225 protein-coding genes and 13 pseudogenes (1 of these 238 only partly in view) are annotated in these 219,662 nt (G+C 70.3%); 113 read left to right on the forward strand and 125 right to left on the reverse strand.

Annotation, left to right across the window (positions count from 1 at the left end; genetic code table 11):
* Positions 1–1,060: the 5' portion of an ACR3 family arsenite efflux transporter gene (arsB, locus tag AB0B50_RS19465; protein WP_362332943.1), read on the reverse strand. The gene continues 14 nt to the left of window position 1, outside the view; 1,060 of the gene's 1,074 nt are visible here — the first part of the coding sequence; the start codon lies at positions 1,058–1,060; its stop codon lies beyond the left edge, outside the window.
* Positions 1,060–1,371 (reverse strand): metalloregulator ArsR/SmtB family transcription factor, encoded by a 312-nt coding sequence (locus AB0B50_RS19470; RefSeq protein ID WP_362332946.1) that lies wholly within the window; start codon positions 1,369–1,371, stop codon positions 1,060–1,062. The genes arsB and AB0B50_RS19470 overlap by 1 nt, the downstream gene beginning before the upstream one ends.
* An 86-nt stretch (positions 1,372–1,457) precedes the next feature.
* On the opposite strand from AB0B50_RS19470, the gene AB0B50_RS19475 reads away from it, so the two are divergent.
* Positions 1,458–1,871: an arsenate reductase ArsC gene (locus tag AB0B50_RS19475; protein ID WP_362332949.1), complete on the forward strand. Its 414-nt coding sequence runs from the start codon at positions 1,458–1,460 to the stop codon at positions 1,869–1,871.
* A gap of 37 nt (positions 1,872–1,908) precedes the next feature.
* Here AB0B50_RS19475 and AB0B50_RS19480 read toward each other — a convergent pair whose 3' ends face one another.
* Positions 1,909–2,700, reverse strand: a complete 792-nt coding sequence (locus AB0B50_RS19480; protein WP_362332952.1) for an alpha/beta fold hydrolase — start codon at positions 2,698–2,700, stop codon at positions 1,909–1,911.
* A gap of 203 nt (positions 2,701–2,903) precedes the next feature.
* On the opposite strand from AB0B50_RS19480, the gene htpG reads away from it, so the two are divergent.
* On the forward strand, positions 2,904–4,814 hold the full coding sequence (gene htpG / locus AB0B50_RS19485) for a molecular chaperone HtpG (RefSeq protein ID WP_362332955.1): 1,911 nt from the start codon (positions 2,904–2,906) through the stop codon (positions 4,812–4,814).
* A gap of 340 nt (positions 4,815–5,154) precedes the next feature.
* Here the strand turns inward: htpG and AB0B50_RS19490 are convergent.
* Positions 5,155–5,436, reverse strand: a pseudogene (locus AB0B50_RS19490) (hypothetical protein); the annotation flags it as partial.
* 14 nt (positions 5,437–5,450) lie between these two features.
* On the opposite strand from AB0B50_RS19490, the gene AB0B50_RS19495 reads away from it, so the two are divergent.
* Positions 5,451–5,636 carry a hypothetical protein gene (locus tag AB0B50_RS19495; protein ID WP_362332958.1) on the forward strand — a complete coding sequence of 62 codons (186 nt, stop codon included), beginning with the start codon at positions 5,451–5,453 and terminating at the stop codon, positions 5,634–5,636.
* 135 nt (positions 5,637–5,771) lie between these two features.
* A complete protein-coding gene (locus AB0B50_RS19500; RefSeq protein WP_362332961.1) occupies positions 5,772–6,395 on the forward strand; it encodes a hypothetical protein in 624 nt (207 codons plus the stop codon).
* 13 nt (positions 6,396–6,408) lie between these two features.
* Here AB0B50_RS19500 and AB0B50_RS19505 read toward each other — a convergent pair whose 3' ends face one another.
* Positions 6,409–7,002, reverse strand: a complete 594-nt coding sequence (locus tag AB0B50_RS19505; protein WP_362332964.1) for a helix-turn-helix domain-containing protein — start codon at positions 7,000–7,002, stop codon at positions 6,409–6,411.
* Between the two features lie 104 nt (positions 7,003–7,106).
* Between AB0B50_RS19505 and AB0B50_RS19510 the strand changes: the two genes are divergently transcribed.
* Entirely contained in the window at positions 7,107–7,805 is a 699-nt protein-coding gene (locus AB0B50_RS19510) for a nitroreductase (RefSeq protein WP_362332967.1), read from the forward strand.
* 6 nt (positions 7,806–7,811) lie between these two features.
* On the opposite strand, the gene AB0B50_RS19515 is transcribed toward AB0B50_RS19510, so the two are convergent.
* Complete coding sequence (locus AB0B50_RS19515) at positions 7,812–9,023, reverse strand: low temperature requirement protein A (protein ID WP_362332969.1); 1,212 nt, start codon at positions 9,021–9,023, stop codon at positions 7,812–7,814.
* A 147-nt stretch (positions 9,024–9,170) separates the two neighbouring features.
* On the opposite strand from AB0B50_RS19515, the gene AB0B50_RS19520 reads away from it, so the two are divergent.
* On the forward strand, positions 9,171–9,461 hold the full coding sequence (locus AB0B50_RS19520; protein WP_362332971.1) for a hypothetical protein: 291 nt from the start codon (positions 9,171–9,173) through the stop codon (positions 9,459–9,461).
* A 27-nt stretch (positions 9,462–9,488) separates the two neighbouring features.
* Here AB0B50_RS19520 and AB0B50_RS19525 read toward each other — a convergent pair.
* Positions 9,489–9,805, reverse strand: a pseudogene (locus AB0B50_RS19525) (DUF6332 family protein).
* A gap of 97 nt (positions 9,806–9,902) precedes the next feature.
* Between AB0B50_RS19525 and AB0B50_RS19530 the strand changes: the two are divergent.
* Positions 9,903–10,496, forward strand: a complete 594-nt coding sequence (locus AB0B50_RS19530; protein WP_362333917.1) for a hypothetical protein — start codon at positions 9,903–9,905, stop codon at positions 10,494–10,496.
* Positions 10,497–10,533: 37 nt separating this feature from the next.
* Here the strand turns inward: AB0B50_RS19530 and AB0B50_RS19535 are convergent, their stop codons facing one another.
* Complete coding sequence (locus tag AB0B50_RS19535; protein ID WP_362332974.1) at positions 10,534–11,103, reverse strand: HPP family protein; 570 nt, start codon at positions 11,101–11,103, stop codon at positions 10,534–10,536.
* A gap of 313 nt (positions 11,104–11,416) precedes the next feature.
* On the opposite strand from AB0B50_RS19535, the gene AB0B50_RS19540 reads away from it, so the two are divergent.
* Positions 11,417–12,334 carry a glutaminase gene (locus AB0B50_RS19540; RefSeq protein ID WP_362332975.1) on the forward strand — a complete coding sequence of 306 codons (918 nt, stop codon included), beginning with the start codon at positions 11,417–11,419 and terminating at the stop codon, positions 12,332–12,334.
* A 280-nt stretch (positions 12,335–12,614) separates the two neighbouring features.
* On the opposite strand, the gene AB0B50_RS19545 is transcribed toward AB0B50_RS19540, so the two are convergent.
* The 3 genes from AB0B50_RS19545 to AB0B50_RS19555 all read right to left on the reverse strand — a co-directional run bounded on the left by AB0B50_RS19545 (position 12,615) and on the right by AB0B50_RS19555 (position 15,151).
* A complete protein-coding gene (locus AB0B50_RS19545; protein WP_362332978.1) occupies positions 12,615–13,349 on the reverse strand; it encodes a triacylglycerol lipase in 735 nt (244 codons plus the stop codon).
* 104 nt (positions 13,350–13,453) lie between these two features.
* Entirely contained in the window at positions 13,454–14,185 is a 732-nt protein-coding gene (locus AB0B50_RS19550) for a TioE family transcriptional regulator (protein ID WP_362332980.1), read from the reverse strand.
* A gap of 150 nt (positions 14,186–14,335) precedes the next feature.
* The gene (locus AB0B50_RS19555) at positions 14,336–15,151 is read right to left on the reverse strand and encodes an AraC family transcriptional regulator (RefSeq protein ID WP_362332983.1); all 816 of its coding nucleotides are present in this window, start codon (positions 15,149–15,151) and stop codon (positions 14,336–14,338) included.
* 136 nt (positions 15,152–15,287) lie between these two features.
* Here AB0B50_RS19555 and AB0B50_RS19560 point away from each other — a divergent pair, with 136 nt between their 5' ends.
* The gene (locus tag AB0B50_RS19560) at positions 15,288–16,298 is read left to right on the forward strand and encodes an MBL fold metallo-hydrolase (protein ID WP_362332985.1); all 1,011 of its coding nucleotides are present in this window, start codon (positions 15,288–15,290) and stop codon (positions 16,296–16,298) included.
* Between the two features lie 148 nt (positions 16,299–16,446).
* Here the strand turns inward: AB0B50_RS19560 and AB0B50_RS19565 are convergent, their stop codons facing one another.
* Positions 16,447–16,869, reverse strand: coding sequence for an LPXTG cell wall anchor domain-containing protein (locus AB0B50_RS19565; RefSeq protein ID WP_362332988.1), 423 nt, complete (start codon positions 16,867–16,869; stop codon positions 16,447–16,449).
* A gap of 296 nt (positions 16,870–17,165) precedes the next feature.
* Here AB0B50_RS19565 and AB0B50_RS19570 point away from each other — a divergent pair, with 296 nt between their 5' ends.
* Positions 17,166–19,004, forward strand: a complete 1,839-nt coding sequence (locus tag AB0B50_RS19570) for a trypsin-like serine protease (protein ID WP_362332991.1) — start codon at positions 17,166–17,168, stop codon at positions 19,002–19,004.
* A gap of 75 nt (positions 19,005–19,079) precedes the next feature.
* Here the strand turns inward: AB0B50_RS19570 and AB0B50_RS19575 are convergent, their stop codons facing one another.
* Positions 19,080–19,592 carry a DinB family protein gene (locus AB0B50_RS19575; protein ID WP_362332994.1) on the reverse strand — a complete coding sequence of 171 codons (513 nt, stop codon included), beginning with the start codon at positions 19,590–19,592 and terminating at the stop codon, positions 19,080–19,082.
* 125 nt (positions 19,593–19,717) lie between these two features.
* Between AB0B50_RS19575 and AB0B50_RS19580 the strand changes: the two genes are divergently transcribed.
* Entirely contained in the window at positions 19,718–20,602 is an 885-nt protein-coding gene (locus AB0B50_RS19580) for an AraC family transcriptional regulator (RefSeq protein ID WP_362332997.1), read from the forward strand.
* A 73-nt stretch (positions 20,603–20,675) separates the two neighbouring features.
* Here the strand turns inward: AB0B50_RS19580 and AB0B50_RS19585 are convergent, their stop codons facing one another.
* A complete protein-coding gene (locus tag AB0B50_RS19585) occupies positions 20,676–21,080 on the reverse strand; it encodes a Rid family hydrolase (RefSeq protein WP_362333000.1) in 405 nt (134 codons plus the stop codon).
* Between AB0B50_RS19585 and AB0B50_RS19590 the strand changes: the two genes are divergently transcribed.
* Positions 21,066–21,344 carry a hypothetical protein gene (locus AB0B50_RS19590; protein WP_362333002.1) on the forward strand — a complete coding sequence of 93 codons (279 nt, stop codon included), beginning with the start codon at positions 21,066–21,068 and terminating at the stop codon, positions 21,342–21,344. The genes AB0B50_RS19585 and AB0B50_RS19590 overlap by 15 nt on opposite strands.
* A gap of 54 nt (positions 21,345–21,398) precedes the next feature.
* On the opposite strand, the gene AB0B50_RS19595 is transcribed toward AB0B50_RS19590, so the two are convergent.
* Positions 21,399–22,565: an alanine--tRNA ligase-related protein gene (locus AB0B50_RS19595; RefSeq protein ID WP_362333005.1), complete on the reverse strand. Its 1,167-nt coding sequence runs from the start codon at positions 22,563–22,565 to the stop codon at positions 21,399–21,401.
* 1,044 nt (positions 22,566–23,609) lie between these two features.
* Positions 23,610–24,734 carry an FAD-dependent monooxygenase gene (locus AB0B50_RS19600; protein WP_362333008.1) on the reverse strand — a complete coding sequence of 375 codons (1,125 nt, stop codon included), beginning with the start codon at positions 24,732–24,734 and terminating at the stop codon, positions 23,610–23,612.
* A gap of 194 nt (positions 24,735–24,928) precedes the next feature.
* Between AB0B50_RS19600 and AB0B50_RS19605 the strand changes: the two genes are divergently transcribed.
* Positions 24,929–25,654, forward strand: a complete 726-nt coding sequence (locus AB0B50_RS19605; RefSeq protein WP_362333011.1) for a TetR/AcrR family transcriptional regulator — start codon at positions 24,929–24,931, stop codon at positions 25,652–25,654.
* 41 nt (positions 25,655–25,695) lie between these two features.
* Here AB0B50_RS19605 and AB0B50_RS19610 read toward each other — a convergent pair whose 3' ends face one another.
* On the reverse strand, positions 25,696–26,430 hold the full coding sequence (locus AB0B50_RS19610; RefSeq protein WP_362333014.1) for an MgtC/SapB family protein: 735 nt from the start codon (positions 26,428–26,430) through the stop codon (positions 25,696–25,698).
* 57 nt (positions 26,431–26,487) lie between these two features.
* The gene (locus AB0B50_RS19615) at positions 26,488–26,940 is read right to left on the reverse strand and encodes a helix-turn-helix domain-containing protein (RefSeq protein WP_362333017.1); all 453 of its coding nucleotides are present in this window, start codon (positions 26,938–26,940) and stop codon (positions 26,488–26,490) included.
* Between the two features lie 108 nt (positions 26,941–27,048).
* Between AB0B50_RS19615 and AB0B50_RS19620 the strand changes: the two genes are divergently transcribed.
* Positions 27,049–27,714 carry an NAD(P)-binding domain-containing protein gene (locus AB0B50_RS19620; protein WP_362333020.1) on the forward strand — a complete coding sequence of 222 codons (666 nt, stop codon included), beginning with the start codon at positions 27,049–27,051 and terminating at the stop codon, positions 27,712–27,714.
* Here AB0B50_RS19620 and AB0B50_RS19625 read toward each other — a convergent pair.
* On the reverse strand, positions 27,711–28,091 hold the full coding sequence (locus AB0B50_RS19625) for a hypothetical protein (protein ID WP_362333022.1): 381 nt from the start codon (positions 28,089–28,091) through the stop codon (positions 27,711–27,713). The genes AB0B50_RS19620 and AB0B50_RS19625 overlap by 4 nt on opposite strands.
* Positions 28,092–28,175: 84 nt before the next feature.
* Here AB0B50_RS19625 and AB0B50_RS19630 point away from each other — a divergent pair, with 84 nt between their 5' ends.
* Positions 28,176–29,069, forward strand: coding sequence for a universal stress protein (locus tag AB0B50_RS19630; protein ID WP_362333025.1), 894 nt, complete (start codon positions 28,176–28,178; stop codon positions 29,067–29,069).
* A 101-nt stretch (positions 29,070–29,170) separates the two neighbouring features.
* Here the strand turns inward: AB0B50_RS19630 and AB0B50_RS19635 are convergent.
* Positions 29,171–29,356: pseudogene (locus AB0B50_RS19635) on the reverse strand (MBL fold metallo-hydrolase); the annotation flags it as partial.
* A 616-nt stretch (positions 29,357–29,972) separates the two neighbouring features.
* Here AB0B50_RS19635 and AB0B50_RS19640 point away from each other — a divergent pair.
* Entirely contained in the window at positions 29,973–30,653 is a 681-nt protein-coding gene (locus AB0B50_RS19640) for a pentapeptide repeat-containing protein (protein WP_362333028.1), read from the forward strand.
* Positions 30,654–30,753: 100 nt separating this feature from the next.
* On the opposite strand, the gene AB0B50_RS19645 is transcribed toward AB0B50_RS19640, so the two are convergent.
* The 4 genes from AB0B50_RS19645 to AB0B50_RS19660 form a co-directional block, all read right to left on the reverse strand.
* Positions 30,754–31,410, reverse strand: a complete 657-nt coding sequence (locus tag AB0B50_RS19645; RefSeq protein ID WP_362333031.1) for a fasciclin domain-containing protein — start codon at positions 31,408–31,410, stop codon at positions 30,754–30,756.
* Positions 31,411–31,513: 103 nt separating this feature from the next.
* Positions 31,514–33,211, reverse strand: coding sequence for a molybdopterin-dependent oxidoreductase (locus tag AB0B50_RS19650; protein ID WP_362333919.1), 1,698 nt, complete (start codon positions 33,209–33,211; stop codon positions 31,514–31,516).
* Between the two features lie 142 nt (positions 33,212–33,353).
* The gene (locus tag AB0B50_RS19655; RefSeq protein WP_362333034.1) at positions 33,354–34,100 is read right to left on the reverse strand and encodes an anti-sigma factor; all 747 of its coding nucleotides are present in this window, start codon (positions 34,098–34,100) and stop codon (positions 33,354–33,356) included.
* A complete protein-coding gene (locus tag AB0B50_RS19660; protein ID WP_362333922.1) occupies positions 34,097–34,627 on the reverse strand; it encodes a sigma-70 family RNA polymerase sigma factor in 531 nt (176 codons plus the stop codon). Before AB0B50_RS19660 ends, AB0B50_RS19655 begins: the two co-directional genes overlap by 4 nt.
* 315 nt (positions 34,628–34,942) lie before the next feature.
* Here AB0B50_RS19660 and AB0B50_RS19665 point away from each other — a divergent pair.
* Positions 34,943–35,706, forward strand: a pseudogene (locus AB0B50_RS19665) (GNAT family N-acetyltransferase).
* A 56-nt stretch (positions 35,707–35,762) separates the two neighbouring features.
* Here AB0B50_RS19665 and AB0B50_RS19670 read toward each other — a convergent pair.
* Entirely contained in the window at positions 35,763–36,908 is a 1,146-nt protein-coding gene (locus AB0B50_RS19670) for an alanine racemase (protein ID WP_362333037.1), read from the reverse strand.
* A gap of 245 nt (positions 36,909–37,153) precedes the next feature.
* Between AB0B50_RS19670 and AB0B50_RS19675 the strand changes: the two genes are divergently transcribed.
* Positions 37,154–38,905, forward strand: a complete 1,752-nt coding sequence (locus tag AB0B50_RS19675; RefSeq protein ID WP_362333040.1) for a helix-turn-helix domain-containing protein — start codon at positions 37,154–37,156, stop codon at positions 38,903–38,905.
* A gap of 12 nt (positions 38,906–38,917) precedes the next feature.
* Here the strand turns inward: AB0B50_RS19675 and AB0B50_RS19680 are convergent, their stop codons facing one another.
* Positions 38,918–39,313, reverse strand: coding sequence for a VOC family protein (locus AB0B50_RS19680; protein WP_362333043.1), 396 nt, complete (start codon positions 39,311–39,313; stop codon positions 38,918–38,920).
* Positions 39,314–39,547: 234 nt separating this feature from the next.
* Here AB0B50_RS19680 and AB0B50_RS19685 point away from each other — a divergent pair, with 234 nt between their 5' ends.
* Together AB0B50_RS19685 and AB0B50_RS19690 are read left to right on the forward strand one after the other, a co-directional pair.
* The gene (locus tag AB0B50_RS19685) at positions 39,548–40,303 is read left to right on the forward strand and encodes a dienelactone hydrolase family protein (RefSeq protein ID WP_362333925.1); all 756 of its coding nucleotides are present in this window, start codon (positions 39,548–39,550) and stop codon (positions 40,301–40,303) included.
* A 142-nt stretch (positions 40,304–40,445) separates the two neighbouring features.
* A complete protein-coding gene (locus AB0B50_RS19690; RefSeq protein ID WP_362333928.1) occupies positions 40,446–41,099 on the forward strand; it encodes a DNA alkylation repair protein in 654 nt (217 codons plus the stop codon).
* Between the two features lie 61 nt (positions 41,100–41,160).
* On the opposite strand, the gene AB0B50_RS19695 is transcribed toward AB0B50_RS19690, so the two are convergent.
* A complete protein-coding gene (locus AB0B50_RS19695) occupies positions 41,161–41,724 on the reverse strand; it encodes a GNAT family protein (RefSeq protein ID WP_362333046.1) in 564 nt (187 codons plus the stop codon).
* A 79-nt stretch (positions 41,725–41,803) separates the two neighbouring features.
* Positions 41,804–42,379 (reverse strand): XRE family transcriptional regulator, encoded by a 576-nt coding sequence (locus tag AB0B50_RS19700; protein WP_362333048.1) that lies wholly within the window; start codon positions 42,377–42,379, stop codon positions 41,804–41,806.
* Between the two features lie 166 nt (positions 42,380–42,545).
* Here AB0B50_RS19700 and AB0B50_RS19705 point away from each other — a divergent pair, with 166 nt between their 5' ends.
* The gene (locus AB0B50_RS19705) at positions 42,546–43,811 is read left to right on the forward strand and encodes a benzoate/H(+) symporter BenE family transporter (protein WP_362333050.1); all 1,266 of its coding nucleotides are present in this window, start codon (positions 42,546–42,548) and stop codon (positions 43,809–43,811) included.
* Here the strand turns inward: AB0B50_RS19705 and AB0B50_RS19710 are convergent.
* The 6 genes from AB0B50_RS19710 to AB0B50_RS19735 all read right to left on the reverse strand — a co-directional run bounded on the left by AB0B50_RS19710 (position 43,777) and on the right by AB0B50_RS19735 (position 49,339).
* Positions 43,777–44,283, reverse strand: a complete 507-nt coding sequence (locus AB0B50_RS19710) for a DinB family protein (RefSeq protein WP_362333053.1) — start codon at positions 44,281–44,283, stop codon at positions 43,777–43,779. The two genes, AB0B50_RS19705 and AB0B50_RS19710, sit on opposite strands and share 35 nt — an antisense overlap.
* Before the next feature lie 80 nt (positions 44,284–44,363).
* Positions 44,364–44,732 carry a hypothetical protein gene (locus AB0B50_RS19715; RefSeq protein WP_362333056.1) on the reverse strand — a complete coding sequence of 123 codons (369 nt, stop codon included), beginning with the start codon at positions 44,730–44,732 and terminating at the stop codon, positions 44,364–44,366.
* Between the two features lie 24 nt (positions 44,733–44,756).
* Positions 44,757–45,779: a tetratricopeptide repeat protein gene (locus AB0B50_RS19720; RefSeq protein ID WP_362333059.1), complete on the reverse strand. Its 1,023-nt coding sequence runs from the start codon at positions 45,777–45,779 to the stop codon at positions 44,757–44,759.
* 114 nt (positions 45,780–45,893) lie between these two features.
* The gene (locus tag AB0B50_RS19725; protein ID WP_362333062.1) at positions 45,894–47,531 is read right to left on the reverse strand and encodes a histidine kinase; all 1,638 of its coding nucleotides are present in this window, start codon (positions 47,529–47,531) and stop codon (positions 45,894–45,896) included.
* A 39-nt stretch (positions 47,532–47,570) separates the two neighbouring features.
* Complete coding sequence (locus AB0B50_RS19730) at positions 47,571–48,368, reverse strand: ABC transporter permease (protein WP_362333065.1); 798 nt, start codon at positions 48,366–48,368, stop codon at positions 47,571–47,573.
* Entirely contained in the window at positions 48,365–49,339 is a 975-nt protein-coding gene (locus AB0B50_RS19735) for an ABC transporter ATP-binding protein (RefSeq protein ID WP_362333068.1), read from the reverse strand. Before AB0B50_RS19735 ends, AB0B50_RS19730 begins: the two co-directional genes overlap by 4 nt.
* 326 nt (positions 49,340–49,665) lie before the next feature.
* Here AB0B50_RS19735 and AB0B50_RS19740 point away from each other — a divergent pair, with 326 nt between their 5' ends.
* A complete protein-coding gene (locus AB0B50_RS19740) occupies positions 49,666–50,280 on the forward strand; it encodes a response regulator transcription factor (protein ID WP_362333931.1) in 615 nt (204 codons plus the stop codon).
* Positions 50,281–50,444: 164 nt separating this feature from the next.
* Here AB0B50_RS19740 and AB0B50_RS19745 read toward each other — a convergent pair whose 3' ends face one another.
* From AB0B50_RS19745 to AB0B50_RS19755, 3 genes are all read right to left on the reverse strand, one after another.
* The gene (locus AB0B50_RS19745; protein WP_362333071.1) at positions 50,445–51,845 is read right to left on the reverse strand and encodes an amino acid permease; all 1,401 of its coding nucleotides are present in this window, start codon (positions 51,843–51,845) and stop codon (positions 50,445–50,447) included.
* A 321-nt stretch (positions 51,846–52,166) separates the two neighbouring features.
* Positions 52,167–53,696 (reverse strand): SDR family oxidoreductase, encoded by a 1,530-nt coding sequence (locus tag AB0B50_RS19750; protein WP_362333074.1) that lies wholly within the window; start codon positions 53,694–53,696, stop codon positions 52,167–52,169.
* A 121-nt stretch (positions 53,697–53,817) separates the two neighbouring features.
* The gene (locus AB0B50_RS19755; protein ID WP_362333077.1) at positions 53,818–54,558 is read right to left on the reverse strand and encodes an NAD(P)H-binding protein; all 741 of its coding nucleotides are present in this window, start codon (positions 54,556–54,558) and stop codon (positions 53,818–53,820) included.
* Positions 54,559–54,710: 152 nt separating this feature from the next.
* On the opposite strand from AB0B50_RS19755, the gene AB0B50_RS19760 reads away from it, so the two are divergent.
* Both AB0B50_RS19760 and AB0B50_RS19765 read left to right on the forward strand, forming a co-directional pair.
* Positions 54,711–55,202, forward strand: coding sequence for an Rrf2 family transcriptional regulator (locus AB0B50_RS19760; protein ID WP_362333080.1), 492 nt, complete (start codon positions 54,711–54,713; stop codon positions 55,200–55,202).
* A gap of 26 nt (positions 55,203–55,228) precedes the next feature.
* Positions 55,229–55,744 (forward strand): cupin domain-containing protein, encoded by a 516-nt coding sequence (locus tag AB0B50_RS19765; protein ID WP_362333083.1) that lies wholly within the window; start codon positions 55,229–55,231, stop codon positions 55,742–55,744.
* A 26-nt stretch (positions 55,745–55,770) separates the two neighbouring features.
* Here AB0B50_RS19765 and AB0B50_RS19770 read toward each other — a convergent pair whose 3' ends face one another.
* Positions 55,771–56,763, reverse strand: coding sequence for a phospholipase (locus AB0B50_RS19770; RefSeq protein ID WP_362333086.1), 993 nt, complete (start codon positions 56,761–56,763; stop codon positions 55,771–55,773).
* 187 nt (positions 56,764–56,950) lie between these two features.
* The gene (locus AB0B50_RS19775; RefSeq protein ID WP_362333089.1) at positions 56,951–57,898 is read right to left on the reverse strand and encodes a LysR family transcriptional regulator; all 948 of its coding nucleotides are present in this window, start codon (positions 57,896–57,898) and stop codon (positions 56,951–56,953) included.
* 113 nt (positions 57,899–58,011) lie between these two features.
* Here AB0B50_RS19775 and AB0B50_RS19780 point away from each other — a divergent pair, with 113 nt between their 5' ends.
* The 12 genes from AB0B50_RS19780 (at position 58,012) to AB0B50_RS19835 (ending at position 69,943) form a co-directional block, all read left to right on the forward strand.
* Positions 58,012–58,941 carry an NAD(P)H-binding protein gene (locus tag AB0B50_RS19780; protein WP_362333092.1) on the forward strand — a complete coding sequence of 310 codons (930 nt, stop codon included), beginning with the start codon at positions 58,012–58,014 and terminating at the stop codon, positions 58,939–58,941.
* Positions 58,931–59,296 carry a darcynin family protein gene (locus AB0B50_RS19785; RefSeq protein WP_362333095.1) on the forward strand — a complete coding sequence of 122 codons (366 nt, stop codon included), beginning with the start codon at positions 58,931–58,933 and terminating at the stop codon, positions 59,294–59,296. Before AB0B50_RS19780 ends, AB0B50_RS19785 begins: the two co-directional genes overlap by 11 nt.
* 290 nt (positions 59,297–59,586) lie before the next feature.
* On the forward strand, positions 59,587–60,636 hold the full coding sequence (locus AB0B50_RS19790) for a fatty acid desaturase family protein (protein ID WP_362333098.1): 1,050 nt from the start codon (positions 59,587–59,589) through the stop codon (positions 60,634–60,636).
* 107 nt (positions 60,637–60,743) lie between these two features.
* Positions 60,744–61,745, forward strand: a complete 1,002-nt coding sequence (locus AB0B50_RS19795; RefSeq protein ID WP_362333100.1) for a proline dehydrogenase family protein — start codon at positions 60,744–60,746, stop codon at positions 61,743–61,745.
* A gap of 15 nt (positions 61,746–61,760) precedes the next feature.
* Entirely contained in the window at positions 61,761–63,032 is a 1,272-nt protein-coding gene (locus AB0B50_RS19800) for an ATP-grasp domain-containing protein (protein WP_362333103.1), read from the forward strand.
* Positions 63,032–64,282, forward strand: coding sequence for an MFS transporter (locus AB0B50_RS19805; RefSeq protein WP_362333106.1), 1,251 nt, complete (start codon positions 63,032–63,034; stop codon positions 64,280–64,282). The genes AB0B50_RS19800 and AB0B50_RS19805 overlap by 1 nt, the downstream gene beginning before the upstream one ends.
* A gap of 57 nt (positions 64,283–64,339) precedes the next feature.
* Positions 64,340–65,464: an aminotransferase class V-fold PLP-dependent enzyme gene (locus AB0B50_RS19810; RefSeq protein ID WP_362333109.1), complete on the forward strand. Its 1,125-nt coding sequence runs from the start codon at positions 64,340–64,342 to the stop codon at positions 65,462–65,464.
* A 130-nt stretch (positions 65,465–65,594) separates the two neighbouring features.
* On the forward strand, positions 65,595–65,951 hold the full coding sequence (locus AB0B50_RS19815) for a DUF6191 domain-containing protein (protein WP_362333112.1): 357 nt from the start codon (positions 65,595–65,597) through the stop codon (positions 65,949–65,951).
* A 35-nt stretch (positions 65,952–65,986) separates the two neighbouring features.
* The gene (locus AB0B50_RS19820; protein ID WP_362333114.1) at positions 65,987–66,490 is read left to right on the forward strand and encodes a DUF3995 domain-containing protein; all 504 of its coding nucleotides are present in this window, start codon (positions 65,987–65,989) and stop codon (positions 66,488–66,490) included.
* On the forward strand, positions 66,477–67,304 hold the full coding sequence (locus AB0B50_RS19825; protein ID WP_362333116.1) for a class I SAM-dependent methyltransferase: 828 nt from the start codon (positions 66,477–66,479) through the stop codon (positions 67,302–67,304). The genes AB0B50_RS19820 and AB0B50_RS19825 overlap by 14 nt, the downstream gene beginning before the upstream one ends.
* 318 nt (positions 67,305–67,622) lie before the next feature.
* Complete coding sequence (locus AB0B50_RS19830) at positions 67,623–68,417, forward strand: SDR family oxidoreductase (protein WP_362333119.1); 795 nt, start codon at positions 67,623–67,625, stop codon at positions 68,415–68,417.
* On the forward strand, positions 68,414–69,943 hold the full coding sequence (locus AB0B50_RS19835; RefSeq protein ID WP_362333122.1) for an FGGY-family carbohydrate kinase: 1,530 nt from the start codon (positions 68,414–68,416) through the stop codon (positions 69,941–69,943). The genes AB0B50_RS19830 and AB0B50_RS19835 overlap by 4 nt, the downstream gene beginning before the upstream one ends.
* 10 nt (positions 69,944–69,953) lie before the next feature.
* Here AB0B50_RS19835 and AB0B50_RS19840 read toward each other — a convergent pair whose 3' ends face one another.
* The 3 genes from AB0B50_RS19840 to AB0B50_RS19850 all read right to left on the reverse strand — a co-directional run bounded on the left by AB0B50_RS19840 (position 69,954) and on the right by AB0B50_RS19850 (position 72,297).
* Positions 69,954–70,814 (reverse strand): glycoside hydrolase family 16 protein, encoded by an 861-nt coding sequence (locus tag AB0B50_RS19840; RefSeq protein ID WP_362333124.1) that lies wholly within the window; start codon positions 70,812–70,814, stop codon positions 69,954–69,956.
* A 192-nt stretch (positions 70,815–71,006) separates the two neighbouring features.
* Positions 71,007–71,438 (reverse strand): GNAT family N-acetyltransferase, encoded by a 432-nt coding sequence (locus AB0B50_RS19845; protein ID WP_362333127.1) that lies wholly within the window; start codon positions 71,436–71,438, stop codon positions 71,007–71,009.
* 196 nt (positions 71,439–71,634) lie between these two features.
* Positions 71,635–72,297, reverse strand: a complete 663-nt coding sequence (locus tag AB0B50_RS19850) for a TetR/AcrR family transcriptional regulator (RefSeq protein WP_362333130.1) — start codon at positions 72,295–72,297, stop codon at positions 71,635–71,637.
* Between the two features lie 472 nt (positions 72,298–72,769).
* On the opposite strand from AB0B50_RS19850, the gene AB0B50_RS19855 reads away from it, so the two are divergent.
* Positions 72,770–73,441 carry an SRPBCC family protein gene (locus AB0B50_RS19855; protein ID WP_362333133.1) on the forward strand — a complete coding sequence of 224 codons (672 nt, stop codon included), beginning with the start codon at positions 72,770–72,772 and terminating at the stop codon, positions 73,439–73,441.
* A 380-nt stretch (positions 73,442–73,821) separates the two neighbouring features.
* Here the strand turns inward: AB0B50_RS19855 and AB0B50_RS19860 are convergent.
* The 8 genes and pseudogenes from AB0B50_RS19860 to AB0B50_RS19895 form a co-directional block, all read right to left on the reverse strand.
* Positions 73,822–74,424 (reverse strand): annotated as a pseudogene (locus AB0B50_RS19860) (sugar nucleotide-binding protein); the annotation flags it as partial.
* A 111-nt stretch (positions 74,425–74,535) separates the two neighbouring features.
* Positions 74,536–75,375, reverse strand: a complete 840-nt coding sequence (locus tag AB0B50_RS19865; RefSeq protein WP_362333136.1) for an IS5 family transposase — start codon at positions 75,373–75,375, stop codon at positions 74,536–74,538.
* An 85-nt stretch (positions 75,376–75,460) separates the two neighbouring features.
* Positions 75,461–75,880 (reverse strand): RacP protein, encoded by a 420-nt coding sequence (locus AB0B50_RS19870; protein WP_362333139.1) that lies wholly within the window; start codon positions 75,878–75,880, stop codon positions 75,461–75,463.
* A 2-nt stretch (positions 75,881–75,882) separates the two neighbouring features.
* Positions 75,883–76,467, reverse strand: a complete 585-nt coding sequence (locus AB0B50_RS19875; RefSeq protein WP_362333141.1) for a DUF6192 family protein — start codon at positions 76,465–76,467, stop codon at positions 75,883–75,885.
* Positions 76,468–76,917: 450 nt separating this feature from the next.
* Positions 76,918–77,178 (reverse strand): hypothetical protein, encoded by a 261-nt coding sequence (locus AB0B50_RS19880; protein WP_362333143.1) that lies wholly within the window; start codon positions 77,176–77,178, stop codon positions 76,918–76,920.
* A 243-nt stretch (positions 77,179–77,421) separates the two neighbouring features.
* Complete coding sequence (locus AB0B50_RS19885; protein ID WP_362333146.1) at positions 77,422–78,285, reverse strand: NAD(P)H-binding protein; 864 nt, start codon at positions 78,283–78,285, stop codon at positions 77,422–77,424.
* A 13-nt stretch (positions 78,286–78,298) separates the two neighbouring features.
* Positions 78,299–78,622: an NAD-dependent epimerase/dehydratase family protein gene (locus AB0B50_RS19890; protein WP_362333149.1), complete on the reverse strand. Its 324-nt coding sequence runs from the start codon at positions 78,620–78,622 to the stop codon at positions 78,299–78,301.
* On the reverse strand, positions 78,619–78,960 hold the full coding sequence (locus AB0B50_RS19895; RefSeq protein ID WP_362333151.1) for a hypothetical protein: 342 nt from the start codon (positions 78,958–78,960) through the stop codon (positions 78,619–78,621). The genes AB0B50_RS19890 and AB0B50_RS19895 overlap by 4 nt, the downstream gene beginning before the upstream one ends.
* A 311-nt stretch (positions 78,961–79,271) precedes the next feature.
* Here AB0B50_RS19895 and AB0B50_RS19900 point away from each other — a divergent pair, with 311 nt between their 5' ends.
* Positions 79,272–82,400, forward strand: a complete 3,129-nt coding sequence (locus tag AB0B50_RS19900) for a BTAD domain-containing putative transcriptional regulator (protein ID WP_362333154.1) — start codon at positions 79,272–79,274, stop codon at positions 82,398–82,400.
* Here AB0B50_RS19900 and AB0B50_RS19905 read toward each other — a convergent pair.
* Positions 82,381–83,199: an ABC transporter permease gene (locus tag AB0B50_RS19905; protein WP_362333157.1), complete on the reverse strand. Its 819-nt coding sequence runs from the start codon at positions 83,197–83,199 to the stop codon at positions 82,381–82,383. The two genes, AB0B50_RS19900 and AB0B50_RS19905, sit on opposite strands and share 20 nt — an antisense overlap.
* Complete coding sequence (locus AB0B50_RS19910) at positions 83,196–84,200, reverse strand: ATP-binding cassette domain-containing protein (protein ID WP_362333160.1); 1,005 nt, start codon at positions 84,198–84,200, stop codon at positions 83,196–83,198. Before AB0B50_RS19910 ends, AB0B50_RS19905 begins: the two co-directional genes overlap by 4 nt.
* A gap of 269 nt (positions 84,201–84,469) precedes the next feature.
* Here AB0B50_RS19910 and AB0B50_RS19915 point away from each other — a divergent pair, with 269 nt between their 5' ends.
* The 3 genes and pseudogenes from AB0B50_RS19915 (at position 84,470) to AB0B50_RS19925 (ending at position 85,744) form a co-directional block, all read left to right on the forward strand.
* Entirely contained in the window at positions 84,470–84,799 is a 330-nt protein-coding gene (locus tag AB0B50_RS19915) for a hypothetical protein (protein WP_362333163.1), read from the forward strand.
* Positions 84,800–85,120: 321 nt separating this feature from the next.
* Positions 85,121–85,219, forward strand: a pseudogene (locus AB0B50_RS19920) (ion transporter); the annotation flags it as partial.
* Positions 85,220–85,480: 261 nt separating this feature from the next.
* A complete protein-coding gene (locus AB0B50_RS19925) occupies positions 85,481–85,744 on the forward strand; it encodes a GlsB/YeaQ/YmgE family stress response membrane protein (RefSeq protein WP_362333166.1) in 264 nt (87 codons plus the stop codon).
* 223 nt (positions 85,745–85,967) lie between these two features.
* On the opposite strand, the gene AB0B50_RS19930 is transcribed toward AB0B50_RS19925, so the two are convergent.
* From AB0B50_RS19930 to AB0B50_RS19940, 3 genes are all read right to left on the reverse strand, one after another.
* Positions 85,968–87,722 carry a VWA domain-containing protein gene (locus AB0B50_RS19930; RefSeq protein ID WP_362333169.1) on the reverse strand — a complete coding sequence of 585 codons (1,755 nt, stop codon included), beginning with the start codon at positions 87,720–87,722 and terminating at the stop codon, positions 85,968–85,970.
* A gap of 23 nt (positions 87,723–87,745) precedes the next feature.
* On the reverse strand, positions 87,746–88,945 hold the full coding sequence (locus tag AB0B50_RS19935; RefSeq protein ID WP_362333171.1) for an AAA family ATPase: 1,200 nt from the start codon (positions 88,943–88,945) through the stop codon (positions 87,746–87,748).
* Positions 88,946–89,215: 270 nt separating this feature from the next.
* On the reverse strand, positions 89,216–90,424 hold the full coding sequence (locus AB0B50_RS19940) for an NAD(P)/FAD-dependent oxidoreductase (RefSeq protein ID WP_362333174.1): 1,209 nt from the start codon (positions 90,422–90,424) through the stop codon (positions 89,216–89,218).
* 85 nt (positions 90,425–90,509) lie between these two features.
* On the opposite strand from AB0B50_RS19940, the gene AB0B50_RS19945 reads away from it, so the two are divergent.
* A complete protein-coding gene (locus tag AB0B50_RS19945) occupies positions 90,510–91,235 on the forward strand; it encodes a GNAT family N-acetyltransferase (protein WP_362333176.1) in 726 nt (241 codons plus the stop codon).
* Positions 91,236–91,823: 588 nt separating this feature from the next.
* The gene (locus AB0B50_RS19950; protein ID WP_362333179.1) at positions 91,824–92,513 is read left to right on the forward strand and encodes a hypothetical protein; all 690 of its coding nucleotides are present in this window, start codon (positions 91,824–91,826) and stop codon (positions 92,511–92,513) included.
* A gap of 13 nt (positions 92,514–92,526) precedes the next feature.
* On the opposite strand, the gene AB0B50_RS19955 is transcribed toward AB0B50_RS19950, so the two are convergent.
* A complete protein-coding gene (locus tag AB0B50_RS19955) occupies positions 92,527–93,813 on the reverse strand; it encodes an MFS transporter (protein WP_362333182.1) in 1,287 nt (428 codons plus the stop codon).
* Positions 93,810–95,225, reverse strand: a complete 1,416-nt coding sequence (locus AB0B50_RS19960; RefSeq protein WP_362333185.1) for an ATP-grasp domain-containing protein — start codon at positions 95,223–95,225, stop codon at positions 93,810–93,812. Before AB0B50_RS19960 ends, AB0B50_RS19955 begins: the two co-directional genes overlap by 4 nt.
* A gap of 99 nt (positions 95,226–95,324) precedes the next feature.
* Between AB0B50_RS19960 and AB0B50_RS19965 the strand changes: the two genes are divergently transcribed.
* Positions 95,325–96,440 carry a DUF5937 family protein gene (locus tag AB0B50_RS19965; RefSeq protein WP_362333188.1) on the forward strand — a complete coding sequence of 372 codons (1,116 nt, stop codon included), beginning with the start codon at positions 95,325–95,327 and terminating at the stop codon, positions 96,438–96,440.
* A 114-nt stretch (positions 96,441–96,554) separates the two neighbouring features.
* On the forward strand, positions 96,555–98,780 hold the full coding sequence (locus AB0B50_RS19970; RefSeq protein ID WP_362333191.1) for a heavy metal translocating P-type ATPase: 2,226 nt from the start codon (positions 96,555–96,557) through the stop codon (positions 98,778–98,780).
* Here the strand turns inward: AB0B50_RS19970 and AB0B50_RS19975 are convergent.
* From AB0B50_RS19975 to AB0B50_RS20000, 6 genes are all read right to left on the reverse strand, one after another.
* On the reverse strand, positions 98,729–99,646 hold the full coding sequence (locus AB0B50_RS19975) for a helix-turn-helix transcriptional regulator (RefSeq protein WP_362333194.1): 918 nt from the start codon (positions 99,644–99,646) through the stop codon (positions 98,729–98,731). The genes AB0B50_RS19970 and AB0B50_RS19975 overlap by 52 nt on opposite strands.
* Before the next feature lie 76 nt (positions 99,647–99,722).
* Positions 99,723–100,385, reverse strand: coding sequence for a methionine ABC transporter permease (locus AB0B50_RS19980; RefSeq protein ID WP_362333197.1), 663 nt, complete (start codon positions 100,383–100,385; stop codon positions 99,723–99,725).
* Positions 100,385–101,299: an ATP-binding cassette domain-containing protein gene (locus AB0B50_RS19985; protein WP_362333200.1), complete on the reverse strand. Its 915-nt coding sequence runs from the start codon at positions 101,297–101,299 to the stop codon at positions 100,385–100,387. Before AB0B50_RS19985 ends, AB0B50_RS19980 begins: the two co-directional genes overlap by 1 nt.
* A gap of 5 nt (positions 101,300–101,304) precedes the next feature.
* Positions 101,305–102,183, reverse strand: a complete 879-nt coding sequence (locus AB0B50_RS19990; RefSeq protein WP_362333203.1) for a MetQ/NlpA family ABC transporter substrate-binding protein — start codon at positions 102,181–102,183, stop codon at positions 101,305–101,307.
* 491 nt (positions 102,184–102,674) lie between these two features.
* Positions 102,675–103,865, reverse strand: a complete 1,191-nt coding sequence (locus tag AB0B50_RS19995) for a serine hydrolase domain-containing protein (protein WP_362333206.1) — start codon at positions 103,863–103,865, stop codon at positions 102,675–102,677.
* A gap of 124 nt (positions 103,866–103,989) precedes the next feature.
* A complete protein-coding gene (locus AB0B50_RS20000) occupies positions 103,990–104,727 on the reverse strand; it encodes a 2-phosphosulfolactate phosphatase (protein WP_362333209.1) in 738 nt (245 codons plus the stop codon).
* A 213-nt stretch (positions 104,728–104,940) separates the two neighbouring features.
* Here AB0B50_RS20000 and AB0B50_RS20005 point away from each other — a divergent pair, with 213 nt between their 5' ends.
* The 3 genes from AB0B50_RS20005 to AB0B50_RS20015 all read left to right on the forward strand — a co-directional run bounded on the left by AB0B50_RS20005 (position 104,941) and on the right by AB0B50_RS20015 (position 107,912).
* On the forward strand, positions 104,941–105,906 hold the full coding sequence (locus tag AB0B50_RS20005; protein ID WP_362333211.1) for an alpha/beta fold hydrolase: 966 nt from the start codon (positions 104,941–104,943) through the stop codon (positions 105,904–105,906).
* A 289-nt stretch (positions 105,907–106,195) separates the two neighbouring features.
* A complete protein-coding gene (locus AB0B50_RS20010; RefSeq protein ID WP_362333213.1) occupies positions 106,196–107,005 on the forward strand; it encodes a hypothetical protein in 810 nt (269 codons plus the stop codon).
* Between the two features lie 91 nt (positions 107,006–107,096).
* On the forward strand, positions 107,097–107,912 hold the full coding sequence (locus tag AB0B50_RS20015) for an SDR family NAD(P)-dependent oxidoreductase (RefSeq protein WP_362333216.1): 816 nt from the start codon (positions 107,097–107,099) through the stop codon (positions 107,910–107,912).
* Between the two features lie 48 nt (positions 107,913–107,960).
* On the opposite strand, the gene AB0B50_RS20020 is transcribed toward AB0B50_RS20015, so the two are convergent.
* Positions 107,961–108,494, reverse strand: a complete 534-nt coding sequence (locus tag AB0B50_RS20020) for a CbrC family protein (protein ID WP_362333219.1) — start codon at positions 108,492–108,494, stop codon at positions 107,961–107,963.
* Between the two features lie 133 nt (positions 108,495–108,627).
* On the opposite strand from AB0B50_RS20020, the gene AB0B50_RS20025 reads away from it, so the two are divergent.
* Positions 108,628–109,095 carry an NUDIX domain-containing protein gene (locus AB0B50_RS20025; RefSeq protein WP_362333221.1) on the forward strand — a complete coding sequence of 156 codons (468 nt, stop codon included), beginning with the start codon at positions 108,628–108,630 and terminating at the stop codon, positions 109,093–109,095.
* Between the two features lie 14 nt (positions 109,096–109,109).
* Here AB0B50_RS20025 and AB0B50_RS20030 read toward each other — a convergent pair whose 3' ends face one another.
* Positions 109,110–109,745: a hypothetical protein gene (locus AB0B50_RS20030; protein WP_362333224.1), complete on the reverse strand. Its 636-nt coding sequence runs from the start codon at positions 109,743–109,745 to the stop codon at positions 109,110–109,112.
* Positions 109,746–110,006: 261 nt separating this feature from the next.
* Here AB0B50_RS20030 and AB0B50_RS20035 point away from each other — a divergent pair, with 261 nt between their 5' ends.
* Entirely contained in the window at positions 110,007–111,158 is a 1,152-nt protein-coding gene (locus AB0B50_RS20035) for a sensor histidine kinase (RefSeq protein ID WP_362333227.1), read from the forward strand.
* Entirely contained in the window at positions 111,155–111,814 is a 660-nt protein-coding gene (locus tag AB0B50_RS20040) for a response regulator transcription factor (RefSeq protein ID WP_362333230.1), read from the forward strand. Before AB0B50_RS20035 ends, AB0B50_RS20040 begins: the two co-directional genes overlap by 4 nt.
* Before the next feature lie 75 nt (positions 111,815–111,889).
* Here the strand turns inward: AB0B50_RS20040 and AB0B50_RS20045 are convergent, their stop codons facing one another.
* Positions 111,890–112,369 (reverse strand): MarR family transcriptional regulator, encoded by a 480-nt coding sequence (locus tag AB0B50_RS20045; protein ID WP_362333233.1) that lies wholly within the window; start codon positions 112,367–112,369, stop codon positions 111,890–111,892.
* 69 nt (positions 112,370–112,438) lie between these two features.
* Between AB0B50_RS20045 and AB0B50_RS20050 the strand changes: the two genes are divergently transcribed.
* Together AB0B50_RS20050 and AB0B50_RS20055 are read left to right on the forward strand one after the other, a co-directional pair.
* Entirely contained in the window at positions 112,439–113,293 is an 855-nt protein-coding gene (locus tag AB0B50_RS20050) for an alpha/beta fold hydrolase (RefSeq protein WP_362333236.1), read from the forward strand.
* 115 nt (positions 113,294–113,408) lie between these two features.
* Positions 113,409–114,227, forward strand: coding sequence for an arylamine N-acetyltransferase (locus AB0B50_RS20055; protein ID WP_362333238.1), 819 nt, complete (start codon positions 113,409–113,411; stop codon positions 114,225–114,227).
* Positions 114,228–114,435: 208 nt separating this feature from the next.
* On the opposite strand, the gene AB0B50_RS20060 is transcribed toward AB0B50_RS20055, so the two are convergent.
* The gene (locus AB0B50_RS20060; protein WP_362333240.1) at positions 114,436–114,780 is read right to left on the reverse strand and encodes a hypothetical protein; all 345 of its coding nucleotides are present in this window, start codon (positions 114,778–114,780) and stop codon (positions 114,436–114,438) included.
* A gap of 135 nt (positions 114,781–114,915) precedes the next feature.
* Between AB0B50_RS20060 and AB0B50_RS20065 the strand changes: the two genes are divergently transcribed.
* Complete coding sequence (locus AB0B50_RS20065) at positions 114,916–115,359, forward strand: hypothetical protein (RefSeq protein ID WP_362333243.1); 444 nt, start codon at positions 114,916–114,918, stop codon at positions 115,357–115,359.
* 92 nt (positions 115,360–115,451) lie between these two features.
* Complete coding sequence (locus AB0B50_RS20070) at positions 115,452–115,934, forward strand: hypothetical protein (protein WP_362333245.1); 483 nt, start codon at positions 115,452–115,454, stop codon at positions 115,932–115,934.
* A 133-nt stretch (positions 115,935–116,067) separates the two neighbouring features.
* Here the strand turns inward: AB0B50_RS20070 and AB0B50_RS20075 are convergent, their stop codons facing one another.
* Complete coding sequence (locus AB0B50_RS20075) at positions 116,068–116,367, reverse strand: hypothetical protein (protein WP_362333248.1); 300 nt, start codon at positions 116,365–116,367, stop codon at positions 116,068–116,070.
* 137 nt (positions 116,368–116,504) lie between these two features.
* The gene (locus AB0B50_RS20080) at positions 116,505–117,152 is read right to left on the reverse strand and encodes a TetR/AcrR family transcriptional regulator (RefSeq protein ID WP_362333251.1); all 648 of its coding nucleotides are present in this window, start codon (positions 117,150–117,152) and stop codon (positions 116,505–116,507) included.
* Positions 117,153–117,345: 193 nt separating this feature from the next.
* Between AB0B50_RS20080 and AB0B50_RS20085 the strand changes: the two genes are divergently transcribed.
* On the forward strand, positions 117,346–118,743 hold the full coding sequence (locus AB0B50_RS20085; protein WP_362333254.1) for an MFS transporter: 1,398 nt from the start codon (positions 117,346–117,348) through the stop codon (positions 118,741–118,743).
* A complete protein-coding gene (locus tag AB0B50_RS20090; protein ID WP_362333257.1) occupies positions 118,740–119,960 on the forward strand; it encodes an FAD-dependent monooxygenase in 1,221 nt (406 codons plus the stop codon). The genes AB0B50_RS20085 and AB0B50_RS20090 overlap by 4 nt, the downstream gene beginning before the upstream one ends.
* 42 nt (positions 119,961–120,002) lie before the next feature.
* Here AB0B50_RS20090 and AB0B50_RS20095 read toward each other — a convergent pair whose 3' ends face one another.
* A complete protein-coding gene (locus tag AB0B50_RS20095) occupies positions 120,003–121,064 on the reverse strand; it encodes a GNAT family N-acetyltransferase (protein ID WP_362333260.1) in 1,062 nt (353 codons plus the stop codon).
* Positions 121,065–121,376: 312 nt separating this feature from the next.
* Here AB0B50_RS20095 and AB0B50_RS20100 point away from each other — a divergent pair, with 312 nt between their 5' ends.
* From AB0B50_RS20100 to AB0B50_RS20110, 3 genes and pseudogenes are all read left to right on the forward strand, one after another.
* Complete coding sequence (locus AB0B50_RS20100; protein ID WP_362333263.1) at positions 121,377–121,754, forward strand: hypothetical protein; 378 nt, start codon at positions 121,377–121,379, stop codon at positions 121,752–121,754.
* A 177-nt stretch (positions 121,755–121,931) separates the two neighbouring features.
* Positions 121,932–122,090 (forward strand): annotated as a pseudogene (locus AB0B50_RS20105) (prolyl oligopeptidase family serine peptidase); the annotation flags it as partial.
* Between the two features lie 130 nt (positions 122,091–122,220).
* Entirely contained in the window at positions 122,221–122,358 is a 138-nt protein-coding gene (locus AB0B50_RS20110) for a hypothetical protein (protein ID WP_362333934.1), read from the forward strand.
* Positions 122,359–122,589: 231 nt separating this feature from the next.
* Here the strand turns inward: AB0B50_RS20110 and AB0B50_RS20115 are convergent, their stop codons facing one another.
* The 4 genes from AB0B50_RS20115 to AB0B50_RS20130 form a co-directional block, all read right to left on the reverse strand.
* Complete coding sequence (locus tag AB0B50_RS20115) at positions 122,590–123,129, reverse strand: CAP domain-containing protein (RefSeq protein ID WP_362333265.1); 540 nt, start codon at positions 123,127–123,129, stop codon at positions 122,590–122,592.
* 111 nt (positions 123,130–123,240) lie between these two features.
* Positions 123,241–124,383 carry an NAD(P)/FAD-dependent oxidoreductase gene (locus AB0B50_RS20120; protein WP_362333268.1) on the reverse strand — a complete coding sequence of 381 codons (1,143 nt, stop codon included), beginning with the start codon at positions 124,381–124,383 and terminating at the stop codon, positions 123,241–123,243.
* 188 nt (positions 124,384–124,571) lie between these two features.
* On the reverse strand, positions 124,572–125,516 hold the full coding sequence (locus tag AB0B50_RS20125) for an NADP-dependent oxidoreductase (protein ID WP_362333270.1): 945 nt from the start codon (positions 125,514–125,516) through the stop codon (positions 124,572–124,574).
* Positions 125,517–125,751: 235 nt separating this feature from the next.
* Positions 125,752–126,495, reverse strand: coding sequence for an NIPSNAP family protein (locus AB0B50_RS20130; protein ID WP_362333273.1), 744 nt, complete (start codon positions 126,493–126,495; stop codon positions 125,752–125,754).
* A gap of 119 nt (positions 126,496–126,614) precedes the next feature.
* Between AB0B50_RS20130 and AB0B50_RS20135 the strand changes: the two genes are divergently transcribed.
* On the forward strand, positions 126,615–127,631 hold the full coding sequence (locus tag AB0B50_RS20135) for a WYL domain-containing protein (protein WP_362333276.1): 1,017 nt from the start codon (positions 126,615–126,617) through the stop codon (positions 127,629–127,631).
* Positions 127,632–127,633: 2 nt separating this feature from the next.
* Here AB0B50_RS20135 and AB0B50_RS20140 read toward each other — a convergent pair whose 3' ends face one another.
* Positions 127,634–128,317, reverse strand: coding sequence for a hypothetical protein (locus AB0B50_RS20140; RefSeq protein ID WP_362333279.1), 684 nt, complete (start codon positions 128,315–128,317; stop codon positions 127,634–127,636).
* Between the two features lie 265 nt (positions 128,318–128,582).
* On the opposite strand from AB0B50_RS20140, the gene AB0B50_RS20145 reads away from it, so the two are divergent.
* Positions 128,583–128,933 carry a hypothetical protein gene (locus AB0B50_RS20145; RefSeq protein ID WP_362333282.1) on the forward strand — a complete coding sequence of 117 codons (351 nt, stop codon included), beginning with the start codon at positions 128,583–128,585 and terminating at the stop codon, positions 128,931–128,933.
* Positions 128,934–129,101: 168 nt separating this feature from the next.
* Here the strand turns inward: AB0B50_RS20145 and AB0B50_RS20150 are convergent, their stop codons facing one another.
* Positions 129,102–129,482 (reverse strand): helix-turn-helix domain-containing protein, encoded by a 381-nt coding sequence (locus AB0B50_RS20150; RefSeq protein ID WP_362333285.1) that lies wholly within the window; start codon positions 129,480–129,482, stop codon positions 129,102–129,104.
* 79 nt (positions 129,483–129,561) lie between these two features.
* Here AB0B50_RS20150 and AB0B50_RS20155 point away from each other — a divergent pair, with 79 nt between their 5' ends.
* A complete protein-coding gene (locus AB0B50_RS20155; RefSeq protein ID WP_362333288.1) occupies positions 129,562–130,491 on the forward strand; it encodes an NADP-dependent oxidoreductase in 930 nt (309 codons plus the stop codon).
* 261 nt (positions 130,492–130,752) lie between these two features.
* Here the strand turns inward: AB0B50_RS20155 and AB0B50_RS20160 are convergent, their stop codons facing one another.
* The 4 genes from AB0B50_RS20160 to AB0B50_RS20175 form a co-directional block, all read right to left on the reverse strand.
* Entirely contained in the window at positions 130,753–130,911 is a 159-nt protein-coding gene (locus AB0B50_RS20160; protein ID WP_362333291.1) for a hypothetical protein, read from the reverse strand.
* 15 nt (positions 130,912–130,926) lie between these two features.
* Complete coding sequence (locus tag AB0B50_RS20165) at positions 130,927–131,316, reverse strand: zinc-binding dehydrogenase (protein WP_362333293.1); 390 nt, start codon at positions 131,314–131,316, stop codon at positions 130,927–130,929.
* Between the two features lie 47 nt (positions 131,317–131,363).
* Positions 131,364–132,488, reverse strand: a complete 1,125-nt coding sequence (locus AB0B50_RS20170; RefSeq protein ID WP_362333295.1) for an NAD(P)/FAD-dependent oxidoreductase — start codon at positions 132,486–132,488, stop codon at positions 131,364–131,366.
* 156 nt (positions 132,489–132,644) lie between these two features.
* Positions 132,645–133,538 carry an NADP-dependent oxidoreductase gene (locus tag AB0B50_RS20175; protein WP_362333298.1) on the reverse strand — a complete coding sequence of 298 codons (894 nt, stop codon included), beginning with the start codon at positions 133,536–133,538 and terminating at the stop codon, positions 132,645–132,647.
* An 87-nt stretch (positions 133,539–133,625) separates the two neighbouring features.
* Here AB0B50_RS20175 and AB0B50_RS20180 point away from each other — a divergent pair, with 87 nt between their 5' ends.
* The 4 genes from AB0B50_RS20180 (at position 133,626) to AB0B50_RS20195 (ending at position 137,976) form a co-directional block, all read left to right on the forward strand.
* Positions 133,626–134,198: a helix-turn-helix domain-containing protein gene (locus tag AB0B50_RS20180; protein WP_362333300.1), complete on the forward strand. Its 573-nt coding sequence runs from the start codon at positions 133,626–133,628 to the stop codon at positions 134,196–134,198.
* A gap of 178 nt (positions 134,199–134,376) precedes the next feature.
* The gene (locus AB0B50_RS20185; protein ID WP_362333303.1) at positions 134,377–135,504 is read left to right on the forward strand and encodes an FAD-dependent monooxygenase; all 1,128 of its coding nucleotides are present in this window, start codon (positions 134,377–134,379) and stop codon (positions 135,502–135,504) included.
* A 482-nt stretch (positions 135,505–135,986) separates the two neighbouring features.
* Positions 135,987–136,928: a VOC family protein gene (locus AB0B50_RS20190; protein ID WP_362333306.1), complete on the forward strand. Its 942-nt coding sequence runs from the start codon at positions 135,987–135,989 to the stop codon at positions 136,926–136,928.
* 49 nt (positions 136,929–136,977) lie between these two features.
* Positions 136,978–137,976 carry an AraC family transcriptional regulator gene (locus AB0B50_RS20195; RefSeq protein ID WP_362333309.1) on the forward strand — a complete coding sequence of 333 codons (999 nt, stop codon included), beginning with the start codon at positions 136,978–136,980 and terminating at the stop codon, positions 137,974–137,976.
* Positions 137,977–138,007: 31 nt separating this feature from the next.
* Here AB0B50_RS20195 and AB0B50_RS20200 read toward each other — a convergent pair whose 3' ends face one another.
* Positions 138,008–139,957, reverse strand: coding sequence for an SMI1/KNR4 family protein (locus tag AB0B50_RS20200; protein WP_362333312.1), 1,950 nt, complete (start codon positions 139,955–139,957; stop codon positions 138,008–138,010).
* Between the two features lie 143 nt (positions 139,958–140,100).
* Here AB0B50_RS20200 and AB0B50_RS20205 point away from each other — a divergent pair, with 143 nt between their 5' ends.
* From AB0B50_RS20205 to AB0B50_RS20215, 3 genes are all read left to right on the forward strand, one after another.
* Positions 140,101–140,601, forward strand: a complete 501-nt coding sequence (locus tag AB0B50_RS20205; RefSeq protein ID WP_362333315.1) for an MmcQ/YjbR family DNA-binding protein — start codon at positions 140,101–140,103, stop codon at positions 140,599–140,601.
* 114 nt (positions 140,602–140,715) lie between these two features.
* A complete protein-coding gene (locus tag AB0B50_RS20210) occupies positions 140,716–141,006 on the forward strand; it encodes a DUF6355 family natural product biosynthesis protein (RefSeq protein WP_362333318.1) in 291 nt (96 codons plus the stop codon).
* Positions 141,007–141,235: 229 nt separating this feature from the next.
* The gene (locus AB0B50_RS20215; protein WP_362333320.1) at positions 141,236–141,817 is read left to right on the forward strand and encodes a hypothetical protein; all 582 of its coding nucleotides are present in this window, start codon (positions 141,236–141,238) and stop codon (positions 141,815–141,817) included.
* Between the two features lie 31 nt (positions 141,818–141,848).
* On the opposite strand, the gene AB0B50_RS20220 is transcribed toward AB0B50_RS20215, so the two are convergent.
* From AB0B50_RS20220 to AB0B50_RS20250, 7 genes are all read right to left on the reverse strand, one after another.
* On the reverse strand, positions 141,849–142,826 hold the full coding sequence (locus tag AB0B50_RS20220) for an ADP-ribosylation family protein (protein WP_362333323.1): 978 nt from the start codon (positions 142,824–142,826) through the stop codon (positions 141,849–141,851).
* Positions 142,827–142,927: 101 nt separating this feature from the next.
* Complete coding sequence (locus tag AB0B50_RS20225) at positions 142,928–144,445, reverse strand: hypothetical protein (protein ID WP_362333326.1); 1,518 nt, start codon at positions 144,443–144,445, stop codon at positions 142,928–142,930.
* A gap of 19 nt (positions 144,446–144,464) precedes the next feature.
* Positions 144,465–144,641 (reverse strand): hypothetical protein, encoded by a 177-nt coding sequence (locus AB0B50_RS20230; RefSeq protein ID WP_362333329.1) that lies wholly within the window; start codon positions 144,639–144,641, stop codon positions 144,465–144,467.
* Positions 144,638–146,071: an SMI1/KNR4 family protein gene (locus AB0B50_RS20235; protein WP_362333332.1), complete on the reverse strand. Its 1,434-nt coding sequence runs from the start codon at positions 146,069–146,071 to the stop codon at positions 144,638–144,640. The genes AB0B50_RS20230 and AB0B50_RS20235 overlap by 4 nt, the downstream gene beginning before the upstream one ends.
* Positions 146,072–146,082: 11 nt before the next feature.
* Positions 146,083–146,523: a hypothetical protein gene (locus tag AB0B50_RS20240; RefSeq protein ID WP_362333335.1), complete on the reverse strand. Its 441-nt coding sequence runs from the start codon at positions 146,521–146,523 to the stop codon at positions 146,083–146,085.
* A gap of 144 nt (positions 146,524–146,667) precedes the next feature.
* Positions 146,668–147,216 (reverse strand): GNAT family N-acetyltransferase, encoded by a 549-nt coding sequence (locus AB0B50_RS20245; RefSeq protein ID WP_362333338.1) that lies wholly within the window; start codon positions 147,214–147,216, stop codon positions 146,668–146,670.
* Between the two features lie 154 nt (positions 147,217–147,370).
* The gene (locus AB0B50_RS20250; RefSeq protein ID WP_362333937.1) at positions 147,371–147,700 is read right to left on the reverse strand and encodes a peptidase inhibitor family I36 protein; all 330 of its coding nucleotides are present in this window, start codon (positions 147,698–147,700) and stop codon (positions 147,371–147,373) included.
* A 359-nt stretch (positions 147,701–148,059) separates the two neighbouring features.
* Here AB0B50_RS20250 and AB0B50_RS20255 point away from each other — a divergent pair, with 359 nt between their 5' ends.
* The 3 genes from AB0B50_RS20255 (at position 148,060) to AB0B50_RS20265 (ending at position 149,827) form a co-directional block, all read left to right on the forward strand.
* Positions 148,060–148,419: a hypothetical protein gene (locus AB0B50_RS20255; protein ID WP_362333340.1), complete on the forward strand. Its 360-nt coding sequence runs from the start codon at positions 148,060–148,062 to the stop codon at positions 148,417–148,419.
* Positions 148,420–148,572: 153 nt separating this feature from the next.
* Positions 148,573–148,908 carry a hypothetical protein gene (locus AB0B50_RS20260; RefSeq protein ID WP_362333343.1) on the forward strand — a complete coding sequence of 112 codons (336 nt, stop codon included), beginning with the start codon at positions 148,573–148,575 and terminating at the stop codon, positions 148,906–148,908.
* A gap of 328 nt (positions 148,909–149,236) precedes the next feature.
* Entirely contained in the window at positions 149,237–149,827 is a 591-nt protein-coding gene (locus AB0B50_RS20265) for a class I SAM-dependent methyltransferase (RefSeq protein WP_362333346.1), read from the forward strand.
* A gap of 6 nt (positions 149,828–149,833) precedes the next feature.
* On the opposite strand, the gene AB0B50_RS20270 is transcribed toward AB0B50_RS20265, so the two are convergent.
* On the reverse strand, positions 149,834–150,286 hold the full coding sequence (locus tag AB0B50_RS20270; RefSeq protein WP_362333349.1) for a pentapeptide repeat-containing protein: 453 nt from the start codon (positions 150,284–150,286) through the stop codon (positions 149,834–149,836).
* A 165-nt stretch (positions 150,287–150,451) separates the two neighbouring features.
* Between AB0B50_RS20270 and AB0B50_RS20275 the strand changes: the two genes are divergently transcribed.
* The 3 genes and pseudogenes from AB0B50_RS20275 to AB0B50_RS20285 all read left to right on the forward strand — a co-directional run bounded on the left by AB0B50_RS20275 (position 150,452) and on the right by AB0B50_RS20285 (position 153,002).
* Positions 150,452–150,931 carry a nitroreductase family deazaflavin-dependent oxidoreductase gene (locus AB0B50_RS20275; protein WP_362333352.1) on the forward strand — a complete coding sequence of 160 codons (480 nt, stop codon included), beginning with the start codon at positions 150,452–150,454 and terminating at the stop codon, positions 150,929–150,931.
* 1,139 nt (positions 150,932–152,070) lie between these two features.
* A pseudogene (locus AB0B50_RS20280) lies at positions 152,071–152,720 on the forward strand (ABC transporter ATP-binding protein/permease); the annotation flags it as partial.
* A 33-nt stretch (positions 152,721–152,753) separates the two neighbouring features.
* Positions 152,754–153,002 (forward strand): hypothetical protein, encoded by a 249-nt coding sequence (locus AB0B50_RS20285; protein WP_362333976.1) that lies wholly within the window; start codon positions 152,754–152,756, stop codon positions 153,000–153,002.
* A 204-nt stretch (positions 153,003–153,206) separates the two neighbouring features.
* Here AB0B50_RS20285 and AB0B50_RS20290 read toward each other — a convergent pair whose 3' ends face one another.
* Positions 153,207–154,946 carry a hypothetical protein gene (locus tag AB0B50_RS20290; RefSeq protein WP_362333355.1) on the reverse strand — a complete coding sequence of 580 codons (1,740 nt, stop codon included), beginning with the start codon at positions 154,944–154,946 and terminating at the stop codon, positions 153,207–153,209.
* A gap of 1,067 nt (positions 154,947–156,013) precedes the next feature.
* On the opposite strand from AB0B50_RS20290, the pseudogene AB0B50_RS20295 reads away from it, so the two are divergent.
* Positions 156,014–156,253, forward strand: a pseudogene (locus tag AB0B50_RS20295) (UDP-glucose 6-dehydrogenase); the annotation flags it as partial.
* Positions 156,254–156,454: 201 nt separating this feature from the next.
* Here the strand turns inward: AB0B50_RS20295 and AB0B50_RS20300 are convergent.
* From AB0B50_RS20300 to AB0B50_RS20310, 3 genes and pseudogenes are all read right to left on the reverse strand, one after another.
* Complete coding sequence (locus AB0B50_RS20300) at positions 156,455–156,931, reverse strand: hypothetical protein (protein WP_362333358.1); 477 nt, start codon at positions 156,929–156,931, stop codon at positions 156,455–156,457.
* Positions 156,932–157,127: 196 nt separating this feature from the next.
* Positions 157,128–157,536: pseudogene (locus AB0B50_RS20305) on the reverse strand (lasso peptide biosynthesis B2 protein).
* Positions 157,537–157,847: 311 nt separating this feature from the next.
* Entirely contained in the window at positions 157,848–158,993 is a 1,146-nt protein-coding gene (locus AB0B50_RS20310) for a serine hydrolase domain-containing protein (RefSeq protein WP_362333940.1), read from the reverse strand.
* A gap of 112 nt (positions 158,994–159,105) precedes the next feature.
* Here AB0B50_RS20310 and AB0B50_RS20315 point away from each other — a divergent pair, with 112 nt between their 5' ends.
* On the forward strand, positions 159,106–159,375 hold the full coding sequence (locus AB0B50_RS20315) for a hypothetical protein (RefSeq protein WP_362333361.1): 270 nt from the start codon (positions 159,106–159,108) through the stop codon (positions 159,373–159,375).
* Between the two features lie 362 nt (positions 159,376–159,737).
* Here the strand turns inward: AB0B50_RS20315 and AB0B50_RS20320 are convergent, their stop codons facing one another.
* From AB0B50_RS20320 to AB0B50_RS20335, 4 genes are all read right to left on the reverse strand, one after another.
* Positions 159,738–160,748, reverse strand: coding sequence for an FAD-dependent monooxygenase (locus AB0B50_RS20320; protein ID WP_362333364.1), 1,011 nt, complete (start codon positions 160,746–160,748; stop codon positions 159,738–159,740).
* Positions 160,742–160,933, reverse strand: coding sequence for an FAD-dependent oxidoreductase (locus AB0B50_RS20325; RefSeq protein WP_362333367.1), 192 nt, complete (start codon positions 160,931–160,933; stop codon positions 160,742–160,744). The genes AB0B50_RS20320 and AB0B50_RS20325 overlap by 7 nt, the downstream gene beginning before the upstream one ends.
* A gap of 48 nt (positions 160,934–160,981) precedes the next feature.
* A complete protein-coding gene (locus AB0B50_RS20330) occupies positions 160,982–161,773 on the reverse strand; it encodes an AraC family transcriptional regulator (protein ID WP_362333370.1) in 792 nt (263 codons plus the stop codon).
* An 82-nt stretch (positions 161,774–161,855) separates the two neighbouring features.
* Positions 161,856–162,317, reverse strand: coding sequence for a MarR family transcriptional regulator (locus AB0B50_RS20335; protein WP_362333373.1), 462 nt, complete (start codon positions 162,315–162,317; stop codon positions 161,856–161,858).
* A gap of 75 nt (positions 162,318–162,392) precedes the next feature.
* On the opposite strand from AB0B50_RS20335, the gene AB0B50_RS20340 reads away from it, so the two are divergent.
* Positions 162,393–162,764, forward strand: a complete 372-nt coding sequence (locus AB0B50_RS20340) for a VOC family protein (RefSeq protein WP_362333376.1) — start codon at positions 162,393–162,395, stop codon at positions 162,762–162,764.
* 292 nt (positions 162,765–163,056) lie between these two features.
* Here the strand turns inward: AB0B50_RS20340 and AB0B50_RS20345 are convergent, their stop codons facing one another.
* Complete coding sequence (locus tag AB0B50_RS20345) at positions 163,057–163,614, reverse strand: GNAT family protein (protein WP_362333379.1); 558 nt, start codon at positions 163,612–163,614, stop codon at positions 163,057–163,059.
* A gap of 344 nt (positions 163,615–163,958) precedes the next feature.
* Between AB0B50_RS20345 and AB0B50_RS20350 the strand changes: the two genes are divergently transcribed.
* The 3 genes from AB0B50_RS20350 (at position 163,959) to AB0B50_RS20360 (ending at position 167,194) form a co-directional block, all read left to right on the forward strand.
* Complete coding sequence (locus AB0B50_RS20350) at positions 163,959–165,827, forward strand: coagulation factor 5/8 type domain-containing protein (RefSeq protein ID WP_362333382.1); 1,869 nt, start codon at positions 163,959–163,961, stop codon at positions 165,825–165,827.
* A 251-nt stretch (positions 165,828–166,078) separates the two neighbouring features.
* On the forward strand, positions 166,079–166,594 hold the full coding sequence (locus AB0B50_RS20355; RefSeq protein ID WP_362333385.1) for a lytic polysaccharide monooxygenase auxiliary activity family 9 protein: 516 nt from the start codon (positions 166,079–166,081) through the stop codon (positions 166,592–166,594).
* Positions 166,595–166,714: 120 nt separating this feature from the next.
* Positions 166,715–167,194, forward strand: a complete 480-nt coding sequence (locus AB0B50_RS20360; protein WP_362333388.1) for an SRPBCC family protein — start codon at positions 166,715–166,717, stop codon at positions 167,192–167,194.
* A gap of 371 nt (positions 167,195–167,565) precedes the next feature.
* On the opposite strand, the gene AB0B50_RS20365 is transcribed toward AB0B50_RS20360, so the two are convergent.
* Together AB0B50_RS20365 and AB0B50_RS20370 are read right to left on the reverse strand one after the other, a co-directional pair.
* On the reverse strand, positions 167,566–168,036 hold the full coding sequence (locus tag AB0B50_RS20365) for a hypothetical protein (protein ID WP_362333391.1): 471 nt from the start codon (positions 168,034–168,036) through the stop codon (positions 167,566–167,568).
* An 81-nt stretch (positions 168,037–168,117) separates the two neighbouring features.
* Positions 168,118–169,359, reverse strand: coding sequence for an aldo/keto reductase (locus tag AB0B50_RS20370; RefSeq protein WP_362333393.1), 1,242 nt, complete (start codon positions 169,357–169,359; stop codon positions 168,118–168,120).
* A gap of 60 nt (positions 169,360–169,419) precedes the next feature.
* On the opposite strand from AB0B50_RS20370, the gene AB0B50_RS20375 reads away from it, so the two are divergent.
* The 3 genes from AB0B50_RS20375 (at position 169,420) to AB0B50_RS20385 (ending at position 172,500) form a co-directional block, all read left to right on the forward strand.
* Positions 169,420–169,563, forward strand: a complete 144-nt coding sequence (locus AB0B50_RS20375) for a hypothetical protein (protein ID WP_362333979.1) — start codon at positions 169,420–169,422, stop codon at positions 169,561–169,563.
* 192 nt (positions 169,564–169,755) lie between these two features.
* Positions 169,756–171,936: a helix-turn-helix domain-containing protein gene (locus AB0B50_RS20380; protein WP_362333395.1), complete on the forward strand. Its 2,181-nt coding sequence runs from the start codon at positions 169,756–169,758 to the stop codon at positions 171,934–171,936.
* A gap of 6 nt (positions 171,937–171,942) precedes the next feature.
* Entirely contained in the window at positions 171,943–172,500 is a 558-nt protein-coding gene (locus tag AB0B50_RS20385; protein ID WP_362333397.1) for an XRE family transcriptional regulator, read from the forward strand.
* A gap of 208 nt (positions 172,501–172,708) precedes the next feature.
* On the opposite strand, the gene AB0B50_RS20390 is transcribed toward AB0B50_RS20385, so the two are convergent.
* Positions 172,709–173,080 carry a helix-turn-helix domain-containing protein gene (locus AB0B50_RS20390; RefSeq protein ID WP_362333400.1) on the reverse strand — a complete coding sequence of 124 codons (372 nt, stop codon included), beginning with the start codon at positions 173,078–173,080 and terminating at the stop codon, positions 172,709–172,711.
* A gap of 93 nt (positions 173,081–173,173) precedes the next feature.
* On the opposite strand from AB0B50_RS20390, the gene AB0B50_RS20395 reads away from it, so the two are divergent.
* The gene (locus AB0B50_RS20395; protein WP_362333403.1) at positions 173,174–174,022 is read left to right on the forward strand and encodes an NAD(P)H-binding protein; all 849 of its coding nucleotides are present in this window, start codon (positions 173,174–173,176) and stop codon (positions 174,020–174,022) included.
* Between the two features lie 203 nt (positions 174,023–174,225).
* Here the strand turns inward: AB0B50_RS20395 and AB0B50_RS20400 are convergent.
* Positions 174,226–174,756 (reverse strand): annotated as a pseudogene (locus AB0B50_RS20400) (dienelactone hydrolase family protein); the annotation flags it as partial.
* 134 nt (positions 174,757–174,890) lie between these two features.
* Between AB0B50_RS20400 and AB0B50_RS20405 the strand changes: the two are divergent.
* Both AB0B50_RS20405 and AB0B50_RS20410 read left to right on the forward strand, forming a co-directional pair.
* Positions 174,891–175,067: a hypothetical protein gene (locus AB0B50_RS20405; protein WP_362333406.1), complete on the forward strand. Its 177-nt coding sequence runs from the start codon at positions 174,891–174,893 to the stop codon at positions 175,065–175,067.
* Between the two features lie 132 nt (positions 175,068–175,199).
* Positions 175,200–175,649, forward strand: coding sequence for an SRPBCC family protein (locus tag AB0B50_RS20410; RefSeq protein WP_362333409.1), 450 nt, complete (start codon positions 175,200–175,202; stop codon positions 175,647–175,649).
* Here AB0B50_RS20410 and AB0B50_RS20415 read toward each other — a convergent pair.
* Positions 175,643–176,266 (reverse strand): annotated as a pseudogene (locus tag AB0B50_RS20415) (HAD-IA family hydrolase). The gene AB0B50_RS20410 and the pseudogene AB0B50_RS20415 sit on opposite strands and share 7 nt — an antisense overlap.
* Positions 176,267–176,503: 237 nt before the next feature.
* Between AB0B50_RS20415 and AB0B50_RS20420 the strand changes: the two are divergent.
* The gene (locus AB0B50_RS20420; protein WP_362333412.1) at positions 176,504–177,265 is read left to right on the forward strand and encodes a VOC family protein; all 762 of its coding nucleotides are present in this window, start codon (positions 176,504–176,506) and stop codon (positions 177,263–177,265) included.
* Between the two features lie 152 nt (positions 177,266–177,417).
* Here the strand turns inward: AB0B50_RS20420 and AB0B50_RS20425 are convergent, their stop codons facing one another.
* The 5 genes from AB0B50_RS20425 to AB0B50_RS20445 form a co-directional block, all read right to left on the reverse strand.
* Positions 177,418–178,332 (reverse strand): N-acetyltransferase, encoded by a 915-nt coding sequence (locus tag AB0B50_RS20425; protein WP_362333415.1) that lies wholly within the window; start codon positions 178,330–178,332, stop codon positions 177,418–177,420.
* A 168-nt stretch (positions 178,333–178,500) separates the two neighbouring features.
* Complete coding sequence (locus tag AB0B50_RS20430; RefSeq protein WP_362333418.1) at positions 178,501–179,436, reverse strand: zinc-binding dehydrogenase; 936 nt, start codon at positions 179,434–179,436, stop codon at positions 178,501–178,503.
* Between the two features lie 342 nt (positions 179,437–179,778).
* The gene (locus tag AB0B50_RS20435; protein WP_362333420.1) at positions 179,779–180,510 is read right to left on the reverse strand and encodes a hypothetical protein; all 732 of its coding nucleotides are present in this window, start codon (positions 180,508–180,510) and stop codon (positions 179,779–179,781) included.
* Between the two features lie 436 nt (positions 180,511–180,946).
* Entirely contained in the window at positions 180,947–182,047 is a 1,101-nt protein-coding gene (locus AB0B50_RS20440; RefSeq protein ID WP_362333423.1) for a HAMP domain-containing sensor histidine kinase, read from the reverse strand.
* Positions 182,040–182,735, reverse strand: coding sequence for a response regulator transcription factor (locus AB0B50_RS20445; RefSeq protein WP_362333426.1), 696 nt, complete (start codon positions 182,733–182,735; stop codon positions 182,040–182,042). The genes AB0B50_RS20440 and AB0B50_RS20445 overlap by 8 nt, the downstream gene beginning before the upstream one ends.
* A gap of 87 nt (positions 182,736–182,822) precedes the next feature.
* On the opposite strand from AB0B50_RS20445, the gene AB0B50_RS20450 reads away from it, so the two are divergent.
* Entirely contained in the window at positions 182,823–183,500 is a 678-nt protein-coding gene (locus AB0B50_RS20450; RefSeq protein ID WP_362333943.1) for a M15 family metallopeptidase, read from the forward strand.
* 26 nt (positions 183,501–183,526) lie between these two features.
* The gene (locus AB0B50_RS20455) at positions 183,527–184,657 is read left to right on the forward strand and encodes an endonuclease/exonuclease/phosphatase family protein (protein ID WP_362333429.1); all 1,131 of its coding nucleotides are present in this window, start codon (positions 183,527–183,529) and stop codon (positions 184,655–184,657) included.
* A 49-nt stretch (positions 184,658–184,706) separates the two neighbouring features.
* Here the strand turns inward: AB0B50_RS20455 and AB0B50_RS20460 are convergent, their stop codons facing one another.
* From AB0B50_RS20460 to AB0B50_RS20470, 3 genes are all read right to left on the reverse strand, one after another.
* Positions 184,707–185,297: a hypothetical protein gene (locus AB0B50_RS20460; RefSeq protein ID WP_362333432.1), complete on the reverse strand. Its 591-nt coding sequence runs from the start codon at positions 185,295–185,297 to the stop codon at positions 184,707–184,709.
* A 155-nt stretch (positions 185,298–185,452) separates the two neighbouring features.
* Entirely contained in the window at positions 185,453–186,007 is a 555-nt protein-coding gene (locus tag AB0B50_RS20465; protein WP_362333435.1) for a DoxX family protein, read from the reverse strand.
* A gap of 99 nt (positions 186,008–186,106) precedes the next feature.
* Positions 186,107–186,502, reverse strand: a complete 396-nt coding sequence (locus AB0B50_RS20470) for a hypothetical protein (RefSeq protein WP_362333438.1) — start codon at positions 186,500–186,502, stop codon at positions 186,107–186,109.
* Between the two features lie 294 nt (positions 186,503–186,796).
* Between AB0B50_RS20470 and AB0B50_RS20475 the strand changes: the two genes are divergently transcribed.
* The 3 genes from AB0B50_RS20475 to AB0B50_RS20485 all read left to right on the forward strand — a co-directional run bounded on the left by AB0B50_RS20475 (position 186,797) and on the right by AB0B50_RS20485 (position 188,915).
* Entirely contained in the window at positions 186,797–187,267 is a 471-nt protein-coding gene (locus AB0B50_RS20475; RefSeq protein WP_362333440.1) for a DIP1984 family protein, read from the forward strand.
* 307 nt (positions 187,268–187,574) lie between these two features.
* Positions 187,575–188,135, forward strand: coding sequence for a GNAT family N-acetyltransferase (locus AB0B50_RS20480; protein WP_362333443.1), 561 nt, complete (start codon positions 187,575–187,577; stop codon positions 188,133–188,135).
* 126 nt (positions 188,136–188,261) lie between these two features.
* Positions 188,262–188,915 carry a DUF4232 domain-containing protein gene (locus tag AB0B50_RS20485; RefSeq protein WP_362333450.1) on the forward strand — a complete coding sequence of 218 codons (654 nt, stop codon included), beginning with the start codon at positions 188,262–188,264 and terminating at the stop codon, positions 188,913–188,915.
* Between the two features lie 83 nt (positions 188,916–188,998).
* On the opposite strand, the gene AB0B50_RS20490 is transcribed toward AB0B50_RS20485, so the two are convergent.
* Positions 188,999–190,057 (reverse strand): vWA domain-containing protein, encoded by a 1,059-nt coding sequence (locus AB0B50_RS20490; RefSeq protein WP_362333453.1) that lies wholly within the window; start codon positions 190,055–190,057, stop codon positions 188,999–189,001.
* A gap of 143 nt (positions 190,058–190,200) precedes the next feature.
* The gene (locus AB0B50_RS20495) at positions 190,201–191,097 is read right to left on the reverse strand and encodes a MerR family transcriptional regulator (protein ID WP_362333456.1); all 897 of its coding nucleotides are present in this window, start codon (positions 191,095–191,097) and stop codon (positions 190,201–190,203) included.
* Between the two features lie 165 nt (positions 191,098–191,262).
* On the opposite strand from AB0B50_RS20495, the gene AB0B50_RS20500 reads away from it, so the two are divergent.
* A complete protein-coding gene (locus AB0B50_RS20500) occupies positions 191,263–191,931 on the forward strand; it encodes a molybdopterin-dependent oxidoreductase (protein WP_362333945.1) in 669 nt (222 codons plus the stop codon).
* A 22-nt stretch (positions 191,932–191,953) separates the two neighbouring features.
* Here AB0B50_RS20500 and AB0B50_RS20505 read toward each other — a convergent pair whose 3' ends face one another.
* Positions 191,954–192,232: a hypothetical protein gene (locus tag AB0B50_RS20505; RefSeq protein ID WP_362333458.1), complete on the reverse strand. Its 279-nt coding sequence runs from the start codon at positions 192,230–192,232 to the stop codon at positions 191,954–191,956.
* Between the two features lie 81 nt (positions 192,233–192,313).
* On the opposite strand from AB0B50_RS20505, the gene AB0B50_RS20510 reads away from it, so the two are divergent.
* From AB0B50_RS20510 to AB0B50_RS20520, 3 genes are all read left to right on the forward strand, one after another.
* Positions 192,314–192,874 (forward strand): hypothetical protein, encoded by a 561-nt coding sequence (locus AB0B50_RS20510; protein WP_362333460.1) that lies wholly within the window; start codon positions 192,314–192,316, stop codon positions 192,872–192,874.
* Between the two features lie 157 nt (positions 192,875–193,031).
* Entirely contained in the window at positions 193,032–193,484 is a 453-nt protein-coding gene (locus AB0B50_RS20515; RefSeq protein ID WP_362333463.1) for a peptidoglycan-binding domain-containing protein, read from the forward strand.
* A gap of 73 nt (positions 193,485–193,557) precedes the next feature.
* On the forward strand, positions 193,558–193,998 hold the full coding sequence (locus AB0B50_RS20520; protein ID WP_362333466.1) for an OsmC family protein: 441 nt from the start codon (positions 193,558–193,560) through the stop codon (positions 193,996–193,998).
* An 85-nt stretch (positions 193,999–194,083) separates the two neighbouring features.
* Here AB0B50_RS20520 and AB0B50_RS20525 read toward each other — a convergent pair whose 3' ends face one another.
* From AB0B50_RS20525 to AB0B50_RS20540, 4 genes are all read right to left on the reverse strand, one after another.
* Positions 194,084–197,035, reverse strand: coding sequence for a family 16 glycoside hydrolase (locus AB0B50_RS20525; RefSeq protein WP_362333948.1), 2,952 nt, complete (start codon positions 197,033–197,035; stop codon positions 194,084–194,086).
* Between the two features lie 254 nt (positions 197,036–197,289).
* The gene (locus AB0B50_RS20530; RefSeq protein WP_362333469.1) at positions 197,290–198,075 is read right to left on the reverse strand and encodes an SAM-dependent methyltransferase; all 786 of its coding nucleotides are present in this window, start codon (positions 198,073–198,075) and stop codon (positions 197,290–197,292) included.
* Positions 198,076–198,181: 106 nt separating this feature from the next.
* On the reverse strand, positions 198,182–199,216 hold the full coding sequence (locus AB0B50_RS20535; protein WP_362333472.1) for a sulfotransferase: 1,035 nt from the start codon (positions 199,214–199,216) through the stop codon (positions 198,182–198,184).
* A gap of 108 nt (positions 199,217–199,324) precedes the next feature.
* On the reverse strand, positions 199,325–199,879 hold the full coding sequence (locus AB0B50_RS20540) for a rhodanese-like domain-containing protein (RefSeq protein WP_362333475.1): 555 nt from the start codon (positions 199,877–199,879) through the stop codon (positions 199,325–199,327).
* A gap of 76 nt (positions 199,880–199,955) precedes the next feature.
* Here AB0B50_RS20540 and AB0B50_RS20545 point away from each other — a divergent pair, with 76 nt between their 5' ends.
* Positions 199,956–200,237, forward strand: a complete 282-nt coding sequence (locus tag AB0B50_RS20545) for a metal-sensitive transcriptional regulator (RefSeq protein WP_018845516.1) — start codon at positions 199,956–199,958, stop codon at positions 200,235–200,237.
* A 125-nt stretch (positions 200,238–200,362) separates the two neighbouring features.
* Here the strand turns inward: AB0B50_RS20545 and AB0B50_RS20550 are convergent, their stop codons facing one another.
* The 4 genes from AB0B50_RS20550 to AB0B50_RS20565 form a co-directional block, all read right to left on the reverse strand.
* A complete protein-coding gene (locus AB0B50_RS20550; RefSeq protein WP_362333477.1) occupies positions 200,363–201,115 on the reverse strand; it encodes a sulfite exporter TauE/SafE family protein in 753 nt (250 codons plus the stop codon).
* Positions 201,112–201,474 (reverse strand): rhodanese-like domain-containing protein, encoded by a 363-nt coding sequence (locus AB0B50_RS20555; RefSeq protein WP_362333479.1) that lies wholly within the window; start codon positions 201,472–201,474, stop codon positions 201,112–201,114. The genes AB0B50_RS20550 and AB0B50_RS20555 overlap by 4 nt, the downstream gene beginning before the upstream one ends.
* A 38-nt stretch (positions 201,475–201,512) precedes the next feature.
* Positions 201,513–202,889 (reverse strand): MBL fold metallo-hydrolase, encoded by a 1,377-nt coding sequence (locus AB0B50_RS20560; protein ID WP_362333482.1) that lies wholly within the window; start codon positions 202,887–202,889, stop codon positions 201,513–201,515.
* Between the two features lie 601 nt (positions 202,890–203,490).
* Positions 203,491–204,258: a methyltransferase domain-containing protein gene (locus AB0B50_RS20565; protein WP_362333485.1), complete on the reverse strand. Its 768-nt coding sequence runs from the start codon at positions 204,256–204,258 to the stop codon at positions 203,491–203,493.
* 142 nt (positions 204,259–204,400) lie between these two features.
* On the opposite strand from AB0B50_RS20565, the gene AB0B50_RS20570 reads away from it, so the two are divergent.
* The 6 genes and pseudogenes from AB0B50_RS20570 (at position 204,401) to AB0B50_RS20595 (ending at position 209,731) form a co-directional block, all read left to right on the forward strand.
* Positions 204,401–204,949: a helix-turn-helix domain-containing protein gene (locus AB0B50_RS20570; RefSeq protein ID WP_362333488.1), complete on the forward strand. Its 549-nt coding sequence runs from the start codon at positions 204,401–204,403 to the stop codon at positions 204,947–204,949.
* Positions 204,950–205,013: 64 nt separating this feature from the next.
* The gene (locus tag AB0B50_RS20575; RefSeq protein ID WP_362333490.1) at positions 205,014–205,697 is read left to right on the forward strand and encodes an aminoglycoside phosphotransferase family protein; all 684 of its coding nucleotides are present in this window, start codon (positions 205,014–205,016) and stop codon (positions 205,695–205,697) included.
* 147 nt (positions 205,698–205,844) lie between these two features.
* The gene (locus AB0B50_RS20580) at positions 205,845–206,462 is read left to right on the forward strand and encodes a restriction endonuclease (protein WP_362333951.1); all 618 of its coding nucleotides are present in this window, start codon (positions 205,845–205,847) and stop codon (positions 206,460–206,462) included.
* Between the two features lie 97 nt (positions 206,463–206,559).
* On the forward strand, positions 206,560–207,468 hold the full coding sequence (locus AB0B50_RS20585; RefSeq protein ID WP_362333493.1) for a zinc-binding dehydrogenase: 909 nt from the start codon (positions 206,560–206,562) through the stop codon (positions 207,466–207,468).
* Between the two features lie 432 nt (positions 207,469–207,900).
* Positions 207,901–208,575: pseudogene (locus tag AB0B50_RS20590) on the forward strand (BTAD domain-containing putative transcriptional regulator); the annotation flags it as partial.
* 382 nt (positions 208,576–208,957) lie between these two features.
* Positions 208,958–209,731 (forward strand): NB-ARC domain-containing protein, encoded by a 774-nt coding sequence (locus tag AB0B50_RS20595; protein WP_362333496.1) that lies wholly within the window; start codon positions 208,958–208,960, stop codon positions 209,729–209,731.
* Between the two features lie 32 nt (positions 209,732–209,763).
* Here AB0B50_RS20595 and AB0B50_RS20600 read toward each other — a convergent pair whose 3' ends face one another.
* A complete protein-coding gene (locus AB0B50_RS20600; protein WP_362333954.1) occupies positions 209,764–210,744 on the reverse strand; it encodes an oxidoreductase in 981 nt (326 codons plus the stop codon).
* Positions 210,745–211,043: 299 nt separating this feature from the next.
* On the opposite strand from AB0B50_RS20600, the gene AB0B50_RS20605 reads away from it, so the two are divergent.
* Positions 211,044–211,589, forward strand: a complete 546-nt coding sequence (locus AB0B50_RS20605; RefSeq protein ID WP_362333499.1) for a TetR/AcrR family transcriptional regulator — start codon at positions 211,044–211,046, stop codon at positions 211,587–211,589.
* 144 nt (positions 211,590–211,733) lie between these two features.
* On the opposite strand, the gene AB0B50_RS20610 is transcribed toward AB0B50_RS20605, so the two are convergent.
* Positions 211,734–212,243, reverse strand: a complete 510-nt coding sequence (locus AB0B50_RS20610) for an NUDIX domain-containing protein (protein ID WP_362333957.1) — start codon at positions 212,241–212,243, stop codon at positions 211,734–211,736.
* Between the two features lie 330 nt (positions 212,244–212,573).
* On the opposite strand from AB0B50_RS20610, the gene AB0B50_RS20615 reads away from it, so the two are divergent.
* From AB0B50_RS20615 to AB0B50_RS20645, 7 genes are all read left to right on the forward strand, one after another.
* Positions 212,574–212,984: a phosphopantetheine-binding protein gene (locus tag AB0B50_RS20615; protein ID WP_362333502.1), complete on the forward strand. Its 411-nt coding sequence runs from the start codon at positions 212,574–212,576 to the stop codon at positions 212,982–212,984.
* A gap of 8 nt (positions 212,985–212,992) precedes the next feature.
* On the forward strand, positions 212,993–213,430 hold the full coding sequence (gene acpS / locus AB0B50_RS20620) for a holo-ACP synthase (protein ID WP_362333504.1): 438 nt from the start codon (positions 212,993–212,995) through the stop codon (positions 213,428–213,430).
* Between the two features lie 101 nt (positions 213,431–213,531).
* Entirely contained in the window at positions 213,532–214,863 is a 1,332-nt protein-coding gene (locus AB0B50_RS20625; RefSeq protein WP_362333507.1) for a beta-ketoacyl-[acyl-carrier-protein] synthase family protein, read from the forward strand.
* The gene (locus AB0B50_RS20630) at positions 214,860–216,158 is read left to right on the forward strand and encodes a beta-ketoacyl-[acyl-carrier-protein] synthase family protein (RefSeq protein ID WP_362333510.1); all 1,299 of its coding nucleotides are present in this window, start codon (positions 214,860–214,862) and stop codon (positions 216,156–216,158) included. The genes AB0B50_RS20625 and AB0B50_RS20630 overlap by 4 nt, the downstream gene beginning before the upstream one ends.
* A gap of 94 nt (positions 216,159–216,252) precedes the next feature.
* The gene (locus tag AB0B50_RS20635; RefSeq protein WP_362333513.1) at positions 216,253–217,353 is read left to right on the forward strand and encodes a 3-oxoacyl-[acyl-carrier-protein] synthase III C-terminal domain-containing protein; all 1,101 of its coding nucleotides are present in this window, start codon (positions 216,253–216,255) and stop codon (positions 217,351–217,353) included.
* A 322-nt stretch (positions 217,354–217,675) separates the two neighbouring features.
* Positions 217,676–217,975, forward strand: a complete 300-nt coding sequence (locus AB0B50_RS20640) for a peptidoglycan-binding domain-containing protein (RefSeq protein WP_362333516.1) — start codon at positions 217,676–217,678, stop codon at positions 217,973–217,975.
* 301 nt (positions 217,976–218,276) lie between these two features.
* On the forward strand, positions 218,277–218,651 hold the full coding sequence (locus tag AB0B50_RS20645) for a hypothetical protein (protein ID WP_362333518.1): 375 nt from the start codon (positions 218,277–218,279) through the stop codon (positions 218,649–218,651).
* Between the two features lie 63 nt (positions 218,652–218,714).
* On the opposite strand, the gene AB0B50_RS20650 is transcribed toward AB0B50_RS20645, so the two are convergent.
* Complete coding sequence (locus tag AB0B50_RS20650) at positions 218,715–219,563, reverse strand: SAM-dependent methyltransferase (protein WP_362333521.1); 849 nt, start codon at positions 219,561–219,563, stop codon at positions 218,715–218,717.
* Positions 219,564–219,662 lie beyond the last annotated feature (99 nt).

The raw sequence follows: 219,662 nt of genomic DNA on the forward strand, positions 1-219,662 counted from the left end.
CCGATGAGGCAGGCGCGGACGGGGCGAACTTCTTGCGCCAGGCCAGGGAGACGTACACGAGGCCGATCAGGACCGGGACTTCGATGAGCGGTCCGACGACACCGGACAGGGCCTGGCCGCTGGTGACCCCGAACGTGGCGATGGCGACCGCGATGGCCAGCTCGAAGTTGTTGCCCGCCGCGGTGAAGGCGAGCGTCGCCGTGCGGTCGTAGGCGAGGCCCAGGCCCTTGCCCAGGAGGAAGGTGCCGAAGAACATGACGGCGAAGTAGACCAGCAGCGGCAGCGCGATACGGACGACGTCCAGCGGCTGCGACGTGATGGTCCTCCCCTGCAGGGCGAAGAGCACGACGATCGTGAAGAGCAGGCCGTGGAGGGCCCAAGGGCCGATGCGGGGAAGGAAGTTGGATTCGTATCTCTCGCGGCCGAGCCTCTGTTCCCCGATGCGGCGGGTGAGGAACCCGGCGAGGAGCGGGACGCCGAGGAAGACGACGACGTTCAGCGCGATCTTCCCCATGGAGATGTCGAGGCGATCGCCGTCGCCGAGGCCGAGCCAGTGGGGGAGCAGGTCGAGGTAGAACCAGCCGAGCAGGCCGAACGCGACGACCTGGAAGACCGAGTTGAGCGCGACCAGCACCGCCGCCGCCTCGCGGTCGCCGCAGGCGAGGTCGTTCCAGATGATGACCATCGCGATGCAGCGGGCGAGGCCGACGACGATGAGGCCGGTGCGGTACTCGGGCAGGTCGGGCAGGAAGATCCAGGCCAGCGCGAACATCACGGCCGGTCCGACGATCCAGTTGACGACGAGCGAGGACGCCATCAGCCTGCGGTCGCCGGTGACGGTGTCGAGCCTGTCGTAGCGGACCTTGGCCAGCACCGGGTACATCATCACCAGCAGGCCCAGCGCGATCGGCAGGGAGACGCCGCCGATCTCGACCTTCGCCAGGACGTCGTCGAGACCGGGGATCAGCCGTCCGAGACCCAGGCCGACGCCCATGGCGACGAGGATCCACACGGCGAGGTAGCGGTCGAGGGTGGAGAGCCGGGAGGCGACCGAGGCCATCAGCAGACCCGCTTCCGGCCGGTCTCGACCGTTGTGCGCGCGGTCTCGGCGAGCTCGCCGAAGGACTCCGCCAGCGCTTCGACGACCTCGGGCCTCAGCCTGTAATAGGTGAAACGGCCGCAGGGCTCCGTGTCCACGATCCCGGCCTCGCGCAGCACGCGCAGGTGGTTGGAGAGGTTCGTCTGCCGTGCGCCGGTCTCCGCCACGAGATGGGTGGTGCACAGGGTCTCGTGGGCGAGCAGGGTCACGATCTGCAGCCGGAGAGGGTCGGCGATGATCCGGATCAGTTCAGCGTTGGCTGATGTCAGCATGAGCTGATACTTTCACATCAGTTGCTGCTGATGCGAATGAGTGTCGGTGGCGTCGATCGTTTTGGTGCGAGACAAGAGAGTCCCCGATGCCCGAGAAGCCCTCAGTCCTGTTCGTCTGCGTCCACAACGCCGGCCGCTCCCAGATGGCCGCCGCCTGGCTGGCGCACCTGGCGGGCGACCGCGTGGAGGTGCGCTCGGCGGGCTCGAATCCGGGCGCGGAAGTTAACCCCGCCGCGGTCGAGGCGATGCGGGAGGTCGGTATCGACATCTCCGCCGAGACCCCGAAGATCCTGACGGTTGACGCGGTCAGGGAGTCGGACGTCTGCATCACGATGGGGTGCGGGGACACCTGCCCCGTCTTCCCCGGCAAGCGCTACCTCGACTGGCGGCTGGAGGACCCGGCGGGCCAGGGCGTCGAGGCGGTCCGCCCGATCCGCGACGAGATCAAGGAACTGGTCGAAGGTCTGATCGCCGAGATCGCTCCGGAGCGGACGGCGTAGCGGCACAGGGGAGTGGGGGGCGTGCGGGGCCGGCTGGTCAGCTGCCCCACAACTCCCGCAGGGCGGTGTTGACCGCCTCCGGCTGTTGCGTGTGCGGGTAGTAGCCGGGGACGCGGACCAGACGGGCGCCCACCGTGTCGGCCACGGCCTCGGCGCAGGCGATCAGCGGTTCGCCCGCGTACGTGCGGTACATCTCGGGCGCGTCCTCCCAGGTTCCGCAGATCACCAGGGTCGGCCAGGGCGCGTCCCGCAGCGGTTCGATGGGCACCACCGCCTCCCAGACCGGGCGTTCGCGCATCGACGTGGCCACGGCGCGCAGCCGCCGCGGAGTGGGGGAGGGCATCGCCATCCCGATGCCCTCCGTGGACGCGCGCAGAAACTGCTCAGGGGTCACCGAATCCGGCAGGCCCTCGCTCTCTCCCACCCGTTGCAGCAGGGCCTTGACGGCTGGGTGACCGGCGGCCGCGGAGAACGCCGAGGGCTGAATCAGCGTCAGGGAGCGTACGAGATCGGGGCGTTGCCCCGCGGCGAGCATGGCCGCCAGGCCTCCGTTGCCGTGCCCGACCAGGTGCGCGCCTCCGTCCTGTCGGGCAAGGACCTCCACCAAGTCCTCGGCGTCGACGTCGAAGTCGCTGCGCTCGGCGTTGTCGGGGCTGTCGCCGTAGCCCCGGCGGTCCATCAGCAACAGGCGGTGACGGTCGGCCAGGGGCCGCTGCGCCGCGAACCCGTACGTGGCATCGCTGCCCCACGTGAAGATGCTGTGCGCGAAGACAGCGGGAACTCCCTCGCCGTCGGTCCGATCCCACACCGTCACGTGTGTCGAGGTCATCAGCGATCATCCTCTCCTCGCGTAGGGCGTCACGACTCTTGATCGGGCGCCCACTTCCCGAACATGTGCTCAACATTGTGTGTCACCCCGGCCGAGCACGGACAATGGTGGAGGTGGGGCAACTCCCACGGGGTATCACGCCCGCGCGGCAACGCACCAAGAGCGCTTGCGCGGGCGGACGTTGGAATCAGAGAAGGGATGCAATGAGCACCGAGACGCTGGAGTTTCAGGCCGAGGCGAGGCAACTCCTGCAGTTGATGGTCCACTCGATCTACTCGAACAAGGACATCTTCCTGCGCGAACTCATCTCCAACGCCTCCGACGCCCTGGACAAACGGCGCCTCGTCGGTCTCGCGGACGACAGCCTTCGGGCCGACGACCTGCACATCGACATCGAGGCGGACAACGACGCCCGCACGCTCACCGTGCGGGACAACGGCATCGGCATGTCGCGCGACGACGTCGTCGGGCTCATCGGCACCATCGCGAGGTCCGGCACGGCCGAGACCCTGCGCCGGATCCGGGAGAGCAAGGAGAACAAGGAAGGCGGTGAATCGGCCGAGCTGATCGGCCAGTTCGGCGTCGGCTTTTACTCCGTCTTCATGGTCGCCGACAAGGTCCGTCTGCTGACGCGCAAGGCCGGCGAGGAGTCGGGCGTGCGCTGGGAGTCCGACGGCGACGGCACCTACACGATCGAGACCGTCGAGGACGCGCCCGAGGGCACGGAGGTCACCGTCCACCTGCGTCCCTCGGACGAAGAGGACGCCCTCTACGACTACGCCGACGACCGCAAGATCCGGGAGATCGTCAAGCGGTACTCGGACTTCATCTCGTTCCCCATCCGCATGGGCGACGAGACGCTCAATTCCATGAAGGCGCTCTGGGCCAGGCCGCGTTCCGAGGTCAAGGACGAGGAGTACCGCGAGTTCTACCGGCACATCAGCCACGACTGGTCTGACCCGCTGGACATCATCCACATGAGGGCGGAAGGCACCTTCGAGTACGAGGCGCTGCTCTTCCTCCCGACACGCGCCCCGCACGACCTCTTCCAGCGCGACGCCCGCCACGGCATCCAGCTGTACGTCAAGCGCGTGTTCATCATGGACGACAGCCGTGAGCTCATGCCGAACCACCTCCGTTTCGTCAAGGGAGTGGTGGACGCCGCCGACCTGTCCCTGAACATCTCCCGCGAGATCCTCCAGCAGGACCGGCACATCCAGCTGATCCGCCGCCGTCTCGCGAAGAAGGTCCACTCGACCATCAAGGACCTGATGAAGGGCGACGCGGAGAAGTACCGCACGTTCTGGCGGGAGTTCGGCGCCGCTGTCAAGGAGGGTCTGCTCGACGGGGCCGAGGACCACAAGGCGATCCTCGACATCGCGTCGTTCGCCTCCACCTCGGGCGACGAGCCCACCACCCTGGCCGACTACGTCACCGGCATGAAGGACGGCCAGGACAAGATCTACTTCATGACCGGCGAAAGCCGCTCGCAGATCGAGAACTCCCCGCACATGGAGGCGTTCAAGGCCAAGGGGTACGAGGTCCTGCTGCTCACCGACCCGGTGGACGACATCTGGGTCGAGCAGGTGCGGGAGTACGACGGCAAGGAGTTCCAGTCCATCGCGCGCGGCGAGGTCGACCTGCCGTCCGACGAGGAGCTCTCGGAGGACGAGTCCGGTGCGTACGCGCCGTTGCTGAGCTGGCTCAAGGAGACCCTGGACGACGTGAAGGACGTACGCCTGACGTCCCGTCTGACCAGCTCCCCGGCCTGCCTGGTCAGTGACTCCGACGGACTGACTCCGGCCCTGGAGAGGATGTACAAGGCGATGGGCCAGGAGCTTCCCCCGGTCAAGCGCATCCTCGAACTGAACCCTGAGCACCCGCTGGTCAGCGGGCTGAGGGCAGCGCACGAACAGCGCGGCGGCTCGGAGGCGAAGACGGATGCGGAGTCGGAGTCGGCTGCGGAGTCGACCGCGGAGTCGAAGGTCGACTCGGACCTGACCGAGACGGCCGAGCTGCTGTACGGCACCGCCCTGCTCGCCGAGGGCGGCGACCTGGGCGACCCGGCACGCTTCGCCAAGCTGCTCGCCGACCGGCTCGCCAGGACCGTGTGAGCGACGCTCCGTCAGGACGTCTCCGCGGCGGGCGGGAGCGTATGTCCGTCGTCGAGACGTCCTGGCGGAGGGGCACGAGGCGCAGCTCGCTCAGCTGCTGTACGGCCAGGTCGGTCCGCCCGTCGGTCGCCGCGAGGGCCGTGAACCCCTTCTCGACCACTGTGGCACGGGAGTTGACCTCGTCGGCGATGCCCAGCCTGTCGAGGAGGGCCGCGAAGGGGACACCGCTCGCACCCGTGCGGGAGTACGCCACGGAGCGCGCAGCCCGCAGCGTGGACGCGTCGAGGACACCGGAGGCGGCCGTGAGGGCGGCGGAGGACTGACCGAGGGGGCCGTCACCTCACGGGTGTTCGCGCAGCCTGTCCCGTCCCTTCCGTGCGGCGGCGCCGTATCCGGGATCGGCTTGAGGGCGGTGGGCCGATGTGCCCGATGCCGTCCTGTGGTGGTACGTCGCGCGATCGATGACCTCGAAGCGGACCACGCCCCACCCGGACAGCTCCGCGGAGGCGAGGTGTTCCTGCCAGAGTCCCAGCGCGTCCGCGGTCGCGTCGCGCAGGTCGCGGGCCTCTCCCCAGTAGCGGACCTCGGCGTGGTCGGTGGCGTAGCGGGCGGCGAGCCCGAAGCCAGGAGAAACACGTGAGTTCGGATCCGGGACCTTTCCTGCCGGTGCACACCGCCGTCGTCCTCTTGATGGCCGCGGTCATCGCCCTGATCGCCGGAGGACTCACCTTCCTCGCCGGCTCCACGGCGGCGGGCGCGGTCCTCGCGGTCCTCACTGGCGGCTGCGTCAGCGTTCCGGCGTTGCGGGGTCTCGTCGGGTAGCCGAACGGTGATCGAAATTTGGTGGATCAGAAGCCTCCGCCCTGCGAGCATCGACTGTTCGACTTCAGACTTCACCTGGCATGGGGGCAGCCCCGCCAAACGAGGGGGCTGTCCGTGCGCAAGGTCGTTCCACTGATGTTCGCTGCCGTGTCGCTCGTCGCCGCGGTGTCCTGCGGCTTCGCGGAGTCCGCCGACGAACCCCTCAAGGCGGCGGCCCTGCGCGACGCGCTGCCCGACTCCGAGGGCCTCCCCGGTTTCACCGCCAAGCCCCAGAGCGAGCCGCTGCTGGAGAAGCAGGACGTCGTCACCGTGGACGAGCCCGCGTGCCGGCCCATAGTCGACGTGATGAGTGTCCGTCCCCGGCACGCGCGCGAGGCGATGGTGTGGGCCACGCTCGACGGCAAGGGTTCGTCGGTCGAGGGGAGTCTGACGCTGTCGAGCCACACTCCTGACGATGCCGAGGCGTGGATGCGCGAGCTGAAGGAGGCCCGCGCCAAGTGCACCGAGTTCAGGGCCACTTCGAAGCGCGGCTGGTCCTACGGATTCACCGTGGACCCACTCCCTCCCGTCTCTGCGGGCGACGACTCCATCGCGTACGTGCTGACCAATGCGGAGGCACCCGACGGCAAGGGCAACAGCGTCACGGTGGTGCGGACCGGAGGCACGTTCGCGACGTACCTCCTCGCGGGAGAGCCGGGCCCGGTGGCGGCCGAAGCCGCCGAGAAGCAGCACGAGGCCTTGCGGCGCGCCGCCGAGTGACCGGAGCCCTTCGTCAGCTCGTGCTGGGTAGAGCGCGTTCGAGGAGGATCTCCGCTGCCGCCCGTGCGTGGCGGCCGTAGTCCGCATCGTCCAGCACCATGGCGCGACTGGCCGCGCCGTCCGCGAGGGTGGCCAGCTGTTCGGCGAGTGCGTCGGGTTCCCGGCAGCCCAGCTCCCTCGCCAACGCGGTGACCAGCTGCACCATCCGCAGCTTCTGCTCGCGCGCGTAGGAGTGGGCCGCGCTCTGCGGGTCGGGGAACTCCGCGGCGGCATCGATGAACGGGCATCCGCGCACCGGAGCCGCATCCGCCGCGGGCTGGTCGAACATGGCGAGGATCCGCTCCCGTGGAGGGATGTCCTCGCGGGTCAGCACGCTCTCCAAGGTGGCGTCGGACGACGCGAGTTCCCGCAGGTGGGCGATGACCAGCTCGTCCTTGGTCCGAAAGTGCGCGTAGAGCGTCCGCTTGGACACCGGCGCCTGCTCCGCGACCTGTTCCATGCCGGTCGCGTTGATCCCCTGTGCCGCGAACAACCGGGTGGCGGCAGCCAGGATGCGCTCCCGGCCTCCGCGTCCCGGCCGTCGAGGTGTCGTAGTCGTCGTGCCCATGACGCAAGTATACGTACGCGTTTACTTCGGCGGGAGTGGCTGTCTAGAGTGGCCTCGCCAAGTAAACGATTGCGTTTACGTATGTCGTCGCTGAGGAGCGCTCCATGAAAAGGCCGGCCCCCATCAACTCCACCGAACTGAGCGGCTCCGCGGAGAAGCTGATACGCGGCCGTCACGCGACCCGCGCCTTCCGCCCCGACCCCGTGCCCGAGGAGACGATGCGCGCGATCTTCTCGCTGGCAGGCGCCGCCCCGTCCAACTCCAACGCGCAGCCGTGGCAGGTGGAGGTGGTGAGCGGCGCACCCCGCGAGCGCCTGGCGAATGCCCTGCAGGCGGCCCACGCCGAGAAGCGCACCTCCGTGGACCTTCCGTACTCCGAGGACATGTACGCGCGAGTGCACCGGATGCGCCGGGCCGCATTCGGAGCCGAGCTGTACGGAGCGCTGGGCATCGGCCCCGACGACGACGCGGCACGTGCGGCCTACGACGCGGAGAGCCTGCGTTTCTACGGCGCGCCCCACGCCGCGTTCCTGTTCGTCACCGGTGACGGCGGCACACGGCTGGCCGCCGACGTCGGCGGCTACCTGCAGACCCTGCTCCTGGCGATGACCGCGTACGGCGTGGACAGCTGCCCGCAGGGACTGCTCAGCTTCTACGCCGACACCGTCCGGGGCGAGCTCGGCATCACCGCGGGCAAGCTGCTCGTCGGCATCTCCTTCGGCTATGCCGACGAGACCGCGCCGGTGAACCGGGTGACGACCGGTCGCGCCGCACTCGACGCGACCACGGCCTTCCACCACTAGCCACCCCTAGGCGGTTCGAGCGTCGGCCGGAGCCTCCCTGGCGGCGAGGAACACCCCGACGGCCACGGTGCACGCCGCCGCCAGACCCGCCAGCGGCACCGCCCAGTGGCCCGCGAAGGTGGCCGCCAGAACCAGTACGGCACCGGCCGGGAGCACGAGGTGCTGGGCGGCGCCGCGCTTGAAGTGGCGGGTGTGCACCAGCCACACCGTGATCATGAACAGCGCGGTGGGGGCGGTCACCGCGAAGGACGCCGCGAGCGTCGAGATGTGGGCGTGGTGCGTGACCTGTTCGACGGCGACCTCGATGCCCGCGCCGATCGCGGCCGCGGAGCCGAAGATCACGTAATGCCCGTAGGCCCACAGGAATGCCTGCCGGTCCGATTCCAGGTACTCGTGGATCGGGGTGGCGAAGTAGATCCAGAACGCGGCGAAGACGATGAGCAGTCCGCCGGCCGCGATCGGCAGCAGTTCGTCGAGGACCGCCGACTCGTCGAGGGCCGACTGGACGGCCACGGTGGCCGCGGCGATGGTCTCGCCGAGCATGATGATCGTGAACAGCCCGTACCGCTCGGCGATGTGATGCGGGTGCCAGGGCGTCTCGTGCGCCCGCTCCGCGAAGGCCGGCACCGCCAGTTCGGCGAGGACCAGCGGCGCGAACCCCCACGTCCATGCGGCGTCCGGCAGCAGAAGCAGCACCACCCAGCCGACCTGTACGAGGACGAGCCCGCCCGCGTAGCGCAAGGTCGCCTGCCGCGCGGCACCGGACTCCCCGCGGGCGGCGCGCAGCCACTGGAAGGTGAGCGCGACGCGCATGATCAGATAGCCGATGACCGCGACCGTGTAGTCGGCGTTCTCGAAGGCGCGCGGGATTCCGGCGGCCAGCACCAGGACGCCGGCGATCTGCACCAGCGTGGCGAGTCGGTAGGGCACGTCGTCGCAGTCGTAGGCGGAGGCGAACCAGGTGAAGTTCACCCAGGCCCACCAGATCGCGAAGAACACGAGGAGGTAGCCGGTGACGCCGTGCCCCGGGTCGCCCTCGGCCACGGCGTGCACCAGGCGAGCTCCCGCCTGCGCCACCGCGACCACGAAGCACAGGTCGAAGAAGAGCTCCAGCGGCGTCGCCGCCCGGTGGGGCTCGTCGCGCCGCCGGGCCCGCATCCGCGACAGGACGGTCACCCGCTGGCCATGGCCCGCCCCTGCGTCGGCCTCCTGGTCCATCACTGTGCCAGCCCTTCTTCCGATCGGCCGTGGACCATCTCAGGTTCACCCACAACCGAGCGCCCCGCAGCCCGCGCATGTGACCAGAACACCTGTCGCGGTTGTCATGACTCGTGCGGACGTCCTCCGGGCGCCCGTCACTGCGACGTGTGGAACTGGGGCAGCGGGCCGGACAAGGAGTGGAAGTACGCCAGCTGCAAGCAGTCGAGCCTGAAGGCCTCGGGCGGGCACAGCAAGAACAAGAAGGACACCGACGCGCTGACCTTCAACTCCGGCTCCTACTGGGTCCACTTCCAGGACCGTGGTGGCAAGAAGTTCGAGCTGAAGAAGGGGGTCTGGACGAAGATCAGGGATACGGAAGTCGCCTCGTGCTCCTGGAGCCAGTCCCTCAAGGCCCCGCTGTGCACGATCTTCTTCGACCCGAGCCCGTTCGACTGAGCGGCCGCACGGCCGAGCGCCGGCGCATCATGCGGACGGGGTCCCACGCGGGCCCCGTCCCTCGCCTCGCTCCGTCGTCCTCCATCGCCGCGTCGCACGCGGTCGGCGCCGCCCGGCGAACCGCCACAGGACGTGGACGACACGGATCACGGCGAGTACGCAGGCCAGCGCGGCCCCCGCGACGAACAAGAAGGTGTCGACCCGGGGAGGCAGGGACCACACCGCGGTCGGCCCCGCGATCGCCCGAACACCACGGCGGCCAGGAAGGCCGCACTGAGCAGCGCATAACAGATCTCGACCGTGATCTCGTCCCGTACGGCCCGGCTGCGCTGTGTTGTCCCCATGGACACAGCATCGTAGGCGACGAAAGATCGTATGACCTGGACTGCGTTCGCACGCCCGTGCCCACCGCCGCAAGGCAGTTCAGCAGCTCAGGAGAGAATCCAGCCCATGGAAGACGCGTTCACCCTCCTCCGCCAGGTCGCCGACCGGCTCCCCGAGGACGCCGCCACGGCGAACGGCGTGACGGTCCGGGACGTGCGCGAGGAGATCGGGCGCCAGGCATGGGAGTCGGCGTTCGGCCTTCTCGTCGAGATCGGGGACGTCCACCCCGTGCCCGCGGAGTCCTGGAAGGTTCTCGCCGAGGCCGCGCGGCAGATGATGCTCGACCGCGGCCGCCGTTGGTGCGAGTGGCGGGCAGGCGAAGTCCGGCACGGCACTGTCCGGGCGCGGTTGAGCCTGCTGGGCACGGAAGAAGGAGGGCGCAGGACCGCCTTCGCCGGGGACGGCAGGCTCAGGCCCCTGTGGGACATCGGGAACCGCACCGCGCAAGGGGAACCCGCGCTGAACGTCGCGGTTCTGTGGGTGGAGTACGCCGACGAACTCGGCCCCGGAGAGACCGCCGACGTGCGGTTGGCGCCCCTGAGCCCCGAGCAGTGGAGGCACCTCAAGGCCGGTGACACGATCACCATGCACGAGGCCCGACCCGTCGTGGGAACGGCGACGGTCATCGAGGTCGAACCGGGGACGGTCTGAGGACCGGGAGGGCCCTGCTGTGCGACGTCCGCGGCGCTCACCACCAGTACACGGGATAGCGGGGCGCGCCGCGGCGGGCGTACGAGGACGCCATGCCCCCGAGGACGAGCAGCGTGGCGGAGCCCGCGAGGAGCGGGACGAACGTCGCGGGATGCGGCGAGTGCAGGACGATGACGACGGACGTCGCGGCTGCGGGCGAGTGAGCGGTGCGGGCGGCGGTCATCACGGCAAGCCCGATGCCGGCGGCCAGGGCGGCGGCCCACGACGAGCTGCCGAGGACGGCCAGGACCGCGAACCCGACGGCGGCGCACAGCATATGACCCGCGATCACACTGCGCGGCTGGGCCAGTGGCAGCTGGGGCACGCCGTAGACGATCGCGGCGGTCGCGGCGAGCGGCGGTATCAGGATCGGCTCATGGATGAGGGAGCCCGCGGCGGCCAGCGTCAGCATCACGGCGGTGGCGACACCGGCGTTGTGCAGGATCGTCCCCCGCGGCGGCGGCGCGGGCGCGCGGCCCGCGAGGCGGCTCAGGATGCGGGGGCCGCGGCGCGGGCGGGCGGGGACAGGCGTCAGCGGTGCCGCCTCGACGGCTTCGTCGGTACTCAAGACAGAGGTGTTCCGGGACTCGGCCGACGGGAGACCCGGACGGCGGGGGCGGGAGGGCAGGAGTCGGCGCGGCCCCTTCGCTGTTGGCGAGGTGCCCGGCTGCCGGCGGCCGTCCTGGGTCGGGATGTCCGCATACTCTCCCCGGATCTTACGAAGCGCTGTCTCGTCATCGCAGCTCAGGGTCCCGATGGCCGCTGACACGGGGCTGACAGCGGTGCCCCTCCCGCCGCCGCGCGGCCATGCGGACGTCCACTGTCCCGTGGGGCGTAGGGTGTGGCAGAAGCATCACCGTACGAAGTCAAAGCGAGTCAGCGTGTCCACCACCTTTCAGCCGGTCCTGGACCGCATTGCCACCGAGATCGACGCCACCCCGGGGCGTGGCCGGCCCGCCGATTACATCCCCGCACTCGCCTCGGCCGACCCGAATCGCTTCGCGATGGCCGTCGCGGACCTCGACGGAACGGTGTGCGGCGTCGGCGAGTGGCAGCACCCCTTCTCCACGCAGTCCATCACCAAGGCCTTCACGCTCGCCCTCGCGCTCTCCCTGGAGGGCGACGAACTGTGGGAGCACGTCGGCCGGGAGCCGTCCGGCAACCCCTTCAACTCGCTGGTGCAGCTGGAGTACGAGAACGGCATCCCGCGCAATCCCTTCATCAACGCCGGCGCGCTCGTCGTCACCGACCGCCTGCAGAAGCTGACCGGCGACGCCTCCGGGGCGCTGCGTACGTTCCTGCGTGCCGAGTCCGGCAACCCGGAGCTCACCTTCGACCTGGAGATCGCCGCGTCCGAGGCGGCTCACGGCGACCGGAACGCCGCCCTCGCGCATTTCATGGCGTCGTACGGCAACATCACCAACCCGGTGCCTGAGCTCCTCGACCAGTACATCCGCCAGTGCTCCATCGCGGCGTCCTGCGGCGACCTCGCGCTGGCCGCCGGGTTCCTGGCCCGGCACGGGATAAGGGCCGACGGCTCGACCCTGCTGACGCGCAGCCGTGCCAAGCAGGTCAACGCGGTGATGCTGACCTGCGGCACCTATGACGCGGCCGGTGACTTCGCCCACCGCGTGGGCCTGCCCGGCAAGAGCGGGGTGGGCGGCGGCATCATCGCGGTCGTGCCGGGACACTGCACCATCTGCGTCTGGAGCCCGGGTCTGGACCAGCGCGGCAACTCGGTGGCGGGCGTCGCGGCGCTGGACCGCTTCACGACGCTCACGGGCCTGTCCATCTTCTGACTTCTGAGCGGCCCACTTCCGCGCCACTCCCTCGGGCCGGGCCCGCTGCGTATCGTCGGCGCATGTCCGCGCTCTCCCCACGCCTCGCCGCAGCCGTCGACGCGCTGCCGCCCGCACCGCGCATGAGGGTCCTGGAGATCGGATGCGGGCCCGGCGCCGCCGCGCGGGCCCGTTCGACCTCGTCTTCGCCTTGCGGGTCGGCGCGCTGGACGGGCGTGTGTTCAGCGATGGGGGAGACCCGCTCCGCGAGGTGCCTGTCACGTAGTGCGCGAGGTGCCCGTCACGTCACCAGGAAGTCCCGTACCCCTTGTGACACGGTGTCGTCCGTCAACAGGTCGTTGTGCGCGAGGCATCCTGTCGCGTGGTTCGTCGCGCCGGTGAGCGGGACGCTGCTGTCCGGGTTGATGACCTCGTCGCAGTTCGACCACCACGTTGCGTACGCCACCGACCCCGGCGTCTCGTCGCCCGCGGCCAGTCGGTCGGTGACGTAGGAACCCGGAGTCATGTCACGGCAGCCCTGCGACCACAGGGCGCAGGCCCAGGCGGTGCTCGTGCCGTGGTTGGGCCCGGCCAGCGAGGCCCAGTGGGAGACGAAGGGGGCGCCGCCGCCGTACTTCACGTACCAGCGCGTGACCAGGCTGCCGAAGGAGTGCGCGACCAGGTCGACACGGGCCGCGCCCGTGCGGACACGTACGTCGGCCATGTACGAGGCCAGTTGACCGGAGAGCGTCTCGTTCACGGACTCGTCGGTGTCGTAGCCGAAGGAGAAGAGCTCGGCGTCGGTGTATCCCGCGGACTTGAGGTCGTCCCTGAGCGATCCCCACACGCCGGGGTCGGCGTTGTATCCGTGGACGAAGACGACCGGGGTGTGCGCGGCGGCGCGCGGGGCGGCGGATGCCGTGGCGGGAGCGAAGAGCACGGCCGTCACGGCCATGAGCAGACACACGATTGTGTTCGCGCCGATTCGGGCGCGGGCAGTCCTGACCATCGACACGGCGACCACCTCGTCCGGCATGACTCTGGGATTGCGGCATGACCCTGGGGCGACCCTGGGGTTACGCGCGGGTACGGAGGTGATTGTGAGGGCGGGGCCGTAAGAAGAACAGAGGTGGGAAGAGGTCAACTCCCGTGTTCTGCAGTGCGGTTGCGCATGTGCAGATAGCGGCTGAGAGGGGTGGCCGCGTCGAGCATGGCGATGCCCCGTGCGGTCACCTTGCGGTGCCAGTCGTCCAGCGCACCGGACAGTGCGTCGGTGCCGCCGGCGGTCCGGATCTGCTGGACGACGGCGGAGATGTGCTCCAGCGGATAGCCCCCGCGTCTGAGCAGGTGGGCGAGTTCGGCGTCGCGGATGTCGTTCGCGCGGTAGACGCGGTATCCGGTGGCGGGGTCGCGGGCGGGGGCGAGGATGCCGGTGGCTTCCCATTTGCGCAACGTCGCCGGTGTGACGCGGAGCTGGTGGGCGAGCTCGCCGACGCTGCGGGTGTCGGACCCGCCCGAGCGGTCCTGAACGGCGCCGGACGCCGCCGTCAGGTGGTCCACGGCTTCCCGCACCGAGGCGAGGGTCTCCCGGTCGCGGAGCAGTTGGCTGTGCCCCTGGTCGATGACCGCCAGGGCGGCGTCGAGCGCGTCGTCGTGGATCGAGGTCATGATCCGGCCGCCGGCGGCGTGCCCGTACGCCGCCACGAGGGCGAGGAAGGCACGCAGCGCCGCCGCGTGCAACTCGGTGTAGATGCGGTACCCGCTGTGGGTGCGCTCGGCGGGCGGGATGAACCCGTCGCGCTCGTAGTTGCGGACGGCCTGGGTGGAGATGCCGTGCTCACGCGCGAGGTCGGTCGGCCTCATAGTGATCATCGATTTGAGACTTTACAGCACCGCTGCGGGGCGAAAGCGGTGAAGATCTCAACGAGAAATTCGGGGTGTGATCGAGGCTCATGGCCCCCGGTGCAGGTTCTTGATGGCGACACGCTGGACGGCGCACCGCCCCGAATCACTGCTGCCCGGTCAGGAGGGCGGGCCCAGCAGTGTGCGCAGATGACCCGGAGGGTGGCCGGTTGCGTGGCGGAGGGTGTGGGTGAGGTGGGACTGGTCGCTGAAGCCCAAGTCATGGGCGAGGAGGGCGAGGTCGCGTTCGCCTTCGGCGAGGCGTTCCAGGGCGTGGGCGAGGCGGAGCCGGTTGCGGTAGCGGGTGAGGGTGGTGCCGGTCTCCGTACTGAAGACGCGGCTGAGATGGTGGGGTGAGCAGCCGACGGCACGGGCCAGGGAGGTGAGGCTCTGGGGGACGCCGGTGCCGAGGGCCGCGCGGGTGTCGTCGACCAGGCGGCGGCGCGTCCTGGCCGAACGGGGGTGGCCGCTCGCGACGCGGGCCGGGGCCAGCTGGGAGAGGATGCGGGCGGCGACCGCGGTGGTGCGTTCGGTCAGCTCGAAGGCGTCCGCCTCCGTACGCGCGCGGGTGAGCAGGAGGCGGTGCGCCAGGGCGAGCCGAGGTGTGGTGAAGACCAGGCCCTCGGGGACGGTCGGGTCACCGCCCAGCAGATCGGCGACCTGCGGCTCGGACAGGACGATCTCCGTGTAGACGTCGTCGCCGCAGGGGTGCGCGAACTGCTGCTCGCTGCCGAGGCGTTCCACGTACACGCTGGCCGGGTCGAGGAGCTGTTCGACGCCTTGGATCCGTCCGCGCACCAGACCGCGACGGACCATGACCAGACCGAAGACGGTCGCTGGGCGCGGCGGCGTCCAGCCCTTCGGCGCGCCACCGCACCGTACGTCCGCCAGGAGGATGTCGTCGGTGCGGAGAAAGGTCTGGCGTTCGACCGGCATGACCGCGTCCTTCCTCCCTCTCGGCTGCCTTGCGCTCGGCGATGCGCAGTGAGCAAGAACTTACAAGCGTCGGCGCGCAGTTGACCGGCAGTCTCTCGTGGGAGGAACCCATGGCGGAAGGCCGAGGAGGACACCGATGAGCGGGTGGGATCGACGGGACGTGCTCCGGGGAGCGGCGAGAGCCGCTGCCCTCGCGGGGTGGGGGAACGTTCTGGCGGACGGCGGCACGGCGAGGGCGGCGGCCGGCCGGCGGTCGCGGGTGATCGCCCGGCGGGCAGGGGCGTTCGAGGTGCTCGCGCTGCTGGACGCGCACGGGCCGTTTCCCGGCAAGCGGCAGGATCACTTCACCGGAGCCACGGCGGCCGACTGGGAGCGGGCCCAGCGGATCGACCCGGCGGCGTTCGGTCCTGACGACACATGGGAGTTGGACTTCCGTTGCTACGCGATCCGCAGGCCGGGCGGCCGCGTGACGCTGGTCGACACGGGGATCGGCCCCGCGGGCAGCCCGGCTTCGGGGTGGGCACCCGTGCCGGGCCACCTGCCGGAGGTGCTCAGGGAGGCGGGCGTCGGTGTCGGCGACGTGGACACCGTCGTCCTGACCCACTTGCACGAGGACCACTACGGCTGGGCTGTGGGGCCGGACGGGACACCGATGTTCCCGGGAGCCCGGCACATCGTCCAGCGCCGTGAGGTGGCCTCATTGGGGGAGGGCGACAGCGCGATGTCGTACGTGGTCGCTCCGCTGCGCGCGGCGGGGCTGCTGGAGGAAGTCGACGGCCGGACAAGGCTGTTGGGAGGCGGAGGTAGAGGTGGAGGCGGGAGCGGGGACGGGGGCGGGAAGGGGCCGAGCGGTCTGGTGACCCTTGTCCCGACTCCCGGCCACACGGCCGGGCACCAGTCGGTCCTCGTGGAGGGCGGCTCACGGCGAATCATGGTCACGGGGGACGCGCTGGTGCACGCGGTCCAGCTGGCGAACCCGGCGGTGGCCTACGCCTTCGAACGGGACAAGGAAACGGCTCGGCGCAGCAGGGAGCGGCTGCTCACGGAGGCGCGACAGCAGCGTGCCCTGCTGGCCACGGCGCATCTCAATCGTCCCTTTGTGCGGGCCGACGAGGGAAGGGCCTCGGAGGACGTCTGGGAACGATGACTCTGCCGCACGGCGCCGCCGGTGCCGAAGTCGGAGCACGGTACGTCGGAGCACAGCACGTAAGTCGGAGCACAGCACGCAAGAGGCGTGAATTCCGCCCGGCGCGGTCAACCCTCCCCAAGGGCGCGGTCGATTGGCTCGCGCGGTGTCAGGTGCGGCGGCGCCTGCGTCGTACGGAGAAGAAGGCGACGGCAGCGGCAAGGACGACCGCGCCTGCGGCGATACCGATGGTCGTTGCGTTCGATCCGTCGTCGTCGCCCGTGCCGTCGGCCTTGTCGCTGTCGCTGCATTTGGGGCCGTTGACCGGACCACCCGCTTCGACGGTCACCTTGCCGGCCTTCGTGTCCTCGCCGGGAAGTACTGGTTCGGTGAAATGGATGGTGTAGGTGCCGGGTTCGGCATCGCAGCGGATCCTGACATGCGCCTCGAACGAGACCTTGCCCGTGGACTTCAGCTCCACCGTCTCCGCGAATGCCTCGGACCGCAGGGTCGCGGCTTCGTCGATTTCCGGATTCACCGTGTACAGCTTGATCCGCTCGCCGGGGCGCGCCGAACTCGGTGTGACCGTCACTGAGCTGCTGTCACCCGGGTCGGCCACGGCACTTGGAACAGCCGTGAGCGAAACAGCGAGAGCGATTGCCCCCACTGCTGCGGCGCGTATGAGTGACATAAGGTGCAGTCCTCGGGTTCGGATAACCAGAGTTCTCTCCGGTTGCGGGATCCGTTCATTGCGATCTTACGCAGGGGGATTTGTGGGCGCCGGTCTGACCTCCGGCGCCCACCGTCGTTGGGTTCTCGATCGCAGCTGACCATCCGGTGCAGCCGGAGCATGCAGATCACTCTGCGACCCACAGTGGAAAGGTAGTTGTGCGCATATCTCGTTGGACCCGTTCGATCGCCGTGGGGGTGGGCAGTGGATTCCTCGCTGTCCTGGCGGCCAACGCCTCCGCCGCGACACCTGTGAAAGAACCGGCAAAGGGCGACGGGGACATCAGCAGGTCCGTTCCCGCGGAGACGGGCGGGAAATGGACGGCCGAGAACGCGGAGCAGTTCTGGACCGCCGGCCGCATGGAATCGGCGACGCCGGTGCCGGCTGCCAAGGAGACCACTTCTGAGGGCGCGGGCGTGGCCGTGGGTGCGGGCGAGGCAAGGAAGAAGGCCGCTCGCTCTTCCGCCGCGGTGATGGCCGCGCCGACGGCGGAGACGGACTACGAGGGCTCCAAGACGATCGGCGTGCTGTACTTCGTCGACAAGGGCATGAAGGCGCACAGCTGCACGGCCAGTGTGGTGCACAGCCCCAAGGGCAATCTGATCCTCACGGCCGCGCACTGCGGCCCCGGCAGCAAGCACGCCTTCGTGCCGCAGTACCGCACGGGCAGGACCGCCGCTCAGCAGCCCAACGGCATCTGGGCCGTCGACCGGTTCTTCAAGGACCCTCGGCACGCCGACCAGGGTCCCGGTTCGGATCTCGACTTCGGTTTCGCGACCCTCAAGCCCGACAAGCTCGGCCGTCAGGTCGAGTCGATCACGGGGGCCAACAAGCTGACGCGTACGCCCAGTTACCGCGTATGGGTCACCGTCATCGGCTATCCGTCGGCCAGGAACGCGCCCAAGGACCAGGCGATCAAGTGCAGGACGAAGACCACCCGGCTGGCCGGGTACAAGCAGCTGCGCATGGAGTGCGGCGGCTTCTACGGCGGCACCTCCGGCAGCCCGTGGCTGATGAACTTCGACGAGAAGACCAAGACCGGGCAGGTCGTCGGCAACCTCGGCGGCGTGGGCGGCGGCGGAGCCACTGACTCCGTCTCGTACGCCCCGTACTACGACGACGAGGTCTTCAAGCTCTGCGACGACGCCGTCAAGAACGTCGCCACGGTCAAGCGGCCGCCGTTGCCCAAGGGCCTCGGCACCGGGGAGACCTGGCAGCACGCCAAGCAGATGGCCTCCGGCGACTACACCGGTGACGGCAAGACCGACATGATCGTGGTGTGGACCGACGGCGAGGTCACGCTGCACCCCGGTGACGGGCGGGGCGGCTTTACCGGCGAGCGCCGCCTGAAGGCGCCCAACGGCACCTGGAAGCACGCCACGACGATCACCGGCGGCGACTTCACCGGCACCAACCTCTCCGATCTGATGGTGCGCTGGGCCGACGGCGAGGTCACGCTGCACCCGGATGTGACCGCCTCCGGCTTCGGCAAGGAGATCAAGCTCGCGGACGCCGGCTCCACCTGGAAGCACGCCGGCCAGATCACCGCGGGCCGCTTCGGCGGCAACAACTGGACCGACGACGTGGTCGTGCGCTGGGTCGACGGCGAGGTGAGCCTCTACAGCGACGTGGACGGGCGCGGCTTCCTGAAGGAGGCCAAGCTCCAGTCGGCCAACGCCACTTGGAAGAACGCCACGCTGCTCACCAGCGGCGACTTCACCGGCAACGACAACTGGGACATCATCGTCCGCTGGACCGACGGTGAGCGCACTCTCTACCAGGACGTGAGCACGGGCGGCATCGGCAAGGAGACGCAGATGCAGGCGCCGAGCGCTCTGTGGAAGCACGCCCAGGTGATGACGGCAGGCAACTACACGGCAAACGGCCACCCCGACGACCTGATCGTGCGCTGGAGCGACGGCGAGGTCACGCTGTACGCCGACACCAACACCCGCCTCGGTGCCGAACGCAACCTGGTCCCACCGAAGGCCTCGTAACCCACCATCCTCACCCACCGCCCCGCCGAGCCCGTGTGCTGGGCGGGGCGGCACGGTTCGCGGCCACGCAGAACGTCAGCCCCAGTTGTGATCCCCGGTGAAGCCGTCGATGGACTCGCGCAGGATGTCCGCATGTCCCGCGTGCCGGGCGAGTTCCTCGAGCATGTGGATCAGCGCCCAGCGCAGCGAGACGGTGGCGCCGTCGAAGAAGGCGAACGCGGTGCCGGTGGCGTCGATGGACAGGTCCTCGATCGCTTCGTCGGCGGCGGCCCGCGCGCGGGCGTAGAAGGCCAGGACGTCCTCGACCGACTCCTCCGCACCCACGTGCCAACCGGAGGCATCGTCGCCCTCGACGGCGAACGGAAGAGATGTGGGACCGCGCCCGAACGTCAGGCAGAACCAACCGAGTTCGGCGCCACCGAGATGCTTGATCAGCCCCAGCAGGCTCATGCCCGACGGGGCCACCGGGCGGCGCAGCCGGTCGTCGTCGAGTCCTTCGAGTTTCCAGAGCACCGCGTCGCGGTGTCGAGCGAGGGCGGCGTGCAGACTCTCCTTCTCGCCGCCGGTGAACGGCACGTGTTTGACCATGCCCGGACCCTGGTTCCCGGGTCTGACACAGTGCCGCACCCGACCGCATCGGGCACAGGATGTCGGGTCGGGCAGAGTGGGATCTTCTTAACGTGAACGTGACGTCGCAAGGGAAGGAGGCAGGAGTGCTCGAGCAGCTCAACCGGGCCCTGGAACACATCGAGTCGCACCTCGACGAGCGGATCGAGGTGGCCGAGCTGGCGCGGATCGCCATGACGTCGGAGTACCACTTCCGGCGCATGTTCTCCGCGCTGGCCGGGGTCTCGCTGTCGGAGTACATCCGGCGCAGGCGGCTCACGATCGCGGGCGCCGAGGTGCTCGCGGGGGAGCGGACGCTGTTGGAGATCGCGGTGCGCTACGGCTACACCTCCGGCGAGGCGTTCGCCCGCGCGTTCCGTGCCGTGCACGGCGTGGGGCCAAGCGAGGCCAGGCGTGCCGGCGCGGCTCTGCACTCCCAGCCACGCATGTCCTTCCGCCTCATCGTGGAAGGGAGCAGCAGCATGCGATACCGCGTCGTGGAGAAGGAGCAGTTCCGCGTGGTCGGCAGGAAGGCCCGCGTCCCGCTCGTCCACGAGGGGGTGAATCCGGCGATCGCCGATTTCATCCGGAGCGTCGACAAAGAGACGATGCGGCGCATCAGCGCGCTGTCCGACCAGGAGCCGAAGGGCATCGTCGCCGTGAGCGACGACCTCGCCCCGTGCCGGGCGGAGGGAACCGAACTCGACTACTACCACGGCGTGGTGAGCGGGGCCGAGGTTCCCGAGGACCTGGACGCGCTCGCCGTCCCCGCGGGGGCGTGGGCCGTCTTCGAGAACTCGGGGCCGTTCCCGCAGGCGCTCCAGTATCTGTGGCGGGACGTGTTCACGCAGTGGTTCCCGTCCAACCCGTACCGGAGCAGGCCGGGTCCCGAGATCCTTCGTACGCAGGTGTCCCCGGACGGGAAGCGGGCGGACGCCGAACTGTGGATTCCGGTGGAACGCACCGAGGCCCAGTCGAAGACGACGCCGTGAGATCTTCGTGGCCCGCCCGGGGTGCCCCTGGCTCCTGGCTCCTGGTTCTGGTTCCTGGTTCCAGGGCCAGGAGCTACGGCCGTACCGCCACCGCGTCCACCTCGAACAGCATCCCCGGCATCGCGAGCGAGGCCACGCCGCTCAGTGTCTGGGCGGGCAGGCGCTCGCCGAAGCGGGCGTGCAGGGCCTTGCCCAGGGCCTCCAGCTTCTCCAGGTCGTGGTCGACGATGAAGGAGCCGAGCCGGACCACGTGTTCATAGCCGAGGCCCACCCCTTCCAGCGCCGACCGCAGCCGGTCAAGGGCCAGGTCCACCTGTTCGGCGAAGGTGCCGGGGACGGGGGCGCCGTTGGCGTCGGAGGCGTACTGGCCGCCGATGAAGACGAGTTCGCCGGGTGCCGAGACGGCGTGGCTGTAGCCGAACGGGGTCGGGTCGTGGAGGGTGGCCGGGTTGGTGATCGTGCGGTGGTCAGTGGTCATGTCTCCTCGAACACCCGGCGGACGCCCGCCCATTCCGGAGCCCGCCGTCACGCCCGACAGACCCGCACCGCCTGGGCACGCGTCGAGGCATGGGTCGAGCAGCACGCGCCCCGCAACTTCACGGCCCTGCCCCTGCCGCGCACCGAGGAGCAGATCCGCGCCCACGAAACACTGCTACCGCTGGGCACCGACCAGCAGTGGGAGAAGATCGCCCCGTGCTGCTGCCCCCTCCCCGGCGGCGGTACGGCGAGTTCGTCGACCTGACCGAGGCCGCCTCGTCTGGGAGTGATGGCGGGCGGCGGGACCGGGAGCGTGCCGTCAGGCGGCCAGCAGGCTCAGGACGAGGTCGCGCGGCAGCCCGTGGGTGTCGTGGAGGTAGTGGAAGTCGTCCTCGCTCAGCGGGCCACGGAACCGGGGCCGGGCCAGCACCTGCCGACCGCGTTCCAGGAGCTTCCTGAACCGCGTCTCCTCGTCCCGCAGCACACGCCGCATGCCGTCCACGTCCGTCTCCTGGCGGAAGTGAGAGCTGGTGTGCAGGAACAACTCGTCCGGCAGATCCCCGAGCCCGCGTGAGGGATCGTCGCGCCACAGGACGGTGAGCACGCGCCGTACCAGTCGGCGCAGGACGTAGCCGCGACCGGTGGCGGACGGCCGCACCCCGTCGCCGATCACCACCATGGCCGAGCGCAGATGGTCGCTGACCAGCCGCAGGGAGGGTTCGTCGAGCGGCCACAGAACCGGTACGAGACGACGCCAGGGGTCGAAGACGTCGCACTCGAACACCGACGTCTTGCCCTGCAGGAGCGAGGCCAGCCGCTCCAGGCCGAGGCCGGTGTCGACGTTGCGCTGGGGGAGCGGAACGAGTGACCCGTCGGGGAGCCGGCGGTGGCGCATCATCACGTGGTTCCACACCTCCACCCAGCGGTCGTCCTGGGTGGGCGTCGACTGCGGCGGGGTGTCACCGGTCCACAGGAAGAACTCCGAGTCGGGACCGCACGGGCCGGTCGGGCCGTTGGACCACCAGTTGTCCTCGACGGTGAGCTCCACGGGGATGCCCCGCTCCTGCCATACCTCCAGGGAATCCGTGTCCGGCCCGACCTGGTCGTCCCCGCCGAAGACAGTGGCGTGCAGCAGCCCCGGATCGATGCCGAACCCTTCGGTGAACAGCTCGTACCCCCAGCGGAGGCTCTGCGGGCCCTCGTAGTCGCCGAGGGACCAGGTGCCGAGCATCTCGAAGACCGTCAGGTGGGTGGGGTCGCCGACTTCCTCCAGGTCGGTGGTGCGCAGGCAGCGCTGCACGTTCACCAGGCGCCTGCCCAGGGGGTGCGGACGCCCCTCCAGGTAGGGGGTGAGGGGGTGCATGCCGGAGGTGGTGAACAGCACGGGGTCACCGGGCGGCGGCAGCAGCGTCGAGCCGGTGGTGCGGTGGTGTCCGCGCTCCTCGAAGTACTCGACGAACGTACGGATGATGTCTTCGGTGTTCATGGGACGGCTCCTTCGCGTACAGGACACGTGAGGCGCCGGACAACGGATGCGCACGATCACCGGAATCAGGGCGAGGAGCCGCGAGACCATCGGCGGGCCGTTTCCGGTCGCCGATGGGAAAGGGGTACGTCAGGCGGCGGCAACCGGCGAGCTGGTCGCTCGCGCGGTCGCGGTGGTGCGTGGGCCGGTGACGTTCATGGCGCCGACGATAACGCGCGTGCCCTGCTGGAGGCACACGATTAATCGCGGGCCCCGTGGTCCGGCTCCGGCCCTAGGGAATCAACAGGCCCTCCGACCCGGGGTGGGAGATGCGGCGATCACGATCGCGGTCGCGGTCGTCGGCCGGTGAAGTGGATTGTGGGGAGCGCGTCGAGGTGGCGGGCTGTTTCGGGGAGGTGGAAGCGGGCAGAGGCCTTGTTGTCCGCGTCACGTGGGTTCCGTCCGGACGCGGCTGCCGCGTCGCGCTTGCCTTGCCGAGACGGATCTCGGCCGACGGCATCCGCGGCAACGGCCCGCGCTCCGGCATTGCCCATCTCGGCCCGTCTCGGCCCCGTCTCGGCCCATCTCGATCGCGTCGGCGATACTGATCGCGGTGTTCGTGACGGAAGTCTCCGGCCCTTTGCGGTATTTGGCCCCCTCGACGACCTCGTCGATGTAGTCCTGGACACAACCGAGGGAGCCGGGGGCCGAGGAGGGACTCGAGCGCGGACTTGGGCTCCGCCTGCGCGGTCCGTTCGATCCCGTCCTTCCGAGGCTTGCCCGGCTCCATGGACATGGCCATCCTGCCTTCCTCGGCCCGCGCGCGTGATGCGGGCCGCCTCCCTGCGGTGTCCCCCGCCTGCCCGCTCCGGCCGGAAGGTGCCGTTCGGTACCCGCTCCGGGTGGACCCTGCGGCGTGCCGCGCCAGGGAGCGTGCAGGGTGCGGATGGGCGCGTGCAGGCCCTGGCGCGGTGTTGTCTCGAGGCACCCGGGTTCATCGAGGCCGAGACCGCCGAAAGGGCTTATCGGATCGCCTTGTTGCAGATCGCGGACGGCGACCTTTGATCAGCCGACGTGTGGTGCTGCGTGGGCCGTCCAGGTGTACGTAGGTGTCAGCGAGCGCTCGAAGAGTGCGCTGGGCAGGCGCGGGAGCGCCGCGTCGCGCAGGGTGGTCAGCGAAGTGGACGTCCAGTGTGCGGGGGACCCGACCTGGCGGGAGAGGCGGGCGATCATCTGGGTGCGTGGCCGGCGGGAGCGGTCGTAGGCCTCCAGGCCCGCGGATACGCCGTGCGTGTCGACGGTGGCCGCGAGCGTGACCGCGTCCTCGAGTGCCTGGCAGGCGCCTTGGCCGAGGTTGGGAGTCATGGCGTGGGCGGCGTCGCCCAGGACGGCGGCCTTGCCGTGAACGTAGCTGCGCAGCTTGGGCAGTTCATACGTGTCGTGCTGCAGTACCGCGTCGGGACGCGCGGAGCGCAGCAGGGCGGGGATGGGGTCGTGCCAGTGGGCGAACCGTGCGCGCAACTCCTCCAGTGCGGTGCGCGAGTCCGCCGGGGCGTTGGCCATCACGTAGCAGTAGACGCGGCCGTCGGGCATCGGCACCTGACCGAACCGTTCGCCCCTGCCCCAGGTCTCCACGCTGCCTTCGACCTGGTGCGGCGGGGCGATGAACCGCCAGGTGGTGTAGCCGACATAGCGCGGTCCTGGCAGATGCGGCCACAGGGACCGGCGCGTCACGCTGTGCACGCCGTCGGCGCCCACCACCAGGTCGGCCGTCGAGGAACCGCCGCTGTGGACCACCGTTCCGTCGGGTTGCACGTGGCGTACATCGATGCCGGGTCGAAGTGCCTGGGCGGGGAGGGCCGCGCGCAGCAGGTCGATCAGGTCGGCGCGGTGCACCGTCGCCCATGACCCGAACCGCCGTTTGAGGTCGGCTATGTCGTTGCGGATCAGCCAACTCCCGTTGGCAGTGCGGATTCCCGTGACCGGATCGGTAAGTCCGCTGCTGCGTACGCGGTCGCCCAGGCCGATTTCGTCCAGTGCGCGTAAGCCGTTGGGCTGGATCGACAGGCCCGCGCCGACCTCCGTGAACGCGGGTGCCCGTTCGAGGACTTCGACCTGCCAGCCCCGCTGATGGAGGGCGACCGCCGCGGCGAGCCCGCCGATGCCGCCGCCCACGACGGTTGCCTTCATCGCTGTGCCCTCCCTTGCGGCCCTCGCTGCCCTTGCCGCTTGTGCGCGAAGCTTCATCGTTGCTCCTTATGGACGCTAGAAGTTCTAGAGGTATTAAATGAACAGAGAAGCTCTAGGATGTCAACGGTTCCGAGATCGCCGAAGATCACGGAAGATCTCCGAGGAGCACCGACGGAGCGAGGAGAGGGGCGACGATGTCCGCACGTACGACCAGCCGACGAGAGCGGCTGCGCCAGGCCACCCTGGAAGAGATCCATGCGGCCGCGCGCACGCTGCTGGTCGAGAAGGGCCCTGCGGCGGTCACCGTCAACGCGGTCGCCCGGCAGGTGGGCATGAGCGGCCCGGCCCTCTACCACTACTACGCAGGCCACGATCAGCTGGTCGGCGCGGTGACCGCCGACTTCTTCCGCGAACTGGCCGCCGCGATGGAAGAGGCCCGCGACGCCCGCGCCGAGGCGCCGATCGACGAGCGGATCCTCGTGGTCTGCCGCGCCATGCGCACCTGGGCGGTCGACCACCCGGCCGAGTTCGGCTGGATCTTCGCCGCGCCCATCACCCCGTCGAACCGTGAGCAGGACTCGGTGCGGCACCAGGCGGCGCTGCGCTTCGAGCAGGTCCTGCTCGACCTGACGGTGGAGCTGTGGCAGACGCGGCCCTTCCCGGTGCCGCGCCCGGCCGAGCTGCCTCAGTCGCTGCGCGACCAACTGGCCACCTACGCGGACACCATCGAAGGACGGCTGCCGCCCGAGGCCGCCCACGTCTTCCTGAAGTGCTGGACCCGGCTGTACGGCCTGCTGTGCATGGAAGTTCTGCACCAGCTGGACTTCGCGTACTCCGACCTGGAGCCCGTCTTCGAGGAGTGCCTGCGCGACCTGGCCGACGTCCTGGCCCTGGAGTACTCCGGTCCCTCGGCCGTCTGAGCGGCTCCGCCGGCCACCGGAGAGGCGTCAGGCGTGCGGTGTCATTCGTCGCGGGACGCGTCGCGGTGGCAGGCCAGCACACCGGGGACGTCGGCGAGACCCGCGGTGAGCGCGCTCGGATCGGCCCGCCCCACGACGGAGACGACCACCTCCGTCGTACGCTCCTGATCGCGCACGGCGTCGTACGCGGGGACGGCGGGGTCGCTGCGCAGTCCGGCCACGGAGAACCCGGCGCGTTCGCACTGCTCGACGAGATCGTGCAGCAGGCCCGGGCGGGAGAGGCAGGTGACCCGGAACTCCGCGGGCGCCGAGCGCAGCGCGGGCAGCCGATGGGCCAGCGGCCTTATCCCGTACGCGACAAGGAAGTAGGCCGCGGTCGCCAGCGTGGCGAGGATGGGCAGTCCGGCAGCGGCGGCCGAACCGACGGCGGCCGTGAGCCAGATCGTCGCGGCGGTGGTGAGCCCGCGCACCGACCCGCGCTGAACGAAGATCACGCCCGCGCCGATGAAGCCGAGCCCCGAGACGATCTGGGCGGCCATTCGTGAGGGGTCGACGGACACGGTGCCGCTCTGCAGGACATCGCTGAAGCCGTACTTGCTGACCAGCGTGAACAGCGCGGCGCCCACGCCGACCGTGGTGTACGTCCGCAGTCCCGCGGCCTTCTGACGGATCTCCCGCTCGACCCCGATGGCTCCGGACAGCACGAGGGCCACCCCGAACTCGGCCAGTTGCGTCCAGCCCTGTCCGTGCGGTTCCACCGCCAGCCCCAGCGACACCTCGTACCTCGCAATCTCCGCGTAGCTCTGCTTTTCTCTAGTTCTCTCTGCTTTTCTCTACTCTCGCTGCCGCCCGCCGTCCGCTTCCTGGGCGGCCATGACCTCGTCGCCGTGCTCGAAGGCCCACGCTCCGAAAGCGTCGATCGGGGCCAGGAGGGTGCGGCCCAGGTCGGTGAGCCGGTACTCGACCCGCGCTGTCGCTCGGATCGCTCGGGTCGCTTGGGCCGCTCCTGTCTCTCCGGCCATTCCGGTTACTCCGGTTACTCCGGTCCTTCCAGTCTCTCCGGCCCCTCCAGGATGCGCCTGCCGTTCGACGAGGCCGTTGAACTGCAGGCGCCGCAGCGTCTCCGTCAGGACCTTGGAGCTGATCCCGCCGATCTGCTCACGCAGGTCGACCGGGCGCTTGGGGCCGTCGCGCAGCGCCCATATCACCACGGCGTTCCAGGTGTTGGAGAGCAGGTCGAAGGCGAGGCGGGCGCGGCAGTCGGCGAGAAAGGCGTCAGTGGTCACGTACCAAATGGTGCCTGAAGGGATCTCTAGCGTCGTTGTCATCGATCGGAGCAGGTCCTGGATCCGAGCGGCTGCTGGATCCGGGCGGTTCATGGGAGGGAATGCGTGATGAGAATCGGCGTACTGGGCACGGGCAACATGGCGGACGCGCTCGCCACCCACTGGGTGCGGGCCGGGCACGAAGTGGCCGTCGGGGGACGGGACATACGCAAGGCGGAGCGGCTCGTGGAGCGTGTCGGGGGCGGCGCGGAGGCGGTCGGTCTCGGCGCGGCGGCCGCATTCGGGGAAGTGGTGCTGGCCGCGCTGCCCTACGGCGCCGGGGCGGACGTGGCGCGGGAGCTGCGGGAGCCTCTGGGCGGCAAGACGCTGATCGACTGCTCCAACCCGGTCGGGCCGGGCTTCCGGCTGCTGACGCAAGGAGGTCCCTCGGCCGCGCGGCAGCTGGCCGCGGCGGCACCGGAAGCCCACGTGGTCAAGGCGTTCAACCTCTGCCACGAGGGCGTATGGCGCATGGCGCCGCCCCGCTTCGACGGGCGGCGGCTGGTCGTCCCGGTCTGCGGGGACGACGAGGCGGCACTCGCGCGCGTACGCGAGTTGGTACGGAACGTGGGCTGCGAGCCCGCGGCCGGCGGCGGACTCGAACGCGCCGGGCTCCTGGAGGCGACCGCCGCGCTCTTCATCGGCCTGTGGGTCGGAGAAGGAGCCGACGCCCAGGCGATCGCGCCCCCGCTGGCGTACGCGACCGGCCATCCGGACGCCGTCGAGAACCCCTAGCAGGCGTCGGCGCAGGCACGGAAACGACGCAGCAACTCGCCCGCGGCAGGGCTCTCGGCGTCGAAGGTCTGGCCCTGCTGCGCGGCGGGCACGTCCGGGCCCCAGACGCGGGCGCCGTGGCAGCGGAAGCAGAAAGCGATCTCGAAGAGGGGGCCGGTGGTGCCGTGGGCCCGTATCCCCCACCCGGGCAGGAAGCAGCGGTACGCCTCGCCGCCCGGCAGGTCGCCGATCAGCGCCAGGGCTTGCCGGGCTTCGTCCCCCTCCCACAGCGCGACGGTGTCGCCCGTCAGGTCCTCGGAGGTGATGTGCCTGGCGGGGTCGGTGACGCGGACGACCTCGACGAGCTCGGACTTCGCGTGGGAGAGGGGCAGCAGCATGCCGCCGAGTCTGACTGATTTCGTTCGTCCGTTCGGGCCTTTCGTCCCTGCCGTGCGGCCGTCGGCGGGCGCAGGATGGGGATCATGAACAGCCTTCCGGTCATCACCGCAGTCGACGGATCCGACCACAGCCTCAAGGCTCTCGATTGGGCGCTCGACGCCGCGCGGAGCCGGGACGCGGAGCTGCTCGTCGTCCACGTCCGGGCCGATTACGTCAAGGCTCTTCCCATGCCGGGCACCCCGCTCGCCATGCCGCCCGTGGAACAGGTCCCGGTCCTCGCCGCGGTGCGGGAGTCGCTCGAAGGGCGCCAGGACCTGCCGTCCGTGCGCTACACCACGGTCGACGGGAGCCCGACCTCCACGCTGGTCTCGCTGAGCGACGAGGCGCAGCTCCTGGTGCTCGGTTCACGGGGGCGCGGGGGCTTCGCGAGCCTGCTGCTGGGTTCCGTCAGCCGGGCGTGCGCGGCGCGGGCGGCCTGCCCGGTGGTCGTCGTACCGCACGCGGCACGGACCGAGGCGGTCGAGGCGGTGGGTACGTTCGAGAGGGTCGTGCTGGGCCTGGCTCCCGACGAGACGAGCGACGCCGCGGTGGAGTTCGCGTTCGAGGAGGCCCGGCGCAGGGGCGCGCGACTCCAGGCGATCACCACGTACCCCGTACCGCTGTCCACGCTGGCGCTCATGGGCGGATACGTCGACGCGGCGGGCGGGGCCGAAAGCCCGCGGGTGGAGAAGGAGTTGACGCAGAGCCAGGACGAGAGGCTGCGCCCCTTCGCCGAGCGCTACGCCGACGTGGCCGTCGACCAGGTGGTCACCGCGGCCGACGCGGCGGGCCGCCTCGTCGTCGCCTCGCAGACAGCGGACCTGCTGGTGGTGGGCCGCCACCGCCGCCGAGTGAACGCCGACTCGTTCCTCGTGGGTTCGGCGGCCAACGCGGTGCTGCTGCACGCGCAGTGCCCGGTTGCGGTGGTGCCTGCCTGAGCTCGGGTGCGGTGGATCCTCGCCGCTGTGGGCGCCGGGCAGGCTGGGCAGGTCGACGGGCAGGTCCACGGGCAGGTCGACGGGCTTGTGGTCATGTGGCCCAGGTCCAGCCATTCCTGGACGGCCGCCACGTGTGCGCGCCGTCCGGCGTACGTACGGAACTCGGCCTCGGGGTCCAGGACTTCGACGTAGCCCGCGATCTTGTCCGGCTGCTCCGCCTCGTAGTGCATCGGCACCGCGTACCGGGCGTCGAGGATCTCCGCGGCCGCGGCGGCCTGCCTCGGGTCCCTGACCGGGCGTCGGGCCGAGCGGGACCGGGCGTCCGCCGAGCGTGCCGAGTCCTTGCGTCGCGTACCGAGACGTGGGGCGTGGGCGGTCGGGCTCGCGATGGTGGGCCGAACGGGAGCGGGCATCGCGTCACGCACCACCGTCGCCAGCCCGGGACCCCGCGCGAACGAACGCCACCGCCGTGCCCATGGCCGTGGTGAGGCCATGCGCCGAGACTTCGAGTGAGGTCGCCGCCCTGGGCAGGCGCCGGGGTGGGCCGAGCGGGCGTGCTGAGCGCAGCTCGAACAGGCTGATCCGGCAGCTCTCGTCGGCCACCGCCACGAGTTCGGTGTCGAGCGCTTCGTCTCTGTGATCCGCTTCTTTGGCTCGTCTCTGTGACCGGGCGTCAGCGGAACCGTTTTGCCTGATGTCTCGCCTCAACTCCTTTGCACGGTCGTGCTGTTGAGTGAGGTGCGCTGTCACTTAGGACCAAGTGGCCGACGTCTGCCACGAACAGCCGCCGCCCAGTGGGCGGACGCTGCGCTTCGCCTGGGGTCGCACAGCGGGTCGAACGGCATACATGTGATCGCCCCTGATTCACTCCACACGTCCCCCCACCTCCTCGGAAAGGCCGACATGCGCGACCGCCGTCACTCCCTGCTCAACGCCGCGATCACCGCCACCGCCACCGCAGCCGCCGCCCTCACGCTGGTCCCGACCGCGAACGCGGCGCCCGGCGGCGCGGCCGAGGCGCCGGAATCCGCGCCCGTGGCCTCGGCGCACGAGGCAGTGCCCGCACCCGGCGGAGGCGAGCAGATCGACGTGATCCGGCAGGGCGCGCCCGCCTGGAACGCCTGGCGCGGCAGGCACCCCGGCGTGCGGCCCGACCTGAGCGGCGCTGACCTGCGGGATCTGGACCTCGTGGCGGTCGACCTGCGGGGTGCGGACCTGAGGGAGGCCGGTCTGCTCTCCGCGGACCTGGCGGGGGCGGACCTCACGGGGGCGTCGCTGCCCGACGCGACCCTGGCCGGTGCCGATCTGACGCATGCCGTGCTCACCGGCGCGGACTTGAGAGGTGCGCGGCTGACCGAGGCGGAGCTGTCCGGAGCGCGGCTCGCCCAGGCGGACCTCGCGGGTGCCGACCTGACCCGGGCGCAGGCCGGTTCCGCGGATCTCACCGGCGCCGACCTCACCGGGGCGAACCTCTCCGGAGCGAATCTGAACCGCGCGGACCTGACCGGTGCCGAACTCAAGGGCGCGCTCCTCACCGACACCGACCTCAACTGCCGCGGGCACCACGTCTGCGAAGTGCCGTAACCCGCCCCCGTTCCGGCCCTCGCCAGTGGGCGGCCGACCCCCGTCACGGGGGTCGGCCGCCTCGGCCCGGCGGCGCCCAGCCCGCGCCCCGGGCGGGCCGTCACATCTTCGGCATCAGGACGGTGTCGATGATGTGGACGGTGGCGTTGGCGGTCGGGACGTTGCCGCACACGACCTTCGCGGAGTCGTTCACCTCGTACGACTCATCGGATCCGGACGTGGTCAACTTGCTCTTCTCCAACGCCTCGTAGGAGCCGTCCTCCAACTGCGTCGGGGTCAGCTTCTGGCCGACGACGTGGTACGTCAGCACCTTGGTGAGCTGCTCCTTGTCGTTGAGGACCTTGTCGAGGTCGGCCTTCGGGATCTTGGCGAAGGCGTCGTTGGTGGGCGCGAACACCGTGATGTTCTCGGCGTTGTTGAGGGTGTCGACCAGTCCCGCCTTCTTGACCGCGGTGACCAGGGTCGACAGGGCCGGGTTGTTCGACGCGGCCGTGGCGACGGGGTCCTTGGCCATGCCGTCGAAGCTTCCCGCGCCCTCCTTGGGAACGGAGGAGCAGGCGGGGCCGAAGGGCTTGTCCGTGGTGGTCGCGTCGCTGCCTTCGCCGGAACCGGCCGACTCGCTCGCCTCGCTCTGGGCGGCGGATCCCGCGGCCTTGTCCTTGCCGTCGTCGTCGGAACACGCGACCAGCGAGAGCGACAGGGCGAGCACGGCCGTCGTGGCGGCGGCCACGCGGCGGACGTGGAGCGTGGTGTTCATGGTCTTCTCCTTGGTTGGGCGGCCCTCATGAACCTCATGGAGGGGCCGGTTTCCGCGAGTTCGCGGACGGGGGTGAGGGAGAGAGCTGAGGGGGATGAGCGGGTCAGGTCACGCGGACCACCACCGAGTGCCGTCCGGAAGCGCCGTCCGGGATGGTCCGGGTGCGCTCGGCGGTCTGCGTGGCGCCGGTCCGGTCGGTGGCGCGGACCTGGAGCGTGTGGGAGCCGGGCGGCGCGGACCACTCCCAACTCCACTGCCGCCAGGTGTCGATGGGCCCTTCGGGGGCGAGACGGGCCGTCTGCCAGGGCCCGTCGTCGACGCGGACCTCGACGCGCGCGATGCCCCGGTGCTGGGCCCAGGCCACTCCGGCGACGGTGACCTTTCCCGCCTTCGGGGAGGCGAAGGGCTTGGGGGTGTCGATACGGGACTGGGTCTTGATCGGCGCTTCCCGCGCCCAGTCGCGCTTCACCCAGTAGGCGTCGTACGCGTCGAACGTCGTCAGCTCGATGTCCTGGATCCACTTGCACGCCGACACGTAGCCGTAGAGGCCGGGGACGACCATCCGGACGGGGAAGCCGTGCTCGAAGGGGAGCGGCTCGCCGTTCATGGCGACGGCGAGCATCGCGTCCCTGCCGTCCATGACGGTCTCCACGGGGGTGCCGATGGTCATGCCGTCGACGGAGCGGGCCACGAGCTGGTCGGCCGGGCCGCCCTTGGAGGGCGGCGCCACCCCGGCCTCGCGCAACAGCTCGTCCAGGCGTACGCCGAGCCAGCGGGCGGAGCTCACATAAGGGCCGCCGACTTCGTTGGACACGCAGGTCAAGGTGATGTCCCGCTCGATGAGGCGGCGGCGCAGAAGGCCCTGGAAGTCGAGCGCGAGCGGCTTTCCCACGCCCTTTCCGTGCAGGCGCATCCGCCAGTCCGCGGCGTCGAGGCGTGGGACGCGGAGCGCGGTGTCCACGCGGTAGAAGTCGCGGTTCGGAGTGGTGAAGGGCGCGACCCCACGGACCCGGAGGTCCACGCCGCGCGGCAGCTCAGGGGCGGGCGAGGCCGGTTCGGGCAGGCGGACCGAGGCTCGCGACGCCTCGGCGTCGGCCGCGCTGCTCGCGTTGAGGCGTCGGCCGAGCAGCCAGGCACCGGTGGAGGCGACGGCCACACCCGCGGCGGCGAGGACGAAGCCTCGGCGGTCGAAGTCGCCGGTGCCGAGGCTGCTGGGGTCGAGGTCGCCGGTGTCGAGGCTGCTGGGGTCGAGGTCGCCGGTGTCGAAGTCGCTGGGGTCGAGGTCGCCGGGATCGAATTCGCTGGGGCCGAAGCCGCTGAGGTTGGAGTCGCTGGGGTCGGAGGCCGAACCCGAAGGGCCGCCGTCGTTCGTCGCGGGGGACGGCTGCCGGGCGAGGCGGCCCGACAGCATGTACAGCACGCCCGCTCCCACGACCGCCCCGCACAGCGACGGCACGGAGTCCTGCGCGCCGGTCGAGTCCGGACGCCCGGTCGCGGCGAAGGCACCGACCACGCCGACGAGCAGGACCCCGGCCGAAGCGGTGCGTCGGTGGCGCAGGGACAGCAGGCCGAGGGCCAGGGCGAACAGGGCGAGCGCGGCGAGGATGCCCAGTTGCAGGACCAGCTTGTCGTCGGTGCCGAACCGGCGGATCGCCCAGTCCTTCACCGAAGCCGGGGTGCGGTCGATGACCGCGCCGCCGACGGCCGTGACCGGACCGGCACCGGCCCTGACCGCCGTGGAGACGAGCTCCGCGACGGCCAGCGCGGCAGCGCCGGACAGCAGGCCGCCGAGCGCGGCCATGGCGCCCTTGATCGCTGAGTTCCCTCTTGTGCTCACGGTGATGATTCGGAGCCGAGGGGATCGCGGCTTGGTCGTTCACTCGATCGGGGTGGGGCCCGATGCTTATGTGCAGGTCAGGGAGGCGTGGACGGCGTACTGGAGGTCAGGACGGGAAGGCCAGCAGGGCGAGCGGAGCGGTCGTCGGCTGCGCGGAGCCGCCCGCGGGCTCGACGGTGACGCCCATGCCGGACGCGTCGCCGACGGGGCCGTCCAAAAGCGTGGCGCTCTCGCCGCCGGAGCCCTGCAGGAAGCCGGCGGACCGCATCTTCTTCCCGCCGTCGTCGAACCACAGTTGGTACACCCTGCCGTCTTCCGGCTTCGGCAGATCCGACACCAGGACGGCCGCGCGGTCCCTGGCCCGCGAGACGACGACCGTGGCCGTCGCGTCACCGCCGAGCCTGCCGGTACTGGTCCGCGCGTCGGGCGCGGCGAGCACGGCGGCCAGGGCATCCGCCTGCCGCTCGGCGCGCTGGGCCTGCTGCCTGGCCTCCTCGGCCGACCGGTGCTGCCACACCGCGGTCCCGCCCAGGGCCGTCGCCGCCGCCAGACAGGCCGCGAGCGCCAACCGCGGCAGCGAACGCGACCACGTGCGTACGCCGCCGCGCTGCGGCACCCGGGGCGGTTCCTGCCGCACCCCGGTGATCCGCGCCATCACCTGTTCCTTCATGTGCGGGGGCGGCTGGGTGGCGACGGCGAGGCCGAGGTGCGCGGTGGTCGCGGCCAACTCCCGTACCTCCTGGGCGCAGGCCGTGCAGTCGGCCAGGTGCCGCTCGAACTCCGCGCGCTCGGCGGGCGCGAGCGCGTGCAGGACGTAGGCGCCGGTGCAGGTGTGCAGATCCGCGGCGGTCATGCGCTCACTCCCAGACAGTCGCGCAGCCGGATGAGACCGTCGCGCAGCCGGGTCTTCACGGTCCCCAACGGGAGCGTCAGCAGCTGGGCGACCTCCCGATAGGTGAGCCCCCGGTAGTAGGCCAGCGTCACCGCCTCGCGCTGCAGCTCGGTCAGCGCGCGCAGACAGCGGCGTACGCGCTGCCGTTCCAGGCGCGCCTCGACCTGTTCGGTCACGTCGTCGTACGCGGGTGTGCGGTCGAGGAGCGCGGCCTTGTGCTCGCGCTCGGCACGCGCCTGCGCGGAGCGCACCCGGTCCACGGCACGCCGATGGGCCAGGGTCATCACCCACGTCATGGCGCTGCCCTTGTCCGGCCGGAACCGCGCCGCGGTCCGCCAGACCTCGATCAGCACCTCCTGGGCGACCTCCTCCGACTGCGCCGGGTCACGCAGGACGCTGCGCACCAGACCGAGCACCGGCCCGCTGACCGCGTCGTACACCCTGCTGAAGGAGCCCTGGTCGCCACGGGCCACCTCGGTGAGCAGCATGTCGAGGTCCGCTCTCGACGGTGGGGGCGGCGTGGCACGGGCAGTCTCCGCCGACCTCATGTGACTCCCTCGTCGACCACTCCCGTGGTCTTCCTCGTGCCGCCGCGCAAGGGGCCCAGACGGCTTACCGGTTCCGTTCACCGGTGATTCGGAGCGAGGGGCGGGGCCGGATTGGTCCGGGGCCGAGAAACACACGAAAGAGGGGGCGGAGTGCTGCCGGGGGCTGCGCAGGACCGTCCGGGACAATCAAGCGCCATGGACTCGACGAACCCCATGGAAGGCCAGCCCCTCTCCCAAGGCGACCTGCCCGCCAGGATGGAACAGAACCTGGCCGAGCACGCCTGCCACCTGCATCGGAGGACGCGGGGCGCGACCGTCACGGCGACCGACGACCTCCTGGTCGCCGACAGCGGCCTCGACGACGACACCTTCGACATCGTCGCCACCGCCCGCTTCACCCCCGACAGCGCCCGGCACGGATCGCCGAGACGGTCGGGGCGCTCGCCGCCACCGGCCGCACGTTCTCGTGGTGGGTCGGACCCGCCTCCGCCCCGGGGGATCTGAGCGAGCGTCTGTCGGCCGCCGGTCTTCCTGCCTCCGAAGAGGAGACGACCATGTGGGCCGAGCTGACCGACGGCCTGCCTCCGGCACGCGCGGAGGGGCTGGACATCCGTCCGGTGTCCACGCCGGAGCAACTCGCCGACTACGCCACCGTCCTGGCCGCCAACTGGGACCCGCCCGCCGACACCGTCCGCCTCTTCTTCGACCGGGCGGCCCCGCAGGCGCTGGCCGCCGACTGCCCGGCCCGCTACCTGGTCGGGTACGTGGACGGCCGCCCGGTCTGCTCGGCCGAGACCTTCCACCACGCGGGCGTCGCGGGGATCTTCGACATCAGCACGCTGGCCGCCGACCGCCGCCGCGGCTTCGGCGGCGCCATCACCCTCGCCACGCTGCACACGGCTCGCGACCACGGCCGGCGTGTCGCGGTCCTGCAGGCCTCCGAGGACGGCGAGCCCGTCTACCGCCGCCTGGGCTTCCGCTCCTGCGGCCGGTTCACCGAGCACGCGCTCGTGCCCTGACGCGGTGATCCGTCCTGTTTCGTCACCTGTCCTGTTCGGTTACTCGTCCTGTTCGGTCATTCGTCCTGCTCGATCGACGACCGACGGAAGTCGGTGCGCCAGACGTCGACCACCTCGCCCCGCTCGTCGGTGACGAGGTAGGCGGGCCAGCGGTCGAAGGCCGAGCACGGATGCGAGAGCCCGAACTCGACGACATCGGTCACCTCCAGGTTGCGCGCGTCGGACAGGACCGCGTGGTGGTCGTACAGCGCGCGCACGCGTCCTGCGACACCGGTCTTGAGCTGCCCGTTCGCGGCGCGGGCGGACAGGAGGGCCGGTGCGTCGGCATCGTAGGGAAGGTCCCTTTTCCCGGCTCCGACGACGGCGGTGCCGATCTCGGGGACCGACACGACGACCGCGCGCACGGTCAGCGCGGGGACGAGGCCGGGGACCGGGCTCATGCGGGCGTAGACGCCGTGGTCGTGCGTGACGTAGCAGCCGGACCGGAGCAACCGGACCGTGCCGGGGACCTGGGCCTCCGTCGGCAGGAAGGCCACCACACGGTCGGGAAAGGCCGAGCCGCCCATCGAGTACACGGGCCGGTCGGTCTCGAAGAGGTCCGCGACATTCAGGTACGTGTCGCGGACGTTGCGGCAGTGCTCGTCCACCGCCGCGATCGTCTCGTCGTCCCGGGTGTTGGGTGCGACGCCCTCGTACCCGGCGACTCCCACGAGCCGCAGCCCCGGGGCGGCCCTGACCAGCTCCGCGACACGGCGGGCCTGCCGGGCATCGCGGAGGCCCGTGCGGCCGCCGGGAGCGCCGATGTCCAGGAGGAGTTCGAGGGCGGGGCCCTGGCCGTCGAACACCTGGTGCGCCGCGACGACCCCCGCCGCGGAGTCGACGAAGCAGCGGATACGCCGTTCAGGATCGGCCGCGAGCCAGTCGCGCAGCCGGGCGAGACCGTACGGGTCCACGACCTCGTTCGCGACGAGGACACTGCTGTGCCCCCAGCCGAGCACGGTCGCGACCTGGTCGACCGTGGCCACGGTGACGCCGACCGCGCCGGCCGCCATCTGCCGTTCGACGACGTGGGCGGACATCGTCGTCTTGACGTGCGGAGCGAGCACCACGTCATGGGTCTTGCACCAGTCGGCCATGGCCCGGATGTTGCGGTCGAGGGCGTCGGCGTCGAGGCGCAAGTGGGGGTAGGTGGCGGAAGCCACGGTTCTTGAGCTCCTTCAAGCGGGGCGGGCACGGGACACGGGACACGCGTACGGGATACGGGATACGGGATACGGGATATGAGATACGCGTACGGGATACGGGATACGAGATACGCGGCGTGTTCCAGTCTGTTGCGCTCCGTCCGGCGGGGCATCGTGCCGATTGACCAATCTCCGACCCGATTCGGTGCCGATTCACGAACGGAAGTAGAGTGCCGGGCAGCGAGAACGAGTGGACGGTGCCCATGACGACCAGCCCCGGAAGCCCGCCCGGAAGCCCCGGAGCCCGGCTCGACCACGTCGTGAGGACGTTCGCGGGCACCCTGCTCGAGGTCCTCGCGGGCGCCGTCGAGCCGACGGCTGCGATCACCGACGTCGTCATCGACGACCCCCGCGAACAGGCGCCTGCCCGTCCCGGAGCCCTGCTCCTGTGCACCACCGCCGATGCCGGGGACCTGCCGGTCCTGATCGACCGCGCGGTCGCCTGCCGGGCGCCCGCCCTCGTGGTCCGCGCACCGCTCGACCTCGGCCAGGACCTGCGCGAGCGCGTCGAGCGCAGCGGTGTCGTCCTGCTCGGCCTCGCGGGCGGCGCGACATGGGCCCAGCTGGTCGTGCTGCTCCGCTCGCTGCTCTCCACCGGCGCGAGCGGTGAGGGGCTGCGGGCCGGGATGCCGGTGGAGGACTCGTTCGCCCTGGCCAACGCGATCGGGGCGCTGCTCGAGGCGCCGATCACGATCGAGGACCGCGACTCGCAGATCCTGGCGTTCTCCGACCGGCAGAGCGGAACCGACCAGACGCGCGTCGAGACGATCCTCGGCCGGGGCGTCCCTCGGCACGCGCGCCGCGCGCAGGAGCGGGCCGGCGTCTTCAAACGGCTCTACGCCAGCGAGAAACCCCTCTTCATCGACACACCGCAGATCGAAGGAGCGCCGGGACTGCCGCGCGTGGCCATCGCCATCCGCGCGGGCGACCAGGTGCTCGGCTCGATCTGGGCGGCGGTCGCCGAGCCGCTGAGCGAGGAGAAGGAACGCGTGCTCGTCGACGCCGCGAAGGTCGTCGCGCTGCACCTGCTGCGGCAGCGCATCGGCGTGGACATCGAACGGCAGGTGCGCGCGGACCTCGTCGCGACCGCATTGGGGGAGGGGCGCGCGGCGTCGAGCGCGATCGAGCGGCTGCGGCTCACCGACCGGACGGTGACCGTGGTCGCCCTGTCCCCGACCGGCACGGACTCGGCCGACGTGGTGGCCGCCGCCGGACAGTCGCGGCAGCAGATCCTCGAACGGGTCACCGAGGCCTTCGCGTTCCACCTGTCGGTCGCGGCCCCGGGCGCGGTCGCCGCGCTGGTCGGCGACGAGTGCTGCGCGATCATCCCGGCGTCGACGCGGAAAGCGCGGGGGGACGCCACCGACCTCGCGCGGGACGCCACCGACCTCGCGCGCCGGGTGGCGAACGACTTCCTGGACCGGGAGCGGGCCTCAGGGCCCGGGGGAGTGGTCATCGGCATCGGCCGTGCCGTCCCGTCGTCCGATCCGGCGGGCCTCGCCCGCTCACGGCGGGACGCGGACAGAACCCTCCGGGTCCTGCGCAGGCAACCGGACCGCCCGGACCAATCAGATCAACCGGATCAACCGGATCGACTGGACCGCCGGGTCGCGCTGTTCGCCGACGTCCAGCTCGACGCGCTCCTCCTGGAGACCGGTGACCGCGTGCGCGAGGAGGGCGGACTGCTGGACGGTCCCGTCGCCCGGCTGCGCCACCATGACCGCGTGCACGGAACCGCCATGACGGACACCGTGGCGCACTGGCTCGACCACCTCGGCAACACCCTCAACGCCGCGGCGGCCATGGACGTCCACCCCAACACCTTCCGCTACCGCCTGCGCCGGGCGGCGGACATCGCGCGCCTGGACCTGCGTGACCCCGACGCGCGCTTCGCGGCGATGCTCGAACTCCGGCTCGGCCCCGCGCACCCCGCCGACGAGGACGTCAGGAGGTGAACGGACCCGTGGTCAGGAGGCGGTGGCGACCTTCCACAGATGGCCGTCGGGATCGCTGAAGTAGCCGAAGTAGCCGCCCCAGTCCGCGGCGACCGCCTCCTTGACCACGGTGCCACCCGCGGCCTCCGCGGCGCGCATGACCTCGTCCACCGTGTCCCTGGAGTCGGTGGTGAAGTGGAAGGAGGAGCCCCGGAATCCGGAGCCCTCCGCCGGCACGCCGGCGTCCTGTGCCGCGTCGTTCCATGCGTAGAGCGCCAGGGGCGGGGATCCCTCGCCCAGGCTGCAGCGGACGAAGCCGCCGAAGTCCTGTTCGACCTCGCAGCCGAGCCCGTCGACGTAGAACTTCTTGGCGCGGGCCACGTCCGCGACACCGAGCATGATGGTGCTGACCTGCAACTTTGTCTTCATGGGCTCAGCGTAGGCGTGGGCCTGCCGTGGCCGCTTCTCCAATCCTGACCGGTCCTGTTGGGGCCTGTAGGGAACCGGTTGGGAAATATCGGCGCGAAACCCTGTTCCAGGGAACAAGCGTCCTGGTGATCATTGTTCTCGTCGATCGTCGCCGGGGCCGATCCCGGCCGACCACACCTCTCGACGGGGCTGTACGCAGGCGCGGCACCGGCGGCCAAGGAAGGCAGATCCACCATTTCCACTTCCACCAAGACGCTGCAGATTCCCACCACGGACGGCAGGGCCGACGCCTTCGCCGCTTTCCCCGACAGCGGCGAACGGCACCCGGGGGTACTGCTGTACCCGGACGCGTTCGGCCTGCGGCCGGTACTGAAGGAGATGGCCCGCGAACTGGCCGGGCACGGGTATTACGTGCTCGTCCCCAACCTCTACTACCGGCACGGTCCGGCACCGGTGCTCGAACTCCCCGAGCGCATCGGGGAAGAGGCCAGGCCCGCGGTCTTCGCTCAGGTGATGCCCCTGGTCGAGGAGCACACCACCGAGCGGATCCTCAGCGACGCCGACGCCTACCTCCGGTTTCTGACCGCCCAGCCCGAGGTGAGCGCGGGGCCGGTCGCGGCGATGGGCTACTGCCTGGGCGCCTCCTTGGCGATGCGCACGGCAACGGCCCACCCCGACCAGGTGGCTGCCCTCGCAGGCTTCCACCCCGGCTTCCTGGTCACCGACGCGGCCGACAGCCCGCACCGCCGCGTCCCCGAACTCAGGGCAGAGGTCCACATGGGCCTCGCCGAGGGCGACCTGACGCCCGAGGCCCTCGACGAGCTCAACAAGGCCTTGGACGTCGCGGGCGTCGGCTACACCACGGAGGTCTACCCGGACACCGTCCACGGCTTCACGATGGCCGACACGGACGCCTTCAACGCCGCAGGACTGCAACGCCATTGGGAACGTCTGCTGTCCCTCTTGGACCGCACGTTGACCAAGGGCTGACACTCCGGTCCGAAGGGCTGACACTCCGGTCCGAAGGTTCCGATCGGCTCCCGCGCTGCCACCGCTGCCTCACCGCCATAGGCTGAGACCCGTATGTGACGGACAGGAGGCAGCGGTGGCGGAGACGGCGTTGGCCGAGGTGATGGCCGAGCTGGCCGACCTCGAGGACCCCAAGACGCGTGCGGTGAACGAGAAGCACGGCGACGACCACGGCGTGAACCTCACCGAGCTGCGCGCGCTCGCGAAGCGCCTCAAGACGCAGCAGGACCTCGCGCGCGAGCTCTGGGAGACGGATGACACCGCCGCGAAACTCCTTGCACTGCTGATCTGCCGCCCCAAGGCGTTCGGACGCGACGAACTGGACGGCATGCTGCGCCAGGCACGCACCCCCAAGGTGCACGACTGGCTCGTGAGCTACGTCGTGAAGAAGGGCCCGCACGCAGAGGAACTGCGCCTGGCTTGGTCGGCCGATCCGGACCCCGTGGTCGCGAGCGCCGGCTGGGCCCTGACCATCGAACGCGTCGCCAGGAAGCCCGAAGGCCTCGACCTCGCCGGGCTCCTCGACGTCATCGAGGCGGAGATGAAGGACGCCCCGGACCGCCTGCAGTGGGCGATGAACCACTGCCTGGCCCGGATCGGCATCGACCACGCCGAGTTCCGCACCCGCGCGATCGACATCGGCGAGCGCCTGCAAGTCCTCAAGGGCTACCCGACGTCCCCGGGCTGCACCTCACCGTTCGCGCCCACCTGGATCACCGAGATCGTGCGCCGACAGCACGACAAGACGGGGGACTGATGGGGCGGTAGCGGGCCTCGGCCTGCCCGCGCGCCGCACCGGCCCCTTGCCGCCGCCTTCGTCAGCGAAGCGTCGGCGAAGAAGGCCGCGGCGAGGCGGGCTTCCAGTCCTGGGAGAGGAGGCCGAGCAGGACCTCGTCCAGGAACTCGCCCATCACCCAGGCCGAGGAGCGCAGCACGCCCTCGCGGACGAAGCCGTTGTGTTCGGCGGAGCGGAGCATCGCGGCGTTGTCCGCGAGCGTCTCGATCTGCAGCCGTTGCAGGCCGCGTACGACGAAGCCGTAGTGGCAGAGGGTGGCGACCACGTCGGTGCCGTAACCCTTGCCGCGGGCGGCGGGCAGCAGGCCGAGGCCGATGTGCGCGGAGCGATTGTGGTTGTCGATGCCCCACAGTGTCGCGGTGCCGACCAGCGTGCCGCCGTCCAACGTGACCACGGAGAAGGGGACGTGTCCCTGTTCCTTGTCGTCCACCACGAGCCGCGGGTCCTTCGAGCCGGGCGTGATCGGCCGCCACGGGCCGGCTTCGGCCCGCGAGCCGTTGACCACGTCGTCGTAGAGCTCGGTCCGCAGGATCGGGATGTCTTCCTCGTGCCGGGCCCTGAGCCCGACCTTGTCGCCCTTCAGCATGTGCGTTTCCTATCCGGTGAGGCCGATCGGCGGCAAGCGAATTTGTGCTGGTCGGGCTCGCGCCGCGCGGTGCCGGGCCTCAAGTTCCTTCGGGGGAAGGGGACTTCGGAGGAGTGTCCTTCGGGTAGCGGACGAAGAGGATGCCCTGGACCTCGCCGTTTGGTGCGCTGTAGAGGTGCGGGGCGTCCGCCGGCCAGTGGGCGTGGCCGCCGGGTCCGGCCGTCTGCGGTGCGTCCGGCAGGCCGACGACCGCCGTTCCGGAGAGCACCATCAGGCTCTCCGTGGTGTGCGGGACGTGCGCGGCCGACTCCTGGGTCGCGCCCGCGGCGATGGTGACGCGGAAGACGTCCGTGGCCGCGGCCGAGTCCTCGTGGCGTTCCAGGAGGACCGCGGTGACGGCGCTGCCCGAGACTCCGCCGCGGCTCGCGGCGGCGCCGGGCGCCGGGTCGTCGAGGACAGCGCTGAGCGGGCGGCCGAGCGCGGTGGTCAGGGCGTAGAGCGTTTCCAGGGTGGGGTTGCGCCGGCCCGTCTCGAGTTCCGAGAGTGTGCCCTTGCCGACGCCTGAGCGGCGCGCGAGCTCCGACAGGGACAGGTCGTCGTCCTGTCGCAGCCGCTTCAGTCTGCGCCCCACCTTGTCGTTCAGACCCTTCCCCAAGTTCTCAACTCCGTTCGAACAAGGGAGGCCCCATCCCCGGTTCCGTCCGTTTCCGACCGGCGCTTTGACGCGCCGCCACCTGTGTCCCTAGTGTTCCACAAACAGAACGTTCTGTTTACGGAACGCCTCTCAGGAAACGGAACGCCTCTCAGGAAGTGGTGCTCGCATGTCCCCGTTCGCCCGCATACGCGCCGCCGCGCCGCCCTCGGCCGTGGCGGCGGGGCTCATCGCGGTCACCGTCGGCGTGACCAGCGCCGCTGCCCTCGTGTTCACCGCGGCGCGGGCTGCGGGCGCGGACGCGCGGGAGATCTCGTCCTGGATGCTGGCACTCGGCGTCGGGATCGCCGTGACCTGTGTGGGTCTGTCGCTGCGGTACAAGGTCCCGGTCGTCACCTCCTGGTCGACGCCGGGGGCCGCGCTCCTCGCCACCAGCCTGAGCGGGGTGTCCATGGAGAAGGCTGTGGGCGCGTTCGTGTTCAGCGCCGTACTGATCATGGTGAGCGGTCTGACGGGATGGTTCGCGAGGGTCATGGACCGGATCCCGGTCCCGCTGGCGTCGGCGCTGCTCGGCGGCGTGCTGCTCGACTTCGGGACGGGGCTCTTCTCCCAGATGGGCGGCAGTTTCGCCATCGCGTTCCCGGTGTTCGTGCTGTACCTCCTCGCGCGCCGACTGCTGCCCCGTTACGCGGTCGTCGTCGCGCTCGGCGGCGGAGTCGTCGCCTCCGTCCTCGCCGGGGGCTGGCATCTGGAACGGGTCCGACTGTCGTTCGCGCAGCCGGTGTTCACGGCTCCCGAGTTCGACTGGAAGGTGCTGATCAGCGTCGGTGTGCCGCTGTTCGTCGTCACCATGGCCTCGCAGAATCTGCCGGGCGTTGCCGTGCTGCGCGGGTCCGGCTACGAGGTGCCCGTCTCACCCGTCCTGACGTGGACGGGCGCCGCGCAGGCGGTGCTCGCGCCGTTCGGGGCGTTCGGCCTCAACCTCGCGGCGATGACCGCCGCGATCTGCACCGGCGACGCGGCCCACCCCGACCGGCAGCGGCGCTACTTGGCGGCGGTGTGGGCGGGTGTCTTCTACCTGTGCGTCGGCCTGCTCGGCGCGACTGTCGCCTCCCTGCTCACCGCGATGCCGCACGCGCTCGTCCTGGCCGTCGCCGGGGTCGGCCTGCTCGCCACGATCGAGGCCTCCCTGGCCAGTGCCCTGTCGGACCCCGCGGCCAGGGAGGCTGCCGTCGTCACCTTCCTCGCGACGGCCTCCGGTGTGACGCTGCTCGGCATCGGGTCCGCGTTCTGGGGGCTGCTCGCGGGCGTGCTCACCAGTGTCATCGCGTCGGCGGGGTGGCGGCGCCGAGCCTGCGCGCCCGCCCCGCAGCCGGTCACCGCGGCCGGCGGGAGTTCGGTCAGGCAAGGACCATCCAGCGCCGCCCGTCCGTGAGTTCGCGCGCCGCGTCGAGGTGACCCGCATGGCAGGCCGTTTCGGTGATGACATGCAGGACGACGTCCCGCAGCGTGTGCAGGAAGGGCTCTCCGTGGGTGTGGTGCGACCACCAGGCCAAGGCGGTGTCGGCCGCATGCGCGGTGATGACCGTGTCCGACAGGGCGGCCTCCCTGCGGTACAGCTCGAGGATCTCGGCGGCAGGTTTGTCCGGGCTCACCTGCCAGGCGTCGGGGGCGCCGTCGAAGCTGCGGATCGCTGCCGGGTCCCCGGCGATGACGGCCTGGAACCAGAAACGTTCGACGTCCAGCGCCAGGTGCTGGACGAGCCCCGGACAGCTCCACCCGGACGGCAGGACCGGACGGTGCAACGCCTTGTCGTCCAGGCCGTCGAGAATTCCCATGATGTGCTCCCGCTGTCCCCGCAGCGTCCGAAGCAGCGCCCGGATCTCGTCAGTTGTCGTGTCGGTCATGGCAGGCAGAGTCGCCGAGGCCGCGGGTGAGTTACAAGCGGACGGCTCACGAGTGGTGCGGATCACGAGGACAACAGGAGTCAGAGCAGAGGGGTTGCGGCCGCCGCGTACTCCCGTGCCGTGCGGCGCGCGGCGGCCGCGCCCTCGTCGTCGCCGAGCTGGGTCGCCAGCCGCGCGCGGCCCAGCAGGTTGTACGTGCTGCTCGGGCGCAGCGAGAGCCGCTCGCCGAGGAGGGCGCCCGCGATGTCGTGGGCGCCCGCGCGCAGAGCCGCCTCGACGAGGGTCTTCTGGAGCGCGTCGCGCTGGGCGTGGCTGCCGCCGAAGCTCGACAGCCGGCGGCGGATGGGGAGCAGCAGGTCCACGACGCTCCGGTAGTCCTCACGTACGTACGCCACAAGAGCCCGGGACACCGGGAGGCCGATCTCGGCGGACATGGCGTGGTTGCTCAAGAGGCGGTTCTCGGGCCGGTCGAGCTATGCCTGGCGGTCGCGGATGAGGGCTTCGGCGTCCGCCACGCGCCCCGCACCGGCGTAGGCCATGACGGCGTGGACGTCGTTGAAGGCGTAGAAGGACGGGTCGTGGCGTTCCTCCCAGGCCGCGGCCAGGCTCTGCCAGCGCGGCCCCTGGTCGATCCCGGCCAGCAGGAAGCGCCACAACAGGGCGGATGCGTCGAGCAGTTCCATCACCGTGCCGCAGGACCCGGCCGGTCGGATGGCGGCGTCGTAGACCTGCTCGGCCCGCTCGGTCGCGTCGGCCTCCAGGGCGAACAGGGCGTAATGCCACCAGTTGTGGACCGTGAGGTAGTTGCCGCTCGTCCAGTCGTCGGTGCGGGCGTTGAGGTAGCGGATGCCTTCGACGAAGCGGCCCTGCATCTCGTAGGTGTGGACGGTGGCGTGGATGCCCCATACATCGCGGGCGTTGGTCTCCACCGCGCGCAGGCCGATCTCCTCCGAGCGGTCGTAGTGACCGGCTTCCTCGAGACCGAACGCGTACATCCCCAACAGCGGTCCGTAGTGCGGGTCCTGGGCATCCCACGTGGCCAGGGCGGCGCCGATGCGGTCGCGGAGGCTGACGGCGTCCCCGGTGAAGAAGTCGATCTGATGGCCGACCGCGAGGGCGAGCGTGTCGTGCGGGTGGGCGACCGTGAGGTCGGCGAGGAGCAGGCCCGCCCGGTGCATGTCGCCGTCGAGCCAGGCCTGGGCCGCTTCCATGTGGCCGCGCTCGCGGGCGGGAAGCGCCGTGATGTCGACATCGGAGCGGTAGCGCTGGAACCGCGTACGAGCGGCGTCGGCCTCCGACGGCTCCGTGCCGAGGAGGGCGAGGTAGGTCGAGAAGGCCTGGGCGATCGGGGAGCGGGGCGCCGCCGTCAGGGCGTCCGCGATCGCTTCCTCGACCTGGGGGCGGAAGAACAGCAGATGGTCCACGGCCCGTTCGAGGTGTCCGGCGGCCTCGTCGCCGGTGTCGGTCAGCCGATGGCCGTGTCGGTCACTGGTCATGGTCTGGTCTCGTCCTCTCCTGCCGGGGCGCGGCGACCGAGCGTAGTCGCGAACGCCCGGTGAGATCGTTTGCCTCTGTCGGAATGTGGCCAACCGCGGCCCCCGGCAACAGCCCTATCGCGGCTTGCCTCCCAGAGTGTCCTTGGCCGCAAGCCTGGCCCCGGAGAAACACAGACGATAGAGGTCGACCTGGTCCAGGAAGTTGACGTTCGATCGGTAGAACTCGCATGTCGTTCCCGGCGGTTGCGGTGCGGAGCGTGCGTCCTCGGGGGGATAGGGGTACGGGCGCGCCGGCAGGAGGTGAGCGATCTCCGCGCGAGGGCTGCCGACGCGCAACTCCTCGTAGTGGGAGGGCGGCAGCACGCTGGTGGCCAGCAGGTAGGCCATGTACGCGGCGGCGGGCAGGAAGAACAGCGCCGCGGCCGCGGGAAGCGCGAAGACGGTGGCGAAGCGACGACGGGTGCTGCGCTTCATGCGGGCCAGCCTGCGCGCCGATTCGGGCTCCGCACCGGCGGCCTCCGCTGCCGCGGGCTTCGGCCGAAGCGCCGTCGTGCGGTGCGGCAAAGTGGCGCTGACCTGGAAACCGCCCTCGAAGGGACCGGTCCGCAAGGTGCCGCCGAGGACGGTGACCCGCTCCCGCAGTCCGGCCAGGCCGCGGTTGCCCGGCACCGCGTCGGACAACGCCCCTTTGGCCGGGCGTGCGTTGATGATACGTACGTGGGTGCGGTCGCCGTCGTGGGTGATGGCGACCCGCACGGTGCTGCCCGGGGCGTGCTTGGTGGCGTTGGTGAGGGCCTCCTGCACCACCCGGTACATGGCGCGTTCGATCAGCGGGGACAGCGCGGGCGGTGTGCCCTTGCGCTCCCACCGCACCGGGACGCCGGAGGCGACCGCGCGCCCCAGGAGCTCCTCGACGGTCTCGGCGCCGGGCGGCCCCACCGGGGCAGGGGCATGGGGGTCCTCGCGCAACACGCCGACGGTCTCCCGTAGTTGGTCGACGGCGTCCGATATCGTCGCGCGCAACTCGGCCACGTCGTCGCGGTCCTGCGGGGCGAGCGTGGGGGAGAGCTCAAGGGCACCGGCGCGCAGCGCCACCAGGCTCAGCACGTGGCCCAGCGAGTCGTGCATGTCGGCGGCGATGCCGGCGCGCTCGGTCAGCCTCGCCCGCTCCGCGACCAGATGCTGCTGTTCCTCGAGGCTGCGGGCCAACTGCCAGCCGCCGTACGCCAGTTCCCCGCGCCCGCGCCAGTAGCGTCCCGCGAGCCACGGGAGCAGGAGCGCGGCGGGGAGCACCGTCATCGCGTAGAACCACCACACCGCACCGACCCGCAGTGCGGCGCACAGTGCGAGATCGAAGGCCAGGCAGCCGGAGAGCACAAGGAGCGGGGTGCGGGCCGTGGCCGCACGTGCGCCCAGCAGACAGCTCAGCCCGGCCAGGGCCAGGACGTAGGCGTTCGCGGGGCTGGCCGGGTCGGCGAGCCCCAGGGCGCACGAGGCGTTGCCCAGGAACACGGCCGCCCCCGGTCGGCGCCGGGCCAGAGGCACCGCCACGGTCAGCAGGAGCAGGGGGAGTACCAGCCCCTCTGTGACCGAAGAGGCGGCGGCCGCCGGGCGGTTGACGTACCAGAGGACGCCCGCGGCACAGAAGAAGGCCCACAGGGTTACGTCGGCGAGTACCGACCTCAGCGGTGCGCGCACTCGCCACATGGCCCCGCGGACCCCCTGCTCTGTCATCGCCGTGTGTGCCGTCATCCGCCCGACGCTACGTCACTGTCCCTTGACCGGTGACGGTCAGGCGTCGCGACGGCGCAGCACGTACAGGCCGGTCAGATGGGCGGCCACCGCCCACGCCAGCAGGATCAGCACCGCCCCGGCCGGTGGGTAGGGGGCGTCGGGGCCGGTCCGCATGAAGTGCTCGCCCGCGCTGTGCGGCAGCCAGTCGTTGACGGCGAGCAGGGCCGGGCCGCCGAGTCCCATGAGCATGCTCGGCAGGGCCCACAGCAGCGTGAAGAGCACGGCGAGCGCTCCGGCCGCGTGCCGCGTCGCGAAGGACACACCCACGGTCAGGACCGCGACGAGGGCGTAGAAGAGGCCGACCCCCAGGACGTGCCGAGCCGCCTCGCCCGCGTCGAACGAGGCACGACCGGCGAAGGGCCCCCACGCCACGGCCATGCCGAGACCGGCGCACAGCGCCCCGGCGAAGAAGGCCACGACGCCGGTGAGCAGGGCCTTGGCCAGCTGCACCCGGTGCCTGACCGGCACCCACAGCAGCGACGCCGTCATGCTGCTGGTCGTGTACTCGCCGGTGACCGTGACCGTGGCCAGGACGACCACGGCGAACTGGACGAGGACCGTGGAGGACACCACGGCGTTGCCGACCGGCTGGAGGGCGTGCTCGTTGATGCGGGCGATCGAGCCGTAGTAGAAGGTGAACACGCCCGTCGCCACCAGGCCCACCAGCAGGCACAGGTAGGGCGCGCGGACCGACCACAGCTTGGTCCACTCCGCGGCCACCGCTCCGACGAAACCGTCGGTCCTTCCGCTCCCCGCGCCCTGTCCGGCCGTGTCCGACCACACGTCAGCCGTCATCGTGCCGCTCCCGTCCCCGCCTCGCCCCGCACGCCCGTCACGTACTCCACGCTGTGCGCCGTCAGTTCCATGTAGGCCTGCTCCAACGAGACCTGCACATCGCTGAGTCGGTGCAGCCTGACGCCGCAGCGATGGGCGAGGTCGCCGACCTCGGCGGCGGTCCGGCCCTTGACGACGATCTCGCCCCCGCCCGACGCACTGGCCGCCCCAACTGCCCCAACCGTCTCGACCTTCACGCCGCTGTCCGCCGCGAGGTGGCTCACCAGCACGGACAGTTCCTGAGGGTCGGGCACCCGGGCGCGTACGGATGCCAGGGAACTGGTGGCGAGGAAGGAAGCCATGGAGGTGTCGGTCAGGAGCCGGCCCTTGCCGATGACCACCAGGTGGTCGGCGGTCAGCTGCATCTCGCTCATCAGATGGCTGGAGAGGAAGACCGTGCGTCCCTGGGCGGCCTGGTCGCGCACCAGCTGCCGCATCCAGCGCACGCCGTCGGGGTCCAGGCCGTTGACCGGCTCGTCCAGGATCAGCGTCGGCGGATCGCCGAGCAGCGCACCGGCCACCCCCAGACGCTGGCTCATGCCCAGTGAGTACGTCCCGGCGCGGCGCCGGGCAGCCTTGGCCAGACCGACCAACTCCAGTACCTCGTCCACACGACGCACCGGGATGCCGTTGCTGCGCGCCTGCGCGACGAGATGGCTACGGGCCGAGCGCGCCGGGTGCAGGGCCTTGGCGTCCAGGAGCGCGCCCACTTCGCGGACGGGGTGACGCAGGGCGGCGTAGGGCCTGCCGTCGATGAGCGCCTTGCCGCGCGTCGGGTGGTCGAGGCCCAGGATCATGCGCATCGTGGTGGATTTGCCGGCTCCGTTGGGGCCGAGGAAGTCGGTCACCTTGCCTTCCTCGACGTCCAGCGTCAGGTCGTTCACGGCGACGGTCTCGCCGTATCGCTTGGTAAGCCCTCTGAGGGTGATCACATGGGTTCCTTCGGCGTCTGCCGTACGTCTCGCACTGTCTCGTACGTCTCGTACGTCTCGTGCTGCGCTCGTACTTCTCTCGTACTTCTCTCGTACTTCTCTCGTACTTCTCTCGTACGGGGTCGACGCTAGGAGCGGCGGGCGCGGCGGCCCATGCGACGTTCGTCAGCAGCCGTCTTCCTTTCGTCAGGGGTGCGGCCCCGCCGCTGGTCGGACATCGTGGGGCGCCCTCCCTCACGGCCGTTCGCGGGTCGTACGCTCACCTCGTGGAACAGACAGCACCGGGCCGCGGGCCGGTCCGCGTTCTGGTGGCGGACGACGAGACGATGGTCCGTGCGGGCATCCGCGCCATCCTGGCCAGGGATCCGCGCGCCGAAGTGGTCGCCGAGGCGGCGGACGGTGAGGAGGCCGTCTCGCTGACGCGCCGTCACCGCCCCGACGTGGTCCTCCTGGACATCCAGATGCCCGGCCTCGACGGCCTGGCCGCGGCCGCGCGGATCCACGGGGAACAGCCGTCGGCGGGCGTGATCATGCTGACGACCTTCGGCGAGGACGACTTCATCACCCGCGCCCTGGAGGACGGGGCCAGCGGCTTCCTGCTCAAGGCGGACGATCCGCGGGAGTTGCTGAACGGCGTGCAGGCGGTTGGGGCCGGCGGGGCCTATCTGTCGCCGCGGGTCGCCGCCCGCGTCATCTCGGGCCTGCGTGCCCAGCGGGCGGCGCGGCCCCACCGCCCGCTCGACCGGTTGACGGACCGGGAACGCGATGTGCTCGCCGCGCTCGGGGCAGGGCTCTCCAACGCGGAGATCGCCGCCAAGCTGCACCTGGTCGAAGGCACCGTGAAGGCGCATGTCAGCGCGGTCCTCGCCAAGTTGGGGGCGCGCAACCGGGTGGAGGCGGCGATAACCGCGTACGAAGCGGGGCTGGTCCCCAAGCAGTAGGTCCTCAAGCAGTAGGTCCTCAAACAGCGAGGCTCCACGCAGTAGGGGCCCTGACGAGTTGAGCAGGGCCCCTGAGCGGTAGAGGCCCCCGGCAGCAGCGAAGTCCGCGAAGTCCGCGAAGACTGTGAAGTCCGCGAAGACCTCTGCGCCGAGGGCCCGGTGCGTCAGCGGCGTGCGGACGCCGAGCGCTGCCGTAGGTAACCGGCCACGATGAGGAAGACGGTCAGGCCGCCCGTCCAGGCCAACTGGCTGCGGGTGCCCGGCTCCAGGGCCATCAGGACGAGCACGGCCGCCATGCCCGCCAGCGCCACCCAGGTCAGCACGGGGTAGGCCCACATCCGCACCGCCAGTTTCTCGGGCTCCTCGCGCTCGGTGCGGCGGCGCAGGATCAGCTGCGAGACGGCGGTGAACATCCAGACGACGAGGATCACCGCGCCGATCATGTTCAGCAGCCACTGGAAGATGTCGTCGGGACGCCAGTAGCTGAGCAGGACGCACAGGAATCCGAAGGCGGACGACGCGACGACCGCGCGGCGCGGGACTCCGTCGACGACACGGCCGAGCGCGGCGGGGCCCTGGCCGCGGGAGATCAGCGAGCGGGCCATGCGCGAGGAGCCGTAGATGTTGGCGTTCATCGCGGACAGCAGCGCGATGAGCACGACCACGTTCATGATCTGGCCCGCGCCCGGGATGCCCAACTGGTCGAGGGTCGCGACGTAGGGGCCCTTCTCCACGACCTCCTTGTCGTCCCACGGCACGAGCATGACGATCACCAGCATCGAGCCGATGTAGAAGACGGCGATGCGCCACATCGCCGTGCGCACGGCACCGGCGACGCCCTGGACCGGGTTCTCGGACTCGGCGGCGGCGATGGTGACGGTCTCCAGACCGCCGTACGCGAGGACCGACGCCAGCAGACCGATGATGAGGCCCTCCGTGCCGTTGGGCAGGAAGCCGCCGTGGCCGGTGAGGTTGTCGGCACCGGGTGCGTCCGTGCCGGGCAGCACGCCGACGATGGCGAGTCCGCCGACGACCAGGAAGAGGGCGATCGCGCCGACCTTCAACGCGGCGAACCAGAACTCGAACTCGCCGAAGTTCTTCACCGCCGCCAGGTTGGCGCCGCAGAACACCGCCATGAACAGCGCCACCCACGCCCACTCGGGGGTGCCGGGCAGCCAGCTCGTCATGATGTGCGCGGCGCCGAGGCCCTCCAGGCCGACGCCCATGGACAGCATGAACCAGTACGACCAGCCCGCGGTGAAGCCCGCCCACGGGCCGATGGCGCGCTCGGCGTACACGGAGAAGGAGCCGGAGGCCGGGTTGGCCGCCGACATCTCGCCGAGCATCCGCATGACCAGCATCACCAGCAGGCCGGAAGCCGTGTAGGCGAGGACGATGGACGGTCCGGCGGCGGCGATGCCCGCGCCGGAGCCGACGAAGAGCCCGGCGCCGATGACTCCGCCGAGGGCGATCATCGAGAGGTGACGCTGCTTGAGTCCCTGGGAGAGCTCCGGCTCGGGTGTGGCCGGTGGTGACTTCGGAGGGGCGGTGCTGGACGGAGACATGCGGGCAAGTGTGGGTAATTCGATCACGGGTCGAGATGGCTGTCCGATATCCGAACACTCCGCCTACCCGGGGTGACCGAATGATCACTTCCGGATGATCGCTCGAGGGCTCAGGACAGCAGCAGGTCCCAGCACGGGGAGTGGGCCGCGGCGATCCCGGCGGCGCCCTGGAGGAGCGCGGACCGGCGATCCCGTGCGCCAAGCCGATAGTGAACTCGTCCAGCGGACAGCTCTCGCGGTCACCGGCCGGGACAGCACGGTGAGGCAGTCGAGCGTGTCCCGGAGAAAGGAACTGTGAAATACGAGGGACTGAATTCCGGTTCAGTTGCTTTCAGTTGCTTTCAGTCGCTTTCGGTTGGACTCCCGGCCTGCGGTCCGGGCGATGTTGCGTGCCATTCCGCCGAAGACGACGGCGTGGAAAGGGGCGACGCTCCACCAGTAGAGGTGGCCGAGCAGGCCCCGCGGGTGGAAGAGAGCGCGCTGTCGGTAGCGGGTGCGGCCCTTGCCGTCCTGTTCCGCGTACATCTCCAGCCAGGCGAGGCCGGGCAGCCTCATCTCGGCCCGCAGACGCAGCAGTTGACCCGGTTCGATCTCCTCGACCCGCCAGAAGTCCAGTGAGTCGCCGACGCGGAGGCGCTGGGCGTCGCGGCGCCCCCGGCGCAGTCCCACCCCGCCGACGAGCCGGTCCAGCCAGCCGCGTACGGCCCAGGCGAGCGGGAAGGAGTACCAGCCGTTGTCGCCGCCGATGCCCTCGATGACGCGCCAGAGCGCCTGCGGCGAGGCGTCCACGGCGATCTGTCTGCGGTCCGTGTAGAGGCTGCCCCCGGCCCAGTCGGGGTCCGTCGGGAGCGGGTCGCTGGGCGCGCCGGGCAGCGCGGCGGAGGACCAGCGGGTGGCGACCTGCGCCTCCTGGATCCTCCGCAGGGCCAGCTCCAGGGCCTCGGTGAAGCGCAGGGGACGGCCGGGGCCGTCGGGCGCGTACCGCGCGATGTCGTGCTCCTGGCAGACGACTTCGTGGCGCAGGGATTCGGTGAGCGGTCGGGCGATGGACCGCGGCACGGGCGTGACCAGGCCGATCCAGTGGCTGGACAGCCCCGGCGTCAGCACCGGCACGGGCAGGATCAGTCGTCGCTTCAGGCCGGCGACATCGGCGTACGCGCGCATCATGTCCCGGTACGTCATGACGTCGGGGCCGCCGATGTCGAAGCCGCGGTTCAGGTCGTCGGCCCGGTCGGCGAAGGCGAGCAGGTAGCGCAGCACGTCACGGACCGCGATCGGCTGGATCCGGGTGCGCACCCAGCTGGGAGTCACCATGACCGGGAGCCGTTCGGTGAGGTGGCGCAGCATCTCGAACGAGGCGGACCCCGAGCCGATGACGACCGCGGCGCGCAGTACGACACTCGGCACCTCGGAGTCGAGGAAGATGCGCCCCACCTCCGCCCGTGAGCGCAGATGGGGCGACAGCTCCGATTCGGGGACGTCCGCCGGAGTGAGGCCGCCGAGGTAGACGATGCGCCGCACCCCAGCCGCGCGGGCCTGCTCGCTGAAGGTCCGGGCCGCCTGCCGGTCGGTGTCCTCGAAACGGGAACCGCTGCCCAGGGCATGGATCAGGTAGTACGCCACGTCGATGCCCCGCAGGGCCGGGCCGAGCGAGTCCGGGGCGGTCACGTCGCCTCGTACGATCTCGACCCGGTCGGCCCAGGGGTGGTCGCGGAGCTTCTCCGGCGAGCGGGCCAGGCAGCGCACGCCGTGCCCCGCCGCAAGCAGTTCCGGGACGAGGCGGCCTCCGATGTACCCGGTGGCTCCCGTCACGAGGATGCGCGGCGCGGGAACGGGACCGTCTTGGCTCATGAGTGCTGCCGCCTCGTCTCGGTGCTCGGTGCTCGGTGCTCGGTGCTCGGTGTTCGGTGTTCGGTTCCGGGGAACGGGTGGCTCGACCATCGCACTGTCCCGCGGGCCGCGCACCCCCGGGTTACCGCGGAGCGCTGACCCAGTCCCGGTAGTGGGTGGGGGCCAGGCGGGCGCCGTCGCCCGCGATCAGGACGTCGCCGCTGACCGCGGCGAACATGCCCGCCTCCTCGTCGGTCACGACGTCGCGGTCGTCCTTGCGGGCCGCCAGCGTGAGGCGGCCGAGCTCGTCCAGGCGGAAGACGTCGGGGCCCGCGACGTCGAGCGTGCCGTTCAGCGGCGCCGCGGTGGTGACGTCGGCGAGGGCTTCGACGACATCGGCCGTGGCGAGCGGCTGGACGCGGGTGGAGGGCAGCCGCACGGTGCGCTCGTCCGAGGTCCAGGACATGACCGCGTCCATGAACTCGAAGAACTGGGTGGCGCGCACGATCGAGTACGGGGTGGGGCCCTGTCGCAGCAGGTCCTCCTGGAGCGTCTTCGCGCGGTAGTAGTCGAGCTGCGGCACCTGGTCGACTCCGACGATGGAGAGGACGACCTGGTGGCGGACGCCCGCGCGCTCGCCCGCGGCGAGCAGGTGCCCCATGGTGGTGCGGAAGAACTCGGGCGACGCCTCGTCGAACGTGGGGGAATTCGACACGTTGACGACCGTGTCCGCGCCGTCGAGCGCCTCGTCGAGCCCCTTGCCGGTGAGCAGGTCGAGCCCGGTCGACAGGGACGAGGCGACCACCTCGTGTCCGGCCTCGCGGAGCTTGGTGACGAGCTGGGAACCGATCAGTCCGGTGCCGCCGATGACCGTGATCTTCATGATCGTGTCCTTCCGTCGACCGAGCGCCGCGGCACTGTCGCGGCAACATCGCCGACGAGAACACTGTCGCCGCAAACTCGGATATCTGATGTCCGAGATAATACTCGGATAGTCTCTGTCCGAGTCAAACGGGAGGTCGAACGGGAGGCCGAATGAAACTGTCCGGTGGCGTGGAATGGGCGCTGCACTGCTGTGTGGTGCTGACCGCCGCGACCGAGCCGGTCCCGGCCGCCCGGCTGGCGCAGCTCCACGACGTCTCGCCCAGTTACCTGGCCAAGCAGATGCAGGCCCTGTCCCGGGCGGGCCTCGTGGAGTCGGTCCAGGGCAAGACCGGCGGATACGTCCTGACCAGGGCCGCCGCCGAGATCACGCTCCTGGAGGTGGTACAGGCGGTCGACGGGGCGAGCCCGGCGTTCGCCTGCACGGAGATCCGCCGGCGCGGACCGCTGGGTACGCCGCCGGAGAAGTGCACGAAGCCGTGCCCCATCGCCCGCGCCATGTCGGCGGCCGACGCCGCGTGGCGGGAGTCGCTGCGGGGTGTCTCCATCGCCGACCTCGTGGGTGACGTCGAGCGGGACAGCGGGCCCGAGGCGCTGCCGGGCATCGGCGCATGGCTCAACTCGGCGAGCGTCACGGAAGGTTGAGGGGAGCTTCCACGAGTATGCCGGGCATGCCGAGTACGCCTGACGATCGCGCGGGGGCTTTCGGCGGGGAAGCGCCGGTCTTCGTCGGTCCGGAGCGGACGGTCGCCGACGGGCCGGGGCGGATCAGGGTCGTGTGGTCGCTGGGCGGCGGTGCACGAGACCTGGACGCCGTCGTCGTACGCCTGGCACCCGGCGCCGTCGTCGACGAACGCACCGAGGCGGCGTTCGGGGTGCTCTTCACCGTGCTGTCCGGCGGGGGTGAACTCCGCGTGCGGGACGCGGAGTTCACGCTCGCGCCGGGCGCCCTGGCCTGGGTGCCCGCGGGCGCGGGGCACTCCGTACGGGCGGGGGGCGAGGGCCTGACGTACACAACTGCCCACCGCCGCAGCGCACGTCAGCTCGCCGGCGCCGAAGTGCTGGACGGCGCCGGCGAGCCCGTATGCCTGCTGGACCGTGTCTGCCCGGAGTGCGGGCGCTTGGCCGCCGAGCGGGACGCGCGGTACTGCGCGCGGTGCGGGTCGTCGCTGACGGCTACTGATTGAGCGGCGGGGGCGCCCGGTTGGGCGCGTCAGCTGCCGAAGGGGATGTCCCGCGGGGTGGCCATGCGGCGCGTGTCCGGGTGGGCCTTCACGTAGTCCGTGATGTACGAGAGTGACTCCCGCACCGCGCTGTCGTCCGTGCCGCAGCCCTTGGGGCCGCTGACGCCGTCCGGGTAGCACGACATCCGGTTGCCGTAGATCAGGCTGTCCACGGCGGCGCCCTTGCCGGAGGAGTCGAGCAGGGCGGCGGCGCGCTCCTTGTCGCCCTTGCCCACCGTCCAGCCGACGGTCTGCGCAAGCTCTCCGGCGTCCCGCGCCTTCCCGCCGGCCGCCAACTCCTCCCGGATGCCGCCGAACTTCAACGCCATGCTGAACAGACCCTTGTCCATCACACGCTGGTGGCCGGGGACGCTCGGCCCGTGCTCGGCGAAACCGTCCCGGACCTGCGCGTAGTCGCCGCTGAAGCTGACCGCTTCCTTGGGGTTGAGGTCACCGAGGGCGTTCTTCCAGCCGCTGCCGCCCTCCTTGCCGTAGAAGCCGTAGAGCACTCGGATGCCCCTGCTCTCCAGCTTCTCGCGCGCCATGTCCCGCAGTGCGGCCACGGAGCAGTGGCGCCACTTCGCGTCGTCGCTGTCGCACCAGTCGGGGTTCTTCATGTCGAGCCAGACGAACGAGACGTGACGGCCGCCGTCGTGCTCCTTCGCCACCTGGTCGAACATCTCCGACATGGTGTCGCCGGAGCTGGTGGGGGTGCCGTCGTGGTCCGCCCACCAGCCCTTGCGCCAGGCCGTGGCGTCGAACTCCAGGGCGTTGGCGCCGTTTTCGAGCGCGGTGGTCACCCCGCCCGTGGTCAGCACCCGATGGGCGATGGCCCAGGTGGGGCGCTGCTCGGCAGTGCTCGGCGCGCCCTCGGAGGGCTTGTCCTCCGGTGCGGCCATGGCGGCTCCGGTGCCCAGGGTGGCCGCGGAGACGACCACGGTCAGCGGGAGCAATACGGTGCGGAGCCGATGTGAGGCGACCATGAGGGGCGGGTCCTTTCCAGTGCCCGGGCCGCGTGTGCCGACGGCCCGTCTGTCGTGCGGTGGCTGCCTGTCGAACAGTCGGCAGCCGGCTGTCTGTCGTACAGCCGACGGTCCGGCTACCCGCGACTTCGCCACCGCACACTAAGTTACTTAACGGTAATTATTGGATACGCTCCGTGCGTCTGCGTCAGGCAGCCGAGCCCCCGGGCGCGCGAAGAGTCCGGCGCACGGCGTCGCGGAGCCAGTGATGGCCTCCGTCGGCGGCGTGACGGGGGTGCCACGCCATGCCGATGGTCAGCGGCGGCAGGGGCAGCGGGATGTCGAGGAGGCGCAGCCCCAAGGTGGTGGCCACGTCGGTGAGGGGGGAGGGGACGCCGCCGGGAGGTGCGGTGGGGACGAGGCAGACGAAGTCGCTGCGGGCGGCGAGGGTCATCGCGGCCAAGTGGCTGGGGAGAACGACAGCGACCCGCCGACGGAGGTGCCGCTCGGCCAGAGCGGCGTCCAGGGGACCGGTGAACCGGCCGCGGCGGCTCACCACCACGTGATCGGCGGCGGCGAGCCGGTCCGCGGTCAAGGCCCCTTCGGTCAGCGGGTGGCCGGGTCGCACGGCCGCCGCCATCCGGAGAGTGACCAGCTCTTCGACCCGGGTCTCGGGGTCCACGTGGTCGATGGCCCCGATCTCCAGGTCGATGCGGCCGTCGCGCAGCGCCGGTCCGGCCTCCACCTCCTCGGCCCGGAAGCGGAAGGAGATCCCCGGCGCCTCCTGCCGGGCAAGACGGAGCATCCCCGGGGCCAGCGCCGCGCCGACCAGGTCGGCCGTCTGCAGGGTGAAGGTGCTGCGCAGGACGGCGGGATCGACGCCGGCGCCGGGAGCCAGCAGCGCTCCCAGGCGGCGCACCACCGCGGCCGTCTCCTCGCGCAGCTCCTGCGCACGCGGAGTGGGAACCATGGTCTGGCCGGCCCGGACCAGCAGAGGGTCCTGGAGGATGCGCCGCAGCCGGGCGAGTGTGCGACTCATGGCGGCCGGAGACGTGTGCAGGCGGGCGGCGGCGCGTGTGACGCTCTGCTCGGTCAGCAAAGCGTCCAGCGCGACGGCGAGATTGGCGTCGATGACAGGCTCTGCGCTGCTGCTCATAGGCGTTATTCCATTTCAGGCAATGATCCCGTGCTCAACTTCCCATTGTGGCAACGCCCTTGGCCTCCCGAGGATGAGGGTCGTACCGATCCGGCACGATCCATGAGGTTTCGATGATCGTCATCACCGCCCCCACCGGGAACATCGGCCGTCACCTGCTGCCCCTGCTCCTGGACTCCGCCCCCGCCCGCGACGAGGCACTGCGTGTGGTCGTACGTGACCCCGACCGATTGCCCGACGCGGCGCGCGACCGCGTCGAGGTCATCACCGGCTCGCACGGCGACCCCGAGGTCGTCGACCGCGCCTTCGAGGGTGCCGACGCCGTGTTCTGGCTCGTCCCCCCGGACGCGTCCCGGACCCCCGAGGACGCCTTCCGCGGCTTCACCCGGCCCGCCGCGAAGGCCGTCATCGCCCACGGCATCGGCCACGTCGTCGGTGTCTCCGCGCTCGGCCGCGGCACCGCCGTCGCCCGCCGCGCGGGACTCGTCACCGCTTCCCACGCCATGGACGACCTCATCGCCGACACCGGCGTGGCCTACCGCGCCCTGGCCTGCCCGTCCTTCTTCGACAACCTTCTCGAGGACGCGGACACGATCCGGGAGACAGGCGTCTTCACCGACGCCGTCGACGCCGACCTCAGGTCTCCCCGCGTCGCCGTCGCCGACATCGCGGCCGTCGCCGCCGACCTGCTGCTGAACCGCAGGTGGTCCGGGAACGACAGCGTCCCCGTCCTCGGTCCCGAGGACCTTTCCCCCGACGACCTGGCCCGCATCATGACCGAACAACTGGGCCGCCCCGTCCGCTATCGACGCCAGTCGCTCGACGAGTTGTACGGCGACCTCCTCGACCACCGCCTCGACGAGGCGTTCGCCCAGGGCGTCGTCGACATGAAGCAGGCCAAGAACGAAGGCCTCGACGCGGGCGTCACCCGCACACCGGCCACCAGCTCTCCCACCACGTTCCAGCAGTGGTGCGCCCAGACCCTCAAGCCCGCAGTCCTCCCGGACCGCCGACATTCTCAGGGAACCCGTCATGCCCGCTGATGAGACCACCCCGCAGGTCACCGCCTTCATGCTCATCAAGACCACGCCCGAGTGGCTCGCCATGACTCCCCAGGAACGCGTGAGCGCCTTCGCCACCGAGGTCGTCCCCACCGTCAAGGCCAAGACCACCGGCGTCCGCTCACGCTTCTACGACACGGAGTTCTACTCCACGCGCGTCACCGACGTCTGGGTCTGGGAAGCCGACGACCACGACGCCTACCAGCAGCTCGTCGACGCACTGCGCGAAACCCCCTTCTGGGACCGCTACTTCACGGTCGTCGACCTCCTCGTCGGCACCGAGAACGGCTACGCCCGCGCCTACGACATCGAGGCCGTCACCAGCATCACGACCTGACGCACCACCCGTCCTGCGACGCCGAATGTCCCCGGGCCTCCATGGAGACCCGGGGACATTCGGCGTCCCTGCCGAAGGGAAACACCCCGAAATCCGGTGGCGTCCGGTGGTGTCCGGTTTGTGGGCGGCGGCATGTCCTGGCGAGGCATCTTCTGAACCTGTCCGTCAAAGAGCCCGCAGGGCGCTTTTCAGGGGGTTGGGAATTGTCTGCCAACGCGGCAAGTGCGAGCAGTGAATCATTGGAGGGCGAGGAGGATCTGAGCCTCGATTTCAGCAGGCTCGACCGCGGAGTGAGGAAACGTCTCAAGCAACTCTGCGCGCTGGACAACCACCACGCCCCGCTGGCACTCCTGCTCGACTACGTCCTGCTGGGTGCCGCGGTGTACCTGTGCGTCGGGGTGTCGTACTGGTTCTATCCGATGGCCCTCATTTACATCGGGTCGACTCAACGGGCCTTCGTCAATCTCCTGCACGAGTCCTCGCACAAGGTCCTCGCCAAGAACCAGCGCCTCAACGTCACGCTGGGAACAATCTTCTCCGGATACCTGGTGCTGCACCTGTACAACCCTTACCGGAATTCACACATAGGGTTTCACCACCGGTATCTGGGCGACCCCGAGAAGGACCCCGACTACACCTTCCACGTCGGTGTCGGAATCTACGACCACCGGATCTCCGACAAGAAGTTCTTCCTCAAGAACATCGCGCTCGCGGTGTGCGGCATGAGGACCCTTGAATACGTCAACTACGTCGTTCGGGACCGCATTCTCTTCAACCCGAAGGACGTCGCGGTCTCGATGCCCGTCCGCCTCGCCACGGAACGCGTCGTCCTGCTGCTGCAGTGGGGCGCCATCGTCGGAGTGTGCGCTTGGCAGGGACTGCTGCTGGAACTGGCGCTGTTCTGGTTCGTCCCGCTCTTCACCACGGCCATCGCGATCGGCTGGCTCTCGGAACTGGCCGAGCACTACCCGCTTCCGGAGAGCGAGGACAAGCAGATCCTCATGACCCGCAACCGCCACGGCTGGGGCATCGAGCGCTTCCTCCTCGGCCGCCACCACGACAACTACCACCTGGTGCACCACCTCAACACCGGCGTGCCCTTCTGGAACATGAAGCGGGCCCACCAGATCCTCCTCGAGGACCCCGCCTACGCCCGCTGGGACGGGCTGTGGGCCGGCATTCTGACCCGCTCACGCGGCCGTGAGAACCAGGAAACCCTGCTCAGTTATGCCGCGAAGTACCGCGCCTGGCGGCGCAGGGGAGGGGACCCGGCCGAGACCGACGGCGGCGGCACCTTCGCCGAGGCCGCCGCTCTCGCCCGGATCGTCAACGCCGCCTGACCCGGCCCGCCCCGCCGCTTGCGTTGAGCTGACTTCCTTTGAGCTGACTTCCGTCGAGTTGGCTTCCGTCGAGCTGACGTCCGTCGAATCGAGAGGACACACCCCGTATGAGCCACGTCGTGGACGCCCAGGCGGCGGCCGCCCTGGACCCCGATCTGCTGCGCCTGGCCACCAATGGCCTGAAGAAGCTGGCCGCCGACCCGAGTTGCCGGTCCGCCTTCGTCGACAACCCGCTGATGGCCGTCCTGCTCGCCCCGGCCGCCGACCGCTATGTCGTCGCGGCCGACCAGGAGGGCCTCTTCGAGCGGTTGCCGGTTCTCGAGGCCAAGGGCTACCGGACGGGCGTCGAGTTCGTGGGCGAGGAGGCCCGTGACGCCGACGAGGTCGAGGCCGTGGTCGACGAGTACGTCGAGTTGATCGAGCGGCACCAGAGCGCCGGCCTCGCCGCGTCCGTACAGCTCGGCTTCGACCTGTCGAACGTCGGCTCCCTCATCTCGCCCCAGACCGCGGCGGACAACACCGCGGCACTCCTGACGGCCGCCGCCCCCCAGGGCATGGGCATCCTCATCAGCATGGAGCGCTCGGCGCTCGTGGACGACATCCTCACGGTCTTCAAGAGCCTCGCCGAGGAGCACGAGAACGTCGCCCTGACCCTCCAGGCGCATCTGCACCGCACCGAGCAGGACCTCGCCACCGTCCTGCCGTTGGGACGCAAGATCCGGCTGGTGAAGGGCGTCTACGACGAATCCGCGGACGTCGCCCTGCCCCGCGGTCCCGAACTCGACGACCGCTACGCCAGACTCCTGGAACGCATCCTGGATCACGGCAACCCCGTTGCCGTCGCCTCGCACGACGCCTCGCTTCTCCAATTGCTCGACAGCCGTGGCCTGTTGGAGCGCGTCGAGGAGATGGAGATGCTGCACGGCTGCCGTCCGCCGCTGCTCAAGGCGCACAAGGACCGCGGCATACCGTGCCGGGTGGCGACGGTGTACGGGCGGAACTGGTGGCTGCACTTCCTGCACCGCCTCGCCGAATACCCGCCGACCGCCCTGACCGCCCTGGCCGATCTGTACGAGCCGGAGCGGGTCCGCTTCGGCGCCGCATACTGAAAGAAGGCAAGTCCGTTGTCAGCCCATCCAGTTGCTGCCGCGTCATCCACTCCCGTTGTCGCCGCCGTCGTCGACGGCTACTCGACAGGAAACTTCCTTCCTGCGGCCTGCGCCCGTCTGGGCGCCCAGGTGGTCCATGTCCGCAGCACTCCGAAGTGGATGACTTCCATGCTGCTGCCCGACATGGACGACTACGTCGCCGACCTCGTCTTCCACGACGAGGAGCAGATCGTCGAGGAGCTCCGCTCCCACCACGTCAGCGCCGTGTTCGCCGGGCAGGAGCCCGGAGTGCCGCTGGCCGACCGGCTCAGCGAGCTCATGGGCACCGCGAGCAACGGCTCGCGTCTGTCGTCCGCCCGCCGGGACAAGTTCGAGATGATCGAGGTCCTGCGGGCCGCGGGACTGCACTGCGCTGACCAGTTCAAGAGCGACGACCCGCGAGTCCTCGTCGACTGGGCCGAGTGGCACGGCGACTATCCCGTGGTCGTCAAGCCGCTCAGCTCCGCCTCCACCGACGGCGTCTTCATCTGCGACGACGCGGACGAGGTGCGCAGGGCCGCCGAGCACGTCCTCTCGGCGCGGGACATCTTCGACCTGCCCAACCGCGAGGCGCTCGTCCAGTCCTACCTGGACGGCGAGGAGTACATCGTCGACACGGTCGGCCACGACGGCCACCGCTTCGTCTGCGGTGTCTGGAAGTACGAGAAGACGCTGGTCAACGGCAAGAACATCTACGACAAGGATGTGCTCCTTGCGGCCGACGAACCGCCGGTCCCCGAACTCGTCGCGTACGTGGACGACGTACTCAAGGCCATGAACATCCGCTTCGGGCCCACCCACACCGAGGTGAAGATGACCTCCAAGGGCCCGGCGCTCGTGGAGATCGGCGCGCGTCTGAACGGCAACATGCACCCGGACTTCCACCAGGTCTGCCTCGGCCACAACCAGACCGACCTGATCGCCCTCGCCTACCTGCGGCCCGACGAGTTCCTGGAGCGCTACGGCGACCGCGTCTACACCCGCCGCCAGCCGGCGGTGGTCCACAACGTCCCGAGTACTCAGGACGGCGTGGTGCGGGCGATCGACGAGAACGTCGTACGGGAGATCGCCGACCTGCCCACCGTGTTCCTGCCGAGCGTGAAGCTGAAGCCGGGCGGCCGGATCCGCCGCACCGTCGACCTCCTCAGCAGCCCGCTGCGGATCTTCATGACGGGGGTCACCCAGGAGGCGATCCTCGACGACTACAGGCGCATCCAGGAACTGAAGGACAAGGTGTACCTCCTCTGATGCTGCGCAGCACTCTGCAGGCGGTCCGCGGGCTCGCGCCCGAACTGCGCACCCTGTTCGTCACCACCCTGCTCTTCCGCTCCGGAACCATGGCGTTCCCTTTCCTGGCCGCCTACTTGATGGCCGAGAACGACTACGCGGCCGGGCAGGTGGGCGCCATCGTCGGCGCCTATGGCGTCGGCGCGCTCGCCGCCGACGTCGCGGCCGGTGCCGTCCTGCGGTACGTCTCCGCGCGCACCGTGCTGATCGGCGGTCTTGTGGGCAACGCGGCGCTCATGGCCGTCCTTCCGTTCGCGGACAGCGCCGGGCCGCTCATCGCGGGCACCTTCATCTGGGGCTTCTTCTACGAGGCGTTTACTCCCGCTTCGTACGCGGAGACCGTGCGGTACTCGCGGGAGAGCGACCGGAAGATCGCCTTCTCCTGCAACCGGCTCGCCATCAACGTCGGGATGGGCATCGGCCCCGCGCTCGGCGGGCTCGTGTTCGCCTGGCGCCCGGTCGGTCTCTTCGTCATCAATGCCTGCGTCGTCACGGCGACCGCCGTCTTCCTCGCCCGCAAGACCTCGGCAGGGGCCGCGGCGGAGGGGGAGGAGGGGGAGAAGAGGGAGGAGAGGGAGAAGCCGGCCAGGGGCCGATTGGTGGCGCCGACGCTCAAGGGCGAGACCCGGTTCTGGGCGATCTTCGTCCTGGCCCTTCCGATCCATCTCGCGTATGCGCTCCCGCCGACCTTCCTCAGCGCGTACGTGATCCACGAACGGGGCCTCGACAGCCTCTGGGCCGGTGTCCTTTTCCTCGTCAACGCCGGGGTCATCGTGCTGTTCGAGGTACCGCTGAACACGGCGATGCGGAACGTCGGTCACTTCGCTGCGCTGCTGACCGGCTATCTGCTCGCCGGATCGGGCTTCGCGCTGATGGGGCTGTTCGGTACGGGGCCCGCGCTCGTGGGCGCGACGCTGCTGTGGACCGCGGCGGAGATGATCGTCTTCCCGGCGCTGCTCCACTACGTCAGCGAGGTCTCCGACCCGTCCGTCACGGGACGCAACATGGGCCTCTACTCGGCGGGCGTCAACGTGGGTGTGATCGCTGTGCCCCAGCTGTGCCTGCCGCTCGCGGCAGGCGGGCACGCATCGACACCGTGGTACGTGGTCGGTGCCGCCGTCGGCATCGCGCTCGTCATGATCGTCGCTGTGCGCCGCAACACCTGTCTGTGGCTGACCGAACCCGAGGCGGAACCCGCTCCTGCCCCCTGAGCCCTGGACCTCATGAGCTCTGGACCATCTCACCTTCCGACCCGAAGGGGTTGACGCATGCCCATCCACTTCAACAACGCGGGCGCGGGGCTCATGCCTCCGGCCGTGACGCAGGCCATGACCGGCTACCTCGCCGAAGAAGCACAGGGCGGTGCCTACGAGACCGAGCAGCGCCACGCGGAGACGCTGGAACAAGGGGTCTACGAGCGGCTCGCGCGCGTTCTCGACGCCCCCGTGGACGACATCGCCCTCTTCGACAGCGCCACGCGCGCGTGGTCCTCGGCGGTGTCCCACCTCCCGTTCGCCGCCGGGGACCGGATCTGGGTCACGCCGTACGAGTACGCGGGCAACCTCATCCTGTGGACCGAGCTGCGCCGCCGACTGGACCTGCACATCGAGGTCGTACCGCTCCTGCACGACGGCGACGTGGACCTGGACTGGATGAGCGCGCACATCGGCGACGACGTCGCCTTCGTGTCCGTGCCCCATGTGCCGTCCGGGTGCGGGATCGTCACGCCCGTCGAGGAGATCGGCAAGATCCTCGCGCCCTGGCGGTGCCTCTACGGAGTCGACGCCTGCCAGTCGGTGGGGCAACTCCCGGTCTCCACCGCGTCCATCGGCTGTGATCTGCTCACCGCCGCGGGCCGCAAATACCTGCGCGGGCCGCGCGGCACCGGATTCGCCGCGATCGGCCCCCGGCTGCGCGCCCAGGCCTCCCCGCCCTTCTACGACCTGCACATCGCCGACATGGTCGCCGATGACGACTACGAGGTGCGCACCGAAGGCGCCCGCCAATTCGAGTACGCCGAGCGCGGGAACCCGGGAGTGATGGGCCTGGACGCGGCGGCCCGGCACCACCTCGCCCGCAGCGACGGCGGCCCGGGTCCGCTGCGCGACGCCGTGCGCGAGGCCGTCGAAGGGCGGCCGGGGACGCGGCTGATCGACCCCGGCTCCGTGCACGCCGCCATCGTCACGTTCACCCACGACCGTGTCTCGCCCCAGGACATCCGGGCCGGACTGCGCAGGCGGGGAGTCAACGTGTGGATCGCTCAGGGGAGTCACACGCCCCTGTACATGCGCACCGTCGGCATCGAGTACGCCGTGCGCGTCTCACCGCACCACTACAACTCCCCGGCCGACGTGGAGACGTTCGCCGTGGCGCTGCGCGACGTGCTGCGCTGACCCGGCGGGACGGGGCAGTGGCTCCTCCGCCATGTGGTGGATATCCACGGCGGTGGCTCCGCCGCATGGGGGAGGCGGATCATGCGCTGGTCCGATCCCCGCGCGCCGCAGGGTCCACGACAGTGATCCCATGACGATCTGGCTCATGTCGTTCCCGGCGTTCGCGTGTCTCCTGGCCTTGTTCGCGCTGGTGGAGAGCGCATGGCGGTGGTTCACGGGGCTGGGCATGATCCCGTGGCTGCGCAGGCGCACGGGGCGGTCGTCGTCGAACATCGCCTTCGACGAATTCACGGCGGTCGTGAACGGAAACAAGACGGCGGAACTGGAGCAGCGGCGCGTGGAACTGCTCCAACGGGACGACGAGACCGACGGTGCGCCGCCTCGCTCCAGCATCGACCTGGCCGAGGGCACCGCGTTCATCGTGCTGCCGGAGGGAGCGGACAGCCCGTGTGCCGGTCGGCGTGATGCCCGTGAGGGGCGGCGGTGAGACGCCGATCGAAGGGGGCGGGAGCAGGGCCGAGCATGTGGTGGGGGCGTATCGCATGCTCGTGGGCGTTCGTGTTCGCCGGGGTGCATTTCTACTGGGCCCTCGGCGGCGACGTGGGGCTGAGCGTCTCCGCAGGGCCGCTGGCCACCGAGCGCCCGCTGTGGTTCGTCGTCGCCGGACTGTGGGGCGTGGGGGCGCTCTGCCTCGTGGGCGCCCGGCTGGCGTGGTTGCTCGCCCGGTCCAGGCTCCGGGGCGTTCCCGCGCGGCTGGCGAGGTGGTTGGCATGGGGCGTCAGCGCCCTTCTGTTGGCCCGCGGTATCGGTGTCGAAGTGCTGCTGCTGGCCGACGCGACGTACCTGGACGCCTCCGTGAGCGCGGACCAGCGAGTTTGGACGCTGGCCCTCTGGAACCCTGGTGCATCGCCGGGGGACTGGCCTTCGGCCTCGCCGCCCTGGCGGATCCGAGAGGAGCCCGAGAGGCAACCGCGGGGTAGCCGACCGCCGGCAGCGCCGCTAGCGTCACCGCATGGATCACGATGAACGGGCCCTGCACGCCTCGTCGTTCGGCGCGGCGGCGGTCGCATACGACGCACACCGTCCCGACTATGCGCGGGAGGCGGCACGTTGGGCGCTGGAGAACGCCCACGGCCCGCGTGTGCTCGACCTCGGCGCCGGAACCGGCAAGCTGACCGCCACGTTGGTCGAGTTCGGCGCGGACGTCATCGCGGTCGAGCCCGATCCGGCGATGCTGGCCGAGCTGCGTCGTTCGCTGCCCACCGTCCGTGCCCTGTCGGGCAGCGCCGAGGCGATTCCGCTGCCGGACGGGTCCGTCGATGCCGTGCTGGCCGGGAACGCCATGCACTGGTTCGACATGGCCGTCGCGGGGCCCGAGATCGCCAGGGTTCTGACACCCGGCGGCGTCCTGGCCGGTCTGTGGAACGTCGTGGACGACCGGGTCGAGTGGGTCTCCGGGCTCGCGCGGGTCAGCGGGAGCGCGGCCATCGGCCCGCGTGACACGCCCGCCGGATGGCGCGTCGAGACGGCCGAGATGCACCTTCCGAAGGCTGCCGACGTGCACCTTCCAAAGGCTGCCGAGATGCACCTTCCGAAGGCTGACGCGAGCGCCCGGTTCGGCTCGCCGGAGCAGGCCGAGTTCCCGCACGGGCAGCTCCGCACCGCCGACTCCCTCGTCGCGACCCTCGCCACGCGCGCGGGGATGCTGGTCATGCCGGAACAGGAACGAGAGGCCACGCTGAGCCGGATCCGCGCCTTCCTCGCGAGCAGGCCGGAGACCGCCCACGGCGAGTTCACGCTCCCGATGCTGACCGCTGTGCTGCGTGTCCGACGGCTTTGACGTCCGGCGGCCATGAAACCGAACCCGTCCCGTACCGAACTTTCCGCTCCGTACAGAACTCCCGTCCCCAACTCCCGTACCGACCAGAAGGCCGAAATGCAGGACAGCGACCGAGCCATGGCTGAACGGATCCACGCAGTCGTCAAGGGGAACGCCCCCGTCCGCGCCCCCAAGCTCTGTTACGGGATGCCCGCGTACGCCCTGACCGGACTGACCGCCGCCGCGGCTTGAGGACCACCTGTGGCGCAGGCGTCCGAGTGATCTACTGGTATCCGGACCTCGGGGCCATCCGTCAGACCGCAGCAGGAGGTACGCAGCATGCTCGTCGATCTCTCCGGCAAGACCGCACTCGTCACCGGATCGACCCAGGGGATCGGGGCGGCCATCGCGGCCGGCCTGGCCCGCGCGGGCGCGCGCGTGGCGGTGAACGGCCGGTCGGCGGAGTCCGTCGGCAAGGCGGTAGCACAGCTGAAGGAGGAGCACGGGGACGCCGAACTCCTCCACGCTCCCGGCGACATCTCCACCGACGACGGCGCCCGCCAGGTCTTCACCGCCCTGCCCCAGGCGGACATCCTCGTGAACAACCTCGGTGTCTTCGGGGCCGAGGACGCCCTCGGCATCAGCGACGACGAATGGCGCCGCTACTTCGAGGTGAACGTCCTGACGGCGGTGCGGATGATCCGCCACTACCTGCCGGGCATGAAGGACCGCGCGTGGGGGCGGATCCAGAACATCGCCAGCGACTCGGCGATCGTCACCCCCGCCGAGATGATCCACTACGGCATGTCGAAGACCGCGCTCCTCGCGGTCTCCAGAGGCTTCGCCAAGGACGCGGCAGGGACGGGCGTGACCGTCAACTCCGTGATCGCGGGCCCCACGCACACGGGCGGCGTCGAGGACTTCGTGTACGAGCTGGTCGACCGCTCCCTGCCCTGGGACGAGGCGCAGCGGGAGTTCATGGTCAAGCACCGCCCGCAGTCCCTGATCCAGCGGCTCATCGAACCGGAGGAGATCGCGAACATGGTCGTCTACCTCAGTTCGCCGCTCGCCTCCGCGACGACGGGGGGCGCGCTGCGCGTCGACGGCGGCTACGTGGACTCCATCGTCCCGTGACCGAGACCTCCTCCTCCGTGTTCCGTACGGGCTCCACCGTGTCCCGTACGGGCCTGCTGCTCGGCATCGACATCGGCACGTCCTCCTCCAAGGGCGTCCTCACCCGCCCCGACGGCACGCTCGTCGCCCAGGCACGGCGTGAGCACACGACGTCCACGCCGCACCCCGGCCGGTTCGAGCACGACGCGGAGGAGGTGTGGTGGGCCGACTTCCGTTCCCTGGCACGGGAGTTGATGGACCGACTGCCCGCGGGGGAGGCGCTCGCCGCGGTCGGGGTCAGCGGCATCGGCCCCTGCCTGCTGCCCACGGACGCGCACGGGACGCCGGTCCGTCCGGCCATCCTGTACGGCGTCGACACGCGGGCCGTCGCCGAGATCGCCGAACAGGACGAGCGCTACGGCCCCGAGAACATCATCCGCCGCTGCGGCTCACCGCTGACCAGCCAGGCGATCGGGCCGAAGCTGGCGTGGCTGCGCCGCCACGAGCCGGAGGTATACGGGGCCACGAGCCGCTGGTACATGGCGAGTTCGTACCTCGTGCACCGGCTCACCGGGCGGTACGTCCTCGACCACCACTCGGCGAGCCAGTGCACGCCGCTCTACGACCTGGCGGCCCGCGCCTGGATCGCCGAGCGGTGCGAGGAGATCGCACCGGGACTGCGGTGGCCCGAACTGGTCTGGCCCTCCGACGTCGTGGGCGGCGTGACCCCGGAGGCCGAGGCCCGCACCGGCATCCCCGCGGGCACGCCCGTCGTGGCGGGCACGGTCGACGCCTGGGTGGAGGCGGCCGGTGTCGGCGTGGCCGCCCCCGGCGACCTCATGCTGATGTACGGCACGACGATGTTCCTGGTCGGCATCCTGGCGAAGCCACTGACCAGCCCGCAACTGTGGGGCACAGCGGGCGCGTTCGAGGGCACCTACTGCCTGGCCGCGGGGATGGCGACGTCCGGCGCGGTCACCGGGTGGCTGCGGGATCTCACCGGTACGTCGTACGAGCAACTCACCGCGGAGGCGGCAGAGTTGCCGCCCGGCGCCGAGGGGCTCGTGATGCTGCCGTATTTCGCGGGCGAACGCACCCCGCTCTTCGACCCCGACGCCCGTGGTCTCGTACACGGACTGACGCTGCGTCACGGACGGGGGCATTTGTACCGTGCCGCGCTGGAGGCGACCGCGTACGGCGTGCGGCACAACCTCGCCGCCATGAGCGAGACGGGTGCCGCCGCCGACCGCCTGGTCGCGGTCGGCGGCGGCGCCCACGCGCTGTGGACGCGGATCGTCTCCGACGTGACGGGGCGCGCCCAGCACCTGCCGCGCCACACCATCGGTGCCGCGTACGGGGATGCGTTCCTCGCCGCGGTCGGCGCCGGACTCGCCGGGCCCGGTGACATCGCGCACTGGAACCCGACGGTGGAGGTGATCCGGCCGGACGCGGCCGCGTCAGCCGTGTACGAGGAGCTGTACGGCCTCTATCGGGACCTGTACCCGGCGACCCGCGAGGCCGCGCACGTACTGGCGCGGTTCAACTAGCGCGCTCGTCTCAGTTGTTGGTGCTCACGCGGACGTAGTCGACGACGAGCTGCTGCGGGAACGTCGTGCTGCCGTCCGGGTCGCCGGGCCAGTACCCGCCGACCGCGAGGTTGAGTATCAGGAAGAAGGGCTTGTCGAAGACCCAGCGGTTGCCGTTCAGGTCGGCCGGGGTGCGGGTCTGGTAGACCTTGCCGTCCACGGACCAAGTGACCTTGTTCGGCGACCAGTCCACCGCGAACGTATGGAACTTGTCGGCGAACGACTCTCCGCCCGGCAGCGTGTAGCCCGCGCCGATGCCGCCCGAACCGGAGTAACCGGGGCCGTGCAAGGTGCCGTGCACGGTGCTCGGTTCGAAGCCGACGTTCTCCATCACGTCGATCTCGCCGCTGTTCGGCCAGCCCACGGTGCCGATGTCGGCGCCGAGCATCCAGAACGCCGGCCACATGCCCTGGCCGCGCGGGATCTTCATGCGTGCCTCGACGTGCCCGTACGTCTGTGTGAACTTCCCGGCGGTGTTCAGCCGGGCCGAGGTGTACTCGCACCTGCCGTACCAGCACTGGTAGTTGCCCGGGTTCTCCTTGCGGGCGGTGATGACCAGGTTGCCCTGGCCGTCGAGGGCGGCGTTGTTGTTGCCCGCGGTGTAGTACTGCCGCTCGTGGTTGTTCACGTTGTCGCCGGTCTCGATCTGCCACTTGGAGCCGTCGACGGCGGACCCGGCGGGGCCGTTGAAGTCGTCGGTGAACGTGGTGGCGGCGGGGGAGCGGGGCGCGGGCTCGGCCGAGGCCCCGGAGGGGAGGGCGGTCAGGCCCAGGGTGCCGCAGGCCAGGGCGATGGCGGAGAGCTTGATGCGGCGGCGGGTGGAGGGCTTCATGGTCATCACATCGCTTCGCGTGGGGGGTGTTGACGCATGGGGAGAGGATGCGGGGAGAGATCACCAAAGGAACATGCACATGACAATGACCGATCGAGAACTAAACGCTGCGAGCGTTGTTCCGCAGCGCTTTGTTCAGTACTTGATTTAAGGCAGCCCTCAAGGCCCCGTCAAGGTGCTGGTGCGGACCAATCAACTGGCCCGCGCGGCGAGGTACATGCCGATCGAGCCGTGCGCGGCGGTGTCGGCGAAGCCGAACTTCTCGTAAAGGAAACGGGCGGGTCCGTCGGCGATCAGCGAGACGTACGCGGTCGCGGGCGCGCGGCGGCCCAACTCCTCGGTGAGCGCGGCCATGATGCGCTTGCCGAGCCCTCGCCCCTGGTGGGCGGGGTCCACGCAGATGTCGACGATCTGGAACGCGGTGCCGCCGTCGCCGATGATCCGCCCCATCCCGACGGGCTCGCCGTCGTGGTGGAGCACCACGCCGTACCAGGTGTTCGGCAGGGCGAGCGCGACGGCCTCGGGGTCCTTGTCGGAGAGCCCGGCGCCGGTCCGTAGGCGCCGGAAGATCTCGACGGAGGGCACGCCGTCGCGCAGCTCGTAAGAGTCACTGAAGTCATTCATGTATTACATTCTAGCGGGCTGCTGGGCTGCCTCCGGGTGGGCGTGGAACGGCGCGACGTACGACTGTCGATGATCGCCGACCGTGGAGGTGGGGGAGTTCCGCGGGTATGGCTGCTCCGCGAAGTCCCCGGTGCGCCCGCCCGAGGTCCGGGGGGAAGGGGTGGGAGGCCCCTCGGGGCGATATCCGGATCCGTACTCACCGAGGGGCGTTCGTGAGGAGACCTTCGAGCTCGGCTTCGAACAGCAGGGCGGGGTCGAAACCCATTCCGCTGAAGTGCCCGGCGAGTTCGAGGGAGAGCACGCCGTGGAGGCGGGTCCAGACGGTCAGGGCGTGGCGCAGGCCCGCGGTCGGGGCGGGGTGGTCGCCCGCCCATTGCCGGTGGTCTTCGAGGTGCGCGTCGAGCGGGGACGCGGGGCTGTCCGGGGGTGCCGAGGCGCAGGCGTCGAGCAGGGTCGTCATGAGCTCGTCGGAGATCGCGGTGACGTCGTCGGGGGCGTGATAGCCGGGGACGGGGGTGCCGTAGATGAGGAGGTAGCGCTGTGGATCGTCCAGGGCCCAGTCGCGCAATGCGTGGGCCACTGCGGGTAGTTGGCCATCGGAGTTGGCGTCGGCTGCCGCTCGGCAGGTGTCGGCGAGGCTTCGGTACGCGTCCCTGATCAGCTCGGTGATCAACTCGTCGCGGTTGGCGTAGTAGCGGTAGAGGGCGGGTCCGCTGAGGCCCATCTGTCTGGCGATCGCGTTGAGTGAGAGTGCGGAGGTGCCGGCCGCGGCGATCTGCTCCCAGGCGTGTTCCTTGATCTCTGCGCGCACCTGGGTGCGGTAGCGCTCGCGCGGGTTCGGTGTGCCGGTCTTCGCCATGGAGTGCCCCTTTCCGAACCTCGCCAGCTACAGGCTCATGTTCTGGTTAGAAGCTATCACGCAAGCTCTTGACGACAGCTATTCGCTCCCGTTAGAACTTATAACGAACGGCAAGCCCGCTAAGTGCCGGAGCGCCGCGGGAAGTGTGCATCCGTATGTGCACCCGCACGCCTGGCCTCGATGACGCACGTCAGCCACGTCATGCACTCCATGCAGGTCACGCACTTCATGCAGGTCATCCGCCTCATCTGCCTCGCCCACGTCATTCGCGCCGTTCGCATACTCGCCTACGAGGGGAACGTCATGTCGGCCTCATCAACGTCATTCGCAGCGACAAAGGACCGGCACATCCCGCCTTCGCGGTCTACAGGGGCCGTCTCCGCGGCCTTGCGGCGCGGTGACGAGGTCCGCAACGCCACAGCGTGTGCACGCAACAGTCAACGCTCAACTGTCACTTGACAAGGGGAATGCCATGTCCAACGTACGCGGCGTCAGTGTCCGCACCGCTCTCCTGACGGCACCGCTGGTGGTCGCCGGTCTCCTGGGCGCGGCTGCCGCGCCCGCCGGAGCCGCGCCGGTCTCCTCCCACTCCGGCAAGCAGTCCGCCTCCTACTCCGGCAGGTCGCTCACGTGCCAGGGGAAGGGCGTCGACCCCAAGGCGCTCGTCCGCTACAGGACCGAGACCGTGATCCACGCACCGCTGAGCACCATCTGGAAGCTGCAGACGGACGTGGAGAGCTGGCCGTCCTGGCAGAGCCCGGTCGAGACGGCGAAGCGCCTCGACGACGGCCCTTTCGGGAAGGGCTCGGCCTTCCGATGGACGACCCCGGCGCCCCCTACGCCTACGACCCCCGCCACGACCCTCGAGATCACCTCGACCGTCGAGCAGCTCAAGCGCAAGTCCTGCATCCGCTGGACAGGCCCGGCGATCGGTGAAGGGCTGCGTATCGACAACGGCGTCCACGTCTGGAACTTCACCGAGGTCAAGGGCGGAGTCCGGGTGAGCACGGAAGAGACCCACACCGGCGACCAGATCGAATCGAACGTCCCCCTGGCGACCGAGATACTCGGCAAGGGCCTCAAGGGATGGCTGGCCGAGCTGAAGACGGCGGCGGAGGCCCGCGCGGGCTACGAGCCGCGCTGACGCACCCGCCGTCCCGGACCCCGCTGCTCTCCGCGGCCATGTGCGAGAGGAGGGCAGCGGGGTCAGCCCTTGCTCGGTGGGGGGGGGGGGCTGGTTGCGGGTACGGGGGTGTCGCCCCGCCAGGGCCGCAGGCGGGGCAACTATCCCGGCACCGCCCGCCGGTAGTCCCGGATACCGGGAGAACGGACGCTGGCACGCCGGATACCCGGAGAGTCGCGCCCGCCCCGCACGTCCGCGGCGCAGCAGGAACGCCTCCACGAACTGGGGGAGTTGCGGCACCGCGCGGAGGAGCAAGAGGTGGAACTGCTGCCATGAACCTTGGGTGGAATGGCCGGACGCGGTGCGGGCACACCTTCGGCCCTCCGTGCGGGGGGGGGCGCTCATTCATCCATGGCCCCGGCGAGGAACTGGCGCGCGCCCCGCAATGTGGTGCGCAGCTTGTGCTGGGTGGCGCGGCTGTCGAGGCGGACGTCGAGCGCCCCGTGAAGTGCGCTGTTGGCCCGCAGGCCGGCAGGCAGCCGGGAGGGATCGAGCCCGTCACGCCCGGCGACGAGAATCCCGAGTTCGTGACGGCTCACGGCATCGCTGCCTGCCAGGTGGTGAACGCCGCTCGCCTCGCCGGACGCGAGCTCCAGCAGGGCGGAGGCCAGATCGACGACATGCACAGGGCAGCGGATGTCGTCGGTGAACAGGACGCCGCCACGGGCACCGGCAGCCAGGTCATGCACGATACGAACGTGCGAGGACTGACGGTCGCCGATGATCAGGGACGTGCGAGCGACAACGGCATCCGGGCACACGAGGCCGACCCCTGTCTCCGCAGCGGCTTTGGCGGCTCCGTAAGGGGTGACGGGGTCGGGCAGGCAGGACTCGTCGTAGTGGACACGGGCGCCGGAGAACACCGCGTCGCTGGACACATGAACCAGGCGGCAGCCGTATGCCGCCACGGCCATCGCCAGGCGAACAGGGCCCTCGGCCGTGACAAGCTGTGCGAGAACTCCCGCTGCAGGTCCGGGCGTTGCTGACTCGTGGGCAACCACGTTGGCGTTCGGGTCGGCGTCTCCTGGGGTGTGCTGACGGACGCGGAGGCCGGGTCAGCTGGCTGGCTTGGCGGCCTGTCGGGCCAGGCGGCGTGTCATGAGGGTTATGAAGGTCCAGCGCAGGTGGGCCTCAGCGTGCGTGATGGTGCGCTCGTAGTCGCGTGCGTTGCGCCGCGCCCGCATAGTCCAAGAATTCGACCGCTCGATGATCCAGCGTTTGGGCAGGAGAACCAAGCCTTTGGCGTCGTCGGGGCGGAGGACGGGTTTGACGGTCATGTGGAGTGTCTCGCGTGCCCAGTCGATGAGCTGGCCTGCGTAGTGGGAGTCGCCCCAGACCAGGACGATCTCGGGGTGTTCGGCGTGCAGCCGGGCCAGGATGGTGCGGGCGGCGGCGCCGTCGTGGATGTCGGCGGGGGTGACCATGAGGTCGACGAGGAGCCCCTCGCGGTCCACGACCAGGTGGCGCTTCCGCCCGTCCAGATTTTTCCCCGGATCGAATCCCCTTGTGGCTTTGGGGACGGTTTCGGAACCCTTGACCGACTGCGAATCGATGATCACGCGGACCGGCCGGGCGCACTGACCGCGTCCCAGCCGCAGCCGGCGGCGCAGGACGTCGAGGATGTTCTGGAGCACGTTGCCCCTGGCCCAGCGCTGGAAGTATCCGAAGATGGTGCGCCAGGGGATGCCGAAGTCACCGGGAAGGTCGCGCCACTTGTTGCCGTTGTCGACCACGTAGCGGATCGCGTCCACCACGCGGCGCCTGGGCCACTTCTCCGGACGTCCCCCGCGCGGTGTCGTCCAGGCGGGCGGCGGCAGATGAGGCTGGATCAGCGTCCATTCCAGGTCGGAGGTGTTGGTGCGGTAGCGGTAGACGGGCAGGTCAGGAGTGTTCACGAGGGTGTGGCGGGCCGCGTCCCCGGCCGGTGGTGGACAGTTGGGCCAGATGACCTCGGGGTGCGGCCCGGCGCCTCGCTTTCTGTCAGGGCTGCTGGTGCAGGCCGGCCATCAGCTCCAGGGTGGACAGCACGGCGGTGAACTGGGCGATCAGCGTGCGGACCACCGCGTCGTTCGGGCACTGCTGCTGGTGGGGGATGAGGATGCCGGCGATGAAGTCGCCCAGGGCCCTTTCCCAGCGGCGGGTGAAGGCCATCTCGTAGCCGATCCAGATCTCCGGTGCGTTGTCGACCAGCCGGTAGCCGTGGGGACGGTCCCAGACCAGCGGCGGCAGCCCGCGGGCCGCGGCGACGCGGCGGATCTCGCGGATCCCGACGTAGACCTGGCTGCGGGTGCGTTCGGTGGCGGCCATCAGCAGGTGGACGGTCAGCCCCGCCGGGCGGGCTTCGCGCAGGGCGTCAAGGACGGCTTCGGCATGGACGTGAGCGGGAACACCCCGCCCCATGCCTATTCGCCCGCGCCTTTCAGCAGCCGGGCCAGCTGCTCGTCCAGCCCCTTCTCCCCGCGCATCACGGCGCCCTCGACCCACTCGACCGCGGCCTTGACCCGTGACAGGCCCCGCTGGGCGCCTTCGCGTTCGGTGTCGTTCCAGTCCTGGCTGTCCATGTTCGGCACGATCCGGCCGACGGAGGTGACGAACTGCTGGCAGGCGGCGACCAGATCGAGGAAATGGACACTGTGCTCGATCCGGTGCAGCACCGGTGCGACCTGAGGCATCTGGCGCGGCACCTCCGCCTGCCGGCGGACCTGGTCGAACTGGGCCTCGTTAACCAGGTGACGGGCGGTGTTGTCCTCCATGGCCTGCGCGGCGACCATCGGACGCCGCAGGAAGTCCTTGGCCACCTGGGCGGCCACCTGGTCGTCCGCCGCGAGGTCATGGATCGCCTCGACCTTCTCCTGCGCGCTCACCGGCGAGTCGACCTTCCAGCCCACCACCCGACGGGCCGCATCCGGCGTCCAGCACGCCGGTTTTCCCTCCCCGCCCGGCGGCGGGCCCGCGATCGCCTCGAACCGCTCCTGCTCGTCGGGCACCGAGGCGAGGATGCGGTGGACGGTATGCGAGACGTCCGCCCGCCGCTGGCCGGCCGGCCAGCGGGAGGCCACCCACCGGTATCCGCACGGTCGACGCGGACAGTCCCAGATCGGCCGCGAACATCTCCAGCGACTCGCTCACCGTGTAGAGATCGTCCTGTCCGGGCGGGTTGAACCCGCCGTACGGACGTAACGGCTCTATCTCCAGGGCCGCATCGCCTAACCGCCACTGGCAGGCGCTCATCGTCGCCACCCACTGGCGCCCGAGCTTCACCAGTTCCTCGTATCGCTCGCGGGTCACCTTTCCTACCGGCTGCTCGCTCACGGCCCACCCTTCCCGCCGGGCCCCGTGGACGTCCCCACGCCACGCTGCCGGGACCCGCACATGGACACGGTCGAACACCCTGTCCATGAACAGAACGGCGTAGGGATACGGCGCTCGGGGCGCGATCAGCAGGCGGTTGTGCGCGCCTTCAGCCCCGCGAGCCGGACGCGCGCCGCTCGCGCCACGCCCGTTTGCGGCAGGCGGGAGAGCAGTACACCGCCGAGACGACACGCTCCACCCCAGCCGTCCACGAACTCCCGCACCACGGACAGGACTTCACCACAGCAGCCGTGACCGCCCCGGTCCGGCGGCGCGTGCGACGCGACCTCCGCCAGTGCCGCGAACGGCACGCCGACGAACAGAACACCGCCGACGCCCGCAGCCACGGCGCCACCGGCTCACCGCACCCCCGGCACAACCGCGGCCCGGAACCCGCCGCGGCCGCACTCTCCACCAGCCGCACCCGCAGACGCTTCCCCTCGCCCATGCCGGCACCGTACGGCCAGCAAACCCGCACGCCAACCTGCCTGCCTTGCTCAGACAGTCGGAATCCTGCCCGCGGTTTCGCAGCGGTTACCTTGAACGGCAGTCCGTGTCGGCCAGCCTGCCGGGGACAGCGGCGCAGCGCCCTAGCCGTTCGCCGCCAGGAATTCATCGAAGGTGCGCGGTGCGCGTCCGATCAAGTCCCGTACCGTTGTTGTCACCTGGGACATCCCGTCGGCCGCCATGTCCGCGTAGAGCCACAGCAGGTCACCCACGAACCAACCGGGCAGTCCTTGTGCCCGCAGCTTCTCGGCCGCCTTCCGGGGCGACAGATCCCGAAAGGGAACGCCGAGCTTTGCGGCGATCTCCTCATGTGCCAGCGCCTGCGGACCGGTGAGCGCGTAGCTTTTGCTGATGCCCAACGAGCCTGTCAGCAGGACGACGGCGCACGCGGCAACGTCGTAGGCGTCGATGTAGGCCACCCGACCCGCGCCATACGGACCTGCCAGTGCACCGGAGTGGGTAAAGCCGCCCTCCCCGGTGAAGAAGTTCTGCATATAGCCGGTGGGTTGCAGCATCGCCCACTGAAGGCTGGACGCCTTGAGGAGCTGTTCAATCTGCCAGTGCGCCCGCACGGACAGCTTCGCGTCCGGACGGGGCCGCCACGCTGATACCTTCACCACCTGCGAGACCCCAGCGGCCCGCGCAGCGTCGATAGCCGTCGTCTGCTGACGGACCATCGGCTGCTGCCCGGCCACAGGCAGCGCACCACCGCTGTTGAGCAGTAGCCGGTCCACACCTTTCAGCGCGGCCGCCATCGACGCCGGCTCATCGAGGTCGGCGACCACGAAGTCGCAGCCCAACTCCCTGCCTCTGGCCGCATCCCGTACCAGCGCTCGAAACGGCGCGCCGGTCTCCGCGAGCGCCCGCACCAGATGGCGGCCGATAGTGCCGGTCGCACCCGTCACAAGAATCATCCGCTCCCCCTGCTTGATGCGAGAGGCGCTCAAGGCCTCCACCTCATTAACGGAGCTTATCTCCGTTTGAGCAATGGGGGCGCACCACGTCGTCACAACGCCGACGACCTGCGGAAAGAGATATGACACAGCTTCTGACTGCCCAATCGGCAAGGCCGCTCGTCGCGTTGACGACGATGCGCGGGCCGACGTCGGCCAGGACCGCTTCGATGCGCGCTGGGTCCCGCAGATCGAGGGCGTGCCACTCGACGCCCGGAGCACTGCCCGGCTTGGTCGCAAACGTCGCGGCCGTTGCGTGGCCGCCCGCCGTCGCCTGGCGCACCAACTCAGCGCCCAGGAAACCGCTGCCGCCGATGATCAAGATCGTCATGACGTGACAGTAGGGGGATCTTCCCCCGCGTCCCGCCCCCGGGGCTGGACCCGAACCCGATACCAGCCTGGACCGGCCGTGGCGAAGTTACCGGCGTCGAACGCTGCGCTCCCGCCCCACTTGGTCAGCCACAGTGAACCACTGGTGCTGTCGATGCTCACGTCCACGACCGCTTCCCAGTTGCCATGCGCCGCCAGGCTGTTGCCGTCGAAGATCCGCCGCACAATGGCGGTGGCGGTGGCGGTGTCGTCATGGGCGTCGAGGAGGTCGTCGCCCCACAAGTAGTACTGGCAGTACGAGACGTGCAGCTGGTCTGTGGCCCATTGAGTGTTCGACATGGGACCGGCATGGTGATGCTGTGCTGTGGAAGCTCGATGGGCTGGACGACGACGTGTTGCGGACGTGTTGCGGCGGCCGTTGACGCCGTCAGTCCAGGCGTGACGGTTCTGGACCTGGCGGGCCCAGACGTGACGGGCCCAGACATGGCGGGCCGGGACGTGACAGGTCCGGGCACGGCGATTCTGGGCACGGTACGGCCCTGCAAGCACGGCCCCGAACACGCGGACTTGAGAAGTGCCGCCCGCCCCACCCGTCTCCAGCCGACCCCGCAGCTCCGCCCCTCCCCTCCCCACTTGGCTAACCTGCACAAGTGACCACCGACCTGACCCTGCTGCCCCGCGTCGCCTACCGAGGGCAGGAGGTCACCGCGCCTCGGCTTCGTGGTCTCCTCGCGCTGCTCGCGGGAGAGCTGCGCGCGGGCTGCAGTGTCGAGCGGCTCGTGGCGGGGCTGTGGGCGGACACGTTGCCGGAGCGGCCGGGGAAGGCCGTGCAGGTGCTCGTGTCCAGGGCGCGGGCGCAGCTCGGTGCCGACGTGATCGCCGGTACGCCGACCGGCTACCGGCTCGCCCTCGCCGAGGACCAGGTCGACACCTCCGCCCTGCTGCTGCACGCCGCCGCCAGCGCGGACCGGGCCAGGGCCGGGGACCACGCGGGATCGCTGGCCGCGGCCGAGGCCGGGCTCGCCCTGTGGGAGGGGGCAGGGGAAGACACCGCCGTCGGAGGTGGCGAAACCGGCGATCCGGTCGCAGCCCTGCGTGCCGAACGTGCCCCCGTCCGCCGCACCCTCGTACGCGCCCAGGCCCTCGCGCTCGCCCGCCTCGGACGGCATGCCGAAGCCGTCGGACCGCTCACCGCCGCCGCCTCGGAGCACCCGCGTGACGAGGAGGTGCTTGCCGAACTCCTCCGTGGTGAGGCGGCGACCGCGGGCCCTTCCGCAGCCCTTGCGCGGTACGAGGCGTACCGCCGCGGGCTGCGCGACGAACTCGGCACCGAGCCGGGCGTCGGTCTCAAGGCCGTACAGGAGGAACTGCTGCGCGGCGAGGCACCCGTGGTCAGGCACGGCGTACCGCACGAACCGAACCAACTCCTCGGCAGGGACGCGGACATCACGGCGGTGGAGCACCTGCTGCGCGCCCACCGCGCCGTCACCGTCATCGGGCCCGGCGGCCTCGGCAAGACCCGCCTCGCGCACGCCGTCAGCCGCAGGGCCGAACAGCGCGTGGTGTACTTCGTGCCGCTCGCCGGTGTCACCGCGGACGAGGACGTGGCCGCAGAGGTCGCCTCCGCGCTCGGCGCGGGGGAGGGGCGGCACGGCGCCGTGAGCGGCCACGCCTCGGCCGACCCGGTCACCGGCATCCTCGGGGTGCTCGGCTCCGGACCCGCGCTGCTGGTGCTCGACAACTGCGAGCAGGTGATCCGGGGCGCCGCCGACCTCGTACAGACCCTGGTGTCCGCGTCGAAGGACCTGAGGGCACTCGCGACCAGCCGGGCCCCGCTGGACCTCACGTCGGAGGCCGTGTACGCGCTGCCCGAGCTCGGCCTCGACACCTCGGTCGAGCTGTTCACGCAGCGCGCCAGGGCCGCCCGGCCCGGAGTCGAGCTGCCGCCGGACGCGGTCGGCGAGCTCTGCCGCCACCTCGACGGGCTGCCGCTCGCCGTGGAGCTGGCCGCGGCGCGGGTCCGTGCGCTGTCCGTACCGGAGATCGCCCGCCGCCTCGGCGACCGGTTCGCGCTGCTGCGCGGCGGCGCGCGGGACGCGCCGGAGCGCCACCGCACGCTGCACGCGGTCGTGGAGTGGAGCTGGAACCTGCTCGCGGATGACGCAAGAGCGGCGCTGCGCACGCTGTCCGTCTTCCCCGGCGGCTTCTCCGGCGAAGCCGCGGAGCAAGTCCTCTGCGGGGACGCCCTGTTCCTCCTGGAGCAGCTGGCCGGGCAGTCGCTGCTCACCGTCGCCGACACCTCGGTCGGCGTGCGCTTTTGGATGCTGGAGACCGTACGGGAGTTCAGCGCGGCACGCCGGGCGGAGGCGGGCGAGGAAGAGGCGGCCATCGGCCGATTCCTCACCTGGGCACGGGACTTCGGGGTCGCCCGCCACGACGTACTCCTGGGACCGGAGCCCCTCGCCGCCTCGGAGCGGATCAAGGCTGAGCAGGACAATCTCGTGGCGGCCCTGCGGCATGCCCTGGCCCGTGCGGACGGCCCCACCACCGCGGCCGTCACCGCCGTCCTCGCCGCCCTGTGGACGACCGACTCCAACTTCCCCCGCCTCGCAGCCCTCGCCGCGGACACGGGGCCACCCCTTTCGCACTACCACCCCGAGCCCGCGTACGTCGAAGTCGCCCGCGCCGCGGCGGTGTTGTGTTCGGGAAGCCTCTTCATGGACTACGGCCCACGCGCCGTACGCCAGCTCGTCACCCTGCGCCGACTGCCCCCGGCGCCGCCGGACACCCTGCTGCGCGCCACCGCCGTGGTCCTTGCCGCGGTCCCCGAGATGCTGCCTCCCGACTACGCGGTGCTGAACAAGCTCTGCGGCAGCGAGCGGCCGCTCGTCGCCGCCGTCGCCGAGTGCGTCGCCACGTACGTCTGGGAGCAGGCCCACGACATCGACCGCGCGCTCGCCTCCGCCCGCCGGATGATCGCCGCGCTGACGTCGATCGACAACCCGCCCCTGCGGGTCCTGGGCTACTCGCGGCTGAGCGATCTGTGTCTGAAGACGGGGGAGGGCGAGGCGGCGTACCGCTACCTGAAGGCCGCGCGCGAGGCGCTGCTGCGGCTCGGCGACGAGAACGACTACGTCGGCATCCGCTGGGGCCTCGCCCTCGCCTGCCTGCAGCGCGGCGACCCCGACGCCGCCGAGGCCTGGCAGCGGCGGGCCGAGAGCGACGGCGCCGCGCAGAAGGACGCCTTCTACAGCCCCGACATGGGCGTGCACGCCGAGATCGCGCTTGCCCGCGGGCTGACGGAGGCCGGACTCGACGGATGGCGCCGCGCCGTGGCACGGCTGCCCGAGGCCGGGGCGCAGCACCCCGGCGACCTGTGGCTCGACCCATGGGCCCTGCAGATCCAGGCGGCGGCGGTGACCGCGCACGCGTACGCCGACCGCCTCGACCTCGTCACCGAAGTCGTCGATCGGCTGGGGGCGTTGTTCTCCGACCCGCTCTGCGCCCACCTCGGGCTGCCTGTCCTCGGGACGGTGCTGCACGCGCTCGGCACGGCGGGCCTGGCGTCCGGCGAGCCTGCCGCCGTACGGATGCTGGCGCTGGCCGAACGGCTGTGGGTGCTGCGGGAGTTCCAGCCGACGATGTCGGCGGCCCGCGCCCGGCAGGGCGCCGAGAACGCCGACGGGGCGGCGTACGCCGACGCGGTGTCGGAGTACGCCGCCCTGGAACGGGACGAGCTGCGGGAGGCGGCCCGCGCGATTACTTCGGGTCGCGGTTGAACAGCGTCGTCGACCAGACGTAGCCGAGCGCGGCCAGGCCCAGGCACCAACTGATCGCGAGCCACCCGCTGTTGCCGATCTCGCTGCCGAGCAGCAGGCCGCGCAGCGTTTCGATGGCGGGTGTGAACGGCTGGTACTCGGCAATGGGTTGGAACCAGCCTGGCATCGCGGTGACAGGGACGAACGCGCTGGAGATGAACGGCAGAATGATCAGCGGCAGCGCGTTGTTGCTGGCCGCCTCGGCGTTCGGGCTGGCCATGCCCATTCCTACGGCGATCCATGTGAGCGCCAGGGCGACCAGGGCAAGGAGGCCGAACGCGGCCAGCCATTCGAGGGCCGTGGCATCGGTGGAGCGGAATCCGACGGCCACGGCGACGGCGCCGACGAGGACGACGCTGGCGATCGACTGCAGGACGCTGCCGATGACGTGCCCGATGAGCACGGAGCCGCGGTGGATGGCCATCGTGCGGAAGCGGGCCATGATGCCCTCGGTCATGTCCGTGGAGACGGAGATCGCGGTCCCGGCAGGGGTGGCTCCGATGGTCATCAGCAGGATGCCCGGGACGAGATACGCGATGTACTGGGACCGGTCGGCGCCGCCGCCACCGATACCGGCACTCATGACGTCGCCGAAGACGTAGACGAAGAGCAGCAGCAGGACGATCGGCGTGAGCAGCAGGTTCAGGGTGAGGGACGGATAGCGCCTGGCGTGCAGGAGGTTGCGGCGCAGCATGGTGGAGGAGTCGCGCAGGGCGAGAGAGATCCGGGACGGGTGGGCGGGAGCCGGGTGAGCGCTCATCGGGCGGCCTCCTTGACCTTGTCGGTGTCGCCGGTGAGGGCGAAGAAGACGTCGTCGAGGTCGGGGGTGTGCACGGTCAGCTCGTCCGCCTCGACGCCGGCGGCGTCCAACCGGTCGAGGACGGCGCGCAGTTCGCGCTGGCTGCCGTCGCTGGGGATCTGCAGGGCCAGGGCCTCGTCGTCGCGCGTGGCCTCGCGCAGGGTGGAGGCCGCGGACCGGTAGGCGACCGGGTCGGTGAAGCGGAGCCGGACGTGCCCGCCGGGGATCAGCCGCTTCAACTCGTCGGCACTGCCCTCCGCAGCGAACCTCCCGTCGCTCAGCACCGCGATGCGATCGGCCAACTCATCGGCCTCCTCCAGGTACTGAGTGGTGAGGAAGACCGTGACGCCGCCCGTGACCAGCTCGCGGATGATGCCCCACATGTTGTGGCGACTGCGCGGGTCGAGGCCGGTGGTCGGCTCGTCGAGGAAGATGATCCGGGGGTTGCCGACCAGCGTCATGGCGATGTCGAGGCGACGCCGCATGCCGCCGGAGTAGGTGGAGGCGGGCTTCTTCGCGGCGTCGGTGAGATCGAGGCGCTCAAGGAGTTCCGCGGTGGTGCGGCGGCCTTCGCGCTTGGACAGGTGGTGCAGATCCGCCATGAGGAGCATGTTCTCCTCGCCGGTGATCAGCCCGTCCACGGCGGAGAACTGGCCGGTCACGCCGATGGTGGCGCGCACCGCCTGCGGGGCGGCGGCCAGGTCGTGGCCGCCGACGTGCAGGTCACCGGCGTCGGCGGTGACGAGGGTGGAGAGGATCTTCACGGCGGTGGTCTTGCCCGCGCCGTTCGGGCCGAGCAGGGAGAAGATCGTTCCTTCGGGCACGGCCAGGTCGATGCCGTCGAGGACTGTCTTGTCCCCGTAGGCCTTGCGCAGTCCCTTGGCGTCGATGGCGAGCGAGTGCGGGGCGGGAGCCGATTCGGTTGGCGATGCTGATGTCGATGTCGATGCCGATGTGGTCATGCCGCAGAGAGTGCGGTGGGGCGCATTCAGCGGGGTTTCAGGGTGGTTTCAGTGCCCTGGAACCGCCAGGGAACCCTCAGTGCTCCGGGGTGTGGATGTCCCGGGAGCCGCAGGTGGGCGGCTTGCGGGCCGCGTGCTCCCCGGAGCGTGCGCCGCGCCGCTGCCACCTTCGGGTGCTTTTCTGTCCGGGGGCGGCGGGCCCGCCCGTACTCCTGCTGTTCTGATATCGGACACCGTGGCACCGTCTGCCATCAGAACAGGAGGCTCCTATGCACAGGTGGAAACGACTGGCCCGCACGACCGTGGTGGCCGCTTCCGCGGCCGTGTTGGTGACAGGACTGTCGACCAGCGCCCAAGCCGCGTCGGGCACCTTCGCCTACAACCGGGCCGACACGGGCTTCAGGGAGGTCATGGAGAACCCGGCGGACGACGAGTGCATCGTCATGCCGGGCGGCGGCGGTGTGGTCGACAACTTCACGGACACGGTGGCCACGCTCTACCGGGACGAGGAGTGCACCCTCCCGCAGGACACGCTGCCCCCCAACAGCGGTGGTGTGTACGGCGGAGCGACGGTTCCGCACTCGGTGTTCTTCGGCTAGCCGGTGGGGTGGGGGGGGGGGGGGGGGGGCCCCCCCCGCCCCCCCCCCACCCCCATGCCCTCGACCGACCGGAGCCGCACCGTTCACCGCCCGCGATGGCCGCGGACCGCCCCCTCCGTGTCACGTCACGACAGGTTCATCTGCCGAGTCGTTTACGCCGCGACTCCCCGAGGCGCGGCGCGGCATCTGCGCGACGAAGTCCTGCCGGCACATGGGGCTCGTCTCCGTATCAGGTCAGGCTGTCGAGCATGGCCGTCTCGTACGCGCGCAGGGTGTGACGAACAGCTGCCGCTCGCTGGGGGAGAGGGGCTCGAGGGCCGCTTCTCGGTGGAGATACTCCTGTGGGCCGCCGCCCATGCCGACCGCCCACGGGACTTCTTCCGTGACCCGTGGCACCTCTTCGACCTCGCCGTGGTGCTCGCGCCGAGCCGACGGACGATCCCGGGCCTCAGATGCGCGACCGCATCTCGGCGGCGCGACGTGCCCTGGACGAGCTGGAAGCGAGCCTTCAGAGCTTCCCCGCGCCCCGTCCCGGCGACGCGGAAACGACTGGAACGCGTGTCTCGGGGCACCCCTGAAGTGAACGAACTCGGTGAAAGAGCTCGAAAGAGCTGAAGAAGTCGAAGAAATCGAAGAAGTCGAAGACGTGGAAGAAGTCGAAGAAGCCGAAGAAGGGCAGTCATGGAGATCTCAGGCATCATCACTGCGGTCGTCATCGGCATCGTGATCGGGGTTCTGGGTCGCCTCGCCCTGCCCGGACGCCAGCGCATCGGCGTGCTGTGGACCATCCTGGTCGGCATCGTCGCCGCCCTCGTCGGCACAGCCATCGCCGGTGCCTTCGACGTCGCCGACACCAAGGGCATCGACTGGATCGAACTCGCCGTCCAGGTCGGCCTCGCGGCCATCGGTGTCGCGGGAGTGGAGCGGCTGAAGGGCCGCCGCTGAGGCTGGGCCAGGGCCAGGGCCAGGGCCACGGCCAGGCCACGGCTGACAGTGCCGCTGGCGACGAGCACCTCCATACCCGGCGCCAGCGGCTGTCGAGGTGCCCGTCGGGGGTCGGGCGCCTCGGTTCTATTTCCGGCCGGGCTGTCGTGACGGATGCAGGGGAGAGGAAAAAGTCGGATCGGATCACGAGAGCGCCGGACCCGATGAGTGCGAGAGCGCCGGATCAGATCAGGCGGAACAGGTCGGCGGCGGCGTGGACGTCGGTGAAGTCCTCCACGGAGCGGAGGTTGTCGCACAGGGCGTCCAGGACCGAGCCGGCCTCGGCGGCGGGCGGTGCGCCGATCGCCACGCCGAACACGCGGAAGCCCAGCCGGTGTTTGGCGTCGTTCCAGCCCCGCATCCACCCCTCGGTGACGTCGCATTCGTCGTCGGTGAGCAGCACGATGTCGCCGCGCGTGCGGGCGGCGTCGTCGAACTCCTCCTCCAGCAGTTCACCGGCCGCCGTCAACGGCCTCTCGTAGCTGGTGCCTCCGCCCAGGAAGGCCTCCGCGAAGTCGAGCACCCGGGCGATGTCGGCGGGCTCGTCGGCCGGAAAGCGGAAGACCTGGAGCTTGTCGGCGGCGGCGAAGAGGATGCCGACGAAGTCACGCTCCGCGCAGCGGGCCTGATCCAGCAGCGCCAGAGCGCACGCCTTGGCCCAGGCCTCCCGGGTGACTCCGCCGGGCCCTTCCATGTACATGGAGTGCGAGGTGTCGACGCACGCGATGATCGCGCCCTTGCCGGTGGCCTGCTCGCCCTGGCTGTCGTAGAGCATCAGTTCACCGGCGGCGTACCGTGCGGCGAACACCGCACGGAGCTCGGGCAGACCGAGGTTGGCCAGCTCGGAGGGGATCACGCGGGAGAGGTCGTCGCCGAGCGTGACGCCGACCAGCTCACCGGTGGCGTTCTCGACCTTGCGGGCGCGCTCGCCGTCGGCCATCTGCCGGAAGCGGCCGATCAGTTCGGCCCACTGTGCGAGCCGGCTGGTGCGCAGCCGCTCGGCGAGCGCGGCACGCCGGTCGAACGGCATCCGCTCCAGCCTGCCGGGGTCGACGCCCCAGGCCCGCATGAGCGCGGCCTCCTCACGCACGCTCTCGGCGGCCTTAGCTGCCGCGTTCCGTGCGGTGGCGCGGAGGGCGGGGCCCGCTGTCGCGAGGGATTGCGCGGAGCCTCGGGTGGCCTTGCGGACAGCGGCCTCGGCGCTCTCGGCGGCCTGGATCGTCCCTCGTAGGGCATCGGCGGCCGAGGTCGGCACGGTGCCGTGCTCGTCGGCCTCCTCGGCGGCCCGCTGAAGCGCGGCGCTCACGGCGGCGGCCGCGCTGTCGGCGTCCTGCTGCGCCGCCTTCGCCTGCTCGCCCTGCTCCCGGGCGCCCCGGGCGTGCTCCAGCATGCGGCGCAGCGCGGAGGCCTGGGCGAGCACAGCCATGGCGGCGGCGTAGGGGTCACCGGCAGTCTCCCGGCGGAGCTCGGTGAACTCCGGTGAGTCCAGCAGCGAGCTGACGAGGTGGTGGTTGACCAGATGGGAGGGGGCCATCTCCGCGGGTTCACGCAGCCGTGGATTGACCTTGTACGCGGCCAGGAAGGCGTCGATCAGGAGGTCGGCGGTGGGGTGGTGCCCGTACTCGTACTTGTACGCGTGCCCGTGCCTGTGTCCGTGCCTGTGTCCGTGTCCGTGCTCATGCCCGGCTCCGTGCTCATGCCCGTCTCCGTGCCCGTGTGTGGATATCTCGTACAACTCCTTAGCCAGCTCGCGCAGTCCGGCCGATTGTTCATAGGTGTCGCGCCAAGTGATCCGGTCGAACCGGTCGGCGACGACGGCCGTGGTGTGCCGCTCGGGCGTGGCAGTGGACAGACCGGCCCACTTCCCGGCCCGGCTCGCCAGCTCGTCGAGCGTGCGCGATGCGTTCGTTGACTCCGGTGGGTTCGGGGACGCGCCCATGGTCCTGATTCCCTTGCCGGCGATCAGAGTTGGGCCTGCACCATGCTCGCGTCCATGCCGAGGGCCTCGGTGAGGACGCGGGCGCGGACGGCGCGCTGACGGCCGGTGACCCGGTCGATGGTGGTGGTGGAGCGGCCCGCGGCGGCCGCCTCCTCGCGTAGCCTCTCCAGCCGCTTCCCCGCCGTGGCGAGCTTGTTGTGGGCCTTTTTGATGACCCAGTCGCTCAGTGCCTCACGGGACTGCCCGGCCATGGCGTCGAGTTGGGCCTCCAGCTCCTCGATGCTGTCGGCCAGGTCGAGCGCTTCCTTGGCGTCGGGATTGACCAGGTGCAGGACCTCGCGCTCGACGGTGGGACGTTCGGCGGGGGAGTTCCAGAGCACGTGCGTGAGGACCGAGAGATCGGTCTCGCCGACCGCCGGGCGGCCGTCGAGATACGCGGACGCCTGGAGCAGGCCCACCGCCTGTCGCCAGCGGCGGTCGGAGGCGATGAGCTCCTTGCGGCGCAGGGCGGCCCGCAGCGTGCACACCGCGTCCACGATCTCGTCGGGGACGTCCACGGCGGGGACGGCTTCGGTCACGGCATGCCGCAACGCGGCCAGCTCGATGGTGGTCCGGGTCGGTGCCACGGGGCGGCTGACGGCGGAACGGACCAGCGCGGCGAAGTTCGAGGGGTCCTCCAGGTAGCCGACCTCGATCCGTACGAGCAACCGGTCGTAGATCGCGGCCGAGTCCTCTCCGCCGGGCAGTTCGTTGCTTGCCGTGATGGCGCCGATGAGGGGGCAGCGAATCGGTTCGCCGCCACTCTCGGGGTGGTAGATGCGTTCGTTGAGGTAGCCCAAGGTCTCGTTGAGTGCCGCGGTGGAGCACTTGAATATCTCGTCGATGAACGCGACATGCGCGGTCGTGGCGCGGCCGTCGTAGACCTGGCGGTACTCGCCGCGGGCGAGTGCGGCGACGTCGATGGGGCCGAACATCCGTGTAGGCGCGGTGAACTTCGACAGGAGGATCTCCCAGTAGGCCGCCCCCTCGATACGGCCGGTGAGCTCCCGGGCCATTTCGGACTTGGCCGTGCCGGGCGGGCCGAGGACCAGTGAGTGCTGCCCGGCAAGCAGCGTCACGACCAATGTCCGTACCACGTCGGCCCGTTCGTAGAAACGGTCCGCCAGCTCGTCACTGATCGCCCGCAGGCTCTTGGCCGTTGCCTGCGCGTCCAGTGCTCCCATGGTTCAACTCCTCGCCTGTGCAACCTGCGCCGGGCTGTCCACCGACCCTCAGGAACGGCGAAAAGCCCTCCGCCCCCTCGATGAACCGATCCTCCTTGCTGACCAGCCGCTCCGGGGCGAACTCGAAGAGGGTCCGAGCGACACTGATCTTGAGCCTGTGCACGCTGACGCGCAACCCACCGAACTCCGCCAGGATTTTTTCGGCAGCCTCGCGGGTGGCAGTCCCGCTGAGGGGCACGTGCACGTGCACGCGCCCCTGGTGAGAGCGGGTCAGGAAGGCTGGACCTCGTCGAAGAGGGCGACGGCTTGGGAGGGGTCCGGGCTCACGAGGCGTTCCAGGCCGGCCGCCGTGATGTTCGCCCATGTGCTGGCCCGTGCCCACATCTGCTCCTCGAAGGCGCGGACGGCCTCGTCCAGAGCTTCGGGGTCGCGGACAGCGGCGATGGACTCGGCGAGTTCGGCTCCTTCCAGCATCGCGAGGTTCGCGCCCGCTCCCAACGGGGGCATCAGGTGGGCGGCGTCGCCCAGGAGCGTCACGCCGGGGACGTGGGCCCAGGTGTGGGACACGGGCAGGACGTAGAGGGGGCGGTGGACGAAAGCTGTGCCGTGGCGGAGGAGGTCGAGGACGGGAGCGGCCCAGCCGTCGAACAGGGCCAACAGGCTTGATCGCACGGCCTCGACGTCGGCCAGATCCAGGCTCGCGTCCAGTGCCGCGTGCCGGTTCAGGTCCGCATGCCGGTCCAGTGCCGCGTGCCGGTCCAGGTCCACGTGCCGGTTCAGCCTGGTGTGCCAGTCCAGCTCCACGCGGAACTGGACGTGCACCTTGACGTGGCCGCCGCTGTTGCGCTGTGCGACGATCGCGCGGTTCACGCCGTACACGCCCACGGAGCCGTCGCCGACCAGCCGGGCGAGTTCGGGGTGGCGGGTGTCGACATCGTCCAGGGAGGTCTCGACCGAGGTGACGCCGGTGTACTGCGGCGTCGCGGACGAGACCGCCGGGCGGACCCGGGACCAGGCGCCGTCCGCGCCGATCACGAGGTCGTACGTCTCCTGCTGCCCGTCCGAGAAATGGACCAGCACCCCGTCCCGGCTGCCCGGCACCACCTCCGTCACGGTTCGCCCCCACTGAACGTCCAGGGGCCCGAGCATCAGGTCGCGGAGTTGCCCGCGGTCGATCTCGGGATTGGCCTGGTCATCCGGACGGGGTTGCCAGTCGCGGAGGACGGTCCCGTCCGTGTCCAGGATGCGCATGGCCTGCCCCTCGGGACGGGACAGTTCCTGGAACTCCGCCAGCAGTCCTGCCTTCTCCAGCGCCAGCTGGCCCAGCCCCTTGTGCAGGTCCAGCGTGCCGCCCGCGGGACGGGCGTCGCGGGCGGGATCGCGTTCGAGGACGGTGACGGGGCGACCGTGGCGGTGCAGGACGCGGGCGAAGGAAAGGCCGGCGGGGCCACTGCCGATCACGGCGATACGGGGTCTCATGCCGATACAACGTACGGCCCCTCAACAAGCCGGTCCCGTTCGGGTTCTCGGTCTTCCGGGCAGCCGGGCCCTTCCCGCAATTCAGATGCCGATCTCCATACGGCGACGTAATGTGCACGCTTGGCAAGGAACCATTACTCAACAGGGGGTGCGGCTGATGATGCGGCAAGGATTGACGGTTGCGGACACGGTGGAGACCTGGGTGATGGGCTGGGCCGTGTCGCGGTGCACGCCGCCGCCGGTCGAGAAGCCCTGGGGGTTCTACATCGAGGTGGCCGGCAAGGCCGTCGAAGTGGGGCGCCATGTTCTCCCCGAAACCGATGAGTCATTGGTCCGTCGCGCCGCCGCCTCGGTGACCGCGCCGCGGACCTGGATGAAGATGCCGGGGGAACCGGAGGAGATCGAGCCCTGGTTGTCCCCGGGCTGGGTGATGGCCTACGAAGAGACCGGGCATCTGATGGCCACCGACCTCAAGGTCACGCATCCGGTCGAGCCCGAGGGATACACCGTGACCGTCGAGACCATCGGAAGCGTCATCCACGCGCGCGTGCACGACGCGGGCGGCCGACAGGCGGCCCAAGGGCAGATGGCAGTGGTCGCAGAAGCCGCGGTCGCGGACCAGGTGGTGACCGATGACGCCCATCGGCGCCGCGGTCTCGGACGGTTCGTGATGCGCACGCTCGCCGACCACGCCCTGAAGGAGGGCGCTCACGTGGGTGTTCTCGGTGCGACCGACGCCGGGCGGGCCTTGTACGAGACGCTGGGCTGGACGAAGCACGCGACTCTCGCGGAGGCCGTCTACCGACCCTGACGTCCCGGGCTGTGCCACCCAGCGCCCGCGGCAGCCTCTCGTGGAGCCCCCGAACCGACCGGGAGCGACAGCGCCGTGAGCTCGGCAACACGCTCGCCGATCGCGGCTGGGCGGCATGGCCTGCACACACACCGAAAGAGCGGCGTCGGCTCGTCGACGCCGCGCACCGCCTCAGCGCGCATTGGGGACAGCAGGTCTTCGTCGGGGCGGAGGTCCAGTGCCGCCCGAGGCTCTTCCTCGCCGGGTACGCGTCGTAGCCGTAGTCGTAGCCGTAGCCGGAGCTGCAGCTTGAGCCGAATCCCGTGTCCTGACCGGCTCGTTCAACCTGACCGGCCTCGTCCGATTCGTTCAAGACCGACGCGGCAGCCAGTTGCCAGAGTGGCGGCACGAGCATTCACATGGGTCGCGCGGCAGCGTTCATGGCCTCGCACGCACGCGTCCTCGACCGGCACCGCTTCGAGGCCCTCACCGCGGACAGCGACAGCCCCCGCCAGGCGATCCTCCACGGACTCGACGCCTACCGGAATTCCGACGGCGGCTACGGCTGGAGCCTCGAACCGGACCTCCGTGCCCCGGAGAGCCAGCCCGGTGGCGTCCAGCACGCAGTTGAAGCGATGGCCGAAGCCGCCCCCGCGATCTCCCCGCACACCACCCCGCTCCTCGACTGGCTCGCCACCGCGACGCTTCCCCGACGGCGGGCTGCCCTTCGCGCTCCCGGTCGGCGACCCCACGGCCTGTGCCCCGTTCTGGGCGCAGGCCGACCCCAGGGAGTCGTCGCTGCAGATCACCGCCGCGGTGACCACACAGGCGCATCGCGTCGCGCGCCACGACAAGTCCGTACGAGACCACCCGTGGCTTGCGACCGCGACGCGCTACTGCTTCGACGAGATCCGCAAGATCGACGAGGCCCCCTTCGCGTACGTACTCTCCTTCGCGCTGCACCTCCTCGATGTCACCTACGACACCCACCCGGAGGCGCGCCAACTGCTCGACCACCTCGCGCAGTTCGTCCCCAGGAAGGGCGCCGTTCCTGTCGTCGGCGGGGCGGAGGGGGAGACGTTGCACCTTCTCGACCACGCCCCCGAACCCGGGCGGCCGATCCGCGACCTGCTCGACCCGCGGGCCGTCGAAGCGGACCTCGACCGCCTGGAACGGGGGCAGCTCCAGGACGGGGGATGGGCGGTGGACTTCACCAACTACTCGGCGGCGGCCTCCCTGGAACGGCGTGGGTACGCCACCGTCGGCGCCGTTGCCGTACTGCGCAGGAACAATCGCTGACGCGGCACACGGCTCAACGCCCTCCCGTCCGTCGGGGCGGCAGGCTCAACCGGGCGGACAACAGCCCCGTCACACCGATCAGCACCCACAACACCCATGGGCCGACCGCGTACACGGCACCGCCGATGAGTGGCCCGGCCCCGGTGCCGATCGTGTACGCGACGCCGTGCAGGCCCTGGTAGCGCCCGACCATCCGTGGCGGAGCCAGACTCCCCAGGTAGGCCTGGGAGATGGAGCTGGTCATCATCTCGCCGAACGTCCACACCAGCACCGTCACCACCAACAGGCCCATGCTGTCCGTGAACCCGGTCAGCGCGAGGCCGACGCCGGTGATCAGATTGCCGATGGCCAGCACGTGCTCCGCCCGGTACCGGGCGACCGCGCCGGTGATGGGCAGTTCGAGGGCCAGCACCAGCAGACCGTTGAGCCCGATGAGGAGACCGAAGTCGCGCTCGCTCAGCCCCACGGAACTGACGTGCAGGGGCAGGCCGACGGTGGACTGGATGTAGACGAACTCGGCGAACACGGTCATCAGCAGGAACCGCACCAGGACGCGGTCGGTGAGCAGCAGCCGTCGGTACCCCACCTCCTCGCCCTCCTGCGCGCCCACGCCGTCCTTGCCCGGCCCCGCCCCCGACTCCGACCCGGACTCCGCCCCCACCCCCGCCCCCGATCCCGTCCCCGGCCGGGGCGCATCCCGCAGCAGCACCCCCACGACCACGCCGAACAGCAGGCACGCTGCGGCGTTCACCAGGAAGAGCCCCGCATAGGAGGTCCCGGCCAGCACACCGCCGATCACGCCGCCCAGAGCGGCGCCCACGTTCATCGCGAACCGGAACACCCCGAAGGCGGCGAGTCGTTGCCGGTGGCTCGCCGCCACGGAGTCGAGCAGTACCGCAGCCGCGGCAGGGCGGTAGATCTGCGAGGTCACGCCGATGAGGCCGACCGCCGCGGCGATGACCGGGAGCGGTCCGAGGGACGGCACGCTCGCCGTCAGCCCGGCGGTGGTCACGGCGGACAGCACGATGGTCCATCGCCTGCCGATCCTGTCGGCGAGGTGGCCACCGACGGCGTTGCCGAGCACCTTGCCCACACCGGAGGCGCCGAGCACGAGCCCCGCGGCGCCGGCGGAGTGACCGCGCTCGGTCAGGTAGAGCACGATGAAGACCGGCAGGAAGTTGCCGACCTGGTTGACCAGGATGCCGAGGCTGATGACCCACACCCGGCCGGGCAGACCGCGCAGCGCGTCGCGGAATCGCGGCTCGTCGAGGCCCGGACCGGTCGGCGGCGCGGAGCTCATGCGAACGGCTCGACCGGCTCGACCGGCTCGACCGGTTCAACGGATTCGGTGGATTCGGTGCGTACGTGGATCGCCGCGGCAAGGCGTCGGCTGTTGGCGATCGCTTCGGTGGCGGTCGCGCCGCGCGCGACGACGTGACCGACCTTGTCCTCGTTCCAGGTCAGCGGGGGCACCTCGTCACCCGGCCCCACCTCCAACTGAAGCTCGACGAACGCCGGGTCCGCGCGCACGGCGTCGACACCGGTCACCTCCACGACCCGCCCCGGCTCCGGAGTGAGGAATCGGACGGCGGCTCCACCCCGCGCCTCCGGAGACGCGGTCAGCGGCTCCACCAGGCCGAACGCGGCGCCCAGCGCGTGACGCTCCATGTCCACGCCGTAGGCGATCTCGGTCAGTTCGTTGATCCGGTCACCGCCGACGCGGTTGTGCGACTCGACGATCCGCGGGCCGCGCGAGGTCAGCTTGACCTCGGTATGGCCTGGACCGTTCCGTAGCCCCACCGCGTCCAGGAAGTCCGTCACCAACCGTGTGACCTCGTTCAGCGTCCCGGCCGAGTGGCCGCTGGGCTGTGCGTGCCCGATCTCGACGAATCCGGGGCCGCCGCACTCCTTGTCGGTCACCGCGACGACCACATGCCTGCCGTCGAAGGTCAGGGTCTCCACACTGACCTCGGGACCGTCCAGGAACTCCTCCATGAGGAACTCGTCGAAGGAGTCGGCGAAGGCAAGGTCCTTGGTGGCCCAGTGGCCGTCGTCGAGCGATCGGAACCGTTCGGCGACGGCGTCCACGTCGGCTCGGTCGCGGATGGGGAACACGCCGAGGCTGCCCGATTCGCGGATCGGTTTGACGATGATCGGGAGCCCGTACGCCGCTACGAACTCCCGCACGTCCCGCGCGCTGCGGCCGACCGCGCAGGCCACGGGGCTGATGCCCTTCGCGGCCAAGTGCCGCCGCATCCGCCACTTGTCCATCAGCAGTTCCACGGTCTCGACGGACTCGCCACCGAGGCCGAGAGCCTCGTTGATCCGCGCCGCAGGCAGCAGCCCGAGCTCGAACAGTGACACGGCCGCCTGGAACGGATACGCCGCGTGCAACGCCCGGACCAGCGGCAGGAGCCGCTCGGTGTCGCCGTAGTCCAGAAGCAGGGCCTGGTCGACGTAGGGCCAGTGGCCGCGGTCGTACTCGTCGGGGAACTGGGCGTGCACCACGTCCAGGCCGAGCTCCCGTGCCTTGCGCACGTGATCGAGCTTCCCGCCGATGACCAGGATGCGCGGCCGTTTCACGTGTCGTTCGGTGCGGTCTGCGAGGTCTGTGAGATCTGCGAAGTCTGTGAGGTCGTTGAGGTCGGTGCGGTCGGCGGTGGCGGCGGAGTCGGTGAGCCCGTCGGGTTCGGCGGGGGTCGGGAGGTCCATGCCTCAACGGTGTGCACCGTCCCGGAGGTTGGCACGCCGATTGACGCCCGGTGTCAATCGGGGCGTCGGCTGTCAGTGGGGGAGTGCACCATGGATCCCATGAGCGTCGACATCGTCATCACCGGCCTCCCGGAGGAGCGCATCGTCTTCGGCCCGTCCCCGCTGGCCGAGCTGGGGGCGGCGCTGCATGTGCTCTCCGAGCCGGGCCACCACCCGGGCCTGCACGGCTGGGCGACGACGACGGCCGCGGGGCTGAAGCCGGATCTCCTGTCCCGGATGTCGGAGGCGGAGTTCCTGTGGCGGTCGACGCGGTCCGACATCCTGCTGCCCAAGCGAGCGATGCCGTCGGCCACGCTCGCCGAGGAGCTGGACGAGGTGGACGAGCTCGACGACGAGACGTACGTGGCGGCCGCTCTGGAGATCAACGCCTCCGGCTGCACACTGCGCGGAGGGGGCGGGCGCTCCCCACTGGTGGACGACGACGCGCGGGACGCCGCCCTGGAGCGGGCGTCGGCGCGCGGCCCCAGGCAACTCGACTTCGCACACCACCTGTTGAAGGACCCTGCGTCGGTACGCGCCTGGACCCGACGTCTCCTCGAGGACTGCAACGAGGCGTTCTTCGCCGATGTCTGGCAGCGTGTCCGTCTTCAACTCGCCGCGGACGCCCGGGAGAAGACGGATCTGACGCGCCGCAAGAGCCTTGCCGACGCGCTCAAGGCGGTGTCGCCGACCGTGACGCTCAAGGAGGACGCGCGGGGCCGTTCCATCCGTATCGACAAGCTGACCAGCGGGAGCACGGAGGCCACGCAGCCGGGCGTCGACCCGGGCGTCACGTTCGTGCCGAGCGCGTTCGGCTGGCCGCACCTGATCGTGCGGCACGCGCCGGGGTGGCGTCCCCTCGTGGAGTACCCGGTCTCCACTCCGGAGCTGAGGCCTGGGCCCGGCGCGTCGGAGCTGGCCGAGAAGCGCCTGATGGCGCTGGCCCACCCCGTCCGGATACGCCTGTGCTGGGCCCTGGCCCGCGCCCCGTACACGACGAGCGAGCTGGCGAAGGGCTTCGACCTCACCGCGCCCGAGGTGTCGCGCCACCTGAAGGCCCTGCGCGAGGCCGGCATGCTCACCACACAGCGCCACGGCAGGTACGTGCAGCACCAGCTGGACGTCACCGTGGTGGCCCGGCTGGGCAGCGACTTCCTGGAGTCGATCCTGCGGTAAGGAACGGGGACGGTGCTCGGCTGTGGAGGGGCACCAAACCCGTGTCCGTTTTTGACCATTGCGGCACTCTTCCTGACCTCGTCTGCGCCCTGGACTGGACCACACGATGAGGACATGAACGCCAAGCAGCCCCCAGTCCCCACCCCGCGGGATGCCACGCCCACCGCGCCCGCCGGGCCCACCGCGCCCGCCGGGCCCACCGCGCCCGCCGGGCCCACCGCGCCCGCCGGGCCCACCGCGCCCGCCACGCCCGCCGCGCCCGCCGGGCCCACCGCGCCCGCCACGCCCGCCGCGCCCGCCGGGCCCACCGCGCCCGCCACGCCCGCCGCTCCCCAAGAGCACGAGCACGCCGACGGCTTCCTCGGCAGGCAGGCCGAGCCGCTCTTCGCCGCCCTGGCCACCGTCACGTTCCTCACCGGCCTGGTGCTGAACCTGTCGGGCACAGGGCCGAAGAGCCTCGCGGTCGGCCTCTTCGTCGCCACGTACTTCTTCGGCGGGTTCTTCACCCTGCGCGAAGCCGTCGCCTCCGTCCGCGCCGGACGGTTCGAGGTCGACTTCCTGATGCTGGTGGCCGCCGCGGGCGCCGCGGCGCTCGGCAAGTGGGAGGAGGGCGCGGTCCTGCTGTTCCTGTTCAGCGTCGGCCACGCCCTGGAGTCGTACGCGATGAGCCGCGCCCGCCGTTCGATCGAGGCGCTTGCCACGCTCACCCCGAAGACGGCCCTGCTGGTCCGGGACGGCGAGGCGCCCGACGAGGTTCCGGTGGAGACGCTGGCGATCGGCGACACCGTCCTGGTCAGGCCGCACACCCGCGTCCCCGCCGACGGTTTCGTCCGTTCCGGGGTCAGCGCGGTCGACCAGGCGCCGGTCACCGGCGAGAGCGTCCCGGTCGACAAGCGGCCGGTCGAGGACGCGGACGCCGCGCTGCGCAGCCCGCGCGGCGTCGGGGACGACAGCCGAGTCTTCGCCGGCACGGTCAATGGTGCGGGTGCCCTGCAGGTGACCGTGACCAGCCTCGCCGCCGACAACACCCTGGCCCGAGTGGTGGAGCTGGTGCGCGGCGCGGAGTCCCAGCAGTCGCCCACGCAGGCCTTCACCGCCCGCTTCCAGCTGATCTTCGTGCCGGGTGTGCTGATCCTCGTGACTGTGCTGCTGCTCGCCGGGTTGGTGATCGACGAGCCGTTCTCCGCCACCTTCTACCGCGCCATGGCCGTCCTGGTCGCGGCCAGCCCGTGCGCGCTCGCGATCGCCACCCCGGCGGCCGTGCTGTCCGCGGTCGCCCGAGCGGCTCGCAGCGGCGTCCTGGTCAAGGGCGGCGGCCCGCTGGAGAGCCTCGGCAGGCTCACCACGTTCGCGTTCGACAAGACCGGCACCCTCACCGAGGGCCGCCCCCGGCTGACCGATGTCATCACCGCGCCCGGCGCCACGGAACAGGAGCTGCTCTCCACCGCGGTCGCGGTGGAGCGGCTGAGCGATCACCCGCTCGCCCTTGCGGTGGTCCGGGACGCGCAGGCCCGGCTCGGTGACGGCGAACCCGTCCCGGAAGCAGGTGAGTTGGACGCTCTGGTCGGCCGCGGCCTGCGGGCACGGATCGGCGACGAGCCGGTCTGGGTGGGCAGTGCCTCGCTCTTCGACGAACTGCCGGGACCCGTTTCCGACGCCGAATTCCTGGGCGCGGTGCGTCAGTTGGAGGCGAGCGGCCGCACGGTCATGATCGTACGGAGAGGGGAGCGCTACCTCGGAGCCCTGGCGGTCATGGACACCCCGCGCCCCGACGCCGCACGGGTCATCGCCAGGCTGCGCGACCTCGGCATCCGCCGCACCGTGCTGCTCTCCGGTGACAACCAGGCCGTGGCCACCGCCGTCGGGCAGCAGGTCGGCGTGGACGACGCGCGCGGCGGTCTGCTGCCGCAGGACAAGGTCGACGCCCTCGCCGGCCTCGGCAGCGGGGGCGCCGGGGACGCGAAGGTCGCCATGGTCGGCGACGGCGTCAACGACGCTCCCGCCATGGCGAACGCGACCGTCGGCATCGCGATGGGCGCCGCAGGATCCGCCGTGGCCCTGGAGACCGCCGACATCGCCCTGATGTCCGACCGGCTCGACCGGATCCCGCTGGCCACCGGACTCAGCCGCAAGGCGTCGCGGATCATCAAGCAGAACCTGTACGTCAGCCTGGGCATCGTCGCGGTCCTGATCCCGGCCACCCTCCTCGGCCTCGGCATCGGCCCCGCCGTCCTCGTGCACGAGGGTTCCACGCTGCTCGTCGTGGGCAACGCCTTGAGGCTGCTCGGCTACCGGGACCGCTCCACGCCCAGCGCGGCGCGGAAGTCGCCGGGCGAGTGACCTGTGGTGCGGGCGAAGAACTTGGCGAAGTTCGTCGCCTCGCTGAAGCCGAGACGGCGGCCGACTGCCGCGGCCGTCAGGTCGGTGTGCGCGAGCAGGCGCTTGGCCTCCAGCGCCACACGCGCGTCGATCACCGCTTTCGCGGACCGTCCGGTCGCCTCCAGGCAGGCCCGCGTCAGGGTCTTGGGGGTGGTGGCGAGCCGGGAGGCGTACGCGTTGACGGAGTGCTCGGAGGCGAAACTCGTCTCCAGCTGGGCGCGGAACCGGGTGAACAGTTCTCCGGGACCCGGCGGAGGCAGCTCGCCCTCCGGTTCGGGCAGCAGGGAGATCCGCAGCAGCAGCGCGGTGAGGAGATGGCGCAGCAGGTCGCCGGCGGGCTCAGGGGGACCGGCCTCGTGCTGGTCGTGTCCGGCGACGAGCAGGTCGGTGAAGGCGGTCAGCTCGCGTAGGGCGGCCGGCGCGAGATCCCAGTGCGCGGGCCCGAACGGGTCGTCAAGGAGCGCCTGGATCCGCAGACGCGGGGGAAAGTCCGGAGTGAACAGCACCAGGCGGGCCTGCAGACCGGGCTCGGGTGCGTACCGGTGCACCTGCCCCGGACGGATCCACAGCAGCGTGCCGCGGGCGCAGGCGTGATCGATGAAGTCGACCATGTGGTCGCCGCGCCCGGCCGTGACCAGGACCAGCAGATGGAAGTCCAGACGCTGGGGCGCGGCCAGCTGCCGCGGCGACGTGCGGTGGCGTACGGCGGACAGGGAGTCGACGTCGATGCCCAGGGCCGGGCAGTGCGGATTGCGGTACGCGACGTCGACGATTCCGCCGCCGGAGATCCCTCCGGACTCCGTGAACTGCCCGTTTTCTCCCACCATGCCACCGAAAGTTACCTCGTCGGCGCTCGGGTGGCTTCCGGACCTCCGGCCCCGGAAGCCACCTCCGACGGCGGACTCAGCGGCGCAGGACCTTGCGGGACAGGGCGTTGCCGAGCAGCTGAGAGGCCTGGACGAGACCGATCAGGATGAGGACGGTCACCACCATCACGCGGGTGTCGAAGCGCAGATATCCGTGGGTGATGGCGAGGTTGCCGACGCCCCCGCCGCCGACCGTGCCCGCGATGACCGAGAAGTCGATCAGGGCCACGAGCACGAAGGTCATGCCGAGGACCAGCGGCCCGAGCGCCTCGGGGACAAGGACGGTCAGCAGAATCCGCAGACGGCTGGTGCCCATCGCCCGGGCGGCCTCGATCACGCCGGGCTCGACACCCACGAGATTGCTCTCGACGATGCGGGCGACACCGAAGGTCGCGATGACGGTCATGGGGAAGATCACCGCATCGGTGCCCACCGCCGTGCCCATCAAGGACCTGGTCATCGGGTTGAGTACGACGATCGCGATCAGGGCGGGGACCGGGCGGACGACGTTCACCAGGAGGCTCAGCACGACGAAGACGGCACGGTTCTGGAAGACGCCGCCCTTGCGGGTCGCGTGCAGGGCCAGACCCGTCGGCAGGCCGAACAGGATGGCGAGGACCAGCGTGGCAAGGACCATGTAGACCGTCTGGCCGGTCGCGTCGACGATCTTCGGCCAGAGGACGCTCCACTCCTGCCGCATCAGATGCCCACCGCCGTTCGCTCTGTCCGGAGTTCCGGTTGCCCTCCTTCGAGTTGCGCCCGTACGGCCCGGACGACGCTGTCGTCCACGCCGTGCTCGCGCAGCAGGCCCGGCAGCAGGTCGAAGACCGGGGACGCCTTGGTGGCGGCGCGGACGAACGCCTTGGTGGTGGTGTGCTGAGGGCTGAGGAAGACCTCCTGGACCGCGCCGCTCTCCACGATCCGCCCGGCATCGACCACGGCGACCTGGTCGCAGACCGCGCTGACCACCCCCATCTCATGCGTGATCAGCACGATGGTGACGCCCAGTTCGGTGTTGACGCGCTTGAGCAGGTCGAGAACCTCCCGGGTGGTCTCCGGGTCGAGGGCCGATGTGGCCTCGTCGCACAGCAGCACGCCGGGCGATGTGGCAAGGGCGCGGGCGATGCCGACGCGCTGGAGCTGGCCGCCGGAGAGCTGCTCGGGATAGCGGCGGGCGTGCTCCTCCAGGCCCACGAATCGAAGCGCTTCCTCGGCCTTGGCGCGGGCCTCGGCGCGCGAGTGGCCGGCCTGGCGCAGGGGGAAGGCGACATTGCCGAGGACCGTGCGGGAGCGGAAGAGGTGGAACTGCTGGAAGATCATGCCGATGTCGCGGCGTGCGGCGCGCAACTGCCGCTCGCCGAGCGCGGTGAGCTCCTGGCCGCCGACGACGACGCGGCCCGCGGTCGGTGTCTCCAGGAGGTTGATCAGCCGCAGCAGGGTGGACTTGCCCGCGCCGCTGTGTCCGACGATGCCGAAGGCACTGCCGCGCCCCACGCGCAGCGTGACCTGGTCGACGGCGCGCACGCCGCCGGGGAACTCCTTGACGACATCGTGCAGTTCGATCATCGCTGTGGTCGTCGGGTCAGCCGTGGTTGTTGCCTTCTCTGTGGTCATCGAGGTCACCGCTTCAGTTGCCGGGCGACGTGGCCCAGCTCCTTCTCGAGCTCGGCCTGCGAGAGGTCGAGGTGGACCCCGGCGCCGTTGGCGTACTTCCGGTAGGCGTCCTGCACCGGCTTGCTGGCGTAGAGCTTGGCGATCTTGGCGTAGTCGGGGTTCTTCTTGTCCTGCGCGCGTACGGCGATGACGTTGATGTACGGGCGTGTCTCCGGGGCCTTCGGATCGTCGTGGAACAGCGCCGACTTGGCCTTGATGCCCGCGAGGCTGGCGACCCCGTCATTGATGATCGCGGCGTCCACGTCCTCCAGCAGACGCGGCGTCTGCTGCGCGTTGACCGCCGTCAGCTTGATGCGCTTCGGGTTCTTGGTGATGTCCTCGGGCGTGGCGTACAGCCCGGTGCCGTCCTTCAGCTCGATGAACTCGGCGCTGGCCAACAGGTGCAGTGCGCGGCCTTCGTTGGCCGGGTCGTCGGGATGCGCGACCCGCGCCCCGTCCGGCAACTCCTTCAGCTCCTTGACCTTGCGGGAGTAGAGCCCCATCGGCACAGCGTGGGTGGCCGACAGCGGCACGATGTCGGTGTCGTTGCTGTTGTTGGACTGGGCGAGGAAGACCAGGTGCTGGAAGGCGTTCATGTCGATGTCGCCCGCGGCCAGGGCCTTGTTGGGCAGTGAGTAGTCGTCGAAGGAGACCGGCTCGACGTCAAGACCCTGCTTCTTGGCCTCCGCGGCGAGGACGTCCCACTCCTGGGCGTCACCGCTGATGCCCACCTTGATGGTGTCGCCGCCGTCGCCGAAGAGGCCGCAGCCCGACATCAGCAGGGACAGGGCGGTCGCGGTGGCGGCGGCCATGGCGGCGCGGCGGCCGGGCAGGAAACGGTGCATCGTACTCATTCCGTGGGGTGGGGAAGAAGGGGCGGGCGCCGCGCTCTTGTGGAGCGTTCCGGCACCCTGGTCGCGAGCCACGCGCGAAGACCGTGCCGACCGATGTCGGCAACTGAACGTAATGCTCAGGGTGTTGAGAGGGTCGGGCGACAACAGGGCGGCGAATCTTCGGAAACGGGTTCGGCAAGCGACGCTAGCGCACGAATCGCCTGTTTCGCTGCGCCCGCATGACACCACTGTTTCGGCTTCGATAAAACCGTTGAGCTGGGCCTTTTCGCGCGATGAGGCGGCTCGCGGTTCCCGGTGGCGACGACCGGGCGGCAACGCGCGGATGAGGGACCGCCGACAACGACCGGGCCGCGGGACTGCGGCCGACGCAAGACCAACGCCCCGTACCTGACGCCATGTTTGATGACGTCCTGTGACAGTGCGCGACGCCCGCCCGGGGTCGTTCACCCCGATGTCACGGCTCCGGGGGGGGCTCGGCATCGCTACTCGGCGGCAGACGCCCTGCCCTTGCAGAGGCCCGTCTGGACGGCGGCCTCGATGTCGTCGCTCTGCGCGTCCGTACTGCCCGGGCCGAGGTTCACCATGACCGTCGTCTGTCGGCCGTCAACCGTGGCACCACCGGCCGTCTCGAATCCGAGGAAGTCGCCGGTGTGCCCCCAGTAGAGGCCACCGCAGGGCAGTGGCCTGCTCTCCAGGCCGAGGCCGTACGCCCGGCCGTCGGGATTGCCGGTCGGCTGTGTCTTCATCATTTCCCGACGCTGCGCCGGGCGCAGCAACTCGCCCCGTACCAGGGCGTCCAGGAACCGGTTGAGATCAGTGCCGCTGGAGATCAGCTCACCACTCGCGCCGCCTGCCGAGGGATTGATCGCGGTGATGTCCCTGAACGGCGCGTCCTTGCCGGGCCGCACGTATCCGCGCGGATGCGGTCGGGGGATCCGCGTGGTGTCACCCGGCACGGACGTCTCGCGCAGGCCGAGCGGCTTGATGATGCGCCGCTGGATCTCCTCACCGTACGGATGGCCGGTCACCTTCTCGATGATCATGCCGGCCGGCAGGTAACCCGTGCTGGAGTAGCGCCAGTCGGTGCCCGGTTCGAAGTTCGAGGGATGGGTGAGCGCGATGTCCACGAGGTCCCGCGCGTCGTGGTGGGCCAGCGGGTCGTTGACGATGTCCTGCGGGCGGAGATGGTCGAGGAAGTCGGGTACGCCGCTGGTGTGCTGGAGCAGCTGGCGAACGGTGATCCTGCGCCCGTCGTTGCCGTGTCCGCGGACGACGCCGGGCAGGTACCGCTCCACCGGCGCGTCGAGGGCGACGCGACGCTCTCCGACCAGCTGCAACATGACCGTCGCCACGAACGGTTTGGTCATGCTGCCGATCCGGAACCTGCTGTCGCGGTGCACCGGCGCCCGGCTCTTCACGTCCGCGACACCGCTGGTCAGCACTGCACTGCCGCGCCGGTGCCGTACCTCGGCGAGCGCTCCGGGCGCGCCGTCGACCGTGGTGAGCCGGTGCAGAAGTCGGCGCAGCCGAGGGTGGCCTGTGGAGTCGGTGGATTCGGCGGCGCCGACCATGGCGGCGTCGGCCGTGGCCGCGCTGTTCTGCCGCGGAATGTTGTCGTTCGCCGGTGCGGCCACCGTGACACCGATCGCCACGGCCGCTGTGAGTGCGCCCACCAGCGCATGCCTTTGCTTTATCACGTGTGCTTCCTCGCTCGTGAGGGGCATCTCTGTGCCGTCTCACGATGTCCGCACAGCGCGAGTGGACGCGATGGGGCGGTCATCCGCATCCGTGGTGGGGTTAACCCCCTGCCGATCCAGCCGAGTTGGCGCCACGTGGAACTGACCCGCGGTCATGATTGCGGAGCGGCCGCAGGACCGCCAGCCCTTCCTCCATGCCGACCTTCATGGCGAAGTCGAACCGGTCCACCTCCAGACACAACTCCACATCATCGGGGTGAGCACCGCGACGTCGCCCGCCGCGCAGGTCGTCCGCCGCCAAGGAGGTGCGGGCGCGGTGCAGATAGGGGCCGGGATCGAGACGGCCGAGACGGTCACCGGCCAGGAGCCTGTCCAGGTACTCGGCGCAGGCCAGATCCTCGGCGGCACGGCCGTCCTCTCCGGTGGCCACGAACGTCACCGCGTCGGCGCCGGCGTCTGCCAGGGCTCGGGCCGTCGCGCCGGCCACGACGAAACTGGAGCAGAGGGCCAATTTCGCGTCGACGACCGCCAAGGCCCCGACCGTTCCGGCAGTGGTCTTCTGGATGACGGTGCGGCCGGCGAAGTCGGTCTCCCTGATCAGACCAGGGGAGTTGACCAGATCGAACCCGTCGGCAGGCGCCCCGTCCTTGAGCGCGAGCCAGCCCGGGTGACCCGCCTTGATCGTCAGCGCCTCGTCCGTGTCGGCAGCGAGAGCGATCTTTTCCGCCCCGCGGTGGAAGGCCCAGGCGGCGGTGGTGAAGGCCCGCATCACATCGATCACGACGGCCACCTGCTCGGTGCCGTCGACCTCGGGTATTCCGACTGTTCGCGTGGTCATGCCGGGATGGTCGCAGCCCGCCGAAGCGATCCACAAGGCACGTTGACGATCAGCTGGGGTCTGCCTTCGGCTCGCCGATTTGCGGACTGTTCCCGTCCGCAAGCCTGTCCACGGTGGGGTTCCGGTCGCCGATCCGGCGCCCCTCGTCAACGACGACCGCAGGTAGCCGTACATGACGGTGAGCTGCCCGTCACGTATGCAAGGAGTTGGACCATGGGCATGTCCGAGGCCGCTGACCGCGCCGACACCTTTGTCCCTCACGGTTTCGCCGAGCAGCTGGTGGATCTGGGCGAGATCCGAATGAACTACGTCGCTGAGGGTGACCCCGGCTCTCCCGCCCTGCTGCTGATCCCCGCACAGGGCGAGTCCTGGTGGGGCTACGAGGAAGCGATCGGGCTGCTCGGTTCCGCGTTCCAGGTGTTCGCGATCGACCTGCGCGGCCAGGGCCGCTCCACCTGGACGCCGGGCCGCTACAACCTCAACACCTGGGGTCGCGATGTCGCGAACTTCCTCGACTTGGTCGTCCAGCGGCCCGCCATCGTGGCGGGCAACTCCTCCGGCGGCGTGATCGCGGCCTGGCTGGCCGCCTATGCCAAGCCCGGACAGGTCCGCGGGGTGGTCCTGGAGGACCCGCCGCTGTTCTCCTCCCAGGCCGCACCTCCCTACGGGCCCGGCATGATGCAGACGCTCGGGCCGATGTTCGCCGCGTGGGCCAAGTGGCTGGGCAAGCAGTGGTCGATCGGTGACTGGGACGGCATGGTCGATGCCCTGCCCCACGAACTGCCCGCGTTCCTGCACCCGGGCATCGGGTTCATGCTCGGTGACGGTCCCGACTCGGGGGCCTTCGCCACCCCGCCGCAGCACCTGAGGGAGTACGACCCCGAGTGGGCCTGGGCCTGGGCCAACGACACCGCCAACGCCGGCTGCGACCACGCCGACATGCTCGCCCAGGCCAAGGTGCCGGTCCTTCTCACCCACCACTTCCACATGACCGACCCCGACACCGGTCGGCTCATGGGCGCGATGACCGACATCCAGGCGCAGCAAGCCCGCCGCCTGCTGGAGTCCACCGGCCGGCCGGTCACGTACACGCCGCTCGACGCCCCGCACACGATGCACGGGCCCGAGGCGCAGCGGTACGCGGACGTCATCGCGGAGTGGGCCAAGACCCTGTGCTGACCTGCGCACCAGGGAACGGCGGGGTTCTTCGCCGGTGGCTGACCGTCACCGTTCGCGTCTGATTCACGCGTGCCCCGGGGTTTGCCCTTTCGTACCTCGTCCGGATGCTCTCGCGGCCCCTAGGGTCGACGGGAGCGACCGAAGGGACGGGGGCGGGCGGAGGGACAGAGCGAGCGTGCGCGAGAGACAGAGAGCCGCGGAGCCGCAGACGACGGCACCGGCTGCCGCCCGGCGCGCGGCACCCCCCACAGGGCTGGCCGCGCTTCAGCAGCGTGCGGGAAATGCGGCGGTGACGCGCTGGCTGCAGCGTCAGACGGGCTCCCTGAGCGAGCACTACGCCACAAGACCCACCGAGCACCCCGAGTGGGGGCCGTACCAGAAGCTGACGACGGCCGCGGGCATCCCCCAGCCGGAGGCCGACGCCGCCTGGCAACTGCTGCTCGGCGGGGTCGATTCGCAGGGCGCGCTGAACGACGAGGCCATGGCGAGGACGAAGGTCCGCCAGGAGCAGCGGGAGCTCCGTGCGTCGAACACCTGGTACCAGGAGTTCGTCCAGCTCATGACCGCGCATCTGGAGATCAAGACGCCCACCATGGCTCTGTGGTCGGGCGGCATCGAGACCAGCGACTACGCGTACGGAAAAGGCCACACGCCGCTGGAGCGGACCAGGGTCGGCAGCGTGCTCAACGTGCTCAAGCTGCACCCGGACTGGGCGCTGAAGACGCCGATGTGGAACGTCCTGTCCAAGGCCTTCGTGGCCCGCGCGACCGGCCCCGTGCACATCTTCATGCGGTCCTACCTTCCGGAGAGCGTCCTCATCTCGCAAGAGGTCCCACAGCTACGGCTGGTCCAGGAGCTGAACCCGGACGTGAAGCTGGTCTGGCATCCGGTGTACACCACTCCCGACGGGCGCCTGAGGGAGATCGCGAGGGATTACCGGCTCGTCGACAACGCGGAGTACGACGGGCGGGACAAGTGCGTGACCGTCCTCATCGACTACCTCAGGAAGTTCCACGACGCGAGCAACACCGAGGGCACTCGCGCGCACGAGAGCATGGAGCGACTGATCGTCGCGAACGGCCACAAGGACGGCGTCTGAAGCGGCATTGCCCATGCAAAGCCCGCTCGGAGCTCCGACCGTCGAGGCCTCGGCCCTCACCCGGATTCCTGTATGTGCCACCCTCTTTCCCATGATTCGAAGGACTGTGCTGATCACCGGCGCGACCCAGGGCCTGGGACGCGGTATCGCCCACGATCTCGCCGCACGCGGCCACACCGTTCTGCTGCACGGCCGCGACCGGACCCGGCTTGAAGAGGTCGCGACCGAACTGCGGGCCACCACGCGGGACGTCGAGGTCCGCACCTATCTGGCAGACCTGTCCGACCTCCGCCAGGTGCACGAGATGGCTTCGCGGATCCGGGAAGCCGAGCCGCGCCTCGACGTACTGGTGAACAACGCGGTCGCCAACGGCGGTTCCCAGCCTCTCAGGAAGAGGTGGTTGAGTGCGCAGGGACATGAATTGCAGTTCGCCGTGAACCATCTCGCCGCGTACGCGCTCGCCCGGGACCTGCTTCCGCTGCTGACCGCATCCGCGCCCGCCCGCATCGTCAACGTCGCCTCGACCGGACGGAATCCGATCGACTTCGACGACGTCATGCTGGAGCGGAACTACGAACTGATGCCCGCCTACCGACGCAGCAAGCTCGCGATGATCATGGCGACCTTCGACCTCGCCGAGGAACTGGAGAGCTCCCGAGTCACCGTGAACGCGCTCATCCCGGCCCTCGGCATGGGCACGCAAGTCGTGCGAGAGGCAGGCATCCCCGTCACCACCAGTATCGACGAGGGCGTCCGTCCCACCGTCCGCCTGATCTCCGACCCGGCTCTGGAGTCCACCACCGGCCGCTTCTTCGACCAGTTCACGGAGATCACGGCGCACGAGCAGGCGTACGACGTGGAGGCCCGCAGGCGGCTCATGGAACTCACCCGTGAACTGATCGGCTAGGGAGGCAGGCAACGCACCTTCCCTGATGAAGAGCCGCGCTGGTGGGGTTCATGAGGCGTCGGCATAGGCGAGGTGACTGCCGCAGACGGTGCAGCGGAAGAGCATGGCCGTGGCGCCCTCTCCGAGGTCGGTGAGGAACTGCTCGAGTTGGTTCGCGTCGTGCCAGCCGTTCATGCGCAGTTCTTGCCTGAGCCGGTCGAGGGCTTCGGGGTGGGCTGCCAGTTCGCTGTATCCGACCTCGCCGATGAAGGCCGCCGCGTCGTGGCAGTGGACGAGCCAGTGCGGATCCTGCCAGGAGTGGAAGCCGGGAGTGCGGCGGGTGACCTCGTGCAGGGTCTCCTCGCCGACGCCGTCGAGGCCGTAGGAGTCCATGAAATCGCCGGCGAACCGTTCGGCCGCGCTGCCGTCGGCGATGCACCAGGGACAGAAGCGTCCACTGACCTCTTGCGCGGTGCAGAAGGTCGCGGTGTAGATCCACCCGGTGGCGCGGTCGCAGCACGCGCACGTCTCGGCGCTCTCGCGGATGGACCCGCTGGCGAGCGGATCGGGGTGATAGCGGAAGGCAGGAAGGTCGGAGCTCACCGGCGCAGTCTGTTCGCACGTAGGCCCCGCGACCAAGCGGCAAGGACGAACTCCTGCTGGTCGGGTGCCATGGGGCCGCACGTCCGCGCGGCACGGCGGGATTCCGCGCCGCACCTCGGGATAGGGTCCCGGGATGAGTTTCCGGCTGGCGGCGTACGCCATCTGCATCGAGGACGGGCAGATGCTCCTCGTCCGTCACGCGCCTGCGGAGGGCTGGTCCAACTGGACGCTTCCGGGCGGACGGGTGGAGCACGCGGAGGATCCGTTCGACGCCGTGGTCCGGGAGTTCACCGAGGAGACCGGCTGCGAAGCAGTGGCCGAACGTCTGCTGGGCGTCGACTCCAGGGTGATCCCCGCAGCCGAAGCCCGTCTCGGCTGCGAGCACCAGAACGTCGGCATCTTCTACCGGGTCCGCATCACCGGAGGGCGGCTCCGCCCCGAGCCCAATGGCGAAACCACCGAGCCGGTCTGGACTCCGATCCCCGACGTCACTCGCCTGCGCCGGTCCTCGCTGGTCGACATCGGCCTCGCGCTGGCGCAGACCGCACCGGCAACAGGCCACGTCCCCGCGGTCCGGGTGGGCGGCCTGATCCAGCACTGATGCCATCGCCGCGGTCACCTCGTACCGACGTGCCCCGGGAGCTCATCCGCCCGCGGGGCCCCCGTCCCGGTCGACCGCCACAGCGCGGCAGCGAGCCAGGTCAGCGTGGCGCCGACGGCTATGTGCAGGGCGCTGGTGAGGACGGAGTCGGGCAGGGCGATCAGGAACGCGAAGAGCGGCAGCGCCGTGGCGTACGCCCACGACGGGATCCGCGGGAACACCCGTGCCCGGACTGTCGCTGCCCCGAACAGGGCGCAGCCCACGGCCAAGATGCCCGCGGAGCCGATGAGCGCGGGGATCGTCGGGCCCGTGAGGGTCTCATCGATGACGGATTCGTCGAAGTAGAACAGCACCAGGTTCGAGGTGAACGCGGCCCCGCCGAACAGGCCGAGGCCGATGAGGTTGACGACGTAGGCCGTCTCCCCGAAGCGGCCGGTGACCGCGCTCTGGCGGTGGTGGAGTGCGCCCAGCAGCGGCAGCGCGAAGGCGGGGGACAGGGCGAGGAAGAAGCTGGTCGCGGCGGTCTCCCCGGTGAAGGCCTCGACGAACGAGGGCAGGGCGATGAGCAGCCCGGCCGACACGCCGGACAGTGCGCCGATGCGGGCGGGCCGAGCGGAGTGCCGGTTCGCTTCGGACTGAGGGATTGGCATGGGGCCACTCCAATGCGTGGAAGGGTGGGCCGGCCCGGAACGTGCGAGCCGGGGCCGAGAACGCTAGGGGCCCGCGCAGAGCAGCGGCAGGTGAAGAACAGCGAGACCGGCGGCCGGACGTCACCGAACTGTGCGTCGGTGTCCGTCCGTTCGGCATGTGCCGTTCGGCCACTCCCCGCCGTACCCGTCCCGTACTCGCCCCGCACCCTCGCCCGGCGGCTGCCGCCCGCCTAGCCTGGGCAGCACGCGGGAGGGGGACACATGGTGTCGTACGCACCCGTGCCGTGGGTGTCACCACTGCTGTACGCCGCGGTGCTCGCCGGTGGCCTCTACTACGTGGCAACAGACCTCGCGCCCGGCTCCGGGCCGCCGCTGTGGCGCACGGCGGGCTTCGTCGCGGGGATCGCGGCTCTGTTCGCCTTGGAGGTGGTGGCGCGGCGCGGGGTCCGTGCCCGGGAGTGGCTGCCCCTGCTCGTGCGGGGCGGTCTGATCGTGGTGGTGGTCGCCCTCGATGTGTCGGGGCTGGCCCAAGTGCTCTTCGTGCTGTTGCCGTTCACCGCGTACTTCGCCTTCGGGCGCGGTGTCGCCCTCGTGCTCGGGGTCCTGTGCGTGGCCGGGCTCCTCACCGGGTACGTGCTGACCGCCCCGCGCTGGTACCGCGACCTGGAGCACGTGTCGGACCTGCTGATGCTCTGCGTCGGCCTGGTCCTCGCGCTCTCCATGGCGGCCGTCGCCGTCGGGGAACAGCAGGGGCGGCGCGCTCTGGAGGCGTACGCCGCACAGGTGGCCGAGCTGTCCGCGGCCGCCGAGCGCAACCGCCTCGCGCGGGACATCCACGACAGCCTCGGGCACCATCTCACCGCGATATCCGTGCAGTTGGAGATGGCCTCCGAGTTCCGGACCCTGGAGCCCGACTCCGCACAGCGCGCGGTCGACGAGGCCCGCGAGTCGGTGAAGCGCGCACTCGGCGACGTACGGAAGTCCGTGCGGGCCCTGCGCGAGGAGACGCCCCGCGAGCCGCTGGCAACGACACTCGCGGACCTCGCACGCGACGGTGAGGCACGGCCCCGCGTCACCGTGGAGGTGACAGGGAGCGAGGACGGCTACGGCACGGCGGAGCTGACCGCGCTGTACCGCGCAGCGCAGGAGGCGCTGACCAACGCCCGTCGCCACGCGCGGGCTTCACGGGTGACGGTGACGGTCCACCTGACCGAGCGCGCCGCGCACCTCGTGGTCGGTGACGACGGCCTCGGCTTCGCCACGGACGGCGCCACCACGGGGTTGGGGCTGCTCGGGATGCGGGAGCGGGTCCACCTGGTGGGCGGGAGCGTCCACATCGACAGCGGCCCGGACGCGGGGACACGGCTGACGGTGACGGTGCCACGCGGCACGGGTGGGGGAGGGGCGCCATGAACGAGGACGAGGGGGCGGCGGCGCCGGTGCGGGTGCTTGTCGTGGACGACCAACGGCTCATCCGGGACGGCATCGCCTCGCTGCTCTCCATCCGGCCGGGGATCGCGGTCGTCGGCACGGCCGTGGACGGTCGCGAAGCCGTGGCGAAGGTGCTCGAACTGCGCCCGGACATCGTGCTGATGGACGTTCGGATGCCGGGAATGGACGGTGTCGAAGCGGTCGCCGTCCTGCACGGCGAGGCACCGGAGTGCCGGGTGGTGATGCTGACGACGTTCGACGACGAGCAGTACGTCGTCCAGGCGCTGCGTGCGGGTGCCTGCGGCTATCTGCTCAAGGATCTGCCGGCCGACGAACTCGCCCACGCGGTCCGCCTCGCGCACGCGGGCGTCACCCAGCTCGACGACTCCGTGACCCGCCGCCTCGCCGCGTCGTTGCCCGCGCCGGGAGCGGTGGCGAAGCCTGCCGTCGACCTCAGCCCGCGCGAGATCGACATCCTGCGGCTCGTGGCGCGGGGCAGGACCAACCGGGAGATCGCCGCAGAGCTGTACCTGAGCGAGGGCACCGTGAAGAACCACGTTTCCCGCATCCTCGGCCGCCTCGCCCTGCGCGACCGCACCCAAGCCGCCCTGCGCGCCCGCGACTTGGGGTTGTTGTGAGCGGATGCCGGGCCGGTGGGCCGGGACCGGTGAACGGAGCACCCGCTCGGCGACCACCGGCAGCGGCCGAATCGCTCACCGGCCGGTGGCGTGCTCCCGCTGGACCTGACGTCCCGCGGCGACGACGTCGCGCATCTCCACCAGGAAGCGCCGCACCGTGGCCAGCTCGGCGTCCTCGAACGAACGCATGGCCACGACCATGCTGTTGATCAGCGGCCCGAAGAACGACCAGCCCAAGTCCACGGCTTTCCTCTCCACCACCAACAGGACCCGGCGCCGGTCGTGGGTGTCCCGTTGACGGCGAACGAGACCCAGCCGTTCCAGTCGGTCGATCAGCGCGGTGGTGGAGGCCGAGTTCAGTCCCAGCTGCTTGCCGAGCCGACTCGGTGTGGCGGTGAGGCCCGCCCGGTCGTCGTCCAGGAGGTGGATCAGCGCGCGCACGTCCGTGGCGTGCAGCCCGTTGTCGCCGGCGAACTCGGCGCCGAAGAGGTCGAGTTCGACGGTGATCGCCCGCAGCAGATGGACCAGCTGGAGTGCCGGGTCCTGGTCGTCCATGCGTTCCCTCCACGCTATTGTCTCGATCAACGAGAGACTTGATGGTCGAGATGATGTCATGGAGAAGCCATGCGAGTAGTCACGGACGGCGAAACAGCCTTCCACGCGGCGTACGAGGCCATGCTGCGCCGATGGCCCGCGGATGCCCGAAGCATCGACATACCCTCCGCCCACGGCACCACACGGATCCATGTCTCCGGCCCCGAGGGCGCCACGCCGCTCCTCCTGCTGCCCGGCGGCGGCACCACCTCGGCGGTGTGGTTCGCCAACGTCGAGGTCCTCAGCCGCTCCCACCGGGTGTACGCGGTCGACCTGATGGGCGACATCGGGCGCAGCGTCCACGACGGGGCGCCGCTACGCCGCACCGCGGACCTGATGGCCTGGCTGGACGCGCTCCATGACGCACTGAAGATCGACGCGGCCCAGGTGTGCGGGCACTCCTACGGCGCCTGGATCGCACTCAACTACGCGCTGCACGCTCCCCATCGGGTCAGCAGGCTCGCCCTGCTCGATCCCACCAACTGTTTCGCGGGCATGAGCCCCCGCTACCTGCTGCACGCGGCGCCCATGCTGCTCAGGCGCACCAAGGAGAGTCAACGCGCTTTCCTTCTCTGGGAGACCGGGGGCGCTCCCGGGGACCCCCAGTGGCGCGACTTCCTGGACACCACCGTTTCGGCCCGGCGGTCGAAGGTCCTCGCCATGCGCCGCCCCAAGGCGCAGGACCTGCGGCTCTGCACCGTCCCGACCCTGGTGCTCCTGGCCGAGCGCAGCCGGGCACACGACGTGCGGCAAGTCGCCACCGTCGCCCGCAGACTCCTGCCGGACGCAGCCGTCGCGACGCTGCCGGGCGCCTCCCACCACTCCATGCCGACCGAGGCGCCGGCCGAACTCAACCGCCGGCTGTCAGAGTTCCTGGCGGCTTGACCACCCGCAGCCTCCGATGTCCGCAGCCGTCGGCTGATGGACCTAGGCCTTCGGTGGGCTCCGGATCGGGCGGAGGGCCGAGGTGCAGCCCGAGCCGCTTGCGTACGGTATGCGCATGACGTTCGATCTTGGCGCCTATTTCGCCCGCATCGGCTGGTCGGGGGAGCGCCGGCCCACGCTGGACGTGCTCAGGTCCGTGCACCGCGCCCACATCACCGGTATCCCGTTCGAGAACCTGGACCCGGTCCTCGGGAGCGCGCCCTCGCTCGCGCTGCCGGACCTGGAGGCCAAGCTCGTCCACGGCGGGCGCGGCGGCTACTGCTACGAGCACAACACCCTGTTCGCCTCCGTGCTCAGGGCCGTCGGTTTCGAGGTCACCCTGCTCACCGCGCGCGTCCTCGTCGGAGCGAAGCCCGGGGACATCAGGCCGCGTACCCACATGCTGATGCTGACCGAGGTGCCCGGCGAGCCCGTGCCGTACGTGACCGACGTCGGCTTCGGCAGCTTCGGCTCCCTGCTCGAACCCCTCCCGCTGACCGCCGGGACCGAACTGCACGACACGCCGCGCCGCCACCGGCTGGTCCATGCTGCTGATGACGGGCCGCTGCAGAAGTGGAAGCTCCAGGCCCACGGCGCGGAGACCAGTGGCTGGGACGACCAGTACGGCTTCACGGTCGAGCCCTTCCAGCGGCCCGACTACGAGGTCGTCAACTGGTACATCGCCACCCACCCGCGCTCGCCGTTCTCCCGCTCCGTCTACGCCCAGCGCACCACTGACGACACCCATCTGTCCCTCGCCGGGCGGACCCTCACCGAGACGACCGCCGACGGCACCCGCAAGGAGCGCGAGCTCATGGACGCCGACGACGTACTCGCCGTCCTGCGCGAGGACTTCGGGATCCGGCTCCCCGAGGGCACCCGCTTGCCGGAGTAGCGTCGCGCGGGGCGTACGGCCACAATCCGTCTTCGCGGCAAGGGGTGCCATGCCGTTTCAGGCCTCAGGCCTCAGGCGCCCTGACGGCCGTAGCGTGCCCTGCTCCAGGTCACTTGCTCGGCAGTCATCGATGACGAGATGGCATAGACGTCACCGACGCACCTCGCCTCGCCGGCAGCCGCTCCAGTTCGTCGAACAGAACCGCACGTCACCGGCGTACGGTCACCTCCAGCCGCTCCGAGGCACGACATTCGCCGGACGGGCGGCTGACGACGTAGCTGACCCGCGCCGACCCTGGCATCGGCTGCGGAATGGTGAACACCGTGCTCAGGCCCACCTCCGTCGCGTCGACGACGTGTGTGTCGATCCGCGACGTGCGCAGGACTCCGGTGTCCCAGCGCAGGTGGACCGAGTCTCCGTCGCTCATGCCCTCGTACGGCTCGATGCGGACAATGAGTTGCTGTGCTTCACCGATGTCAGCGACGGTGCCGATCGCCCTGTCGACGCTCGGCGCGGTCAGCAACTCGACGGAAACACTGGACACGTCTGTCATCTCGTCTCCCATACGTCCCCTGGCGCGTCGGTGCCGGTCACCAGTGAGGGACGGCGCGCCGGGCATCCTGAACCCATCATCCCCGGCACGACAGCCCTCGTACACGGCTCGTTCCCTTGTAGTGCACTCCCGCGCTTGTCCGCCTTCACGCCCGAGAACCTGGACCTGCGTTCGCTGCTCAGTGAAATGGTCGCCGACCAACCGGAGTTCAACCGGGCCCTGTCCGAACGCCTCACCGGACTCGGCGTCACCTACCCTCCGGCGGAAGCAACGGCACACCCGCTCACCGGAACCCGCGCGCCCGACCTTGCCTTCACCGACTCCGCGAACAGCCTGTTCACCGTGCTGCGCACCGATGCCCATGTTCTGCTCGTCCCGGCGGCGGGCGACGGGCTCTCAGGCCTCGAGCGTCCCGGGGTAGCCGTACGCAGCGGAACCCTGCACCGGCCTCCGGCGGCCTGGGCCCAGGTGAGCGCCGCCTTGATCCGGCCCGACGGGCACGTCCTGTGGGCGAGTACCGAGCGGGACGCCGGCGCACTGGCCGCGGCCGCACTGCAGGCACTCGTCGGCGCACCGTGAACTTGGCGCATTCTGTCCCATGCCCCGTAGGCGACCCTGCGGCAGGATGCGACTCCACGCACAGCAGGGGGAAGTTCGCCGGAGGGGGACCCATGAAACGCACTTTGCTCGCGCTCACCGCGGCCGTAGGGCTGATACTCGGCCTGCCCGGCAGTGCGAGCGCGCACTCGACGGACGATTGGGCTCTGTCGGGCCAGTTCCCCGGGGAGCGCGGCTATGGGTATGCCGGGGATTCGCAGAGCCATGTGAGCGGCGTGTTCCAGGGGGTCGCCATGTGGCGGCTCGGCAACAAGGTCTCACTCAGCACCTACGCCTCCGACACGAAGACGGACGGATACTGCGCGGGGCTGCAGATCCGCTACGAGATCTACGACGGCGGCCAGTGGGCCGGTCACTGGCACTATCGTGACGTTCCCGTGTTCGACTGCACGACGGGTGGCGCGGAGACCGGCGGAGTGATCAAGGAGTACTTCTACAGCAAGTACCCGGTGCGCAACGTCTCCTCGCGCGCCTGCCACGCCGACTCATCGGGCGGGATCATCCACTGCGAGTCGAACTGGCACGGACCGATCTGAGCCGGACCACGTTCGCCCGCCAGATGTCGTCGTCCGCCTGTTCTCGGCCGCCCCGTCCGGTTTGCGGGCATGTCCACCACGTGGTCACGCCCGCCATGCGCGAAGGCGGCTGAGAGCAGGGCTCTCGGAGAAGTCACTCGCAGGACATGTTCACGCTGGCCCGGAAGACATGGCCGAAGTACGGGTCGTCGAAGACCTCGAAGATCTGTGGTGCGCCGACGAGTTCGCACTGGAACCTGCCGTCTCCGCTCGCCGAGTTCCGGGCGTCGTCGACCGCGCCCTGGATCGCGGACTCGGCCGTGAGTCCGCGGCCGGCGCCGCAGTACAGCGCGGCCGTGCTCGCGGTCGCGGGCACCGCCACGGCCAGCAGGGCGGCGGCCGTCCCGGCCGCGAGGAGCCCGCCGCGGGCCGTCCACCTGGTTGCTCGCAGCATCGTCGATCCCTGCCTTCTTGTGGTCGGCCCCGCCGGGTGACGGGGATGCGGTCGCGAACTCACCCCGTCATACGGATGCCGCACGGCGGAAGTTCAATGTCTGGCCACAGCTTTGCCGTTCATGCGCTGTCCCAGTCCTACGCGGTGCGGTACGCCCGCAGGAAAGTCCGCACTCCCTCGACGACCAGCGGCCGGACGCGGTCGTCCTCCGCGGCGTTCGCGGAACCGAGCCTGTCCAGCGCGACGCCGAAGGTCAGCGCGATGAACTGGTCGGCGGCGAGGCGGGGGTCGGGGGCGTCGAGCAGCCCGGCCGCGGCGAAGGCGGCGAACCGCTCGGCGATCGCCTCGTCGGGGGTGTCGGCCATCGAGTTGTAGCCGCGATGCGGCAGGTTGCCGGACTCCGCGCGGACCAGTCGCTGCAGCGTCGCGTACTCCGCAGAGCCGAGCATGTCGGTCGCGATGCGCATCGAGAACGTGACCAGGGCGTCCTCGAGTTCGGCGGCCTCGGTGACGTCGCTGAGGGTGTCGTCGAGGGTGCGCTGGATCGTGGACACCAGTGACTGGCCGACGGTGTCGACGACCGCTCGCAGCAGCGTCTGCTTGTCGCCGAAGTAGTCGTACACCGTCCGCTTGGACACCTCGGCCCGGGCGGCGACCGCGTCGACGCTGGAGCGGTCGAAGCCATCGGTGAGGAACAGTTCCCGGGCTGCCGAGAGGATCGCGGCCCGCTTCCGTGTGGACCCCTCGCGCAGTGTCTTGGTGGTCGGCGTCTTCGTGGTCGGCATGGCCACATCCTAACCGTCCTACACTGCACGGTGTAGTGTAATACTGACTCGGAGGGTGCCGCACTCGTGCACCCACTCCGCCCGGCGGAGCTGTGCCTGCGCCAACTCGGCCGCGGATGCCCCGCGTTCACCCCCGCGGCACGGCCTCGGACCTGTCCACCAATCACCGCCGGCAATGACGGAAAGGACGTCCATGACCGCAACTCTGGCTCCCACGGTCCGCATCGGAAAGGCGGCTGTCACGGCCCTCGGCCTGCTGGCACTCGCCACCGGTGCCCTGGAGTCGGTGGTGACGCCGACGCTTCCGCTCCTGCAGCGCGAGCTGGACATGAGCGCGAGCGAAGGGGCGTTACTCAGCATCGTGCTCCTCGTCACCGGCGCGCTCGTCACACCGTTAGCGGGCAAGTTCGGCGACCGCTACGGCGGAAAACGGGTCCTGATCCGGCTGATGGCGGTGGTCTCGGTCGGCGGTCTGGTGTCCGCCCTGGCGCCGAGCCTGCCGGTGCTGCTGCTGGGGCAGGTATTGCAGGGAGCGATGGTGGGCGCGCTGCCCCTGTCGTTCATCCTGGTGCGCAAACACCTCCCCGCAGGGGAGTCGAAGGTGGCCATCGGCACGGTCAGCGGGTTGTTCGTGGGCGGCGGGATGGCGGGCACGCTGTCGGCCGGGCCCGTCGCGGAAGGTCTGTCCCGGCACTGGATGTTCGCGCTGCCGACGATCGCGGTGATCGGGTCGACCCTCCTGGTGAACACGCTGATGCCGGATGATCCGCCGGGTCGGTCGGACGACGCCAGGGTCGACTGGCCGGGGCTGGTACTCCTGAGCGGGACGCTGGTCACGCTCATGCTGGTGCTCGGCCTTGCGCCCGACCTCGGCTCGGAGCCACTCGTACTCGGCGCCCTCATCCTGCTCCTGGCCGCCTTCGCGACCGGCTGGATCGCCGTCGAGCGCCGCGCGGCCTCGCCGATGGTCGATCTGCGCATGCTGGCACGGCCCGCGATCTGGAAGTCCTGCGTGCTGACGTTCGTGATCTGCGTCGGCACCTCGGTGGCGGTCTTTCTCGTCCCGCAGCTCTTCGCGGTGTCCGCCGACGCGTACGGATTCGGGGCCAGCGCAACCGAGATCGGCTTCTTCCTGCTGCCGGGCGCCGTGGCCGCGTCGCTGGCCGGGCCGATCAGCGGGATGGGGGCGCGGCGTTTCGGCTCGCGCGCGGTGGTCACCGCCGGGATCTTCCTCATGGCCGCCGCCCTGATCGCCCTGGCGACCGTGCACGCCGAGATCTGGCACCTCGTCATCGGCAAGGCGGGGATCTCGCTCGCCAACGGCCTGTGCGTCACGGCGATGGTGACCAGCACCGCCACTTCCGTCGACCAGGGCGACACCGGCATCGCCACCAGCCTGGTCCTGGTGACACGCGTGGTCGGCTACGCCGTCGGCGCGCAGGTCGGTGGTGCGCTCCTCGCCGCCGGGACCCCTGCCGGGTCGGACGTCCCGGCCGAATCGGCCTTCGTCACCGGCTTCGTCATAGCCGGCGCCGTCACGGCGCTGTCCCTGCTTGTCGCCCGCACCATGAGCAAAGGAGTCAACGCATGACCCGCACCGATCTGCCGAGGGGCACCCGCACCACGCCGAAGCCCGAGGTCCTGATATCCGGGGCCGGCGTCGCGGGGTCCGCCCTCGCGTTCTGGCTGAACCGTTACGGATACGTCGTCACGGTGGTCGAGAAGGCGGACACGCTTCGTTGCGGGGGGTACCCCATCGACGTACGCGGCACCGCACTCGAGGTCGTCAGGAAGATGGGAATCCTGCCGCGGTTGCGGCAGGCGCACATCGACCTGCGTCGGCTGACCTTCCTCGACGGGGACGGCGAAGAGGTGGTTTCGCTCCACCCTCACAACCTCACCGGCGGTGTCGCGGGACAGGACCTGGAGGTGCGGCGCGGGGATCTGACCGATGCCCTCTACACGGCGGTCCGTGATGACGTGGAATTCCTGTTCGACGAATTCATCGACACTCTCGACCAGTCCGACCACGGGGTCGACGTCACCTTCCGCGGGGGCGACCGACGTACGTACGACATGGTGTTCGGCGCGGACGGACTGCACTCGCGCACCCGCGAGTTCCTGTTCGGCCCCGAAGAGCGGTTCCACCGGTACCTCGGCTACTGCTTCGCCGGATTCACCATGCGCAACACCTTCGGGCTCTCCCACGAGACCGTCATGTGGAACACCCCGGGCAGGGCCGCGGCGCTCTACGCCGTGGGGGACAACGACGACGTGCACGCCTTCTTGAACTTCGCCCGCCCGGAACCGCCGTTCGGCGCGTTCCGGAACCCGGAGGCCCAACGGGACCTGGTCGCCTCGGTCTTCGCCGGCGCGGGCTGGGAGGTCCCGGGCATGCTGGGCGCCATGCGCGACGCGGACGACCTGTTCTTCGACGTGGTCAGCCAGATCCGCATGCCCCGCTGGTCCAGCGGCAGGGTCGCGCTGGTGGGCGACGCCGCGTACGCACCCTCGTTCCTCACAGGACAGGGCACCAGCCTCGCGCTCGTCGGCGCTTACATGCTCGCCGGTTCCCTGGCGAACCGGGACCACGCCGCGGGGTTCGCCGCCTACGAACATCACACCCGTGAGTTCGTGACCGTGAACCAGGACCAGGTCGGCATGGGCGACGCCATCCTCTTCCCGACCACCGCCCGAGCCCTGGAGCAGCGCAACGACATGCTGCGCCGTCTCGGCGCCATGCCCGCCGCGGAGGGGCGACCGGCCCATTCGGCCCTCACGCTGCCGGAGTTCATGCCTGTGACGTGAGCGTGGGCACGCGCGCCGATGGTGGTGGGCGCCGGGATCAGGTCAGAAACGCTTGACGAGGCTGGTCGACCGGTCCGTGACGGTGAAGCCGAGGCTCTGGTACAGGCCGAGGGCGCCGGTGGGGCTCTCGGCGTCGACGTCGAGTACGGCGTGGCCAAGACCCTCGGCCCGCAGCGCTCCCAGGACATGGGCCAGCAGGGTGCGGGCAAGGCCCTGGCCCCGCGCCTCCCGTCGTACGCCGACGGACGTGATGAAGCCGAACGGGCCGCCGCGCAGCGGCCATTCCTCCCGAGCCACGTCGACGAAGACGAAGCCGACGACACGCTCGTCGCCATGCCCGTCGGGCGTGACGGCGAGCAGGGAGAGGTCCGGGCGGAACGATTCCAGACGGTCACCCGAGGCCCACCCCTCGGCGGTGATCGGCTGGCTGCCCCAGTGGTCGCGGAAGGCGTCGTTCAGCGCGGCCCTGGCCCGCTCCTGCCACTCCTCGCCGTAGGGCACAAACCGCACACCCGAGGCCGGTGACGGCTCGGTGATCGGCTCCTCGAGGTCGCATTCCAACTCCAGCCACCATCGGACGCGTTCGTAGCCGTGCGCCTCCAGGAGCCGGAGCACGGAGGTGGCGTGGTCGTGCGCGCTGGATGCGAGCCATCCGGGCAAGGTGGCGTCACTGGCGGCGAGATGCTGCAGCCCGCGGGCCTCCTGCCAGGCGAGCAGGGCCCTGCCGATGCCTTCACCTCGACGGTCCGGCACCACCGTTCCGTCGAGGCCGACCCAGACGATGGTCTCGTGGCTCGTCGGGGCCACGGCCGAGCCGTACGCGACGGCCCGCCCCGTGGCGTCGACGGCGATGACCGCGTCGTCCTCGGGAACGAAGACCGGGCTCTTGAACTCCTCCTCCAGTTCGTCCCTCGTCACCAGCCAGCGAGGATGGTCGACCTTTCCCGCGGTGCGCTTCAGGTCGAGGATCAGGTCGATGTCGGCGGCGGTGACGGATCTCCAGACGAGTCCTTCGCCGGCCGTGGGCAGCGTGACGGTCGACGGGGCGGTCACTCGGTCCCGCAGGGGGCGGAGGCCGTGGCCCTGATGTGCTGTCCCGGTCACGGGGAGTCCCTTCTCGGCGTCGGTCCGGCGCTGATCGTAACGACGGATATCTGCGGACAGAACTGAATATGCGCGGCGCGGGCCGGGTGCCTAGCAGGCCTCTGCGCGTACGCCCGGCGGCTTCCGTGCTCGCACAAGACAGGCTCGGCCGCGAAAACCCGCCGGTGAGCCTCGCCGACGAGATGCTCGCGATGAAGATGATCCGGCTCGCCGACACCGAACCGGCGCTCCGCACCGCGTGGCCGATGGCCTGCGACCAGGTGGAGCGCGAGATGTGCGTGATCATCGCCGAGCGTCTCGGGCGCCCGGCCGATGACCTGGACGTGCGGACGCACGCCGCGTCGGCCGCGGACGCACGACCCGCGCTGGCTGCTACACGAACAGGACGACGACGGCGACGAGAAGTTCCACGTCTTCCGGGTCGACCTGGAGACCCCGGACGCCGAAGCGGTGGACGTCACCCCCTTCCCCGGGGCCACGATCGCGGGCTTCGAGCTGGTCACCACCCGGCCGGGCATGGCGCTCCTGCATCTGAACCAGCGCAACCCCGTCGATTTCGACCCCCACGAACTCGACATCACCACCGGTGAGTTGATGATGCTGGCCCAGAACCCCGGTCAGGTCGGCGGCTGGCTCCAACCGCAACAGCGACCGCACCCGCCTGGTCCGGCTCGACCTGGCCACCGGTGAGGAGACCGGCGTCGACAGCCCCCCGGCCCTCGACCTCGACACCCCGAGGTCCTGGCGCCGATGACGCCGGTCACGATCCCCGCACGGGACGGACTGCGGCTGCCCGCGTACCTGACCCTGCCCATCGACGGCGGCCGCGGCGACGACGAAGGAGATGCGGCCCGACTGCCTCTGGTCATGCTGGTCCACGGCGGCCCCTGGTGCCGCGACAGCTGGGGCTTCGACGCCGTCGACCGGGCCGTCGCACAGGGATACGCGGACCGGGACCGCGTGGGCATCTTCGGCGGCTCCTACGGTGGTGACGCCACCCTGGTCGGCGTCACCTTCACGTCCGACGTCTTCGCCGCCGCCGTCGACGCCTTCGGCATGTCGAACCTGGTGACCTACCTGAGCACCCTGCCGGAGTTCGTCAGGCCCCAACGATGTACGCGTCGTCAAGGCCGAGTCCGACCAGATCGTCGACGCGCTGCGCGCCCGCGGAGTCGAGGTCGCATACATGGTCGAGGACAACGAGGGCCACGGCTTCGTGAACCCGGACAACAACATCGAGATGTACGGCGCCGTCGACCGCTTCCTCGCCCGGCACCTGGGCGGACGGAACTGAGGACGGGCGAAACTCAGGACAGCGCGGGCGGAGTTGAGGACAGCCCATGCGCCAGCAGGCCCTGCCGTTCGTGCCAAGCGGAGCCTGTCGCCGATCACCGCTCATCAGGTCACCGTGAACTCGTCCCCGGATTGCGCGGGGCGCTGTGCGACTCGTACCTCTCCAGCAGGGCCGTCCAAGGCGGCTGGGGCAGCGCGTGAGCACCGCCCCGGCAGCGTCGAGGGCTGAGCCCTAGAGGCAGGACGGGGGCCTGGTCACCAGGTGACGGTGCTTGCCCAGGAGATTCACGTCCCAGTACCTGTTCGCGTAACCCATGCCGATCGCCACGACCTCGGGGGCCATCAGGGCTTTGTAGAGCCCGTTGTCGGGGTCGGGGTCGTTGGCCATGTCCGCGAAGTGTCCGTCGTGGTGGTAGCCGCGGAGCATGTACTCGCTGATGTAGGAGGAGAAGAGGCCGGCGTCGCCGAGTCGTTCCCGCAGGTCCCGGCCGTCGCTGCCGGTCGATGTGAGCCTGCCCGTCCTGGCCATGTCGCGTGCGTGGCCCATGGCCACCTGGGATGCCGTGTCAGAGATCCGGAGCGGGCGAAGGTCCCGGCGCGTCCGCTCCTTGTTGATCTCGCACACGATCCAGTCGACGTCCGGGTAGTACTGGTCCTGCTGAGCACCCTGCCGTGGCCCGGCCGAGTGGGCGGGAGCGGGGACGGCGGCCACGGCCTGCGCCGGGGACAGCGATCCGCACAAGGCGATCGTCGCGGCTGCGACCGCAGCCATCGTCACGCGATTCACATCGGCACCTCTCTGGCGAGCGAGACGAGCCGACCGGCTCGTCGGCCGCAGTGTGCCAACGCCACCCGGACGCAGGACCGGCCGACAGGGCCGGTGTCACACGGATGAACCAGCGCTCCCGATTCCCGCTGCCCGCTCACCCCGGGACGAGCCGTCGCCGAAGAGCAACTCGTGGAGCCCCGCGCCCCCGTCGTCGGCGGCCGCCTCGGCGCTGCGCGGGAACATCGCCTGCTCGTACGCGGTGAGCGCGGCTTCGATGTCGTCGCGGTGCGCGGCTATCGCCTCGCCGAGCTCGGCGCCGTCCAGCATGGCCAGGTTGGCGCCTTCACCGTTCGGGGCCGCGAGATGGGCGGCATCGCCGAGCAGGGTCACTCCGGGCACCCGGTCCCAGCGGTGATCGACCGGCAGGGCATGGAGAGGACGCAGGATCGGCGCGTTGTCGCCGTCGGTGATCAGCGTGGTGATCTCCGGTGCCCAGTCGGCGAATTCACGCGCGATACGTGAGGTGGCGGCGTCGGCATCGGTGAAATCGATGGCGGCGAACCAGTCCTGCGGTTCGTACAGCCCGATGTAGGCGTGGAGAGTGTCGTCCTTTTCCCGGTGGGCGGCGATCTCCAGGCTCGGCGTGAGCGCGATCATCATTCCGCCGCCGACGGCCTTCGCGGCGGCGGGATGCCGCGTTTCGGCGTCGAACAGGTAGGTCTCGACGACCGACTTGCCGATGTACTCGGGTGCGGCGGCGGACAGCAGCGGCCGGACCCGCGACCACGCGCCGTCCGCGCCCACCAGAAGGCCGGTGACGACGGTGCTGCCGTCGGCGAACGTCACCTCGTGGCGACCCTCGCCGAGGGTACGAGTACCGCTGACCTTGTGCCCCCACCGCACGGTGCCGGCCGGGAGCGAGTCGAGCAGGATCTGCCGGAGCTCGCCGCGCTGCACCTCGGGGCGTCCGCCCGTGCCGTCGTCGGCCTTGTCGACCAGGACGGTCCCGTTCGGGTCGAGGACCCGCAACGCCTGGCGGCCCTCGAGGACGATGCCGCGGAACTCGTCCATCAAGTCTGCTGCTTGGAGGGCGAGTTGGCCGTTGTAGTCATGGATGTCGAGCAACCCGCCCTGCGTGCGCGCCGTCGGTGAGGCCTCCGCTTCGTAGACGGTGGACGGGATGCCGTGGATGTGCAGGACGCGGGCCAGGGTCAGGCCGCCGAGTCCGGCGCCGATGATCGTGATGTCAGTGGTCATGGTGGTTCCTTGTGCGTTGCCCACCTGCCGGATGGGCACCCGGCAGGAACACCGGAAACCTCTCAGGCCACGCCGACAAGTCGGCGACAGCGGACCGGCGCCCGCCGACAAGGGGCCGACACCGCACACTGTTCTCCGGGCCGCGCCACGCCGTCATGGGCCGCCGACGGAGACCTCACCCGGGACGGTCAGGAGAAATCGAGGACCAACCGGCCCCGCAGACCGCCGGCTTCCAGCAGGCGGTGGGCCTTGGCAGCCTCGTCGGCGGGCAGTACGTCGGCGACGTGCAGCGTCAAGGTGCCGGCCTCGACGTGGCGGCTCAGTGCGTGCAGCCCCGCCGTGTCGGCGGCCCCGTCCGTGACCATCACCGGGCTCACCGTGATGCCCCGCTCGGCCGGGCCGGACCAGCCCCGCAGTTCGGCAAGGGCTCCGCCGTCGGCGATGGCGGGCAGCACCTCGGTGGTCTGCATCGAGCCGTCCACGATGCCGGGCACACCGTCAGGTGCCAGCGCGCGGATGCGGGCGGCGACCTCGGGGCCGCGCTCGACGACGTGGTCGGCGCCGAAGCCGCGCACGCGGTCGATGTCGTGCGGGGCGGCGTCCGCGATGACGGTCAGTCCGTCGGCTTTGGCCAGCTCGACGGCGTACCCGCCGACGGCACCTGCCGCACCGGTCACCGCCACCGTTCCACCGGGCCGTACGGCCAGCGCGTCCAGGGCGAGGCGTGCGGTCATGGCGTTCATCAACAGGGTGGACGCGGCCGGGAAGTCCGCCCCTGCGGGCGCCGGAACCACCGACGCGGCAGGAACCACGATGTGCTCGGCGTACGCCCCGCCGCGCGGACCCGTGAACAGCACGATGGCGACCACCCGTTGGCCCACGGCGAGCCGGTCATCGACGCCGGGACCTAGCTGGTCGATCACGCCGGCGGCGTCCATGCCGGGCACGAACGGGGGCCGGCGGTCGGGCATGCGGACGGCGTGGCCGCCGGTTCGCAGCAGGACATCGGTCGGATTCACGGCGGCCGCGTGCACACGGATGCGGACCTCACCGGGACCGGCCTGCGGTTCGGGCAGCTCCAGGACGCGCAGGACTTCCGGACCGCCGAATTCTTCAACACCAATGGCCTTCATGCCCCGGTGCAACCGGCTTCGCCGGCACCACATTCCCTGCTTCGGGGCCGAGGGCCGACGGAATACGGCGGCGCACGCGGCCGTCACGTGGCCCGCACCGGCATGGGCTCCGCCGAGCCAGTAACCGGTGCCTTGGCGTGGCGGGGCCACGACGCCCTTGGAGTTCAATGGATTCGGGGCGAATGGGCGCCTCAGAAGCGCCTCAGAAGTGACTCAGAAGCGCCTGAGAAGTGACTCAGGAGATGGCCGAACGGCCCGTGGGCGCCAGTCGCAGTGTCCGGGGTGTGACCGCCTGTTCCCGCTCGATGCGCGGCAGGATCTCGTCCCGCGCGAGGGGATGGTCCCGTATCGCGGTCAGGTGCTTTCGGTACGTGTCTTCATCTGCGTACGAAGTGAAGACCACGGCGACGTTCTCTCCGGTGCGGACCGGCAGCCTGGGGAACGTGTTGTGTGCGTTCTCGGTGGCGAGGGCGGCGAGCGGCGCGGGGCCCGTCTCGTGGAGTACGGGAAGCAGCCGGTCCCGGATCAGCTCGATGCCCTCGGGGCGTCCGGGAGGGAAGGACCACACCCAGGCGGACACGAAGCGCTCCGGTGCGAGGGAGCCGACCGGGGGCCGCTCGGACGGGTCGACGGTGAAGCCGCTCTCGTCCGGCACCAGGGGGCGCAGGAGGAGGACGTCGTCGGAGTCGAGCATGCTGGCGTTGGCCTCGGGGCCGTGCTCGGCCCAGACGGGGCCGCCGTAGAAGGCGGTCAGCGCACTGTGTCGCGCCCCCATGTCGTGGAATCCGCGCAGCCAGACGAAGCGGTCCGGGTCGTCGAGGTCGCGGAACTGGCCGAGGACGACCATCCCCGTCGCCTCCTGTGTTTCGACGAACTCCCGGTCGAAGAGGTCGATGAGGTCGTCGCGACGGCCGGGACGCAGCGTGTACTGGCGGAGCTCGATCACGGCGGGGCGGTGGAAGGTCTCGGTGAGGGGCACGCGGCAGGCTCCTGGTGAGTTCTTTGTCGGCGTCGACAGCGGTTCTTTCGCTGGTTCCGGACCGACGGTAGGGCGGCCGTGTGTCAGGGGCTGTCAGGGTTTCCGGGGAGAATGCGGCCATGTCTGCCGGTCGACTGCTGTCGCTGCTGTTGTTGCTGCAATCCCGTGGCCGTATGTCCGCGCGAGGGATCGCCGACGAACTGGGTGTGTCCGTACGGACCGCCTACCGTGACGTGGTGCGCCTGCAGGAAGCCGGAGTCCCCGTGTACGCGGAGCCGGGCCGCGGAGGCGGCTACCAACTGCTCGACGGCTATCGCACCCGCCTGACCGGGATGACCGAGGGCGAGGCGCGGGCGCTGCTGTTCGCCGGACTGCCGGGCCCCGCAGCCGACTTGGGCCTCGCGGCGGAGGTGACGGCGGCACGGTTGAAGCTGCTTGCCGCGCTGCCGCAGGGGCTGCGGGAGGAGGCGGCGCGGACCGCGGAGGTGTTCCACCTGGACGCCCCGGCCTGGTACCGGGAGCCCGAACAGGCCCCGCATCTCCCGCTGTTCGTCGACGCGGTGCTCACACGGAGCGTGGTGGACGTGCGCTACCGGCGGTGGCGCGCTCCGCAGGAGGTGCGGCGCCGCCTGCGTCCCTACGGCCTGGTCCTGAAGTCCGGTGTCTGGTACCTCGTGGCCGGCACGGAACGCCCGACCGACCTGCGGATCGCGACCTACCGCGTCACCCAAGTCCTCGACGCGGAGCCGAGCGACGAACGGTTCGACCGGCCGCGGGACTTCGACCTGGGCGTGTACTGGACCGCGTACCTGGAGGACTTCGAGGCGCGCCGCTACACCGGGACGGCCACCATCCGACTCTCCCGACAGGGACGCCGACGCCTGCCGGACAACCTCCCCCCGGAGGTGGTGCGGGCCGTCGAGTCCACCGCGACCGCCGTCGACGACGACGCCGGGTGCGGCGGCGAGGGCTGGGTCGAGGCGGTCATACCGACCGAGAGCACCGCGCACGCCTGCGGCGAACTGCTGCGCCTCGGCGGGGACGTCGAGGTCATCGCCCCGCAGGAGCTGCGGCAGGCCATGGCCGAGACGGTGGGTGCACTGGCCCGGATGTACCGGGCGACAGGGTGTGCCTGAGGTCAGCCGATGGGCCAGCAGTTGTACGCGTTGTAGTTGACGCCGTTGCAGCCGAACCACTTGCCGTAGAGGCAGGGGCCGATGTTGTTCCAGTAGCCGTGGCAGCAGGCCAGGCATGTGAAACCCCCTGCCCCGTCGCTCACACAGGCCGAACTGCCGTCCACGCACTCGGCCTGGAGTCGGGGCGAGGTCTGGGGCGGTGTGGCGTCGGGGGTGACACCCCAGGTGAGCGGGGGTGGGGGCGAGGTCTGAGGTCCGGGGCCGTGAGGTGTTGGGCCGTGCGGCCGTGGGCGAGCCCGGGGTGGGGGGCCCTGCGGCACGGGTGGAGCGGCGTGCGCTGGCGGCGTGCACGGCGAGGGCGAGGGTGCGGACGTGGCGGCGATCCGTGCGTAGTGCCCAAGCAGCGCGGCCAGAACGCCGTACTCGGGCGAGTCGGATTCCTTGAGGGTCAACTGCACGAGGCTGTGCGTGTGGTCGTCGCACGGCACCTGGCGCAGCAGGTCGACCCGGTCGATGAGACCGACGGGGATCGTCGTCCAGTCCTCGCAGGTCGTACCGGGAGCGAACTGGAGGCTGTCCGAGGCCTCTTCGGACTTCTTGACCATCCCGACGACCGCGACTCTGTCGCGGACCGCGTCCGACGCGAGTGCCTGAAGGAATTCCTCACCGCTGAACGACCTGGGCATGGGTCTCCTCTCGGCGCCACGGGCGCCAGCCGATGCCAAGAGGCTCACCCGCGCGGGCCGAGCGGCACAACGGAGGCGGAGGGAAACAGCCGGATCGGGTGAACCGGGCCTGCGCGCCGGTGCGTTGGGGCGTCGCCGCACGCCGGGGGAGTGGGGTGTGACCAGGAGGGGGTGTGCGTCCGCTCCGTCAGACGGTGAGGTCCGGGCACGGGCGGCGTCGGGCCCCGGCATGTGATCCCTGTCTCGTCCCGCCGTCGTTCTCGTCATGACGGCCGCCGGCCTGCCTCTGATCCACCGGCTCTACTTCCTGCCCCTGGAGGCCCTGTTGACCAGAATGACCCGCGCGCTGTGCACCCTGCACGGCGTCGTCCTCGTATGGCTCGCCTACTGCACGGTGCAGTCCGCCCGCAACGGCGCCGCATGGGCGGTCCTGATGTTCGGCGTGACCTCGGCGATGTCGGTGATCGCCGTGGTGCGCGAGACCGAGCCGTCCGACCGCGTCTACGCCACACGTCAGCGCGCACGAGTGCACCAGGCCGCCGAGGACGACGCCCGTATTCTGGCCGAGGCCCAGGTGCGGCATGATCGAGTCTCCTGGAAATCGAGTCCCCTGTAGAAAGTGCACCGCACCTGGGGTGAAGCCGGCGAGACGCTCGTGGTCGTGGCCAGGACCACCTCCCCGATGTGGTGGATCGTCCAACACATCGAGAGCCCGTAGACCGAGCGTGGCCGGGCCGATACCGAGCAGCGGCCGAGAGGATGCTCAGCGCCCCGGCGGGGGGCCTCAGCCGCTGGAGGCGCCCGGCTCGGGATGGGCGTCGAGCGCATCGAGCACTGCGTCGCCGTTCGCCCGCGCCCACTCGGTCAGCATGTGGATCGGATCGATCAGCGTCGCCCCGAGCGCGGTGAGCTCGTACTCGACGCGGGGCGGAACCTCGGCGTAGGCGTGGCGGCTGATGAGTCCGTGCGCCTCGAGCCGTCGGAGCGTCTGGGTGAGCATCTTGCGGGAGATGCCGCCGATCAGCTCGATGAGCCGGCCATGGCGTACTGGGCCCTTGCTGAGGCCGTAGAGCACGACCACGGTCCACTTGTCGGCGATGAGTTCGACCGCCAGACGCGCCGGACAGTCGGCGAGAAAGGGGTCGCCGGGACCGAAACCGCTCATGGCGCCAAAGGTACCTGCTGGTTCCCATCGAATTCATAGCCTGGGTTCTCTTCTCCCCTCCAGAAAAGCCAGGAGAGTTATGCGAGTCATCACCCAGCAGACGCTCGGCGGTCCTGAGGTGCTCACCGTCGTGGACGCGCCCGAGCCCCAACCCCTCCCGACCGAGGTTCTCGTCCGCGTCAAGGCGATCGGCCTGAACCCGCTGGAGGCGCGCCTGCGCGCCGGCGAGTTCCCGCTGATCGGCCGACCGCCGTTCATCCTCGGCTGGGACATCAGCGGCGTGGTCGAGGAAGCGCCGCGGACGTGGCGGTTCAGGCCCGGCGACGAGGTGTTCGGGATGCCGCTGTTCCCCCGGGCGGCGAGCGGGTACGCCGAGGTCGTTTCGTCGCCTGCGTTGCACCTGGTGCGCAAGCCGGCGTCGCTCTCGCACGTCGAGGCGTCGGCGCTGCCGATCGCCGGGCTGACGGCGTGGCAGGGCCTCGTCGACCTCGGCGGCGTGAGGGAGGGCGACCGCGTCCTGGTCCACGGCGGTGGTGGCGGGGTCGGCCACGTCGCCATCCAGATCGCGAAAGCGCTCGGCGCTCATGTGATCGCGACCGCCGGCGGGGGCAAGCGGACGTTCGTCGAGGGGCTCGGCGCCGACGAGGTGATCGACTACACGGCGGTCGACTTCTCCGAGGCGGTCCGTGACATCGACGTCGTGCTCGACACGATCGGCGGCGACACCGTCGAGCGATCGCTCGAAGTGCTCCGCCCAGGCGGTCACCTGGTGACGGCGGTCGCCGAGGAGGACGCGGGACTCATCGCCAAGTACGAGGCGGCCGGCATGCGCTTCAGCGGCATCGCGGTCGACCCCGATCCGGTCGCCCTGCGAGGTCTCGTCGAACTCGTCGAACAGGGCAAGCTCCGGGTCCACGTGCAGGAGACGTTCCCTTTCGAGCATGTCGCCGACGCGCACCGGCTGCTCGACGGCGGTCACCTCCAGGGCAAGCTCGTGCTCACCGTCTGATCCTGTCGTGGGGCCTCGGGGAGCGGCTCCACTGCTGAACGGCTGGTGACTCGCACCTGTGACGACCCGGCAAGGGGCACATGTGCCGCTACCGCGAACGCGACTTCCGGGAATCCCAGGTCGTTCGCGGGCCCAGGGCCTCCGCCTTGTCGAACGACCTGGCAGCCCAGCAGGTCAACGGCTCGCTGTCTGACGGATGCGGTGCGACAGGACAGTTGGTGCCGTGAGCCGCTGCGTGGCGGATGTGCGGCGTGAGCCGCCTCACGCGGGCCGCGGCGCGAGCGCCGTGCGCGTTTCGTCTACGAGGCGCAGCGAACCGCAGACAACGATCAGGCCGCCGGGCCCAGCGGGTTCGGCGGCCTGGTGCGAGTCGGTGCGGGTGAGGACCAAGGGCCAGTGGGAGGGGAACGGGGCGAACATGCCGGAGACGTCTTGTCAGGGCACGGCGATGACAATCTTGCCGCGCGCGTGGCCGGTGGCGCTGGTGTCGTGAGCCGTGGCGGCCTCCTTCAGCGGGAACACGGCGTGCAACGGGATGGTGAGGGGGCCTCGGTCGGCGAGATCAGCGGCCAGCGGCAGCCCTGCCCAGCCCGGTGACTCTCCCACCTCGTCGACTGTTCCGGCGGCGTCCATGCCGGGAATGTGGGGGAAGTCCAGGGCGGCGACGTCCCGCAGCATCCCTGAACGCAGGTACCAGTCAGCAGGGGTGATGCCGGTGGCACGCACCGCGATGCGGAGCTGACCGGGGCCCGCGTGCGGCTCCTCGGCTTCCTCCATGACGAGTACTTCGGAACCGCCGTAGCGGTGGTATCGGACAGCGAACACGGACAACCTCCGTACACATGCGTGGCTCTGTCGGATTTGCGGGTCTGTCAGATGCCCGCTTGTTCTCGGGCGGTGAAGAAAATGATCATTTCTTGCGGCGTGGGGTCGTGGGCGACTGCGGCGGCGGCCGCGGCACCGCGGGGGAACAGTGCTTCCTCGTACTCGGTGAGGGCGGTCTCGATGTCGTCGGGGTGCGCGGCGAGGGCCTTGCCGAGTTCGGCGCCGTCCTGCAGGGCAAGGTTGGCGCCTTCGCCGTTGGGGGTCGCGAGGTGGGCGGCGTCGCCGAGCAGGGTCACTCCGGGCATCCGGTCCCAGCGGTGCCCGACCGGCAGGGCGTACAGCGGGCGCAGGACCGGCGCGGTCCGGTCGGCGGTGATCAGAGCGGTGAGTTCCGGAGCCCAGCCGTCGTACTCCTCCGCGATCCGCGCGGCGGCCGCGGCGGCATCGGTGAAGTCGATGGTGGCGAACCAGTCCTGAGGCTTGGTCAGTGTGATGTAGGCGTGAAGGGTTCCGCCCTTTTCCCGGTGGGCCACGAACCACTTCCCGCTTCCGTCCGGATCGAGAGCGACGAGTGTCCCGTCGCCGACCGCTTTCGCGGTGGCCGGGTGTCGGGTGTCGGCGTCGTGCAGGTAGGTCTCGACGAAGGACCGGCCGACGTATCGGGGTGTGGCGTCGGAGAGCAGCGGTCGGACGCGCGACCACGCCCCGTCCGCGCCGACCAGCAGGCCGGTGACGATGGTGGTGCCGCCTTCGAAGGTCACCTCGTGGCGGCCCTCGGTGAGGGCGCGGACGCCAGTGGCCTTGTGGCCCCATCGGACGGTTCCGTCGGGGAGTGCGTCCAGCAGGATCTGCCGTAACTCGCCGCGCTGCACCTCGGGGCTTTGGCCCGTGCCGTCGTCGGACTTGTCGAACAGGACGGCTCCGTTGCGGTCCACGAGCCGTATCGCTTGGCGGCCCTCCAGGACGATGCCGCGGAACTCGTCCGTCAGGCCGGCTGCATCGAGGGCGAGTTGGCCGTTGTGCGCGTGGATGTCGAGCATCCCGCCCTGCGAACGCGCCGTCAGCGAGGACTCCGCCTCGTGGACCGCGACCGGGATGCCGTGGAGGTGCAGGACGCGGGCCAGGACGAGGCCGCCGAGTCCGGCGCCGATGATCGTGACAGGAGTGTGCATGGGGGCTCCTTGCGTGCCGCGCAGCTGCCGGGTGGGCCCCGGCAGGTGTGCTGGAAGGAAAGGAAGGCAGCTTGCCGGGCCGCGCAACCGGGCGAAGCGAAGCGCCTCGGGCGGTGGTGATGCGGAGCGGCTCGGGCGGTGGCGAAACGAAACGGTTCAGACGGTGATGACCCGGCGCCCGCGTGCGTGCCCGGCCTGGCTGTCGATGTGCGCCGCCGCGGCTTCGGCGAGGGCGTACGTCTTCTCGACCGGGATGTGGAGCTTGCCGCGCGAGATGAGGTCGGTGGCCTCGACGAGGGCTTGTGGCACGTTCCCGGTGACGCCGGAGAAGCGGGCGCCGAGGTCCGGCGCACCGAGGTCGGCGATGGAGATCACCTTCTGCGGATCCCCGGTCAGTTCGAGGAGTTCGCGGATCACGCCCGAACCGGCCAGATCGAGGGCCGCGTCGACCTGGCCGAGCCGCCGCACCCGCTCGACCCAGCCTTCGCCGTACGTGGTGGCGAGGGCGCCCAGGCCGCGCAGGTAGTCCTGGTTCGCGGCGCCGGCCGTGCCGATCACCGTGATGCCGCGGTCCCTGGCGATCTGCAGCACCGCCGATCCGACTCCTCCGGACGCCCCGCTGACCAGCAGCGTCTGACCGGGTCGCACGCCGACCTGGCGGATGATGCGCAGCGCGGTCTCCACGACGGAGGGGTACCCTGCGGCCTCTTCGAAGGTCAGTCCCTCGGGGATGCGGGCCCAGGCCGCGAGGACGGCGAGCTCGGCATACGTACCCGAGCCTCGCCCGAACACATGGTCCCCGACCTCGATGCCTTCGACGCCCTCGCCGACTTCGTCCACCACTCCGGCGGCGTCCTGCCCGATTCCGGCGGGCAGTTCGATCGGGCGGGCCTTCTGGAACTGGCCTTCGCGGCTGCGCCAGTCGGCGGGGTTCACGCCCGCCGCCCGCACGGCGACGCGTATCTGGCCGGGGCCCGCGTGGGGCTCCTCGGCGTCTGTGAGGTGCAGGACGTCGGGACCGCCGAATTCGGCGAAGCTCACTCTCTTCATGCCGCCGACCGTAACACTAACGGTTAGGGTTTTGGAGTTGTTAGGGTTTTCGAACTGTTACGGCTATGCACCTGATAGCGTCAGGCCATGACTGTGCCGACGACCGGACGCCGCGAGCGCAAGAAGGCCGCGACCCGCCAGAAGATCGCCGACACCGCCCTGCGGCTCTTCCTGGAACGCGGGTACGACGCGGTGGGCATCCGGGACGTCGCCGCCGAGGCCGACGTGGCCGTCACCACGCTCTTCTCCCACTTCGCCTCGAAAGAGGCCCTGGTGTTCGAGCAGGACGGCGACTTCGAGCAACGCCTCATGCGGACGGTCACCGACCGGGAGCCGCACGAGCCGCTCATCCCCGCGCTGCGCCGCGAGATCCAGGCCATGGTCCGGCACTGCACGGCGGACGGCACCGTCCCGGTCTACCGCATGATCGACGAGTCACGTGCCCTGCGGGAGTACGAGGAGTCGATGCGGCTGCGCCACGCGGAGTCGCTGGCCACCGCCCTCGTCGCCGATCCCGACCTGCCGCAGAGCGCAACGGCCTGCCGGACGATCGCGCGGTTCGTGATCGACGCCTACTCGCTGGCCCGCGAGGCGGACGACCCGCAGGCCGCGCTGGACGAGATCTTCCAGATGATCGAGGCGGCCTGGGAAGCAGCCTGACCCGCCATCGGGTTCCGCGACAGCGGCTCGGACCTCACCGCGCGTCATCCGCGCACCGTCCGCGCACCGTCCGCTCATCGACCGCTTGCCGACAGCGGATGACCGCCGCCCGATTCGGACAGGGCGGAGCGCCGACGCGCCCTACGGTTTCGAAGAAATCGGCGCTCTGGAGGCGTACATGGACAGATATCGCGGTGCGCGGACGGCCGTGGTCGTGGGTGCGGGTGTGGCCGGGCTGACGGCGGCCACCGCCCTGGCGCGCGGCGGATGGCAGGTCGAGATCGCCGAGCTCGGCCCGCCGGAGGCGACCTCTGGATGGGGGCTGTGCCTGACCGGTCCTTCGCTGCGCGCGCTGGACGAGTTGGGGCTCGCGGACACATGCCTGGCCGGGGGCTACGGCATGAGCACCATCACGCACGTGGACGTGAACGGCGAGCCCGCGGGTGAGGCCGAGTTACCGCGCCTGATCGGTGAGCGAAGGCCTGCGATGGTCGGTATCGCGCGCCCCGTACTGCACCGCATCCTGCACGCGGAAGCGGAGCGGTGCGGCGTCGCGGTGCGGTACGGAACCACCGTTGCCTCGGTGGATCAGGAGGAGGGACTGGTCCGCGTGCGGTTGTCGGACGGAACGGTCCGGAAGGTCGCGTTGCTGGTGGGCGCGGACGGGATCCGCTCGTCGACGCGGGGCCTGCTGAGGCTCGAGACCACGCTCGCCTTTCACGGGCAGATGGTCTGGCGGGCGCTGGTGCCCCGCCCACGGTGGGCCGCCGGGATCCATCAGTTCGCCGGGAAGGCCGACACGGTCGGCCTCGTGCCCCTCTCGGACCGGCAGGCGTACGTGTTCCTGACGGAGAACGGAGTGGAGCGCAGCATCCTGCCCGATTCCGAACTCGCCCCGCGTCTGAGGGAATTGATGGAGCCCTTCCCCGGCCGGGTGGGGGAGATCCGCTCCCTGGTGTCCGAGTCGGAATCGGTGGTGCGCCGCCCGGTGCTCACGGCGCTCCTGGAGGGCGCCTGGAACCGGGGCAACGGCGTGGTCATCGGTGACGCCGCGCATGCGCCCGCACCGCAGATGGCCAGTGGCGCTGCCCTGGCCGTCGAGGACGGGCTCCTGCTGGCCCGCGAACTCGGGCGGCGCGAGTCCGTCGGGGCGGGGCTCCAGGCATTCGTGAGACGGCGCACGCAGCGGTGCCGAACGCTCGTGGAGACCTCGGCGGCGATCGTCGGCCTGGAGCAGGCGCAGCGCTACCGCGAGGCGTATCCGCTGGCCGATTCCTGCCACCGGCTCATGGCCGAGCCTGCGTGACCATCCGGCGCGAAGGGCGTTCTGGCTCCAGCCTCGCCCCGAGCCACAGCCCCGCATCGAGCCACAGCCCCGCATCGAGCCACAGCCTCGCCCGGAACCCTGCCCGAGGCACAACGGCGGCTGTGCGAGCACTTGGAGCAGCGGAGGAATCCCTTCAACGCCCGGGCACTGGCCGGCGGGAGCGGAAGGCTTCGCGTCCCAGGCGCGCGAGGCCGAGGAGAGCGGCGACCGCGAGGAAGCCCTGGGGAACTGGTGGCAGGCGTACCGGAAAGGGAGAGGTGCTGTCCCCGTCTTCGCCTGGCTGTGGGAGCAGCAGGACCTGGACGCGGACCGGGTAGCGGCGCTGGGGCTCGGGTTCGACGTCCTCGACTGGCTGACCGAGCAACTGAGATGACCACTGCCGTCAATGAGATGACCACTGCTGTCAATGGGATGACCACCGCAGCCAAGGGGATGACCACCGCGGCCAAGGGGAGTGCGCCATGAGGAACACCAGCTTGATCACCCACCTGCGGCACATCGATGTCGCCATGCCCAACTTCGCCGAGCAACGCCGGTTCTACACCGAGCTGTGGGGGCTGACGGAGACCGCCGGTGACACCGGCGTCTCGTTCCTGGCTGCCGAAGGTTCCCCGGAGCAGTACGTGGTGCGGTTACGCGAAGGCGCCCACAAACGCACCGACCTCATCGCCTTCGGTGCCGCCGGCGCCGACGACGTCGACACCCTGGCCGCACAACTGACCGCCCAGGGCGTGCGGTTGGTCCACGAGCCGAAATCCCTGGACACTCCCGGGGGCGGCTACGCGGTCCGCTTCTTCGACAGCGAGGGCCGCGTGGTCGAGGTATCCGCCGATGTCGCCGCCCGCAGGCACCGCAAGATCGAGGCCCGCGAACCGGTCCCCGTGCGCCTCTCCCATGTGCTGATGAACTCTCCCACTCCCGAGCTCACGGTGGCCTGGTACATCAAGCACTTGGGGTTCCGCCTCTCGGACACACTGTGTCTGGGCGACCGCGGCAAGATCATGTGGTTTCTGCGGTGCAACACCTTTCACCACAGCTTCGGCATCGTGCGCGGGCCGCACGCGGCCTTCCACCATGCCTCCTTCGAGATGCGCGGAGTCGACGAGTTCATGCGCGGTACGGGCCGGATGCGGCGCCTGGGCATCGAGCGGCTGTGGGGACCGGGACGGCACCGGGCCGGTGACAACTCCTTCAGCTACTTCCTCGACCGGGTCGGCAACACCGTCGAGTACACCACCGAGTTGGAGATCCTGGACGAGGACACCTGGCACCCCCACATCTTCGACCTGCGCGATCCCGCCAACGCGGATCAGTGGGGCACGGCCAACGAGATGGACGAGTTCATCGCCGCCAAGTCCCACAACGACGTCGATCGTGGGCTGTTCGTCGCCCCGCCGATGTGACCGGCGAGCCCTCGCCGAACGTCATGCCTGACAATGGGCCCCTAGGGAGGTGACCCCCACCATCGTGACGACGACGCCGCTGCGCAACCACCTCATCACCAGATCCCGGAACCCCGCCGACCTGCTCAACGCCGCCACCCGTCTGTTCGGCGGCGCGATCGCCACATCGCCCTTGGGGGAGTTGTGCGGTGGCGACCACGAACTGCGCGGCGTCGCCGCGCACGACTTCGCGGTGGGCTACTTCGCCTCGCCACTCGGTGTGCGTGTCGCCTCGGCCAAGGACCGCAGCCGCGGCTCCTACTTCATCAACATCGGTGTCTCCGGTGCCATTTCGGCTTCGTGCGGCGGCCTGCGGGCGACCCTCGACGAGGCGACGGCGGGAGTCGCCAACCCCGGAGACACCCAGGAACTGCGGCCCCTGCGCAGCCGGAGGACGCGGTTTCTGGGCCTGCGGATCGACGCCGCCCTGGTCGACCAGGAATTCGCCGCGCTGACCGGGCGCCCGCCGGTGTCCACCGTGCGCTTCGACTTCGCCCTCGACCTGGCCGAACCCAAGGGCCGTGCGGTGCGACTCGTCTTCCGTTCCCTCCTTGAACAACTGGACTCGGAAGACCCGCTGTTCCGGCGCGCGGAGCTGCGGCGCAGCCAACTGCGTTGCCTCGTCACCGCCCTGCTCCTGGCCCAGCCGCACTCGCACACCGGCGAGCTGCACGACGGTCCGCAACCCGGTTATCCGCGCTCCTTGCGGGCAGCCCTCGCGTTCATCGAAGCCAACCTCGCCGAGCACCTCACCCTCGGTGAGATCGCCGGTGCCGCGGGCTGCAGCCCGCGGACCCTCAGCTCCGCATTCCGCGGTCGGCTGGGCCTCTCGCCCATGTCCTACGTCCGCGGCCTGCGGCTCGACCGGATCCGTGAGGACATCCTCGCCTCCACGGACCCCATCGGTACGATCGCCTACCGGTGGGGCGTCTCGCACCTCGGCCGCTTCGCCGCCGAGTACCGCGACCGCTTCGCCGAACTGCCCTCCGACACCGCAACCCGCAGGTAGCCCGACGAAGTGTCTTCCGGCCCAGGGGAGTTCACGCCTCCGAGGAGTCCGGTCGAAACGCGCCCAGGGTCACGGCTGTGTACGTCTCGCCGGGCGCCGGCAGGCGTATCCAGGAGCGGGTGGTGAAGGTGTGCAATCGGCTGTGGTCGAGGGCGAAACGGGGCAGCGTGACACCGAACGTCTCGGCGATCGCCGACAAGGCGGCACCCTCGCCCGGCAGTTGCCGGCCCTCGCCACAGCTTCGCACCGCAGAGAACAGGCGGTCCGGGTCCAGGCTCCGCGGTATCTCTCCGGAGCGTTCGCACCGTTCGCCGAAGAGCGTGAACGCAAAGCGTTCCGTGCCCCGCTCGGCCACGGAGAGATGGAACAGAGCACCCCTGTCGAACTCGTCGGGCGCGGCCCAGACCACCACGGCACGACCGTGCTGGGAGGCGGCGACCGCCGGAGAGACGAACCGCTCCTCGTCGAACCCCTGTGGCCGATTGTCGAACGCGAAGCTCCAGCCGTGCCCGGCCCGGCCGACGGCGACCAGCGCCTTGTCGTCGTACGAGGAGGAGAAGCCGTTCGACCGCAATTTCGCGTCCGCATCCCAGAGGGTCATCGGCGCGTGCAGCTCCGCCCTGTCATCGCTGTCCTCATCACCGATGAGGACAGGCAGCGCGCCGGGTTCCACGCCCTCCACGAGGAGGAAGCGGTACCCCTGGCGCTGTCCGTTCGAAGACCGTTCCGCGAGCCACGCCAGGCCCTTCGGGTCCTCGTCGACCGCCACGCCGCACGGTCCGGTCGCCTCTTCGCCTCTGGGAGTGGCAAGGAGCGCCCGGGTCCGCTCCTGCGTGAGCAGCGGGCCGAGCAGCGGGTCGGCGGTGAGGCCCACCGGAGCGAGATGGTCGACGCCCAGCGGCTGCCACTGGGGGAGCCCTGTCAGCAGCGTCCGCCAGGCCGCGTCCGTTTCGCCCCACCGGGCCTGCTCACGGGCCCGGTCGACGGCCTCGCCGAATGGCCCCGGCGCTGTGTACGCGTAAGTGCCCTCCCGCAGTTGCCGCACTGTCTGCCGCCCCAGCTCGCGCACCTCGTCGGATCCGCCGCGCGTGTGGAACTCATCCGCGCCTTCCGCCTCCCGAGCGCGCCGATCCCCGCGGCCGACGATCAGAGCGGGCAGCAGATCCGGCGCGTAGACGGGGTTGTCGGCGAGTCCGCCGAGGTGCCTGGGGTTCCGGTCGCCGAGCAGCCACTTGATCTGGTCCCACAGCGCACCTGCGCGGGGTCTGCCGAAGGACTGTGCCTCCGCGAAGACCGCCCCGGCCCGCTCGTGGTCGCCGCGCAGCGCGTCACGCCGCGCCTGTTCCACCTCGGCGTCCAACCTCTCGGTCGTGCCGTTCACGAACTCCGGAGCGTTCTCGTCTCTGGTCCCTGCCCGCAGGCTGTGGAACTCCCGGTATGCGTCCTGCATGAACTCCCAGAAGGAAGCGAACCGCTCAGGACCGCTGCCCCGCCAGGGCGCCCACGTGTACACCGCCCATTCGCCGTGCTCGTCCACGTCCTCCGGGTCCAGCATGACGTCCACGACATCGGACTCCACGGCCAGTTCGAGCCCCCGGGTCCAGATCGTGGCCTCGAGAATCTCCTCCCGCGTCGCGTCCTCCTCCAGGTCCTCCTGGAAGATGTCGGCGATCTCCGCGTCGTCCTCGTGCCACTGGGCCCGCTCCGTGCCCGCGAGCAGATACACGAATCCGCCCGCGTGCCGCCAGCCGTCGGTGACCTCGAGGAATGCCCGGTACGACGGCGGCATCCGATGCCCGAGGCGCTCTTCGAGTGCCGCGATGCGGGCAGGAGTCGCGGGCGGGAAGCCCAACCAGCGGGTGCGGTGGGCCTCTTCGTCGTCGGCCCGCAGGTCATCGGGATCGCATGCGCCCACCCACTCCTCACTCCACCGCGTGAGGAAACCCCGCCAGTCGTAGCCCACGTCAGCCGTCTCAGTCATGAGGAAGATCGTCGCACCCGCCACTGACAACGCCCGTCCAGGAGAGCTGGGCGGTTGCGTGTGGATCGACGGCCGGACCAGAGGTGGCGATGCCGCGCCGCCTTAAACTCACCGGAAAGCCCGCAGCCAGGGGAGAGACACTCATGACGCGCCAGAGGATCCCGGACGACGACGAGGTCCCCCTCGAAGTCCTCACCCACCTGCGCACCGTGTGCCTGAACCTCCCCGACGCGTACGAGGAACCGGCCTGGATCGGCACCCGCTGGCGCATCCGCACCGCGACCTTCGCGCACGTCTACCTGACCGACTGGACCCGCTCGCACTCCCCGTCGGCGCGCGCCATCGCGACCGAGGGCCTCACCACGACCCTCACGTTCCGTTCGCACGGCGAGGAGTTCGAGGCGCTGACCAACGCGGGCGCCCCGTTCTTCCGCCTCTCCTGGGGCAGGAACGTCGTCGGCATGCGCCTGGACGAGGCCACCGACTGGGCCGAGGTGGCGGAACTCCTCACCGAGAGCTACCGCGTTCAGGCACCGAAGCGGCTCGCGGCGAGGGTCGGCGGCCCGCCCCCGGCGACCGGGTCTCCGAGGGAAAACGGAGGAGATCCATCCGATCGGCGGAGGGGTGAACGTTCTTCCAGGTGAACGGGGCGTCATTCGATCAACAGGGGCGACACGGGGCTGCGATCCTCGGGCCGAAAGCCGCCCCGGGCCGCTCACCGGTCCGGGGCGTACCGTCCGCCCGACCAAGGAGTTCCCGTGTCTGTCCGCCGCCTGGTGACCAGCACCTTCGCCGCCACCGCTCTCGCCCTCACGTCCCTGGGAGCGGTGACCGTGACCGCGACCCCCGCGGCCGCCGACCCGTGCGGCTTCTACGAGACCGGCTCCGACGCCTTCTACAACCACTGCACTTCGGACGGTTCCAACGTCGTCATCAAGGTCGAGGTCGCCTGGGGGCCCGACTACGAGCGTTGTGTCGGCCCCGGCAAGTCGTGGCTGGGCGCGGCGAGCAAGATCCAGGGGGCGCACTACCTCAACCGCACCTGCTGACGACCGGACTTCGACGAGAAGGCGACGCTGCCGACGGGCAGCACCACCGGCGGCCCTGGCACCCACGCCAGGGCCGCCGCCGTTTTCCCCCCGGGGCAAGCCGGCAGCCCGGCGCTCCCGAACTCGCCTGGCCCACTCGGGCAACTGTTATTGGTCTGCACCAATAAAGTACAGTCTGTGCCTGCGCGACGTACCCGAGTCGCTTCAGGCCCTGCCGGAGAGCCAGTTGATGATCCACCGCATACGTACGACAGCGCGCGCCGCCGCCCTGGGCGCGACGGCCATGCTCCTGGTCGCGGCCTGTGGCGGCCCGCCCGATCGGCCCGACGAGCGGTCCGCGTCCAGCCCGCCGCCCGCCGATGAGGGGCAGCAGCTCGTCGAATGGGGAAAGGGCGACGCGGAAGACGCGTTGCGGCGGGCCGACAGAGCTCTCGGCTACGACGACACGCCTGCCGAATTGGTCGACAGCGACGTCACGTCCTTCCCCGACGGGCTCAAGAAGACGTTCCCGACGCCGGGTAAGCGGCCCTACCGCCTCGACATCACGTGCGTCGCCCCGAACACCGACGAGATCACGCTCACGCTCGGCCGGGGTGACGACGAGCAGGAGTGGGTCGTCCCGTGTGGCGAACGACAGGCGGACCAGTTCAATATCCCGTCCGGCACCGCCCCGTTCACGGCTCGCGTCGCCCCCGACGAACGACCGTCCGAGAACCTCGCCGAGATCGTCTGGCGCCTGAACACCATTGCCCCGGACGATGTCTTCGAGTGCGAGGACGACATCGTCGGCTGCGACGAGGACGAGTCATAGCCGAGGGCCAGTGGGCGAGTCGTAGGCGAGGCTAGGCCGTCCTCGTCTCCAGGACGTCCACGCTCGGCAAGGACCGGTGCCGGTGGTGGGCCTCGGCGATCTGCGCCAGCGCGGGGCGGTCCAGCGCCTGGTAGGCCATCGCGAGCAGCTCGTTCGCGAGGGCCTCGCGGGCCGGGTCGTCCCCCGAGGCCCAGTGCAGGTCGCGGCCCAGGACAAGCGCTTCTGTCGGATCTCCTGCGGCGCAGCGGCTGCGGGCCTCTGCCACGTAGGCGGCCAGGGCCGCGGGGTCCTCGAACACGGCGTACATGTGCGTCGCGAACGTGTACTCGTCGGCCGCGTTGTGGGGAGGACGGCCCAGCGCGGTCTCCCCGGCCGCGAGTGCGCCCGCGCCGTCCAGCGTGGTGACCCGGGCGGGGTCCACGGGCGGCCTCGCCATGTCGTACGCCCGGGAGTAGGCGAGGCCCACCTCGAGCCGGTCCCCGGTCTCGAAGGCGGTCAGAGCGTCGCGCAGCAGGGCCAGTCGGGACTGCCGCGTGGATACGCCCTCCTCGCCCCGCATGTCGTCGAGGTCGCGCCAGTGGCGTTCGAGGAGCGCGCGGACGGCCTCCAGAGGGGTTGCCGCGGTCGTGTCGATTCCGCCGCCGTCGTTGTTGTAGTACGACGCGACGCCCCGGCAGGTGCGTCCGTCGTCGAACCACAGGCCGTAGTGGAGCCCGTCGGAGCCGCCGTGCAGGAAGGACACGAACTCCGGAGGATCACGGTAGTAACGGCCGTGCACCCTCACGTCGATGCCGTCGCGCGGCTGCGCACCGGGGTCCGAGGCGAGATGCGTGATGCCCATGGGCGTCACGTCCAGGTCCCTGAGGGCCTGCTGCTCGGTGGGGCCGAGCGACTGCAGCCACGTCCAGAACCGGACGATCGAATCGGGCAGTTCGAGCCCCCAGTCGCGCAGGAACCGCTCCTCGACGTCCGAGGCCCGGTCGGTCAGGCTCTCGGCTCGCTCTTCCACTGAAGGCCCCCGCAGGTCTCGGTCTCGGCGCTCGTGCGACCACTGGTCGACTGATCAAAGGGCGAGGCTATCGAACGTCTGCCGTAGAGAGCGTCCGGGGCTCACGGCCGGGACGCCAGAGCCGAAATGACGGCAGGCGGGAGGGACGGATTGGCCGCTGCTGCCTCCACCACCTGCGGGTCCGCGTCCGAGAGCAGTTCCACGACGGCCGTCGGCGGGAGTGCGGGGTGACCGGCGGCTACAGGCCTGGCCCGTTCGTTGGCGAGACAGGCGAGCAGCGCCGATGCCGACGCCGCCGGGTGTCGGGCCACCTCGAGCAACACCCTTCGAACCGCTGGTTGGTGCCGGACCAGGTCGTCGAGCAGCGCCGACGGCGCATCGGGATTGGTCGCCACCTCGGCGACGACCCGGGTGCCATGCCGACCGGTCATGGCGCGCAACTGGGCTTCGCCGAGGCCCGGGTGGGGAGCGAGGGCTTTGACCACCTTCGCGTCGGGGTCGTCGGCCAGCTGGTCGCGTATCCCGGGTGGCAGGTCGCGTCGTTGGGCCACGAGCATGCGGGCGGCCGGGTCCGAGGATGCGGCCAGCTCCTCGACCTCGGCGGGGGAGGAGGCGGCGATGCGCGGCAGAAGTGTGTTGCCGATCTTGGCAGTTCGGGCCAGGTCGGTGAGTACGTCCAGGGGCACATGGGGGTGGTGGGCAAGCCTGCGGCGCACGTCGGCATCACGGTCGCGGGCCAACGTACGGATGAGGGCCTCATCGATCGCGGGATTCTCGGCGAGGTCGGCGCGGACACCGGGGACCGGATCCGTGGCGAGCCGTTCACACACCCGCTGGGGCAGGTCGTGGCGCGCGGCGAGCGTCCAGCGCAGCAGCGTCGAGGGATGGTCCACGAAGCCGACGACTGCTTCGACGGGGGTGGCAGGGTTACGAAGCGCCGCCTCCTGCATGGCGTGGACGGTGGACTCGTGCGAGCCGTCGCAGGAAGCACCCGGCAGCAGATCGCAGTCGTGCCGCGGGCACTCCGGGTCGTGGACGAAGGGGATCTCCTCACGGTCACAGACCAGACAGCTCCGCGCCGCGGGCAGTTGCTCCCCGGTGACCAACGCCGCCAGCACGGCAGGAGGCGTCGCCTCGTTGTTCGCCACCGCACGGCGGACCTCGGCATGCGGATGCGCCGCCAGCCGCGCGGCCACGTCGGGACCGGTCCACAACGCGACCTCGGCGACGACGCGGACGTCCGCGTCCGCCGCGAGCGTGTCCACCACGTCGGACGGGAGGCCGGGGCAGGCCGCCAGCTTCTCCCGACGCTCACGGGCCGGATCCACGGCGAGAAGACGCGCCCACTCAGGCCGGCCGGTGCCCTGGTCGAGCAGGGCCAGGGCGGCGTCAGGCCAACGGTAGGGATCGATGTCGGAGGCGGTGAGCCGTCCCTCGTACGCGAGTTGCACGGTGCACGTGTCGACGCGCTCGGCTAACGCGACGGCCTGAGCGGTGGTGAGGTCGGCGCGAGAGGCGAGTTCCGTGGCGATGTCGTCGTCAGCGACGGATATCAGGCGGTCGACGAGCTCGGACGGCAGGGCTGGATTGGCGGCGAGCCCGCAGCGGGTGTGGTGCACGGAGACATTTTGCCTGCGGTCATTGCTCGCCGACCAGGTCACTTCGTCGGCGGCCGGCTGAACGGCCACACCGCATTTCGTTGGCCTCGGTGAGCGCGACACGTTCGCCGGTGGACTCGACGAGCGGGACGAGACGTTCGTAGTCGAAGGGGTCCGGAGCGTACCGACGTTCAACAATGATCTTTACGTCGTTCATGGAGCTGGACGCTCCATGCCGAGGTCTCCTTCGAGGACCGTCCGGATGATCTGGGGCCGGTTCCAGAGGGCCAGGATCGCGTTGGCGGTGGCCACCACGGGCTGGGGGTCCTGGTCGTCGTGCACCGAGATCGCGGCTGCCTTCAGGCCGCGGGGGACGGCTCCGGCGTCGAGGAGGACCCGCCATTCCTTGAGGCCGAGTTCGAGGAACTCCAGCCCGGTGAGCCGAGCGATCTCCAGAGGGTCGGCGAGCGTGCCGGGGGAGGCGGTGAGGGTACGCAGGAGAGGCAGCCCGGCGAGGGGCGCGAGGCTGAGCGGAGCGCCGTCCCGTACGCCGATGGAGAGAACTTCCAGGCCGGAGTGGGCGGCGGCCCGGATGCTCGTCAGGCGTGCGGTGTTGACGTGAGCCACGACCGGCGGCCGGTCCGACGCATCGTCACGGCGGTCTTCCGCTTCCCGGTCCAGGAGCATGTCCGTGAGGGAATCGGCTATGAGTTCGGCGCCGATGCTCTCCTCGTGACTGAGCATGATGACCTGCCCCACGTGTCCACGCGGACCGGGTGTCAGATCGACCGCGAGCCGGTCGCCGCCGCCGTTCTCCCCGAACACGATCCAGCCGGGGGAGCCGACGAGGCCTTGCACCGCGGCGTCGGGTGAGGTGAGCACTGCCTCGGTCGCCGCGTACCTCCAGGGGCAGGGGCGGGTCGAGGCACCGGCGACGTAGAGGTCGTCCAAGGCGCCGAGCTCACAACGGACCGCCTCGCAGACACGGTTCGCGCTCTCGTGGTCGTCGTCCCAGTCCTCCTGCCGGGCCCGTGTCACGCGGTAGAGCGCCTTGAGCTCTTCGGGCAGCGTGATGCCAAGGCGCGCTTCAGCCGCGGCGATCTCCTCCTCCGTCGCGCCGATGGCATCGGGCAACCGCTCATGGAGCGTGCGCTCCAGCAGGACCGGATCCGCCGAAGGGGCCGGCACCGCACCGGGGATCGGGACGGGGAGCCGGCGCCACGGCTCGGGAAGGGCGCCTTCCACGAGGAGGAGCGCTCCCCCGTGAGGGCTCTCGACGCCGGACTCCACGGCCGGGCTGGGCCCGTGCAGGCGGAGCGTGGCCTTCCCCGTCGGCTGGATCGTCGCGTTGAACCGGACGTCGTCGACACCGGCGTCCGCGAGCGCGCTCTGCACCCGCTCCACGGCGCTGAGTTCGGCCTCGTCAGCCACGCTCGGGGCGGCTCGGCCAGGTGCTGTGGGCGGCTCTCGCCGCGGAACCAGACTCCAACTGCCGCGCCCGATGCGCCCGCCGCCCCGGAGGGTTTCGGCGACGGGCCTCTCCGGCTTGGCCGCGAGCAGGAGCCGCAGCACGGGCTCCCAGGTCGCGAAGTCGAGTATCGGTGCCGCGTCAGGGCTCTGGTCCGAACACTTCCGGCTCGGGGGCATCGGGGAGACTGTCACGTCGCTGACCTGCTGGGCTTCTGGGTTGGCATGAGTGCGGCCTGCCAGTCGGGGCATGCCGCCGCGGCGCGGGTGACCTGGCGACGCCTGAACCACGTTCGGCGGTGACCGGGCTCTTGCGTGGGCAGAGGCAGGCCGAGTCCGGCCGCGTAGGCCATGATGCTGCCTTCGGGGCCGTTCTGGAAGCGCTTGATGATGCGCTGGACGGGCCGGATGACAGAACCGTCCGGCAAGTCGAGGGCGATGTTCATCCCGCCGTCCGCCTCGGAGGTCCGCCAGGTCGCCCCGGACGCGCGGCGGATGGTCTCGCCGAGATAGGCGCCGAGAGCGAACAGCCTGGGTCCCACAGCGAGCGAGACCGCGAACGGAAGCGGTGGCTCGGGCTGTCCGTGGAACTCGCCGCCGCTCGTGAAGAGTTGACCGGGGGAATCGCCCACTGAGGCTTTCCCGCGACCAGGGGCCTCGCTCCTGTTCCTGCGGCTCGCGCCGGCCTTCACCCAGGCCGCCTCGCGGATCGCGGAGGCGGCCAAGGGCTGAGGGCCGCACCGCCCGCCGCACGAACGCCGCGCTCGCCTGCCCGCTCAGAGTGGGGCGAGGAGCATGAGTATCTCGTCTCGGTCGTCGCCCGGGGCAAGCCGGAGAGCCCCCGGCCACCGTCCGACTTCCTTCCAGCCGAGCCGCCCGTAGAAGTCCTCCAGGCCGACGCCGCCGCGGGCGGCGAGGTGCAGCTGCTCCAGCCCCATCTCTTCCCGAGCGACCCTTCGTACTTCATTCATGAGAGCCAGTCCGATGCCGTGCCCGCGTACGGCGGTGCGCGTCTGGACGTGGTGCAAGGTGCCCCAGTGCGCGATCGGTTCGAACGGGTCGCGACGGACGTTGAGCCAGCCCGCGAGGTTCCCGTCCATCGTTGCTGTGAGGATCCGGTCGGTGTCGGGGGACAGCAGGTCGATGACGCGGTCGAGGTCCGGCGTCACCGTGGTGACGTCGACCGGTGGGAAGGGGAAGCCTGCCGCACCGCCCGCGTTGGTGACCTCGACCCAGCACTCGGCGAGGGCGCGTCGGAGCCGGGGAGTGACGTCACCAGGAGCGGTGAGCTGCTGGAAGTGGAAGGTGGGGGAGTCGGCGACCATCCCGGGATCATGGCACCCGCCTCTGACAATTCAGCGCGGGCCGCTGCCCGCACGCATGGTGCCAGGAGGCTGACTCAGCCGGCGCCATGAAGGGCTCGCCTCCCGCCGCCGCAGTGAGCACGTGGTGCGCGTCGGTGGCGAAGTGGTCCTGGGCTCAGCATCCCTCTACGAGCCTGTGCGAGGAGATGTCGTTGCCCCAGGAAGAGAGCTGTTCCGCAAAGTCACCGCGCGGCAGGCAGAAGGAGTTGCCCCCGTAGTTGGGATCCGCGTACAGCCTTACAGCGTCGGGGCCGCCGGGACGAAGGTTGTTCTTCAATGACCGGGCTCGATCACCGAAGTCACTGTCGTGCCAGTTCGGATTGCTGCCCTCCCAGGCGCGGAAGCTTCCCTCGTAGTTCCCTTCATCCCAGGCGCAGATGCTTCCGTACAGGCATTGCTCGGGGCCGGCGCCGCTCCTGGCATGCGTGACCGCCCTGGAGTCCAGTGCGCCTTCACCGTGGGCAGAGGGGCAGCCCCGACCACCGCCCCCAGGGAGAGGAGGGCCGTCGCGAGAAGTGGAGCGAAGGGCTTCAGCATTCCGGTTCTCCGCTCAAGGCGGCCATGCCGTGGCCGCCCACGCAGGCAGACATGCGCACAGCCACGCCCCCCATTGGCCTCTCGGCTCACTCCTGGATGCGCCCGTATGGCCGCACTGACTCCGGGGCATGCCCACCGTGACCTTCCAGGCCATGCTCGGCATCGCGAGGCTCCGCAACAGGACCCTCACTCCGCACCCGTCCATCCCTGCCTTCGCGCAGGGCTCACCCGGGCGGCAGCGTCGGCGTATCCGCCTAGGATTCGACCATGAAGGTGCATCTGACCCGGGACAGCGTCGCAATGGGCGACGATGCTTTCGCTCCGCACGAGGACACCAGGGATTTGCCCGCCGAGATGTCTCTGTGCGAAGCGGTGGCCTCCGTCGTCGGGAGCGGATACCTCGCCCATATCGCGGGGGGCGAGGCCACCTGGGTCGCGACCAGTGCCGGGACCTCGATCGCGGTGGTTGCACAGCAGTGGACGGAGCCCCGGCTCATCGGGCCTGGGGGCCTCTCGCTGGCTTCACTCGCCGGTGACGACGGAGCCGTCCGGTGGCACTTCCGCTACCTGGTTCAGCGCGACCCGGTAGCGGTCTACGAGGAGTTGCGGGCAGCGTCGGCGACGTGAGGCGTGGCCCTTGGAGGCAAAGTCCTTCACGGAACTTCGGCCGGACCTGATGGGGTGATCGTCCGCCAAGGCCACTGGCGAGTGGCTTCCCGAGCCTGCGGAGGCCGAGAGGTCCAGAGGCCTCATCAGGGGATTGCCACCTCGATGCCACGGATGGGCGGAGCACTCCCCGTCGCGGACGAGGCCGCCTTCAACGTCCTGTCCGCGGTCACCGGGACGCTCTCCACTCACTACGCCTACCTCGCGACGCTCGCCTCATGGGCCGCAGGCCACGGCATAGCCCCCGACGACGCCGACCGCTACGTCCGCAGCCTCTTCGAGGGCGTCGGACGCTCCCTGGGCGACGAGGCCCGCTCCCTGGACCGGCTCGCGGCCGACCACGAGACGCCGAACGGGAACAACGAGCGGATCCGCACCACATGGTTCGACCAGGCCAACTCCGAGGCCCTGACCGGTGCGCTCGAAGCGCTCCTCGCCGACCTCGCATAGCCGGCCGTCAGGTGGAGCGGTTCACCGCGGAGTGGAGTCTCGGCTGCGCGGTGGGGCCGAGGGTCCTCCGTTCACCTAGGACAGGCCCCGCCCGGTACCGATACGGCGGCCGGGGGAGGGGCTAAGGGGAGGGGGGAATTCCTGTGAGACGTCCGGCAGTTGGGTCTGTGACACTGCAGCCATGGCGAACAACCGGGATGACTCTGCACTGCCGCGTCCTCGGTGGCCGCGGTACGGCGTTGACGCTCCAGCGTTCCCGGCGGCGCTCGGCGCCGCCGGGACGGCCTGTTTCCTGGCCGCCGGTCGGTGGCGACCACGGCGGAACGCGATGGTGACCGCGGGGGCGGTACTGATGGCCAACACCGGCATCTACCTGCACACCACACTGCACGGCAAGTTCCGTATCTGGAAACGGGAGTTGGACCGGGCCGGATTGAAGGGCGACGAGCGGCTGCTGGACCTGGGCTGCGGTCGCGGCGCGGTGCTGATCGAGGCGGCCAGGCGGCTTCCGACGGGACATGCCGTGGGCGTGGACCTCTGGTCCGGACAGGACCAGAGCGGCAACCGGCCCGAAGCCACGCTCGCCAACGCGGCCGCGGCAGGGGTCGCCGACCGGGTGGAAGTCCGCACGGCCGACATGACCGAGTTGCCGTTCGCGGATGCCTCCTTCGACGTCGTCACGAGCGCGCTGGCCATCCACAACATCCCGTCGTTCGCGGGGCGTTACCGCGCGGTCGACGAGGCCATGAGGGTGTTGCGCCCCGGCGGGCAGCTGTTCGTCGCCGACTTCTGGGCCATGGCCAGGAAGTACGCTGCGCACATCGGCCAAGACACCACGCTTCGCGGACTCGGCCCCGGGTACTGGTACGGCAGCCCGTGGCTCGGCGTCACGCTGCTGCATGTGGTCAAGGAGCATTGAGGACCTTCACCGTCGCTCCGTGCTCGGCCAGTCACAACTCGAGGTCACGTCCTGCCAGTTCGCACCGCCCGTCGTCGCGGTCGGTGAAGAACGCGGGCCCGAAGGCGCCGCCGTGCGGCCCTGGAGCTGGGTGTGTTCGTCGGGAACCACTCCGAAACTCGTGCGGGCCACGCTCGCCCCTCGAAGGTCGGCCCCTTCCAGCCGGGTGGCGCCGAGCAGCGAGGCGCCGTCGAGGCGCGCTGCCCCGAGCCGTGCCCCGCGGGCGTCGCCCGCGTACAGGTCCGCACTGACGAGGTCGGCTCCCGACAGGTCCAGGTACGTTGCGTCCAGGGTGACGGCGGCGTCGGCTGCCGCCCATTGGGCCAGGACAGCGGCCGCCTCGGCGTTCGTCGGTGCCACGTGCACATGCCGTCGTGCCGAACTGGTGGGCGGGGGAGGGGCCTGTTCTGCGTCCGTCATTCCCTGACTGTACGAACCGCCTCAGCCGGCTGCTTTGTCCGCGTCCCCTGTGACGGGTGCCGGGCCGAGCGCGTTGACGGCAGAGCGGTAGCGGTGGTCTGGCCTCGCTGCGCGGCCTGTGCTGGACTGTGCACCACAGTCCCTACGTGGCGATGGGTGACCGCGATGCCTCTTGAGGGCGAGTACGGGCCGAGTCCGGCGCAGTGGATACGAGAACAGGTCGAGCTGTATGAGAGCTCGGGCGGCACGCAGGGGGCGACGCTTTGGGATACAGGCCTGCCCGTCGTCATTCTCACGACGCGCGGCGCGAAGAGCGGCAAGCTTCGCAAGATCCCGCTGATGCGCGTGGAACACGAGGGGCGTTACGCGGCCGTGGCTTCGAAGGGCGGATTCCCGCGCCACCCGGTCTGGTACTTCAATCTCAAGGCCGATCCTCGCGTGGAGCTCCAGGACGGCTCCGTACGCCGGGACATGACCGCCCGTGAGATCACCGGGAACGAGAAAGCCGAGTGGTGGGAGCGCGCGGTCGCCGCGTATCCGCCGTACGCCGAGTATCAGGAGAAGACGGACCGTGTGATTCCCGTCTTCGTGCTGGATCCCGTCGTAGGGCCGACGGAAACCCCGCCGCTGTCGACGAGGGACTGAAGCCGGCCTCGCCCAGGTGGGCTTCGAGGAGCGGCCCGTCGCGGGTTCCCCTGTCGGTTGGCTCGCTTCCCTCCACCTTTGAGCTAATTCGGGGGCTTCTGGCCCACCTGTCTTGCCTGGCGCAGCAGCATGAGGCAGGTGACTGCGCCCTCGTCCGCCGGTTCCGAGTCTTCCTCCGGCCCCACGCCCTCATCCGATTCCGGCGGTGCCCCGCAATCCGACTCCGCCGATGCCCCGCAACAGGTCGGCCTTCGCGGCGAGCCCGCTTCGACGACATCGCGCACGCCTCCTGGTGGCGGATGGCCGGGCGGCTGCCGCGCACCCTCGCCGCAGCCACGCGCCTGGGGTGGGCCGCCGACCGGCCCGCGATGCTCCTGCTGGCCTGCTGTCAACTGGCCGTCGTCGCCGCCTCGGCCGTCGCGCTCGCCGCACTGCCCGGTGCGCCGGCCCAGCTCTTCCAGGGCGGCGAGGTGGCCGATCGGATGGCGGCGGCCGCGCCCGCGCTGGTCGTGGTCGGCGTCGCCGCGGGAGTGCGTGCCGGGGCCGACGCACTCGCCGTCTACGCGTCGGCGCGGCTCGCGCCGGAGGTCGCCACGGAGGCCGACCTGCAGATCCTCGCGGCCGCCCCTCAAGTGGAGTTGGAGGCGTACGACAGTCCGGGGTTCGCCGACCGGCTCCAGGCCGCGGGCCGCGGCGCGGAGGCGACCGAGAACGTGATCGGCGACGCCCAGGCCCTGGTCTCCGCACTCGGCCAACTCATCGCGGCGGCATCGGTGTTGACGCTGCTCCACCCCGTACTGCTGCCGCTGTTCCTGCTCGCCGTCGTACCCAAGGGCGCGGCCGCCGTCACCACCGCGCGCATCCAGCACCGCGCCGACCACCAGAACATCGCGGACAGCCATCTGCGGTATCTGCTGCGGCACTACGTCACCCACCAGCGCACCGCGGCCGAGGTGCGCGCCACCACCATGGCCGCCTTCCTCGCCGCCTGGTACCAGGAGATCACCGACCGGATCAAGGCCACGCACCGCGGGGCCGCCCCGCGCGTCCTGCGCGTCACCCTGCTCGGTGCCTCTGTGAGCGGCCTGATGCTCGCGACGACCTGGGCCGCCCTGGGCCGGCTCGCCGCGACCGGGCGGATGGACCTCGCGTTCGCCGCCACGGCCGTCATCGCCGTACGGACCTCCACCGGCGCGTTGACATCCCTCGTCCTGGCCGCCGCGCGGCTGTTCCGCACCAGCTTGTACCTGGAGGGCTGGCAGGCGTTCCTGCACCGGGCCGCGGCCCCGCGCGCGGTCCGCGGGTCACGGCAGGTGCCGGTCGGCGCGCCCGCCGAGATCCGTGCCGAGAACGTGAGCTACACCTACCCCGGCGCCGGGCGCCCGGCGGTCGACGGCGTCAGTCTCACCCTGCGGCGCGGTGAACTCGTCGCGCTTGTGGGGGAGAACGGGTCCGGGAAGACGACCCTGTCGACCCTGCTCACCGGCCTGCGCATCGCTTCTCGCGGGACGGTGACCTGGGACGGCACCGACCTGGCCGAGGCCGATCCGCACAGCGTGTGGGAGAGGTCGGTCTGGTGCCGCAGGACTACACGCTCTGGCCGATGGACCTGCGCTCCAACATCCACCTCGGCCAGCTCCGTTCCGAGAACGACGCCCTTCTCCTGGACGCCGCGCGGGCGGCCGGGGCGGACAGCGTCATCGCGCACGTGTCGCACGGCCTGGACACCCTGGTCGCGGGCTCGCACCGGGGCGGCACCGATTTGTCCGGCGGGCAGTGGCAGCGTATCGCCGTCGCGCGCGCCTTCTACCGTGACGCCGCGATGCTCATGCTGGACGAGCCGACATCGGCGATGGATCCCCGCGCCGAATACCTGGTGATCCGCCGCTTCGAGGAACTCGCGGCGGGCAAGACGGCCGTCTTCGTCACCCAGGGTCTGGAGAACGCCCGGATCGAGGACCGCATCGTCGTCCTCGACGGCGGGCGCGTCCGGGAGGAGGGCGACTTCGCGACGCTGATGGCGCGCGACGGGCTCTTCGCCGAGCTGTACCGCCTCGCCCAGGATCGGTGACCGCATCCCATTGAAGTCTGGGTTCCGTAGATCGGTGAGCAATTCCGCATGATCATGAGCGCTGTTCGAGCATTTCCGCGTGATCATGAGCAGCGGTTACGTTCGGTAGGCGGATTCCCGCTGGCGGTTCGGGTTGCCGCGGGCTCCTGGTCCCCGCAGTGCGAGTGGCTGCGGGGACCAGGAGCGGGTGCCGGGCTTGCGGGGTCAGTCAGTGATGGTGACGGTGACCCGGGACTTCTCCAGGTCGATCTCGGTCCAGTACTCCTTAGGGGCGGTGCGGGCCATGTTCTGCGCATTCCACCAGTAGCCGCCGTTCTTGCGGGAGTTGGTGGAGCTGAGGGTGACCTCGTAGGTGCCGGGTTCCACGTCGGGGATGAGGACGTCGGTGCGGAAGCGGCCGGAGGAGTCGAACCTGCCGCCGGAGAAGTCGATGCCGCGCAGGAACTTTCCGCCCTTGTAGAGCCACAGGGTGCCGCCGGTGATGCTGGGGCCGTAGAGGCGGCTGGTGCCGTCCTCGCGGTAGTAGCCGAAGCCCCAGTAGTACTCGGCGGTGGCGTCCCAGGTGGCGATGAGCGCCTTGGTGCCGTTCTTCAGGGTGGCCGGGGTGGCCGAGACGCGGTGGGTGACGCGGGACCAGGCGGCCACCCCGTAGTCGTCCACCGCCGCACCGTGCACGGTCTCGTCCCGGCTGGTCACGTCGTCGAGGGTCGGCGGCTTGGGCGGGGCGGGCGGGGTGTAGCGGTCGATGCCCCGGTGGACCATCAGGAGGGCCTCGCGTTCGGCGCCTTCCGGGCCCTCCTTAATGGCCAGCAGCGCGGGCGTGTTGTTGGTGTCGTGGCCCTCCAGCTCCACGGGCGCGCTCCACCCGCCGTCCTTGGCCCACGTCAGGTGGCGCAGCTTGTCGCTGTCCTTGGCCGGGTAGAGGGCGTGGAGCTTGCCGCCGAAGGAAGCCAGCGCGCCGCCGCGGCGGGAGTACGGCAGGGTCTTGGGATCCCACTCGCCGTTGACGGGTGCAGGGGCGACCGGTTGCCCGTCGGTCCAGGTACTGCCGTCGAAGGAGGCGTGAAGGAGGGGGAGGGGAATCTCCTCGATGACTCCTTGCCGGTAGGCGACGTGCAGCTGTCCGTCGTGGACAGCGAGCGCCACATTTCCGGGGTAGCCGTTCTTGACGATCGTCTTCCTGCCAAAGACCAGGGGAAGGATGGACGGCGTCCTGGTCTTACCCTCGTCGGTCACACCCACCGGTTCCCACTCGCCCTGGGCGTTGCGGGCCAGGTGTCCCAGGCAGGCGCCGCCGTTGCCATGGGAGGCGGGGTTGGCGTAGAGGAGGTGGACGGCGCCGTTGAACACGGCCAGGGCCGGGCCGAACGGTAACTGCCCGTACTCGCTGCTGGCCATCTTGATGGCGGTCGGCCGAACCCACCGGGAGCCGCCTTCGCGGATTTCCAGATGGGTCTCCCACAGCGACGACTGAATCTGGTTGCCGTACTGCCTGATCTGGGTGAAGACCATGCGCAGGGTGCCGTTGTCGTTGACGAGCGCGGGGGTCTCCGCACTGCGGATCCAGCCGGCGTCGGCGTCGGGGGTCCACTTCAGGGCCTGGGTCAGGGCGTCGGACGCGGCCCGGAGCTCGGTGTGCCACTCCTCGGTCTGCGCCTCAGTGGCACCGTCGGGCAGCGGCTTCCTGGCCTGCTCCAGCGCGGTGACGTAGGGCGCGGTGGAGGCGGGGGTGAAGGACGTCCAGCGCAGCGGCAGCGTCTTCTCCTCCCCCTGGCGCGCGCCGCGGTGGGCGCAGTAGAGGGTGCCGTCCACCTCGGCCAGGGCCGGGGCCGCGATGCTGAGGTGATCGGCGAACGCCACCCCCGGGGACCAGCCTCCGTCGGCGGTGTAGAGCGCCCGCCACAGATTCTGGTCGTCTTCCTGCTGTACGGCGTCGTCGGTCATACGAACCCCTTCCACAAAACCGCGGCCACACCCCTGGTGGGCCCCTAGCGCGCGCCCGCCGCGCTACCGTCCGGACACGCTCACAGTGATCAACAACGCGCACGGTATCCACCAAGTGACACCACGTGAAAGGCTGTTGGTCATTCCGGCCAGATACCTGCCGATCATGGCCAGAAGATGAGGCAAACTCTGCACTCCGACCAACCACCTGGAGCCTGCGCCTCGCTCACACCCCGCCACGCCCAGCGGCTACCTACTGCGTGCGGGTGGGCTGCTCTTGCCGAGATCGAGCGAGGGCCCCGTGGTGGCCAGAGCACCGACCAGCCATGGCGAGCCGTGGCGCCTCGGGCGAGGGGCACCTGGCGTCTAGGCGTGGTGGATGCCGTAGAGGCGGGCGCTGGTGGGTGGTGAAGACGGGGGGCGGCCAACGCGCCTGCCGCTTCTTCGATGGGCTCGGGCTTACTCCACCAATAGCCGGTGGAGCCGAGTTCGCACCAGGACGGGTTGGCGCCGCGGCCTAAGCCGCCGATGTGGGCGAACCATTCGTAGTTCGTCGCGTGGTGCACGGTGGGGGCGTGACGGGTGCGCGAGTCGGCGTCCCAGAACTCCCAACGGTAGACAGCTCCGGGGGTGATGTTCTGGAAGAAGGTGTAGAGATGGTCGTCGTCCCCGCGGACGTCGACGCCGAGACGGCCCTTCATGTGGCCCAGTGCGGGGGCGCTGAGGACCTTGAGGTTGGGCTGCTTGGGGCCTTGTCCTGCGGCGTCAGTCCTTCGCAATCCAGCCACCGAAGGTGATCGATGAGCAGATAGGCGTACGACCGATCAGACCCCGTACAGGCATGGTCAGCCAGATAGCGGTCCGCCCTGACGTGCACTCCTCTCACCGAGTCGCAGATGGTGTACGCCTCACGGCCATCCCCGTGCGGCACCGTCTGCACCCTGAGTGACCAACCGACAGCGTCCGCACCACAGTTCCTTCGAGCCGGCCTGTCCACCGACACGGCGAACATCACGGCAATGGTCGGCAGATGAGCACGTGACGACCACGGTCACTCCGACCCACGCGCCCTGGACAACGCCCGCAAGGCGCACCCCGAACTCGACTACATCAGCGACCCGATCGTCGCCGTCCAGGACGCCGACCTGCTGCTGCACCTGACCGAGTGGCCGCAGTACTCCCACGTCGCCCCGCACTGCCTCGCCTCCCGCGCAGCGATCCCGAAGGTCATCGACGGACGCGGCACCCTCAACACCGGGACCTGGCGCGAGGCCGGATGGACTGTCCGATCGCTGGGCCGTCCCTGACGCACGCGTTCCCGTATATGGCCGCGGAACCCCGGTTGGTGAAACCGGGGTTCCTCCGGATCACTGTCCTTCCACCGCTGACCAAGCCGTTCACGGAAGGACCACTGGAATGCCCCGAAGCCTCAGCACACCGCATGGGCTCCTGACGTCCCCCGCACGCCCGATCGGCGAACGACCGAGAACAACAGGCGCTACGCCCGTTCAGAAGTTGCCACCGGGGTCGTAGCTGCCGCTGTCGTTGCTCCCGTGGTCGTAGTCGTGACTGCTGCTGTGGTGGCCGCTGCCACCATCGCTACTGCTGCTGTATCCGCTGTCGTGGTGGTGGTGCGAGGGTTGCTGATGCTGCTGGTGATGGTGCGCGGCCCAGTAGCTTTGCGCGGCGTCGGCGTCGGCGGCGTCGGAAGAGGCATACGTGGAGCGGGCCGGATCGTCCGGCCTGTCCTCCGTGGGGCGGGTCGGTTCGTCGCGCCTCACCGCCTTGTTCGCGGAGGGGCGCGAGGGCGATGGGGATGGCGGTGGCGCGGGGCCGGACGCGCGGGGCGTGGGCGGGGTCGCCTTCGGCGGGTGTGCGGGAGTGCGTGGGGGTCGGGAAGGCGGGTTCTCCATCAGCCACTTGACGCAGCGCCACCCGCCGTAGATCACGGCACCCCAGAAGGCAAGGATCAGTACGCTCTCCACGACACCCTCCCGGATTGGGACGATTCGGCAGGCATGCGGCCATGGCTGAAGCAGCTGCTGCCGCATGGTTCTGTGTGACGTGGAGCCCAGTGTGAAGCACCCTCGCCCTGAACCGGAAGGTCTTTCTAGAATCTCGTTACAGAGAGCCCTTCGGGGGCGGTGGACGGACGGTCGAGTCGGCCGTCGTCGATACCGATTACTCCGGCCGGACCGGCACCACCATCATCCGGTGGTACTCGCCCGGCCGGTGCGGCTCGCCGACCGGGAGGCCGTCCACCTCCACCCAGGCATGCGCGCGGAACGGCGAGGTGCGCACGCCCGTGCACCAGTCCAGCCCAGACCCCGCGCATCCGGCACAACAGCGCCGTGGCCACGGAGCGTTGCAGACAGCCCTCCCCGGCGCAGCGCGCGCTGACCGCGACGACGGCCGCGCGTGCGGCGAGCGCCTGCGCGGCGGTCGCGGGGTCGGCCCCGCGCCGCAGCACGGACAGGGCGCGGCGGATGCGGTGCGGCCTGAAGGCCACGATCAGGCGCGCGGCAGCCGTGGCGAGCAGGACGGGCGGACGGCGGCGCAGGGGCAGCCGGTCGTGCGCGGCGGGCACCATCGGCTGGCTCACGCGGGCACCGCCAGGCGGGCCTCGGTGAGCGAGCGGGTGATCGAGGCGACGTCGGAAGCAGCACGCTCCGCGGTGAGGGACGCCTGCCACCCAATGGAGTGAAGTGAGAGGGTTTACGACCTCACATGAGGTACGCGACGGCATGTCGTGCGCCGTGCGAGCCCGCTCTGTAAGCGCAGGTCGCACAGCGGCGCCCGGCACGGAGTGAGCCCGGCGGCGCGGGAGAATTCCGGCGCCATGACGATCACGTACGAGTGATGGGTGACTTCGACGGCGTGACCGCCGTCGTCCTCTCGCAGTCATCCCCGCACCACGCCGCTCCAGAAGTCCCGCATCAGCGGCGGGGGTTCAGGGCTGTCCATCGCCACCTGCGTCAAGAGGATCGCCACCGTTCCCGTGGACGGGACGATGTGTGCCGTCGTGCCCGTGCCGCCCGCCCAGCCGTAGCGGCCGGGGACGTTCCAGGGCGCGGACGCGGTGACGTCGACCTGGCCGCCGTAGCCCCAGCCCTGGCCCTCCAGGAAGAGTTCGACGCCGGCGCGCTGCCCGGTGGTGAGGTGGTTGGTGGTCATGCGGTGGACCGAGGCGGGGGTGAGCAGGCGGCGGCCGCCCGTCTCACCGCTGTTGAGCAGCATGCGGGCGAAGGCCAGCCAGTCGTCGGCCGTGGACACGAGGCCTCCGCCGCCCGAGTGGAAACGCGGGAGGCGGCTCCACTGCCCCTCGGGTCCATCCGTCAGCGCCAGGGTTCCGTCCGGGTTCGGGGTGTAGTACGAGGTGAATCGGTGCCGCTTCACCGCGGGGACCTCAAAGGCCGTGTCCGTCATGCCCAGCGGCTCGAAGACCCGTTCCGCGAGGAAGTCGGGGAGCGTGCGGCCCGAAGCCCTGGCGATCAGGATTCCCTGGAGGTCGGAGGAGGTGCCGTACAGCCAGGCGTCTCCCGGCTGGTGCAGCATGGGCACCTGCGCGAGGAGGCCCAGCCAGGTGTCGGGGTCCGGCCAGTTCCGCAGCGAGCGGCCGTCCTTCTGCACGGCGAACAGGGGCTGCACCGCGGGCAGCGAGAAGTCGGCGGGAAAGCCCCAACCGGTGCGGGAGCTGAGCAGGTCCTCGACCGTGATCGGACGGGTCGCCGGGACGACGTCGTCGACCGGCGCGTCAGGGGTCCGCACCACGCTCGGCTTCGCCAGTTCCGGGAGCCACTGGTCGATCGGCGCGTCCAGGGCCAACTGCCCCTCCTCGACCAGCAACAGGACTGCCGCCGCCGTGATGGGCTTGGTGATCGACGCGATACGGAAGAGCGAGTCCCTCTCCATCGGGGCGCTTCCCTCGACGTCGATCGAACCAGCGGCCACCACCTGGACGTCGTCGCCGTGGGCGACGAGACCGACGGCGCCCGGCACGCTCCCGTCGTCGACGTACCGGTGCAGGGTGTCGTGCAGAGCGTTCATCGGTGGCCTTCCGTCCTCGGGGTGGTCGTACTGCGTACGACTCGCGAGGCGGCGGAAAGTCATCGGCCACCTGCGTACGTCGTCCATCGGACCGAGCCGTTACGGTTGCCCCATGCATGTACGGGGAGTGGATCCGCGAGACACCGCCTGGGAGCACGACGAGGCCACCTATCGGGCGTATTTCTGGGACAGGTCGGCGAAGGCGTCGGACGAGTACGAGGTGACGGGCGCAGACGCCGAGGAGGTTCTGGCCTGGGCCCGCGCCAAGGCGGAGGAGACGGGCTCGACCTACACGCTGTATGTGCGCGTCACCGACGAGGGCAGGCCGGGGCTGGTCCGCCTCAGCGGGGTGGCGGGCGACCCGTTCGCTGCGAAGACATAGGTGGCGACCTCCGTGGTGGGAAGAGCTGGTCGGCATCAACAACGTTCTGGCGAACGCTGACCGCGACCAGGTCGAGCGCCGGGAAGGTCCCACTGCCGTGCCTGGAACGACTTCACGGGCGTGGAAACACCTGACTGGATGCGCTGACCCTGTCGGGCCGCTCCGCTCAGGAGAGCCGCGGGCCGATCCAGGGAATCGTGTCCCCAGGACGGTATTGATGACCTCGGCCCCCGACTTCCCCGCTCGGTCGAGCCCTCGCGTATGGAGTTCCTCGCCGAATCCCCGCCCGCGGTGGACATCGAGCACGCGGGCGATCACGGAAGCCGTCCGAGTCTCGGAGGAAACCAGAAACCACACCCGACCTACGCGACCTGCTGATGTGCCGTCAGTGGCTCCAGCATGGCTTCGAGGTTCTTCCGGGCGATCTGCTTGCGGAAGTCACCTTCGTACGTGGCGTCACCGGAGTCGTGCATCATCTGGGTCGTCAGGACCGCGGAAGCCTGGCGCTTCCATATGTGGTTCAGGCAGGTGTCGGAGTAGCTGTCGAGCAGGCTGGAGTCGTGTCCCTCGACCTGCTGGATGATCGCGCGGGCCAGGACGTCGGCGTCGTGGAGGGCGAGGCTCATGCCTTGCGCGCTCATGGGGGAGATGAGGTGGGCCGCGTCCCCGAGGCGGTAGAGCCTGCCGTGACTCATGGGGCTGAACACCACCCCGCGGAGCGGTACGGCCTGCTTGCTCGTGATCGGGCCCTTGGGGGCCACGGACCTGCCGAAGCGCGCCTCCAGTTCCTTCCAGACGCGTTCGTCCGGCCACTGCTCGACGGAGTCGGTGAGCGGGCACTGCAGGTAGAGACGGCTTGCGTTCGGGCCGCGGGTGATCTGTGCGGCGAAGCCGCGGGAGTGCACTGCCAGTACGCCCAGGGGGTTCGCCGGCGCCTCCGTCATCACGGTCAGCCAGGCGTAGCCGAACTCATGGGTGGAGCAGGTGAGGACGTCGTCAGGGATGGCCGTCCGGCTGATGCCGCGGTAGCCGTCGGCCCCGGCGACGACGTCCCAACTGACGGATTGAGCTGAGCCGTTGGCGTCCCGGTAGCGGACCAGCGGGTGGTCGGTGTCGACGCCGTGCAGCGAGACGTCCTCGGCCGCGAAGCGGAGGTCGCCGCCGTCGCGCAGAAAGATCCTGATCAGGTTGCGGACGAGGATCTGCTGCGGGCAGTACGCCCCGTCGCCACCGTCACCGTCATCCGCACCGACCTCGTCGTCGGCCATCCGCCACTGCCTCATCTCTCCGTCGATCAGCAGTGGTATCCCCGTATCCGAGTCCCTGTGGCTGTAGCCCTCCACGGCCTCGCCCACACCCCACTCGTTCAACACGCGTACGCCGCCTGCGTCGAGAGATCCTGCCCTCTGCCGCTGCTCCACGTATTCCCGGCTTCCCGGCTGTGCTTTTCGAGGACGGTGCACCCGACGCCCTTCCGCAAGAGGAAGTTGCCGAGCGCGAGTCCCGCGACTCCGCCTCCGACGATGACGACGGTCGCGTCCTTGCCAGTTTCGATCATGAGTTTTGTCCGGCGCGCGAGGGCGGAATCATCTGGTGCGTGCGGCCGCTACGGCAACGTGGATCTGTTGCGCAGATCGGCCTGATAGCTGCCCGGTGTCTGGCCGACCACGTCGTTGAAGGCGTCGATGAAACTGGACGGGTTTGACCAGCCGCACGCCATCGCGGTGTCGGTGACCGACATGCCGCCCGTCAGATGGGCCAGAGCGTGGTGGATGCGCAAAGTGGTGCGCCACCGGTGGAAGCCCATGCCGAGCTCGGCGTGGAACAGACGGCTCAGGGTGCGCTCGCTGGCTCCCGCGACGCGTCCGAGCTCGGCCAGGGTCGCGGGCCGGGCGGGGTCGGCGTGCAGGAGGTCGGTGACGGCGCGGAGCCGGTCATCGGCCGCCTCGGGCAGGTGCAGGGAGAGTTCGGGGGCGTCGGACAGCTCGTCGATGACGACGGCTAGCAGCCGCTGATGGGCGCCGGGACGGGGCTCGGGCCGGTCGCCGGTCAGGATCAGGACGGCCTCGCGCAGCAGCGGGCTCACCGCGAACACGCTGGGATAGGCGAGGAGTTCGCCGCACAGCTCGACCGGAACGGTCAGCAGGCGCGCGTCGGTGCGGCCGTAGAACCGGTGGGAGTGGGCGAAGCCGGGCGGCGTCCACGTCACGCGGTTGGCCGGGGCGACCCAGGTGCCGCGCTCTGTTGTGGTGGCCAGCGTTCCGGCGGCCGCGTAGACGAGCTGACCCGTGTCGTGGGTGTGGGGTGCCAGCAAGTAGCCGTGCGGCAGCCACCCTGCTCCGCTGGGCGTGCCCTTCGGATCGGAAGGGTCCGGCGAAGGCTGGCGGTCTCTCGGCATCGAGCGCCAGCCTATCGGCGGTGCGAAGGGTGGCCGGTTGGCTGGTGGGCCTACCGCTGGCCTTCGCGGATCACACCTCCGGTCAGTCCTCCAAGGCTTCCGACATGCGTTCAAGATCGGCGACCAGTGCCGCGACGCGCCGCGACGGGATCGCATCGACCATGCGCTGTTCGACCGCGTACACGGCGGTCTGGACTGCCGCGAGGCGTGCCTGGCCCTCGTCGGTGAGGCGGGCGGGCCGGGCCCGGCCGTGATCGGCGGTGGCGGGGCGGGTGATCAGCCCCGTCTCCTGCAGGCCGCGCAGGACGACGTTCCCGGACTGGCGGGTGACGAACGTCGCGCGGGCGAGATCGGCGTTCGACATGCCGGGGTGCTGGGCCAGGAGTTCGAGGGTGGCGTACTGAGGCACGGTCAGCCCGTGCTCGCGCAACACCTTGTCCATGGCGCTGCGGAGAGCGGCCTGGGCGCGTTTGAGCAGATACCCCACGTGGTGGGTGACGTCGTCCGCTGGGCGGAACGGTTCCGTCGGCACACTCTCATTCATGTCAGCATTTTGACATGAGGGGGCGCGGCCCCCTAACCTCCTATGTCAAAGTGCTGACATAGGAGAGGGAAGTTCATGCCTGCCACCATCGATGGCCCCGACTTCGTCGCCCTGCAGGTCCACGACGTGGAGGCCGCGGCGGCCTTCTGCGAGGAGCACCTGGGTCTGCGTCGAGCCGCGGTCTCGCCCCCGCACGCGGTCGTGTTCGACACCGAGCCGACCCCGTTCGCCGTCCGTGCGCTCCTCCCGGGCGTCGACCTCGCCGACGCCGCACGGCCGGGCCTCGGCGTGGTGCTCTGGTTCCGGGCCTCGGACGCCCATCAGCTCCACGACCAGCTGGTCGCCGCCGGTATCAAGATCGTCGAACCCATGGCGGACAGCCCCTTCGGGCCGAAGTTCTCCTTCGAGGGGCCGGAGGGGTACACGCTCACGGCGCACGGAGGCTGATCAAAGCCGCCGCCCTTGCTCACGGCGCACGGAAGCTGATCAAAGCCGCTGCCCTTCTCGTCGGGGCCACCTGGCGCGAAAGGCTGCCGCCGGGGTGCGGGGTGCGGGGTGCGGGGTGCGGGCCACGGGGCACTCATGGATCACGTTCACCGGACAACTGGGCATAGTGGTTGGCCGGTCGGGGATGGAACCGGACCCTACGGAAGGCTCACCCCATGCCCGGACGGCGCGACCGTACGGTGCCATCGGCGGCGTGCCGAGGAGGACCTGGAGGGCTGCGGTGATGGCGAGCTCACGGCTCGCTCACCGCGTGCAGCTGGGCGAACTCGTCGGCGAGCATCCCCATCATGACCAGGTCGTGGTGCCGACCGGCGAAGAACTCGTGATCGCGGAGGCGGCCCTCCTCGGCGAAACCGAGCCGTCGGTGCAGCGCCAGCGATGCCTCGTTGTGCGCGAAGATCCTCGCTTCGCACTTGTGATAGCGCCGCTCGGCGAACATGAAACGCAGCAGCATGACCGCGGCCTCTGCCGCGTAACCCTTGCGCCGATGATCCGCGCCCATTGTGATGCCGTACTCGAACCAGCCCGCGCGCGGATCGGCTTGGTGCGAGCCGATGGCGCCGACAGTTTCGCCGGTGGCGACCGCTTCGATGGCCAACCCGAAGCAGTCGTCATCGGGCTTGGCGGCAGCCTGTTCCTTGGTCATGGTGCGGAAGCTCGCCGCGGAGCGGGGCGGATGCAGCACATCCCCCAGCCGGTCCTCGTCCACGGCGAAGCCCCTGAGTGTGGTCCAGTCCTCGGGCTCGATGCCGCGCAGCCGTATCCGCTTGCCTGTCCAGAACGATGTCATCCAACATTTGATCACGATCCAGCGTTCAGGGGCCCGACAGTCGAGTAGGGGCCGAACCGCAGGCCGTGCTTTATGCGTCGGTTCACTCCGCGCAGCCGGTCGGAGCAAACCCGGCTCAACGCATACAACCCGTGTGTCGTACGGGAGTTGAAGCCGGAGGCGTTGGTTGGAGTCGTACGTGCGCACCCCCTTGACGTCACGTTTCACTGCCGTAACCATCCATCGCGAGAGAGCGCTCTCACGCCATCTGGTGTTCATTGTCTGAACAAGGGAGCGCGGCCCTCCTTGCCGGGAGCACACCCCCCAACCGGCACGAACCACCCCCACACCTCATGGAGTCACACGTGACCACAGAACCTGTCGAGCCCGTCGGCCCCTCCACCCCTCACCTGCACGGAATCCCACGCCGGACAGTGCTGGCGGCCACGGCCGCGGCAGTCCCAACCGCGGGTCTGCTCGCCGCGCCCCAGGCGATCGGTGCCCCGCAGGGGCTGGGGAGCGCGGAGAACGCAGGGAACGCAGGGAACGCGGGCAGCGCGGAGGGCGCGGGGAACGCGGGGATCGAGGCGGCCGCAGCGCCCGACCTCGGCCCAAATGTGCTCGTCTTCGACCCGTCAACGCCCGGTATCCAGGCCACACTTGACGACATCTTCAGAAAGCAGGAATCGGCCCAGTTCGGCACCGGCCGCTACGCGCTGCTGTTCAAGCCCGGCACCTACAACGGCCTCAACGCCCAACTCGGCTTCTACACCTCCATCATGGGCCTGGGCCTCTCGCCCGACGACACCCACTTCAACGGCGACGTGACCGTGGACGCCGGATGGTTCAACGGCAACGCCACCCAGAACTTCTGGCGCTCCGCCGAGAACCTCTCCCTCAAACCCGTCAACGGCACCAACCGCTTCGCCGTCTCCCAGGCCGCGCCGTTCCGCCGTATGCACGTACGAGGCAACCTCAACCTGGCCCCGGACGGTTACGGCTGGGCGAGCGGCGGCTACATCGCCGACAGCCGCATCGACGGCACCGTCCAGCCCTACTCCCAGCAGCAGTGGTACACCCGCGACAGTTCCATCGGCGGCTGGCTCAACGGCGTGTGGAACATGGTGTTCTCCGGCGTCGAGGGAGCCCCCGCGCAGTCCTTCCCCGACCCGCCCTACACGACGCTGGACACGACCCCCGTCTCGCGCGAGAAGCCCTTCCTCTACCTGGACGGCGCGGAGTACAAGGTCTTCCTGCCGGCGCTGCGCACCGCGGCCCGCGGCACCAGCTGGGCCGGGGGCACTCCCCGAGGTGAGTCGCTGCCGCTGAGCGCGTTCCACATCGCCAAGGAGGGCGACACCGCAGTCTCCCTCAACTCGGCGCTCAAGGAAGGAAAGAACCTGCTGCTCACCCCGGGCATCTACCACGTCGACCGGCCCGTGGAGGTCACCCGCGCGGGCACCGTCGTCCTCGGTCTCGGCTACGCCACCCTCGTGCCCGACGGCGGCGTGACCGCCATGAAGATCGGCGACGTCGACGGCGTACGCCTGGCCGGTGTTCTCGTCGACGCGGGCAGGGACAACTCCGCCGTGCTCCTGGAAGTGGGTCCCGAGGGGGCGTCCGCGGGGCACGCCGACAACCCCGTCACGCTGCAGGACGTATTCATCCGCATCGGCGGCGTGGGCGCGGGCAAGGCCACCACCAGCATGGTCGTCAACAGCCGGCATACCATCGTCGACCACACCTGGGTCTGGCGCGCCGACCACGGAGACGGCGTCGGCTGGGAGACCAACCGCGCCGACTACGGCGTGGTGGTCAACGGCGACGACGTCCTGGCCACCGGGCTGTTCGTGGAACACTTCAACAAGTACGACGTGCAGTGGAAGGGCGAGCGCGGCCGCACGATCTTCTTCCAGAACGAGAAGGCGTACGACGCCCCGAACCAGGCCGCCATCCAGAACGGGAATCTGCGGGGCTTCGCCGCCTACAAGGTCGCCGACTCCGTGACCAGTCACGAGGGTTGGGGACTTGGTTCGTACTGCTACTACAACGTGGACCCCACCATCATCCAGGAGCACGGCTTCGCCGCTCCGAACAAGCCGGGCGTGAAGTTCCACCACCTGCTGGTCGTCTCCCTCGGCGGCAAGGGCCAGTACGCGCACGTCGTCAACTCCACCGGCAGCCCCACCTCCGGAACCGACACCAAGCCCTCCACCGTGGTGGAGTACCCCTGACCGTTCCGAGCGGGTCCCTGCCTTGACCCCGCGAAGGAACACCCCGCAAGAGACCAGAAGCACCGAGGTGTGGCCGGAAACCAGCCTTGACCGGGACTCGCCGAAGTCTATGGTCTGGACTAATCGGTGGTCGCACGCATCTGGCCTCCGCTCGGCCCCGCCGACCACAACGCTTCACCCCTACCTCGCACCCCCACGAGAGCTCTTCACGCCGCACACCCCCATGAAGCAATGCCGTGAAGGAGTCATGCATGGACAAGAAGCGGAAGACAGCCGCCGCGATCGGGGCCGGCCTCGCACCGGTCCTCGCCCTCACGCTGCCGACCGGCTCGGCCAGCGCGCACGGCTACGTCAACGCACCGGCGAGCCGTCAGGCGCAGTGCGCCGCCAGGACGGTGCCGTGCGGCGACATCAAGTACGAACCGCAGAGCGTCGAGGGCCCCAAGGGTCTGCGCAACTGTCACGGCGGCAACGCCAGGTTCGCGGAGCTCAACGACGACAGCAAGGGCTGGAAGGTCAGCGACGTCAGCAGGACGCAGACCTTCACCTGGACGTTCACGGCGCGGCACCGCACCGCGAATTACGAGTACTTCGTCGACGGCACGAAGGTGGCCACCATCGACGGCAACAACCAGCAGCCCCCGTCGACCGTCACGCACCAGGTCAACCTCGGCAATTTCACCGGCAGGCACAAGGTCCTGGCGGTGTGGAACATCGGTGACACGGCCAACGCCTTTTACGCGTGCATCGACGTCAACATCCGCTGAGGAGACGGGGGTGACGGACCGTCATCGGTAGGTCCGCACGGAGCAGGACCTGGAGTGCGCCCGGGTCCTGTTCCGGCCGGGCGGAAGGCTCAGTCGGAACCTCGCTCCTAGAATCGGCCCATGGGTGGACCCACAGGCAGAACGGACCGCGTCGGCTGGCTGATCGCGGCATCACCGGCAGCCGTCTACGGCGCCCTCCTCGACCGCGACGCCCTGGAGGCCTGGCTGCCGCCGGACGGCATGCGCGGACGGGTCGAACGGTGGGATCCCCGGCCGGGCGGCGGGTTCCGCATGGTGCTCACCTATCTGGACCCCACCGACAACCCCGGCAAGACGTCGGAGGCGACGGATGCCGTCGATGTCGGGTTCGCCGACCTGGTGCCGTCCGAGCGAGTGGTCCAGCGGGCGGTGTTCGAGGCCGACGATCCGGCGTACGCAGGCACCATGACGATGACCTGGGACCTGGCGGCTGCCGGCGACGGCACAGAGGTGACCGTGACCGCCACGGATGTGCCGCCCGGGATCGATCAAGCGGCCCATGAAGAGGGGATCGCCTCCTCGCTGGCGAACTTGGCAGCGTACGTCGAAGCGGCGGTCTGATTCAGCCGCACGGCGTGACGTGCCCAAGGCTCCCGTGACGGCGTCCCCGAGGGCGAGCGGGGCGGTGACCTGCCGACGGCTCACGCACGGTTGGTGGAGAGCCCTGACCGGGCGATCCGCGAACAGGCCGCCGCCCGCTGGCTCGCACGGGAAGACGCGGCCATCGCGAACGACCCCATCGGCGCGTGGAGCGGTGAGGCATACCGCCGGGCAGTCGGGGCTCTGGAGTCTTCGGCGACCTGGTCGCTCGCGCCTGGCTGACGGAGCGCGCGGGGACTATGACGTCGACCGAGGCGGGGGGGGGAGAGGGGGAGGAGGACAGGCGGGTCCGGGCGAGGGGCGTTCTCGGATGAGGGTCGGGACAGGCGGTCTCAGCGGGGCGCGACGGGTTCCGTCTCTGTCCGTCGTCGTCTGGGCCACATGTCGTCGTACGCCGCGTCCATGAAGTGAACCTGCGCCGCGCGCACGGCGGAAGGCTCGGACATCTCGCCTCGGGCTGCTGCGGCCAGGCTGAGCGCGTAACGGTAGGTGGCGCCCCGCAGAGGTTCGGTTCTGGCGGCCAGGTCGATTTCGGCCTGGGCGAGCCAGAGGTCGTAGAGGAGTTGACCGAGCGCGGGGTCGGCGATGGTGCTGCCGCTGTCCGAGACTGCGCGTGCCGCCTTGTCCACCTGCAAGGCGATGCCGATGAACTTCAGTACCGCATCCTTGAGTTGGGCCCGGTGAGCCGCCGTCTCCTGGACTTCGAACTGTCGGGCGCTCGCGCGCGACACGAGGTACTGGCCCAGCAACGACCCACCGGCGCCGAGCGTGACTCCGGCGAGAGACAGCAGCGCAGGCCCCAAGGTTCCCCAAGATCCCATAGGGGGAGTCTCTCAGCAGCAGTATCTGTGCGGCCGCCGGGCCAGACGCGGCTGACCATACGTTCACGGTGCGGTGTCGGTCGGGGCGCGTTCGTCCAGCAGGTCCTCTTCGCGCAGGTCGGACCAGAGCTGTGCCGGAATGCGTACGTCGAAGGCGTCGAGGTTGCGTCGTACCTCCTCCGTGGTTCTCATGCCGACCACGATTCCGGCGACGACGGGGTGCAACAGCGGGAAAGCCATGGCTGCCTGAGGGACCGTCACGCCATGTGCCTCGCACACATCCGCGATCTGGTGCGCCCGCTTCAGCAGCTCCGGTGCGGCGGGGGCGTAGTCGAAACGGGCTCCCGGCGCCGGTCGGTCGGTGGCCAGCAGGCCGGAGTTGAAGACCGAGGCGGCCAGGATCGAGACACCGCGTTCCGCGCAGGCGGGCAGGAGTTCGTCGAGGGCGCTGTGGTCCAACAGGGTGTAGCGGCCGGACAGCATCACCACGTCCGCGTCGGTCTCCCGCACCAGGCGGGTCAGCTTGCCCGGGTGGTACATTCCCGCACCGACGGCACCGACCACGCCCTGGGCGCGCAGCTCGGCCAGGGCCGGGTAGCCGTCGCGGAGCGCGGCCTCGAAGCGTTCCTCGGCGTCATGCAGGTACAGCACGTCGATGCGGTCGGTGCCCAGGCGGGTCAGTGAGTCCTCGACGCTGCGCAGGATGCCGTCTCGGGAGAAGTCCCACACCCGGCGGTGGGTGGCCGGTACGGCGAACGCCGATCTCATCGCGGAGCACGGCGGCCCGAGGGCTTGCTTCGTCTCCGAACCTGTCGAGCAGTGGTCGGACCGTCTGCGCAGCCAGGGCGCGTCGGACGGTGCGGTGCGCCGGGCGGTGGAGTCCATGGAGGCGATGCGAAGTGGTGCGTACGCACCGGTCCATGACGATGTGCATCGCATGCTGGGCCGCGCGCCACGGGAGCTGGCAAATCCGTCCTGGCTTGTGAAGAAGTTCTGCATGTAGCCGGTGGGCTGCAGCATCGCCCACCGCAGGCCGGAGGCCTTGAGGTGCTGTTCGATCTCCCAGTGCGCGCGCACGGAGAGCTTCGCGTCTTCACGGGGCAGCCATGGCGATACCTTCACCACCTGCGCGACTCCGGCGGCCCGTGCCGCGTCGATGGCGGCGGTCCGCTGACGCGCCATCGGCTGTTGCCCGGCCACGGGGAGCGCGCCGCCGCTGTTGAGCAGCAGCCGGTCCACGCCGTTGAGGGCCGCGGCCACGGACGCCGGCTCGTCGAGGCCGGCGACCACGAAGTCGCAGCCCAACTCCCTGCTCTGGGCTGCATCCCGTACGAGAGCCCGAAAGGGCGCGTCACCCGACGAGATATGGACGCCGTTGCCGACCGCTTCAGCGAGGAGCAACTGGGCGGGATCACGCTGGAGATCGCGCTGACCAACTTCTTCAACCAGATCAACCGGATCAACCGGATCAACCGTACGATCCGGGAGCAGGCGGGCAAGGCCTGGTGAGCCGGGTGGGGCGTCATCCGTCGGGGCCGTGCCTGCCTGAGGTCAAAGGGTGACGCCTCATCCGCCGGATCGGAGCGTGTCGCGAGCCGCGACAAGCGATCTGCACGACAAGCGATCTGCGAGCGATTGACGTGCGTGTCGCGCGCGAATTGAGGTGCGATCTATGTAGGGTGAGGCCTGGAGGTGAGGTCTGTGCCCGCTGAGGATCAGCTGTTCAGTGCGGTGGACGCGCTGCTGGAGCAGGCTGCTCAGGACGGTCTCCCGGTGCCCGCCGAGCGCAAGCGGTTGCGCGAGGCCGCCGGGCTGAGCCAGGAGCAGGTCGCCCAGGCCATGAACACCCGCCGTGAAGCGGTAGGGAATTGGGAATCCGGCAGGACCGAGCCGCGACCACCGAAGCGCGCCGCATACGCCCGGCTCCTCGAAGGGCTCGCGGCCCGCTTCCCTGCCCCCGCTGCCTCTTCGGCGAACGATGCTCCTGCGGCCTCGGGCGGCGCGGTGCGTCCGGCGTCAACTGCCGGGCCGGCCGCGCCCCCCCGACACCCGGCGGCGAAGAACACGGCGCGGAAGCCGGCGACAAGGGCGGCGAAGAAGCCGACCGCTGCGACCGCCCGGACCACCCAGCCCGCTCCGGTCGCGGACCCGCGTTTCGAGAACGGCCCCCTCGCGGTGGTCGACGTCGATCCCGACAGCGGTCAGGTCCTGGCGTACTGCGTCGGCGGTCTGGTTCTGGACGTGCCCGCCAAGTCGCTGCCGTCCCTGGTCGAATGGACGCTGAGCGAGGCGAAGCTCGGCCAGGCCCGCCTGCACCGCAACGGCCGCGACGCCGACCCCGTCCTCGTCCTCACCCCGGCCGCCCTGGAGCGCTACGGCCTGCCCGCCGCCCTGGCCGACGACGAGCAGCGCGCCGGACGCCTCGCGGACAGCCACAAGGTGGTCAAGCAGCTCGCCAGGGCTGAATGGAAGCTCACCCAGCGCGGATTCGGGCCGTGGGCGCGCATCTACCGCCCGGCCGAGGGCGCCAAGCGCAACTGCGTCCAGCTGTGCATCCCGCCGTGGAACGCCCTGGACGTACGCGAGTGGGACAAGAAGGACGACCCGCAGCTGCCCGGGATGCACCCGGCCGACCTCGCCCGCTACTTGGGGGCGTACGCCCAGCGGGTGATGACGCCGCGCGGCACCGCGGCGGTCACCGGCCTGGAGCTGATGACGGCGCTGCGTCCGCCGACCCGCGCGGCCAAGAACGAGGCGACCGGGGAGTTCGAGCGGGCGTTCAACGCCGACGCGCTCACCGCGGTGTACGACGTGGTGGAGTGCGAGGTCCCGGACGAACACCCCTTGCTGAAGGGGAAGTTCGCGCGCCACCACCTGCGTACTCCGGCCGAGATGCTGATGGAGGAGCCCTACGACTGGTGCCGCCCGCTGACCGACGAGGAGTGCATGAACCCGTTCCTGGTCGCGGTGGACATCAACATGTCGTTCGCCGCGGCCGCGAACGGGCTCACGGTCGGCCTTGACGGGCCCACCCACCTGACGGGCGGCCCGGCCTTCGACCCGTCGCTGCCCGGCTCGTGGCTGGTCGACCTCTCGCACGTGGACCTGTCCCGCGTGGACATGGGCGGTCGCACGGTCGACGGCGACCGGCTGCCGTCGCCGTTCACGCCGAAGGGGGAGAGGCCCGCCGGGCCGGCCTGGTACGCCACCCCGACCGTCGCCTACGCGGTGGAGCTGGGCTTCGAGGTCGCGCCCCTGGAGGCGTTCGTGCGGACGCGGTCCGGCCGCTACCTGGACGGCTGGTACAAGCGGCTGCGCGACGCGTACATGGAGACGATGGCCGATCTCGGCGTCACCACCGACCTGGGTGGGCCCGAGTTCCTGGAGGCGATGGCCCGCTCCAAGCAGGTGGACCCGACCATGGCGCTGCTGGTGGGCGCGATCAAGTCGACCGCGAAGGGCGGCATCGGCAAGCTGCGCCAGCGCAACCGGGGTCAAGTGCCGTACTACGAGCCGTGGCCGGCGCTCGCGCGGGAGACGTGGCGCCCCGACATCCGGGCCGCCGTCCTGGCCAACCAGCGCATCGGTCTGCACCGCAAGCTGATGAAGACCGCCGCGGCGGCCGACCTGTACCCGGTCGCGATCGGCACCGACGCCATCGTCTACCCCGCGCCAGGACCGTCCCCGCTGGACGTCCTGCCGTTCACACCCGAGGGCAAGCCGGTGCCGGGTACGTTCCGGCTCGGTGTCTCGCCGGGGATGGTCAAACATCAGGGCACGCAGACCGTGCTGTGGGCGGAGGAACAGTTCGAGGAGGCGGGCAGCGTCTTCAACGTCGCCAACCTGATCAAGACCGACCCGGCGGCCGGGGAAGGGGAGTAGCAGGCCATGGTGGACTCGCTCGGGGACAGCCTGGACCGCGCTCTGGAAGGGGCGTTCACCCGGCCCCTCCCCAAGAGCGCCCAGGCGCAGATGAAGTACCTGGTCAAGCAACTCAAGGGCACCAGGGCCGCAGCCCAGGCGCTCGGGATCTCACAGCGCACGGTCGAGCGGTACGTGGCGGGCAGGTTGAAGCGGCCCCGGCGCGGCCTGCGCGAGCGGCTGGAGGACGAGGTCAAGAAGCGGTGGCAGCCGCAGGTCCGGGCGAAGGCCAAGAAGAAGGCGGCCTCCACGGACGGCCTGGTCGTCTCCACACGGGCCCGGTTCGGGTTCACCGCCGCCCCGGGCACCACCGACGACGCCCGCATCCGCGACATCACCCAGGCCCTGCCGCCCGAGTGGGCCGGCCGCCTGTTCACCGCCCGCGACCAGGGCGCCACCGAGCAGCAGCTCCAGCGCATCGCCGCGGAGGGCCTCGCGGAGATGTACTTCCGCGCCAACAACACCCGGGCGCATGGCCTGGGGGTGGAGTTCACCGACGTGGAGCGGATCGACTTCGAGCTGTAGGCGGCTCCTCCGCCGAGGCATACGACGCGCGCGGGGAAGCGGAACTGCACCCCGGTGAGGTCCGCTGGATGAAGGACCGGAACTCCCCGCCGGTACGTAGGGCACAAGACCGCCGAGCGGATCCTCGACGCCGTGCCGGTTACTGACGACTGTCGACGCAGGCCGCCAAGCCGCGCTGGATTCGCCTTCGAGGCCGACCGCTACCGCACTATTCCTCGTTGCGCGGTGGCAGCCGCTGGGTGATCCGGTCGAACAAGTCCGTCAGCGGCTCGCCGATGTCCTGGCCGAACTCGGTCAGGCCGTAGGTGACTTGGGGTGGCGTCGTCGGCTCGACCTCCCGCCGGACCAGGCCGTCCTGGACCAGCGCGCGCAAGGTCTGGGCGAGCATCTTCTCACTGATGCCCTGGATGCTGTCGCGCAGCTCGTAGAACCGAAGGTCGTTGCTCCGCAAGGAGATCAGCACCCAGATGCCCCACCTGCTGGTCACGTGGTCGACCACGTCACGTGCGGGGCAGTCGGTGTGAAACACCTCATACCGAGTGCCCGCCTCTGCCTGCGTCAGCTGCGCGCCTTCCCCCATGTCCGGAGCTTACCTCTGGGTATGTTCTTACGAAAAGTAAGTCTCCGCTCCTAGCGTCAACTTCCGCAGTGCACAACGGACTAGGAGCTGAACATGATCGTGGTGACCGGGGCTACCGGGAACGTGGGGCGGCCTTTGACGCAGGCCCTGTCCGAGGCGGGCGAGCAGGTGACGGCGGTGTCGCGGCACGCGGCGGCGGTGCCGGACGGCGTCCGGCATGTGGCGGCCGACCTGGGTGACGTGACCGAGCTGATAGGCCTCGCGCCCGCCTTGGACGGGGCGAAGGCGCTGTTCCTCCTGCTCTCCGGCGACCTGCACGCCCCCGAAGCCAGACCGGCCGACATCATCGACCTGGCCGCGGCCAGTGGTGTCCGCCGGGTCGTCCTGCTGTCCTCTCAGGGCGTGGCGACCCGACCGCTCGGCCCGACGCGGGTCGCGATGCGCGCGTTGGAGGACGCGTTGCGGGAGTCCGGCCTGGACTGGGCCGTCCTGCGGCCGGGCGGCTTCGCCTCCAACGCCCTGGCCTGGGCGGAGTCCGTCCGTACGCAAGGGACGGTCGCCGCGCCCTTCGGTGACGTCGGAGTGCCGGTCATCGACCCGGCGGACATCGCCGAGGTCGCGGCGGCCTGCCTGCTGGACGACCGGCACAACGGCGGGGTGTACGAGCTGACCGGACCGGAGGTGATCACACCACGTCAGCAGGTGGAGGCGATCGCCTCCGCGCTCGGCTCGCCGGTGCGGTTCCACGAACTCACCCGCGACGAGGCAAAGGCAACGATGACCCCGTTCGTGCCGGCGGAACTCGCCGACGACACCCTGGACATCATCTCCGCCCCGAACCCGGCAGAACTGCGGATCAGCCCGGACGTGGAACGCGTCCTCGGCCGTGCCCCGCGCCCCTTCAACGACTGGGTCGCCCGCAACGTCGCCGCTTTCCGCTGAGGCGCAACTCAACTGAAGCGTCCGGGTAGGTGCCTCGTGCGGCAGCGGCCCCGCTCGCCAGCACGGTTGCAGTCTCCGCCTCCGCCTCCGCCTCCGCCTCCGCCTCCGCCTCCGCCTCCGCCTCCGCCTCCGCCTCCGCCTCCGCCTCCGCCTCCGCCTCCGGCTTCGGCAGACGCGCGCCTGGTCAACCGGTCGCCGCACACCTACCGCGAGCCGAGGAACTCGATCGTCCGCTGGGTCAGGAGCTCGGCGGCGTTCGGGTCGTGGGACGGCAGCGAAGGGTCCGCGAACAGGTGCTGGTCTCCGGGGTACAGGAACATCTCCGCGTCGGTGCAGTCGGAGAGGAGCGCGCGGGCGGCGTCGATGTCCTCGGCGAAGAACGGATCGGCTTCCTTCGCATGCACCTGTACCGGCACATCGTCAGGCCATGCCGCACCGAACTCCGACACGGGGATGCAGGCATGGAACAGGAGCGCGCCCCGCGCACCCGCCCGCGTCTGCGCCAGCTTCTGGGCGGGCAGCACACCGAGCGAGAAGCCGGCGTAAACGACGTCCTGCGGCAGGAGTTCGGCCGCGCGGACACCGCGCTCGGTGAGCTCGCCGAAGCCGAGCTGCTCGACGTGGCCGAGGCCCTCCTCGAAGGAGTCGAAGATGCGTCCGTCGAAGAGATCGGGCGTGTGGACGGTGTGGCCGACCGCGCGGAGTTCGTCGGCGAAAGCGGCGACTCCGCGGGTATCTTCCGCGTCGGCACGGTCAGTTCCAGTGACGGGGCCGGGGTGCCCCGTACTGCAACAACGATCTCGCCACGGCCGCGGCCGAGTCGGCGTCCGCACACCAGGCGGATCAACTCTCCTCGATCGTGCGACATGTGAGGATCCCCCGGGAGCAGGCCCGTGAGTTCTGGACGCGGGTCCTGGAGCTCGCCAACGACTATGCGCAACTGCCCCGTGGAGGCGAAGTGGTGTACGGCTTCGTGGCCGGGCTCTACCCGACCGACCATCCGGCGCTGCCGGAGGCCGAACCTGCCGCAACCGACGCGGACTGACCCGTACCGCCGATCAGGCGCCTTGCGGGAACCGCAAGTTCCCGTGCCACGGCGTGGAGGGCCTGGCAAGACTGAGCGCATTACCGGCACCACCGCGCGGACCTTCTCATCCACTCACGGGAGCCCTCCACCATGCACACATACGACGTCACGGTGACGACCAGCGCCTCGCCGGAAACCGTCTGGAAGCTGTTGGTCGACGCCGCGAGCTGGCCCCTGTGGTCCAAGGTGGACAGTCTGGACACGACCCGGTCGGTCGACCTCGACCCCGGCGGCGACGACGGCGTCGGTGCCGTCCGGGCTTTCCGGACGGGGCGTGTCGTGACCGGCGAGCGGCTGACCGAGAAGGTCGAGCCACGCCTCCTGGCCTACGAAGACGCGTTCATTTCGTCGATGCGCAACTATCAGGCGCGCATCGAGCTGACGCCAACAGCGAGCTCAGGCACGGTCATTCACTGGTACGGCGAGTACGAGACGAGCTGGCTGATGGGCTGGTACATGCCGCGCTACCTCCAGAAGTTCATGCAGGGCATGGCGGAAGGGCTGGCCCGCTACGCCGAGGAGGACAAGCCGGTTCAGTGATGCCCACGTAGTAGCGAGCGTTCACTCGGGGCACCCCCGAGCATCGCGGTGCACCGCGATGCACCACGATGCATCGCCCAGGAGTCTTCCCCGAGGAGAGTCGGATGCTTGCGCATATCGTCGAAGACCGTGGTGTCCGGTCCTTCGAGCCATTGTGCGGGTGTGAGTCCGCCGGTGTATCCCAGTGCACGCATGCCGGCCGCGCGGGCTGCCCGGATCCCGTACTTGCTGTCCTCGACGACGATGCAGGCCGACGGGTGGATCCCGGTGCGGCCCAGGATGTGGCCATCGTTTCGTGGCTGCCGCCCGAGGTGACGCGGCTGGGAAGTGCGAGGGCGTCGAGGACCTCGAAGATGCCGTCGACCGGGGTGAGTTCGGCACCGACGGCCGCACGGTGGAGTTCCGCGAATCTCTCCAGCCAGAGCGCGGCCCGACCCGGACCCAAGCGGGTGGCGATCTGCTCACCACTGGAGACGATCGACCGACCGATGAACTTGTCGATCACCTCGGCTTCGACCAGCGGCCAGCCCAACTCGGCGCCCACGGCGGCATGGACGCGCACGGCGATGTGTTCGCTGTCGATGAGTACGCCGTCGCAGTCGGACGACGAGTTCTATCGGAGTTGATCATCCGGACATGGCAGGGCGGGGTGTCCCAGTTCCCGGCAAGACTTCATGCCGCGTACACATCGGCCCCTCTGATCCATCTGATCCAAGCGGGAATGCTGATCCAAGCGAGACTGCTGATCAAAAAAAGGGGGGACTGCCTGGTTGAGCACTGCCCGGTCAGCGAGTTGATCTCTGTTTGGCCACGGTTCGGGTGTCGTTGCTGAGCGGGTGCATATGATCACCGGCATGGCACTGCGACCGGTAAACGTGAACATCAAGGCTTTGGACGAGGCGGCGGTGGGTCGGTTCTGGGCGGAGGCGCTCGGCTGGGGTGTTTCCAGTGAGGGCCCCGGCGTGACCAACGTCGAACCCGGCGGCGGATTCGTCTGGCCGGACGCGGTCGCCGTCTGCGTCGACGTGGTGAAGGTCCCGGAACCCAAGACCGCGACGAAGAACCGAGTGCACATCGATCTCGCCACCAACTCCCCGGCGCACCAGGCGGAGTTGGTCGCACGGCTCAAGGATCTCGGCGCGACGCCCGTCGACGTGGGCCAGGGCGACGTGCCGTGGACGGTCCACGCCGACCCGGAGGGCAACGAGTTCTGCGTCCTGGAGCCCCGGGAGATCTACCGGGACACCGGGCCGGTGGCCGCGGTGGTGGTCGACTGCGAGGATCCGCGGGCCATGGCCCGGTTCTGGGACGAGGCGGTGGACTGGACCCTGCACGAGGTGACCGACGATCGTGCGGTGCTGCGCTCCGCCCAGGAGGTCGGCCCGTATCTCGAGTTCCTCCGCACGCCGGGCGCGAAGACCGTGCCGGACCGCGTTCATGTCGACCTGCTGCCGTACCCCGGTGAGGATCTGGAGGCGGAGGTGGCCCGGCTGCGCGGCCTCGGCGCCACCGACCTCGACCTCGGCCAGGGCGACGTCCCGTGGCGGTGTCTGGCCGACCCGGAGGGCCACGAGTTCTGTGTCCTCGCACCGCGCCCCGAGGCGAAGCCTGAATGACACCCCGGCACCGTGCCGAGTGAGCCCTGCCTGCTCATGCGCCACGACGGGACCATGAGGGAGCGTGACGTGGCGACGTGGCAGTGACGGGGCCACGGCGGAGCCGTGAGGGGTCAGCACGCGCACGTGGGCGTGCTGACCCTGGGGCGCGGTTACTGAGGGCGGTGTTCCCAGCGGCGGTCGGTGCGCGTGAGTTCCTGGAAGCCCGCCGACGTCAGTTGGTCGATCGCCGTCTGGTCACCGGCAGATTCGTAGGCGACGAGGCGGTCCACGCCGCACAGACGGAGCCACTCGGCGGCCTGCGCGATGAGCACCTGTTCCAGGCCTCGGCCGTCGTGGGCCGCGGCGATGTGCAGGTTGCCGATGTCGGCCAGGCCCGCGGAACGGGTGTGGCGCTCGGCGCGGGACAAGGCCGTGTCGACCTCGATGAAACCGGCCGAGCGCCCGTCCTCGTACGCCGTGAATCGAGTGCCGCACTCCCCGAGCGTGCGCTCGATGGTGAGCCCCGGTTGCGGCTTGTGCGTGGGCAGGTCGGAGGTGCGCGCGATCAGGATCACTTCCGTGTCCCCGATGTGCCGGAAGCCCGCGTGTTCGTAAAGGGCGCGAATGTGCGGCCAGTTGCGCGGCAGACCATGGACGACCGGGGCGGGCAGGTCGCCGGAGGCGTGGCGGACGCGGACGTTCCACCGCGAGAGCTGGGCCAGGCAGGCGGACATCAGCGGCTGCGCGGCGTCGTCGGAGTCGGGCCAGAAGGAGGCCGGCGTACGGCACACGAACCAGCTGATCTCGCCCGCGTCCCGGTAGTCCTCACCGACCTCGACGTCGGCGCGGTAGCGCAGCAGGTGGGCCGCGGCCACCACGGACCCGCGCTGCTCGGCGACGAGCGTGGTCCGCTCGCGGACCCAGGGGTCGGTGATGAACTCGTCCGGCTGCCGATCGAGGCAGCTGAGAACGGTGTTGACGGAGACCGAGACTCCGGGAACGACAGCGGCGACATGCTGGTTGACCAACTCCGTGAGCTGATCGCGGTCGTCGCGGCGAAAGGGACGCACCGTGGGCGTGGACATGGGTGACCTCCGGACGGAGAACTGTGCAGGGAGGCCGCCATACGGTGCGGTATGCGGGCAACAGTACGTCAGTGCTGGTGCCGTCCGGAAGTATCCATGTGCTCGCCTTGATGTCTTCATGGTCCGCGGAGCCGTCACGGGACCAGCGGCGGACGCCGTCCTGTCCGTCTAGCGGATGTCGATGACGGCTTTGCCCGGCACCCGGCGGCCGGCTAGTTCGGCGGCTGCCTGCGCTACCTGTGTCCAGTCGGTGCGCAGGGCGACTTGCGGGTCCAGCTCGCCGCGGGCGGTGAGTGCGGCGAGCCAGGTGAGGTCATGGCCCAGGCCTGCGGCATCGTCCAGGAGGTAGTAGGTGGCGATTTGACGGTTGTGGCGACGGCCGTGGCCGAAGAGGGCCCCGTAGGGGAACTGCTCGCCGTCGCCGGATATGTGTCCTGCGGCGACCAGTACGCCGTTCTCGGTCAGGGCGTCGTGTGCGGCCACCATGTGGGCGCCGCCGACCAGTTCGACCACGCCGTGGCACGGTTCGAGGCGCTGGAGCGCGGCCAGGTCGGTGACGATGTCGTGGGCGCCGAGTGCGCGCAGAGCGTCCGCCTTCGCCGGATCGCTGGTCACCGCGGTGACATGTGCGCCGCCTCGGGCCGCTAGCTGCAGGGTGAAGCGGCCCACGCCGCCGCCCGCGCCGGTCACCAGGACGCGCCGTCCCAGGATCGGACCGATGCGGTGCAGGGCGCGCAGGGCCGTGCCCGCTGCCACCGGCAGGGTGCTGATCGGGCCGAGGTCGGCTCCCTCGGGCACCGTACCGATGAAATCGGTGTCCACGGCGCGCAGTTCGGCCCAGGCGCCGTCGGCCCCCACGGTGACGACGGGGGTGCCGACCGCGGGACCGGAGCCGTCTGCGGCTGCCCGGACCACCACGCCCGCCGCGTCCCAGCCGGGCACCGTGCCGGCTTCGCCCTCGGGGATCGCGTGGTGGACCTCGCCGGCGTTGAGGGAGAACGAGTGGACCTGGATCAGGGCCTGGTGGGCGGAGGGCTCGGGGTCGGCGACCGCGGTGAGCGTGAGGTGTCCTGGGGCTGAGTGATCGATCGTCAGTGCCTTCATGACGAGAGATAGTGCCACTGAGTGGCATAAGCGCACAAGTGGCAATCCTGCTGGTGGGCTTCGCCCGGTGCGGAAGGACCCCAAGGAACTGCCGCTGCGCGCGCAAGAAGCCGCGGACTCGTCGAGCCCCGGTCGATACGGCCCTCGACCCGTTCACCGCGTGGGACTCCACCGCGGTCGCACTGGACGAGATCGTCGATGCGATGCGGCCCAAGTCTCCAAGCGCACCTTCTTCCGTACCTTCACCTCGAAGGGAGGCGTGGCCCTGGCTCCGGAGAAGGAACTGTGAGCCGCCTGCCTCGCGGACATCGAGACCCGCCCCTGGCCGGCGAGCGCCCGGCCTCATCCACCCGTCGTGACCGGCTTGAGCCACCCCGACACATGCGTCGCGCCCTTGCCGTAGAGATCGTCCAGCCGCTTGCGCACGTCAGGTGTGGCGAGGATGACCTCGACATCGACCCTGCCCTTGGTCTCGTCGATGCCGGTACTCAACACGTGCTGGTCGGTGACGTCCTCTTCCAGCTTCCTCTGAATGCGCTTGAGCTCCGTCATGGTGCGCTGTGCGGAGGTCAGGCAGAGCGCGCCGCCCCACACGTCGCGGAGGGCTCCGCGGTGCCGTTCGGGATCGCCGGTGAAACGGAAGGTGACGGCCAACTGCCGGTAATCCGGGCGCTGTTCGGACGTCTTGGGGTGGCCCTTGAGGTAGGTGACCCAGCCTCCTGCATATCCGGGGAGGCTCTCGGCCACTTCGAAGACCTGGTCGTAGGTGTTCTCTGTGGCCTTACGGGGATCGGCCGGCCGCCGGCAGGGGATGCCTTCTCCGTCTTCCTCGCCCTGGTCCCGGGCGCGCTGCTTTGTCGCGACGGCTGGCGCCGTGAGGGAGAACCGCTTTCCGTCCCAGGTCCCGACCAGGTCGTACGCGCCCCATGTGGTGCCATTGCGAGTAGTGGACTTCACCTTGGTCCAGTCCCAGTCGGTGATGTCCGGACCGCCGCACTGGGGCGGCAGCGACTCGAGGACGTTGTAGCAGAGTTGCGGGCCGTGCTTGTCATCCTCCAGGACGGTGGCCGACACCGTATAGCGCTGCCGCTCTCCGGGTACCGCGTACCGGCCGCTCCCGTTCTCGTCGGGGTGCGTGGGTGGCGCGGCAGCCTCGCCTGAGCCACAGGCAGCGAGCGGGAGCAGCGTGGGAAGGGCGACGAGAGCAAGTAATCGGCGACGGTATGGCGCTGTCAGGGGCACGGCGCTGTGACGGTGGCCGACAGGAGGAGGTTCCGCCACGACCACAGCGAGCCGCGACCGCATCGGCGCGCTCCACGCGCGACCTGCTCCTCATGCTCGTGGGCAACTGCGGGATCATCCAGGCGTTCGAGGCCTACCCTCAGCACGCCCCGCTGTCGGCACCGGCCCGTCAGATGTTCCCGGCATCCGGCACCCGGCACCTGGCACCCGGCGCCCGACAGCGGCTGACACCAGGGCCGGAGATCGGGCCTTCGGAGCAGCAGACTGCTCAGCGCGCTTGCCATTCCATGGGGCGACTGCGCGGCGCTGTCGCGGGGAGTTCGACGGTGATCCGCAGCCCGCCGGCCGGGCGTGGGGCGAGGGTGAGCGTTCCGTCGTGTGCCTGGGTGATGGTCTCGACGATCGCCAGGCCGAGTCCGACGCCCGCGTGGTCGGCGTGAATGCGTTCGGTGCCGCGCTGGAACGGCTCGGTGAGTGTCGCGGTCAGCTCCGGAGTGAGCTTCTCGCCGGTGTTCTCGACCGTCAGCACCACAGTCGTGGGGCGTACGTCGGTATGGACCCACACGGTGCCTTGCTCGGGCAGGTTGTGGACGATCGCGTTGTGCACGAGGTTCGTGGTCAGCTGCAGCAGGAGCGCCGGTGACCCGACCGTGAGGGCGATGTCGCCGCTGGTCTCGAGGGTGACGCCGTGCCTTTCCGCGAGGGGGAGGAGCGTTTCGGTGGTTTCCTCCGCCAGGAGGGACAGGTCGACGGGTTCCCGGGTGAACGACCGCTGGTTGGCGCGGCTGAGCAGGAGCAGTGCCTCGGTGAGGTCGATCGCCCGGGTGTTGACGGCGTGGAGGCGGTCGACGAGTGCGCCGGTGTCGTGGTGCGGATCGGTGCGGGCCACGTCGAGCAGGGCCTTCGAGGTCGCCAGCGGGGTGCGCAGCTCGTGCGAGGCGTTGGCTGCGAACCTCTGCTGTTCGGCGACGTGTGCTTCGAGCCGCGCGAGCATCGTGTCGAAGGCGTCGGCCAGTTCGCGGAACTCGTCCTTGCGGCCCGGTAGTTGGATGCGGTGGGACAGCGATCCGTTCGCGGCCATGCGGGTGGCGTGCGTGATGAGGTCCAGCGGGGCGAGCATGCGGCCGGCGAGGAACCACCCGCCCCCGAGACCGAACAGCAGCAGGAACAGCATCGTGACGGCCGCCATCGGGGCGAAGTCGCGCACGACGGAGAGGCCGTAGTCGGGCTCGAAGACCAGCCCGACGTGCCTCACGCGCGTCAGGAACAACCACCCGGCGACGAGCATCAGGGAGCCGGCCAGCATGAGGAATCCGGTGTAACTGAGGGTGAGTTTGAGGCGAATGCTCAGACCGGGCTGCCTATCCACGGTCCCCTCCCTCACGTCCGGCGCCGGGTGCTGTGTCGATGCGGTAGCCGACGCCCGGCACGGTGGCGATGATCCAGGGCTCGCCGAGCCGTTTTCGCAGGGCCGAGACAGTGATGCGTACGGCGTTGGTGAACGGGTCGGCGTTCGCGTCCCACGCCCGTTCCAGGAGTTGCTCGGCGCTGACGACACCGCCGTCGGCGGCGACGAGGACTTCGAGCACGGCGAACTGCTTCCTGGTCAGCGCGACATAGCGGTCGTCCCGGTAGACCTCGCGGCGGAACGGGTCGAGCCGCAGACCCGCGATCTCCCGCACGGGCGGTCTGCTGTGGGCGCGTCTGCGGTCGAGTGCTCTGAGCCTGAGCGCGAGTTCCTGGAGCTCGAAGGGTTTCGTGAGGTAGTCGTCGGCGCCGAGTTCGAATCCTGATGCCTTGTCGTCGAGGCGGTCGGCCGCGGTGAGCATGAGGATCGGCATGCCGCTGCCGGAGGCGACGATGCGCCGGGCGACCTCGTCACCGGAGGGTCCGGGGATGTCGCGGTCGAGTACGGCGATGTCGTAGGCGTTGACGCTCAGCAGCTCCAGAGCGGTGTCGCCGTCGCCTGCGATGTCGGCCGCGATCGCTTCCAGGCGCAGGCCGTCGCGGATGGCGTCAGCCAGAAAGGGTTCGTCCTCGACGATCAGCACGCGCATGCTCTCGATGCTACGAGTGGGCACATATCGTCCGCGTATCAAAAAGCGCATACGTGCCCACAACACCGCACTGCCTTGACTGGCGCCATGAATCACACGCCGCCATCAGCGCGAACGATGACCCGCCGGATTCACCGGCGCCTTGTCGTTGTCGTCGGCCTGACAGCCGTCATCGCGGCGATCGCCGCAACCCTTGGCCATCAGGTCCTGAGTTCCTCGACCTCCTCTTCTTCCTCGGCCTCTTCGTCCTCCTTGTCCTCCCCGGCCGCCCCTCGCTCGAAGGGGCCTGGCAGCGCGCACAGTGGTGCGCTGGGGGAGGCCGACGGCGCCGTCCCCGACGGCACGACAGTCTTCGACGGCGACGTGCCGGCTGTGGGCAACCTTGATCCGGACGTACTCAAGGCCCTCCACCGAGCTGCGAATGGCGCCGCGGGCGACGGGGTCGCCCTCTACGTCAACAGCGGCTGGCGTTCCCCGGAATACCAGCATCAGCTTCTTCGCAAGGCGGTCGACAAGTACGGGTCCGAAGCCGAGGCCGCCCGATGGGTGGCCACCGCGAAGACGTCTCCTCACGTGTCGGGGGAAGCGGTCGACATCGGACGCTCCGACGCGACGGAGTGGCTGTCCGAACACGGCACCGAGTACGGGCTCTGCCAGATCTACGGGAACGAGCCCTGGCACTACGAATTGCGCCCCGAGGCGATCGACGACGGCTGCCCGCGGATGTACGCCGACCCCACCCAGGACCCGAGGATGCGGCAGTGACCGGCAGCGAACGAGGACAGACGACCATGCAGGTCGACACGGCGGAGCCGACCGGCCAGGAGGGCGCAGGCCTCCGGGCTACCGGCTCCTCCGGTACGTGGCGCGCGGGCATCCGGAGGGTGGGCCTTCCTCAGGCTCACGGCCGCGCCCGAGCAGGGGATACCCCGTCCAATGCCCCGTTCGTCTTCCGGCCAGGGCCCTGGAAGCGCGGCCTGGTGCTCGCGGCGCTGGCGCTGCTGCTCGGCCTGTTCATGCTGCTGCACGCACAGTTCACGGACCGCGGGGGCATCGGCAGCCTGGTGGAGACCACCCTGCCGTGGTTCGGCCTGTTCGTCCCGGTGCTGCTGGCCGGAGCGCTGTGGCGCCGCTCAGCCTCGGCGGTTCTCGCGCTGCTGCTGCCGGTGGCGGTGTGGCTGAGCCTCTTCGGCGGGCTGCTCATCGACAAGTCCCACTCGGGCGGCGATCTCACCGTCGTCAGCCACAACGTCGACGCCGACAACCCCGACCCGGTCGGCACCGCCCGCGACCTGGCGGCCTCCGGCGCGGACGTACTGGCTCTGGAGGAGATCAGCTCGCAGGCCAAGCCGCTCTACGAGAAGGAACTGGCGAAGGCGTATCCGCACCACACGGTGCAGGGCACGGTCGGGTTGTGGAGCAAGCTGCCGCTGTCGGACACCCGGCCGGTCGGCACCGCGCAGGATGTCGGGCCGCTGGGGGACGCCAAGCCGATCGACGCCAAGATGGCCGACAACCGGGCGCTGCGCACGACGGTGGCCACGGACCAGGGGCCGCTGGCGGTGTATGTGGCCCACCTGGGATCCGTGCGGGTGGTTCCTGGGGTGGGTTTCGCGACGGACGACCGGAATCGCGGCGCGCAGGCGCTGACCAAGGCCATTGCCGCCGAGCGCAACAAGCGGGTGGTGTTGCTCGGTGACCTGAACGGCACGATGGACGACCGCGCGTTCACCGGCATCACCTCGCATCTGCGCTCGGCCCAGGAGTCGGCCGGGGACGGCTTCGGCTTCAGCTGGCCGGCGGAGTTCCCGGTGGTGCGGATCGACCAGATCTTGGTGCGGGGCGTGGATCCGGCGAGTTCGTGGGTGCTGCCGGCCACCGGCAGCGATCACCGGCCGGTCGCGGCCGGGATCAGCTGGTGACCCGGGATCAGCTGGTGATCATGTGAGGCACGTCGTGAGGTCCCGGCGCTCAGTGGCCGCCGCGGGGTTCGAAGCAGCCGGTCTCCATGTACGGGCCGTTGGTGGAGACCTGGAAGTTGGTCGGTTGCGTGAATGCGGTGACGCAGGCGTCCTTGCGGACGAGGAGAGCGATCCGGGTGCCTTCGGGGGTGACGTAGTGGTCGGTCTCGAAGCGCGAGTCCATCTCCTGCACGGTGAGTCTTCCGAGCGTCTGTTCGCCGTCCGGGGCTGTCCGGTAGCCGAGATCGACCAGCGCCGCGCGTACCCTCTTCGGGTCCCACACCTTGTCTGCCCAGAGCCGTTTGAGGACGGGTTCGATGCGGGCGGCCTCTTCGCGGGCCGCCTTCTCGCCGGCGGGGGACATGTCCTTGGGGAACTTGAAGCTGTTGTTCTCGCGGTAGTGCGGGGCTCCGTCGTGGGAGTCGGGCTCCACGTTGCCCGGCGCGGGGCCGACAGGGGAGCGGGTGGCGCCATGACTCGGGGTGGAGCCGGTCGCCGTCGGCGTGGAGTCGGCCGCCGTTGGCGCCGAGTCGGCCGCTGCCGAGGCGGAGTCGGCCGTCGTCGGACCGGAGCGCTCCTGACCACAAGCGGTCAGTGTCAAGGCGGCTCCCAGAAGGAGAGCTCCTGCCATGCATGTGGATCTGGATATCTGCATAGGAGGGACTCTGCCATGAGTGTCGGCCTGACCTGCGCTGCAAGACGTAAGGTCAAGGGCTTCCGCGCACCGCTGGGGGAAGCCCTTGACCACGTCGGGCGTCAGCTGCGCAAGGTCACGAGGACGATGCCCGCTGCGGCGGCGCCGAATGCCACGGCGGCGATGCCGTGGGAGAGCCGGTGTGCGCGCAGTACGGGCAGGAGCCGGTCGACCGCGAACCTTCCTGGCCCGGCCAGGGCCAGACTGGCGGCCGCGACAAGGAGCAGCAGGTCGAACTCGATGCCGGTGGGGCCGAAGAATCCGCTGCCCCACTTCACGGCCATGACGTTGAGCATGATGCCCACGATGCCCGCCCCGGCGAGCGGGGTGAGGAAGCCGATGACGAGGCCCAGACCGGCCAGGGTCTCGGTGAGCCCGGCGACCACGGCCATGGTCCGGGCGGCCGAGTAACCGCTGCCCGCGAAGAATCCGGCGGTGCCGTCGAGGCCGCCGCCGTCGAACCAGCCGAAGAGCTTCTGGGACCCGTGGGCGGCCATCGTCAGCCCGACCGCCCAGCGCAGCAGGAGGAGCCCGAGGTCACTGCCGGGCTGCACGGGAGCGGGAAGGTTGGTTGTGTCGCTGTGCGAGGTGGTGCGCGTACGGGTGAATGCGGACATGGATGTCTCTCCTGTGGGTGAGTGCTGCGGGTGAACGCGCAGCACGGTGATGCCGACAGGCCAGGTACGGCTCTGACGGCTTGCGGGGAGAGATCCCGTCTACGTTCTGATGATCTGGATTCTGTACAGGTCGACCGAGGTCGTGCCGGGCGGTGAAGCACCGGGCAGGCTCAGTACGTCGTCCTGCGGCCCGGACGGCGCGGGCACCGACTTGGGGACGTGCGCCCCGGGTTGTTCGGGGCACGGCACCACCGCACCGCGTGGCCCCCCGGGCTGTTCCTCGTGACAGCCGCGGTCCTCGACGCGGAAGCTCCCCCGCACGGCGGGCACGACGGCGGGCGCGACCGCGGCCACGCTGCGGTCGCTCGCGGACTTCGCGGAAGAGGAGCCCGCCGACCCTTCGGTACCGAACACCGGGACCAGGAAGAGGAAGACGAGGGCAAGCAGGACCGCGCGCACGATGCCGTGCTGAGGTCGCATCTGCCGCGTCGCCATGTTCCGACCGATGTTAAGGCGGTAACCGTAGCGGGCGCAGGGGCAGATTGAGACAGGCCGTTCGACGCGGCGTGAAGCCAAGGAGCTCGGCCCCTCTCACCCACCCTCACCCACGCTTGGTCGCCGGGCCGCATGAGAGCCGTGACGTAGTCGTCCTCCAGCGCGGCGAAGCCCCGGTCCAGACATGCCTGGGCGGCCTCGGTCCGGCCAAAGCGGAGAGGAAAACCTGGTGCGTATGCGCTGGTTTGCGCTCGTATACTCGTGCGAGCTCAAGAGAGACGGGAGGTGGGGGCAGTGAAGCTTGCCGAGGCACTGGCGGAACGTGCGGAGGCCACACGGCGTGTGGAGCAGTTGCGGTCGCGGGTCGTCAGCAACGCGCGGTACCAGGAAGGCGAGACGCCCTCGGAGGATGCCGGTCAGCTCCTGGCCGAGGCCGGTGAGGCGCTGGACACCCTCGAATCGCTGATCCGGCGGATCAACCGGACCAACGCCGCCGTGGAGATGGGACCGGACGGCACGCTCACCGACGCGCTGGCGCGCCGGGACGTCCTGCGGCTGCGTCACTCGGTGGTCACCGCGGCGGCGGACGCGGCAGCGGGGAGCGGCGAGCGCGGCTACGGCCGGCAGCTGCGATCCGAGCTGATGATGCTCTCCGCGCTCCCGGTCGCGGAACTGCGCGCCCAGGCGGATGTCCTCGCCAGGGAGATCCGCGAGGTCGACGCGCGGATTCAGCGTACGAACTGGGAGGTCGACCTGCTGGACTGACGGACCGACTGGTCCGGCAGGCGAAGTCCGGCAGGCGAAGACGGTGTGGAGCAGGTAGCTGCTTCGGAGGCGTGCACACGCCGAGGCCGGCGGTACATCCGGCCCACCTGTGGCGCGTGGAGAGCAACGCTGGGGTTCGACTCCCCATCAACAGTGCAGCTCAGCACGGTGTACAGGTAACAGTGCACATCGCACGGCACATCACCACGTGCAGATCCGAAGCGGTGAGGGCGGGTTCGGGGCTCTCCACATCGCAGACCCCTACAGGCCGTTGCCACGAGCCGTGCGGCGAAGAACCATGGCTGCCATGCAGCGACCGAGGCAGATCATCGAGTGTGGCGACTTCGTCCTGCGACGCTGGCGGGGACAGGCCGACTTCGCTCCGGCATTCACGTTGATCGAGGAGTCCCTGGACCACCTGCGCCCGTGGGAGCCGTGGGCCGCCCGGCACAGCGAGCAGAGCACCCGGGACTTCCTCGCGAAGGCCGAGTGGAAGTGGGCGAACGGCGATGTGTACAACTACGCCATCGCCAAAGACGGCACTCTCCTGGGCATGTGCCAGACCTACCGAGGGGCCGAACCCCAAGGGCGACGCGTGGGGTACTGGCTGCACCCGGCCGCCACCGGCCAGGGCATCGCCACGAGAGCGGCGGCGGCCGTGGTCGCCGAGATGTTCACCCTGCCGGACGTGGAGTACCTGGAAATCGCGCATGACCTGGCCAACACGTCCAGCGCCGCCGTGCCCCGCCGGTTGGGCTTCACCGAAATCCTGCGTGAACCGGCAACGCGGCCCGCGGCTCCCTCGGGCAGCGGCATCGTGGTGGTCTGGCGGCTGAACCGCCCTGCGCCGTGTCTTTCTTGTACGTGATCGGTAACAGACGTACGCGGCGCATGCGTTGAGGGCGGTTCCTGGTGCAGACTCTGCTCGCGATCGAGAGCCGAGGGCTGTTGAAAGCCGCGAGCTCACGTGTGTATCTGACAACGGGGGAACATCATGAACGCTGCTGTCCACAAGAACCGCATGCCACGCAAGGGTTGGAAGTCCCGCGTCCTCGGCGCTGCCGCCGTCACCGTGCTGCTCGGGGCCACGGCCTGCGAGCCGGGGACGGCCGAGGACTCGAACGACGCCAAGCCCGCCGACCGGCCGAGCGCGACGAGTTCGGCGAAGCCGGGGGACGACAACGGCGGCGGAAGCAGCACAACCGTCGCCGCCTGCTCGGCCGACGAACTCGCCGTATCCGCCGAGAAGGAACCCGCGGACAGCAAGGACGCCAGGCACCTCCTCATCACCGTCCAGAACACCGGTGACGAGAAGTGCGACGTCTACCACTACCCGTACGTGAAGATCGGCGACGCCCAGGCCACGACCCCTGTGATCAAGGACAGCAGCCCGGACCCGGGAAAGCCCATGACCATCGCGCCGGGCGAGGAAGCGTACGCCGCCCTGCTCGTCGCGGGCGGCGCCAGGGACGAGTACGAGGCGAAGAGCATCAGCCTGACCCTCCACGGCAGCAAGCCCGGCAGCAAGGCGGGCGGGCCGATCGATGTCCCGATGCCTGTCGACGCGCTCTACGCGGACGACGGTCAACTCGTCACCTACTGGACGACGGCCTCCGGCGGCGCCTTGGACTTCATCATGTCGAAGTGACCGCAAGCGCTCAGCCACACGCCAGGGTGCATGGCTGAGCGCTTCCTTCGGCTTCCGAATGCTGTGCTTCGACTTCTCTGATGTCAGAGCATGATGAGCAAGCGCGTATTCGGCTTGAGTTTCCTGTTCACCGAACGGCTCTGTACGTACACCTCCAGCTTTGGGTTGTTGCCCGCCTTCACAGAGACGGTTCCCTGGATATCCGTACCGAACAGAAGGCTGCGCGCCGCGTCTCCCGTATAAGCGCGGTCGGTGTCTTTCTCGACCACGATGACTTCCTTGTTCTGCTGGACCTGCGCGCGGGCGCCCAACTGGTAGTAGCAGGCACCGCGTTCGTACGTCACGCCCGGATGCGAGTTCACGAAGGGGCGGATCTCGGTTTCCTGGTCGACCTTCAGGAGGCGGTACTTGTCGGCCGGAATCGGTTCGAGATTGGCCCGCACCTCGTCGACTGATATGTCCTGTCCGACGGCGAACAGGTTCTTCGTGCCACGCACGCCCTGCTCTCGTCCTCGGAGGAAGCTGGTGGCGGCGGCACGCACGGTGCCGATCGCCTCTTCGACGCCCTTCTGGGAGTCCGCGTCCCAGATCGCGATGTTTCCCGCCGGGAAGCCGTAGTTCTGTGCGGTGCGCTTGGCCAGGGAGTTGGGCACGAGGATCGCGGAGGTCCAGTGGCCGGGAAGCGCGCCCATCTTCGCCGTGATCCTGTCGAGCCAGGGGCCGAGGATCGTCATGTCGCCGTCGTGCCGCCTGTCGCCGCCGGAGGCGTTCTCCTCGCCGTCCGTCACCACGATCTGGAGGAAGCTGTGCTCCCCGTATTCCTCCCAGATGTGGCCCAGGTCGTCCAGGGACTTCAAAGAAGCCTCGATGAGTGCCGTGGCTCCATTGTTGACGCGGTACAGGCCCCGCATGGACGGAAGATGCTTCACGTCCATGTCCCAGACCAGATTCTCGACCTGGTGGTCGAAGGAGTAGAGGCTGATTCGCGTCTCGTGGCCGAGGCTGTCCGATTCGGCCTTCAGCCCTGCGACGAACTCGTCCACGACACGAATGAGTTGACTCTGATGCGGACGCATGGAACCCGAACAGTCCACCACCAGAGCGACGTGATTCACCTTGTGCTGGATCTTGTTTGCAGGCATGTTTCTGCTTCCCCTCCGAGGCTCCCCGAGTGATGCATTCACTCTATGGGGAGGCACTGACAACGGCCTTTGGCGACGCCTTCGACGACGGCCTCGGGGAGGGCTTCGGAGAGGGCCTTGGGCGGGCGGTCACTTGCGCCGGTTCACCTCGCGGGGCCGTGCTCGGCGATGACCCCCTCCACGAGCCAGCAGTGCGTCTTCCCCAGGCTCGGCCCGGGCGTGGTGGCGAGGGCGTCCCGGTGCTGCCAGTAGCGACGGAACGGGGGAGTGGTGGCCTGCATTTCGGTGGCCATGAACGTACGGAAGGCGGGGGTGTCCTCCATACCGCGGGCGCGGGCGCAGGCGCGGCAGAAGGCTTCCAGCGCCTCGCACTTGTGCGGTGCGCGCCCGGCGGCGATGGCCGGTGCGGCGCCGTTCTGGGCGTCGAGGAGTGCCTCGTACATCGATGCCTTGTCCCGCACGTGGGGCGCGGCCCAGTAGTCCACGAACGCGGGCTCCCCTACGAGGATGTGGAGCTCGGCGTAGGCAAGGACGGCCTCGGGTGTGGGATCGTGCGGCAGCTCGGGAACGGCCTGGGCGATGATGGCATCGGCCAGGCGTGCAGGCAGACCCGAGGGGAGGACGTGCTGCCACGCCTGGGTGAGGTCCGCGGCGGCCTGCGGCCGGCAGGCGACCCTGGCCAGTAGGTGCAGCCGGCGCAGCCGCTCGGGGCCGGAGCTCTCCTCCAGTGCCTGCAACACCGCCTCGCGCCACCGCAGTTCGCTCAATTGGGACTGCGTGCTCTCCAGCTGCCGGGTCACCAGATCGCCGAGGTGGTACCCGCCGGACGCGGCGTCGGTGAGGGCCGCGATCGGCACATCCAGCGCACGCAACTGCCGGACCATGCGCAGCTGTTCGAGGGCTTGTGGCGGGTAGCGGCGATGGCCTCCCCGGCTGCGCGGGGCCGTCGTCAGCAGGCCGACGTCGGTGTAGTAGCGGATGGCCTTCACCGAGAGCCCTGTACGTGTGGCGAGTTCGCCAATCGACCAAGTGACGTGCATCTCAGCCCCTTGAATCTCCCGTGCGGTGGAGGTCCTAGCGTATGAAGCACCGGCCCCCACGGCACGAAGCGGGGGCCGGATGCCCGGCTCCGGTGCAGGGCGGGGGAGTTCACCGGAGCCGGGCCGCATGGACTGAAGCCCGGCACCCGATGGAGGACCGACGTGATGCTTCCACCAGGCCAACGTGCCGTCGACGGATTCCCTCGCTTCGGCACGCATCTCCATCACCCGCCGCCGCCGGTCCCGGCCGACCCGGCGATCGTGATCGGCGGAGCGATGATCGAGGCCGTCACTGTGGCCGTGAGCGACCTCGCGAAGCTGCCATGCGAAGAGATGCCGGCCGACTTCCACTGCGTCGCCGGGTGGTCGGCGACCAACCTGCTCTGGGAAGGAGTCGCGTTCGCGGTCCTGTACCGCCTGCGGGTGGAGCCGTTGCTCGCGTCGGACGTGTCCGTCAGCCATGTCGTCTTCGAGGGGCTCGACGGTCACCGGTCGGTCGTCTTGCTGGAGGACGCCTTGGCCGCCGACGTGCTCATCGCCGACCGCCTCGACGGAGAGCCGCTCAACAGCGACCACGGAGCTCCGGTGCGCCTGGTCAGCCCCAGCCAGTACGGCTTCGTCAGCACCAAGCACCTCTGTCGGATCGAACTCCACACGACCCGCCCTCGGGACCCCGACCGGTGGTCGCCGATCGTGTCGCACCGCAGGGCGAGGGTCTGGCAGGAGGAACGCCACCGCTATGTTCCCGGCCGGGTGGTGAGGCCGGTGTACCGGGCGCTGATCGCGCCGATCCGCGCTCTGAGCGCCCGCGGCAGCCGTACGAAGCCGCGGTGACATCCGTTCGTTGCCGCCCCGTTCATGCCACTCCGTCTTGGGAAGGGGTGCCCACGACAGGGACGTCCTCGCAGGGCTCGGCTCCCACCGGCGGTACGCGGCGCAGGACACGTACCGCGATGACGGCGAGGGCGACCGAGACGACGGCCCCGGCCGCCGCGACGACACTCATGCCGAAGAGCGTCACTCCGCTGGTGACCATCACGCCGCCCAGCATGAGGAGCAGCGTTCCGGCGAAGGCCCGCTCGGTGAACAGCCGTACCTCCATGAGGGGGTCGGCCAGCGTCCGCCGGCGTCGCACGAACACCGTTCCCAGCAGGAGACCTACGCGGAGGCGGAACGTCTCCACCGGGTCTGCCTGGAGCTGACCCAAGAGCTGGGCATGTGGCCGCAGCACGCCGAGAAGCTGGCCGACCTCGGCCGACTCGCCCTGCTGCGCGGCGAGTTCGGGCGGGCCGACGAACTGCTCGGACAGGCCCGGCAACTGGCCGCCGAGCACTCCCGCCCGGTGGGTGAGCAGTACGCGGAACCGGGGCTCGGCCTCAGCGCCTGCCGCCAGGGGAAGTTGGACGGGGCCGAGGCCCACTTCCGCGCCTGGCTGGAGCCCGATCGCGCCGCACGGGCCTATCCCGCCCTCGCCCTCATCCTCGCCGAGCTGGGCTTCATCGCGGAGCTGCGGGGCGACGCGGACGGCGCGCTGACCCTCCACGAGGAAGCCCTGGCGAACGCCGACCTCTCCGGCGACCCCCGCTCGGTCGCACTCGCCCTGGAAGGCCTGGCAGGCGGCCACGCCCTGGCCGGAGGCCCCGCACGCGCGAGGCGCCTGCTCGCCGAGGCGGCGGCCCTGCGGGAGCACGCCGGGGTGCCACTGCCTCCGGCCGAACGCGCCGACGCCGACCGCATCACGGCGGCCGTGCAGGTGGCGGAGCCACCGGCCCGCTGAACGGCGTCCGGCTACCGCGGGAGGTCTACAGCCTTGGTTGCACGAGGCTCAACCGGCTGCGGGATGTGGGACCGGCCCGACGTTTCCTACGGTCTGAGAGGTCCAGACACCGCCCTTTGTCCCCGGACAAGGGACTCAGACAAGGAAGTGAAAAGACATGCGACGCATCGTCACGCATGCGCTTGTGAGCGCCACCGCCGTCGTCGGGATCGCGGCAGGAAGCCTGGCGGGCACCGGTGCCGCCTTCGCGGCATCCCCGCCCACCGCCAGGACCGCGGTCAGTGCCGACGGCGTCTCCGCCCTCGCGGTGAACAACCTCGGCCTGAGCACCGCCAAGGCGAAGAACTGGCAGTGCTTCGTGAGGAGCGAGGGCTTCGACCCCGGCACGATCGACGGCAAGTTGGGCACCGACAGCTGGAAGGCGACTCAGCGGTACTTCAACGACCGCGGCTACAACGTCGGCAGCAAGCTGGTCGTGGACGGCATCGTCGGAAAGAACACCATCAAGGCCCTGCAGAACTTCCTGGGGGTCCCCGTCGACGGGATCGCGGGACCGCGGACCAAGGGCATCTTCGCCGACTTCAACACGGTGGAGTGGTGCCGGGCATGAGGTCGGGGCGCGACGTGTGAAGCCCGGCGCCGGCCTGCCCGATGGCGGGCCCGCCCCGGGTTACCGTTCCGCCATGGCCGACTACCGCATCGAGACCGTACGCAATGGCGAACGCGACTGGACCGCCCGCAACGACCGCGGCGCCGAGGTCCGGATCGCCGCCGCCGACAACCCCGACGCCCAGCCCTCCTTCACCCCCGTCGAACTCCTCCTCGCCGCGCTCGGCGGCTGCGGCGGACTCGTCGTGGACCGCACGGCACGGACCGTCGACCACGACGGGCTGCGCATCGTCGTGGACTCGGTGTCCCGGCCCGAGGACGACGGCCGCGTCGGCGTCGTCCGGGTCGCCTACGAACTCGAGCTCCCCGAGGGCGACGGCAAAGCAGCCGAGACGCTGGAGCGCGCCATCCGGCTGACCCACGAGAAGTACTGCACCGTCAGCCGCACCGTCGAACACGGCGCGCGCGTCGAGGCGCTCGGGCCCGACGGGACCACGCTCTTCGCCGGGGGATGAGCGCAGGAAGCCCCTGCCGTCGACCCGCGGGCCGACGGCAGGGGTCCGGTCGGTCAGGACAGCACATCGTCAGGACAGCACGTCGTCAGGCCAGCGGCGCCACCCACACATTGCGGAACCGGACCTTGTTGCCGTGGTCCTGCAGCCGGATGGCACCGGCGGCCGCCGACTCCGGGTCACCGGCACCCGTCGGTCCTTCGACGGCCACGTCGTCGTGCACCTTCTTGCCGTTCCAGACCACGGTGACCCGCGCGTCCGACGTCTTCTTTCCCTCCGCGTCGAAGCGGGCGGCGCGGAAGGTGATGTCGTAGGTCTGCCACGTCTCCGGTGCCGTGGACGCGTTGAGGTCGGCGGCCTTCTTCAGGTAGATCGCCCCCGCCTCGTTGTTCGCGAGCTTCTCCACACCGTACGAGTCCAGGATCTGCACCTCGTAACGCTCCTGGAGGTAGACCCCGCTGTTGCCGCGGTCCTGCCCGGTGACGTCGTCCGGGAGCTTCGGCACACGGAACTCGGCATGCAGCTTGAAGTCCTTGAAGTGCTGCTTGGTGCGCAGATCGCCGCAGCAGACCTCCATCGACCTCTCGGCGGTGTGCGGCCACTCGGCGCTGCGTCCGTCGGAGTGCTGCCAGGCGGTGGAGACGCTGCCGCCCGAGAACAGGTCGATCCGGGTGCCCGGCCTGCGCACGTCGAGCGCGTCGAGGTTCACATGGCCGGTGTCCTCGGCTCCGACCGCGTACGTGATGGTGTTGCGGCCCTTGCGCAGTTGGAGCCGCTCGGTCTTGCTGGACCAGCGCTTCCACTCGCCCGTGGACGGCAGACTCGTCTGCTTCGCCGCGCCGCCGTTGACACTGACGCCGACGGTCTTGGTGCCCGGGGCGGGATGCGGGCCGTTGGCGTAGCGCAGGCCCACGTCGTACGCGCCCTGCTTGTCGACCACGACGTCGAAGCTCGCTTCGGCGCCCTTGTCGCCGAAGCCGTCGACGAAGCCGCCGCCGGTGTAGCCGGCGTGCTCGGTGTCGATGCCGGCGCCGCCCGACAGGTGGGCGGACTCGGCGTCGTACGTGGTGATGGGCTCCGGCGGACCCGGCTTGGCGTTGAGGGTGTACCAGGCCTCGGTGGACCACAGCTGCTCGCCCTCGGCGGACGAGAACGGGCGCGGCGAGCGCACGTGCACCACACGGTCCGACTTCAGGCCGGGGATGGTCAGCCGCACCTTGCGCCGGTCCTCGGAGAGCGTCGCCGAGGCCACCGGCAGCGACTCCTCGTCGACCTTCGGGCCGCCGTACGCGGGCGTGGGCACATAGCGCCACTGCTCGACGGAGTACGCGCCCTTGGCCAGCTTGGCCGCGGTTTCCTGTGACAGGGGCTTGGTGTAGGTGAGTTCGAAACCGTCGCGGGTGGCGCGCATCGTCTTGACGTCGAAGGCCGTCCTGCCGCTCGGCGTCAGCTTCTGCAGGCCGAAGCGGAGCTTGCCCGCCTGGCCCCAGTTGCCGTCGGCTCCCAGGCCGCCGGTGTAGATCGCGCCGTCCGGGCCCTCGCTGATCCGCGTGATCCCCGACTCGAGGCCCTGCGTGTGCCGGAACACCGCGCCCTGGTACTCGCCGCCGACCTTCTCCAGATCGGCCCGCTGCAGTCCTCCGTAGGTCACATCGCCGAAGACCATCTGCCCGGCGAACGGACCCTTCTTCAACTGCATCGGCGTACTGGGCGAGTTGGCGATCTCGTTCTGCGGCAGCCACAGCACCGGCTTGGTGACGGGCTCGTCGTCGTAGGGCCCGTCCGGGTTCATGTGGTGGTTGAAGAACCGGTCCTGCTTGATGTGCACCAGCTTGGACGCGGGCAGCCAGCCGCCCTGGTTGTCCGTGACGAACAGATCGCCGCCGGGGCCGCGCCCGATGCCGTTGGGGGTGCGCAGGCCCCCGGCGAGGTAACTGACCTTGCCTGTCGCCTTGTTGACCTTGATGGTCGTGCCGCGGTTCGGTGCGGGCTGAGGATCGGTCGTGGCGCCGCCGTAGTTGATGGCGACGGAGAGGTTCAGATAGAAGTCGCCCTTGTCGTACAGCAGGCCGAAGGCGAACTCGTGGAAGTTGCCGCCGTACGGCCTCTCGGCGATCTTCCGCTTCTCGTCGGTGACGTCGTCGCCGTTCGTGTCGTTCAACTCGGTCAGCTGGTGCTTCTCCGATACGTACAGCTTCCCGTCCACGTACTTGATGCCCATCGGTTCCTTGAGCCCGTCGGCGATCCTCTTGTACGTGACCTTGTCGGGCCCGGTGTCACCGGTGACGTTGTCGAGGAGGTACACCTCGCCCTTCGTCTCCGTGCTGCCGCCCCAGGTGGAGATCGCGAGGCGTCCGTCGGGCAGCCAGTCCATCGCGGACACCTGTGGCTCGAAGCCCTTGGGGCGCAGGTCGGTGAGCTTGTATCCGGGGTTGACCTCGGTGAGCGGCAGGCCGTCGCCGGGGGTGTCGAGCGTGCCCTCGCACTCCTTGCGGCCGGGTGCCGTCACCCGTACGACATCGGCGTCCGTACTCAGTACGGAGTTCGGCACGGTGGTGAACGCGTCGGCCCCCGGCGGCTTCCACTGCAGGGTGACCTGCTGGTCGCCGCCCGCGTCGAAGTGGTCGATGCGCAGCGCCTGGTATCCGGCGTTGAGTGTGACCGAGCCGTCCTTGGGCTCGGCGCCGTGCAGCCCGTCGTGGTCGATGACCCGGCGGTCACCGAGGAAGAGCCGGGAGCCGTCGTCGCTGATCAGCCGGAAGTCGTAGGAGCCGGCCTCGGGCACGTCGAGATTGCCGATGATCTGCGACACGAAGTTGTCGCTGAACCCGAATCCTTCGGTGGACTTCCAGTCGGCGGCAGGGATCAGCTTGTCGACGTTGGGGGTCTGCGCGGGCTTGAGGTCGCACAGCTTCTTGAGCGGGGTCTGGACGTCGAACACCCGTAAGGTGACGCCGGGTTCCTGCGGCGGCAGGTCCGCGAACGGTCGCGGATCGTCCTTGGCGGCCGCGGTGGGGGAGAGCGGTCCACCGGTGAGCAGTGCACCGGTGAGCAGTCCGCAACCGAGGAGGGTGGTGAGCAGCGCACCGGTGGATCTTCGAGCTCTATGGGGGCGTGGGCCGGGCAGCGGCCTGAGACGTGGCTTCACTCTTCCTCCTGCGTGGTTCCGGGATTCCGGCATGAGGTACGCAGATCTCTGTGGCAAAGCGACGCTCAGCGTAGGGACGACTTCGGAGCGCGTCCATACTTTGTCCTCAGAAGGGAAGAACTGAAGTGGGTCGGTGAGGCGACGGGCTACGGCACGCGGGCGACGCCGACGTAGAAGCCGCTCAACTCCTCGACGGGCGCGGGCGATTCCTTGTACCACTTGGTCGCCGTGACCAGCCCCGGAGCCAGCAGCTCCAGGCCCTCGAAGAACGGCTCGACCTCGGCACGCGTCCGCATGCGCAACGGGATCTCGCCCTTGCGGTACGTGGTCGTCACCGACTTCACGAGGTGCGGGTGCTCATCGGTGGTGCCGTGGGAGAACATGAACCAACTGCCCGAGGGCAGCGCGTCGACCAGCGTGCGCGTCAGCCCGTAGGGATCTTCCTCGTCGGTGACGAAGTGCATCAGCGCGATCATCGACAGCGCGACGGGCCGCGTGAAGTCCAGGAACGTACGGGCGTGTTCGAGGATGGTCTCGGGCTGCCGTACGTCGGCCTCGATGTAGTCGGTGGCTCCCTCGGGGCTGCTGACGAGCAGCGCCTCCGCGTGCCGCAGCACGATGGGGTCGTTGTCGGCGTAGGCGATCCGTGCCGACGGGACGATGCCCTGCACGATCTGGTGCAGGTTCGGCTCGGTCGGGATGCCCGTGCCGATGTCGAGGAACTGGTCGATGCCCTGGCCTGCCAGCCAGGCCGCCGCACGGTGCATGAACGCCCGGTTGCGCATGGCGTTGAGCCGTGCCTCCGGCGGCAGCTTCTCCGCCACGTCCTGATCGACCGGGTAGTTGTCCTTGCCGCCGAGGAGCCAGTCGTAGACGCGCGCCGGGTGCGCCTTGCTCGTGTCGATGCGGCTTCCAGAGGACTGCGACGTCATGCGTGACTCCAGCGTGTGCGAGATCGCCGACCGCTTCACCGGGACCGCTTCGTGCGTTACGGGTGAGGCGGGAGGGGGCCCGGTGATTATGGCATTGGCCAGATCATTACGCAGAGTCGACCGCACGCGTCCCCGGGGCGCAGCTCTGCCTCAGGTCCTCGAGGTCGGTGGCCGTCAGCTGTTGCGCGGCCGAGCCCCGGCGGCTGCCGTCGAGCTGGGCGCACGCGCCGTCCAGCCACTGCGGGGAAGTATCGACTTCGACGAACGCGGCGAGGCGGGCGAGTTCCTGGCGAGGGGCGTCGAGGAGAGCCTCGTACGAGAGCGTCATGCGCTGATCGGCGGGCAGGCCGTCGAGGAACTCGGTGCCCTGGATGACGAGTTCGGACCACAGCTCGCCGAATCGTCGCAGGGGGAAGTCGCGGTCTCGTACGAGGGCGGGGTCGAAACGGTCGGTGAGCAGGGGCGCAAGGTCGGGCGGGAGGGAGCGCACCTGTTCCTGGGTCAGGTCGCCGAAGCTCTCGACGTCCGTCCGTTCCTTGATCTCGCGCAGCAAGGTGATCACGCGGTATCCGACGTGGCGGCTCATGGACAGGGCGCAGTCAGGACCGTCCCGGAAGAGGTGCACGAACTTCGCGTGCGGGAAGGTCTCCCGCAGCCCCGGCGCCCAGCCCGTCGAGTACCCGGAGCGCTCCACGACGGCGGTGCGGCCGGGCCGTGCGCCGAGCAACTCGAAGAGCGCCGTGTGATGTTCGGCAGCGGTGCGGTCGGGCCAGTCGACGACCGCCGTGCGGATCTCGTCGAGCAGGGCGTCGGGGTCGTCGGTGAGGTGCGGCAGCACCATCAGGGAGAGTGCGGGGATGCCGGTGGTCTCCGCGGTGTACCGCCCGGGGCGGCGGGTGTAGAGGAACTCCGGCATCGGCAGCCCGCTGCGGAGCATGTTCGCGAAGTACGGGGTGGGCCTGAAGAGCGCATCCCAGAACTCCGCGCCCGACAACCGGCCTTCGGGGAAGGCCGCCTCACCGACCGAGGCCATGTATTCGTTGAGGCTGAGGACGTCGGGGTGGGCGTTGAGGATGCGGGACAGCGCGGTGGAGCCGCTGCGGCCCGTACCGATGACGAAGGTCAAGCTGCGCAAGGTCACTCTCCGAGGGCACAGGGCGGGTGTTCCGGGGCTTCGTGAGCTTGATGCACCTCAGCACACTGAGGCGGGCCCGTCCATGCCGTCCTCCCGTCCCGCGGCCCGGTGGCGTCAGCCGGTCAGGGCGGCGAGCGTGGCGTCCAGGTCGGCGGACCTTGGCCGGTTGTGAGGGAGCTTGGCGAGGACCCTGGCCATGCCGCAGGTATCGGTCAGGGCGGAGAAGACCAGGCCGCCGGCGACACCCGCGGACAGCAGGCGCATCGCGCCCCGGCGCCGTCCGGCGATGAGGCCGGTCAGGACGAGGGATCCGGCGGCGAGCCGTACCTGGCGCTCCATGGCCCAGGAGGTTCGGGTGCCGACGGGGCGGTGGATGTCGTGGCCGAGCCGCGTCCAGGCAGTGGTGCCGCCGGCGAGGGTGGCGGCGGTGATGCCCTGACCGGCCAGGTGCCGGCAGGCGGCTTCGGAGCGGGTGCCGGAGGCGCACACGATGAGCAGGCCGCCGCGACCGGCGGCGGTCTTCAGGGCGGGCAGCGCGGCATCGAGGTGGTCGAGGGGAATGTTGTGGGCGCCGGGCAGGTGACCGGAGGCGTACTCGCCGGGGGTGCGCACGTCGATGACGGTCAGCTCGTGCAGGCGGGCGTTGGCCTGGTCGGCGGTGAGGGACACGGGGATTTTCCTTTGCGGGGGTGGGGTTACCCCTTCGGTAGGATACCCGCCGGGGTATCGCGAAGGAGTGTGGATCGTGGAACTGGCGATGGCGGCTGAGGAACTGAAGACGGTGGTCAACCGCCTGCGCAGGGCGCAGGGACAGATCGCCGGCGTGATCAAGATGATCGAGGAGGGGCGGGACTGCGAGGACGTGGTCACACAACTCGCGGCGGCGTCCCGGGCCTTGGACAAGGCGGGTTTCGCGATCATCGCCACCGGCTTGCAGCACTGCCTGACCGATGCGGACATGGCGGCTTCCGGGGATCGGGAGCAGATGCGTGCCCGTCTGGAGAAGCTGTTCCTTTCTTTGGCCTGAGTCGGGGTGCCGGGGTTTCGGCCTGAGCCGGGGGGCTGGGTCTTTGGCTTGAGCCGGGGTGCCGCGTCTTCGGCCTGAGCCGGGGTGCCGCGGTGCCCGAGTGTTCGCCCGGCTCTCCCGGCTCGTCACGTGAGGGCGTCGACGAGCATGAAGGCGGCCACGGCCAGCAGTACGACGGCGAAGGTGCGCTGCAGCCGGGTGCCGGTGACCTTGGCGCCCAGGCGCTTGCCGTCCCAGGCGCCGAGGATCGCGGCACCGGTGAAGGGGCCGACGACCGCCCAGTCGATACCGGCGGTGGTGGCACCGCGGGTGGCCAGGGAGGCCAGCGAGTTCGCCGAGATGACCAGCAGGCTGGTGCCGACGGCGGCCCGCATCTCGAACGCAAGGACGGTGACCAGGGCCGGGACGGCGAGGAAGCCTCCACCGACCCCGAGCAGACCGGTCAGCGCACCCAGCCCCGCGCCGGTACCGGCGGCCTTGGCGGGCCTCGTCCTGCCGCTCGTCGGGCCGGTGGCGGCGCGGCCGGGGCGCAGCATCTTGACGGCGGCGAGCGCGGCGACGGCCGCGAACGCGGCGGTCAGCACCGGCTGGGGCAGACGGGATGCGGCAGCTCCGGCCGCCGCGGCGGGCAGGAGCCCCGCCGCGGCGAACAGGGCACCGGCCTTCCAGCGGACGTTTCCGGCGCGGGCGTGGGCGAAGAGCCCGGTGAGCGAGGTGGCGGTGACGATGATCAGGCCCGCGGTGGTGGCCGCGGCCGGGGTGAAGCCGAGCAGATAGATCAGCGCGGGCACCGCCAGGACGCTGCCGCCCCCACCGAGCGCGCCGAGCGCGAGTCCGACCACGGCCCCGGCGATCAGGGCCAGGATCAGCGCACTCACGCTATGACACCGCTGCTGCCGTCCTGACCGATGACCGGCAGGCCCGCACGTGCCCAGGCGGTCATGCCGCCGGTGACGTCGGTGGCCTCGATGCCCTGGGCGGCCAGCAGCTCGGCGGCCCGCTGGGAGCGGTGACCGGAGCGACAGACGGCGATCACTGGCTTGCCTTGCGCGGCTGCCGGAAGCGGCGCCCCGGCCGTCAGACGGGACAGCGGCAGGTGCTGCGCCCCGGGTGCGTGCCCGGCGTTCCACTCCGTTGTTTCACGGACGTCCAGCAGTACGGCCTTGTCGTCGCCGGTCCGCTGGTGGGCCTGCTGCGGGGTGAGGCGGCCGGAGCCGCGGCGGAGGAAGGAGAACATCGCGTGATCACTTTCGTACGGATGGCGTGGAGGGCGCGTCAGTCCGTGCCCTGGGGGCGGGTGAGGGTCAGTCCCGCCGCGGTGGCGGCGTCGAAGCCGTCGTCGACGGCGACCACGTCGCGGCCGACGGCATCGAGCAGGGAGGCGGCGATCGCCGCGCGCATCCCGCCGGCGCAGTGCACCCACACCACTCCGTCGGGTACTTCGCCGATGCGGCCGTGCAGTTCGTGGATCGGGATGTGCACCGAGCCGTCGACGAAGCCGTCCGCGCGCTCGGAGTTCCGCCGCACGTCCAGCACCACCACCTGCTCCCCGCGCCGGCGGACGTCGGCGAGGTCGGCGAAGCGGGCGCGCGGGAAGGAAGCGAGCCGCTCGCCCTCGCGGACCCAGCCGGTCGGGTCTCCGGTGGCTGCGGCGGCCGGGCGGTCGATGCCCACGCGTGCGAGCTCCCGCTGCGCCTCGGCGATCTCGCCGGGCGTCTCGGCGAGCAGGGTGACGGGCTTGCCCCACGGGATCAGCCAGGCCAGGTAGGCGGCGAGCTTGCCCTCGCCCTCGAAGTTGAACGACCCGGCCACGTGCCCTTCGGCGAAGGCGATGCGGCTGCGCAGGTCCACCACCCACTCGCCCGCGGCCAGGCGGGAGGCGATCTGCTCGGCGTCCGCACGATCGGGCGGGGTGAGGTCGATCGGTGCGGGGCCCGCGGCATTGGCCGGGCCCATGTGCGCGTAGTAGGCGGGTACGTCGTCCAGACCGGCGAGCATGCGGGCGACGAAGGTGTCCGCGTCCAGGGTCAGCGCGTCATTGGTCTCGCGCTCCTTGCCGATCGTGGTCTCGTCCCCCTCGGTCTGCGAGGAGGAGCAGAAGCTGCCGAACCCGTGCGTGGGCAGCACCGGCACCTCGTCGTCCAGCTCGTCGGCGAGACGGTGGGCGGAGGCGTGCTGGGCGCGGGCCAACTGCTCGGTCAGCCGCGGCTCGACGAGGTCCGGGCGGCCCACGGTGCCGATCAGCAGTGAGCCACCGGTGAACGCCGCCACGCCGCGCCCGTCATCGGCAAGGGCGTAGGAGGTGTGGTGCGGGGTGTGGCCGGGGGTGGCGATCGCGCGCAGCACCAGGCCTTCGTCCACCGTCACGGTGTCGCCGTCGGCTATGGGGGTGCGGGCGAAGGACACGTGTGCCGCGGCCGGCACCAGGTAGGTGGCGCCGGTGACGCGGGCCAGTTCGAGGCCGCCGGTGACGTAGTCGTTGTGGACGTGGGTCTCGGCCACGAAGGCGATGCGTACGTCGCGGCGGGCTGCGGCGGCGATGACCTGGTCGATGTCGCGCGGCGGGTCGATGACCACCGCGGCGTGGGGCCCGCCGGCCAGATAACTGCGGTTGCCCAGGCCCGCGAACTCCAGGGTGTCGACGAAGAACACGACTTACGACTCCTTTCGAACTGTTACCCCGGGGGGTATCTGGTGTTCACCCTAACAGTTATACCCAGGGGGGTATCCAGAGGTGCAGGAGACCCCGCTCAAGGCGTCGCTCGACCTCTGCGGGTACCCGGCGGGGTATGGAGAAATCGACGAGGGGTGGTGCGGGCCGCGGAACACGGCATCAAGGCTCGGAATCGCCCCTGCGCGCGGTGCCGGCACCTGAGCGCCGTTGCCTGTTCCGGTCGGGGCGGCGAGCGGATGGGCCGGGGACGCGCCAACTCCACGGGGCGGCGAGGGCGGCCGGAAGCAGCCTTGTGTTCGATAGCCGGTGCGTACGGGGGTGCTCTGGCGCACACTTGACCACGGCTTCGCGCCACTTCCTGGGCGTCAAATGCGGGTGGGGGCTTGCGCGATGGCGTCGTCATTCCGCCGCCCGCTACGGCGGCGCCTCTTTCCCTGCGGCGGCGTCGCCGACGTCCGTCCGCTCCAGGTGGCCACCATCGCACTGGAAGGCCTGTGCTGACGAGGCATCAGCCCCGAGCTCCGAGCCCCGAGAGGCACCTGTACCGAAGCGGCCTTCCGCTCGGCGAAGGCCGCTTCGTCATGCCCGGCGTACCGCGTACCCGAGATACGTCACCACCGGGTTGCCTTCCGGCTCGAGCGTCATGTCGACCAGCTCGGGCAGCTGCTCGTCGGTCAGCGTGCCACGCCTTCGCCCGCGTGTGGCGCGCACCAGGCCGCGTACGTCGCTGGGCTTGAAGGCGGATACGTCCTGCGCGGACAGGCCTGCCCTGTCGAGTGCCTCGGCGAGCTGTGCCGGGCGGCGCAGTCGGTGTGCGGCGTAGCGGCCGCGGGGCATGATCCGTGTGCCCGGGAAGGTCTGGAAGGCGCCGAGGTAGATGAGGCGGGACACGGGGGTGCGGTTGACCGTGTCGTAGACGAAGACTCCGCCGGGGCGCAGCACGCGCGCCGCCTCTGCGAGGACCGCGTCCGGGTGCTCCGTGATCTCGAGGGTGTCGGCGCAGTACACGAGGTCGAAGTGCCCGTCCGGTAGGTCGAGTTGCTCTGCGGGCATCGTCAGGTAGGCGACGCCGGAGTCGTCGTCCGCGTCCAGGGCGAGGGCTGTCGCGGCGGGGGACGGGTCGGCGGCGACCACCTCGAAGCCGAGCCGGGCGATGCCGCGGGCCAGCAGGCCGCGCCCGCTGCCCGCGACGAGCGCCCGGCTGCCGTCCGCCGCCGGGCTCGCCTCCGCAAGCACGCGGTGCAGATATTCGAGGCGTACGGACTGGAAGGTCAGGGCCCGGATGTGGCGGCCGTCGACGGCCGCGGACCCGGCTGTGTCGAGTGCGATGTGCGGGGTGGTGGCCATGGCGGCTCCCTCGACAGGGCAGAGCAGGGCAGAGCAGGGCAGAGCGGGTGAGGTCAGAGTGGAACAGAGCAGGGTAGGTTCCCTGAATAAACCTAACATTCATGAGTTTCCCGAGGGAACCCAACGGCGATACGGTGGGAGCGTGACCCGCACCCAACTCTCCGGCGTCGCCTGCTCGATCGCCCGCGCGACCGACCTGTTCGGCGACGCGTGGACGGCCCTGATCATGCGCGACGTCCTCGTCGGCATCCGCCGCTTCGACGAACTGGCGGAGGACCTCGGCCTGTCCCGCAAGACCCTGTCCGCGCGGCTGGCCCGGCTGGTCGAGGAGGGCGTACTGACGCGCGAGCGGTACCAGGCCAGCCCGCCGCGCGAGGAGTACGTCGCCACGGAGAAGGGCCGCGAGCTCTACCCCGTCCTGCTGGCGCTGATGGCCTGGGGCGACAAGTGGTACGCCGGACCCGCGGGGCCACCCGCCCGTATCCGCCACGACACCTGCGGGCACCTGGCCACGCCGGTCGTGGACTGCGACGGCTGCCGGGAGCCGCTCACCGTGGCCGACACGACTCAACTGCCGGGCCCCGGAGGGCGAGTGGGGCCGGGCACACGGCTGCTGGGGCCGCTGATCGCGGCGAGGGGAGAAGGGGGCTCCGAGTCGGTTGAGCCTCCGGACGATGCGCCAGTTCCGTGACGTGAAGTGATGTGCAGTGAAGTGACGCCGGGTGGTGTGGCGTGGCGTGGCGTAGGTTCACCCCATGCCGATAGGACAGTTGCTGGGCTCGGGGCGAAGCGCCGATGTGTTCGAGCTCGACGAGGACTGGGTGCTCCGTCGCCATCGCCATGGTGGCGACGCCGTGACGGAGGCGGCGGTGATGTCGCACCTCGCGGCAAACGGCTTTCCGGTCCCGGTGGTTCGCTCGGCAGACACGCCCTCCGAGCTCGTGATGCGGCGACTGTCCGGGGTGACGATGCTGCAGGCGTGGATGGACGGCGCGATCACCGTGGAGAACGCGGCGGCGCTGCTGGCGCAGCTGCTGCACCATTTGCATTCGATTCCGGCCCGAGCCTCGTCCCTTCCCGGGGACCGGATTCTCCACCTCGATCTGCACCCGGACAACGTGATGCTGACGCCGCAGGGCCCCGTGGTGATCGACTGGAGCACTGCGGCCGAGGGCCCGCCCGAGCTGGACTGGGCGATGTCGACCCTGATCCTCGCGCAGTTCGCGGTCTCCCCGTCGGCCGAGGTCGCGGCAGGAGCACGGTCGATGCTGGCAGCCCTGATGGGGAGCCTGGGCGCTGTAGTGGACCTCGGTGACGTACGGGACGGTCATCTCGCGCGGGCGCGGATGAGGAGAGCCGCCGACCCCAACGTGAGCTCAGCGGAACTGGGACTTCTGGACGAGGCCGCGGCGCTGGTGAGCAGCCTGGCGCGGCCGTAGCGGCGGCGTCCTTCGCGGGCCCTCTTGCCGTGTACGACAGGGACTTCCAGACTGCGGAGCACGGTGTCGGGGAGTGGGGGAGTGATGGCAGCTCGGCGGCGGCGATTACGGAAGCGGACGCGTGGGCAACTGCAGGGCTGGGGTGCGGTGGCGGCGGTGGCCGCTGCGGTATGGGTGGCCGCGAACTGGGCGGCGGTGTGGCCCGTCCTGGCGGCCGTGCTCGCCGCGGCCGTGGTCGGAGGGGGCGGCTGGGCGCTGTGGCGCGCGCACCGGCTCGCGGTCGGCGAGGACCGGCAATGGCGTGCGCAAGAGGAGGTCAGGGCACGGGAGTTGTCGATGGCGGAGGTCGACGCGCTCTCCTGGCAGGAGTTCGAGCACTGCGTAGCCGATCTGTGCCGGCGGGACGGTTGCACGAATGTCGTCGTCAGCGGCAGGAGCGGCGACCTGGGTGCGGATGTCATCGGCCGTCTCGCCGACGGCCGCAAGCTGGTCGTCCAGTGCAAGAAGTACGCGCCGCACCGGAGCGTGTCCTCGCAGGACATGCAGAAGTTCGTCGGCACGGCCCGCCTCGAACACGGCGCGGATGTCGCCCTGTTCGTCACCACCTGCCGTGCGTTCACGAGGGCCGCGCTGGGCCTGGCGCAGCGCCAGGACATCGTGGCCCTCCAGCGCGACCTGCTGGGATCCTGGGTGAAGGGTGCCCACCTGGACACGTTGATCCCGCTGAGCGGAAGCGGCGGGGGCACGCGACGCCCGCCTGCCTGATGGCCCGCGGCCTCTGCCTGGACGGGCGAGCTCGCTCTCCCCGTCGTGCTGTTGGACATTCTCCGAAGGTTCGTACACCCGCGCGATAGCATGATCCATGCTTGCTATTCAGTTTGATCGCTTCGGTGGGCCCGAGGTTCTGTCCTTGGTGGAGCTGGCCTCCCCGCAACCCGGGCCGGGTGAGGTGCTGATCACTGTCGAGGCCGTCGGGGTCAACTTCGCCGACACCCATCAGACCGATGGCTCCTATCTGAGTGCGGACCTGCTGCCGTACGTTCCCGGAAGTGAGGTCGTCGGGCGCACCGCGAACGGGCGGCGTGTGCTGGCCCGGGTCTCGCGCGGCTATGCGGAGCAGGTGGTGGCCAAGGAGTCCGGCCTGGTGGACATCCCGGAAGACCTCGATGCCGGCTGCGCGCTCGCGCTGTTGACGCAAGGCCTGACCGCCTGGCACCTGCTGCGGTCCGCCGCCCGGCTGCGGCCGGGGGAGAGCGTCGTCGTGCACGCGGCGGCGGGCGGTGTGGGCAGCCTCGCGGTGCAACTGGCCAAGGAGTTCGGGGCCGGGCGCGTCCTGGCGCACGTCTCCTCCGCGGCCAAGGAGAAGGTCGCCCTGGGGCTGGGGGCGGACGGCATCGCCGAATACCCCTTGGCGGACAGGGCTGATGTGATCCTGGACGCGGTCGGCGGGGACCTCTTCGACCAGGCGGTGGACTCCCTGGCCTCCTTCGGACGCATCGTCAGCTACGGCAACGCCTCCCGCACCGGCTTCACCCCCGTCGACCCGGCCCGGCTCGGCCGCCTCAACGCCTCCGTCGTCGGCTTCTGGCTCAGGCCCACGCTGGCCGCGCCCGGTGCGGTCAGCGGCCCGCTCACCGAACTCCTCGACCTGGTACGACGCGGCCGACTCAAGCCCGTGGCCGAGACCAGCCATCCGCTCGCCGACGCCCGGCGCGCCCACGAGGACCTGCTGGCCCGCCGCACCGTCGGCAAAGTCGTCCTGCGGCCATGACGCGGGTGCGCGACATTTCTTGCGGCGGGGGGGCGACGGGCGAGCCGAGGGGATGCCTCCTCGTCGTGGCGGGTCATGTCCGCGAGTTATCTCCGGGGCGAGCCCGGCGGCGCGGCGTACCGCGACAACCGGGCTCAGGCGAGGGGGGTGCGGTCGGCCCCGGCCCGAGGACGTCGGCGCCATGCGGCCCGTCCTGTGCCCGCTGAGCTTGAAGTGACCAGCGGTTCTTGATGGTTGAGGTCGTGCTGCCGAGACGGCCGGAACGGCGGCACCACCTCGACCGGCGGCGGTGGCGGGCCTTCCGGATCGTTGCATGGGCCATGTGAGTACCGCGCTCGATGCCGCGTCAGTTGCAGTAGGAGGTGGGCGCGCGACTCCGCGGTGTGTGAGCAGTCTGTGCGGCACGGTTCACTCGCGCGACTTGGGGGAAGCATGATCGAGTTCCGGCTGCTGGGCCCGGTGGAGCTGCTGGTTCAAGGGCGGCAGGTCGACCTGGGGCCGGCCCGACAGCGGAGCATTCTGGCGGCGTTGCTGGTCGAACCCGGCCATCCCACCTCTCTGCAGACGCTCATCGAACGGGTCTGGGACGACGAGCCTCCCAACGGTGTACGCAACGTCATCTACACGTACGTCTCTCGTCTGCGGCGCGTCTTCGACGAGGCGACGGCCGGGGCCGATGCTCCGATCGAAGTCCGGCGGACCGCTGCCGGCTACCAGGTGAACGTCGCACCGGGGCAGGTCGACCTGGGTGCCTTCCGTGGCCTGATCGCCGCCTCGCGCAGCCTGCCGTGCGACGATCCGCGCCGGTGCGCCCTGCTCGACGAGGCGCTGGGGCTCTGGCGGGGTGAGGCGCTTGCCGGGCTGACCAGCTCGTGGGCCGGTCATCTCCGCGACATCCTGGAGGAGCTGCGGCGCGAGGCACTCGCGGAGTGGTCCGACGCCCACCTGTACGCAGGGCGGTTCGCCGAGGTCATCTCCGCTGTGCGGCAGTGCCTGCTCGACGCCCCGCTGGCGGAGCCCTTGCACGAACGGCTCGTCAGGGCCCTCTACCTCTCCGGTCAGCGGGCCGAGGCGCTGGCCCAGTACGAGCGGGCACGGCGCCACATGGCCGAGGAACTGGGAACCGATCCCGGCGCTGGATTGCGGGAGCTGCACCGCGTGATCCTGCGGGGCGAACCGCTCGGCACCTCCGCGCCGCGGCGTCCGGGAACGAAACCGGTGTCGCGATCCGCCGCCGACGCGCCGGGCATCGACCTGCTGCCGATGGGGGTCGCCGACTTCAGCGGCCGGGACCGGGACGGGCAGTGGTTGCGCGCGGCGCTGGCCGGATACGGGGAGCGGGGCCCGTCGATCGTGTCGATCACCGGTGGCCCGGGTGTCGGCAAGACCGCCCTGGCGCTCGACGCGGCCCACGGCTTGCGCGACCGATTCCCGGACGGGCGGCTCTTCGTGGATCTGGGCGGCAGCGGTGAGCGGTCGATCACCGCCCATGCCGCCCTCGGAAGGCTGCTGCCGGCACTCGCCCCCCCGGGCCACCCTGCCGTACGACACCGAGGAACGGGCCCAGCTCTTCCGCGGTCTCCTCGCCGGGCGCAGGACCCTCGTCGTCCTGGACGACGCCGCGCACGACGAACAAGTGGGGCCGCTGCTCCCCGGCGGGCACGGCTGCGCGGTGATCGTCACGAGTCGGGCACCGCTCGGCGGGCCTTGGGGAGCGCGACGCCTGTTGCTGCGGGAACTCTCCGAGCGGCACGGCCTCGACGTGCTGGCCCGGATGGTGGGCCGGGAGCGGGTACTGGCCGAGCCCTTGGCGGCCGCACGGCTCGTCGAACTCAGCGGCGGCCTGCCACTGGTGCTGCGCGCCATCGCCGACCGCTTGGTGAGCCACCCGCACTGGTCCCTGGAGTTCCTCGTGAACCGCCTCACCGACGAAGGGTGCCATCTACAGGAACTGGCCGCAGGGGACCGGGAGTTCATCGACTCGGTGGCGCGCTCGTACGGCCGTCTCCCCGGTGTGGCGTCCAGGCTCTTCCGCCACCTGGGCCGGGTGGCGGGCGGCGCGGGAGAGGTGACGGCGGGTGCCCTGCCCGGCCTGGCGCAGGCCGAGGTGGAGAACGCCCTGGAGCAACTCGCCGACCAGCATCTGCTCCAGGTCGCGGGGGCGGCGGCCGGCGGCGGCCTGCAGCGGTACCGGCTCCTCGAGCCGTACCGACGCTTCGCGCTGAGCCTGGAGAGCCGGCCGCATGTGTCAGCGGGGCTGTGAAGCGGTCTCGTCGACGGGAGCGTCGCCAGCGGTCATCGACGGGCTGCTTGTTCGGCAGGCAGCGGATAGTTCACGCCGGTGAGCTGTTCCGAGAGCACCCACAACCGTTGGGCCGTGGCGGAGTCCTGGGCGGCACGTTCTTTTGCGCGGAGGACGGGTTCGCTTCGGAGCTGGAACGGCCCGTCGGGCACGACATAACTGCCTCCCGGAAGGCTGGGGTCAGTTGAGGCGTACAAGGAGGTCTTGGCGCCCTCCGGCGTGGGGCGGAATGCGATGCGTACGAGGGAACGCGCGAGGGCTCCGTACGCGCGCCCCCTGGCGCTGTTGGCGCCACCGGTGAGGACGTTGGATCGCGTGAGCCCAGGCGCGACAGCCATGCTCCGCAGGCTCAGCCCGGCGGTTTCTGCCCTGCGTTGCAGTTCCATGGCGAAGTGGAGGTTGGCTCGCTTGGACTGGAGGTAGGCGAACACCGCTCGGTAACGGCTTTCCGCGTTGAGGTTGTCGATGTCGAACCGGGCGAATCGCTGGCCTTCGCTGCTGACGGTGACCACGCGAGGGTCGGCGGCGGCGAGCAGGTGGGGCATGAGCAGGCCTGTGAGGGCGAAGGCGCCGAGGTGGTTGGTGCCGAACTGCGACTCGAAGCCGTCGACGGTCCGCGAGAACGGCACCATCGCGATGCCGGCGTTGTTGACCAGAAGGTCCAGCCGGTCGTGATTCCAGCCCTGCGCGAAGCTGCGGACGGACTTCAGGTCGGCGAGGTCGAGGCTGCGCAATTCGGCCTGGGCGTCCGGCACTTCGCCACGCAGCCGCTGTAAGGCGTCCCGTCCGCGCTCGCGGTGGCGGCAGGCGAGGACGACGTGGGCCCCGTGGCGGGCGAGTTCGCGAGCGGTGACGTATCCGATGCCGCTGTTGGCGCCGGTGACCACGGCCAGCCGCCCCGTTTGGTCGGGGATGGAGCTCAGCGTCCACCTCGGACCGGGAACTGCTTGTGGCGCCGACCCATGGGAACGCAGGCAGACCGGGTGAGGACCGTCGGCAACTCCGTTCGTGGCCACGGTGCCATGGTCGTGGGGCGAGACGTGAGCGGATGCGCGCGGATCACGGGGCATGGAGCCTCATTCCGTGGTGGGTGATTGCCTGCTGCGCCAGAGAGCACACGGCAATATTGCAACTGCCTGTTGCGATAGATTGGAGACTGCCACGCGTGCCGCCGTCAACGCAACCAGGAGTTGCAATGGATCCTTCTGTGTCGCCTTCAGCCCCCGACCGCCCGAACCGCCCTGTCGGGCGGGGCAAGAGGATGCGTGCGGCCGTGCTGGAAGCGGCTGTCACCGAGCTGACCGAAGTCGGCTACGCGGCGATGACCGTTGAAGGTGTCGCCAAACGCGCCGGGGTGCACAAGACGACGATCTATCGGAACTGGAAGGACTCCGACAGTCTTGTCGCCGATGCGATCGCCGGACACTTCGCCGAGGACATCCCGGTCCCTGACACCGGTGCAGTGGAAAGCGACCTGCACGAACTGGCCCGCATGCTGATCGCCACCATGACCACACGAGCAGGGCAGGCGCTTCTCGCCACCGTCCTGTCGGATGCCGTACGCATCCCACGGCTGGCCGAAGTGAAGAACGCCGTCTTCGTCGACCGTTTCCGGCGGACGGCCGTCGTTGTCACCCGCGCCGTCGAGCGCGGCGAACTGCCTGCGGACACCGACCCGGCGGAACTCTTGAAGACCCTCGCCGCACCGATCTACTTTCGACTCGTCTTCACCGGCGAGCCGGTCGACGAGTCAACTGCGGGCCGCGCGGTCCGGATCGCACTGGCCGCAGCCCACGCCCGCGTGCTGCCGCCTGCCTGAGTACGGAGGACCAGCAACCGCTGAGCCGTAGCGGGCTTGTGGTCGTCAACCGCCCGCCCTGAAAAGGCAGTTACTGGAAGAAAAGGCAGTTACTGGAACGGCCCTGATGAGGCAGTTACTGGAACCGTCGAGGGGCGAGAGAGGTCAGGGCTGTGCGCTCCGGAACGCGAGATACCGGCTGAAGGCTTCGTGGCTGTCGGGGGTGAAGCGCCACTCCAGCAGGGCCGAGCCGAGCTCCGGCTCGGTCAGCCAGCCGTGCCAGGCGACCTCGTCGGGATCGGGGACCACGGCGTCCGGCACCACGGCTTCGTGCACGCCGAGCCAGTGAGGGCTCAAACCGCTGCGGTTGATGAACGTGAACAGCAGGCGCGGCAGCGCACGAATGCCCAGCTCTTCGGCCAGTTCCCGCGCGGCGGCGCGCTCATAGGACTCGCCGACATGTGCGGCGCCACCGACCTCGACCTCATGGAGCCCGGGGAAGCGCGACACCTGCTCCGACCGCCGGTGGACGAGGATCCGGCCACGAGCATCGCGACACACCGTCACGGCGACCCGATGCAGCCAACCCTCCCGGATGGCCTCCCGACGGCTGACCACCCCCAGCACGCGATCTCGACCGTCGACACGCTCCACCAATTCATCCACGACGCACACCCTGGCAGACTCCACCGACAACACCGTTTCTCGGCGACTTGTCGTGCGATTGCGACACCTGTCGCGCTCAGGCTCAACCACACGGACCGGAAGTCCCTCCCGGGCACGCCCTCGTTCACGGCGAGTTCGCACGCCGACGGGAGCCTTCGGCACGCCACTTCAGCGCATCAGTGTTCAAGGTGGCGTCAAGAAAGCCGTCGACCACGGCGCGGCATCGTGGCATCGGCCAGGGGGCGAGTGGCCCGAGTGCCGGTCCGCCCGTAGGGGACGGATTCGCCTCCGGACGGCCGCTCGACCCCACCGAACCGTTCCGTGGAAGGACAACTCGCCATGACCCGAGCACCCCACGACCTGCTCACCCCCATCCGCGAGGCCGTCGCCGAGGCGATCGGCATCGACACGGAGGAGGCCCAGCCCGACGCAGCCCTCATCGGCGACCTGGGAGCGGAGTCCCTCGACATGCTGGACATCATGTACCGGATCGAAGGCGTCTGCGGGGTCCTGCTCACCGTCGACGACATCTCCGACCTGCTCCAGGGCGGCATCCCCGACGAGGAGTTCGCCGACGAGGACGAGGTGGTCAACGACACCGGCCTCACCCACCTGGAGAAGGTCCTGCCGCAGTTCGACCGGAGCCGGCTGACCGAGCCGCTCATGGCCGACGACGTGCTCGGCCTGTTCACCATCCGCAACCTCGTCGACCTGGTGAGCCGGCGCACGGCGCTGGCCGACGCGGCCTGACGCGGCCCGTGCTGCGCACAGGAACCCTGCCCCGGCTGCTGATCGGCACCGACCTGGTGGCCGTGGACCGGCTGGCACGGCTGCTGCGGGACCACCCCGCCCTGGTCCGCCGCGTCTTCACCGAGCGCGAGCGCGGCTACTGCACGAGCCGCAGCCGCCGGCCCGCGGAGCACCTGGCCGCGCGGTTCGCCGCGAAGGAAGCGGCCATGAAGGCACTGCGGACCGGCGCGGCCGGAGTGGACTGGACCGACATCGAGGTCGTCAACCAGCTGGGCGGCTGCCCCGTGCTGCGGTTGCACGGGGCAGCCGGGCGACTGGCCCGGCGCGCCGGAGTGGCGCAGAGCGAGGTCTCGCTGTCGCACACAGCCGGATTCGCCGTGGCCCAGGTGGTGCTCGTCTGCGCACCGGGCCCTGGAGCCGGGGCCGAACACCCCGCCCGTCCCTGAGGGAGAAGGACCATGACCATGCAGCTCACGCGATGGCCCGCAGGGGCCCGCACCGACGGCCGGGGCGTCCGGCGCCCCGGCACCGGCCCCGTGGAGGCGCGATGAGGCGCGTCGTGATCACTGGCGTCGGCGCGGTCACCCCGCTCGGCAACGATGCCGCAAGCACGTGGCAAGGGCTCGTCGAAGGGCGCAGCGGCGTGGGGCCGATCACCACCTTCGACCCCACCGGCTTCCCGGTGCGGATCGCCGGAGAGGTACGCGGCTTCGGCCCCGAGGCACTGCCGGACGGTTTCGCCGGTGAAACCCTCTCCCGGGCCGGGCAGTTCGTGGTCGCGGCCGCCGCCGAGGCGCTGCGCTCGGCGGGAACACTGGACCCCGCGCACCCGGAGGACGAGCGCGGGGTGTCCCTCGGAGCCTGCTGCGGCCACCCCGACCTCCAGCTCATGATGGACGTCGGCGCCGAGCGGGAGGCGACCGGGAGACCGGACGCGTTCGTACGCAGGACGCCCGACGCGGTGTTGTGCGAGGACCAGAACGTGCCGGTGAACGCCGTGGCCCGGCTGCTCGGCGGCTACGGCCCCGCCTTCGGCGTCAGTACGGCGTGCTCCGCTTCCGGACACGCCATCGGCGAGGCGCTGCGCTCCATCCAGGAGGGCGACGCGACGTTCATGCTCGCGGGCGGCTTCGACGCGCTGACCACCTGGATCGACGTCATCGGATTCAACAACCTCGGCGCCCTCACCCGCGACTACAACGACGACCCGCAGTCGGGTTCGCGGCCCTTCGCCGCGCACCGCTCGGGCTTCGTGCTCGGTGAGGGCGCCGTGGTCCTCGCGCTGGAGGAGCGCACCGCCGCACTGGAGCGGGGCGCCGAGATCCTCGCCGAACTGCGCGGCTACGCCAGCACTTTGAACGCCTGGCGGGTCACCGACTCGCCTCCGGACGGTTCCGGGGCGGACCTGGTCATGCAGCGGGCGATCGCCGACGCGGGCCTGACCACCGACGCCATCGACTACGTCGTCGCCCACGGCACCGGCACCCCCGGCAACGACCGCTCGGAGACCAACGCGATCAAGACGGTGTTCGGCGACGGCGCCCACCGGCTGGTCATCAGTTCCCCCAAGTCCATGGCGGGCCACCTCACATCGGCGAGCGCGGCGCTCGGCGCCCTCACCGCCGTCGGCGCCATCCGCCACTCCGTGGTGCCGCCGACGATCAACCTGGACACACCGGACCGGAAGCTCGACCTGGACTACGTGCCCAAGGCGGCGCGCCGCATGCCGGTGCGGACCGCCGTGGTGAACGCCTTCGCGTTCGGCGGCAGCAACTCGTGCCTGGTGATCGGCGCACACGAGGAGGACCCCGACGCCATCCCGAGCAGCCCGCCGACCACCACCTCGACCACCACCTCGACCAAGGAGAAGCACGCATGACCGGACACGAACGTCGGGTGGTGGTGACGGGCCTCGGTCTGGTGACGGGGCTGGGCGAAGGCGCCGCGGAGAGCTGGAAGGCGCTGTTGGCCGGACAGAGCGCGATCGGCCCGCTGCGCGCCTACGACCCCGAGCCGCTGCAGACCCGGCTCGGCGTCGAGATCGACGGCTTCGATCCCTCCCGGTGGGCGTCGCGACGTACTCTCAAGGCCGTCACCCGCAGCGAAGAACTCGCCATGGCAGGCGCCAGCCTGGCGCTCGCGGACGCCGGTATCGATGCCGAGGCCGGCCTCGGGGACCGCACCGGGCTCTTCCTCGGCAGCAACAAGGAAGCGCCCGAGACGGCCGGCATGATCCGCTCCCTGAACGACGTACGGAAGCCGGACGGCAGCGCCGACCTGCCCGAAATCGGCCGCCGCGCACAGACGTTGATCCATCCGCTGCTGTACGTCGTGGGGCTGCAGCCGGCCGCCGGTTTCTACATCTCGGAGCGCTACGGTATCCGCGGTCCCAACAACTTCTTCGCCGGTACGGCGGAGGCCGGCGCCGTCGCGATCGGCAGGGCCGCGCGCGCCGTGCGCCGCGGCGAGGCCGAACTGGCGCTCGCGGGCGGCTTCGACGACGCGACCTCGTGGTGGTCCATGGCCAAGCTGGACGTCGTCGGACAGCTCACCACGGACAACCAGCGGGGCGCCGAGGCCGTGCGCCCCTTCGACCGGGACCGCAGCGGATACGTTCTCGGCGAGGGCGCGGCGCTCCTCGTCCTGGAGGAGCGGGAGCACGCACGGGCCCGCGGCGCCCGCATCTATGCCGAACTCACCGGATTCGGCTCGGGCAACGAGCGCGTACGCCCGCATGGCACGACAGAGGACGGCGCGGGTCTGGCCCGTGCGATCCGCCGCGCGCTGCGCGACGCCGATAACGGCCCTGGCGGCGCCCCCGCAGGGGTCGACTACGTCGCCGCGCACGGCGACGCGACACCCTCCGGCGACATCAGCGAGACGCGGGCGCTGCGCGGTGCCCTCGGCACGGCGGCCGACACCCTCCAGGCCAGCAGCGTGAAGCCGCAGACCGGACATCTGGTCGGCGGCGCCGGTGCCCTCAACGCGGCAGTGGCCGCGCTCGCCCTCGACTCCGGCGTCGTCCCCGCGACCTGCCACCTGACCGATCCCGACCCCGCGTGCGACCTGGACTACGTGCCCGGTGAGCCGCGGGAGACCCGGCCGGAGTCGGCGCTCGCCCTGGCCCGTGGCCTCGACGGCCAGGCGGTGGCGCTGAGCCTGTCCCGCGCCTGACGACCCCGCTCCCACCTCCCACCTCCGCCTTCCGTCTTTCGACCTTCCGCCCCTGGACCTCCGCCCTTCGACTTTCGAGAACGGAGCACTGACCATGTCCCACCCCGCCCCGCACCACGTCTCGGTCCTCAGCACGGGGGCCGATCTGCCCGGCGACCCCATCGACAACGCCGCACTGGAGAAGCTGTGCGGGCCGCTGCCCGACGAAGTCCTGCGAGGCATCCAAGTCACCCGGCGGCACTGGATCGTCGACCCCGCCACGGGCGAGCACCACAGCGGAACAGCGACCATGGCCGAGAACGCCGCCCGGCAGGCCCTGGACCGGGCGGGCCTGACGGCCGGCGACGTCGACCTGCTCGTGGTGGCCACGGCGACCCCCGACTTCCAGCTCCCTGTCGCGGGTACGTACGTCCTGGAGCGGCTCGGCCTGGAGCACTGTGCGGTCATCGAGGTGCGGGCCGGATGCGTGGGCGCCGTACAGGGCCTGGACATCGCGCGGCGCCTGCTCGCCGACGGCACGTACCGCACGGCCCTGGTGGTCGGCGCCGAGTCCGTCTCGCCGCTCCTGGTCCACTCCTACCTCGGTCAGGATCCGCGCAAGGTGCGGATGCGGGACCGGCTCACCGTGCACACCTTCGGCGACGGAGCCGGAGCCGTGGTGCTGCGCGCCGAGGAGGGCCCCGCCACCGGTCCGGACGGCGTCTTCGCCACGCAGTGCCTGGGAGCCGGGCGCAAGCCCGGCATCCGCGTGGTGGGCGGCGGCACCGCACCCGCGCCACGCGGGGCCGACGCGGGGCGGCCCCCGCGGATCGAGGTGGACATCCCCGGCACCACCAGGCACGGCCCGGAGGTCTTCGTCACCGGGCTCCAGGACATGCTGACCCGTTCCGGCCTGGCTCTGGCCGACCTGGACGCGTGTGTGCTGCCGGAGGGCAACGCCGAGTACTTCGGCCGGGAGCTGGAGGCCGCGGGCATGACCGCCGCGGACCACACGGCCCTGCAGCCCAAGGTGGTGGAGAACCTGGCCGACGTCGGGGCGACGGGGTCGGCCGCGGTACCGCTCGCCCTCGACGACGGCTGGCGGCGGGGCCGCATCACGCCGGGGGACACCGTACTGCTCCTGGCCGTCGAGGCCACGCGCTACCTGTACGCGGGACTCACCCTGACCTGGGAGGCGGCCACGCCCGCGCGGTGAGCGGCGGGCCGTCCGTCCCCGCCTGCCGGTGGGGCTACCACGCCAGTTGACGAAGTCTCCGCAGTACAGCCTTGGTTGACCACCGCTACCCCAAAGGTTGAGCGCCAGGTCAATCAGCCACCCGACGACATGGCCTGACGGGCGACCCTAACCTTTCGCCAAGTGACGCCGATCGGCGCCGCTTTCGCGAACAGGGGGAAGCACGATGCGGAACAGGTTGGCGGTCGGCATTGCGACCGCTCTGCTGGCAGGTGGAGGCGCGTTGGCGTGGGGGCCGGGGGCGGCCGTTGCTTCGGCGGACACCGGTGGGGCGAAGGACTCCGTGGCAACGCAGGCCGCCGGCACCTGTGTGTATTACTCCAACTTCGGCAACTGGTGCGGCTTTTACAGCGGCACCGCCAATATCGGCTTCGGCAGCCCCAACTACGCCGCCGTCAAGGAGATCCAGTCCCTGATCAACCAGGTGACCATATGGACGCGGGACCACCAGGCACTGAAGGTCGACGGCCACTTCGGCGACAAGACGAAGAAGGCGGTCAAGTGGTTCCAGAGCACGTACAAGGTGAAGCCGTACGACGGCATTGTCGGCAAGAAGACGTGGGGAGCACTTCGCGCTCTCTGACCCGCAGAGATCCTCCGGCTCGGCACCGATGATGGGCCTCCCGGCCTTTCGGTCCTCCGGCCTTCTGGTCTTCAGGCATTCCGATCTTCTTGCCATGCGTCATGCCCCCCTCCCCAGCGGGAGGGGGGGCATTTCGCGTTGCGCCTGCGGACGAGGCCGTGCTGTGCGCGCCCCGAACCCCGGCGTCCCGCCTGCGGTATGACTAGTCACCGCTCCGGGTGGCGTGGCGCTTAGCCGCGATGACGCATGGGGATGGGTGGCGTGCACAGTGTCGGCCACCACATCTGGGAGAACCATCGACATGCCTCGCCGAACCGCTGCTCTCGCCGTCGTGATCGCCGCAACTCTCCTGTCGATCGCCCCGGCATCCGCCGCGCCCGCCCCGGACCGCGCGGCGGGCCTGGGAGACGTCTGCTTCTACACCGAGCCCGGCTATGCGGGGGCAAGCTGGTGCTATCGCCCGCCGGGCTACGCCGACGTACCGGCGCCGGTGCACGACAACGCCGCCTCCTTCGAGTCGAACGCCGACGTCACGGTGTACGCCATCGACTGGGTCAGGCCCGGTGAGTGCCTCTACCGCACGATCTGGACGGGCGACCGGAGCACCAACTGGGAGTGGCGCAACAAGCTGGACGCGGTGCAGAGCGTCGAGCCCACCGACTGCCAGCGCGGCTGACCTGTGCGCCCCGACGGTCGGGTCGATGGCCGGGTTCGCCGGGCCTGATCGCGGCGGCACCACTCAGCGTTGACGCACCGCGCCGACCAGGCCGCTGGTCCCGGTCGGCACCCCCGGCTCCGCCGCCCGGCCGTACCGGGCGGCGAGTTCGGCGAAGTCCGGCCGGTCGGTCATCCGCCAGCCGTGCCCCGCGAGCCAGGTGCCCGGGTCGTCCAGGACCGACTTCCAGTCCGCTCCCATGGACCGCACCTCGGCGGCCATCGCGCGCAGCCGGCCCCGCATCGAGGCCGAGTCGATGTGGTCGAGGGCGAGGACGGTGCCGGGCGCCGAGAGATCGCCCACCGCGGACAGGAGGCGGTCGTTCTCCTCCTCGGTGAAGTAGGGCAGCAGCCCTTCGATCTGCCAGGCGGTCGGCTCCTCGGGCCGGAAGCCCGCGCCGGTCAGCGCCGAGGTCCAGACCGGGTCGTAGAGGTCGGCGGGGACGACGGTCCGCTCGCAGGCCGGTGCGGCGGACACCGACCCGAGCACACGCTCCTTGAATTCGAGCAGCCGAGGCAGATCGACCTCGAACAGGCGTGTCCCGGACGGCCAGTTCAGCCGGAACGCCCGGGTGTCCAGGCCCGCCGCGAGCAGCACCACCTGCCGGATGCCCGATTGAGCCGCGCCCCGAAGGCGGTCGTCGTAGAAGCGGGTGCGCAGGGCGACGTACGGGGTGATCGCGTGGACCTGCTCGGTGGCTTCCCAGCCCGTGGCGGCCACGAAGTGCCGGGCGTACGGGTCGTCGAAGAGCTGGTCGGCCCGGCGGCTCTCGGCCACCCGACCGAAGGCGATGCCCACAGCGGTCAGGCTGACCCCGGCCGGCAGGTCCGGCGCGGCGGTCTCCCCGTTCAGGACGTACTCGTTGGTCGTCATCGCTCGCTCTCCTTGCTCGATTGCGGTACGCGAAGGTCCCCATCGGGACGGATCACGCTAAAGCCCCTGTGTGGAAAGGGACTTGACGCCGTGTTGAAG

The sequence above is a fragment of the Streptomyces sp. NPDC041068 genome, from assembly GCF_040647455.1.
GTDB lineage: Bacteria > Actinomycetota > Actinomycetes > Streptomycetales > Streptomycetaceae > Streptomyces.

Bases quoted from the DNA above. Each gene is read 5' to 3' on its own strand.
- AB0B50_RS19470 (WP_362332946.1), bottom strand. From the start codon at position 1,371: ATGCTGACATCAGCCAACGCTGAACTGATCCGGATCATCGCCGACCCT.
- AB0B50_RS19475 (WP_362332949.1), top strand. From the start codon at position 1,458: ATGCCCGAGAAGCCCTCAGTCCTGTTCGTCTGCGTCCACAACGCCGGC.
- AB0B50_RS19480 (WP_362332952.1), bottom strand. From the start codon at position 2,700: ATGACCTCGACACACGTGACGGTGTGGGATCGGACCGACGGCGAGGGA.
- htpG (WP_362332955.1), top strand. From the start codon at position 2,904: ATGAGCACCGAGACGCTGGAGTTTCAGGCCGAGGCGAGGCAACTCCTG.
- AB0B50_RS19500 (WP_362332961.1), top strand. From the start codon at position 5,772: ATGTTCGCTGCCGTGTCGCTCGTCGCCGCGGTGTCCTGCGGCTTCGCG.
- AB0B50_RS19505 (WP_362332964.1), bottom strand. From the start codon at position 7,002: ATGGGCACGACGACTACGACACCTCGACGGCCGGGACGCGGAGGCCGG.
- AB0B50_RS19510 (WP_362332967.1), top strand. From the start codon at position 7,107: ATGAAAAGGCCGGCCCCCATCAACTCCACCGAACTGAGCGGCTCCGCG.
- AB0B50_RS19515 (WP_362332969.1), bottom strand. From the start codon at position 9,023: ATGGACCAGGAGGCCGACGCAGGGGCGGGCCATGGCCAGCGGGTGACC.
- AB0B50_RS19545 (WP_362332978.1), bottom strand. From the start codon at position 13,349: ATGCCGGACGAGGTGGTCGCCGTGTCGATGGTCAGGACTGCCCGCGCC.
- AB0B50_RS19550 (WP_362332980.1), bottom strand. From the start codon at position 14,185: ATGATCACTATGAGGCCGACCGACCTCGCGCGTGAGCACGGCATCTCC.
- AB0B50_RS19555 (WP_362332983.1), bottom strand. From the start codon at position 15,151: ATGCCGGTCGAACGCCAGACCTTTCTCCGCACCGACGACATCCTCCTG.
- AB0B50_RS19560 (WP_362332985.1), top strand. From the start codon at position 15,288: ATGAGCGGGTGGGATCGACGGGACGTGCTCCGGGGAGCGGCGAGAGCC.
- AB0B50_RS19575 (WP_362332994.1), bottom strand. From the start codon at position 19,592: ATGGTCAAACACGTGCCGTTCACCGGCGGCGAGAAGGAGAGTCTGCAC.
- AB0B50_RS19585 (WP_362333000.1), bottom strand. From the start codon at position 21,080: ATGACCACTGACCACCGCACGATCACCAACCCGGCCACCCTCCACGAC.
- AB0B50_RS19595 (WP_362333005.1), bottom strand. From the start codon at position 22,565: ATGAACACCGAAGACATCATCCGTACGTTCGTCGAGTACTTCGAGGAG.
- AB0B50_RS19600 (WP_362333008.1), bottom strand. From the start codon at position 24,734: ATGAAGGCAACCGTCGTGGGCGGCGGCATCGGCGGGCTCGCCGCGGCG.
- AB0B50_RS19605 (WP_362333011.1), top strand. From the start codon at position 24,929: ATGTCCGCACGTACGACCAGCCGACGAGAGCGGCTGCGCCAGGCCACC.
- AB0B50_RS19620 (WP_362333020.1), top strand. From the start codon at position 27,049: ATGAGAATCGGCGTACTGGGCACGGGCAACATGGCGGACGCGCTCGCC.
- AB0B50_RS19625 (WP_362333022.1), bottom strand. From the start codon at position 28,091: ATGCTGCTGCCCCTCTCCCACGCGAAGTCCGAGCTCGTCGAGGTCGTC.
- AB0B50_RS19630 (WP_362333025.1), top strand. From the start codon at position 28,176: ATGAACAGCCTTCCGGTCATCACCGCAGTCGACGGATCCGACCACAGC.
- AB0B50_RS19640 (WP_362333028.1), top strand. From the start codon at position 29,973: ATGCGCGACCGCCGTCACTCCCTGCTCAACGCCGCGATCACCGCCACC.
- AB0B50_RS19645 (WP_362333031.1), bottom strand. From the start codon at position 31,410: ATGAACACCACGCTCCACGTCCGCCGCGTGGCCGCCGCCACGACGGCC.
- AB0B50_RS19650 (WP_362333919.1), bottom strand. From the start codon at position 33,211: ATGGCCGCGCTCGGCGGCCTGCTGTCCGGCGCTGCCGCGCTGGCCGTC.
- AB0B50_RS19655 (WP_362333034.1), bottom strand. From the start codon at position 34,100: ATGACCGCCGCGGATCTGCACACCTGCACCGGCGCCTACGTCCTGCAC.
- AB0B50_RS19660 (WP_362333922.1), bottom strand. From the start codon at position 34,627: ATGCTGCTCACCGAGGTGGCCCGTGGCGACCAGGGCTCCTTCAGCAGG.
- AB0B50_RS19675 (WP_362333040.1), top strand. From the start codon at position 37,154: ATGACGACCAGCCCCGGAAGCCCGCCCGGAAGCCCCGGAGCCCGGCTC.
- AB0B50_RS19680 (WP_362333043.1), bottom strand. From the start codon at position 39,313: ATGAAGACAAAGTTGCAGGTCAGCACCATCATGCTCGGTGTCGCGGAC.
- AB0B50_RS19690 (WP_362333928.1), top strand. From the start codon at position 40,446: ATGGCCGAGCTGGCCGACCTCGAGGACCCCAAGACGCGTGCGGTGAAC.
- AB0B50_RS19695 (WP_362333046.1), bottom strand. From the start codon at position 41,724: ATGCTGAAGGGCGACAAGGTCGGGCTCAGGGCCCGGCACGAGGAAGAC.
- AB0B50_RS19705 (WP_362333050.1), top strand. From the start codon at position 42,546: ATGTCCCCGTTCGCCCGCATACGCGCCGCCGCGCCGCCCTCGGCCGTG.
- AB0B50_RS19710 (WP_362333053.1), bottom strand. From the start codon at position 44,283: ATGACCGACACGACAACTGACGAGATCCGGGCGCTGCTTCGGACGCTG.
- AB0B50_RS19720 (WP_362333059.1), bottom strand. From the start codon at position 45,779: ATGACCAGTGACCGACACGGCCATCGGCTGACCGACACCGGCGACGAG.
- AB0B50_RS19725 (WP_362333062.1), bottom strand. From the start codon at position 47,531: ATGACGGCACACACGGCGATGACAGAGCAGGGGGTCCGCGGGGCCATG.
- AB0B50_RS19730 (WP_362333065.1), bottom strand. From the start codon at position 48,368: ATGACGGCTGACGTGTGGTCGGACACGGCCGGACAGGGCGCGGGGAGC.
- AB0B50_RS19740 (WP_362333931.1), top strand. From the start codon at position 49,666: ATGGTCCGTGCGGGCATCCGCGCCATCCTGGCCAGGGATCCGCGCGCC.
- AB0B50_RS19745 (WP_362333071.1), bottom strand. From the start codon at position 51,845: ATGTCTCCGTCCAGCACCGCCCCTCCGAAGTCACCACCGGCCACACCC.
- AB0B50_RS19750 (WP_362333074.1), bottom strand. From the start codon at position 53,696: ATGAGCCAAGACGGTCCCGTTCCCGCGCCGCGCATCCTCGTGACGGGA.
- AB0B50_RS19755 (WP_362333077.1), bottom strand. From the start codon at position 54,558: ATGAAGATCACGGTCATCGGCGGCACCGGACTGATCGGTTCCCAGCTC.
- AB0B50_RS19760 (WP_362333080.1), top strand. From the start codon at position 54,711: ATGAAACTGTCCGGTGGCGTGGAATGGGCGCTGCACTGCTGTGTGGTG.
- AB0B50_RS19765 (WP_362333083.1), top strand. From the start codon at position 55,229: ATGCCGAGTACGCCTGACGATCGCGCGGGGGCTTTCGGCGGGGAAGCG.
- AB0B50_RS19770 (WP_362333086.1), bottom strand. From the start codon at position 56,763: ATGGTCGCCTCACATCGGCTCCGCACCGTATTGCTCCCGCTGACCGTG.
- AB0B50_RS19775 (WP_362333089.1), bottom strand. From the start codon at position 57,898: ATGAGCAGCAGCGCAGAGCCTGTCATCGACGCCAATCTCGCCGTCGCG.
- AB0B50_RS19780 (WP_362333092.1), top strand. From the start codon at position 58,012: ATGATCGTCATCACCGCCCCCACCGGGAACATCGGCCGTCACCTGCTG.
- AB0B50_RS19785 (WP_362333095.1), top strand. From the start codon at position 58,931: ATGCCCGCTGATGAGACCACCCCGCAGGTCACCGCCTTCATGCTCATC.
- AB0B50_RS19795 (WP_362333100.1), top strand. From the start codon at position 60,744: ATGAGCCACGTCGTGGACGCCCAGGCGGCGGCCGCCCTGGACCCCGAT.
- AB0B50_RS19805 (WP_362333106.1), top strand. From the start codon at position 63,032: ATGCTGCGCAGCACTCTGCAGGCGGTCCGCGGGCTCGCGCCCGAACTG.
- AB0B50_RS19810 (WP_362333109.1), top strand. From the start codon at position 64,340: ATGCCCATCCACTTCAACAACGCGGGCGCGGGGCTCATGCCTCCGGCC.
- AB0B50_RS19815 (WP_362333112.1), top strand. From the start codon at position 65,595: ATGACGATCTGGCTCATGTCGTTCCCGGCGTTCGCGTGTCTCCTGGCC.
- AB0B50_RS19820 (WP_362333114.1), top strand. From the start codon at position 65,987: ATGTGGTGGGGGCGTATCGCATGCTCGTGGGCGTTCGTGTTCGCCGGG.
- AB0B50_RS19825 (WP_362333116.1), top strand. From the start codon at position 66,477: ATGGATCACGATGAACGGGCCCTGCACGCCTCGTCGTTCGGCGCGGCG.
- AB0B50_RS19830 (WP_362333119.1), top strand. From the start codon at position 67,623: ATGCTCGTCGATCTCTCCGGCAAGACCGCACTCGTCACCGGATCGACC.
- AB0B50_RS19840 (WP_362333124.1), bottom strand. From the start codon at position 70,814: ATGAAGCCCTCCACCCGCCGCCGCATCAAGCTCTCCGCCATCGCCCTG.
- AB0B50_RS19845 (WP_362333127.1), bottom strand. From the start codon at position 71,438: ATGAATGACTTCAGTGACTCTTACGAGCTGCGCGACGGCGTGCCCTCC.
- AB0B50_RS19850 (WP_362333130.1), bottom strand. From the start codon at position 72,297: ATGGCGAAGACCGGCACACCGAACCCGCGCGAGCGCTACCGCACCCAG.
- AB0B50_RS19855 (WP_362333133.1), top strand. From the start codon at position 72,770: ATGTCCAACGTACGCGGCGTCAGTGTCCGCACCGCTCTCCTGACGGCA.
- AB0B50_RS19870 (WP_362333139.1), bottom strand. From the start codon at position 75,880: ATGGGGCGGGGTGTTCCCGCTCACGTCCATGCCGAAGCCGTCCTTGAC.
- AB0B50_RS19890 (WP_362333149.1), bottom strand. From the start codon at position 78,622: ATGACGATCTTGATCATCGGCGGCAGCGGTTTCCTGGGCGCTGAGTTG.
- AB0B50_RS19895 (WP_362333151.1), bottom strand. From the start codon at position 78,960: ATGTCGAACACTCAATGGGCCACAGACCAGCTGCACGTCTCGTACTGC.
- AB0B50_RS19905 (WP_362333157.1), bottom strand. From the start codon at position 83,199: ATGAGCGCTCACCCGGCTCCCGCCCACCCGTCCCGGATCTCTCTCGCC.
- AB0B50_RS19910 (WP_362333160.1), bottom strand. From the start codon at position 84,200: ATGACCACATCGGCATCGACATCGACATCAGCATCGCCAACCGAATCG.
- AB0B50_RS19915 (WP_362333163.1), top strand. From the start codon at position 84,470: ATGCACAGGTGGAAACGACTGGCCCGCACGACCGTGGTGGCCGCTTCC.
- AB0B50_RS19925 (WP_362333166.1), top strand. From the start codon at position 85,481: ATGGAGATCTCAGGCATCATCACTGCGGTCGTCATCGGCATCGTGATC.
- AB0B50_RS19930 (WP_362333169.1), bottom strand. From the start codon at position 87,722: ATGGGCGCGTCCCCGAACCCACCGGAGTCAACGAACGCATCGCGCACG.
- AB0B50_RS19935 (WP_362333171.1), bottom strand. From the start codon at position 88,945: ATGGGAGCACTGGACGCGCAGGCAACGGCCAAGAGCCTGCGGGCGATC.
- AB0B50_RS19940 (WP_362333174.1), bottom strand. From the start codon at position 90,424: ATGAGACCCCGTATCGCCGTGATCGGCAGTGGCCCCGCCGGCCTTTCC.
- AB0B50_RS19945 (WP_362333176.1), top strand. From the start codon at position 90,510: ATGCCGATCTCCATACGGCGACGTAATGTGCACGCTTGGCAAGGAACC.
- AB0B50_RS19955 (WP_362333182.1), bottom strand. From the start codon at position 93,813: ATGAGCTCCGCGCCGCCGACCGGTCCGGGCCTCGACGAGCCGCGATTC.
- AB0B50_RS19960 (WP_362333185.1), bottom strand. From the start codon at position 95,225: ATGGACCTCCCGACCCCCGCCGAACCCGACGGGCTCACCGACTCCGCC.
- AB0B50_RS19965 (WP_362333188.1), top strand. From the start codon at position 95,325: ATGAGCGTCGACATCGTCATCACCGGCCTCCCGGAGGAGCGCATCGTC.
- AB0B50_RS19970 (WP_362333191.1), top strand. From the start codon at position 96,555: ATGAACGCCAAGCAGCCCCCAGTCCCCACCCCGCGGGATGCCACGCCC.
- AB0B50_RS19975 (WP_362333194.1), bottom strand. From the start codon at position 99,646: ATGGTGGGAGAAAACGGGCAGTTCACGGAGTCCGGAGGGATCTCCGGC.
- AB0B50_RS19980 (WP_362333197.1), bottom strand. From the start codon at position 100,385: ATGCGGCAGGAGTGGAGCGTCCTCTGGCCGAAGATCGTCGACGCGACC.
- AB0B50_RS19985 (WP_362333200.1), bottom strand. From the start codon at position 101,299: ATGACCACAGAGAAGGCAACAACCACGGCTGACCCGACGACCACAGCG.
- AB0B50_RS19990 (WP_362333203.1), bottom strand. From the start codon at position 102,183: ATGCACCGTTTCCTGCCCGGCCGCCGCGCCGCCATGGCCGCCGCCACC.
- AB0B50_RS20000 (WP_362333209.1), bottom strand. From the start codon at position 104,727: ATGACCACGCGAACAGTCGGAATACCCGAGGTCGACGGCACCGAGCAG.
- AB0B50_RS20005 (WP_362333211.1), top strand. From the start codon at position 104,941: ATGGGCATGTCCGAGGCCGCTGACCGCGCCGACACCTTTGTCCCTCAC.
- AB0B50_RS20015 (WP_362333216.1), top strand. From the start codon at position 107,097: ATGATTCGAAGGACTGTGCTGATCACCGGCGCGACCCAGGGCCTGGGA.
- AB0B50_RS20025 (WP_362333221.1), top strand. From the start codon at position 108,628: ATGAGTTTCCGGCTGGCGGCGTACGCCATCTGCATCGAGGACGGGCAG.
- AB0B50_RS20030 (WP_362333224.1), bottom strand. From the start codon at position 109,745: ATGCCAATCCCTCAGTCCGAAGCGAACCGGCACTCCGCTCGGCCCGCC.
- AB0B50_RS20035 (WP_362333227.1), top strand. From the start codon at position 110,007: ATGGTGTCGTACGCACCCGTGCCGTGGGTGTCACCACTGCTGTACGCC.
- AB0B50_RS20040 (WP_362333230.1), top strand. From the start codon at position 111,155: ATGAACGAGGACGAGGGGGCGGCGGCGCCGGTGCGGGTGCTTGTCGTG.
- AB0B50_RS20045 (WP_362333233.1), bottom strand. From the start codon at position 112,369: ATGGACGACCAGGACCCGGCACTCCAGCTGGTCCATCTGCTGCGGGCG.
- AB0B50_RS20050 (WP_362333236.1), top strand. From the start codon at position 112,439: ATGCGAGTAGTCACGGACGGCGAAACAGCCTTCCACGCGGCGTACGAG.
- AB0B50_RS20055 (WP_362333238.1), top strand. From the start codon at position 113,409: ATGACGTTCGATCTTGGCGCCTATTTCGCCCGCATCGGCTGGTCGGGG.
- AB0B50_RS20060 (WP_362333240.1), bottom strand. From the start codon at position 114,780: ATGACAGACGTGTCCAGTGTTTCCGTCGAGTTGCTGACCGCGCCGAGC.
- AB0B50_RS20070 (WP_362333245.1), top strand. From the start codon at position 115,452: ATGAAACGCACTTTGCTCGCGCTCACCGCGGCCGTAGGGCTGATACTC.
- AB0B50_RS20075 (WP_362333248.1), bottom strand. From the start codon at position 116,367: ATGCTGCGAGCAACCAGGTGGACGGCCCGCGGCGGGCTCCTCGCGGCC.
- AB0B50_RS20080 (WP_362333251.1), bottom strand. From the start codon at position 117,152: ATGCCGACCACGAAGACGCCGACCACCAAGACACTGCGCGAGGGGTCC.
- AB0B50_RS20085 (WP_362333254.1), top strand. From the start codon at position 117,346: ATGACCGCAACTCTGGCTCCCACGGTCCGCATCGGAAAGGCGGCTGTC.
- AB0B50_RS20090 (WP_362333257.1), top strand. From the start codon at position 118,740: ATGACCCGCACCGATCTGCCGAGGGGCACCCGCACCACGCCGAAGCCC.
- AB0B50_RS20100 (WP_362333263.1), top strand. From the start codon at position 121,377: ATGACCTGGACGTGCGGACGCACGCCGCGTCGGCCGCGGACGCACGAC.
- AB0B50_RS20115 (WP_362333265.1), bottom strand. From the start codon at position 123,129: ATGGCTGCGGTCGCAGCCGCGACGATCGCCTTGTGCGGATCGCTGTCC.
- AB0B50_RS20120 (WP_362333268.1), bottom strand. From the start codon at position 124,383: ATGACCACTGACATCACGATCATCGGCGCCGGACTCGGCGGCCTGACC.
- AB0B50_RS20125 (WP_362333270.1), bottom strand. From the start codon at position 125,516: ATGAAGGCCATTGGTGTTGAAGAATTCGGCGGTCCGGAAGTCCTGCGC.
- AB0B50_RS20135 (WP_362333276.1), top strand. From the start codon at position 126,615: ATGTCTGCCGGTCGACTGCTGTCGCTGCTGTTGTTGCTGCAATCCCGT.
- AB0B50_RS20140 (WP_362333279.1), bottom strand. From the start codon at position 128,317: ATGCCCAGGTCGTTCAGCGGTGAGGAATTCCTTCAGGCACTCGCGTCG.
- AB0B50_RS20145 (WP_362333282.1), top strand. From the start codon at position 128,583: ATGACGGCCGCCGGCCTGCCTCTGATCCACCGGCTCTACTTCCTGCCC.
- AB0B50_RS20150 (WP_362333285.1), bottom strand. From the start codon at position 129,482: ATGAGCGGTTTCGGTCCCGGCGACCCCTTTCTCGCCGACTGTCCGGCG.
- AB0B50_RS20155 (WP_362333288.1), top strand. From the start codon at position 129,562: ATGCGAGTCATCACCCAGCAGACGCTCGGCGGTCCTGAGGTGCTCACC.
- AB0B50_RS20160 (WP_362333291.1), bottom strand. From the start codon at position 130,911: ATGTTCGCCCCGTTCCCCTCCCACTGGCCCTTGGTCCTCACCCGCACC.
- AB0B50_RS20170 (WP_362333295.1), bottom strand. From the start codon at position 132,488: ATGCACACTCCTGTCACGATCATCGGCGCCGGACTCGGCGGCCTCGTC.
- AB0B50_RS20175 (WP_362333298.1), bottom strand. From the start codon at position 133,538: ATGAAGAGAGTGAGCTTCGCCGAATTCGGCGGTCCCGACGTCCTGCAC.
- AB0B50_RS20180 (WP_362333300.1), top strand. From the start codon at position 133,626: ATGACTGTGCCGACGACCGGACGCCGCGAGCGCAAGAAGGCCGCGACC.
- AB0B50_RS20185 (WP_362333303.1), top strand. From the start codon at position 134,377: ATGGACAGATATCGCGGTGCGCGGACGGCCGTGGTCGTGGGTGCGGGT.
- AB0B50_RS20190 (WP_362333306.1), top strand. From the start codon at position 135,987: ATGAGGAACACCAGCTTGATCACCCACCTGCGGCACATCGATGTCGCC.
- AB0B50_RS20200 (WP_362333312.1), bottom strand. From the start codon at position 139,957: ATGACTGAGACGGCTGACGTGGGCTACGACTGGCGGGGTTTCCTCACG.
- AB0B50_RS20205 (WP_362333315.1), top strand. From the start codon at position 140,101: ATGACGCGCCAGAGGATCCCGGACGACGACGAGGTCCCCCTCGAAGTC.
- AB0B50_RS20215 (WP_362333320.1), top strand. From the start codon at position 141,236: ATGATCCACCGCATACGTACGACAGCGCGCGCCGCCGCCCTGGGCGCG.
- AB0B50_RS20230 (WP_362333329.1), bottom strand. From the start codon at position 144,641: ATGAACGACGTAAAGATCATTGTTGAACGTCGGTACGCTCCGGACCCC.
- AB0B50_RS20235 (WP_362333332.1), bottom strand. From the start codon at position 146,071: ATGCCCCCGAGCCGGAAGTGTTCGGACCAGAGCCCTGACGCGGCACCG.
- AB0B50_RS20245 (WP_362333338.1), bottom strand. From the start codon at position 147,216: ATGGTCGCCGACTCCCCCACCTTCCACTTCCAGCAGCTCACCGCTCCT.
- AB0B50_RS20255 (WP_362333340.1), top strand. From the start codon at position 148,060: ATGAAGGTGCATCTGACCCGGGACAGCGTCGCAATGGGCGACGATGCT.
- AB0B50_RS20260 (WP_362333343.1), top strand. From the start codon at position 148,573: ATGGGCGGAGCACTCCCCGTCGCGGACGAGGCCGCCTTCAACGTCCTG.
- AB0B50_RS20265 (WP_362333346.1), top strand. From the start codon at position 149,237: ATGGTGACCGCGGGGGCGGTACTGATGGCCAACACCGGCATCTACCTG.
- AB0B50_RS20270 (WP_362333349.1), bottom strand. From the start codon at position 150,286: ATGACGGACGCAGAACAGGCCCCTCCCCCGCCCACCAGTTCGGCACGA.
- AB0B50_RS20275 (WP_362333352.1), top strand. From the start codon at position 150,452: ATGCCTCTTGAGGGCGAGTACGGGCCGAGTCCGGCGCAGTGGATACGA.
- AB0B50_RS20285 (WP_362333976.1), top strand. From the start codon at position 152,754: ATGCTCATGCTGGACGAGCCGACATCGGCGATGGATCCCCGCGCCGAA.
- AB0B50_RS20290 (WP_362333355.1), bottom strand. From the start codon at position 154,946: ATGACCGACGACGCCGTACAGCAGGAAGACGACCAGAATCTGTGGCGG.
- AB0B50_RS20310 (WP_362333940.1), bottom strand. From the start codon at position 158,993: ATGAACGCTCTGCACGACACCCTGCACCGGTACGTCGACGACGGGAGC.
- AB0B50_RS20315 (WP_362333361.1), top strand. From the start codon at position 159,106: ATGCATGTACGGGGAGTGGATCCGCGAGACACCGCCTGGGAGCACGAC.
- AB0B50_RS20325 (WP_362333367.1), bottom strand. From the start codon at position 160,933: ATGATCGAAACTGGCAAGGACGCGACCGTCGTCATCGTCGGAGGCGGA.
- AB0B50_RS20330 (WP_362333370.1), bottom strand. From the start codon at position 161,773: ATGCCGAGAGACCGCCAGCCTTCGCCGGACCCTTCCGATCCGAAGGGC.
- AB0B50_RS20335 (WP_362333373.1), bottom strand. From the start codon at position 162,317: ATGAATGAGAGTGTGCCGACGGAACCGTTCCGCCCAGCGGACGACGTC.
- AB0B50_RS20340 (WP_362333376.1), top strand. From the start codon at position 162,393: ATGCCTGCCACCATCGATGGCCCCGACTTCGTCGCCCTGCAGGTCCAC.
- AB0B50_RS20345 (WP_362333379.1), bottom strand. From the start codon at position 163,614: ATGACATCGTTCTGGACAGGCAAGCGGATACGGCTGCGCGGCATCGAG.
- AB0B50_RS20355 (WP_362333385.1), top strand. From the start codon at position 166,079: ATGGACAAGAAGCGGAAGACAGCCGCCGCGATCGGGGCCGGCCTCGCA.
- AB0B50_RS20360 (WP_362333388.1), top strand. From the start codon at position 166,715: ATGGGTGGACCCACAGGCAGAACGGACCGCGTCGGCTGGCTGATCGCG.
- AB0B50_RS20375 (WP_362333979.1), top strand. From the start codon at position 169,420: ATGGACGCCGTTGCCGACCGCTTCAGCGAGGAGCAACTGGGCGGGATC.
- AB0B50_RS20385 (WP_362333397.1), top strand. From the start codon at position 171,943: ATGGTGGACTCGCTCGGGGACAGCCTGGACCGCGCTCTGGAAGGGGCG.
- AB0B50_RS20390 (WP_362333400.1), bottom strand. From the start codon at position 173,080: ATGGGGGAAGGCGCGCAGCTGACGCAGGCAGAGGCGGGCACTCGGTAT.
- AB0B50_RS20395 (WP_362333403.1), top strand. From the start codon at position 173,174: ATGATCGTGGTGACCGGGGCTACCGGGAACGTGGGGCGGCCTTTGACG.
- AB0B50_RS20410 (WP_362333409.1), top strand. From the start codon at position 175,200: ATGCACACATACGACGTCACGGTGACGACCAGCGCCTCGCCGGAAACC.
- AB0B50_RS20420 (WP_362333412.1), top strand. From the start codon at position 176,504: ATGGCACTGCGACCGGTAAACGTGAACATCAAGGCTTTGGACGAGGCG.
- AB0B50_RS20425 (WP_362333415.1), bottom strand. From the start codon at position 178,332: ATGTCCACGCCCACGGTGCGTCCCTTTCGCCGCGACGACCGCGATCAG.
- AB0B50_RS20430 (WP_362333418.1), bottom strand. From the start codon at position 179,436: ATGAAGGCACTGACGATCGATCACTCAGCCCCAGGACACCTCACGCTC.
- AB0B50_RS20445 (WP_362333426.1), bottom strand. From the start codon at position 182,735: ATGCGCGTGCTGATCGTCGAGGACGAACCCTTTCTGGCTGACGCCATC.
- AB0B50_RS20450 (WP_362333943.1), top strand. From the start codon at position 182,823: ATGAATCACACGCCGCCATCAGCGCGAACGATGACCCGCCGGATTCAC.
- AB0B50_RS20455 (WP_362333429.1), top strand. From the start codon at position 183,527: ATGCAGGTCGACACGGCGGAGCCGACCGGCCAGGAGGGCGCAGGCCTC.
- AB0B50_RS20465 (WP_362333435.1), bottom strand. From the start codon at position 186,007: ATGTCCGCATTCACCCGTACGCGCACCACCTCGCACAGCGACACAACC.
- AB0B50_RS20470 (WP_362333438.1), bottom strand. From the start codon at position 186,502: ATGGCGACGCGGCAGATGCGACCTCAGCACGGCATCGTGCGCGCGGTC.
- AB0B50_RS20480 (WP_362333443.1), top strand. From the start codon at position 187,575: ATGCAGCGACCGAGGCAGATCATCGAGTGTGGCGACTTCGTCCTGCGA.
- AB0B50_RS20485 (WP_362333450.1), top strand. From the start codon at position 188,262: ATGAACGCTGCTGTCCACAAGAACCGCATGCCACGCAAGGGTTGGAAG.
- AB0B50_RS20490 (WP_362333453.1), bottom strand. From the start codon at position 190,057: ATGCCTGCAAACAAGATCCAGCACAAGGTGAATCACGTCGCTCTGGTG.
- AB0B50_RS20495 (WP_362333456.1), bottom strand. From the start codon at position 191,097: ATGCACGTCACTTGGTCGATTGGCGAACTCGCCACACGTACAGGGCTC.
- AB0B50_RS20500 (WP_362333945.1), top strand. From the start codon at position 191,263: ATGCTTCCACCAGGCCAACGTGCCGTCGACGGATTCCCTCGCTTCGGC.
- AB0B50_RS20510 (WP_362333460.1), top strand. From the start codon at position 192,314: ATGTGGCCGCAGCACGCCGAGAAGCTGGCCGACCTCGGCCGACTCGCC.
- AB0B50_RS20515 (WP_362333463.1), top strand. From the start codon at position 193,032: ATGCGACGCATCGTCACGCATGCGCTTGTGAGCGCCACCGCCGTCGTC.
- AB0B50_RS20520 (WP_362333466.1), top strand. From the start codon at position 193,558: ATGGCCGACTACCGCATCGAGACCGTACGCAATGGCGAACGCGACTGG.
- AB0B50_RS20530 (WP_362333469.1), bottom strand. From the start codon at position 198,075: ATGACGTCGCAGTCCTCTGGAAGCCGCATCGACACGAGCAAGGCGCAC.
- AB0B50_RS20555 (WP_362333479.1), bottom strand. From the start codon at position 201,474: ATGTTCTCCTTCCTCCGCCGCGGCTCCGGCCGCCTCACCCCGCAGCAG.
- AB0B50_RS20565 (WP_362333485.1), bottom strand. From the start codon at position 204,258: ATGGCCACCACCCCGCACATCGCACTCGACACAGCCGGGTCCGCGGCC.
- AB0B50_RS20575 (WP_362333490.1), top strand. From the start codon at position 205,014: ATGCCGATAGGACAGTTGCTGGGCTCGGGGCGAAGCGCCGATGTGTTC.
- AB0B50_RS20585 (WP_362333493.1), top strand. From the start codon at position 206,560: ATGCTTGCTATTCAGTTTGATCGCTTCGGTGGGCCCGAGGTTCTGTCC.
- AB0B50_RS20595 (WP_362333496.1), top strand. From the start codon at position 208,958: ATGCCGCCCTCGGAAGGCTGCTGCCGGCACTCGCCCCCCCGGGCCACC.
- AB0B50_RS20615 (WP_362333502.1), top strand. From the start codon at position 212,574: ATGACCCGAGCACCCCACGACCTGCTCACCCCCATCCGCGAGGCCGTC.
- AB0B50_RS20625 (WP_362333507.1), top strand. From the start codon at position 213,532: ATGAGGCGCGTCGTGATCACTGGCGTCGGCGCGGTCACCCCGCTCGGC.
- AB0B50_RS20630 (WP_362333510.1), top strand. From the start codon at position 214,860: ATGACCGGACACGAACGTCGGGTGGTGGTGACGGGCCTCGGTCTGGTG.
- AB0B50_RS20635 (WP_362333513.1), top strand. From the start codon at position 216,253: ATGTCCCACCCCGCCCCGCACCACGTCTCGGTCCTCAGCACGGGGGCC.
- AB0B50_RS20645 (WP_362333518.1), top strand. From the start codon at position 218,277: ATGCCTCGCCGAACCGCTGCTCTCGCCGTCGTGATCGCCGCAACTCTC.
- AB0B50_RS20650 (WP_362333521.1), bottom strand. From the start codon at position 219,563: ATGACGACCAACGAGTACGTCCTGAACGGGGAGACCGCCGCGCCGGAC.